The 230,686-nt window shown below is 54.0% G+C and carries 206 protein-coding genes, 1 tRNA gene, 1 other RNA gene, 8 pseudogenes and 1 other annotated feature (2 of these 217 cut by a window edge); of the genes and pseudogenes, 84 read left to right on the top strand and 132 right to left on the bottom strand.

Annotation, left to right across the window (positions count from 1 at the left end):
• The 7 genes from KAJ71_RS05630 to KAJ71_RS05600 form a co-directional block, all read right to left on the bottom strand.
• A protein-coding gene (locus KAJ71_RS05630; RefSeq protein ID WP_248944791.1) for a hemagglutinin repeat-containing protein crosses the window boundary here: on the bottom strand, positions 1 to 8,838 show its 5' portion. 2,145 nt of this gene lie to the left of the window's left edge; 8,838 of the gene's 10,983 nt are visible here — the first part of the coding sequence; it begins with the start codon at positions 8,836 to 8,838; the stop codon falls past the left edge of the window.
• A 55-nt stretch (positions 8,839 to 8,893) separates the two neighbouring features.
• Entirely contained in the window at positions 8,894 to 10,624 is a 1,731-nt protein-coding gene (locus KAJ71_RS05625) for a ShlB/FhaC/HecB family hemolysin secretion/activation protein (protein ID WP_248944790.1), read from the bottom strand.
• A 238-nt stretch (positions 10,625 to 10,862) separates the two neighbouring features.
• Positions 10,863 to 11,162 carry a YagK/YfjJ domain-containing protein gene (locus tag KAJ71_RS05620; RefSeq protein WP_248944972.1) on the bottom strand — a complete coding sequence of 100 codons (300 nt, stop codon included), beginning with the start codon at positions 11,160 to 11,162 and terminating at the stop codon, positions 10,863 to 10,865.
• A 20-nt stretch (positions 11,163 to 11,182) separates the two neighbouring features.
• Positions 11,183 to 11,815, bottom strand: a complete 633-nt coding sequence (locus KAJ71_RS05615; protein ID WP_248944789.1) for a tape measure protein — start codon at positions 11,813 to 11,815, stop codon at positions 11,183 to 11,185.
• An 11-nt stretch (positions 11,816 to 11,826) separates the two neighbouring features.
• On the bottom strand, positions 11,827 to 12,156 hold the full coding sequence (locus tag KAJ71_RS05610) for a hypothetical protein (RefSeq protein WP_248944787.1): 330 nt from the start codon (positions 12,154 to 12,156) through the stop codon (positions 11,827 to 11,829).
• A complete protein-coding gene (locus tag KAJ71_RS05605) occupies positions 12,156 to 12,323 on the bottom strand; it encodes a hypothetical protein (RefSeq protein WP_248944786.1) in 168 nt (55 codons plus the stop codon). The genes KAJ71_RS05610 and KAJ71_RS05605 overlap by 1 nt, the downstream gene beginning before the upstream one ends.
• A 150-nt stretch (positions 12,324 to 12,473) precedes the next feature.
• Complete coding sequence (locus tag KAJ71_RS05600; protein ID WP_248944784.1) at positions 12,474 to 13,025, bottom strand: tetratricopeptide repeat protein; 552 nt, start codon at positions 13,023 to 13,025, stop codon at positions 12,474 to 12,476.
• A gap of 222 nt (positions 13,026 to 13,247) precedes the next feature.
• Between KAJ71_RS05600 and KAJ71_RS05595 the strand changes: the two genes are divergently transcribed.
• Complete coding sequence (locus KAJ71_RS05595) at positions 13,248 to 14,120, top strand: phage antirepressor N-terminal domain-containing protein (RefSeq protein WP_248944783.1); 873 nt, start codon at positions 13,248 to 13,250, stop codon at positions 14,118 to 14,120.
• Between the two features lie 63 nt (positions 14,121 to 14,183).
• Here KAJ71_RS05595 and KAJ71_RS05590 read toward each other — a convergent pair whose 3' ends face one another.
• The 13 genes and pseudogenes from KAJ71_RS05590 to KAJ71_RS05530 form a co-directional block, all read right to left on the bottom strand.
• Positions 14,184 to 14,609 carry a hypothetical protein gene (locus KAJ71_RS05590; RefSeq protein WP_248944782.1) on the bottom strand — a complete coding sequence of 142 codons (426 nt, stop codon included), beginning with the start codon at positions 14,607 to 14,609 and terminating at the stop codon, positions 14,184 to 14,186.
• Positions 14,610 to 14,844: 235 nt separating this feature from the next.
• Positions 14,845 to 15,009, bottom strand: a complete 165-nt coding sequence (locus KAJ71_RS05585; protein ID WP_248944780.1) for a YdcA family protein — start codon at positions 15,007 to 15,009, stop codon at positions 14,845 to 14,847.
• A gap of 155 nt (positions 15,010 to 15,164) precedes the next feature.
• Positions 15,165 to 15,935 (bottom strand): helix-turn-helix domain-containing protein, encoded by a 771-nt coding sequence (locus tag KAJ71_RS05580; protein WP_248944778.1) that lies wholly within the window; start codon positions 15,933 to 15,935, stop codon positions 15,165 to 15,167.
• A complete protein-coding gene (locus tag KAJ71_RS05575; RefSeq protein WP_248944776.1) occupies positions 15,923 to 16,174 on the bottom strand; it encodes an RNA polymerase sigma factor in 252 nt (83 codons plus the stop codon). Before KAJ71_RS05575 ends, KAJ71_RS05580 begins: the two co-directional genes overlap by 13 nt.
• Before the next feature lie 198 nt (positions 16,175 to 16,372).
• Positions 16,373 to 18,382, bottom strand: a pseudogene (locus KAJ71_RS05570) (TOPRIM and DUF927 domain-containing protein); the annotation flags it as partial.
• A complete protein-coding gene (locus KAJ71_RS05565) occupies positions 18,382 to 18,984 on the bottom strand; it encodes a BRO-N domain-containing protein (RefSeq protein ID WP_218519755.1) in 603 nt (200 codons plus the stop codon). The pseudogene KAJ71_RS05570 and the gene KAJ71_RS05565, both read right to left, overlap by 1 nt.
• A gap of 13 nt (positions 18,985 to 18,997) precedes the next feature.
• A complete protein-coding gene (locus KAJ71_RS05560) occupies positions 18,998 to 19,420 on the bottom strand; it encodes a PM1773 family protein (protein WP_248944775.1) in 423 nt (140 codons plus the stop codon).
• Positions 19,420 to 19,617 (bottom strand): helix-turn-helix transcriptional regulator, encoded by a 198-nt coding sequence (locus tag KAJ71_RS05555; RefSeq protein ID WP_248944774.1) that lies wholly within the window; start codon positions 19,615 to 19,617, stop codon positions 19,420 to 19,422. Before KAJ71_RS05555 ends, KAJ71_RS05560 begins: the two co-directional genes overlap by 1 nt.
• A gap of 135 nt (positions 19,618 to 19,752) precedes the next feature.
• Positions 19,753 to 20,718, bottom strand: a complete 966-nt coding sequence (locus KAJ71_RS05550) for a DUF6387 family protein (protein WP_248944773.1) — start codon at positions 20,716 to 20,718, stop codon at positions 19,753 to 19,755.
• A gap of 145 nt (positions 20,719 to 20,863) precedes the next feature.
• Complete coding sequence (locus KAJ71_RS05545; RefSeq protein WP_248944771.1) at positions 20,864 to 22,078, bottom strand: tyrosine-type recombinase/integrase; 1,215 nt, start codon at positions 22,076 to 22,078, stop codon at positions 20,864 to 20,866.
• A gap of 165 nt (positions 22,079 to 22,243) precedes the next feature.
• A tRNA-Arg gene (locus KAJ71_RS05540) sits at positions 22,244 to 22,320 on the bottom strand.
• 142 nt (positions 22,321 to 22,462) lie between these two features.
• The gene (locus KAJ71_RS05535) at positions 22,463 to 22,768 is read right to left on the bottom strand and encodes a hypothetical protein (protein ID WP_248944770.1); all 306 of its coding nucleotides are present in this window, start codon (positions 22,766 to 22,768) and stop codon (positions 22,463 to 22,465) included.
• Positions 22,765 to 22,980: a hypothetical protein gene (locus tag KAJ71_RS05530; protein ID WP_248944768.1), complete on the bottom strand. Its 216-nt coding sequence runs from the start codon at positions 22,978 to 22,980 to the stop codon at positions 22,765 to 22,767. Before KAJ71_RS05530 ends, KAJ71_RS05535 begins: the two co-directional genes overlap by 4 nt.
• A gap of 226 nt (positions 22,981 to 23,206) precedes the next feature.
• Between KAJ71_RS05530 and folD the strand changes: the two genes are divergently transcribed.
• On the top strand, positions 23,207 to 24,073 hold the full coding sequence (gene folD, locus KAJ71_RS05525; RefSeq protein WP_248944767.1) for a bifunctional methylenetetrahydrofolate dehydrogenase/methenyltetrahydrofolate cyclohydrolase FolD: 867 nt from the start codon (positions 23,207 to 23,209) through the stop codon (positions 24,071 to 24,073).
• A gap of 11 nt (positions 24,074 to 24,084) precedes the next feature.
• On the top strand, positions 24,085 to 24,297 hold the full coding sequence (gene ybcJ / locus KAJ71_RS05520; protein ID WP_021180059.1) for a ribosome-associated protein YbcJ: 213 nt from the start codon (positions 24,085 to 24,087) through the stop codon (positions 24,295 to 24,297).
• A 70-nt stretch (positions 24,298 to 24,367) separates the two neighbouring features.
• Here the strand turns inward: ybcJ and KAJ71_RS05515 are convergent, their stop codons facing one another.
• Genes KAJ71_RS05515 through KAJ71_RS05505 form a run of 3 tightly spaced genes read right to left on the bottom strand, consistent with a single transcriptional unit; the run spans position 24,368 to position 27,158 of the window.
• Positions 24,368 to 25,081, bottom strand: a complete 714-nt coding sequence (locus tag KAJ71_RS05515; RefSeq protein ID WP_248944766.1) for an MgtC/SapB family protein — start codon at positions 25,079 to 25,081, stop codon at positions 24,368 to 24,370.
• Positions 25,082 to 25,089: 8 nt separating this feature from the next.
• Complete coding sequence (locus KAJ71_RS05510; protein WP_248944765.1) at positions 25,090 to 26,325, bottom strand: MFS transporter; 1,236 nt, start codon at positions 26,323 to 26,325, stop codon at positions 25,090 to 25,092.
• 11 nt (positions 26,326 to 26,336) lie between these two features.
• Positions 26,337 to 27,158 (bottom strand): MBL fold metallo-hydrolase, encoded by an 822-nt coding sequence (locus tag KAJ71_RS05505; RefSeq protein WP_248944763.1) that lies wholly within the window; start codon positions 27,156 to 27,158, stop codon positions 26,337 to 26,339.
• A gap of 367 nt (positions 27,159 to 27,525) precedes the next feature.
• On the opposite strand from KAJ71_RS05505, the gene KAJ71_RS05500 reads away from it, so the two are divergent.
• Positions 27,526 to 29,703, top strand: a complete 2,178-nt coding sequence (locus tag KAJ71_RS05500) for an extracellular solute-binding protein (RefSeq protein ID WP_248944762.1) — start codon at positions 27,526 to 27,528, stop codon at positions 29,701 to 29,703.
• A gap of 249 nt (positions 29,704 to 29,952) precedes the next feature.
• Here the strand turns inward: KAJ71_RS05500 and cysS are convergent, their stop codons facing one another.
• Positions 29,953 to 31,338, bottom strand: coding sequence for a cysteine--tRNA ligase (gene cysS, locus KAJ71_RS05495; RefSeq protein ID WP_024528446.1), 1,386 nt, complete (start codon positions 31,336 to 31,338; stop codon positions 29,953 to 29,955).
• Between the two features lie 286 nt (positions 31,339 to 31,624).
• Here cysS and ppiB point away from each other — a divergent pair, with 286 nt between their 5' ends.
• From ppiB to purK, 4 genes are all read left to right on the top strand, one after another.
• Positions 31,625 to 32,119, top strand: a complete 495-nt coding sequence (ppiB, locus tag KAJ71_RS05490) for a peptidylprolyl isomerase B (protein ID WP_248944760.1) — start codon at positions 31,625 to 31,627, stop codon at positions 32,117 to 32,119.
• Positions 32,120 to 32,129: 10 nt separating this feature from the next.
• On the top strand, positions 32,130 to 32,852 hold the full coding sequence (locus KAJ71_RS05485) for a UDP-2,3-diacylglucosamine diphosphatase (protein ID WP_248944759.1): 723 nt from the start codon (positions 32,130 to 32,132) through the stop codon (positions 32,850 to 32,852).
• Between the two features lie 131 nt (positions 32,853 to 32,983).
• Positions 32,984 to 33,508 (top strand): 5-(carboxyamino)imidazole ribonucleotide mutase, encoded by a 525-nt coding sequence (gene purE, locus KAJ71_RS05480; RefSeq protein ID WP_024486090.1) that lies wholly within the window; start codon positions 32,984 to 32,986, stop codon positions 33,506 to 33,508.
• Entirely contained in the window at positions 33,505 to 34,572 is a 1,068-nt protein-coding gene (purK, locus tag KAJ71_RS05475; RefSeq protein WP_248944758.1) for a 5-(carboxyamino)imidazole ribonucleotide synthase, read from the top strand. Before purE ends, purK begins: the two co-directional genes overlap by 4 nt.
• Positions 34,573 to 34,630: 58 nt before the next feature.
• On the opposite strand, the gene ybbP is transcribed toward purK, so the two are convergent.
• Positions 34,631 to 37,063, bottom strand: coding sequence for a putative ABC transporter permease subunit YbbP (ybbP, locus tag KAJ71_RS05470; RefSeq protein WP_248944757.1), 2,433 nt, complete (start codon positions 37,061 to 37,063; stop codon positions 34,631 to 34,633).
• Positions 37,060 to 37,746 carry a putative ABC transporter ATP-binding protein YbbA gene (gene ybbA, locus KAJ71_RS05465; protein ID WP_024486093.1) on the bottom strand — a complete coding sequence of 229 codons (687 nt, stop codon included), beginning with the start codon at positions 37,744 to 37,746 and terminating at the stop codon, positions 37,060 to 37,062. The genes ybbP and ybbA overlap by 4 nt, the downstream gene beginning before the upstream one ends.
• Between ybbA and tesA the strand changes: the two genes are divergently transcribed.
• The 3 genes from tesA to KAJ71_RS05450 all read left to right on the top strand — a co-directional run bounded on the left by tesA (position 37,717) and on the right by KAJ71_RS05450 (position 40,097).
• Positions 37,717 to 38,355, top strand: coding sequence for a multifunctional acyl-CoA thioesterase I/protease I/lysophospholipase L1 (tesA, locus tag KAJ71_RS05460; RefSeq protein ID WP_248944971.1), 639 nt, complete (start codon positions 37,717 to 37,719; stop codon positions 38,353 to 38,355). The genes ybbA and tesA overlap by 30 nt on opposite strands.
• 25 nt (positions 38,356 to 38,380) lie before the next feature.
• Positions 38,381 to 39,157, top strand: coding sequence for an SDR family oxidoreductase (locus tag KAJ71_RS05455; RefSeq protein WP_248944756.1), 777 nt, complete (start codon positions 38,381 to 38,383; stop codon positions 39,155 to 39,157).
• An 85-nt stretch (positions 39,158 to 39,242) separates the two neighbouring features.
• Positions 39,243 to 40,097, top strand: a complete 855-nt coding sequence (locus tag KAJ71_RS05450; RefSeq protein WP_021805422.1) for a co-chaperone YbbN — start codon at positions 39,243 to 39,245, stop codon at positions 40,095 to 40,097.
• Positions 40,098 to 40,140: 43 nt separating this feature from the next.
• Here KAJ71_RS05450 and KAJ71_RS05445 read toward each other — a convergent pair whose 3' ends face one another.
• The 5 genes from KAJ71_RS05445 to KAJ71_RS05425 all read right to left on the bottom strand — a co-directional run bounded on the left by KAJ71_RS05445 (position 40,141) and on the right by KAJ71_RS05425 (position 46,305).
• Complete coding sequence (locus tag KAJ71_RS05445; protein ID WP_248944755.1) at positions 40,141 to 41,367, bottom strand: MFS transporter; 1,227 nt, start codon at positions 41,365 to 41,367, stop codon at positions 40,141 to 40,143.
• 43 nt (positions 41,368 to 41,410) lie between these two features.
• Positions 41,411 to 42,313, bottom strand: coding sequence for a carbamate kinase (locus KAJ71_RS05440; RefSeq protein WP_248944754.1), 903 nt, complete (start codon positions 42,311 to 42,313; stop codon positions 41,411 to 41,413).
• A gap of 187 nt (positions 42,314 to 42,500) precedes the next feature.
• Positions 42,501 to 43,319 (bottom strand): oxamate carbamoyltransferase subunit AllH family protein, encoded by an 819-nt coding sequence (locus KAJ71_RS05435; RefSeq protein WP_248944753.1) that lies wholly within the window; start codon positions 43,317 to 43,319, stop codon positions 42,501 to 42,503.
• A gap of 43 nt (positions 43,320 to 43,362) precedes the next feature.
• Complete coding sequence (locus tag KAJ71_RS05430) at positions 43,363 to 44,628, bottom strand: YlbE family protein (protein ID WP_121606089.1); 1,266 nt, start codon at positions 44,626 to 44,628, stop codon at positions 43,363 to 43,365.
• Between the two features lie 9 nt (positions 44,629 to 44,637).
• Positions 44,638 to 46,305: an acyl-CoA synthetase FdrA gene (locus KAJ71_RS05425; protein ID WP_248944752.1), complete on the bottom strand. Its 1,668-nt coding sequence runs from the start codon at positions 46,303 to 46,305 to the stop codon at positions 44,638 to 44,640.
• A gap of 364 nt (positions 46,306 to 46,669) precedes the next feature.
• Here KAJ71_RS05425 and allD point away from each other — a divergent pair, with 364 nt between their 5' ends.
• From allD to KAJ71_RS05400, 5 genes are all read left to right on the top strand, one after another.
• Positions 46,670 to 47,719 carry an ureidoglycolate dehydrogenase gene (gene allD, locus KAJ71_RS05420; protein ID WP_248944750.1) on the top strand — a complete coding sequence of 350 codons (1,050 nt, stop codon included), beginning with the start codon at positions 46,670 to 46,672 and terminating at the stop codon, positions 47,717 to 47,719.
• Between the two features lie 120 nt (positions 47,720 to 47,839).
• Positions 47,840 to 49,087 (top strand): allantoate deiminase, encoded by a 1,248-nt coding sequence (gene allC / locus KAJ71_RS05415; RefSeq protein ID WP_248944749.1) that lies wholly within the window; start codon positions 47,840 to 47,842, stop codon positions 49,085 to 49,087.
• Positions 49,084 to 50,361, top strand: a complete 1,278-nt coding sequence (locus tag KAJ71_RS05410) for an MFS transporter (protein WP_248944748.1) — start codon at positions 49,084 to 49,086, stop codon at positions 50,359 to 50,361. Before allC ends, KAJ71_RS05410 begins: the two co-directional genes overlap by 4 nt.
• A 43-nt stretch (positions 50,362 to 50,404) precedes the next feature.
• Positions 50,405 to 51,190 carry a (S)-ureidoglycine aminohydrolase gene (allE, locus tag KAJ71_RS05405; RefSeq protein WP_248944747.1) on the top strand — a complete coding sequence of 262 codons (786 nt, stop codon included), beginning with the start codon at positions 50,405 to 50,407 and terminating at the stop codon, positions 51,188 to 51,190.
• A 212-nt stretch (positions 51,191 to 51,402) separates the two neighbouring features.
• Entirely contained in the window at positions 51,403 to 52,287 is an 885-nt protein-coding gene (locus KAJ71_RS05400) for an esterase/lipase family protein (RefSeq protein WP_248944745.1), read from the top strand.
• A 114-nt stretch (positions 52,288 to 52,401) separates the two neighbouring features.
• Here the strand turns inward: KAJ71_RS05400 and KAJ71_RS05395 are convergent, their stop codons facing one another.
• The 6 genes from KAJ71_RS05395 to KAJ71_RS05370 form a co-directional block, all read right to left on the bottom strand.
• The gene (locus tag KAJ71_RS05395; protein WP_248944744.1) at positions 52,402 to 53,748 is read right to left on the bottom strand and encodes an MFS transporter; all 1,347 of its coding nucleotides are present in this window, start codon (positions 53,746 to 53,748) and stop codon (positions 52,402 to 52,404) included.
• A gap of 181 nt (positions 53,749 to 53,929) precedes the next feature.
• Positions 53,930 to 54,811 carry a 2-hydroxy-3-oxopropionate reductase gene (glxR, locus tag KAJ71_RS05390; protein ID WP_248944743.1) on the bottom strand — a complete coding sequence of 294 codons (882 nt, stop codon included), beginning with the start codon at positions 54,809 to 54,811 and terminating at the stop codon, positions 53,930 to 53,932.
• A gap of 10 nt (positions 54,812 to 54,821) precedes the next feature.
• The gene (gene hyi, locus KAJ71_RS05385) at positions 54,822 to 55,601 is read right to left on the bottom strand and encodes a hydroxypyruvate isomerase (RefSeq protein ID WP_248944741.1); all 780 of its coding nucleotides are present in this window, start codon (positions 55,599 to 55,601) and stop codon (positions 54,822 to 54,824) included.
• Positions 55,602 to 55,612: 11 nt separating this feature from the next.
• Entirely contained in the window at positions 55,613 to 57,394 is a 1,782-nt protein-coding gene (gene gcl, locus KAJ71_RS05380; protein ID WP_248944740.1) for a glyoxylate carboligase, read from the bottom strand.
• Between the two features lie 127 nt (positions 57,395 to 57,521).
• A complete protein-coding gene (gene allR, locus KAJ71_RS05375; RefSeq protein WP_248944739.1) occupies positions 57,522 to 58,346 on the bottom strand; it encodes an HTH-type transcriptional repressor AllR in 825 nt (274 codons plus the stop codon).
• 69 nt (positions 58,347 to 58,415) lie between these two features.
• Entirely contained in the window at positions 58,416 to 58,907 is a 492-nt protein-coding gene (locus KAJ71_RS05370) for an ureidoglycolate lyase (protein WP_248944738.1), read from the bottom strand.
• Positions 58,908 to 59,261: 354 nt separating this feature from the next.
• Between KAJ71_RS05370 and allS the strand changes: the two genes are divergently transcribed.
• Positions 59,262 to 60,185: an HTH-type transcriptional activator AllS gene (allS, locus tag KAJ71_RS05365; RefSeq protein WP_248944737.1), complete on the top strand. Its 924-nt coding sequence runs from the start codon at positions 59,262 to 59,264 to the stop codon at positions 60,183 to 60,185.
• Here allS and KAJ71_RS05360 read toward each other — a convergent pair.
• Positions 60,182 to 60,535: a hypothetical protein gene (locus KAJ71_RS05360; RefSeq protein WP_248944735.1), complete on the bottom strand. Its 354-nt coding sequence runs from the start codon at positions 60,533 to 60,535 to the stop codon at positions 60,182 to 60,184. The genes allS and KAJ71_RS05360 overlap by 4 nt on opposite strands.
• A gap of 350 nt (positions 60,536 to 60,885) precedes the next feature.
• On the opposite strand from KAJ71_RS05360, the gene KAJ71_RS05355 reads away from it, so the two are divergent.
• From KAJ71_RS05355 to KAJ71_RS05340, 4 genes are all read left to right on the top strand, one after another.
• Positions 60,886 to 61,371 (top strand): hypothetical protein, encoded by a 486-nt coding sequence (locus KAJ71_RS05355; RefSeq protein WP_248944734.1) that lies wholly within the window; start codon positions 60,886 to 60,888, stop codon positions 61,369 to 61,371.
• A 5-nt stretch (positions 61,372 to 61,376) separates the two neighbouring features.
• Positions 61,377 to 61,592, top strand: a complete 216-nt coding sequence (locus KAJ71_RS05350; protein WP_248944733.1) for a hypothetical protein — start codon at positions 61,377 to 61,379, stop codon at positions 61,590 to 61,592.
• Between the two features lie 148 nt (positions 61,593 to 61,740).
• Entirely contained in the window at positions 61,741 to 62,646 is a 906-nt protein-coding gene (locus KAJ71_RS05345) for an SPFH domain-containing protein (protein ID WP_248944731.1), read from the top strand.
• Between the two features lie 2 nt (positions 62,647 to 62,648).
• Complete coding sequence (locus KAJ71_RS05340; RefSeq protein ID WP_248944730.1) at positions 62,649 to 63,107, top strand: NfeD family protein; 459 nt, start codon at positions 62,649 to 62,651, stop codon at positions 63,105 to 63,107.
• On the opposite strand, the gene cueR is transcribed toward KAJ71_RS05340, so the two are convergent.
• Positions 63,104 to 63,505, bottom strand: a complete 402-nt coding sequence (gene cueR / locus KAJ71_RS05335; protein ID WP_121606074.1) for a Cu(I)-responsive transcriptional regulator — start codon at positions 63,503 to 63,505, stop codon at positions 63,104 to 63,106. The two genes, KAJ71_RS05340 and cueR, sit on opposite strands and share 4 nt — an antisense overlap.
• Positions 63,506 to 63,605: 100 nt before the next feature.
• Here cueR and copA point away from each other — a divergent pair, with 100 nt between their 5' ends.
• From copA to KAJ71_RS05315, 4 genes are all read left to right on the top strand, one after another.
• Positions 63,606 to 66,317 carry a copper-exporting P-type ATPase CopA gene (gene copA, locus KAJ71_RS05330; RefSeq protein WP_248944728.1) on the top strand — a complete coding sequence of 904 codons (2,712 nt, stop codon included), beginning with the start codon at positions 63,606 to 63,608 and terminating at the stop codon, positions 66,315 to 66,317.
• Positions 66,318 to 66,466: 149 nt separating this feature from the next.
• Entirely contained in the window at positions 66,467 to 67,270 is an 804-nt protein-coding gene (locus tag KAJ71_RS05325) for a TraB/GumN family protein (protein ID WP_248944727.1), read from the top strand.
• Between the two features lie 221 nt (positions 67,271 to 67,491).
• The gene (ybaK, locus tag KAJ71_RS05320) at positions 67,492 to 67,971 is read left to right on the top strand and encodes a Cys-tRNA(Pro)/Cys-tRNA(Cys) deacylase YbaK (RefSeq protein WP_248944726.1); all 480 of its coding nucleotides are present in this window, start codon (positions 67,492 to 67,494) and stop codon (positions 67,969 to 67,971) included.
• 577 nt (positions 67,972 to 68,548) lie between these two features.
• A complete protein-coding gene (locus tag KAJ71_RS05315) occupies positions 68,549 to 68,839 on the top strand; it encodes a hypothetical protein (RefSeq protein WP_248944724.1) in 291 nt (96 codons plus the stop codon).
• A 142-nt stretch (positions 68,840 to 68,981) separates the two neighbouring features.
• Here KAJ71_RS05315 and ushA read toward each other — a convergent pair whose 3' ends face one another.
• A complete protein-coding gene (gene ushA / locus KAJ71_RS05310) occupies positions 68,982 to 70,634 on the bottom strand; it encodes a bifunctional UDP-sugar hydrolase/5'-nucleotidase UshA (RefSeq protein ID WP_248944722.1) in 1,653 nt (550 codons plus the stop codon).
• 251 nt (positions 70,635 to 70,885) lie between these two features.
• Between ushA and KAJ71_RS05305 the strand changes: the two are divergent.
• Together KAJ71_RS05305 and ybaL are read left to right on the top strand one after the other, a co-directional pair.
• Positions 70,886 to 72,098 (top strand): annotated as a pseudogene (locus KAJ71_RS05305) (MFS transporter).
• Between the two features lie 228 nt (positions 72,099 to 72,326).
• Positions 72,327 to 74,018, top strand: a complete 1,692-nt coding sequence (gene ybaL / locus KAJ71_RS05300) for a YbaL family putative K(+) efflux transporter (RefSeq protein WP_248944721.1) — start codon at positions 72,327 to 72,329, stop codon at positions 74,016 to 74,018.
• Between the two features lie 53 nt (positions 74,019 to 74,071).
• On the opposite strand, the gene KAJ71_RS05295 is transcribed toward ybaL, so the two are convergent.
• The 12 genes and pseudogenes from KAJ71_RS05295 to KAJ71_RS05240 all read right to left on the bottom strand — a co-directional run bounded on the left by KAJ71_RS05295 (position 74,072) and on the right by KAJ71_RS05240 (position 87,551).
• Positions 74,072 to 75,376 (bottom strand): inosine/guanosine kinase, encoded by a 1,305-nt coding sequence (locus tag KAJ71_RS05295; protein ID WP_248944720.1) that lies wholly within the window; start codon positions 75,374 to 75,376, stop codon positions 74,072 to 74,074.
• Positions 75,377 to 75,487: 111 nt separating this feature from the next.
• The gene (gene hemH / locus KAJ71_RS05290; protein ID WP_021805449.1) at positions 75,488 to 76,450 is read right to left on the bottom strand and encodes a ferrochelatase; all 963 of its coding nucleotides are present in this window, start codon (positions 76,448 to 76,450) and stop codon (positions 75,488 to 75,490) included.
• Between the two features lie 126 nt (positions 76,451 to 76,576).
• Positions 76,577 to 77,725, bottom strand: a complete 1,149-nt coding sequence (locus KAJ71_RS05285) for a glycerate kinase (protein ID WP_248944970.1) — start codon at positions 77,723 to 77,725, stop codon at positions 76,577 to 76,579.
• A 135-nt stretch (positions 77,726 to 77,860) separates the two neighbouring features.
• Entirely contained in the window at positions 77,861 to 78,994 is a 1,134-nt protein-coding gene (locus KAJ71_RS05280; protein ID WP_248944719.1) for a sugar diacid recognition domain-containing protein, read from the bottom strand.
• 112 nt (positions 78,995 to 79,106) lie between these two features.
• On the bottom strand, positions 79,107 to 79,751 hold the full coding sequence (gene adk, locus KAJ71_RS05275; protein WP_024528407.1) for an adenylate kinase: 645 nt from the start codon (positions 79,749 to 79,751) through the stop codon (positions 79,107 to 79,109).
• Between the two features lie 247 nt (positions 79,752 to 79,998).
• Positions 79,999 to 81,864 (bottom strand): molecular chaperone HtpG, encoded by a 1,866-nt coding sequence (htpG, locus tag KAJ71_RS05270; protein ID WP_248944969.1) that lies wholly within the window; start codon positions 81,862 to 81,864, stop codon positions 79,999 to 80,001.
• A 141-nt stretch (positions 81,865 to 82,005) separates the two neighbouring features.
• Positions 82,006 to 82,611 carry a recombination mediator RecR gene (recR, locus tag KAJ71_RS05265; RefSeq protein WP_024484410.1) on the bottom strand — a complete coding sequence of 202 codons (606 nt, stop codon included), beginning with the start codon at positions 82,609 to 82,611 and terminating at the stop codon, positions 82,006 to 82,008.
• Complete coding sequence (locus KAJ71_RS05260; protein WP_021180123.1) at positions 82,611 to 82,940, bottom strand: YbaB/EbfC family nucleoid-associated protein; 330 nt, start codon at positions 82,938 to 82,940, stop codon at positions 82,611 to 82,613. Before KAJ71_RS05260 ends, recR begins: the two co-directional genes overlap by 1 nt.
• A gap of 40 nt (positions 82,941 to 82,980) precedes the next feature.
• On the bottom strand, positions 82,981 to 84,933 hold the full coding sequence (gene dnaX / locus KAJ71_RS05255) for a DNA polymerase III subunit gamma/tau (RefSeq protein ID WP_248944718.1): 1,953 nt from the start codon (positions 84,931 to 84,933) through the stop codon (positions 82,981 to 82,983).
• Positions 83,584 to 83,648 (bottom strand) — a sequence feature (DnaX frameshifting element). (Overlaps the previous gene by 65 nt.)
• A gap of 409 nt (positions 84,934 to 85,342) precedes the next feature.
• A pseudogene (locus KAJ71_RS05250) lies at positions 85,343 to 86,282 on the bottom strand (Rpn family recombination-promoting nuclease/putative transposase).
• 189 nt (positions 86,283 to 86,471) lie between these two features.
• Entirely contained in the window at positions 86,472 to 87,023 is a 552-nt protein-coding gene (apt, locus tag KAJ71_RS05245) for an adenine phosphoribosyltransferase (RefSeq protein WP_248944716.1), read from the bottom strand.
• Positions 87,024 to 87,170: 147 nt separating this feature from the next.
• Positions 87,171 to 87,551, bottom strand: a complete 381-nt coding sequence (locus tag KAJ71_RS05240) for a DUF454 family protein (protein WP_248944715.1) — start codon at positions 87,549 to 87,551, stop codon at positions 87,171 to 87,173.
• A 150-nt stretch (positions 87,552 to 87,701) separates the two neighbouring features.
• Here KAJ71_RS05240 and priC point away from each other — a divergent pair, with 150 nt between their 5' ends.
• Together priC and rsmS are read left to right on the top strand one after the other, a co-directional pair.
• Complete coding sequence (gene priC / locus KAJ71_RS05235; protein WP_248944713.1) at positions 87,702 to 88,238, top strand: primosomal replication protein PriC; 537 nt, start codon at positions 87,702 to 87,704, stop codon at positions 88,236 to 88,238.
• Positions 88,239 to 88,370: 132 nt separating this feature from the next.
• A complete protein-coding gene (gene rsmS, locus KAJ71_RS05230) occupies positions 88,371 to 88,550 on the top strand; it encodes a pleiotropic regulatory protein RsmS (protein WP_021180129.1) in 180 nt (59 codons plus the stop codon).
• A 70-nt stretch (positions 88,551 to 88,620) separates the two neighbouring features.
• Here rsmS and KAJ71_RS05225 read toward each other — a convergent pair.
• From KAJ71_RS05225 to acrR, 3 genes and pseudogenes are all read right to left on the bottom strand, one after another.
• Positions 88,621 to 89,245: pseudogene (locus KAJ71_RS05225) on the bottom strand (hypothetical protein); the annotation flags it as partial.
• Positions 89,246 to 89,252: 7 nt separating this feature from the next.
• Complete coding sequence (locus tag KAJ71_RS05220) at positions 89,253 to 89,606, bottom strand: DsrE/DsrF/TusD sulfur relay family protein (RefSeq protein WP_024484402.1); 354 nt, start codon at positions 89,604 to 89,606, stop codon at positions 89,253 to 89,255.
• Positions 89,607 to 89,627: 21 nt separating this feature from the next.
• The gene (gene acrR, locus KAJ71_RS05215) at positions 89,628 to 90,275 is read right to left on the bottom strand and encodes a multidrug efflux transporter transcriptional repressor AcrR (RefSeq protein ID WP_248944712.1); all 648 of its coding nucleotides are present in this window, start codon (positions 90,273 to 90,275) and stop codon (positions 89,628 to 89,630) included.
• Positions 90,276 to 90,417: 142 nt separating this feature from the next.
• Here acrR and sdeX point away from each other — a divergent pair, with 142 nt between their 5' ends.
• The 4 genes from sdeX to ykgO all read left to right on the top strand — a co-directional run bounded on the left by sdeX (position 90,418) and on the right by ykgO (position 95,332).
• Positions 90,418 to 91,599 carry a multidrug efflux RND transporter periplasmic adaptor subunit SdeX gene (gene sdeX / locus KAJ71_RS05210; protein ID WP_248944711.1) on the top strand — a complete coding sequence of 394 codons (1,182 nt, stop codon included), beginning with the start codon at positions 90,418 to 90,420 and terminating at the stop codon, positions 91,597 to 91,599.
• A 17-nt stretch (positions 91,600 to 91,616) separates the two neighbouring features.
• Complete coding sequence (acrB, locus tag KAJ71_RS05205; RefSeq protein ID WP_248944710.1) at positions 91,617 to 94,763, top strand: multidrug efflux RND transporter permease subunit AcrB; 3,147 nt, start codon at positions 91,617 to 91,619, stop codon at positions 94,761 to 94,763.
• Between the two features lie 158 nt (positions 94,764 to 94,921).
• Positions 94,922 to 95,179 carry a type B 50S ribosomal protein L31 gene (locus tag KAJ71_RS05200; RefSeq protein ID WP_065686283.1) on the top strand — a complete coding sequence of 86 codons (258 nt, stop codon included), beginning with the start codon at positions 94,922 to 94,924 and terminating at the stop codon, positions 95,177 to 95,179.
• Between the two features lie 12 nt (positions 95,180 to 95,191).
• Entirely contained in the window at positions 95,192 to 95,332 is a 141-nt protein-coding gene (gene ykgO, locus KAJ71_RS05195; protein ID WP_021805462.1) for a type B 50S ribosomal protein L36, read from the top strand.
• A gap of 109 nt (positions 95,333 to 95,441) precedes the next feature.
• On the opposite strand, the gene KAJ71_RS05190 is transcribed toward ykgO, so the two are convergent.
• Genes KAJ71_RS05190 through KAJ71_RS05180 form a run of 3 tightly spaced genes read right to left on the bottom strand, consistent with a single transcriptional unit; the run spans position 95,442 to position 97,895 of the window.
• Positions 95,442 to 96,320: a metal ABC transporter solute-binding protein, Zn/Mn family gene (locus KAJ71_RS05190; RefSeq protein WP_248944708.1), complete on the bottom strand. Its 879-nt coding sequence runs from the start codon at positions 96,318 to 96,320 to the stop codon at positions 95,442 to 95,444.
• A 25-nt stretch (positions 96,321 to 96,345) separates the two neighbouring features.
• Complete coding sequence (locus KAJ71_RS05185; RefSeq protein ID WP_248944707.1) at positions 96,346 to 97,203, bottom strand: metal ABC transporter permease; 858 nt, start codon at positions 97,201 to 97,203, stop codon at positions 96,346 to 96,348.
• The gene (locus KAJ71_RS05180) at positions 97,203 to 97,895 is read right to left on the bottom strand and encodes a metal ABC transporter ATP-binding protein (RefSeq protein ID WP_248944706.1); all 693 of its coding nucleotides are present in this window, start codon (positions 97,893 to 97,895) and stop codon (positions 97,203 to 97,205) included. Before KAJ71_RS05180 ends, KAJ71_RS05185 begins: the two co-directional genes overlap by 1 nt.
• A gap of 380 nt (positions 97,896 to 98,275) precedes the next feature.
• On the opposite strand from KAJ71_RS05180, the gene KAJ71_RS05175 reads away from it, so the two are divergent.
• The 3 genes from KAJ71_RS05175 (at position 98,276) to KAJ71_RS05165 (ending at position 99,409) form a co-directional block, all read left to right on the top strand.
• A complete protein-coding gene (locus KAJ71_RS05175; RefSeq protein ID WP_248944705.1) occupies positions 98,276 to 98,629 on the top strand; it encodes a hypothetical protein in 354 nt (117 codons plus the stop codon).
• Between the two features lie 157 nt (positions 98,630 to 98,786).
• Entirely contained in the window at positions 98,787 to 99,155 is a 369-nt protein-coding gene (gene tomB / locus KAJ71_RS05170) for an Hha toxicity modulator TomB (RefSeq protein ID WP_248944704.1), read from the top strand.
• A gap of 50 nt (positions 99,156 to 99,205) precedes the next feature.
• On the top strand, positions 99,206 to 99,409 hold the full coding sequence (locus KAJ71_RS05165) for an HHA domain-containing protein (RefSeq protein ID WP_021180142.1): 204 nt from the start codon (positions 99,206 to 99,208) through the stop codon (positions 99,407 to 99,409).
• A gap of 81 nt (positions 99,410 to 99,490) precedes the next feature.
• Here the strand turns inward: KAJ71_RS05165 and KAJ71_RS05160 are convergent, their stop codons facing one another.
• On the bottom strand, positions 99,491 to 100,417 hold the full coding sequence (locus tag KAJ71_RS05160) for a LysR family transcriptional regulator (protein ID WP_248944703.1): 927 nt from the start codon (positions 100,415 to 100,417) through the stop codon (positions 99,491 to 99,493).
• 135 nt (positions 100,418 to 100,552) lie between these two features.
• On the opposite strand from KAJ71_RS05160, the gene KAJ71_RS05155 reads away from it, so the two are divergent.
• Positions 100,553 to 102,340 (top strand): adenine deaminase, encoded by a 1,788-nt coding sequence (locus KAJ71_RS05155; RefSeq protein ID WP_248944701.1) that lies wholly within the window; start codon positions 100,553 to 100,555, stop codon positions 102,338 to 102,340.
• Between the two features lie 67 nt (positions 102,341 to 102,407).
• On the opposite strand, the gene ffs is transcribed toward KAJ71_RS05155, so the two are convergent.
• Positions 102,408 to 102,504, bottom strand: an RNA gene (gene ffs / locus KAJ71_RS05150) — signal recognition particle sRNA small type.
• Between the two features lie 248 nt (positions 102,505 to 102,752).
• Here ffs and KAJ71_RS05145 point away from each other — a divergent pair.
• Entirely contained in the window at positions 102,753 to 103,067 is a 315-nt protein-coding gene (locus KAJ71_RS05145; RefSeq protein WP_248944700.1) for an MGMT family protein, read from the top strand.
• A 53-nt stretch (positions 103,068 to 103,120) separates the two neighbouring features.
• On the opposite strand, the gene KAJ71_RS05140 is transcribed toward KAJ71_RS05145, so the two are convergent.
• Entirely contained in the window at positions 103,121 to 103,582 is a 462-nt protein-coding gene (locus KAJ71_RS05140) for a YbaY family lipoprotein (protein WP_248944698.1), read from the bottom strand.
• 234 nt (positions 103,583 to 103,816) lie between these two features.
• On the opposite strand from KAJ71_RS05140, the gene tesB reads away from it, so the two are divergent.
• Positions 103,817 to 104,680, top strand: coding sequence for an acyl-CoA thioesterase II (gene tesB / locus KAJ71_RS05135; protein WP_248944697.1), 864 nt, complete (start codon positions 103,817 to 103,819; stop codon positions 104,678 to 104,680).
• A 53-nt stretch (positions 104,681 to 104,733) separates the two neighbouring features.
• On the opposite strand, the gene amtB is transcribed toward tesB, so the two are convergent.
• The 5 genes from amtB to KAJ71_RS05110 form a co-directional block, all read right to left on the bottom strand.
• The gene (gene amtB, locus KAJ71_RS05130; RefSeq protein ID WP_248944696.1) at positions 104,734 to 106,020 is read right to left on the bottom strand and encodes an ammonium transporter AmtB; all 1,287 of its coding nucleotides are present in this window, start codon (positions 106,018 to 106,020) and stop codon (positions 104,734 to 104,736) included.
• Between the two features lie 37 nt (positions 106,021 to 106,057).
• Positions 106,058 to 106,396, bottom strand: coding sequence for a P-II family nitrogen regulator (gene glnK / locus KAJ71_RS05125; RefSeq protein WP_004949337.1), 339 nt, complete (start codon positions 106,394 to 106,396; stop codon positions 106,058 to 106,060).
• Positions 106,397 to 106,669: 273 nt separating this feature from the next.
• A complete protein-coding gene (locus tag KAJ71_RS05120; RefSeq protein WP_248944695.1) occupies positions 106,670 to 108,448 on the bottom strand; it encodes a SmdB family multidrug efflux ABC transporter permease/ATP-binding protein in 1,779 nt (592 codons plus the stop codon).
• Positions 108,441 to 110,216, bottom strand: a complete 1,776-nt coding sequence (locus KAJ71_RS05115) for a SmdA family multidrug ABC transporter permease/ATP-binding protein (RefSeq protein ID WP_248944694.1) — start codon at positions 110,214 to 110,216, stop codon at positions 108,441 to 108,443. The genes KAJ71_RS05120 and KAJ71_RS05115 overlap by 8 nt, the downstream gene beginning before the upstream one ends.
• Before the next feature lie 80 nt (positions 110,217 to 110,296).
• Positions 110,297 to 110,758 (bottom strand): Lrp/AsnC family transcriptional regulator, encoded by a 462-nt coding sequence (locus KAJ71_RS05110; RefSeq protein ID WP_248944693.1) that lies wholly within the window; start codon positions 110,756 to 110,758, stop codon positions 110,297 to 110,299.
• 167 nt (positions 110,759 to 110,925) lie between these two features.
• Here KAJ71_RS05110 and KAJ71_RS05105 point away from each other — a divergent pair, with 167 nt between their 5' ends.
• Positions 110,926 to 111,975, top strand: coding sequence for a PLP-dependent cysteine synthase family protein (locus tag KAJ71_RS05105; RefSeq protein ID WP_248944692.1), 1,050 nt, complete (start codon positions 110,926 to 110,928; stop codon positions 111,973 to 111,975).
• A 293-nt stretch (positions 111,976 to 112,268) separates the two neighbouring features.
• Here the strand turns inward: KAJ71_RS05105 and cof are convergent, their stop codons facing one another.
• Entirely contained in the window at positions 112,269 to 113,090 is an 822-nt protein-coding gene (gene cof, locus KAJ71_RS05100) for an HMP-PP phosphatase (RefSeq protein WP_248944691.1), read from the bottom strand.
• Positions 113,091 to 113,211: 121 nt separating this feature from the next.
• On the opposite strand from cof, the gene KAJ71_RS05095 reads away from it, so the two are divergent.
• Both KAJ71_RS05095 and queC read left to right on the top strand, forming a co-directional pair.
• Positions 113,212 to 114,918, top strand: coding sequence for an SgrR family transcriptional regulator (locus KAJ71_RS05095; protein ID WP_248944690.1), 1,707 nt, complete (start codon positions 113,212 to 113,214; stop codon positions 114,916 to 114,918).
• A gap of 141 nt (positions 114,919 to 115,059) precedes the next feature.
• A complete protein-coding gene (gene queC, locus KAJ71_RS05090) occupies positions 115,060 to 115,758 on the top strand; it encodes a 7-cyano-7-deazaguanine synthase QueC (protein ID WP_248944688.1) in 699 nt (232 codons plus the stop codon).
• A gap of 36 nt (positions 115,759 to 115,794) precedes the next feature.
• Here the strand turns inward: queC and KAJ71_RS05085 are convergent, their stop codons facing one another.
• The 9 genes from KAJ71_RS05085 to bolA all read right to left on the bottom strand — a co-directional run bounded on the left by KAJ71_RS05085 (position 115,795) and on the right by bolA (position 126,652).
• Entirely contained in the window at positions 115,795 to 116,208 is a 414-nt protein-coding gene (locus KAJ71_RS05085) for an acyl-CoA thioesterase (RefSeq protein WP_248944687.1), read from the bottom strand.
• A 197-nt stretch (positions 116,209 to 116,405) separates the two neighbouring features.
• Positions 116,406 to 116,783 carry a ComEA family DNA-binding protein gene (locus KAJ71_RS05080; protein ID WP_248944686.1) on the bottom strand — a complete coding sequence of 126 codons (378 nt, stop codon included), beginning with the start codon at positions 116,781 to 116,783 and terminating at the stop codon, positions 116,406 to 116,408.
• A 269-nt stretch (positions 116,784 to 117,052) separates the two neighbouring features.
• Entirely contained in the window at positions 117,053 to 118,933 is a 1,881-nt protein-coding gene (gene ppiD, locus KAJ71_RS05075; protein ID WP_248944684.1) for a peptidylprolyl isomerase, read from the bottom strand.
• Positions 118,934 to 119,103: 170 nt separating this feature from the next.
• Complete coding sequence (gene hupB / locus KAJ71_RS05070) at positions 119,104 to 119,376, bottom strand: nucleoid-associated protein HU-beta (protein WP_004954599.1); 273 nt, start codon at positions 119,374 to 119,376, stop codon at positions 119,104 to 119,106.
• Between the two features lie 217 nt (positions 119,377 to 119,593).
• Positions 119,594 to 121,948 carry an endopeptidase La gene (gene lon, locus KAJ71_RS05065; protein WP_248944683.1) on the bottom strand — a complete coding sequence of 785 codons (2,355 nt, stop codon included), beginning with the start codon at positions 121,946 to 121,948 and terminating at the stop codon, positions 119,594 to 119,596.
• A gap of 193 nt (positions 121,949 to 122,141) precedes the next feature.
• Complete coding sequence (clpX, locus tag KAJ71_RS05060) at positions 122,142 to 123,413, bottom strand: ATP-dependent protease ATP-binding subunit ClpX (protein ID WP_248944682.1); 1,272 nt, start codon at positions 123,411 to 123,413, stop codon at positions 122,142 to 122,144.
• 208 nt (positions 123,414 to 123,621) lie between these two features.
• Positions 123,622 to 124,245, bottom strand: a complete 624-nt coding sequence (gene clpP, locus KAJ71_RS05055; protein ID WP_021180167.1) for an ATP-dependent Clp endopeptidase proteolytic subunit ClpP — start codon at positions 124,243 to 124,245, stop codon at positions 123,622 to 123,624.
• Between the two features lie 423 nt (positions 124,246 to 124,668).
• On the bottom strand, positions 124,669 to 125,973 hold the full coding sequence (gene tig, locus KAJ71_RS05050) for a trigger factor (RefSeq protein WP_248944681.1): 1,305 nt from the start codon (positions 125,971 to 125,973) through the stop codon (positions 124,669 to 124,671).
• 364 nt (positions 125,974 to 126,337) lie between these two features.
• The gene (gene bolA, locus KAJ71_RS05045; RefSeq protein ID WP_248944679.1) at positions 126,338 to 126,652 is read right to left on the bottom strand and encodes a transcriptional regulator BolA; all 315 of its coding nucleotides are present in this window, start codon (positions 126,650 to 126,652) and stop codon (positions 126,338 to 126,340) included.
• Positions 126,653 to 127,005: 353 nt separating this feature from the next.
• Between bolA and KAJ71_RS05040 the strand changes: the two genes are divergently transcribed.
• The 8 genes from KAJ71_RS05040 (at position 127,006) to KAJ71_RS05005 (ending at position 135,932) form a co-directional block, all read left to right on the top strand.
• On the top strand, positions 127,006 to 127,584 hold the full coding sequence (locus KAJ71_RS05040) for a lipoprotein (protein WP_248944678.1): 579 nt from the start codon (positions 127,006 to 127,008) through the stop codon (positions 127,582 to 127,584).
• Between the two features lie 56 nt (positions 127,585 to 127,640).
• Positions 127,641 to 129,119 (top strand): muropeptide MFS transporter AmpG, encoded by a 1,479-nt coding sequence (gene ampG, locus KAJ71_RS05035; RefSeq protein WP_248944676.1) that lies wholly within the window; start codon positions 127,641 to 127,643, stop codon positions 129,117 to 129,119.
• Positions 129,120 to 129,564: 445 nt separating this feature from the next.
• Positions 129,565 to 130,518, top strand: a complete 954-nt coding sequence (gene cyoA / locus KAJ71_RS05030; RefSeq protein WP_248944675.1) for a cytochrome o ubiquinol oxidase subunit II — start codon at positions 129,565 to 129,567, stop codon at positions 130,516 to 130,518.
• Positions 130,519 to 130,522: 4 nt separating this feature from the next.
• Complete coding sequence (gene cyoB / locus KAJ71_RS05025) at positions 130,523 to 132,514, top strand: cytochrome o ubiquinol oxidase subunit I (RefSeq protein ID WP_248944673.1); 1,992 nt, start codon at positions 130,523 to 130,525, stop codon at positions 132,512 to 132,514.
• Positions 132,504 to 133,118 (top strand): cytochrome o ubiquinol oxidase subunit III, encoded by a 615-nt coding sequence (locus KAJ71_RS05020; protein ID WP_024483940.1) that lies wholly within the window; start codon positions 132,504 to 132,506, stop codon positions 133,116 to 133,118. The genes cyoB and KAJ71_RS05020 overlap by 11 nt, the downstream gene beginning before the upstream one ends.
• A complete protein-coding gene (locus tag KAJ71_RS05015; RefSeq protein WP_024483939.1) occupies positions 133,118 to 133,456 on the top strand; it encodes a cytochrome o ubiquinol oxidase subunit IV in 339 nt (112 codons plus the stop codon). The genes KAJ71_RS05020 and KAJ71_RS05015 overlap by 1 nt, the downstream gene beginning before the upstream one ends.
• A 17-nt stretch (positions 133,457 to 133,473) precedes the next feature.
• On the top strand, positions 133,474 to 134,364 hold the full coding sequence (cyoE, locus tag KAJ71_RS05010; RefSeq protein WP_021180177.1) for a heme o synthase: 891 nt from the start codon (positions 133,474 to 133,476) through the stop codon (positions 134,362 to 134,364).
• A gap of 203 nt (positions 134,365 to 134,567) precedes the next feature.
• Positions 134,568 to 135,932, top strand: a complete 1,365-nt coding sequence (locus tag KAJ71_RS05005) for an MFS transporter (protein ID WP_248944672.1) — start codon at positions 134,568 to 134,570, stop codon at positions 135,930 to 135,932.
• Between the two features lie 32 nt (positions 135,933 to 135,964).
• Here KAJ71_RS05005 and KAJ71_RS05000 read toward each other — a convergent pair whose 3' ends face one another.
• Entirely contained in the window at positions 135,965 to 136,456 is a 492-nt protein-coding gene (locus tag KAJ71_RS05000; RefSeq protein ID WP_248944671.1) for a YajQ family cyclic di-GMP-binding protein, read from the bottom strand.
• A gap of 169 nt (positions 136,457 to 136,625) precedes the next feature.
• On the opposite strand from KAJ71_RS05000, the gene panE reads away from it, so the two are divergent.
• Both panE and yajL read left to right on the top strand, forming a co-directional pair.
• Positions 136,626 to 137,537, top strand: coding sequence for a 2-dehydropantoate 2-reductase (panE, locus tag KAJ71_RS04995; protein WP_248944670.1), 912 nt, complete (start codon positions 136,626 to 136,628; stop codon positions 137,535 to 137,537).
• Entirely contained in the window at positions 137,500 to 138,090 is a 591-nt protein-coding gene (yajL, locus tag KAJ71_RS04990) for a protein deglycase YajL (RefSeq protein ID WP_024483935.1), read from the top strand. Before panE ends, yajL begins: the two co-directional genes overlap by 38 nt.
• Positions 138,091 to 138,130: 40 nt before the next feature.
• Here the strand turns inward: yajL and KAJ71_RS04985 are convergent, their stop codons facing one another.
• Together KAJ71_RS04985 and thiI are read right to left on the bottom strand one after the other, a co-directional pair.
• The gene (locus tag KAJ71_RS04985; protein ID WP_248944669.1) at positions 138,131 to 138,922 is read right to left on the bottom strand and encodes a DUF4198 domain-containing protein; all 792 of its coding nucleotides are present in this window, start codon (positions 138,920 to 138,922) and stop codon (positions 138,131 to 138,133) included.
• A gap of 174 nt (positions 138,923 to 139,096) precedes the next feature.
• Entirely contained in the window at positions 139,097 to 140,545 is a 1,449-nt protein-coding gene (gene thiI, locus KAJ71_RS04980) for a tRNA uracil 4-sulfurtransferase ThiI (protein WP_248944667.1), read from the bottom strand.
• Positions 140,546 to 140,829: 284 nt separating this feature from the next.
• On the opposite strand from thiI, the gene xseB reads away from it, so the two are divergent.
• The 3 genes from xseB to dxs are packed head-to-tail and all read left to right on the top strand — an operon-like array spanning position 140,830 to position 143,885.
• Entirely contained in the window at positions 140,830 to 141,093 is a 264-nt protein-coding gene (xseB, locus tag KAJ71_RS04975; RefSeq protein WP_021180184.1) for an exodeoxyribonuclease VII small subunit, read from the top strand.
• A gap of 5 nt (positions 141,094 to 141,098) precedes the next feature.
• Positions 141,099 to 142,001, top strand: coding sequence for a (2E,6E)-farnesyl diphosphate synthase (gene ispA, locus KAJ71_RS04970; protein WP_248944666.1), 903 nt, complete (start codon positions 141,099 to 141,101; stop codon positions 141,999 to 142,001).
• Between the two features lie 21 nt (positions 142,002 to 142,022).
• Positions 142,023 to 143,885, top strand: coding sequence for a 1-deoxy-D-xylulose-5-phosphate synthase (gene dxs / locus KAJ71_RS04965; protein ID WP_248944664.1), 1,863 nt, complete (start codon positions 142,023 to 142,025; stop codon positions 143,883 to 143,885).
• 189 nt (positions 143,886 to 144,074) lie between these two features.
• Here the strand turns inward: dxs and thiL are convergent, their stop codons facing one another.
• From thiL to nrdR, 5 genes are all read right to left on the bottom strand, one after another.
• The gene (gene thiL, locus KAJ71_RS04960) at positions 144,075 to 145,055 is read right to left on the bottom strand and encodes a thiamine-phosphate kinase (protein WP_248944663.1); all 981 of its coding nucleotides are present in this window, start codon (positions 145,053 to 145,055) and stop codon (positions 144,075 to 144,077) included.
• A 45-nt stretch (positions 145,056 to 145,100) separates the two neighbouring features.
• Positions 145,101 to 145,517: a transcription antitermination factor NusB gene (nusB, locus tag KAJ71_RS04955; RefSeq protein WP_021180188.1), complete on the bottom strand. Its 417-nt coding sequence runs from the start codon at positions 145,515 to 145,517 to the stop codon at positions 145,101 to 145,103.
• A 21-nt stretch (positions 145,518 to 145,538) separates the two neighbouring features.
• A complete protein-coding gene (gene ribH / locus KAJ71_RS04950) occupies positions 145,539 to 146,009 on the bottom strand; it encodes a 6,7-dimethyl-8-ribityllumazine synthase (protein ID WP_025120322.1) in 471 nt (156 codons plus the stop codon).
• Positions 146,010 to 146,129: 120 nt separating this feature from the next.
• Entirely contained in the window at positions 146,130 to 147,236 is a 1,107-nt protein-coding gene (ribD, locus tag KAJ71_RS04945; protein WP_248944662.1) for a bifunctional diaminohydroxyphosphoribosylaminopyrimidine deaminase/5-amino-6-(5-phosphoribosylamino)uracil reductase RibD, read from the bottom strand.
• A gap of 10 nt (positions 147,237 to 147,246) precedes the next feature.
• Positions 147,247 to 147,696: a transcriptional regulator NrdR gene (gene nrdR / locus KAJ71_RS04940; RefSeq protein WP_021180191.1), complete on the bottom strand. Its 450-nt coding sequence runs from the start codon at positions 147,694 to 147,696 to the stop codon at positions 147,247 to 147,249.
• Between the two features lie 196 nt (positions 147,697 to 147,892).
• On the opposite strand from nrdR, the gene KAJ71_RS04935 reads away from it, so the two are divergent.
• Complete coding sequence (locus KAJ71_RS04935; protein ID WP_248944661.1) at positions 147,893 to 148,435, top strand: SadB/YajI family lipoprotein; 543 nt, start codon at positions 147,893 to 147,895, stop codon at positions 148,433 to 148,435.
• Between the two features lie 50 nt (positions 148,436 to 148,485).
• Here the strand turns inward: KAJ71_RS04935 and ttrA are convergent, their stop codons facing one another.
• Genes ttrA through ttrB form a run of 3 tightly spaced genes read right to left on the bottom strand, consistent with a single transcriptional unit; the run spans position 148,486 to position 153,351 of the window.
• Positions 148,486 to 151,569: a tetrathionate reductase subunit TtrA gene (ttrA, locus tag KAJ71_RS04930; protein ID WP_248944660.1), complete on the bottom strand. Its 3,084-nt coding sequence runs from the start codon at positions 151,567 to 151,569 to the stop codon at positions 148,486 to 148,488.
• The gene (gene ttrC, locus KAJ71_RS04925) at positions 151,562 to 152,620 is read right to left on the bottom strand and encodes a tetrathionate reductase subunit TtrC (RefSeq protein ID WP_248944659.1); all 1,059 of its coding nucleotides are present in this window, start codon (positions 152,618 to 152,620) and stop codon (positions 151,562 to 151,564) included. Before ttrC ends, ttrA begins: the two co-directional genes overlap by 8 nt.
• Positions 152,617 to 153,351, bottom strand: coding sequence for a tetrathionate reductase subunit TtrB (ttrB, locus tag KAJ71_RS04920; RefSeq protein WP_248944658.1), 735 nt, complete (start codon positions 153,349 to 153,351; stop codon positions 152,617 to 152,619). Before ttrB ends, ttrC begins: the two co-directional genes overlap by 4 nt.
• A 171-nt stretch (positions 153,352 to 153,522) precedes the next feature.
• On the opposite strand from ttrB, the gene ttrS reads away from it, so the two are divergent.
• Both ttrS and ttrR read left to right on the top strand, forming a co-directional pair.
• The gene (gene ttrS, locus KAJ71_RS04915; RefSeq protein WP_283106663.1) at positions 153,523 to 155,250 is read left to right on the top strand and encodes a tetrathionate respiration histidine kinase TtrS; all 1,728 of its coding nucleotides are present in this window, start codon (positions 153,523 to 153,525) and stop codon (positions 155,248 to 155,250) included.
• Positions 155,241 to 155,855, top strand: a complete 615-nt coding sequence (ttrR, locus tag KAJ71_RS04910) for a tetrathionate respiration response regulator TtrR (protein ID WP_248944655.1) — start codon at positions 155,241 to 155,243, stop codon at positions 155,853 to 155,855. Before ttrS ends, ttrR begins: the two co-directional genes overlap by 10 nt.
• A 56-nt stretch (positions 155,856 to 155,911) precedes the next feature.
• Here ttrR and secF read toward each other — a convergent pair whose 3' ends face one another.
• The 12 genes from secF to tssF form a co-directional block, all read right to left on the bottom strand.
• A complete protein-coding gene (gene secF, locus KAJ71_RS04905; RefSeq protein ID WP_024483920.1) occupies positions 155,912 to 156,880 on the bottom strand; it encodes a protein translocase subunit SecF in 969 nt (322 codons plus the stop codon).
• Between the two features lie 10 nt (positions 156,881 to 156,890).
• On the bottom strand, positions 156,891 to 158,738 hold the full coding sequence (gene secD / locus KAJ71_RS04900; RefSeq protein WP_248944654.1) for a protein translocase subunit SecD: 1,848 nt from the start codon (positions 158,736 to 158,738) through the stop codon (positions 156,891 to 156,893).
• Between the two features lie 25 nt (positions 158,739 to 158,763).
• On the bottom strand, positions 158,764 to 159,096 hold the full coding sequence (yajC, locus tag KAJ71_RS04895; RefSeq protein ID WP_248944653.1) for a preprotein translocase subunit YajC: 333 nt from the start codon (positions 159,094 to 159,096) through the stop codon (positions 158,764 to 158,766).
• A gap of 33 nt (positions 159,097 to 159,129) precedes the next feature.
• On the bottom strand, positions 159,130 to 160,254 hold the full coding sequence (tgt, locus tag KAJ71_RS04890) for a tRNA guanosine(34) transglycosylase Tgt (RefSeq protein WP_248944652.1): 1,125 nt from the start codon (positions 160,252 to 160,254) through the stop codon (positions 159,130 to 159,132).
• 72 nt (positions 160,255 to 160,326) lie between these two features.
• On the bottom strand, positions 160,327 to 161,397 hold the full coding sequence (queA, locus tag KAJ71_RS04885) for a tRNA preQ1(34) S-adenosylmethionine ribosyltransferase-isomerase QueA (protein WP_248944651.1): 1,071 nt from the start codon (positions 161,395 to 161,397) through the stop codon (positions 160,327 to 160,329).
• A gap of 107 nt (positions 161,398 to 161,504) precedes the next feature.
• The gene (locus tag KAJ71_RS04880; RefSeq protein ID WP_248944650.1) at positions 161,505 to 161,771 is read right to left on the bottom strand and encodes a PAAR domain-containing protein; all 267 of its coding nucleotides are present in this window, start codon (positions 161,769 to 161,771) and stop codon (positions 161,505 to 161,507) included.
• Between the two features lie 8 nt (positions 161,772 to 161,779).
• Positions 161,780 to 162,931 carry a type VI immunity family protein gene (locus tag KAJ71_RS04875; protein WP_248944649.1) on the bottom strand — a complete coding sequence of 384 codons (1,152 nt, stop codon included), beginning with the start codon at positions 162,929 to 162,931 and terminating at the stop codon, positions 161,780 to 161,782.
• Positions 162,932 to 162,972: 41 nt separating this feature from the next.
• Positions 162,973 to 164,322 carry a VRR-NUC domain-containing protein gene (locus tag KAJ71_RS04870; protein WP_248944648.1) on the bottom strand — a complete coding sequence of 450 codons (1,350 nt, stop codon included), beginning with the start codon at positions 164,320 to 164,322 and terminating at the stop codon, positions 162,973 to 162,975.
• Between the two features lie 7 nt (positions 164,323 to 164,329).
• Entirely contained in the window at positions 164,330 to 165,481 is a 1,152-nt protein-coding gene (locus KAJ71_RS04865; protein ID WP_248944647.1) for a type VI immunity family protein, read from the bottom strand.
• A gap of 41 nt (positions 165,482 to 165,522) precedes the next feature.
• On the bottom strand, positions 165,523 to 166,872 hold the full coding sequence (locus KAJ71_RS04860) for a VRR-NUC domain-containing protein (RefSeq protein ID WP_248944646.1): 1,350 nt from the start codon (positions 166,870 to 166,872) through the stop codon (positions 165,523 to 165,525).
• On the bottom strand, positions 166,869 to 169,130 hold the full coding sequence (locus tag KAJ71_RS04855) for a type VI secretion system Vgr family protein (RefSeq protein WP_248944644.1): 2,262 nt from the start codon (positions 169,128 to 169,130) through the stop codon (positions 166,869 to 166,871). The genes KAJ71_RS04860 and KAJ71_RS04855 overlap by 4 nt, the downstream gene beginning before the upstream one ends.
• A gap of 24 nt (positions 169,131 to 169,154) precedes the next feature.
• Positions 169,155 to 170,909 (bottom strand): type VI secretion system baseplate subunit TssF, encoded by a 1,755-nt coding sequence (tssF, locus tag KAJ71_RS04850; protein WP_248944643.1) that lies wholly within the window; start codon positions 170,907 to 170,909, stop codon positions 169,155 to 169,157.
• A gap of 513 nt (positions 170,910 to 171,422) precedes the next feature.
• Here tssF and KAJ71_RS04845 point away from each other — a divergent pair.
• The 3 genes and pseudogenes from KAJ71_RS04845 to KAJ71_RS04835 all read left to right on the top strand — a co-directional run.
• Positions 171,423 to 172,004: an ACP phosphodiesterase gene (locus KAJ71_RS04845; protein WP_248944642.1), complete on the top strand. Its 582-nt coding sequence runs from the start codon at positions 171,423 to 171,425 to the stop codon at positions 172,002 to 172,004.
• 230 nt (positions 172,005 to 172,234) lie between these two features.
• Positions 172,235 to 172,837: a peroxiredoxin C gene (locus KAJ71_RS04840; protein ID WP_024483916.1), complete on the top strand. Its 603-nt coding sequence runs from the start codon at positions 172,235 to 172,237 to the stop codon at positions 172,835 to 172,837.
• Between the two features lie 220 nt (positions 172,838 to 173,057).
• Positions 173,058 to 173,625 (top strand): annotated as a pseudogene (locus KAJ71_RS04835) (gamma-glutamyltransferase); the annotation flags it as partial.
• A 42-nt stretch (positions 173,626 to 173,667) separates the two neighbouring features.
• Here KAJ71_RS04835 and malZ read toward each other — a convergent pair.
• On the bottom strand, positions 173,668 to 175,491 hold the full coding sequence (malZ, locus tag KAJ71_RS04830; protein WP_248944641.1) for a maltodextrin glucosidase: 1,824 nt from the start codon (positions 175,489 to 175,491) through the stop codon (positions 173,668 to 173,670).
• A 229-nt stretch (positions 175,492 to 175,720) separates the two neighbouring features.
• On the opposite strand from malZ, the gene KAJ71_RS04825 reads away from it, so the two are divergent.
• Both KAJ71_RS04825 and KAJ71_RS04820 read left to right on the top strand, forming a co-directional pair.
• Entirely contained in the window at positions 175,721 to 176,986 is a 1,266-nt protein-coding gene (locus tag KAJ71_RS04825; protein WP_248944640.1) for a mechanosensitive ion channel family protein, read from the top strand.
• Positions 176,987 to 177,119: 133 nt separating this feature from the next.
• Complete coding sequence (locus KAJ71_RS04820) at positions 177,120 to 177,383, top strand: hypothetical protein (RefSeq protein ID WP_248944639.1); 264 nt, start codon at positions 177,120 to 177,122, stop codon at positions 177,381 to 177,383.
• 39 nt (positions 177,384 to 177,422) lie between these two features.
• Here the strand turns inward: KAJ71_RS04820 and proY are convergent, their stop codons facing one another.
• From proY to phoB, 5 genes are all read right to left on the bottom strand, one after another.
• Complete coding sequence (proY, locus tag KAJ71_RS04815) at positions 177,423 to 178,820, bottom strand: proline-specific permease ProY (protein WP_248944638.1); 1,398 nt, start codon at positions 178,818 to 178,820, stop codon at positions 177,423 to 177,425.
• Between the two features lie 73 nt (positions 178,821 to 178,893).
• Positions 178,894 to 180,213 (bottom strand): branched-chain amino acid transport system II carrier protein, encoded by a 1,320-nt coding sequence (brnQ, locus tag KAJ71_RS04810; RefSeq protein WP_248944637.1) that lies wholly within the window; start codon positions 180,211 to 180,213, stop codon positions 178,894 to 178,896.
• 498 nt (positions 180,214 to 180,711) lie between these two features.
• Entirely contained in the window at positions 180,712 to 181,650 is a 939-nt protein-coding gene (locus KAJ71_RS04805; protein ID WP_283106654.1) for a PstS family phosphate ABC transporter substrate-binding protein, read from the bottom strand.
• A gap of 13 nt (positions 181,651 to 181,663) precedes the next feature.
• Positions 181,664 to 182,980, bottom strand: a complete 1,317-nt coding sequence (gene phoR, locus KAJ71_RS04800) for a phosphate regulon sensor histidine kinase PhoR (RefSeq protein WP_248944636.1) — start codon at positions 182,978 to 182,980, stop codon at positions 181,664 to 181,666.
• A 24-nt stretch (positions 182,981 to 183,004) separates the two neighbouring features.
• Complete coding sequence (gene phoB, locus KAJ71_RS04795; protein ID WP_179248288.1) at positions 183,005 to 183,694, bottom strand: phosphate response regulator transcription factor PhoB; 690 nt, start codon at positions 183,692 to 183,694, stop codon at positions 183,005 to 183,007.
• Between the two features lie 202 nt (positions 183,695 to 183,896).
• Here phoB and sbcD point away from each other — a divergent pair, with 202 nt between their 5' ends.
• The 3 genes from sbcD (at position 183,897) to licT (ending at position 189,441) form a co-directional block, all read left to right on the top strand.
• Positions 183,897 to 185,126, top strand: coding sequence for an exonuclease subunit SbcD (sbcD, locus tag KAJ71_RS04790; RefSeq protein WP_248944635.1), 1,230 nt, complete (start codon positions 183,897 to 183,899; stop codon positions 185,124 to 185,126).
• Positions 185,123 to 188,374: an exonuclease subunit SbcC gene (gene sbcC / locus KAJ71_RS04785; RefSeq protein WP_248944634.1), complete on the top strand. Its 3,252-nt coding sequence runs from the start codon at positions 185,123 to 185,125 to the stop codon at positions 188,372 to 188,374. The genes sbcD and sbcC overlap by 4 nt, the downstream gene beginning before the upstream one ends.
• A gap of 209 nt (positions 188,375 to 188,583) precedes the next feature.
• Positions 188,584 to 189,441: a BglG family transcription antiterminator LicT gene (gene licT, locus KAJ71_RS04780; protein WP_248944633.1), complete on the top strand. Its 858-nt coding sequence runs from the start codon at positions 188,584 to 188,586 to the stop codon at positions 189,439 to 189,441.
• A 56-nt stretch (positions 189,442 to 189,497) separates the two neighbouring features.
• Here the strand turns inward: licT and mak are convergent, their stop codons facing one another.
• A complete protein-coding gene (mak, locus tag KAJ71_RS04775; RefSeq protein ID WP_248944967.1) occupies positions 189,498 to 190,406 on the bottom strand; it encodes a fructokinase in 909 nt (302 codons plus the stop codon).
• A gap of 240 nt (positions 190,407 to 190,646) precedes the next feature.
• Here mak and rdgC point away from each other — a divergent pair, with 240 nt between their 5' ends.
• On the top strand, positions 190,647 to 191,558 hold the full coding sequence (gene rdgC / locus KAJ71_RS04770) for a recombination-associated protein RdgC (RefSeq protein WP_248944631.1): 912 nt from the start codon (positions 190,647 to 190,649) through the stop codon (positions 191,556 to 191,558).
• A 187-nt stretch (positions 191,559 to 191,745) separates the two neighbouring features.
• On the opposite strand, the gene ppnP is transcribed toward rdgC, so the two are convergent.
• From ppnP to KAJ71_RS04755, 3 genes are all read right to left on the bottom strand, one after another.
• Positions 191,746 to 192,036, bottom strand: coding sequence for a pyrimidine/purine nucleoside phosphorylase (ppnP, locus tag KAJ71_RS04765; protein ID WP_021180225.1), 291 nt, complete (start codon positions 192,034 to 192,036; stop codon positions 191,746 to 191,748).
• A gap of 207 nt (positions 192,037 to 192,243) precedes the next feature.
• On the bottom strand, positions 192,244 to 192,768 hold the full coding sequence (gene aroL / locus KAJ71_RS04760) for a shikimate kinase AroL (protein WP_248944629.1): 525 nt from the start codon (positions 192,766 to 192,768) through the stop codon (positions 192,244 to 192,246).
• A 119-nt stretch (positions 192,769 to 192,887) separates the two neighbouring features.
• Positions 192,888 to 193,406, bottom strand: a complete 519-nt coding sequence (locus KAJ71_RS04755; RefSeq protein WP_248944628.1) for a GNAT family N-acetyltransferase — start codon at positions 193,404 to 193,406, stop codon at positions 192,888 to 192,890.
• A gap of 240 nt (positions 193,407 to 193,646) precedes the next feature.
• Here KAJ71_RS04755 and KAJ71_RS04750 point away from each other — a divergent pair, with 240 nt between their 5' ends.
• A complete protein-coding gene (locus KAJ71_RS04750; protein WP_248944627.1) occupies positions 193,647 to 194,108 on the top strand; it encodes a GNAT family N-acetyltransferase in 462 nt (153 codons plus the stop codon).
• Between the two features lie 151 nt (positions 194,109 to 194,259).
• On the opposite strand, the gene KAJ71_RS04745 is transcribed toward KAJ71_RS04750, so the two are convergent.
• Together KAJ71_RS04745 and KAJ71_RS04740 are read right to left on the bottom strand one after the other, a co-directional pair.
• Entirely contained in the window at positions 194,260 to 194,541 is a 282-nt protein-coding gene (locus KAJ71_RS04745; protein ID WP_248944625.1) for a YdgH/BhsA/McbA family protein, read from the bottom strand.
• A 323-nt stretch (positions 194,542 to 194,864) separates the two neighbouring features.
• Positions 194,865 to 196,226: an esterase-like activity of phytase family protein gene (locus tag KAJ71_RS04740; protein WP_248944624.1), complete on the bottom strand. Its 1,362-nt coding sequence runs from the start codon at positions 196,224 to 196,226 to the stop codon at positions 194,865 to 194,867.
• A 424-nt stretch (positions 196,227 to 196,650) separates the two neighbouring features.
• Between KAJ71_RS04740 and aqpZ the strand changes: the two genes are divergently transcribed.
• Positions 196,651 to 197,346, top strand: coding sequence for an aquaporin Z (gene aqpZ / locus KAJ71_RS04735; protein ID WP_024483892.1), 696 nt, complete (start codon positions 196,651 to 196,653; stop codon positions 197,344 to 197,346).
• Between the two features lie 42 nt (positions 197,347 to 197,388).
• Here the strand turns inward: aqpZ and KAJ71_RS04730 are convergent, their stop codons facing one another.
• Entirely contained in the window at positions 197,389 to 198,159 is a 771-nt protein-coding gene (locus KAJ71_RS04730) for a class I SAM-dependent methyltransferase (protein WP_248944623.1), read from the bottom strand.
• A 119-nt stretch (positions 198,160 to 198,278) separates the two neighbouring features.
• On the opposite strand from KAJ71_RS04730, the gene KAJ71_RS04725 reads away from it, so the two are divergent.
• Positions 198,279 to 199,064, top strand: a complete 786-nt coding sequence (locus KAJ71_RS04725; RefSeq protein ID WP_248944622.1) for a helix-turn-helix transcriptional regulator — start codon at positions 198,279 to 198,281, stop codon at positions 199,062 to 199,064.
• A gap of 43 nt (positions 199,065 to 199,107) precedes the next feature.
• Here KAJ71_RS04725 and KAJ71_RS04720 read toward each other — a convergent pair whose 3' ends face one another.
• From KAJ71_RS04720 to KAJ71_RS04710, 3 genes are all read right to left on the bottom strand, one after another.
• Positions 199,108 to 199,353 (bottom strand): ABC transporter ATP-binding protein, encoded by a 246-nt coding sequence (locus KAJ71_RS04720; protein WP_248944621.1) that lies wholly within the window; start codon positions 199,351 to 199,353, stop codon positions 199,108 to 199,110.
• A 179-nt stretch (positions 199,354 to 199,532) separates the two neighbouring features.
• A complete protein-coding gene (gene ycaC, locus KAJ71_RS04715) occupies positions 199,533 to 200,159 on the bottom strand; it encodes an isochorismate family cysteine hydrolase YcaC (protein ID WP_065683886.1) in 627 nt (208 codons plus the stop codon).
• A 95-nt stretch (positions 200,160 to 200,254) separates the two neighbouring features.
• A complete protein-coding gene (locus tag KAJ71_RS04710; protein WP_248944620.1) occupies positions 200,255 to 201,142 on the bottom strand; it encodes a pirin family protein in 888 nt (295 codons plus the stop codon).
• Between the two features lie 125 nt (positions 201,143 to 201,267).
• On the opposite strand from KAJ71_RS04710, the gene KAJ71_RS04705 reads away from it, so the two are divergent.
• Together KAJ71_RS04705 and KAJ71_RS04700 are read left to right on the top strand one after the other, a co-directional pair.
• Positions 201,268 to 202,176, top strand: coding sequence for a LysR family transcriptional regulator (locus KAJ71_RS04705; RefSeq protein WP_248944619.1), 909 nt, complete (start codon positions 201,268 to 201,270; stop codon positions 202,174 to 202,176).
• 184 nt (positions 202,177 to 202,360) lie between these two features.
• Positions 202,361 to 202,966 carry a hypothetical protein gene (locus KAJ71_RS04700; protein WP_248944618.1) on the top strand — a complete coding sequence of 202 codons (606 nt, stop codon included), beginning with the start codon at positions 202,361 to 202,363 and terminating at the stop codon, positions 202,964 to 202,966.
• Between the two features lie 14 nt (positions 202,967 to 202,980).
• On the opposite strand, the pseudogene KAJ71_RS23595 reads toward KAJ71_RS04700, so the two are convergent.
• Both KAJ71_RS23595 and pagP read right to left on the bottom strand, forming a co-directional pair.
• Positions 202,981 to 203,227, bottom strand: a pseudogene (locus KAJ71_RS23595) (putative hemolysin).
• Positions 203,227 to 203,820: a lipid IV(A) palmitoyltransferase PagP gene (gene pagP, locus KAJ71_RS04690; RefSeq protein WP_248944615.1), complete on the bottom strand. Its 594-nt coding sequence runs from the start codon at positions 203,818 to 203,820 to the stop codon at positions 203,227 to 203,229. Before pagP ends, KAJ71_RS23595 begins: the two are co-directional and overlap by 1 nt.
• A 264-nt stretch (positions 203,821 to 204,084) precedes the next feature.
• Between pagP and KAJ71_RS04685 the strand changes: the two genes are divergently transcribed.
• The 3 genes from KAJ71_RS04685 to tehB all read left to right on the top strand — a co-directional run bounded on the left by KAJ71_RS04685 (position 204,085) and on the right by tehB (position 207,590).
• A complete protein-coding gene (locus KAJ71_RS04685; RefSeq protein WP_248944613.1) occupies positions 204,085 to 204,792 on the top strand; it encodes a DUF554 domain-containing protein in 708 nt (235 codons plus the stop codon).
• Between the two features lie 388 nt (positions 204,793 to 205,180).
• A complete protein-coding gene (locus KAJ71_RS04680; RefSeq protein ID WP_248944612.1) occupies positions 205,181 to 206,860 on the top strand; it encodes an alpha-keto acid decarboxylase family protein in 1,680 nt (559 codons plus the stop codon).
• A 127-nt stretch (positions 206,861 to 206,987) separates the two neighbouring features.
• Positions 206,988 to 207,590, top strand: a complete 603-nt coding sequence (tehB, locus tag KAJ71_RS04675) for a tellurite resistance methyltransferase TehB (RefSeq protein ID WP_121608889.1) — start codon at positions 206,988 to 206,990, stop codon at positions 207,588 to 207,590.
• A 523-nt stretch (positions 207,591 to 208,113) separates the two neighbouring features.
• On the opposite strand, the gene KAJ71_RS04670 is transcribed toward tehB, so the two are convergent.
• Positions 208,114 to 208,311 carry a DUF4762 family protein gene (locus KAJ71_RS04670; RefSeq protein ID WP_248944611.1) on the bottom strand — a complete coding sequence of 66 codons (198 nt, stop codon included), beginning with the start codon at positions 208,309 to 208,311 and terminating at the stop codon, positions 208,114 to 208,116.
• 583 nt (positions 208,312 to 208,894) lie between these two features.
• On the opposite strand from KAJ71_RS04670, the gene alr reads away from it, so the two are divergent.
• Complete coding sequence (alr, locus tag KAJ71_RS04665) at positions 208,895 to 210,124, top strand: alanine racemase (protein ID WP_248944610.1); 1,230 nt, start codon at positions 208,895 to 208,897, stop codon at positions 210,122 to 210,124.
• Between the two features lie 47 nt (positions 210,125 to 210,171).
• On the opposite strand, the gene KAJ71_RS04660 is transcribed toward alr, so the two are convergent.
• Complete coding sequence (locus KAJ71_RS04660; RefSeq protein ID WP_248944609.1) at positions 210,172 to 211,293, bottom strand: ribosomal protein uL16 3-hydroxylase; 1,122 nt, start codon at positions 211,291 to 211,293, stop codon at positions 210,172 to 210,174.
• A gap of 188 nt (positions 211,294 to 211,481) precedes the next feature.
• Between KAJ71_RS04660 and KAJ71_RS04655 the strand changes: the two are divergent.
• A pseudogene (locus KAJ71_RS04655) lies at positions 211,482 to 211,640 on the top strand (MFS transporter); the annotation flags it as partial.
• 40 nt (positions 211,641 to 211,680) lie between these two features.
• Here KAJ71_RS04655 and arsC read toward each other — a convergent pair.
• Genes arsC through KAJ71_RS04640 form a run of 3 tightly spaced genes read right to left on the bottom strand, consistent with a single transcriptional unit; the run spans position 211,681 to position 213,807 of the window.
• Entirely contained in the window at positions 211,681 to 212,100 is a 420-nt protein-coding gene (gene arsC, locus KAJ71_RS04650; RefSeq protein WP_248944608.1) for a glutaredoxin-dependent arsenate reductase, read from the bottom strand.
• A gap of 12 nt (positions 212,101 to 212,112) precedes the next feature.
• Positions 212,113 to 213,402, bottom strand: coding sequence for an arsenic transporter (locus tag KAJ71_RS04645; protein ID WP_248944607.1), 1,290 nt, complete (start codon positions 213,400 to 213,402; stop codon positions 212,113 to 212,115).
• A 54-nt stretch (positions 213,403 to 213,456) separates the two neighbouring features.
• Complete coding sequence (locus KAJ71_RS04640; RefSeq protein ID WP_248944606.1) at positions 213,457 to 213,807, bottom strand: transcriptional regulator; 351 nt, start codon at positions 213,805 to 213,807, stop codon at positions 213,457 to 213,459.
• Positions 213,808 to 214,431: 624 nt separating this feature from the next.
• Here KAJ71_RS04640 and KAJ71_RS04635 point away from each other — a divergent pair.
• The 3 genes from KAJ71_RS04635 to KAJ71_RS04625 all read left to right on the top strand — a co-directional run bounded on the left by KAJ71_RS04635 (position 214,432) and on the right by KAJ71_RS04625 (position 217,489).
• Complete coding sequence (locus tag KAJ71_RS04635; protein WP_248944605.1) at positions 214,432 to 215,496, top strand: alpha/beta hydrolase; 1,065 nt, start codon at positions 214,432 to 214,434, stop codon at positions 215,494 to 215,496.
• A gap of 125 nt (positions 215,497 to 215,621) precedes the next feature.
• Complete coding sequence (locus tag KAJ71_RS04630) at positions 215,622 to 216,473, top strand: aldo/keto reductase (RefSeq protein ID WP_248944604.1); 852 nt, start codon at positions 215,622 to 215,624, stop codon at positions 216,471 to 216,473.
• 26 nt (positions 216,474 to 216,499) lie between these two features.
• Positions 216,500 to 217,489, top strand: a complete 990-nt coding sequence (locus KAJ71_RS04625) for an aldo/keto reductase (RefSeq protein ID WP_248944603.1) — start codon at positions 216,500 to 216,502, stop codon at positions 217,487 to 217,489.
• 34 nt (positions 217,490 to 217,523) lie between these two features.
• On the opposite strand, the gene KAJ71_RS04620 is transcribed toward KAJ71_RS04625, so the two are convergent.
• A complete protein-coding gene (locus tag KAJ71_RS04620; protein WP_248944602.1) occupies positions 217,524 to 218,417 on the bottom strand; it encodes a LysR family transcriptional regulator in 894 nt (297 codons plus the stop codon).
• A gap of 411 nt (positions 218,418 to 218,828) precedes the next feature.
• Here KAJ71_RS04620 and KAJ71_RS04615 point away from each other — a divergent pair, with 411 nt between their 5' ends.
• From KAJ71_RS04615 to KAJ71_RS04605, 3 genes and pseudogenes are all read left to right on the top strand, one after another.
• Positions 218,829 to 219,152 carry a DUF3302 domain-containing protein gene (locus KAJ71_RS04615; protein WP_248944601.1) on the top strand — a complete coding sequence of 108 codons (324 nt, stop codon included), beginning with the start codon at positions 218,829 to 218,831 and terminating at the stop codon, positions 219,150 to 219,152.
• 4 nt (positions 219,153 to 219,156) lie between these two features.
• Positions 219,157 to 220,293 carry an HlyD family secretion protein gene (locus tag KAJ71_RS04610; protein WP_248944600.1) on the top strand — a complete coding sequence of 379 codons (1,137 nt, stop codon included), beginning with the start codon at positions 219,157 to 219,159 and terminating at the stop codon, positions 220,291 to 220,293.
• An 8-nt stretch (positions 220,294 to 220,301) separates the two neighbouring features.
• A pseudogene (locus tag KAJ71_RS04605) lies at positions 220,302 to 220,466 on the top strand (hypothetical protein); the annotation flags it as partial.
• 80 nt (positions 220,467 to 220,546) lie between these two features.
• On the opposite strand, the gene proA reads toward KAJ71_RS04605, so the two are convergent.
• The 5 genes from proA to gpt all read right to left on the bottom strand — a co-directional run bounded on the left by proA (position 220,547) and on the right by gpt (position 225,359).
• On the bottom strand, positions 220,547 to 221,800 hold the full coding sequence (proA, locus tag KAJ71_RS04600; protein WP_248944599.1) for a glutamate-5-semialdehyde dehydrogenase: 1,254 nt from the start codon (positions 221,798 to 221,800) through the stop codon (positions 220,547 to 220,549).
• A gap of 9 nt (positions 221,801 to 221,809) precedes the next feature.
• The gene (proB, locus tag KAJ71_RS04595) at positions 221,810 to 222,913 is read right to left on the bottom strand and encodes a glutamate 5-kinase (protein ID WP_021805585.1); all 1,104 of its coding nucleotides are present in this window, start codon (positions 222,911 to 222,913) and stop codon (positions 221,810 to 221,812) included.
• A 110-nt stretch (positions 222,914 to 223,023) separates the two neighbouring features.
• Positions 223,024 to 223,425 carry a sigma factor-binding protein Crl gene (crl, locus tag KAJ71_RS04590; protein WP_248944598.1) on the bottom strand — a complete coding sequence of 134 codons (402 nt, stop codon included), beginning with the start codon at positions 223,423 to 223,425 and terminating at the stop codon, positions 223,024 to 223,026.
• Between the two features lie 60 nt (positions 223,426 to 223,485).
• On the bottom strand, positions 223,486 to 224,733 hold the full coding sequence (frsA, locus tag KAJ71_RS04585) for an esterase FrsA (RefSeq protein ID WP_248944597.1): 1,248 nt from the start codon (positions 224,731 to 224,733) through the stop codon (positions 223,486 to 223,488).
• Positions 224,734 to 224,900: 167 nt separating this feature from the next.
• On the bottom strand, positions 224,901 to 225,359 hold the full coding sequence (gpt, locus tag KAJ71_RS04580) for a xanthine phosphoribosyltransferase (protein ID WP_021805588.1): 459 nt from the start codon (positions 225,357 to 225,359) through the stop codon (positions 224,901 to 224,903).
• 336 nt (positions 225,360 to 225,695) lie between these two features.
• Between gpt and pepD the strand changes: the two genes are divergently transcribed.
• Complete coding sequence (gene pepD / locus KAJ71_RS04575; RefSeq protein WP_248944596.1) at positions 225,696 to 227,156, top strand: beta-Ala-His dipeptidase; 1,461 nt, start codon at positions 225,696 to 225,698, stop codon at positions 227,154 to 227,156.
• A gap of 37 nt (positions 227,157 to 227,193) precedes the next feature.
• Here the strand turns inward: pepD and KAJ71_RS04570 are convergent, their stop codons facing one another.
• From KAJ71_RS04570 to KAJ71_RS04555, 4 genes are all read right to left on the bottom strand, one after another.
• Positions 227,194 to 228,207 (bottom strand): MFS transporter, encoded by a 1,014-nt coding sequence (locus KAJ71_RS04570; RefSeq protein ID WP_248944595.1) that lies wholly within the window; start codon positions 228,205 to 228,207, stop codon positions 227,194 to 227,196.
• Positions 228,208 to 228,297: 90 nt separating this feature from the next.
• Positions 228,298 to 229,356, bottom strand: a complete 1,059-nt coding sequence (gene dinB, locus KAJ71_RS04565) for a DNA polymerase IV (protein WP_248944594.1) — start codon at positions 229,354 to 229,356, stop codon at positions 228,298 to 228,300.
• A gap of 88 nt (positions 229,357 to 229,444) precedes the next feature.
• Positions 229,445 to 229,672, bottom strand: coding sequence for a (Na+)-NQR maturation NqrM (gene nqrM / locus KAJ71_RS04560; RefSeq protein ID WP_024483649.1), 228 nt, complete (start codon positions 229,670 to 229,672; stop codon positions 229,445 to 229,447).
• 6 nt (positions 229,673 to 229,678) lie between these two features.
• A protein-coding gene (locus KAJ71_RS04555) for an FAD:protein FMN transferase (RefSeq protein WP_248944593.1) crosses the window boundary here: on the bottom strand, positions 229,679 to 230,686 show its 3' portion. 6 nt of this gene lie beyond the right edge of the window; 1,008 of the gene's 1,014 nt are visible here — the last part of the coding sequence; its start codon lies beyond the right edge, outside the window — the gene reads right to left on this strand; its stop codon occupies positions 229,679 to 229,681.

The raw sequence follows: 230,686 nt of genomic DNA, 5'->3' as shown, positions 1-230,686 counted from the left end.
CGAGCCGAAGGTGAAACTGCCGCCCGCGCTGGCGTTCTGCTGTTTCGCGTCATAGCGGTCGCTGTCCCGTTCGCTTTCAAGCGTCAGGTTGCGCCCCGCGTCAACGGTGATTTTTTCCCCGCTGGCCTGCGCCCCTTTCAGGGTGGTGTCACGGCCGCTGGTCAGGCTGAGATGGTTGCCCGCATCAAGCGTGGTTTCAGTATGGGTCAGGCCGTTGCCGTTCTCATGCCCCTTAGCGGCGTTCACACCGGCAGAGACGCTGATGCCGTAACCGCCCGAGCCGACGCCGATACCCACGCCGACGTTGCCACCGCGGCTTTCATTTTTGCCAGCAGTACTTTCGGTATTCCGCGCAGACTGCAGGGTAATATCCCGCGCCGCATCAAGCGTCAGGTCCTTACCTGCTTTAAGCTGACTGCCGGATATCGCGATATCGCCACTTTGCGCTGCGTTATTCTTCCCGGTCGCCGTTATCGACAGGTTTTGCCCGGCCGCAAGCGTGCTGCCCTGCGACTGGCGGCTATCGGTGCGGGTTTCGCTCTTCGACGACTGACTCCCGTAGGAGGCGGTGACGCCTACAGTGTTGGTGGCGCCCTGGGCAGCACCTTTATCACCCGACTGCAGGCCGGCGGCGGCATTTTTCGCATCCGCCGCCTCGGTCAGTGCGTTGTCACGCGCATAGGACTGAGCTGCCTGGGCACCGGACAACGCCGCCTTAGTGTTCTGCAGCGCACTGAGGCGACCGTCGCCTTCTTTTCTGGCCTGCTGCGCCGAGCTCACGGCGGTGTTGAGCGCACTGCCCACGGTGCCCGACAGCGCCACGCTTAGCCCACTCTGCTTCTGCTCGAAGGTTTCCGTACGGGTGCGCTGGTCATAGCCCGGGTCGATAGTGACACTGTCTCCGGTAAGGTTCAGATCCTTGGTCGCCACCAGGTCAGCGCCGCCGATGTGCAGCTGGTTGCCCGCGGTGATACTGACGCTTCCCTGGCTGCTCCCCACGGTACTGACGCTCTGGCTCTGGGTGGTGCCTTTCTCGTCGACCTCGTGCTTGCTCGACTGCTTACCTATCGTGAAGCCGATGCCGCCGCTGCCCAGCAGGCCGCTTTTTTTCTTCTCTTCCAGAAGATAGTGGGACTCGGTTTCGGTGGCAGCGACAATATCGACGTTGTGACCGGCCTGCAGGCTGACGTCGCGGTCGGCGGCAATCGACGACCCTTTCACCGTCAGGTCGTTACCGGCGCTGACGCTAACGCTCTCCCCGCTGAGCAGGGTGCCTTTCTCGCGCGTGATGCGGTCATCCGTCACGGTATGGCTGCTGCTTTTACTCAGGAAGCCTTTTTTCTGTGAGCGCTCTTCACTATATTGAGATTCGCTTTCGCTGGCGGTATTGAGCAGGACATCTTTTTTTGCCTGAAGCGCGATGGCACCCTGTTCGCTGTGCAGCGTACTGCCGGTGACCGTCAGGTCGCCCTCACGTGCAATGGCCGTCACGCCTTGTTTGCCGCTGAAGGTGCTGCCCGTGCTGGCCTCGCGCTCGGTTTCCTCTTCGCGGTGGCTACGCGTCTTGCCCTCGCGCTTGTCTTGGCTGTCCTGAGCGAGCGTGTGGGTGCGCGCGTCAGTGATGGTCACGTCCTGTGCGCTTACGCCAATGCGGCCTTCTTTGCTGTCAACCTGAGCGCCCTCGGCCAGCAGTTGGTTGCCCGCCACCAAGGTTACGCCCTGGTCACCGCCGAGAGTGCTGAGCGTCAGGCGCTCTTCCTCGCGGCTGTTGCTGACAGACGAGGTGCGGCTGCCGGCCTCAAGATGCGAGGTATTGGTGGTGGTATCGGCCTTGATGTTGATATCGCCCCCGGCCTGCACGCCCAGCTGGCCTCCGGCCTGGGCCTGGCTGCCGGTGAGCGCCACGTCCCGCCCGGCCGACAGGCTGAGGTCGCCGCCGGCGGTCAGCGTGCTGCCCAGCGCCTGCTGCCATTCGCCGCTGACCTGCGCCATACGCTTGCCTGCATCCTCCATCCCGGCGTTGTTGCGGTTGCCCATCGAGCCTGAGATGACCTCAACGTCAGCGGTGCGGCTGTTTTTGGCCGTGGTAATGGTCAGGTCGTTGCGCGCACTCAGGCTGAGGGTGTCGGTCGCGGTAAGTTTCGCGCCTGCAAGCGTAATGTCGGTGCCACGCAGGCTGATGTCGCCGGCGCTCATCGTCGCCTGGCGCAGCGCGTCCTGCAGATTGGTGCTCATCGACAGGGTGTCGGCCTGCACATCAATACTGCCAGCCTTAATGTCACCGCCCTGGTGCAGGAACTGCCCGGCGTCGACGGAGAACGCCTTGTCGGCAAACAGGTTGCCGGCATTGGTGATGCTGCCGGCCGAGAGTTGAAGATTGCCGCCACCAATCACCGCGCCATCACCGGTCAGGCGCAGCGTGGTCTGCGCCAGGTAGACCTTCGGCACCCACACCGTTTGCGGACCGTCGGCCGTTTGCACCGTCTCGCTGACCAGCCAGACGATGTCCTGCTGCAGCGCGGCAATCTGTTCAGGCGTCAGTGTCACACCCGGCACCAGATGGAAGTCCTGCGCGATTTGGGCGCCGTTACTCATTAGCTGCTGGTACTGGGCCATCGCGTCTTCACCTCTGACGGACGGTTTACCGGTGAGTGCCAGCACCTGTTCACGCACCAGGCGCTGCTCGTAAAAACCGTCGCCCAGGCGTTTGTGCGCCTGAGCCGGGTCATAACCCACCCGGTCGAGCAGATAATCGCTGCTGATAAACTTATCGCGGTTGGTAAAACGTTCATCGGTGACCACCAGGAACGGGCTGCCGGCCGCCGTATGCTGTGAAAACAGGCCATTGTTAGGCACGCTGGTCGCCACGCTGCCCAGGTGTTGCATTTGCGTCAGCGCCAGCTCCGAAGGCAGCAGCGGTCGTCCCAGCGGCGATGTCGGGGTGATGTCGGACGGCGTAAGCTGGCTACCCGGTGCCAGCGCCATATCTCCGCCCTGGTGGCCAGCGCCTTCCACCGTAAAGGCCAGCGGATTTCGCTCAAGTTCGGCGCGCTCGGCATCCACGGCGTTCAGCGCGGCCTCCAGCCGGCTGATTTGCGCCTGATTTACCGTCGTGTTGGTGATGCTGGCTCCGTTGATGGTGACGTTGCCGTTGCCGGTAATAATGCCGTCAATGGTCGCCAGCGCCGTGGTTTCGTCATGGTTGAACGTCGGATACCAGTGATGGGTGTCCTTGTCATAATGATCAACGATAACCTCCTGACGACGCTCATTGACCGAGTAACCCCGGTTGTCCACGCTGCCGCCGCCGTCCTGCGTCAGGTTACCGTTCGCCGTGATGACGCTGGCGTCATTGAGCAGTTGCCCGGTGATGCGCAGCAGCATGTTGCCACCCGCCAGAATACGTGCGCCGATACCTTCATTTATCAGCGCATCGCGCGTGACGGTGCCGGTCGCGGTACGCTCGCGCAGGTTGTTGTAGTCGGTAACGTAAGGTGCACTGTCGATATCAATGTGCCGTTCCGGATCCCATTGTTCGAGGCGTCCCCGATCGTGTTCGCGCCAGAACGTATTCTGGTAGGGCGTAGGCACGTTGTTTTGACGGGGGCCGCGGGTCTCATAAAACGTCATGGCGTAGGTGCCGTCAGCGTTGGGGGTCAGCGCAAGATAGTTCACCCACAGGTCGGTCAGTTGGCCTTTATTGTCTTTCACACGCACCTGGGCGCGTTTGCCGGGGGCATCGATGGCCAACAGCGTGCCGTAGCGGTTACTTTGCACCGCCGCGTCATCCTGGAAAGTCAGCTCCTGGGTGGTCGGCGCCATGGTGCTCTTATCCGTATTCACCGCAGAGCCGAAAGAACGCCAATAAAGGTTGGCGCGGTGCCACTTGTAGTCGCTCTTTTCTGCATCGCGCTGTATCTCCAGTCCTTCGCGCAGATTGTCCAGCCGGCGGGCCTCGACAGTCAGGTCGCCGTCCGCTTCTATAACGCTCGCCCGGTTCTCAATCAGGTCATCGCTGTGAAGGGACAGGCGGTTGCCGCTGTAGAGCAGGGCACCGTCTCGGTTGCTCAGGCGCTCATCGGCCGCAAGCTGAAGGCTTTGGGTCGCTGCCATCACCGCAGGCTGACCGTGGTTGTCAATCGTGCGTGCGCGCACGGTGATATCGTCCCCCATCAGCGCGGCGGTGTTGTCGAGCGCCTCGGCGCTGAGCGTCATCCGGTCCGCCTCGATACGCCCGGTGTTCTGCAGGGTGCCGCCGGTCGTCAGCTGCAGCGTTTTGCCCACCAGCGTCGCCGGGTTGGTGATACCCGCGGCGTTGAGAACCAGGTTACCCGGCAACAGCCAGTCCGCGAGGTTATTAAAGACACCGCTCAGGGAGAATGTTACCGTTCCGTTGCTGCTGACGGTTTCGCCCGCAGTGCGGGTGTAGTCCTGCTGCGCGGTCAGCGTGAGCGACTGCAGACCGAGCAGGGTACCCTGCTGATTTTCCAGGGTGCGCGTATGCAGGGTCAGGTCATCGGCACTCTCTATCCGTCCGCCCTGATTGAGCAGGGCGAGCGGTGAATCGGTCGGCGACAGTCCGGCGTTGATATCAAGACTGCCATTGGCCAGAATGCGCCCCTGGCGGTTGTCTAACCGTGAGGCCGCCGAGAGAGTGAGGGTGCCGGCGCTTTGCAGACGGCCTGCCGCGTTGTCGATGTCACGCGCGGTAATGCCTGTGTGCGTGGTGCCCAATATCAGGCCACCGTCGCGGTTGTTCAGTTGGTCGGTTTGTACGTCAAGCGACGCCTGGCTGCTGAGCGTCCCCTGACCGCTGTTGTCGAGCGAGTCAGCCTTGAGCGCCAATCCCTGAGTTGCGACGAGCTGACCGCCCTGGTTATTCACCTGCGTGGCGTCAAGCGTCAGCGACGCAGCACTGTGAATCTTGCCCTGCTGGTTGTTAAGCCGGTCGATGTGATAGGTGCCCACCCCCTGACTGATGATCGTGCTGCCAGCGTTGTCCAGCTGTGCCGTCGTCAGGTCAATACCGCCGCGGCTGCTGAACACGCCCTGTCGGTTATTGATATTGCCCGCCGTCACCCGCTGGTCACCGTTGCTGCGTACCGCACCGCCGGTATTATCAAGCATGTTGAGAATGTGCAGCGTAAGCGCCTGCTGGGCGTCTATCGTCCCGCCGGCATTGTTCAGCGCCTGTGCGTCGAGCGACAAGCCTTCACCGCTCTGCAACTTGCCGCTGCGGTTATCCAACCCGCCGTTCAGATTCAGGCGCAGCAGCTTCTGACTGTATACCTGACCGTTTTGGGTATTGTTAAGGCTCAGGGCGTTAATGTTCAGCGCCTCTCCCGCCAACCACTGGCCGCCCGCGTTGTTTATTGCGCCAGCGGAGGCATCCGGAGTCGAGCCCTGCACGGCAAGCAGATCCTGCGCTGAAACCTTACCGGCGCGGTTATCGATATCCTGCGCAACGTGTAGCACCAGGTCTGCCGCCGACTGCAGGACACCTTTGGCATTGCCCAGCCAGTTTGCTGAAAGCTGCGCATCTTGCTGGCTTTGCACGCTGCCCTGCGCGTTGTCAAAACCACCGCTGACGGCGTGCCAGCCACCCTGGCTGCCCATCCAGCCACTGGCGTTGACAATGTCCTGCGCGTTGAGCTTCTGCGACAACTTACTGAAAATGCGTCCCTGGCCATTATCCAGCGTCCCGGTGAACTGCATGTCCAGGCTGTCCAGCGCGTTGATAGCCCCCCGGGCATTGCGCAGGTCGGCGGCGCGCACCCACGTGCTCCCGTTGCCGGTGAGCGTGCCGCCCTGGTTGTCCCATTCCCCGGCGAGGCTGAGGGACAGCGCATTTTGGCTGTAAACCAGGCCCGACTGACGGTTGGTCAATCGCCCCCCCTGGAGGGACAGAGCGCCGCCGCTTTGCAGCGAACCCCCGTCATTGTCAAACAAGCTGGCCCCGCCTGCGTTGACCGTGAGTGCCTGCTGCGCGGTCAGCTTGCCCTCGCGGTTAAGGATAGCGCCTGCACTGTTAAGTCTCAGGTCTCCGCCGGACTGCAATCTGCCGCCGGTGTTGTCAAGGGTGCGTGCGTCGGCGGTCACCTGCCGGCCACCCTGTGCGGTACCGCCACGGTTATCCCAGTCGCCCCCGGCGTTTAGCGTGAGGCCATTACCGGCCTCAAGCCAGCCGCCAGCATTGTTCAGCTTTTGCTGCGACGTCAGGGTTACATCGTTTTGGGCAATGACCTTACCCAGGGCATTATCCATACTGCCGGTCGTCAGCGTCAGCGACTCACCACTGATTTCACCCTCTCCGTTCCCGAGCAGCCCAGCCGCGGTGAGGGTGAGCTGCTCACCGCCCAGCAGTTTGCCAGCGTCGTTGCGCACGTCCAGTGCCGTTACAGTAGTCCGCCCGCTTCCGGTAAGCGTGCCGCCGCGGTTGTTGAGGTTACCGTCGGTGAGGACCGTCAACGCTTTACCTGCGCCCAGCAGTCCCCAGGCATTGTCCAGCCCCTGGCGGGCATACAGGTCTAACGTCTGTTGGCCAATCACCTTACCCTGCGTGTTATCGAGGCTGTCAGCGCTTACCGCCAGCGCCGTGCCGCTGATTTCCCCGCCGCGGTTGGAGGTGTGCCCTGCGGCATTAAGGGTTAACTGCTGGCCGGACAGCAGCTTGCCGTCGTCGTTGTTGACGGCGCTCGCCACCGCCGTCAGTGACGTTTCGCCCTGCGCCGTGCCATTCCGGTTGTCCCAGTCGCCCGTGCGGATGCTCAGGCCCTTGCTCGCCCCGACGAGGCCGCCCTTGTTGTCCAGCCGGTCTGTCGTTAGGCCGAGGTCGCCCTGGCTGATGACCTGCCCCTCGGTATTATCCAGATATCCGGCCGTCAGGGTGAGCTGGCCGCCGCTCAGGGTGCCGGACTGATTGCTGACGTCACCGCCCGCGCTGAGCGTCATGGCGTTGCCGGCAAGCAGGTTACCTCCCGCGTTGTTGACCGCGCCGGAGGTGTTCACCGCCAGCGCCGCCTGCGTTTTTACCGTACCGTTCTGATTGTCCAGACTGCCGGCGTCAAGCCGAAGGTCGCCGTTGCTGCCCATCTCGCCGCCCGCATTGTCGAACAAGCCACCGACTCGCCACTGCTGCGCCACCTTATCGAGTGCCAGCAGGCGGCCGCGCTGGTTAGTCAGCGCCGCTGCGCTGAAACTGAGCTGACGGCTTTCTATGATGCCGTCGGTGTTATCAAGCTGTCCCATCAGCGTGAAGCGACTTTCACCATTTCCCGTCTGGGACCAGGCAGCCTGCTGATTGAACAGGTTATTCGCATCGACGCCCCAGCGTCCCGCTCTAACCTGAGCCTGCCTTGCATCAACATCACCGGCGGTGTTAATGATAAGTTGTTCACTGTCGACGGCGGAATGCCGCAACGCCACGCCGCCTTCCCGCGCGGTCAGGGTAGCCTGTTTGGCGGCCACCTTTGCATTACTGATATCAATCCGGCGTCCTGTCGCGCTGACGTCCTTTTTACTGAGCAGGCTGCCGCTCGTGCGAATATCGCCCTGGCTTTCCAGACGCAGGCTGGCATCGCGTACAATCTGGCTGTTGGTATCGCTGCCCGCCAGAAGGTGCCCGCTGCTCTCTATGCCGCGGGCAGCGTTGAGGTGCACATCACCCGCCGCGGCCAGGGTGCCTGTCTGCGTCAGCGTGCCCTCGCGGCTCTGCACGGAGAGTTGACCGCCGCCGTGTAATTTACCCTGATAGTCGATAGCGTCTCTGGCCGCTAGGCTGATATCGCCGCCGGCCTGTGTTACGGCATTCTGCGTATCCGATTGCCAGCTGAGCTTGCCCTCACTGCTCACGGTCAGCGTCTTACCCGCCTGAACCTGCGCATTCTGATTGCGCACGCCTACGCCGGCTTCGGTGCCTATCATGCGGATACTGCCGCTGTACATGCCGCCCATCTGGCCCATGTCTATCGCAAGCTGGGGTTTAGCGCTGCCGTCATCAGAGAGCGGCGCCACGTTTTTTCCGTCCGCACTTATACGGTTGCGGCCAGCTACCACCGACACTCCCTCTTTGGCCCAGACGCCGGCGTTGACTTCCACCGCTCGGGCAAGAATGTCGACGTACTCGGTATCATGACGGACGTCACCGTTGAGTCCTCCACCTTCAATGCGCACTACGCCGCGCTCAACCTGGTATCCCGCCACGCTGCCGTCGGCGTTCATCTGCGGCTTGCCGGTGGTCAGCGTCATGCGTCCGGCATTGATGGTGCCGCAGCCGTTGCACACAATGCCGGCAGGGTTAGCCACAATGACCTGCGCCTTGCCGCCGGCCACTTCCAGAAAACCACGCAGCTGGCTGGGATTATTGCTGTTCACTTCGTTGAGGATAACCCGCGCCGGTGCCGTATTGGGATTAAGATGGGGATTGCCCTGGATCATGCCGGCCATCTGTGTGGACGTCATCACCGCAGAATTGTTGAGGATGGCGCCTTTTTGATCGACGTCGAACTGCTGATACTGGTTATGCGATACCCCGGCCTGATTGGGGGCGGTGATGTTGACCTGCGGCAATCCGTTCTGGGTAGCGATCACCTCCGGCCGCTGGCCGGGCGCGGCGCTGCCGTCCGCCACAATGCCGTTGGCCATGACCGGCCCGGCAAGCATTGCCAGCCCCAGCAGCCACACCGTCCGCCTAAGAGTCACCCACAAACGGTTCTCCCCCGCGATGCCGGCACCGCGGTGCTGACCGGGTTCGTTGCTGCAGCTGCGGGCCAGTTCGGACACTACCCGCAGTTCTCCGTGGGTGCGGCTAAATATCAGGCGGTAGCAATGTTTGTTCATGAGGTTCTTCCTTGAGAAAAGTCAGTCCGTTTTGTCAGTATCAATAAAGAGGCCATCAGATTTCAAGATTGACGCTGAATCCGGCCGTGGCACCCGAGGTGTGGAAGCCTGATGGTTTATAGAGCGGTATGCCGGCAAAGACGTCGTAACTCAACCGGCCCCACAGCGCCCCGCGCACACCAACCGCGCTGCCCGCCAGCTGGTGACCGACCAGGTATCGCGTGCCCGGCCCGTCCACCCGGCCGTAGTCGGCCGCGAGGTAGAACTCGTGGCCGCTTGCGAACATGTTCCAAGCGATATCGTTACGCCAGAGCAGACCTTTTTCGCCGGACAGCACCTGTTCGCCGTCAAAGCCGCGAACAGTGTAACGCCCTGCAATGGCCATGCGCTCCTGGGGCGTCAGCGCGTTCGGACTCCACTGTCCGCGCAGGCTGGTGTATACCCGCCAAGGTTGCTCACCCACGGTAAAGGGCTGGTTGATGCCTAGGTCACCGAGCAACAACCCCGTGCGTGCGCTGCCTTCATGACGCGATTCTTCCGGAGCCGGCAGGGCATTGAACGCACCGGTTCCGCGCCGCCAGCTGATATTCGCGTCAAGGGTGGTGGTCCCGAGATAGCTACGCTGGTTGAACCCCAGCTCCCAGCCTGCGGTGCGACGCTTCTGCTGGTCGATATCGATGTCGTTTACGGCGTTAGTAGAATGCTTGCGGTAACCGCGCAGGTTCAGCGTCGTTTTATGCGACTGGTCGCGGTACAGCAGCCGGGAGACCGTCAGCTGAACGTTGTCGCTTTTACCGCTGTAGCGCAGCACTTCGTTGGCGTTGGGGATGTTCTGATGGTAGGTGTAGTCGTTGTAATTGGCTGCAAAACCCCAATAACCCACCGGGAAAAAGTAGTTCAGCGTGTGCGAGCGGTTGCCGAACGGCCCGTGCTGGAACACATCTTTACCCACGTTGGCATAAAAGAGGTCGTTCTGTGCAAAGGGTGCATCAAGAGCTAACGTCGCAGAGCCGAGATATCGCCCGGTACTTTTAGATCCACTGTCATCGAGACCCAGGCTGAGCCGCACTGGCCGGGCTTCCTTCCAGTTGACCAGCAGGTCGCTGGTGGCATCATGCTTGCCGGGGACAATTTTGATGTCGGCGGTAGCACTTGGCACCCGCCGGAAATTATCTAATCCCTGCTCAATGTCGCGTAAGTTCAAAATATCGCCCGAAGAGGCGGGGAGGACGTTCCACATTCGCCCCCGCCATGAAACGGGTTGGTCAAAGCGTATGTCCCCGACGCGCCCGGGCTGCAGGGTCAACGTCAGGACGCCTTTCGTCAGGTCCTGCTCCTGCGCCATGACGCGGGTGGTGACGTAGCCTTTAGCCAGTATGGCGTTTTGTACTTTATTGATGACAAGCACAATGCCCTGACCACCCAGGCAGCGCCCTTTGGCGTCAGCGGCCGAGCCGAGTGCCCACTGAAAGCGGTCGGCAGACTCGCCGACCAGGCTTATCTGATTAATGGTAAAACAGGGTTTTTCATGGGCAGGATAGTCAGGCAGCGTAACGTTGGGACGGGCAAGGCGCGTATCCGTCTGCGGTGCATTTTGGCTTTGCAGTGCACGCTCGCGTTCCTGCTGACGCAGTTGTTCCCGGGCGTCGAGTGTTGCAGCTCCTTGCTCAAGGGCGTCGGGCTGGCTGGCAGCAAATACCGGGGAAGACAGGGATAGCAGCGTTCCAGCGATAACAGGAACCAAGGTTTTTGGCTGACGCCAGAGTGTTATAAAAGTCCTTTTCATGAAAATCCGTTTCATAAAGTGTAAAGATGTGTAGGTTAATGTTAATTATTCACTCAACAGCTTATAAAGCAAGCGAAATTTGGTTTAAGACGCTTTGCATATTGCGCGAGGCTGGGTTAGGTGTCTCGGGCACCACAGTTTCTGATGTCACTATTCTCCCCCCATTTTCATAGCCTTTGAACATCAGCGGCAATACGCTGAAGGCTTAACCAGGAAAGCCCGGCCAGGGCTGTGACAGCTATCTGACACTTCCCCAAAATGAACGGTCTTCCTTGGTGTGTTCTTTGGCAAAGTCGCTCAAGTGTCTCCGTAATCCCAGGTACTGTTGCCCAAAACGGTCCACCCGAAGACTCTCCAGATAGTGTGAAACCAGCGTTCCGTACTCAGGAAAATGGAGTAGACCTAATGCACTTAGCCAGGCCTCACTGATGTAGCTCCCCAGGTTATGGTCTTCTTTCGAATAATCCCCTAAACCATTAAAGGTATCTTTGTTAACAAATATCGCTGCGTGATAGTGAGATTTACCGCGGCTCCCCACCTCACGTACCCAGACGTATCTCAAGTCCGTTGGACATACCTGGGATTTTTCCCGTTACCGGTGTAATCTGCCATCGCCTTAATCAAGCGAGGCGCGGCTGACACGACAGAGTTAAAATCCTGCCCGCCAAGATAACCACGGTTAAGCCCTTGGGTAAGCTGGGTGATCGCGGAGTCTGTTTCCGCCGCCGTAGCACCCGACAGGGAGAGCGATTGGTTGATAGCCTTGGTCACGGTCAACAGGTCACCCTGGCCGATGCCAAGGTTCTTTGTTGCGGTCGCCATGCGCGTAAACAGCGTGGTGGTAGTGGTGACGCTGGTTTGGGTGGCGTTGGAGACTTTGACAATCTGCTCCATTGAACCGGCCAGATCGCCATTACTCCCGATAACCCCAATCATTTTGTTGCTTGCCAGCGTCCAGGCGTCGGCATATTCGATAATCTTGCTGACGGAAAGGGCAGCGCCGAGAGCGGTAGCCACTTTCGACAGGCTGAGCATTGAGCGCTCGGAGGTATTCACGGATCGGGTCGTTCGGCTAAATCCGGCGTCCATTCTGTCCAGGCGCTCATTAACTTGTCGCTGGGCCGTCAGTAGCTGATCAACGTGCATTTCTACTACATAGACAATGTGGCCTACTCGATTTTCGCTTGCCATTCTCTACCCCATTAATTAAGTGTTGGCTTCTTGTTTTGTGCCAATTCAATGCGCGTTGCTGTATCGATAACGTTTTTCCCATGGTCGGTGAGTTGATATTCACGGCCATCCAGTGAGATGAGTGCCATAAGTGATTTATAAGCCTCTCGCTCAATGTCGATAGCGCCTTTCAAATTCTTCACCGCCGCTACCGCGTTATCGACCAACCCCGACGCAAGTAAATCTTTGTTCACACAGCCCGTAACGCCGTTATACGTCACCGTGTTGCTGCCAGTATTCCGCTCAAGGTCACGGATATACGTTTCTGCAATGGCTTGTGCCAGTCGCTGTAGTTGCTCCATTACATTGCTCCTTCAATTTGTTGTAGTGCCTTATCCATCAAGCCCCGCGCTATTTCGTGGATGGTCGGCGCAGTGCCGAACGCGGAGCGCTGCCGCTCTTGCAACTGACGGATGGATTCAATCTGTTTGTTGGTAAGTAATACCGGCTTAACGTGTGATTTGCTCATAGCTACCCCCTGATATTTATACAGGCATTATAGTTTTAATTTTTGCAATGATTAAGGTTTATATTGCACTTCATGAAACGATTAATTGATCGTGATGATCGTTTTTATTTGTTGTCGCCCATAAAAAAACCCGCCAAGCGGCGGGTCATGTTATTTATCTTTCCGAAGGTACTTATCGTTGATCTCTTCGGCCATTTTCGATGCCGCCTCCCTTTCACTTAACGTCATACGTGAAGTAAATTTTGCGTCATCATCTATGGCTATTTTGTATCCCTTGGATTGGGCAACCAAAAGATACGCATAGGCTTTCACGATATCTTTTTCTACACCGAAGCCAACCTGATAATTGATGGCTATCGGGTATAAAGCTTCTTCATTGCCGCTCATCAGTGCCCGTTCATACCAATAAGCTGCTTTGCTGTAGCTTTGTATCACGTCACCCCGACCAACAAAGTATTTCACTGCCAAGGAATATTGCGCTTCCGAGTTGCCATTTTCTGCGGCCTCGGTTAACCACTTTAGCGCTTCGGCAGGGTCTTTCTTTAGATCACTCCGGCCTACGCTGTAGGCTGTGGAAAGAGCAAGCTGCGATTTCACATCCCCCTTTTCCGCCCCCTCTAACAATTTAGCCGTGTTGCTGCTATCACACCCCGCCAAGGCAGAAAAGACCACCAGCGCGGCCAGCACTTTCGTTAATCTCATCGGTTTATCCTTTGCACACCCGGTATTCTTAATTTTTCATCAGAATGCTCAACTGATGATAAGTGTTTCAGCCGCGAAAAGTAGACCTCGATCTATTTTTTGCATATTACATTAGGAAAACTGTTCACTTAATAGCCAGTAAGGGTCAGTATTTCTCTTGTCTGGGCATATACCTGCAACAACTCAGGCTACACGGAGACACTCAAAACGGAGATATTGATCATGCCCCATTTAGCGTTCAGCGTTCCTTTTCACGGCTCGCCCATCTACATCGTCAAACACTACGGTAAGCCCTACATACCAATGAAACCTATCGTGGAAGGCATGGGGATGGATTGGCAAAGGCAACGCGCAAAACTAAAAGGACAGTTCAACACTCACATTAAGAAATTTACTATTCAGCCTTCCATCGATAGCCAACCAACTACGTTTATTTGCCTTGCCCTCGATAATTTTTCTGATTGGATGCAAACGGTCTGCCCTAACAAAGTTAATCCTCAAATCAGAGATAAGGTGATCCAGTACCAATGTGAATGCGACGATTTTCTACATGGGAGCTGGGCCAAAGGTGAATCAAGACAAATACCACATAGCGCCACTGAGGAACGCACACCACTACAGACAGCAGTAAATCGCATAACGGAAAAGTACGGGCTATCGTACCAGGCTATTTACAAAATTATTCACCGCAAATTAGGTACAAAACATCGCGATGAACTCACCGAACGCCAAAGCATTGAAGCTATTGATCACCTGCTGGCTAAAGTAATTGCTGGTGAATTCTTGGATAAGCAAGATGATTTGCCCGCATCAGTCCCCAAGCAGTTTACCGATGATGAGCTATGTGAGCTGTGTTGGCTATGGAGCTACACCCACCACATGGCGAACTACATGCTCGATGTAGAGCCAATATTAAAGGCGGCTGAACATCGGCTAACCGGTGCTTATTACTCAATGCCAAGAGAGTCCATAAGGGTGCGCAATGCGGCACGTCGGATGCTCCAGCGTGAAACCATGCACATTGAGTGCGACCAATGGCGTGATGATAATTGGCGGGTTCTCAACCGAATGAGAATTGATCCCCCCGCAAAATAAAAGGCTTAAGTTCGTAGGTGTCTATGCTTCAGAATGTGAAAGCCCGGCTCAGAACCGGGCGGATTACCTTCTCTCTACATTTTTGGCTAGCTGCTGGATGGCAGAGCGAAGGGCTATCCTCGACTCTTCTGATGAATAAGTGAACTTACTCCACTCATCAACACTTCCGCTATTGGTCATGGCTTTTTCGTATGCTTTGTAATCAATAAGGATTTGTGAGCGTAACTTTTTATCTGAAACGTGCAAAAGTTTACGTATTTCATTGGTTTTAATTTCATCGCCACAATAGTGGCCTTCATTTACACAATCCAATTGCTCAAGAAGTGACATCATGACCGGTTCGGCAACAGCGTTGAACTCCTTCCTTTTCTCCCCTCTTATAGCGAAGTGATAGCTTAGATAACCACTTACAGGAACTGCAATGATTGCTACAATCATTGCAATTGTCGCAACGATATCGCTATAACTCACAGAGGCTAACATATCCACTATGTTCACTTTTTCAGACCTGCTTTCAACTGCTGCGTTAGCTGTAGCATTAACTAACGCAGCGTGGTTACTAATGGCTTATGTAATATTAAAACGCATGAAATACCTCTAAGACAGCACCTCTTACAGCCAGCCTTAACCGGCTTCATCTGCCCAGGCGTCCCTTCCGTCCACTGAGCAAAAATGGCACTTCTGAGTCGCAGCAATCACGCAGCCTGAGAATTTATACAGCTAATCAGCTGCAAACCTTCTTTGACTTACTAACCGACCCATCATTGCAGACAAACTTTTCACCCGAACAGTGTGATACACCACCTTTTTTACCCGAGCATGGAGTGTTGGCCGCTGTTACTGTGAACGCAAACAGCGATAGGCATACAGCTAAAATTATTCTTTTCATGATCCGTTCCTTCGAATGCTACACATTAGTGTGTTTACTGTGTTCCATCGTCGTTTTTATAGCTATACCAAATTGTTCGCCATTTGATCAATGACACAAAAAAACCTGCTAGAACGCAGGCTTAAGTATGACAATGCAATAATTTAACAACGTGACTATTCGAATCCTGTAGCACCAATGAGGTTAAACAATATCGCCTCGTTGTCATCGTCAAATCGTTCTTGAACCAGTATCCACTTCAACACATCTACAGCCTCACGCTGGTGGAGCGGGCGGATCTGCGACAACCGGCCAGAAAGATAATCCTCACGGTCATAAATATAGGGTTCGCTATCTATCAGGGAATCGTTATACAGCTCTTTGTAAGCCGCCTTACGCATATCATAGAGCCAATCCCAATACTGCCACTCCCTCACCACGTCCGAGAGCGTGTGAGGCTCTGGAAGCGCATCCCTGAACCCCTCGGTTTTACGTTGGCGCTCTGCCTCTTCCTGTTCGTGTTCTTCCCAATCCATCGAGCGGGTTTCGCCTTCCGCCAAATCGCAGACATACAGATGCCCGTATTTATCCAGCATCATCGCCTCTGCCTGGGTGGGCTTCATGGCGGCCTCATAGCTACCGAATACCGCCCTGACCTTGGCCGCCTCGCTGCTCTGCTCCTTGGCCCGGTTGATAAAGTGCTGCGGATTATCCATAAACATGGTTGAGAAAGCCGCCGTCCAACCCGCTCCCGCGCTGACAAGGTGCTGCGTATAGCGTTCCTGCGCCTGCTTGGGGGTAATGGTCAGCCTTTTAAGCGCATCCTCTGCGGCGGCGACGTGTGCCAGCTCGTTCGTGCCGATCACCTCAAGCACCCACAGGTAAGCGTCTGTTTGCTTATGCCCGGTAATGACGCGCTGCGGTGGCAATGGCTTTACTGTCGCCACAGCGGTGCTGTATTGCGGTTCAGGGATGGTAAACAGGGCTTATGTACCTGGTTGTCTGCGAACAAACCAGAGCGCTTACAGGCGCTTTTAACCGTACTCAGGTTAAAGCCGGTGATGTCAGCAATACGGCGATAGCCCATGCCCGACTGTTTCAGGCGTAGCACTTCCGCCCGGTGCTCCTTGCTCATTCTGCCGGTACGTTTTGCGCCCCCGGTATGCGCGTTGGTTTGTGTGCTCATTCCCACTCACTCCGCTAGTTTTCTGGCTTGGGATTAGGGCCACCAGCCAGAAACACAATGATTTGTTGGTTCAAAACGGGCATTTGTTGGTTCAGTGTTGGTTCAAAATCAAAGACAATTACCTTTAAAAACAACCATCTTTACAAATTGAACCAACTGAACCAACTGAACCAACATGTTTTCTCTCACGTGGAGATTTTATTCTTCTGACTGTTCGCCGTCTGGCAGGTGGTGGATCACGTACACGTTAATCTGTCGCCCGTTGATACGCGGTGATTTCCGTTGAAAGCCTCTCCCACTGGCTGGCGGTGTCAGCATCCCAGCCTCTGCCAGCGCCTTGGCGAAGTGCTTCGAGTTGAACCCTCCTGCTATTTCATTCTCAAACGCTGCCGGGAACGTGTAGAACACCATCGCATCACACTCATGCTTCCCCTTGTCCCTGTATCCGGCCAAATCACGAATAGGCAGGCTCTGAGGGTCATAGGGCAGCGGGGCAAAGCGGCTCAGGCCGTAGGCATTCAGGAAGGCCTCCGTCTGCTCGATAATCTGTTGGTGCTCTTTGTTGCCGGTGCCGAACTCTTTGATCCAGGCGTTAAAGTTGTGCTGGATCGCGTCCCGGCATTCCTGAGCATCCCAACCGGTAACGACCCCCCCGAACAACAGCGCCGCCTCCAGTACAGCGAACCGCGCCGCTACCCGGTGAACCTGCTCGCCGTAGTCTGCCGGTATCAGTGAGCGCCAACGTTCTTCAGCGGTTCTGACGGCGGCAATGGCCTGTTGCTGGTGGTCGGCTAGGTGCTTAATCCAAAAGCGACCAGCGGCCCCATAGTTGTGTTGATAGGCATCTTTCAAGGCGTCGGCGTGAGCCTTGCCGTTGGCCGTTTCATGGTGTTGTTGTGACTTCTCCAGCGGGATATTCAGCAGGCGCACCAGTTGCCCGGCCTTCACCTTGCGGCCAGCGGTAGCGATGAAGGTTTCAATGTCCATTTCCCCGGTACTGAGCGCCACGGTACGCCAGCGCTTTAAATCACGGTTTCCGCCCTCTTTGGCCCCTTGCAGCTTACCCACGCCGTTAAACAGGGTGTAAGCCGATTTCGCCACGCTATCCGGATCAGCGCCTTGCCCCACCTCATCCAGCGGCATCAGTCCGTCATTGTGCGCGGCGGCCTCGTTGGCTATCCCTAACGCGGTACCGAACCACGTCAGGCGCAAGGCGTCAGGTTCACCGTATAGACTGCTGGCAATATTGGCGGTAGTGGTCTTACCGGCGCTGGATTGCTCATAGAAGTGAATGCCGAACCCGTCAGCACCGGCCAGCCCAATCAGTGGGGCAGCAAGTGCCGCACCGATACCGGCCATCATGGAGGGATTACCACGGGCCAAACGTGCCACCGAATCCCGCCACCCCTCCGGCGTTCCCTTGACGGTATACCCGGCAGCGGCGGCACTGCGACCATTGAACAGCACCGGCTTGTCAGGTGAACCAATGACCTCACCATCCGGCATGATGTATGCCCCGCACTGCCAACCTGTAGCCTGCGCCACGCGCCAAATCTCATGAGAGCCAGCACGTTGTAACCAGTCGGCCAGGGTAGCCCTGAGTGCGGTTTTCGTGGTCACATTCACCCCGCCCGCTTTCAGGGTGCGCCAGCCTTCACGCTCCCCGATGTCGGCCAGGGGAATGGCTGCGGTTGTTGGCAGGGTTTCGCCTACCGGTAGCCAACGGATAATCAGGTATTGGTCTTTATCGTCCCTGCCAGTGCCGATCACTTCCAACGGTGAACACAACCACGATTCATTGTTGATCACCTCGCCGCTCACCTGGTCTACCTTCGGCGTGATCCAGAAAATGCCATCCTTGCGGCTTTCAATACGCGGTTTTAGCGGGTCAGCCTCTTGGTGGTCTTTTTTACCGCCCTCAATGGCTTTCAGTTGGACGCCCACGCCTTCCCCCTTGTGCTGATACTGCGAATCGTCAAATGCTTGTGTAGCGGCTTCTAGGCCGCTCTGCTGGCGGTAGTCGTCCCAATCGGCTTTATGCTCGGTAGGTGGCACTGATACCCACCCGGCAACAGCGGTAGCGGCTTTCTCTGCGGCGATCCTGCCAGTATTGGCGCTGCCGTCTGCGTAGTGATCGTTATCCCCGGCAATGATGATTTGTGCCTCTGGATATTTCCGGCGCATCACCTGAGCAACGTGTAACAGGTTTAGTGAACCTCCAACAGATCAGGCTGATACTTGCGCCACAACTCCGCTTCTTCATACGCCAGAGCTTGCTTCTCTGCTTTGCATGACTGTAGGGCGTGGCCTCGCTTGCTAGCCTTCTTGGTGTATATGGTCTTGCGCTTGCTGTAGTCGTTCAGGAACGCGAACGGGACGCCATACGCGCCAGTCTTACGGATAGACGGGATAACTTCGCGGAATACCCAATTGCTGAAGCGGTGGGCGAATGTCCCGGCAGTGCTAGCCTTGCGGCTGCGGGCGATCAGTTTGTAGAAGCCAGACTCGGCAACCATATTCCAACTACGCGCACCACCTCGCTTGCCTGAATGACCCTCAGTTAAAGTTAGGGTCATCACCTCGTCGTTATCCAGAGATGAAACAGCGCTGGTGGGGTTACTGATTTCCAGCGATTGACACACATCAGAGGCAACGAACCACGGATCGCCGTACACATTAACAATGCGCACAGTTACGCCCTCAAATTTGATAACGGAAATATCACTCTCATCAGCGGTGAAAATAGCTTTCTGACTTGGGATAGGCTGAGGGGCGGCCTCAGAATTGAATCTGCTTTTTTCGAGTTTCATTTGTCAGGCTCCGTTAGGCGGCGTGGTTGATGTCCGGGTACAAGGTTAGGATGTTGGCTATGTCGCTCTGGGAAAGGCCGTGATAGCCACCAGCTGCGGCGTTATGGTTGACCAACTGGATCACGCGCAGGACGTCAGCACGGCTCACAAAGCGATAGCGGAAATGGCTACCGATGCCGTCCGGGTTCTTCTCGTCGATACGCTCCAGATGAATATCCAGGCGGCGTTCCAGCTCGCTGGCGTAGTTGCGGCCAGATGAGAGACGGCAATACTTGAGAATGTCGTTCTCAGTCCAGCCATTGACGCCAGTTTTCAACATGTACACACGGGCACGGTGCTTCTTCGGCGCTGGTTTGATGGTAGGTATGGCGCTATTATCAGAGGTGCCAACCTTCTGACTAGCCGCCTGCTGTACGGGGCGGTTTTTCATTTCCATTACGCAGCAACCCCGCGAGATTCAGCAATTCGTTGATTGATCCACTCGTTTACTTCACTTTCAACGAAAGCAATTGAGCGGGTGCCAATCTTCACGGATGACGGAAAGCGATTCTGGCTGATAAGGCGGTAAATCCAAGCCTTGCTGTAACCGGTACGGCGTTGTACTTCTGGTAAGCGGATGAGGTTTTGTGACATTACGATAACTCCTGAGCGTGAATAAGGTCTACAGGAGTAAATGTCTCACTCATACCTCTTCAAAGAGGCATAAAAACAAAAAAATAATTTCTTCAATAAAAACACCGCCCCTATCGTTCATGAAAAAAACATTGTTCAATCTTCGGCGAGTTTCATCACGTCTGAAAGTCTCATAGTTTTGAGATGGCTATTTTTTTTCACGTAATGTTTGAGTAATGGATAGGTATCTTCATTTAAAATTCTTTCTACGAAAGGGCGGATAGTATCTTTAACCTGTTGCCCCCCTATAACTTCGCACTCATCTTCATCATCTGGGAATAAAACTCTAGAGGCTAGTTCATTGCTGATTTTTTTACCATTGATACTTTCCCAAAGCATAAGATCTAGAAAAGGGAAAACTTTATACGTGGCAATTTTTTTTATTGTCGAAATTCCAATCCGAGTTCTACTAGCTTGTGGCTCATCAATATCCAATTCAAACCGCCACTCCTTAAGCAACTCCTTAAACTCGGCTAACAGTTCATCATCAGTGAAAGAGGCAAGATTGACTTTGATAACCACTTCATCTTCAAACTCTGAGCTCCTATCCTCAACAGCACTGACACATGAAAATATCCTCCCGTCATTGATTTCCAAAATTCGATCACCGTGAACTATATGCTTATGACGAAGATAAAAACGATAATAGCTGGCGAGATCTCCCATATTAAAAGGTGTTATGGACTCATCACCACTTAACTCTTCTGGGTAAGACCTCAAACCGTGGTTATTTGAAATCACTGGCATACCATTAATTCGGAACTCCTTGGGCTCTTGCGAGTTCTTGTCTCGGATGGCAACCTTTTCTGAGAATGTTGATAGTGCAAGATCAGAAATATCAGAGGATAAAATGGCCCCTTTCATTATTTCTTCTAGCATTCGAGTCTTTACAAGTGACCACTCTTCGTTTGATTCTTCATCATCAGATGTGTAATCGATAAGAAACATAACCCTAAACTCTAATTCTTGAAGAATTTGCTCAATGGTTAACGTTTGAAAAATAAAATAATTTTTAAGTGATAACCAACTTTTAATTTCTTTTGGAAGAACTTTTTTTGTCACAACGCCACCCCACGCCCTCTTAATTTAGGTGGCTATGCCAATCCGTAGAGGTGTACGGGATTTCGGGAGATTCCCTAGACATAGCCTGCTCTTTATTCGTCTACATAAGTCTACTGCGGACTACCTACACTGTCTATACATCCAGTCATGCCTGTTGTCCAAATGTGGCTTGCACAACATTACTGCCCCGCTCCAGGCTCTCCATATAGTCGGCATACCATTGAAGCATATCCCGGCGACCATCCAGGTATTGAGCATGGTTGTACGTTCCCCGGATACTGTTTTTATCGACGTGGGCCAGTTGGGTTTCAATCCAAGCGGTGTTATAGCCCTGTTCGTGCAGGATAGTGCTCATGGTGTGGCGGAAGCCGTGACCGGTTGCCCTACCGTGATAACCAATGCGCTTTATCACTTGGTTAATGCTGGCCTCGCTCATCGGTTTGGTGCTGTCATTCCGCCCAGGGAAAACCAGCTTAAAGCGCCCTGTCATTTCTTCGAGCTGGCGGAGCAGAATCAGAACCTGTTCAGACAATGGCACTAGGTGCGGACGGCGCATTTTCATTCTGCTCTTAGGGACTTCCCAAAGCCCTTTGTCCAGATCGAATTCCGCCCATTCCGCAGCACGAAGTTCAATGGTGCGAACACCTGTCAGCAGTAATAACCGAGTCGCAATTTTTGTTATTGGGCTGCCGGTGTACTCATTGAGGCATTGGAGAAACTCAGGGAACTCCGTCGCAACCAGGTGGGGATAATGTGTATGCTTCTGAATGGCGAGCGCCCCCGCTAATTCGCTGGCCGGGTTGTTCTCGGCCCTACCGGTGACAATCGCATAACGGAACGTCTGGCTACAGGCTTGGCGAATTTTGCGCATCTTATCGAGGACACCACGCTTCTCTAACTTACGCAGCGCTTCCAAAACCTCAAGGGGTTTGATATCGGCAACGGGTCGTTTACCGATATAGGGGAAAATGTCTTTTTCGAAGGACTCCATCAGATCTTCGGCATAGCCCTTTGACCAGTTCGGCACTTTGTAGGCGTGCCACTCTCTGGCCAGTGCTTCAAAGGTGTTTTCAACGCTCACCTTCTTAGCCTGTTTCTCTGACTTCTTCTCTTCACCAGGATCGCCACCAGCAGCCAACAGGCGTTTGGCTTCATCACGCTTGGCTCTGGCATCAGCCAGCGGCACGTCTGGATACACGCCTATAGCTAAAAGCTTTTCTTTTCCAGCCACGCGATACTTCAGACGCCAGTAACGGGCACCAGTCGGATTAACGAGCAAATACAAACCACCACCATCAGAAAGCTTGTAGGGCTTGTCCTTAGGCTTGGCGGTGTCTACTTGGCGGGCATTTAACTTCATTGGGGGTACCCCACTTCATTGAACCTGGACATACCACCAGATATACCCCCACATGCATGTAGATTTCAGTAGAACTAGGTAGACGTTGGGATACGGTGATATCAGCTGTATCAGGCATTATAGAGGGGTTTAGTAGATTTGAGTAGACGCTGGGAGAAGTAAAAATGGTACGCCCTACAGGGCTCGAACCTGTGACCTACGGCTTAGAAGGCCGTTGCTCTATCCAACTGAGCTAAGGGCGCATTGAAATGCGGATGCGGCAACCGAGGTTGCGGAGTTGGATTATACGGTCAGAGGTTATTGAGTCAATGCCTTTTGACTCTGTGGCGGCGGCAGAGGTGCTTTATGGCTATTTTTCGCACACAAAAGCCATGATAAGTCACCCTAACGCAATGATCTGGTTACGCTAATCCCCTGCCACAATGCCGCATCATCAACCCATTGCGGCCCGGCCGCAGGTACAAACAAGCGTTTAGTTCGCCCTTGCCCCGCTTTCTGCGGCAAACAGGCACGTGCCGATCGCACCACGGCGTTGATATCACCCCAATCGGCCTGCGGAACGCTCAGTACATTGCAGGTCCTCACCAGCGTTGCCCTGGGTAATTCATTTGCCGCCAGGGTATTCAACGATGCCCGGCAAAGTGGCGTTGCGGCCAGCAATGCCACCAGCAGAAAAGCGCTATGCCTCATCCCTGACCCCCTCGGAACCACTGCGCCATACGCTGGCTCCATGAAGAACGGGCGATCTTCGGCTTACAAAGCCGATGCAGCGCCTGTAGCAATGCCACCTGCGCCGGATGCAGAGAGGAATCAAACACCGTTTCACCAATATGTCGCTGTTCATCCGGCGGATTTCCATCAGGATGATGCAATGGATAGAGCCGAGTAATCGTCTTCATCATCCTGCCTCCATAGGCCCCCAAACGCCAGGGGCAATGGGTAAAGCCTAAAAGACTGGAGGTAAAAAAAGCGTAGAGGATCATTCCGTTGGTGTAAAAAAAGTATAAATCGGTACGCAATCGTGTGCTTATTCTCTGCATTATCCCGATCCAAAGCCTGACAGCGCGCCTCTCTTCTGCCAAAATAGCGCCATCTCCCGCTTTTCTTAAATGATGGATTTCCTCACTGATGGCAGCAAAGATTATTGATGGCAAAACGATTGCGCAGCAGGTTAGAAACGAAGTGGCTGAGCAAGTGAAACAACGTCTGGCGGCAGGCAAGCGTGCGCCGGGCCTGGCGGTGGTGCTGGTTGGTGAGAATCCGGCTTCGCAGATTTATGTCGCCAGCAAGCGCAAGGCCTGTGAGGAAGTGGGCTTTATCTCCCGCTCTTACGATCTGCCTGCCTTCACTACCGAACCTGAACTGCTAGCCTTGATTGACAAATTAAACGCCGATAAAGAAATTGACGGCATTCTGGTGCAACTCCCTTTGCCTGCGGGCATTGATAACGTGAAGGTGCTGGAGCGCATCAGTCCGGATAAAGACGTGGACGGTTTCCACCCTTACAACGTCGGCCGCCTGTGCCAGCGTGCGCCCAAACTGCGCCCTTGCACCCCACGCGGCATCGTCACCCTGCTGGAACGCTATAACATCGATACCTACGGCCTGAACGCCGTGGTGGTGGGCGCTTCCAACATCGTTGGCCGCCCGATGAGTATGGAGCTGCTGCTGGCTGGCTGTACTACCACCGTCACACACCGCTTTACCAAGAACCTGCGTCACCACGTCGAAAATGCCGATCTGTTGATCGTCGCGGTGGGCAAGCCGGGCTTTATTCCCGGTGATTGGATCAAACCGGGTGCGATTGTGATCGATGTCGGCATCAATCGTTTGGAAAGTGGTAAAGTAGTCGGTGACGTAGACTTCGAAGCCGCAAGCCAACACGCGGCCTACATTACTCCGGTTCCAGGTGGCGTCGGCCCCATGACCGTTGCTACACTGATCCAAAATACCTTGCAAGCCTGCGAGGAATTTCACGACGTTCAACCTAACTAAGTTAAGGCAGTATGGAAATTTTCAATCTGGAAGGTCACCCTCATGTCGAACTGTGCGATCTGCTGAAGTTCCAGGGCTGGTGTGACAGCGGCGGTGCCGCCAAAGAAGTGATCGCCGAAGGGCAGGTCAAGGTAAACGGTCAGGTCGAAACGCGTAAGCGCTGCAAGATCGTTGATGGCCAGAAGGTCAGCTACAAAGGCATGAACGTCACGGTTAAAGCCTGATTGTTCAACCGCCAGGAAAAAAATGCCGGGTCGGCTAAGCTACCCGGCATTTTTGATCCACCAAAACCCGTTAATGCTCCAATGCAACGAAGCACACGTGTTGCATCGCGCGCAACGTGCCATACAGTTCGTCCAGGGTCGTCCTTTTCCTTACCGTTAGCTTAAAGTTAACTTCGATCTTGTGTTTCTTGACGTCACGTATTGTCATCGCATCGATCAGGTTTCTCTGCTGGTTAAGCTGGGCCATCAAACTGGCTAACCCTGCCTGCTCATCGAGTATCAGCCGTACTTTGACCTTCCCCAGATATTGATTCCTCGATTGCAGCAGGAAAATATAGGGGCTGATTTTTATCGCCAGTAAAAATAGCGCGGTAGCCAATAGGGCGTGCAAATAAAAACTGGCTCCGCAGGCAATCCCCACGCCCGCCGATGCCCAAACGATCGCGGCGGTCGTCAGACCGGAGATGGCGTCATCACGGCGGTGCAAGATCACCCCTGCGCCCAGGAAGCCCACCCCACTGATAATCTGTGCGGCCAACCGCATAGGATCGCTGCGAATATTGACGGATATCTCGGCGTAATACTCCGCAGACTGAATCGATACCACCGTTAATACACAGCTGGCGACGGCAATAATCACGCAGGTTTTAAACCCAACGGGCTTGCCCTTGGATTCACGTTCCAAGCCAATCACGCCCCCCAGAACAAACGCCGCGACTATCTTGCCTACCGTCGCCAGATGGAGCGGCCCCAACCCGCCCAGCACCGATAACCAGCTGTCCATGTTGCTTCCTATTGCTGCGCGGGTTTCATTGCCGCCGGTGTTTTCTGTTTAGAAAGATCGTCCTTGAAGAAAATAAAGAAGAAGACCGAGACAACGGCGGCGATAATCGCCGAGAACAGCCAGAAGCTTTCCCACTGCGGTAACGCCTGCGGCCCCTGCTCTGTCACGGTGTTGTTGAAGATCTGGCCGCAAATGGTGGAAGCGAACAGCAAGCCAAAACCATTGGAGACGATAAAGCGCAGACTCTGTGCCTGGGCTTTGATTTCGGGCCGTGCTTTACGGTCAACATAGATATCCCCCACCGTAAAGAAGAAGTCCCAGCAGAAGCCTTGCAGCATCAGGCCAATCAGGACAAACGTCATGTTGGCGTCAAGAGCAGCCTGAGAGAACAGCACCGAGCGGATGATCCAGCACACTGCGCCCATCATCAACGTCACCTTGAAGCCAGCTTTCAGTAAGAAGAACGAAAGCAGGAACATAAACACCACTTCACAGGCGATCCCTACCTGCATCATGGAGGCGGCATTATCAAACCCGAGCGCTTTCAGGAACACAGGTATATAGGCGGAATAGGCGGTTTTGGGGATCATCAACACAAAGATGCTCAGCATCAGAATGGAGAAGTTACGATCTTTAAATAACGACAGCGCATCCAGGCACAGCAGATCGCGCAGGGTGAAGGTGCTGCCCTTGGCCTTCGGCGGTGTATCCGGCAAGGTAAAGCAGTACAGCCCCAATGCCACCCCAGCGGCCGAAGCAATGTACCAGGTCATGGTATCGCCGGAATATCCCATCTGCCCGATGATGAAACCTATCGCCATAAAGCCGAAGGTGCCAAACACGCGGATCACCGGGAAGTACTTCACGCCGTTAATATGGCTAAAGCTGATGCTGTTGGCCAGCGCGGTGGTTGGATAGAACAGCAACCCGACCAGGAAGATCATCACCAACGTCATGGTGGTGTCCTGCGCCTCGATAAACTGCGGTACACACAGGATCACCCCGGCGTTGATCAGGTGCAGGATCGCCATGACTTTCTGCGAAGCAAAGAAGCGGTCTGCAACCATGCCGATAAACAGCGGCGAGAGTATCGTTGCCAATCCCAGCAACGCATATGATGAACCGATAATGGCGGCCATGCCGTAGGTGCTCAGCACCAGGCCCATCGTCATATTCCAGGCACCCTGCATGAAATACTGCACAAACATCATGATCAGCAGGCGAGGAGTCTTGTTAAAGTCCATGAGATCTCCCCCTATGCCACGTTAATGGTCAGGCCGTCATACGCAACGGTGATGTTTTTATCGCGGCAGGCCGCCACCAGTTCCTCATGCAGCAACTTGCCACTGTGAGAAATATGCGACACCACGATCTGGCTGCCGGAATGCAGGCACTCCATCGCACGCAGCTTCTCTTGGGCGGCAAACACGGTTTCCAGGCTCATATGGTTGTCGGTGCGATCGTCGCCGTTGAAACCGTAAGTGCATTCCAGCACCACCAAATCCAGCGCTTTGCCCTGTAGCCACTGCCAGGTGAGTTCTGGGAACCAGCCAGAATCATGGCCATAAAAAATCGTCTGGCCGTCTTTTTCGATCACATACACGTAGCACAGCTCCCACTTGGCGTGGTTGGCCAGCAGCGGAGTGATCTTGTAGCCATGGCTTTCTACGGTGACAAAAGGCACCAGGCAGTGGAAACCAAAACGCTGTTTGCTGTAACCCGGTAGTACCGCAGCACAGCCGTTGATCGCCCGGTCGTTACCAAAAATCTCCAATGGATGGTCGATATCGAAGCCGTAGCCCTCCATGCGGCTAAACAGCTCACCGACGTTGAAATGGTCTGGATGGGTGTGGGTAAACAGCAGGTCGGTGAAGCCACTTGCGTCCAGCCCATCACGCAACAACTGTTGGCTGAACTCCGGGGCGACATCGATCAACATCACATCATCAATAATCGCCGAAGAGTGGGTACGCAGATCTTTCCCCTTGAGAGAACGGGCCTGTTGGCAATGTTCACAGCGGCAAAACGGATTGGGGATCCCTTCAGAGGCAGCCGATCCCAGGAAATGTATTTTCATTTTTTATCCTTTTTATTCAGTACATTACTGACCTATCGTTCCTATCGCCTTCGTTAAGGTGAACCACGAAGGTGATTTTGGAACGTGTCAATATTAATCCTGAGACCAAAAAACGGTTAACACTGCAATGCATATTGGTGATCGGCTTCAAAAACTTAATTTAATATTTATTAAAATCAATTAACTAAAAATAATAACTGGTCATTATTACGTTATTCATCAATTTTGTGATATCGGTTTAATTAAGTACGAATAACAGTCATTTAATTATGGAACGATCCAACTTTTATGCTTGGATAGAAATCGAGATAGCGAAGCGACCATGCCGGTGTTAGCATCAAAACAGGCGGCTCAAAGCGGTGGGAAAATGGCAACTATCAAGGATATAGCGAAGCTGGCGGGGGTATCACACGGCACCGCTTCCAACGTGCTCAACGGGCGCGGCAATGTCAGCGTTGAAAAGATCGAAGCGGTCAAACAGGCTGCCCAGCAAATGGGTTATCAGATCAATGCCCAGGCGCAGTCGCTACGCGCCAGCAAAAGCAGTGGCGTTGCACTGATCCTGCCCGATATCAACAGCGAGCAGTATCACCAGCTCTACCGCGGGCTTCAGCAATCGTTACGATCTGCTTTCCCAGGCGATCTGGATCTGTACGTTACCAACGATCTGCCCTCAGCTGAAAGGGATATCTTGCAGACGCTGGCCGCAAAATCCTACCAAACCATCGTTACGGTCTCCTGCCTTGCCGACAGCGAAAGCTATTATCAGGCGCTGCGGCTGCCAGCGGAGCAGATCCTGTTTGTCTACCGTCATCCAGCGCAGGCTAAGGCCACATTCAACCTGAACTTTTGCCAGGCGGGCCAAGACATTGCTAGCGAAATCGCCCGCGAACAACCCACGCACGTTGGCGTGCTTTGTGAGCCACTCGCTTATACCAACGGCCAGTGTTTTGTCGATGCATTGAAAGATACGTTGGCGCAGTTAAGCCCATCGACCCAGTTAACGATCGTTCCGTCACCGGCCAGTGAATGTCACACCGCCGCTTTTGCTTTTTTTGCCGGCCAGCCGCCACAAATACTGATTGCTCAAGACAGTGAAAAAGCCCGTTGCCTGACGCAGGCGGCCTATCTGGGTAGCGCTGCCCCCTGCCCGCCGATCTGGCAGCTCAGCGATAACGAACCTGCCGTGGTAGCCAATCAGTACCACTACCAGATGGATTACGCCCGGCTGGGCCTGGAAATCGCCCGGTATATCTGCGGATTGGTAACACTAGCCGATGAGCAGATACTGGATAGCCGTGGTTTTGCTCTCGACGTTCAACCCATGCCCGCCGTTTCTGAGCAGGGTGAAACGCTGAACATGCTGATCCTGCCTAGCCCATCCACCGATGCGTTAAAGAAGCTGTTGCCGCATTTCTATCGCCAGACCGGCATCAAGGTTAATCTCGCGGTTTATCCTTATGATGAAGTGTTTGAGATCCTCTCGAATCTGCATCTGCATCCTTATTACGATTTACTGCGTATCGATATGGCCTGCCTCCCCTGGTTTGCGGCAAAGGCCCTCACGCCGTTGGCAGAGATCGCGCCAGAGCTACCAGAACTGCTGGAAAACTTCTCGGCTGAAATTGGCCATCATTTCAGCCTGATCGATGGCAAAGCCTATGCGTTACCGTTTGATGCTAGCACCCAGTTGCTGTTCTATCGCCGCGATCTGTTCGAAGACCCCACGGTCAAACGCATGTTCTATGAGAAATCGGGCAAAGAGCTGAAGATCCCGACCAGTTTCGACGAGTTTGATGACATTACGGCCTTTTTCACGGCGACTCATCAACCCGGTAACCCGCAGCGTCCGATAGGTTCATCAACGACTCTCGGTAGTTCCGGGTTAATTGCTACCGAGTATCTGCTGCGCTATTACGCGTTAGGTGGGCGGCTAGTGCACCAAGACAAACCGGTGCAACTGGAGGCAGAATTCGCCATCGAGGCGTTGCGGCAATATCAGCAACAGCTTACCGTCACCACCAATCTGAACAGTGAATGGTGGAACGCTGCGGTGGCCCAGTTTGAGCAAGGTCAGCTGGCAATGTTGATCATGTATATGAATCTGTTCAACGACGTTGCCCACAGCCCTCTATCACCGGCAATTGGTTACGCGCCGGTTCCGGGCAACATCCCACAGATGGGCGGTGGTTCGTTAGGCATGTCTCGTTTCAGTGATAAGAAGGTGCAGGTAGCGCAGTTCTTCCGTTGGCTGTATTCGGCTGAAATTACCGAGCATCTGGTGCTTTTGGGCGGTAACAGCGCCCACCGCAGCATCTATCAGAACCAGCGCATTCTGCATCTTTATCCGTGGTTCAATTTGCTACGGGATGACCCTAGTACCGGCATCCGTGAATCCAGGGGTTTACAGGGCGAGCTGTTCAACCTGCGCCATGCGGAGATCATTATCGGCCAGGGCGTCACCAACGTCGTGAACAAGATAATGGATCCGCAGCAAGCCATTGATTACATCAACCAGCGGCTGCTCAGCGAAGCCCATGCTTAGGGCATAAAAAAACCGGGAAGCCCCGGATTTTCTACGAATATTTATACCCTATGGATTTCAAGTTGCAGCTAGGCGACAAGCTTACTCATCCCCAGGAGCTTACTTTTGGGTAAGTGACTGGGGTGACAAATCTGTCGGGAACAGATTTGAACGCTGTACACAGCGGCCCCGCAGGGGGGAGGCCTACGGATGGGCCGAATAGCTATGTGCAGGTAACAACGCTGCAGCTTGAAAGACGACGGGTATAGCTTACTTACGGCGCCAGCTAGTCCCCTGCGGCCCATCTTCCAGCACGATATTCATCTCGTTCAACCGATCGCGAGCGGCATCTGCCAGCGCCCAGTCTTTGGCAGCACGTGCGTCGTTACGCTGTTTGATCAACGCCTCGATCTCTGCCACCTCCGAGTCATCCGCTTGCGCGCCGCCTTGCAGGAACTGCTCAGGTTCCTGTTGCAGCAGACCCAGCACCTTAGCGAGTTTACGCAGCTCTGCCGCCAATCCATTCGCCGCCGCCATGTCCTCGCTCTTCAGGCGGTTTACTTCACGTGCCAAGTCGAACAACGCAGAATAGGCTTCTGGGGTGTTAAAGTCGTCGTCCATCGCCTCACGGAAGCGAGCTTCAAACACTTCACCACCAGCGGGTTGAGCATTGGCATCGGTGCCACGCAGTGCGGTGTATAAACGTTCCAGCGAGGCACGCGCCTGCTTGAGGTTATCTTCGCTGTAGTTCAGTTGGCTGCGGTAGTGGCCAGACATCAGGAAGTAACGCACGGTTTCGGCGTCGTAATAACCCAGCACGTCACGGATGGTAAAGAAGTTGTTCAATGACTTGGACATCTTCTCTCTATCGATCATCACCATCCCGGAATGCATCCAGTAATTGACGTACGGGCCATCATGCGCGCAGCTGGATTGGGCAATCTCGTTCTCGTGGTGCGGGAACATCAGATCGGAGCCACCGCCGTGAATGTCAAAATGGGTGCCAAGCTGTTTGCAGTTCATGGCCGAGCATTCGATATGCCAGCCTGGGCGGCCAGGGCCCCAAGGTGATTCCCAACTTGGTTCGCCTGGCTTGGACATCTTCCACAGCACGAAGTCCATCGGATTGCGCTTCACGTCGTCGATTTCCACGCGCGCACCGGCTTGCAACTGCTCCAGATCCTGGCGAGACAGCAGGCCGTATTGCGGATCGCTATCGATAGAGAACATCACGTCGCCGTTGCTGGCCACATAGGCATGATCGCGCGCCAACAGACGTTGGGTGATTTCGATGATTTCTTCGATGTGATGGGTGGCACGCGGCTCCTGATCCGGGCGTTCGATCAGCAGCGAATCAAAATCGGCGTGCATCTCTGCCAGCATACGCGTGGTCAGTTGATCGCAGGTTTCGCCGTTTTCTGCCGCGCGGCGGATGATTTTATCGTCTACGTCGGTCACGTTACGCACGTAGTTCAGCGAATAGCCGAGATAACGCAGATAACGCGCTACCACGTCGAAAGCGACAAAAGTACGCCCGTGGCCGATATGACACAGGTCATAAATGGTTACCCCGCACACGTACATACCGACTTTACCGGCATGAATGGGCTTAAATTCCTCTTTTTGACGACTCAGGGTATTAAATATCTTTAGCATCAGGGCTGTCCGTGGTGTGCGTGATAACAAACATATCCGCATATTGAAACCCGAAGGCTGTTCTATTGCAAGGTCAAGCCCAAGGATTGCTGAATTGATCGGCAGAAAATTGTGTGGGATAGGAATTAACCTAAGCCAGATCAAGATGACTACACGTGTATTTCTGCTGTGGAACTGCCACTCTAGCCACTGCTGACTGATTAATGGAGATATGTTATAAAGTCGGTCTGATTGCTCACACGCCTTCCTATGTGACAGCTCATTTCATCTTGCTAGGACTAAAACTATGGTTACTTTCCACACCAATCACGGCGATATCGTTATCAAGACCTTTGCTGACAAGGCTCCGGTTACCGTTGAGAACTTCCTGAACTACTGCCGTGAAGGCTTCTACAACAACACCATCTTCCACCGTGTTATCAACGGCTTTATGGTTCAGGGCGGTGGTTTTGAACCTGGTATGCATCAGAAAGACACCAAAGCAACCATCAAGAACGAAGCCAACAACGGCCTGAAAAACACCCGTGGCACCCTGGCAATGGCTCGTACCAACGATCCACACTCTGCTACCGCCCAGTTCTTCATCAACGTGGTTGATAACGACTTCCTGAACTTCCGTGCTGAAAACGCCCAGGGTTGGGGTTACTGCGTATTTGCCGAAGTCGCAGAAGGCATGGACGTGGTCGAGAAGATCAAAGCGGTAAAAACTGGCCGCAGCGGCATGCACCAGGATGTACCAGTTGAAGATGTAGTGATCACCAGCGTTACCGTCAGCGAGTAATCGCGGCTGCATGAGCACGCTGTTCATCGCAGACCTGCATCTATGCGCACAGGAACCGGCAATTACTGCCGGTTTTCTGCGTTTTTTGCAGCGTGAAGCCGTTCACGCCGATGCGTTATATATCCTGGGCGATCTGTTTGAAGCCTGGATTGGTGATGACGACCCCGAGCCGTTGCATCACGAAATTGCCGCCGCACTAAAGGCGTTGCACCAAGCCGGAGTACCCTGCTACTTCATTCACGGCAACCGCGATTTCCTGTTGGGTAAGCGCTTTGCCAAGCAGAGCGGCATGAGCCTGCTACCCGAAGAACAAGTCGTCGAGCTGTATGGCCGCAAGATCCTGATCCTGCATGGCGATACCCTATGCACCGACGATCAGGCCTATCAAGAATTCCGCAAGAAAGTTCATAACACCTGGATCCAACGCGCTTTTCTGGCGCTCCCTCTGCGCTGGCGGTTGAAGATTGCCGCAAAAATGCGCGCACGCAGCCAGCAAAGCAACCAATACAAATCCACCGCAATTATGGACGTCAACCCGCAGGCCGTTGAGCAGGCCATGTTGCGCCACAACGTCCTCTGGATGATCCACGGCCACACCCATCGCCCGGCAATCCATCCGCTGGCATTACCTAACGGTGAAGCCCATCGCGCGGTGTTAGGAGCCTGGCATACACAAGGCTCAATGATTAAAGTCACGGCAGACGCCGTCGAACTGATCGAGTTCCCCTTCTAGGCCGTTTTCCTGCTTTTGAGGGCAAAAACCGTCGACGCAACCGTTTTCCTCGCCTTGTACCCATGATATGCTCTACGCCCTCATACGGCCTGCCAGCCGACGTTTGTCCACATCACAGGAGCCATGCACTCATGGGAGCCACCGCTACTTCAGCCGCCAACGCTGGGGTTAAAATCGCAATCGTAATGGGTTCAAAAAGTGACTGGGCCACTATGCAGTCTGCGGCCGAAGTTCTGACCACGCTGGATGTCCCGTTCCATGTCGAAGTTGTCTCCGCCCACCGTACGCCGGATAAGCTGTTCAGCTTTGCCGAACACGCCAAGGCTATGGGTTTTGACGTGATCATCGCCGGTGCCGGGGGTGCTGCGCATCTGCCAGGCATGCTGGCGGCCAAAACGCTGGTTCCGGTGCTGGGTGTGCCGGTACAAAGCGCTGCGTTAAGCGGTGTCGATAGTCTGTATTCCATCGTGCAGATGCCACGCGGCATTCCAGTTGGTACTCTCGCCATCGGTAAAGCCGGAGCGGCCAACGCCGGGTTGCTGGCAGCACAAATTCTGGCGCTGCACGATGCCGGGCTGGCACAGCGATTAGCACAGTGGCGTCAGGCCCAGACCGACGAGGTGCTGAACCACCCAGACCCACGGGAGGACGCATGAAGCCGGTTTGCGTACTGGGTAACGGCCAGTTAGGACGTATGCTGCGCCAGGCCGGTGAGCCACTGGGAATTGCAGTTTATCCTGTCGGTCTGGATGCCGAGCCTGAAGCGGTGCCCTATCAGAATGCAGTGATCACCGCAGAGATCGAGCGCTGGCCAGAAACCGCTCTGACCCGCGAGCTGGCGACGCACAACAATTTCGTCAACCGCGATATTTTCCCGCGTTTGGCCGACCGACTCACACAGAAACAACTGCTCGATCAACTGCATCTAGCTACCGCCCCTTGGCAATTGCTGGCAAACGCTAGCGAGTGGCCTCAGGTGTTTGCCACCTTGGGTGAGTTGGCGATCGTTAAACGCCGCGTCGGCGGTTATGACGGACGCGGTCAGTGGCGTTTGCGCCCTGGTCAAGAAGCGGAGTTACCGGCGGATAACTATGGTGAATGTATCGTCGAGCAGGGGATTAATTTCTCTGGTGAAGTGTCGTTGGTGGGTGCCCGTGGTCACGATGGCCAGTCGGTATTCTATCCGCTGACCCATAACCTGCACGAAGAAGGCATCCTGCGTACCAGTGTAGCGCTGCCAAAACCTAACCCAGCGTTGCAGCAGCAGGCCGAGCAAATGTTGGCTGCGATCCTCGATGAGTTGAACTACGTGGGTGTGATGGCGATGGAGTGCTTTATCGTCGGTGACAGCCTGTTGATCAATGAGCTGGCTCCGCGTGTCCACAACAGCGGCCACTGGACGCAGAACGGTGCGTCTATCAGCCAATTTGAGCTGCATCTGCGTGCCATCCTGGGTCTACCGCTGCCTAAGCCGGTGGTGAATACGCCTTCGGTGATGGTCAACCTGATTGGCACGGCGGTTAATCAGCAATGGCTGGCCCTACCGCTGGTGCATTTGCACTGGTATGAGAAAGAGGTGCGTGAGGGGCGTAAGGTGGGTCATCTGAACCTTAACGATCCGGATGCAGCCTCTTTGCAACAGGCGTTGCAGGCGTTAGCGCCGCTGCTGCCAGCCGAGTACCAAAGTGGCTTGGCCTGGGCTCAGCAAAAGCTGGGATAATCCGTTCAAAACTGCAAATTGAGGGTTCAGCCACGCTGAACCCTTTTTTATTCGCCGTTTAACCTTCGTAGCTGCGGAACAACGCCCGGCCGCGCAGCAGGCGCACACCAAGCCAGCCGCCACACAGCGAGAGCAGCAAGGCACTCAGCAGCGGTAACGCCCACCACAGCACCGGCGTAGGTGCCCACGGGAAGTCGAACACCTTGGTTTGCAACAGCCACAGCGCGGCCTCCGCACCCACCGCCGCCGCAATGCCGGCCACCAGCCCCAGCAAGGCAAACTCGCACCACAGCGTACCGCGCAGCAGGCGTTTGCCAGCGCCTAGCGTGCGGTAGACCACCAGTTCCTGCCTACGCTGCCGCATCCCTACCTGTACCTGTGCCAGCAACAGCAGACCACCGCAGATCACCACCAGCACCACCATCACCTCCAGCGCCCTGCTCACCTGCTGCAACACGCCGCCGACCTGCTTGAGGATCGAACCGATATCCAGCAGGCTGAGGGTTGGGAACTGGCGATTTAGCTGAGTGAGCACCTTGCCGTCGCCGTCGTAGCGGAAGCTGGTCAGCCAGGTTTGTGGCTGGCCGTCCAATGCACCCGGCGGGAAGATAAAGTAGAAGTTCGGCTTCAGGCTTTCCCAATCTACCTGCCGCAGGCTGGTGACTTTGGCGCTGAACGATTGGGTATCGCCACTGAACGTCAAGGTATCGCCCAGTTTGATCTTGAGCCGACCGGCGATCCCTTCATCCATCGAGACCTCACCGGTTTTCGGCGGCCAGGTGCCTGCCGTCAGCGGGTTATGATCCGGCAGATCGCTTTGCCAAGTCAGATTCAGTTCACGGTTAACCGCCTCGCCGCCCGGATCGTCTTCATGCACCCGCTCCGTCGCCACCTGCTGGTTAATTTCCGACAGGCGCACACGCACGATAGGATAAAAGGTTTCCTCATGCAGCTGATGCTGTTGCAAGAAGGCTTTTACCTGCGGAACCTGTACCGTGGTCATATTCAGCAGGAAATAGTTCGGGCTGTCTGGCGGTAACTGCTGTTGCCAGCGATCGAGGAGATCGCCACGCAATACCAGCAACAGAGCCAACAACATAAACGACAGCGAGAACGCCGCTAACTGGCTGATCGTCACCCAAGGCTGATGCAACAGGCGATTCACCGCCAACCGCAGCGCCAGATTTTTCAGCGTGATACGCCGCAGCAGCAACAGACTGCCCCAGCCAATTCCCCCCAGCAGCAAGGCCAGCACCACCATACCGGCCAGAATGGCCCACAGTAGCGTACTTGCCCCCATCAATACCGTTAACAGCCCGACCACAATCGCCGCAGTAGCAGGTAGGAAGTAGCGCAGCGGCCAGACGTTGGCCACCACATCCCGGCGCAGAACACGCAGTGGCTGAGTCGCCAGCAATTGCCGGTACGGACGTAGCCCCACCAGCAGCGAAATCATGACCAGAGCCCCCATCGCCCACAGCCATGGCCAAGCCCCGGCAGCAGGGAGTTCCCCCGGCAACACCGGTGCCAGCAAGCGGATCAGCACCGCTTCAAACCCGAGACCAATCACGCTGCCGCAGGTTCCCGCCAACACCAGTACCGCCAGCCACTGGCCAATAATCAGCTTGCTAAGCGCCTTTCTGCCAGCGCCCAAGGTTTTCAATACCGCAATCAGATCATAGCGGCTGCGGCAATAATGGCTCATCGCCACTGCTACGGCAGCAATCGACAGCAGCAAGGTCAGCAACGCCGAAAGCAGCAGGAACTGCTGAGAACGCTGTAGCGATTTGCCCAACGCGCTGCCTGACTCCTCCAGCCCATACCAGCGCTGATCGGGTTTGAGCTGCGGTTTGAGGCGATCTTCATAACGTTGAATATCGGCTGGCGTACCGGCAAACATATAACGGTAGGTCAGGCGACTGCCCGGCTGCACCGCGCCGGTTTTATCCACGTCCGCCAGGTTGATGATAATACCAGGGGCAGTCTGGAACGGATTAAAGCCGGAATCCGGCTCCTGCACGATTTCACCGGCGATGCGTAACGTGGTATCCCCCACCTCCAGATTGTCACCGACCTTGATATCCAATAATGCCAACAGGCGCGGAGCCACCAGTACGCTGCCCGGCATGGGTTTGAGATGGGCTGGCAGGGTTTCCAACTGCCCATACAGCGGATAGGCCGCATCGGTAGCCTTGACGTTGGCCAGTAGCGGACGATCCCCTGCGTAGGTCATGGTAGTAAAAGAAAGCTGGCGGCTGACTTTCAGCCCCTGTTGCTGGGCATCGAGCAACCAGCCTTCCGGCACCGGGTGCGCGGTACGCAATACCCGATCCCCGGCGATAAAGTCGCGGCTTTGCTGGCTCAAGCCTTTGTCCATGCGATCGCTGATGCTGCCCAGTGCCAGCACGCAGGCGACCGACAGCGTCAACGCCAGCCAGACGATCAGCAGCGAAGGTGATCGCCATTCACGCCAGAACCAACGCCAAATCATGCTTCCTCCCACAGCTTGCCTTCACGCAAGCGCAGCCGCCGCTGACAGCGCGCCGCCAGGGTCTCGTCATGGGTGACCAGGATCAGTGTGGTGGCGAAATCGCGGTTGAGGGAGAACAACAGATCGGCAATGCGCTCACCGGTCTGGCGATCCAGGTTGCCGGTGGGTTCATCGGCGAACAGCACCCGTGGGCGACCACTGAACGCCCGTGCCAGCGCCACACGCTGTTGCTCCCCGCCGGAAAGTTGCGCTGGCAGGTGGCTAAGACGCTTGCCTAACCCCAGCTGTTCCAGCAGTTGCACCGCCTGGTCACGGCTTTGACGATCGCTTTCGCCACGCAGCAGTGCCGGTAGCTGCACGTTCTCCAACGCATTCAGCGTGGGGACCAGCATGAAAGACTGGAACACAAAACCGACATTTTTCGCCCGCAGTGCGGCGCGCCCTTCTTCATCCAGTGCGGTCAACGATTCCCCCAGCAGGCTAACTTCTCCTTCGCTGCCGTCGTCCAGCCCGGCAAGGATGCCCAACAAGGTCGATTTGCCTGAACCGGACTCGCCGATCAGCGCAATTGTCTGTGCGGGTTTGACAACCAGCTCGACTCCGGTAAGGATGGTAAGCTGATGCTCACCCTGACCAACGTGTTTACTAAGATGATGAACTTCAAGAACGTTTTCCGCTGGCATCTTCCCTTCCTTTTGCTGTTGGGATTATTCAGTTTACGTGCTGTCGCGGCCGATACCTTATTGATTTTAGGCGACAGTTTAAGTGCTGGCTATCGGTTGCCGGTAGCGCAAGCCTGGGCAACTCGCCTGGCCGATGAGTGGCAGAAACAGCCCGGCCACCCGAAGGTGGTGAATGCCAGTATCAGCGGCGACACCGCCGCTCAGGGGCTGGCACGCTTGCCCGAACTATTGAAGCAGCATCAGCCCCGCTGGGTGCTGATCGAACTGGGTGCCAATGATGGTCTGCGCGGCTTCCCAGCGGCGGATATCGAGCGCGATCTCAACCAGATTATCACGCTGGTTTTGCAAGCCGGTGCCAAACCGCTGCTGATGCAAATTCATATTCCGCCAAACTATGGCCGCCGCTACACCGAGGCCTTCGGTGCGATCTATCCAGCGTTGGCCAAGCAGTTCAACATTCCGCTGCTGCCGTTTTATATGGAACAGGTGGTGATCAAACCGGAATGGATGCAGGATGACGGATTGCACCCCAATCAGGATGCCCAGCCGTTTATCGCCACCTGGATGGCGCAACAGCTGGAACCACTAGTTAAACATGAGTCTAACTGAATAGGGTTATCGACTAGGTAAAGTTATGCAAAAAGCAGTATTGATAACCGGCTGTTCCAGCGGGATAGGACTGATTGCAGCGCAAGATCTGCGTAACCGTGGCTATCGCGTGCTGGCCGCCTGCCGTAAACCGGAAGACGTGGAAAATATGCGCCAGCTTGGGTTGGAAGGCATTGAGCTGGATTTGGACGATAGCGCCAGCGTAGAACGCGCCGCCGCACAGGTGATCGAGCTGACCAACGGGCGGCTGTACGGCCTGTTCAACAATGCCGGTTTCGGCGTTTACGGCCCACTCAGCTCGATTTCACGCCACCAGTTGGAACGGCAATTCTCCGCCAACCTGTTTGGTACCCACCAGCTCACCCAGTTACTACTGCCAGCCATGATGCCGCACGGCGAAGGGCGCATTATTCAGACCAGTTCGGTGATGGGGTTAATCTCCAGCGCCGGACGTGGGGCCTATGCCGCCAGCAAATTTGCGCTGGAAGCCTGGTCAGATGCGTTGCGTATGGAGTTACACGGCAGCGGTATTCAGGTCAGCCTGATCGAGCCAGGCCCGCTAACAACCCACTTCACCCAGAACGTCAATCAGGCGCAGAGCGATAAACCGGTGCACAACCCGAGCATCGCCAAGCGTTTGACGCTGCCTGCCGATGCGGTGTTACCAAAGCTGCGCCACGCGCTGGAAAGTCCCAAAGCCAAGCTACGCTATCCGGTCACCCTACTGGCACATACCATGAGCATCCTGCGCCGCCTGTTGCCGGGACGTGCGCTGGACTGGCTATTGCGCAGTAATGGTTAAGCAAACGGGGACCAAGGGTTGAAGCGCGCCGCTTTGCCCCCATCTAGAATACATTGGCTCCGCAAGATCAGATTAGAGAGAAACCATGCTAGCTCAAGCCGTTGTTGATATTAACGAAACTAACCTGCACCAAACGCTGGAACAGTCCATGTCCCAGCCGGTGCTGTTCTACTTCTGGTCAGATCGCAGCCAGCACTGCCTGCAACTCACCCCGATACTGGATAAACTGGCAGCGGAATACGCAGGTCAGTTCGTTCTGGCGAAGGTGGATTGCGATGCCGAGCAGGCAATCGCCGCCCAGTTTGGCCTACGTTCCCTGCCAACCGTCTATCTGTTCAAGGATGGTCAGCCGGTTGATGGTTTCCAAGGGCCGCAGCCGGAAGAGATGATCCGCGAATTCCTGCAGCGTTTCCTGCCAAAAGCCGAAGACCTCAAGCTGGCAGAAGCCACCGAACTGTTACAGGAAGACCGTGCTGCAGAAGCTCTGCCTTTGCTGAAAGATGCCTGGAGTCTCAGCAATCAGCGCAGCGATATCGGCCTGACGTTGGCTGAAACCCAGATCGCCCTGAACAAGACGGATGATGCCGAAGCGGTGCTGGCGACTATCCCATTGCAGGATCGTGATACCCGTTACCTCGGCCTGGTCGCGCAGATTGAGTTGATGAAGCAGGCCGCCGATACGCCGGAAATTCAGCAGTTGCAACAGCAGGTTCAGCAACAGCCGGAAAACGTCGAGCTGGCCGTGCAACTAGCCTTGCAGTTACATCAGGTTGGCCGTAACGAAGAGGCGCTGGAATTACTGATGGGTCATCTGAAAAAGGATCTGGCGGCGGCTAACGGTAGCGCCCGCAAGACCTTGATGGATATTCTGGCCGCACTGGGGACTGGCGATGCGCTGGCCGCCAAGTATCGCCGCCAGCTGTATTCATTGCTGTACTAATCGAACTTGGGCGCAGCCGCACGGTTGCGCCCTGCATCAAACATCAAGCCTCCTGCGCCGGTTTCCCCTCTTTGACAAACAACATGGCGATAAAGCCCACCACCGTGATCATCGCGGCAAAATAGAAGCCCGCATTCAGCGTCCCCGTGCTGTCGGCAATAAAGCCGGTCACGTAAGGCGCAAAAATCGACGCCGCCATACCAAAGAAGTTATACAGCCCGAAAGCGGTACTGAGCGCGGCACGCGGGGCGTTGTCTGCCACCAGTGCGATCAGTACCGGGTTGAGGCTGATTTTGCCGATAAAGCCATACAGCACCAATACGCCAATCAGCGCCGCTTCACTGGTGGAATAGACGATGCCGAAGATCGCCAGCAGTGAGAAAGGCAGCATAAACAGCACCACCGGTTTTCTGCGGCCCAGTTTGTCGGAGATATAGCTGCAAATCAGCGTCCCCAACACCGAGATCCACGGCACGATAGAGGCGATGCTGGCAGCATGCACGATATCCATGCCGCGCTCTTTTTGCAGATAATACGGCAGCCAGGTAATGATCACGAAGAAGCCGTAGATCGAACAAAAGATGGTGATGTAGGCCATCAGCAGGTTACGGTTTTTAAACAGATCCAGAAAACTGAATTCGCTCTTTGCTGCCGTCGCTACTGGAGTATCGCTGGCACTTTGCGGTGCTTTTTCCCGAATGAAAAACAGCATCAGCAGCGCCACAATCAATACCGGTACCGCCATCGCCAGGAACGGCATCTTCCACGAAGTATGAAAATGCTCGATCATAAAGCTGGAAAGGTAATACCCCAACGCGATACCAAACGACATGCCACTGCCGATCACCGCACTGCCCAAGGTGATCCATTTCTTGGGGATGGCCTCGGAAGAAAGCGCATACTGCGGGCCATAATAGACGCCTTGTGAAGCGCCGGTCAGCATCCACAGCACGATGAAAATCAGAAAGTTGGATGAGATGCTGACGGCAGCGATAAACAGCGCAAACAGCATAAAGCCGCTGACCAGAATACGTTTTCTGCCCAAGCGGTCGCCCAATAGCCCCGCAGGCACCTGTAAAATGGTGTAGGTCAGAAAGAACAGGCTGCTGATTAAGCCCAAATGGCTTTTTGACAACCCGAACTCGGTTTGGATCTGCGGCATGATGGGGCTAAGAACTGAACGCCCGGCATAGATAACGACCCAGCCGAGGAAGAAGATCACGACGGTTTTAATCCAATAGGGCATTCGCTCTGTTTTTATAGTTTGCATATTCATTTTCCCTTGGTTGATGGGCCGCTAGGCCCATCCAGTATTACGGCGTAATTAATGTCCCCGCGGTGCCTGCCAGTACCGACTCGATGTCTTGCAAAGCGCCGATATGTGCCACCTTGCCGCTACGCTGCACAAAGCGGTTGACCGCCATGATTTTTGGCCCCATCGAGCCATCGGCTACCGCCATCGGTGCCAGCTCTTGGGTGGTGGCCGAACGAATGGCTTTTTGCTGCGGGGTGCCCCAGTGCTGATACACCGCGTCCGCGTCGGTTAGGATCACCAGGTGATCGGCATCCAGGGCTTCGGCCAGTAGCGCAGAGGCAAGATCCTTGTCGATCACCGCTTCGCTGCCGACCATTCCCTCTGCGCTGGCCACCATCGGAACACCGCCACCGCCGTTGCAAATCACGATGTGGTTTTTCGCCAACAGCAGATTGATGGCTTCAATATCGATAATCTTTTTTGGTTCAGGGGAAGGCACTACCCGGCGCAGGTATTTCCCATCCAGCTTCATGCTCCAGCCATATTTTTGCTCCAGCTCGGCTTGCTGCTGCGGCTCATAAACCGGCCCGATAAATTTGCTGGGTTCCCGATACGCCGGATCTTCGCTGTCTACCAAGACGCGAGTCAGCAACGTGGACACCGGCTGGGCAGGATGGAACGCCCCTAGCTGCTGGGCCAGCATATAACCGATCATGCCCTGGCTTTCCGCCACCAGAATGTCCAGCGGGTAAGGGGGAACATCGCGATAGGCCAGGTTCTGCAGCGCCAACAGCCCCACCTGTGGGCCGTTACCGTGCACGATGGCGATGCGGTATTTCTTGGCCAGTTTGCCAATGGCATCGGCGATTAACGCAATGCTCTGGTATTGATTCTCTGCAGATAACACCGCGCCACGCTTTAACAGGGCATTGCCCCCTAAGGCAATTACTAACGTTTCCATTCAGATACCTGTATTTAATACCCGTCGTCTTTCGAGCTGCAGCGTTGTTAGCTGCACTATCTCACCCCAGTCACTTACTAAACGTAAGCGCCTGGGGATGAGATAGCTTGGCGCCTAGCTGCGACTCGAAATCCATAGGGTATGTATTGGATAAATTCAGTGCTTTTTCAGTTTCAGATTAAAAAAACTAATAAAGACGATTGATTGCCATGACGCCCAGCCAGACGCCCAATAGCGTATCCGCACCGGAAAAATGCCCAGTTGCCAACATATCGTTGATGGCCGCGGGTAATTCTTTGGGCCTGAGTAAGGCGCGTGCCAGGAGTTGTACCGGGGTTGAGAAGATCCCCTGCTCGGCAAACTGCAAATAGTGGACGCTGACCAAGGTGGTCAACTGGTTTAACGGTTGGCTAGCGGCAAAAAAGGACGGTAACCTTGTGACATCTACGCGGCTATCGAGATGAGCCGCCAGCAACATGCCCAACACCGTGTCGTCATTGCTTGGCGTCAAACCTGGCCCTTTGCCAAGCACGGTGCTCCAGTCAACTTTCTGCCCCAGCAACCAGGCGGTAAAGTGCTGCTGTAGCTCGCGGATCTCCAGACAATGCGGCTGGTCAACGAGGCTCTCCAGGCGGCCAAACAGGCCGGTATGGTCGGCAACATCGGCCAGCGCGACGGCCAATGGCGGCAGCGCAATTTCCCCGCACACCTTCAGGCAGAGATCCAAACACCTCCCCTGGCGGTTGATGGCAATGTCCTCCAGTTCGATCCCCGTCGATGAAAGCTGGCAATACTGGGCCGCTGGCAAGCTGTCAAAGATTTCGTCGAAATCGTCATCGCCAATTTCCCAGCCCATCGGGCTAAGCCCGCGCCCTTCACGGTGCAGCGTCAGTAGCCGATCGTTAGGCGAGAGAAAGTTGATGGCATTGTTGAAACGCCCCACGCAGCGTAACGGACCATAATCTTGCGTGGCATAGCGGCTAACGGCTAACGTGGTGATGTCCATAACTTGCTCCCCAGCCCGGAGTTGCCTCCGGGCGAACTGGTTGTTACGCGCTGATACCCAGTTTTTCTGCCAGTGCTTCGATGGCTTTTTCAAAACAGCCCAATGGAGCACGCACGGTACCAGCACCAATCTGCCCAACCCCGGCTTCACGGTGGGCAATCCCGGTGTTGATCAATGGCGTGATACCCGTTTCCACCACCCGGCGGGCGTCCAGCCCCAAGCAAGCACCCTGGAAATCCCAGGTTGGGATTTGCAGCATCATGTTGCGTTCCAGGTAAATTTCGGCCATCTCTTCAGAGATATCGGTCGCGGCACTCATGCCACCGGCGGCACCGACAAAGCGGGTCACACCAGGCGCAGCAACCATGGCCGCACCGCCAATGCCGAAGGTCTCGGTAATGGCGCTATCGCCAATATCCGGGTTGGCGTCAGCCTGGCTATAGCCGGAGAAGAACAGGCCTTCCGGCGTATTGACCGGCGCGGTAAACCATTGGTCGCCCATGCCGCTGATCTTGACGCCAAAGTTTTTGCCGTTACGGGTCATCACCGTCACGATGGTGCCTTGCTTAATCTCGGCCCCGGCATCCATGGCCGCCTTGCAATAGGCCATCGCCAGGTTGAGGAAGAACTGGTCGGTAATGCTGAGGAATTGCATGACCTTGGCCAACTCAACGTTGTCCCGCTCAAGCAGGCTGATTTTAGGGGCTAACAGACGCATCAGCAGCGCCGACGCCGCGATATTACGCTGGTGGAACTCGTCCCCCATGGTGATGGCCTGAGCCATGACGGCGGTGAGGTCAATCCCCTCATCAAAGGTGGCCAGTACCTCTTTCAGTACCGGTGCCAATGAGTCACGCATCCAACACAGGCGAGCCTGCACGTCTGGCCCATAGGCTCCAAAGCGCATCACCTTACCGATCCCTTCGTTCAGGTTGCAGTAGGCATGGTTGCCATGAACGGTGTTTTTCACCACCACCAGCGGCATATGCGCCGAGGTGATGCCCCCCATCGGGCCAACGGCACTGACGTTATGGCAAGGGATGAATTCAATCTCACCCTTTTCCAGCAGCGCCAACGCCTGCTGCTCACTTTCGGCCCACTGCTCAAACAAGCAGGCCCCAATGCAGGCACCGCGTACCGGGCCGCTCATTTCCGCCCAGGTGACCGGCGGGCCGGCGTGCAGCAGTTTTCTCCCCTGTGCCAACTGCGGGATCAGGTTTTTAGCTAAATCAACATCCTGCCAATGTGGGCGGGCTTCACGGATCCTGGCGATAACGGCAGCGTTTGCTTGTTCAATAGTTGCGTACATATCAATCCCTTACTTTAAATTTTTCAGTATGTTAGCCAATCGTTGATTACCACCGGCCACCGGGGCCCATTGGTAATGCACCACTGAAATTTCGTTGGTTTGCAGATCGTCGGCAAAGCTACGCAGGCCTGCATTGATCACGGAAACACCGGCCAGCATAGCGGGTGCGGGTTCGTTAGTACCCAGCGCAGGCGGGGCGATTAACTGGCAGGCCAGCGCTACCGCTTCGGGCAGCGAATTCATCACGGCAATGCCCGCCTCGTTGAGCGTGGCAATCTGTTTGGAACGCTGCTGGGGATCTTGTTCGGTGCCTGTCACCGTGGCGATAACTGCCAGCGGATGGGCCGCACCACGCTTTTCGCGTACGCGTTTTACTTCGGTAGCCAAGGAATCTGCGGGATCTTCCTGGGCGCCATAGCCGATCACCACATCCAACAGCAGCACGCCAATCTGCGGCTGCTGAGCAAGGCGAGCGATTTCCTGATTGCGGGTGGAGGGGTCGATCATCGGGTGCGGTTTGCCCTGGGTGTAGAAATCGTCCCCCATATCGATAATGCGGTGCCCCTCAGCGTTGAGCATTGAGCCGTGTTGATGCTTGCTGTCGGCCTCCACGCCCAGCCGATCGGCCAGCAACATGGCGCATTCCGCCGCCAACGTGCCACCGGCGTACAAACCAGAGATTTTGCCACCGCATACCGCAGGTTGCTGTGCGGCCATTTGCTGCACGTTTGCCAACATCGCTGCCAGGCGTGCAGCCTCATCCAATGTAGTGGCGAAGGTGATGTTATCTTCCTGCTTCAGTGCGTTCTTGGCGCCAAGGAACAACGCGACCACCGGTTTGCCAAGGGTCTTCATCTCATCGATAACCCGTTGACGCACCGCTTCGGCCGGAGGCTTGGAGACAAACGCCAACACCTGGCTTTGTGGATCGGCCGCCAACATACGCAGTGCGGTGATAGCGCTGATACCACCGATTTCGGCGGTTAAATCACGCCCGCCCAAGCCAATGGCGTGAGAAATGCCCTGCCCGGCCAGGGTAATTTGTGAGGTCAGCTCCTGGATACCCGTTCCCGAAGCGCCAATGATGCCGATCATGCCTTTGGGTGCGACGTTGGCAAAGGCCAGCGGTGCCCCGGCAATATTGGCCGTGCCGCAGTCTGGCCCCATCACGATCAGGCCTTTGTCGCGCGCCTTGGTTTTTAGCGCCACTTCCTGCTCGACGCTGACGTTGTCGGAAAACATCATCACGTTGCAGCCATCGTCCAGCGCCTGATCGGCCAGCTCCGCGGCATATTCTCCAGCTATGGAGATCAACACCATATTGGCATCCGGTAGCTTTTGCCGCGCCATGCGCCAACTGCGTGCCTTGAGCAGGCGTTTACCGCCCTGCTGCCCCTGGGCAATGGCTTTCAATGCCAGGTCTAATGCTTCGCCGATCTGTGCGGTGATGCTGTCATCGGCAGATTCCGCCTTGATGGCCACGCAAATATCATTGGGGGTCGCTTCACTGAATTGCGGATGCCAGAAGCCGGTCGCTTCAAGTAAGGATTTATTGGCCGGCGTCCCCATCATGACCGATATTTCTTCGACGTTGGGTGATTCGCTGAGCTTACGGGAAATTAGCATCAGGCTGACGGAATCCTGAAAGCTCCCTTTCTTTATAAAAGCATGGATCATAGTGATATCCTTAAAACAGCATGTGAACTTCGCAATGGGCGTTTTCAGATATTTTTAGTAACCTATTTATTTCAGACCCCATATTCTTGTTGGCCAAGCTACAAATAAAATCTGTTGACGAAGGTGAGTCCCATCACACTTTGCCTATTGTTAGAAAAAATCATCAAGTCCAGCGGGGATTAATTGAATTCAATCATCAGAAACACGGTGCTTTGTTAAAAATAATCTAACAATGATAATGCTATTCAATGAAAATTTAAGCCAATAAAACAATAGCTGTCTGGATCACATTATTTAGCCCTAAGATTTATACATTACATACCAGAGATAGTTTAAATAAACCGTAGTAACGAAAGGACTGTCTATGAAAGTCTCTAAGCAGCAACTGCATCAACTGATTCAAAATAAAATTCATTCTGCAGGCCTAAGCCAGGAACACGCCGGGATTGTCGCGGACGTTTTGGTCCATGCGGATGCGCGCGGGATCCATTCCCATGGCGCGGTGAGGGTGGAATATTATTCTGAACGCATAAGCAAAGGCGGCACCAATAACAACCCGCATTTCACCTTTGAAAAAACCGGCCCTTGCAGCGCAGTATTTGATGGCGACAACGGTGCCGGGCACGTCGCAGCCAAGCTGGGTATGGACCACGCCATCGAAATGGCGAAAGAGAACGGCGTAGCGGTAGTAGGCGTTCGCCGCATCGGCCACAGTGGCGCGCTGTCTTACTTTGTGCAACAGGCCTCCCATGCAGGCATGATTGGCATCTCAGTGTGTCAGTCGGATCCGATGGTCGTCCCTTATGGTGGCGCAGAGGTTTATTACGGCACCAACCCCATCGCCTTCTCGGCACCGGCCGAAGGCGACGACATCATGACCTTCGATATGGCCACCACGGTTCAGGCCTGGGGTAAAGTGCTGGACGCCCGCTCACGCAACGTGCCAATCCCGGATACCTGGGCAGTAGACAGCGAAGGTAATAACACCACCGATCCTTTCGCCGTCAGCGGGCTGTTGCCTATCGCCGGGCCAAAAGGCTACGGCCTGATGATGATGGTTGATATTCTGTCCGGCGTGTTGCTTGGCCTGCCGTTCGGTAAACACGTCAGCTCGATGTATCACGACTTAAGCGCAGGCCGGGAGTTGGGCCAGCTGCATATCGTGCTCAACCCAAGCTATTTCACCAACGAAGCAACTTTCCGCAAACATATCAGCCAGGTAATGAGAGAACTGAACGAAATCAAACCGGCACCTGGCGTGAAACAAGTGCTCTATCCTGGCCAGGGTAGCCATATTCGTGAAATAGAAAGTGAAAAGAATGGCATCGATATTGTCGACGACATTTATCAATACCTGATTTCTGACGATATTTACCAACGCTCCTATGACCACAAAGATCCGTTTGCCAGTTAATCGGCAGATAAATTAACGCAGGCGGAGAAACGCTATTTTCACCGCCGTTTATTCTTATCCCCCTCCCGACAAAGCAGAGTTGGCGCATGTCTCAGGGAAGTTACAAGCAGGCAGATAAATATGAAAAATTTCCAACAAGAAATTCGCGAAACTTCTGGCTGGTTATCTAAGATAGGGGCAGATCCCAGCGGCGGCATGACGCGGTTGCTATATACCCCTGAGTGGGTGGAAGCCCAACAGGCGCTGAAGCAGACCTTTGAAACTGCCGGTCTGGCGACCTCCTTTGATGCCGTCGGCAATTTATCCGGCCGCCTCCAGGGCAGCAAATATCCCGATCAGGTGATCCTTTCCGGCTCGCATATCGATACGGTCGTCAACGGCGGCAACCTTGATGGGCAGTTTGGTATCGAAGCCGCCTATCTGGCGATCAAACATCTGAAAGAAACCTACGGCACGCCGTTGCGCACGCTGGAAGTCATCTCATTGGCCGAAGAGGAAGGCAGCCGTTTCCCTTACGTTTTCTGGGGCAGTAAAAACATTATTGGCTCCGCTCGCCCTGAAGAAGTCAAAAGCATCAGTGATGCCAAAGGCGTGAATTTCGTTGATGCCATGCATGGCGCAGGCTTTGGCTTCCGCCCGCAAGACCAGCCGCTGCGCAAAGATATCGCCGCCTTCGTTGAACTGCATATCGAGCAGGGCAAAGTGTTGGAGACCGAAGGAAAAACCATTGGCGTGGTCACCAGCATCGTCGGCCAGCGCCGCTACGATATCAAGCTCAAGGGCGAGGCTAACCACGCGGGCACCACGCCAATGGGTTACCGTAAGGACACCGTTTATGCCTTCAGCCGGATCTGTTACGAATCCATCGCCAAGGCCAAAGCGGAAGGCGACCCGCTGGTGCTGACCTTTGGCAAGGTAGAGCCAAAGCCTAATACCGTCAACGTCGTGCCTGGTTTTACCCATTTCACCCTGGATTGCCGCCACACCGATAAAGCGACGCTGCTGCGTTTTACCCAAGAGATCGAAGCCGATATTCAGCGCATCTGTGCCGAAATGGGCATTGAGGTCGAGATCGACCTGTGGATGGATGAAACGCCGATCCCGATGGACAAACAGCTGCTGGCCTGCGTCAGCCACCTGTGTGAAAGCCATAAGATGAACTACCGCATGATCCACAGCGGTGCTGGCCATGACTCACAGATTTTTGCCCCACACGTGCCGACGGTGATGATGTTTGTGCCAAGCATTGCCGGGATCAGCCATAACCCAGCGGAGAAAACCGAACTGTCCGACCTGGCCGAAGGGGTGAAAATTCTGGCGCATACCTTATACCAACTGGCCTATACCGAGCAGGGAGCCCGCCTATGAGCAACAGCAAAACCGCCTCCAACACCGGGTTTGATCCACTGTACTGGAAAAAAATCGTGGTGGTTCTGTGTCTGGGCTGGGCGGTGATCTGGATTTACCGCACGGTACTGACACCAATCTTCCCTGAGATCCAGGCAACCATCGGCGCACATTCGAACGCCGAGATGGGCCTGATCGCCAGCTTCTACTTCTTTGCCTATACCGGAATGCAGATCCCGGCCGGGATCCTGGTGGATAAGTTCGGCAAGAAAGTCGTGCTGATCCCAGGCTTTTGCCTGTTTATCATCGCCACGTTGCTGATCGGTAACGCCACCAGCCTGACCATGATCTACGCAGGTAGCCTGTTGGCCGGGATGGGCTGTGGCTCTTACTACGGATCGGCTTACTCGCTTTCATCAGAAAATATTCCGTTGGAACGCCGTGGTTTGGCCACCGCCATTATCAACAGCGGTTCCGCGCTGGGGATGGCCATTGGCCTGATCGCCTCCAGCCTGCTAGTGAAAAGCATGGGGATGGACTGGCAAATCATGCTGTTTATCATCACCGGCTTGCTGGTGGTGATGACGTTGGTGTTCTTCCTGGTGATCAAAGGAGGCTCCTACACCGCCTCACTGGCCGCTAGCCCGGCAGCCGCTGCGGCCAAGCCGGTAGAGGAGACCGAGGAAGCCAGCGGGTTGTTCAGCCTGCGGATGATTTCCGCCTACGTGATGTATTTTGCCACCTGCTATGGCTACTACATGATCGTGACCTGGCTGCCTTCCTTCCTGCAACAGGAACGTGGGTTCGAAGGCGTGGCCATCGGCTTCTCTGCCGCACTGGTTGCCTTTGCATCCGTACCAGGGGCGCTGTTCTTCAGCCGCATGTCTGACCGTTTCCGTGCCAAGAAAGTGCAGTTGATCATCTTCTTGCAAATCTGTGCCGCAGTGACGCTGATCTGCACCGTGGTCTCACCAGACTCCACCACCCTGCTGGTCAGCCTGATCCTTTACGGCCTGCTTGGCAAGCTGGCGGTGGATCCGATCATGATTTCCTTCGTCGCAGATAACGCTCCGAAGAAAGGCTACGGTACCAGCTTCGGCGTGTTCAACTTCTTCGGCATGTCCTCTTCGGTGATTGCTCCATTCCTCACCGGGGTGATCTCCGACAGCACTGGCTCCAAGGTGATGGGGTTCTATATCTCGGCCGCCATCTTACTGATCGGCACTGTGATCTTCTTTACCGTCAACGTATTGATGAAGCAGAAAAAAAATCGCCAAACGGCGGCACAGGCATAATTTTGTTGTAGGGCGACCGTCCTCACTAATCGGGAGAATTAACGTGGGTTATATTAATAATCAAATTGGCTATCCAAAAGATATCCTGGCTTCGCGCTCCATTATCAAACGCGACAACTATGCCGTGATCCCGCCAGATGGCCTGGTGCGTAACATCATTCCTGGCTTCGAGAATTGCGACGTCACCATTCTTGCCACCCCAAAACTGGGCGCCACTTTTGTCGATTATCTGGTGACATTGCATGATGGCGGCCGTAACCAGCAAGGGTTTGGCGGTGAAAATATAGAAACCTTGGTCTACGTTATCGAAGGTAATATCACCGCTTCAGCCGACAGCACAGATTATCCTCTCACCACCGGCGGCTATCTGTATTGCCCTGCCGGTGTGATGCTGCGCCTGGAGAACACCAACGGCGGCAAACCAAGCCAGCTATTCCTCTACAAGCGAGTCTACAACCGCATCAAGGGTTATGAAGCCCACGTAGTAAGCAACAATGTCAACAAGCTGGAAAGAATTCACTATGAAGGGATGAGCGATGTGATCTTGCAGGATCTGTTGCCGAAGGATCTGGGGTTCGATATGAACATTCATATTCTCTCCTTCAAACCGGGTGCCAGCCATGGCTACATCGAGACTCACGTGCAGGAACATGGCGCATATATTCTCAGTGGAGCCGGGGTTTATAATCTGGATAATGAGTGGATCCCGGTCAAGAAAGGGGATTACATTTTTATGGCCGCCTATGTTCCGCAAGCCGGTTATGCGGTGGGCAAGGAAGAGTTCAGCTATATCTATTCGAAAGACTGCAACCGCGACGTCGATTTATAATTTCAAAAAAAGACCAATAATTAATAAGAAAACCCCTAACAGCGAAACGCTTGTAGGGGTTTTCTTATTTTAAACACCCTATTATTGTCGCCCCCTCTTATTTCACACTTTTGTGTTAACTACCACACAACAACAATGGCGTGTCGAGATTGTCGCAATACTTTAATGTTTGTTTCGACCACAGGGTCAAACAATCTTGAGAGGTATTTATCATGTCTACATTCACTAAATTAAAGCACCCAATTATTCTCGTTCATGGTTTCAGTGGTTTTGATAAGGTTGCCGGGATCTACCCTTATTTCTTTGGTATTCCGCAAGCACTGGAAAAAGCCGGTGCTACGGTATTCACAGCCTCTTTGTCAGCTGATAATAGTAATGAGGTCCGCGGTGAGCAATTGCTTAAATTTGTGAAACAAGTGATCCACGTAACCGGAGCAAAAAAGGTCAATCTGATTGGTCACAGTCAAGGCGCTCTGGCCTGTCGTTATGTCGCTGCCACACATCCAGAACAGATTGCCTCTGTAACTTCAGTGTCTGGAACAAACTTTGGCTCGGAGATTGCCGATCTGGTTCGTTTGGCAGTGAAGCCTGGTGCTCTTCCTGAAGCGATGGCAAGTACGGTAATGAATGCCGTTGGTTCATTCATCTCTATAATTTCCGGTCACCCTTGTTTACCACAAGACAGTGTTGCAGCACTTAATGCACTCACCAGCGAAGGTATAAATAAATTTAATGCCAAATACCCACAGGGTTTGCCGAAAAAATGGGGTGGGGAAGGTAAGGAATTTGAGAATGGCGTCTATTATTATTCTTGGAGCGGGATTATTAAGCATAACCCGCTTGACCAAGGACTCAATAATCTTGATCCGTTGCATGCTGCACTGGTAGCCATCTCATTATTGTTCAAGAAAGAACGTTTCCAGAATGATGGGTTGATTGGGCGCTATTGTACGCACCTGGGGAAAGTTATCCGATCCGATTATTCAATGGACCATGCGGACGCTATTAATCAAACTGCAGGTGTTGTCACGCGTAGCACAGATCCGATTAAACTATTTGTTGAACATGTAACACGCTTAAAATCGAAAGGGTTATAAGTTAACTCACCTACTGTTCCCTTCCATATAATAACAGGTCAACGGTGGGTACCCCTATCTGGGGCACTCACCTGTGACGAATGGCATACTTGGGATACTGTATTCTGTAGCGCTTTATTTATTAACGAGTTTTGCTGGAACGCTGTAGGTCAGTATGGCCCCCAGTATCATCATACTGGATAGCACGCACATCGCGACCAGATTACTGTCCGTCGTGTTTTTAAAATAACCAATGATATAAGGAGAAATAAACCCCCCGATATTGGCAATCGAGTTGATTAGTGCTATCCCAGCGGCAGCGCAGGTACCGGTAAAGATAGCATTTGGCAAACTCCAGAACAGGGGCGAAGGGACCAGGCTGGAAGCGACTGCAATACATAATGCAACCATCACGATGGCCTTATTGTCTGGGAACAGGCCGATAAAGATCAGCGAAACCGCAGCAATACAGAAAGGAACAATAATATGCCAGCGCCTTTCTCGATGTTTGTCAGAACTGCGCGCAGCCAGTAGCATGGCCACGACGGCAAGCATATACGGCAGCATGGTCAGTAAACCAATATCCAACACCGACCTTACTCCCGTATCACGGATCATGGTCGGCACCCAGAAGGCTAATCCCCCTTGCCCCATCACCGTACAAAAACAGATCAGCCACATTTTGGTGAAGGCAGAAGACTTCAGCATGGTCTTCATTGTCCACTCCTGCGCTGCACCATCGGCCCCTATCTTTTTCGATGCTCCCTGCACCATGTCTTGGGTGATCATCTCTTTTTCTTGTGGACTGAGCCATTTAGCACTCTGATAGGTATTATCCAGGAAGAAGAAAATGACGACCGCAATCAATAATGCACGCGGACCACTGATAAAGAATAACCATTGCCAGCCGGACAGCTCAAACATGCCATTCATGTTTTCAATAATCCAACCGCAAAGTGGCCCACCGATGATGTTACTTACCGGTATCCCACAAACAAACAGCGCAGTCATTTTTGCCCGTTGGCTTGAAGGGAACCACATTGTCAGATAGAGGATTACCCCCGGATAAAAGCCGGCTTCTGCTAACCCCAGTAGGAATCGAGCCAGATAAAACTGTGTCGGATTAGTAATGAAAATACTCAGCATTGAAATCGCACCCCATACCAACATCAACAGGGCAATGACTTTTCGTGCACCATATTTACTCAGTAAGATATTACTTGGCACGCCGGCGATAATATAGCCAATGAAAAATACGCCAGCCCCTAGACCATACACTGCCTCTGCCATCGACACATTGCCTTGAAGAATATCAGGCATCATTTGGAATTTTGAAAACGATATCCCAACGCGATCAAGATAGCCTACGATATAACTAATTAATAATATTGGCATAATGCGCCAGGCAATCTTACGGTATAACTTGCTTTTATCAGGGTTAGCCAGAATAGTTCTATCAATCGCAGCATCAACGGTTGCCATATAGGGTCTCCTTGGTCGGCATCCTGCTATTTTTTCTGTTACTTTTGCACACATTTTGATCAACAGGCCCTCTTCACTTTACATAAAAAGGGCGATAGAAATTTCAACGACGTTTATTACCTACTATTTTACAAGAATAGAGTCGGTATTGATAATGGTAAACGAATACCGACCTGTCAATTTAACCAGAAACTTTATGGTTAGCCATAATTTCCAATGCCTGTACCAACGCGGAATGGTCGAGATCTTTGGCCCCATTGGCCGCACAGAGGTTGAACAACTCCTGGCAAGTGGCGGTATTAGGCAAACTGAGCGCCAACGACTTCGCACCTTGTAGCGCCAGATTGAGATCTTTTTGATGCAGGGAGATACGGAAGCCCGGCTCAAACGTCCGTTTGATCATCCGCTCACCGTGCACTTCCAGAATGCGCGATGAGGCAAAACCGCCCATCAGCGCTTCACGGACCCGAGCCGGATCGGCACCCGCTTTGGAAGCAAATATCAACGCTTCGGATACAGCTTCAATCGTCAGGGCCACAATAATCTGGTTGGCGACCTTGCAGGTCTGGCCGTCACCATTACCGCCGACCAGCGTAATGTTTTTCCCCATCAGGGCCAGCAACGGTTTTACCCGCCCAAAGACGCCTTCGTCACCGCCAACCATAATGGTCAAACTACCCTGCTTGGCCCCCACTTCACCACCGGATACCGGCGCATCCAGATAATCAGCCCCCAGTTGGTTGATGCGTTTGGCAAACGCCTTGGTTTCCAGCGGCGAAATTGAACTCATATCCACCAGGATCTTGTTTTTGAGCTGTGCTTCGGCACAGCCATTAGCCGCAAACAACACCTCTTCCACCTGCGGCGTATCGGGCACCATAATAAAAATAACGTCAGCCTGCTCGGCCACCTGCTTAGGTGTAGCACAAGCTATGGCCCCTTTCTCCACCAGCTCCGGCGGAACCTGATGCAAGGTGTTAGCATACAGCTGATGGCCGCCTGCGATTAGCTTTTCAGCCATTGGCGTGCCCATGATCCCTAAACCAATAAAGCCTACTTTCATGATATGTCCCTCAATGTTGATATTGCTTAATCCATGACAGGCCGGCAGCCGTCGTTGTCGCAGGTTTGTATTCACAGCCGATCCAACCGCGATAGCCCATCTTGTCCAGCGCGCGGAACAGATAGTCGTAATTGATTTCACCGCTTCCTGGCTCATGGCGCCCCGGATTATCAGCAACCTGGATATGCGCGATTTTCTGCAGCAGCGTTTCCATGGTTTGGGCCAGTTCGCCCTCCATGCGCTGCATGTGGTAGATATCGTATTGAATAAACAGGTTAGGGCTAGCGACCCAATCCATCAGTTCCAACGCCTGACGCGTGGTTTGCAGATAGAAGGCAGGCATGTCGTATTTATTGATCGGTTCAATCAATAGGCGGATATTGGCCTTGGCCAACTCTTTTGCCGCATAGCTCAGGTTAGCGACCACGAGTTCATCGGTCTTATGTTGGGCGACCGATTTATCCGGGTTACCGATCAGGCAGTTGATCTGCGCACAGCCCAGCGCACGGGCATATTCCACCGCCAGACCTACGCCATCACGAAACTCTGACTCGCGCCCTGGCAGGCAAGCGATGCCACGCTCACCCGCAGCCCAATCCCCGGCGGGCAGGTTTTGTAGTACCTGCGTGAGCTGATTCTCTTCCAGTGCCCCTCTCAACGCCTGCACGGAATAATCGTAGGGGAACATATATTCAATCGCCGTGAATCCCTGCTCTTTGGCACAGCGAAAACGCTGCATAAAATCGACTTCATTAAACAACATCGATAAGTTGGCTGAAAACTTCGGCATGAGCCTGCTCCTTACTGATAATTGAAGTAGCTGACCGAGGTCGGCGCATCTTCTGGCGACTCGGCAACGGGTTCGAATTCATTGACGTTATCCAGTTCTGTCCCCATCGAGATGTTAGTGACCCGCTCGAGGATAATCTCCACTACCACAGGAACCTGATGCAAACGCATCAACTCTTGCGCCTGTTGGAAGGCTGGCGCGATATCCTCAGGCTTAACGACGCGGATCGCTTTACATCCCATCCCTTCGACCACCTTGACGTGATCGACACCGTATTCGCCCACTTCCGGGTTGTTGATGTTTTCATAGGACAGTTGGACGCAGTAATCCATATCGAAACCGCGCTGCGACTGGCGGATCAGCCCCAGATAGGCGTTGTTGACCACCACATGGATGTACGGCAGCTTGAATTGCGCGCCAACGGCCAACTCTTCAATCATGAACTGGAAGTCATAGTCACCCGAGAGTGCGATCACTTTGCGCTGCGGATCGGCGGCACACACGCCCAGGGCCGAAGGAAGAGTCCAGCCTAATGGGCCAGCCTGCCCGGCGTTAATCCAATGGCGCGGTTTGAACACGTGCAGCATCTGCGCCGCCGCGATCTGCGAAAGCCCGATGGTGGTGACGTAACAGGCATCACGCCCGAACGCCCGGTTCATCTCTTCGTAAACGCGCTGAGGTTTGATCGGCACGTTGTCAAAATGGGTTTTACGCAGCAGGGTTTGTTTGCGCTGGAGGCAGGTTTCCACCCACTGTGAGCGATCCGGCAATCGTCCTTGATCTGCACGTTCACGAGCTCTCGCCACTAACATTTGCAGGGCGATTTTGGCATCGGAAACAATGCCCAGATCCGGGCAAATCACGCGGCCCAGCTGGGTCGGTTCAATATCGATATGAATCACCTTACGACCGGCGGTGTATTTATCTACCGAACCGGTATGGCGGTTAGCCCAGCGGTTACCGATACCAAACACCAGATCCGAATCCAGCAGGTTGGCGTTACCGTAACGATGTGAGGTTTGTAACCCGGCCATCCCAGCCATCAACGGGTGATCGTCCGGGATACACCCCCAGCCCATCAGCGTCGGGATCACCGGTACGTTGCAGGTCTCCGCCAACTCTTGCAGCAGCTCGGCCGCGTCCGCGTTAAAGATCCCACCACCAGCGATAATCAAGGGCTTGCTGGCGGCACACAGCATATCCAAGGCTTTGTCGATCTGCGCCTCAGTGGCCGCCGGTTTGTAAGCTCCCAGCGAGGAATAGGTTTCTGGATCAAACTCAATCTCGGCCATCTGCACGTCATAAGGCAAATCGATCAGCACCGGACCAGGGCGGCCAGAACGCATCAAGTGGAATGCCTGCTGCAACACGCGGGGCACCAGCGCCGGTTCCATCACTGTCACCGCCATTTTGGTGACCGGCTTGGCGATCGATTCAATATCTACCGCCTGAAAATCTTCCTTATGTAAACGCGCCCGGGGAGCCTGGCCGGTGATGCACAAAATGGGAATGGAATCGGCAGAGGCGGAGTAAAGCGCGGTGATCATGTCCGTTCCCGCAGGCCCCGAAGTCCCGAGACACACGCCGATATTGCCGGGTTTAGCCCTGGTGTAACCTTCCGCCATGTGGGAAGCGCCTTCAACATGACGCGCCAGATAGTGCTTGATGCCGCCGTGTTGACGCATAGCATTATAGAAAGGGTTTATCGCCGCGCCAGGCACGCCGAATGCGGTATTCACACCTTCCTTTACCAACACGTACATTGCCGCATCTACTGCTCGCATAATTGCCATCTAAACGTTCTCCTAAGTTTTTGGAAAAATTTTCCAAAACAAAAATGGGTTCAAAAAAACCCGTTTAGGTGATAAACGGGGGAGGTAATCTCATCCTGCAACCGCGATCACGGCCACAGGTTTTGCTTTAAACGTGGTCTTTCTTACTGCGCGACTCACCTAACGCGGTACTGATGTCGTTGGCCACGTCACGCACCAACTCCCCCAGCTCCTGGAAACGATCGCTGCTAACGCGCGAACTAGGCCCTGAAATAGAGATAGCCGCAATGACGTTGTTGCTACGGTCAAAAATTGCCGAAGCCAGGCAATTCAGGCCAAGAGCATGCTCTTCAGCATCAACGGTATAGCCCAATGCCTGCGATTGTGCTAAATCCTTACGTAATAAATTTACGCTGGTCAGGGTCTTCGGGGTAAACGAGTGCAGCCCCGAACGTACGAACAAATCCAGCATCTCCTCTTCCGCCAGCGGATACAGCAACGCTTTCCCTGCCCCGGATGCGTGCAGCGGTAAGCGGCTGCCAAGTGGCGCACACATGCGCACCATGGCCTGGCACTCACATTGACGGATCAGCACGGCGTCAAAGTTATTCCTGATGGCCAGATTAGCGGTTTCGCCTGATAGCAACATCAGGCGCCGCATGTAAGGACCCGCAACCGAAACCACATCCCTGTCATTCATATAAGCCGCCCCGACGGTAAACGACTGGATGCCGATATGCCACCAGCCAAGCTGTGGATCCTGAAAAACGAATTCCGATTTTTCCAATACTTTCAATAATCTGAAAGTCGTTGATAACGGTAACTCCAACTTCTCGGATAACACGGAAACGGATGAGCTCCCCCCGGCATTAGCCAGAAACTGCAGGATCTCCAACCCACGATCCAACGCCTGTGCGCCTTTCGTCGCCCCTGCTTCTGTCGTTGGTCTTCCCTTTCTGCGTACTTCGTTCATTCAGGCTTTCCTTTATTCAGCTCAAGGTTTTCCCGCTATAATAAACAGCCTGTGCGCTTGGGGACAGCGCTATCCAAGCACAACCCGGTAAGTTTCTGGCAATGCTTTGACGACACAGTTATCGGCACCGCCGCGATCGACCGTGAAAAAGTCGGTGATCGCGCCATAGGCAAACAGCGGGTGATGCCAAACATTGCGGTGATAATTCACCCCTTGCTTCCCGTTGGTGATAAAGGCGCGCAAAGTATGTAACGGAATTTCGTCCCCTTCCCCGGCTTCAGCAACAATCACCACAAAGCGTTCCCCCTTCATAGGCATAAAAGCCTGTGATGACAAAGGGTGCTTTTCCAGAGCGGAGAACTCCAACGGAAGATCGCAGGGCTCGGAGCGATTGATGCTGACCAGCACCCGGTGATCGTCGGCCACTTCGACTTTAGCAAGATCATGATATCGCTCTGTTTTTCCACCATTGATATGGAAAAAGGGTGCCCCCTCGATCTGCAGTACATTCCCATAGGGTGCAAAAGCTTCGGGCGTTAACTCAACGGCAATCAGGTCCATCAGTTTCTCCAGGATCGTTTCAAAAAGGAACATTACCGAATAAGTTCACTCTAGACAGGTCGCCTGGAATTTAAAAGTAATTATTGGAAAAATTTTCCACAACTAAGATCTACTGCACATCTTTTGCACCACCATAAAAATATTCAATTAATAATCAATAAATTAAAAAAACAAATCGCAACAACACAGTTCGTTAACAGAGTTATCACTTTCAGCGGTATTCAGCAGAGGAAGGGCAATAAAACGTGATCGCGATCACAGGAAGAGGCTTTATGACTAACCCAAGGCGACTAAGGTAAGTAAATTCTTTTGCAACACTAGGGGAACGATGGCCGCACCGGTTAAGGAAGCGCTATGTTGGATCACGAAACAATTCGATCGTTTATCAAAGTCGCGGAATGCCAGAGCTTTTCCCGCGCCGCCGAATTACTGCACAAGACCACGGCCACCATCAGCTACCGCATCAAAACGTTGGAGGAAAGTATCGGCACCCAGCTTTTTATCCGCACCACCCGCAGCGTGAACCTGACCCTCGCCGGTGAATACCTGCTGGAACGTTGCCGCCAATGGCACAACTGGCTCGACTCCATGCCCGATGAGCTACGCCAGATCAACGACGGCGTGGAGCATCAGGTCAATATCGTGATCAACAACCTGCTGTACAACCCCGCGAGCGTCGCCCGGCTGTTGGCCTACCTGCAACAGCGCTATCCATTCACGCAGTTTCATATCTCGCGTCAGGTGTATATGGGAGTATGGGATTCGTTGTTACACGGGGATTTTCAGTTGGCCATTGGCACCACCGGCTCTGAATCACTGGCTAATGACGTCAGCGTATTGAAACTAGGGGGGATCAGTTGGCTATTTGTGGTTACGCCAGATCATCCGCTCGCGACCTGCCAAGACACGGCACTGCATGAAGATCGGCTGCGCTGCTACCCGGCGATCAACGTAGAAGATACTTCGCGCAACCTGACCAAACGCGTTGCCTGGCTGCTGCCCGGCCAAAAAGAGATCAAGGTGCCAGACCTGCGCAGTAAACTCGAATGCCACCTGCAGGGTCTGGGCGTAGGGTTCTTGCCGAAAAATCTGTGCCAGCCCTATCTGGATAGCGGCCAGTTGATCACCCGTGAAGTCGTCAATCAGCGGCAACCTTCACCGCTCTCCCTCGCCTGGCGTAACGACTGTGGTAAAGCCGTTGAAGAAATCGTCACGCTGTTCCAACGGCGCGATGAACGCATCACCGGTTTTCTGCAAGGTATTGATTTACCAGTTTAACGCGGTAGTTTATCACTTCTGGGCACCACCTGGGCCCGGAGTTTCTTAATCGGCGGCGACAGCTCCCGCTTCAGCACGTGCAGGAATTCATACGCCTTCTCATTAGTGGCATACTCTGCCGGTACGCCAAAGTCCTGGATCATCATCCAGCGCTGGAACAGCTCCGGGTCGGACTCTTTGATAAACCACAGCATTTTGACCGCGGTCGTGGCGATGGCCGGGATTGCGGTTACCGTGCCATTCACCCATTTATTCAGGGTGCTGCGCTGTACCCCCAAGAGTATGCACAGTGCAGGCTGCTCAATGCCTAATCGTTCCAGATAGCTTTTAAACTCTGCTTGATTATCCACCCTGCGATTTCCTATTGATCTCAACCGACGTATCGCAGTTTAGCACATAAATTCCGTCCCCCACAGCTACGTAGCTCCCGATACTCCGCCATTCAGACAGTTATAAAAGACCTAATAGCTACATACAAATATGATTTGAGAAACATTCTCAGTAGCTGACAAAATTGACATTCGTCAACATAATGGTTAAAACGTGATGATTACCTAGGAAAATTCTGTATCTTCAGCTCAGTAAAGCGACAGAAAGGCAAAAGATCACTTGATTACGTAGCTATTAGCTTCGAAATGAAACGCGAAAATAAACCCAGGGACACCCCGGTGCCATCCTGGCTAACCCGAAGAATTAAAAAATGATGACTAGGATACTGTCTACCGTGGTGATTGCCATCTTGCTGGCTGGCTGTAGTTCTACGGCGTCACGCATGGCCGAGTGTGAGGCACAAGGGGTTTCCAAAGACACCTGCTATCTGACTGAGCAAAACCGTCAAACCGCCATTTACGCCGCGGCAGAGAAACAGGCGCTGGAAAATGCGGCGAAACAGTACGCGCAATCGGCACGTCTTGGGGTGCCCGTCGTCGCACCTCTGCGGCAAACCGTGCAACATGCCCAGGTAGCAAAGAGCAAGACATTGCAGGCACGAATTGCCGGGATAGACATCAAGATCTCGCCAGATATCAAGCAGGGCTACATTGAGCAAACGGCCGCCGCATTGACCGAGGAAAACCAGTATGCGCAGGTTTATCAGAAAGGTGTTTTCACCGCCATCTGGTACCGGCAGAAACACAAAATTGTGCTGTTGCGTGATGGCCAAATCGTCGGCACAGCCAAAGGATAACCCTCTTGAAAAAAGCCCAAACCGACAGGTTCAAACATTTGCCCGAAATGCAGCAATTCGTTTGTCTTAAAGCGCTCCATCATATCGAACAGACCGATCTACAGTCCGGTGTCATCGGCATGGCGGTCAGCGTGCTGTTGACGGACGGCCACACGGTAACGCTGAGCAAATTCGACGCGGCTCCTGAAGAAGTCTCCATTATCACATCATGGCAACGTTAAGCAGTTCCTGACAAACCCGGTGAAAATGGCCCCTTCGCGGTGAGATGCTAACGTTTTCTGCAAAAAACGCTCTTATCCTGGTGACGCATTAGGCATTCCCCTGCCGCTAGCGTAATATCTAGCAATATGTCTGACAGGAGGTTGTGCCATGTTTACCATTATTCCGATCGTGATCGTTGTCGCGTTGATTATCGTCTTCTCGAGCATCAAAATTGTACCGCAGGGCTACCAATGGACGGTTGAGCGCTTCGGCCGGTATACCAAAACGCTCATGCCGGGTTTAAACCTGGTAGTGCCTTTTATGGATCGTATTGGCCGCAAGATCAATATGATGGAGCAGGTGCTGGATATCCCTTCCCAGGAGATTATCTCGCGCGATAACGCCAACGTGGCGATCGATGCCGTCTGCTTTATCCAAGTGGTCGATCCGGCTCGTGCCGCCTATGAGGTCAGTAACCTTGAGCAAGCTATCGTTAACCTGACCATGACCAACTTCCGTACCGTGCTCGGTTCCATGGAACTTGATGAAATGCTGTCACAGCGCGATAGTATCAACAGCCGCCTGCTGCATATTGTCGATGAGGCCACCAATCCTTGGGGCGTCAAAATTACCCGTATCGAAATCCGTGACGTTCGCCCACCGGCCGAACTGATAGTGGCGATGAACGCCCAGATGAAGGCCGAACGAACCAAACGTGCTGATATTTTAGAAGCGGAAGGGGTGCGTCAAGCCGCGATCCTGCGCGCCGAAGGGGATAAGCAATCACAGATCCTGAAAGCCGAAGGGGAGCGCCAGTCTGCGTTCTTGCAGGCAGAAGCGCGTGAACGTGCCGCCGAAGCGGAAGCGCGGGCTACCCAGTTGGTTTCTGACGCCATCGCCAGCGGTAATATCCAGGCGATTAACTACTTCGTAGCCCAGAAATACACCGACGCTTTGCAGAAGATTGGCTCAGCCAATAACAGCAAAGTGGTCATGATGCCGCTGGATGCCAGCAGCCTGCTGGGGTCAATCGGCGGTATTACCGAATTGCTGAAAGACAGCAAAGGTAAGTAATTATGTTAGAACAGATCTCAGCAAACCCTCAATGGTTCTGGATCTCGCTAGGTGGGCTGCTGTTAGCCGCGGAAATGCTCGGTGCCAGCGGCTATCTGCTGTGGAGCGGCGTTTCTGCGGTGATTGTCGGGGTAATTATCTGGTTGCTGCCGGAGTTGAGCTGGGAGTGGCAGGGTTCCCTGTTTGCCGTGATGACCATTGCCGTAGCCTACCTGTGGTGGTACTGGCTGCGCAAACGGCCAACGGCAACCAGCGGTTCACCGGTGCTCAACCAGCGTAACCGCCAACTGATCGGCACCCGCGCCACGCTGACCGAGGCGATGCATAACGGCCATGGCCGCATCAATATCGCCGACAGCAGTTGGCGCGCGCAAGCCAACGAGGATCTGCCGATCGGCACCGAAGTTGAAGTGGTGGCGGTCGAAGGCACCACCTTGGTGATCCGCGCCATTATCCGCTAGCCTTTGTGGCAGCAGCCTGCCAGATTATTAATGATCGGGCAGTCTGCGCCTTCATCACCAGGGCATTGTTCCGCCAGCGCCAGCAGCCGTTGGCGCATTTCCCCCAGTTCGCTGATGTGCTTTTCGATATCGGCAACTTTTTGCAGCGTGCGGGCTTTGACATCGGCACTGTGCCGCGCCGGATCGTTGAACAACGCGACCAGTTCACGGCACTCGTCAAGGTTGAAACCCACCTGGCGAGCCTGACGTAACAGCGTCAGTTCTTCAATATGCCTGGCGCTGTAGCTGCGGTAGCCGTTGTCCGTGCGGATCGGGGCGGTCACCAATCCTTTCTCTTCATAAAAACGGATGGCTTTGCTGGTCAAACCGGTTTTTTTGGCAACGTCGCTGATATTCAATTGATCCCCCTTGACCTTACCCTTGCTGGAAGGTTTAAGCTCATTCTTAATGAAAAGAACCTAGGCGGTCAACCGCCATTATTTTGCGAGGAAAACCATCATGTCACAAACTACCGTGCTGGCGTTGCAGGGACTCTCCTGCATGAACTGCGCGCAAAAGGTGAAAAAAGCCTTGGAAAGTCGCGCGGATGTTGAACAGGCCAACGTCAACGTTCACTACGCTAAAATCACCGGTGCAGCCCCGGCTGCCGAGCTGATAGACAGCGTCGTTGCCGCAGGCTTCCAGGCAGAAATCGCCCATCAGGCAGACACCGAGTTGCAACTCTCAGGCTTATCCTGCATGCACTGCGTGGGCAGCACCCGTAAAGCGCTGGAAGCAGTGCCGGGCGTGATCGCCGCCGACGTTACCATTGAGGGCGCCAAGGTCTATGGCGATGCCACACCAGAGCAGCTCATCGCGGCGGTCGAGGATGCGGGCTATCACGCAAGCCTGGCGGGAACCAACAATCACCCAAAAACTGAGCCGCTGACTGAATCTGCCCCGACCTTGCCGGAAACCCAGCCAGCGGCCCCCTCTTCCCTTCCGGCAAGCGAGACCGACGACAGCGTCCAGCTGTTGCTCAACGGCATGACCTGTGCCAGCTGCGTCAGTAAAGTCCAAACGGCGTTACAGAACGTCCCCGGCGTTGAGCTGGCGCGAGTAAACCTGGCGGAACGCAGCGCACTGATCACCGGTAAGGCCACACCGCAGGCATTGGTCGCTGCGGTAGAAAAAGCCGGCTATGGCGCTGAGATGATCCAGGACGAAACCAAGCGCCGCGAACGCCAACAGCAAACCGCACAGGCTAATATGAAACGCTTCCGCTGGCAGGCCGCATTAGGCTTGGCGGTGGGCGTGCCGTTGATGGCCTGGGGCGTATTTGGCGGCAGTATGTCGCTGACGCCGGAAACCCAGCGTCCGTGGTTGATAGTCGGCATCATTACCCTGGCGGTAATGGTGTTTGCCGGTGGCCACTTCTATCGCAATGCCTGGCGTTCGCTGATGAACGGCAGCGCCACCATGGACACGCTGGTCGCCCTGGGAACCGGTGCCGCCTGGTTGTACTCCATCAGCGTCAACCTGTGGCCGGACTTCTTCCTGATGGAGGCACGGCATCTCTATTACGAAGCTAGTGCGATGATCATCGGCCTGATCAACCTTGGCCATGCCATGGAGCAACGTGCGCGGCAGCGTTCTTCCCAGGCGCTGGAACGGCTACTGGATCTCACGCCACCAACCGCTAGGCTAGTCACAGAACAGGGGGAGCAAAGTATCCCGCTGGCAGAAGTGCAATTGGGTATGACGTTGCGCCTGACGACTGGCGATCGCATCCCGGTTGACGGTGAAATCGTTCAGGGCGAAGTGTGGATCGATGAAGCCATGCTGACCGGCGAAGCGCTGCCGCAGCAAAAAGGCATCGGCGATACGGTGCATGCCGGTACGGTGGTAGACGACGGCAGCGTGCTGTTTCGCGCGGCGGCCATTGGCACTCAAACCACGCTGGCACGTATTATCAAGCTGGTGCGCCAGGCGCAAAGCAGCAAACCGGAAATCGGTAAGCTGGCAGACCGCATCTCGGCGGTATTTGTGCCCACCGTGGTCGCCATCGCCCTGTTCAGCGCCGCCATCTGGTATTTCTTTGGCCCGCAACCGCAGTTGGTCTACACGCTGGTGATCGCCACCACGGTGCTGATCATCGCTTGCCCTTGCGCCCTTGGATTAGCAACGCCGATGTCAATTATCTCTGGCGTTGGCCGGGCAGCAGAGTTTGGGGTACTGGTGCGTGACGCCGATGCGCTGCAGCAGGCCAGCAATCTCGATACGCTGGTGTTCGATAAAACCGGTACGCTGACGGAAGGCCAGCCGCGCGTGGTGGAAATCATCACCTTTAACCAGGTGGATGAACAGCAGGCCTTACGTTGGGCCGCCGCGCTGGAACAAGGCGCTAACCACCCGCTGGCACGTGCCATCGTCGAACAGGCTAAAGGGCAGACACTGCCTACGGTAGAACAATTCCGAACGTTGCGCGGCTCCGGCGTCAGCGGTGAAGTTGAAGGTGTACAGCTATTGCTGGGTAACGCCAAGCTGTTGCAGGAGAATCAGATCGCGACCGATGAGCTCACGCAGCAAATACAGCAACAGGCTGAACGCGGTATCACGCCGGTGCTGTTGGCCGCCAATGGCAAACCTGCCGCGCTGATCGCCATCCGCGATCCGTTACGCAGTGACAGCGTGAGCGCACTGCAACGTCTGCATCAGCAAGGCTATCAACTGGTGATGTTAACGGGCGATAACCCGGTGACCGCCAATGCGATTGCCAAAGAGGCCGGTATCGACCGCGTGATTGCTGGCGTCTTGCCCGACGGTAAGGCCGAGGCTATCAAGCAGTTGCAGGCTCAGGGCCACCGGGTAGCGATGGTCGGTGACGGTATCAACGACGCCCCTGCACTGGCTCAGGCCGATGTTGGGATCGCTATGGGCGGCGGCAGTGATATCGCCATTGAAACCGCGGCGATCACCCTGATGCGTCACAGCCTGAACGGTGTGGCGGACGCGCTGGCCTTGTCGAAGGCGACGCTGCGTAATATGAAGCAGAACCTGCTCGGGGCATTTATCTACAACGCACTTGGCATTCCCATTGCCGCCGGTGTGCTGTACCCACTAACAGGCACCCTGCTCAGCCCAGTGGTCGCTGGTGCAGCAATGGCTCTTTCCTCCATTACCGTGGTCACCAACGCTAACCGATTACTGCGTTTTAAACCCAAGCAGTAACCCTCAACCGGGGCGCAATCCATCGTGCTCCGGCCTTTTGAGATAATTCCCCTGCCCTCGGGCTTTATTGTCAGCCACTTAGCGTTTAGCATGGGGAAAAACCAGCAGCCATCCTGCACGCTGGTGGAAAGGATCAGGAGCCACGCTGTATGGGTCAACTGTTACGCCGCATTGCTACCTTTCTCGGTATTATTTCCCCGCAGAGCTACACCTACCCGGCCCTGGACATCAGGCTAACGGGCAATCGCCAACTGCATTTGGTCGGCAGCATTCATATGGGTACCGTCGATATGTCGCCCCTGCCTGCCCGGCTGGCCGCATGCCTGCGCCAGGCCGATGCGTTGATTGTTGAGGCCGATATTACCGGTTCCTCTTCGCCATTTGGCCACGCCGAACCGCAACTCGAACTTGAACAACGTCTTGGCGATGAGGAATTCCAACGGTTACAGGTGCTATGCCAGGAGTTGGGTGCGGATGTAGAGAGCTTCTCTGCCCTTCCCGGCTGGCAGGTAGCACTGATGATGCAAGCACGGCAGGCACAGCGGCTGGGTTTACGCGCCGAATACGGGATTGATTACCAGCTATTGCAAGCCGCTAAAGTACAGCAGATGCCAGTGATCGAACTGGAAGGGGCCGAGGAACAGTTGAGCATGCTGGAACAACTGCCAGAAGGCGGTATGGCCCTGCTGCACGATACGTTAGCGCACTGGCACACCAACGCCCGTTTGCTGCAAACCATGGTGAGTTGGTGGCTGGACGCCAAGCCGAACGCCACGTTGGAAACGCTGCCCTCCACCTTCAGTGCCGAGCTGTACGACGTATTGATGCACCGCCGTAATCGCCACTGGCAGCAAAAGCTGGAAGCGTTACCGCCGGGCAACTATGTGGTAGCGGTCGGTGCTTTGCATCTGTATGGCGAAGATAATTTACCGGCCATGCTGCAAGCGCGATAAAAAAGTGGCCAATATCGCTATTGGCCAGTCAAAGAGGAATTTTTCATATTTTAGTTATACGCATTGTAACCGTGTTAACGATTACAATAGACAGGGTAGCAACCTGACGAACCTATTGGCAACTGCCTTTCACCCTCCTAGGCACAGGTTGCTCATTCGGCTCCATTTTTATCGTTCTGTTGCAACCGATGACAACTTCTCTCTCTTTTGGAAAAGATATTATGACACCCGCAGTGGTTCTGCTTGAAAAACAAAAGGTGGCCTTCACCCTCCACACATATCACCACGATAGTGAAGAAACCAACTTTGGCGACGAGGTGGTAAAAAAGCTGGGGTTGAACGCCGAACAGGTCTACAAAACGCTGTTGGTGGCCCTGAATGGCGATGCAAAGAATCTGGCCGTGGCGGTAACGCCGGTAGCAACCCAACTGGATTTGAAGAAGGTGGCAAAAGCGCTAGGGGCCAAGAAAGCCGAAATGGCCGATCCGACAGTCGCTCAGCGTGTGACGGGTTATCTGGTTGGTGGGATCAGCCCACTCGGGCAAAAAAAACGCTTGCCCACGGTGATCGACAGCCCAGCGCAACAGTTTGCCACCATTTTCGTTTCCGGCGGCAAGCGCGGGTTGGATATTGAATTGGCAGCCAGCGATCTCTGCCGTCTGCTGTCCGGCACCTTCGCCGAAATCGCCAAACGGGATTAATATAACAGGGCCGTTGCCAAGGCAACGGCCCACATTACCTTACTTTAGTTAATGAAATAGTTGACACTATTAAATAAATGATTGAGAATTGTTTTTTCGTTAAATAAAAAACCAGGTCAGCCCCTTTTTGTTAATTCAAAAGGGATGTTTGCTGGAGTTTAAAAGTACAGCGAGAAATAAAAATTCTCATTTCAGTACCTTTGCTCTTGACACCTGCGTCGGCAGGTCGGGTGATTTTATTGATCCCGCTATTTTTTAGGAATATTCGTCTCATTGGTATATCTACCACTGAGCACTGCATTAGTATAATCACGTATGAATAGGCTCAGCAGTTCGCAATCCGAGGAAGCAATACTTACATCGATATTTACCCTTTTGGGATTGATGAACCCGCAGAAAGTGATACAGGCATAGAGTGATCTATTCAACTGATCATATTCATGGAGCGTTTATTCGCCGTCATATGAATGACTGGCTTAATGAAGAAGAATCAATGGTAACCTCCAGACGTTGGAGAGTAAAATTTCAGGTTAACTGAATATATGATGTTTTAATAAAAATCAATAGGGATAGAATCATGATGCTTATATGGCAAGGATGGGGTATTATTTCTGCGTTTCTCCCAGTATTATGTGCATTACCTTTTCTCAATACGGGTCGTTTTGGCATTGCAGCTGGCTTGTTAATTGGCGCAGCAATTAATGCTTATATTGGCTATCGGTTGAATAATACTTCAGGAAAGAGTTATACGGATAATGACACTGGCCAAGAGGTAGTTTTTCGTAAGAAACACTCTCTTTTTTGGATACCAATGCAATACATTTCCGTTTTATGGGCTGCTGTGGCAGTTATAATGCTAATTGGCTAAATACCTACTCCTAATTCCCCTCCACTTTTGCTAGGTCAGGTTTATTACCAGGTAATTTCGTACCGTTTTGCAACGGGGGAATGAGGTTCAAAACTGGCGGTTTTCTATCCTGTCACCGATAGAAAACCGCTTTTAAATTTAATTATTTATAAACTATTTCACCCTTCGGCTCGTACGCCGCCGCATCCAGCGGTGAATGCTTCTCGATATACTGCTTGAGCACTTCCGCATCGATAAAGCCGGTATTGACGTAGCTTGGCAGGGTATCAATCTTCGGATAACCGTCGCCGCCCAGGGCGTTGAAGTTCAGTGTCGCCATACGATAGGTCTTGTCTGCCTGCAAAGGTTCGCCCTTGATCTTAACGTCGCTAACGCCTTTGCCGTCCGCCACCAGGCTGACGTTGGCGAACTGCGCATAGGCACCGGAATCCACCTTCATGTTGGCTACCGCTGCCAGATACGGTTCAACCTCGCTGCCTTTCATATCGACATACACCAGCGTGTTGCCAAACGGCTGCACCTTGAGCACGTTTTTATAGGTGATATCACCGGCCTCGATCGAGTCACGCACGCCGCCGCCGCTCATCACGGCGAAGTCTGCGTTGGCGCGCTCCATCTGCGCGGCTAGCAGCACGCGCGAAAGGTTGGTCTGCACAAAGCGGACTTTACTGCGATCCCCTTCCAGTTTGCCGTTGACGCTGCCCACCTTCACTTCCAACTGGGCCTTGCCCTTGTCCTGGAACGGCGTCAGCAGCTTCATCATCGACGGATCTTCCTGGATCTGCTGGGTGTAATACTCCCGCTCGCTGGTGCCGTCGGCTTTCTCTACCTTTTTCTTCAGGTTGATCGGGATCAGTTGGTAATGCATCAGTTTCAGTTCGCCGTTGCGGAACTGGAAGTCGGCACGACCGACGTATTTACCCCATTCGTGGGCCTGCACGATCCAGGTACCGTTTTGGCGATCTGGCGCACAAGGCGTGCCTGGTACGTAATCCACCTGTTTGTGGTTTTCACTCGCCATACAGACCGGATTTTGCGAATGCCCACCAACAATCATATCCAGGTAGCCCGCAGGCAGGCTACGCGCCATCTCCACGTCCCCCGGCGCGTTGGAGCCATGGTTACCATCATCATAGTGACCCATGTGAGTGGCGGCGATAATCACATCCGGTTTTTCATCATTACGCAGTTGCTCAACCACCTGCTTGGCTTCTTGCGCCGGGACACGGAATTCAATATCGGTAAAGTATTCCGGGTTGCCGATTTTTGCGGTGTCATCGGTGGTCAGGCCGATCACCGCAATCTTCACCCCTTGCTTTTCAAACAGGGCATAAGGCTTGAACAGACGTTGCTGAGTACTTTTTTGATAAATGTTGGCGGACAACAGCGGGAAAGAGGCCCACTTCTCCTGCTGGCGCAATACGCTGAGTGGGTTGTCAAATTCGTGGTTGCCAATCGCCATCGCGTCGTAACCAATCAGCGTCATACCACGAAAATCGGGTTCTGCATCCTGTAAGTCCGACTCAGGCACGCCGGTGTTGATGTCCCCACCGGACAACAGCAGCACGCTGCCGCCTTTCGCCGCCACTTCCTGACGGATGCTGTCCACCAGCGTCTTTTGCGCCCCCAGACCGTACTCACCATGATCGTTCTGCCAGAAATGGCCGTGATGATCGTTGGTGTGCAGGATGGTGATATCGTAGGTTTTATCCTTTTCCCAGGCACTGGCCGTTCCTGAAAACAACGTCAGGGAAACAGCCAACGCACATGCGGTAGTGTGAAGCGAAAAGCGCATGGCAGATCTCCATTGTTAATAATGGGTATTTTTGATGAAGACGAAATTGTAACGCGAATCAGCTGCAACTAATTTCAATTTTTTGCGACGTACATCAAACTATGTCAGAAAGGCACCGCCGTCCGAATTTTGTCAACACTCCCGATAGCACATAATGATCGAGAGAGAAGCAGCTACCCCGTTGTCGGACGAAAGATGAACGTTATAAGATGTCGGCTCTCTCCTCTCTCACTTACCAGGCTAATAATAATATGACTGACCGTAGTGAAACGGATATTCCACCGATAACCAGCAGCGCGGCCAAAGGCACAGCGTTCTCTATTCTCGGTGCTATCAGCGTTTCTCACCTGCTCAACGACATGATGCAATCGCTGATCGTGGCGATTTACCCGATTTTGCAAGCCGATTTTAGCCTCAGCTTTGTGCAGATCGATCACTCTGACCTATCAGCTCACCGCGTCGCTGCTACAACCGCTGATTGGTTATTACACCGACAAGCACCCGCAGCCTTATTCGCTGCCCATCGGCATGGGATTCACCCTATCGGGCTTACTGCTGCTTTCGGTGGCCAACACCTTCCCCCTGGTGCTGCTGGCAGCCGCTTTGGTGGGTACCGGTTCCTCCGTATTCCATCCTGAGTCATCCCGCGTCGCACGCATGGCTTCCGGTGGACGGCACGGTTTGGCCCAGTCGCTGTTCCAGGTGGGTGGCAACTTCGGCAGTTCCCTTGGTCCGCTATTAGCCGCGCTGATTATCGCCCCCTACGGCAAGGGCAATGTCGCCTGGTTCTCACTGGCTGCGCTGCTGGCTATTGTGGTTTTATTGCAGGTCAGTAAATGGTATCAGCAGCAACATCGGGCGGCCCAAGGCAAGCCAAAAGCCGCTTCCTTGGTCAAAACGCTGCCAAAACGTACCGTCATGTTCTCCCTAGGCATCCTGCTAGTGTTGATATTCTCCAAATACTTCTACTTGGCGAGCATTAGCAGCTATTACACCTTTTATCTCATACATAAGTTCGGTGTTTCGGTGCAGAATGCCCAATTCCATCTGTTCGCCTTCCTGTTTGCCGTAGCAGCAGGAACCATCATTGGCGGGCCTCTGGGTGATAAGTTCGGGCGTAAATATGTCATTTGGGGCTCTATCCTGGGTGCTGCGCCATTTACCCTGGTTTTACCCCATGCTTCTCTCTACTGGACCGGGATTTTGACGGTAATCATCGGGGTTATTCTGGCCTCGGCTTTCTCGGCCATTCTGGTGTATGCGCAAGAGCTGATCCCCGGCAAAGTGGGGATGGTTTCCGGGCTATTCTTCGGTTTTGCTTTCGGTATGGGCGGATTAGGCGCGGCAGTTCTTGGTTATGTCGCCGATTTGACCAGCATCGAACTGGTTTATCAAATCTGTGCATTCCTGCCGCTTATCGGCATTATCACCGCATTGCTACCAAATATGGAGCATAACCAGTAATACCCCTTACAGCGCACCGGTTTAGCGCAGAGGTTAAACCGGGTTATCCACTCTACAGCCCCATTTAATCCGACCAATTACGCCATAATTCACCTTCCTTCTGCAAAAATAGACGAATAGTCTGGTTTTTTACACAAAACCCTAAATTAGCTAAGCAATGAAATCACAAATGCAATAAACTAAATGTATCCTTTCGTAACATCCGTGAGCACAACCAGAGGAGTATGGATGCATAATTCAACACCCTTGATCACCACTATTGTTGGAGGGTTAGTACTCGCCTTCCTCTTCGGAATGCTGGCAAACCGCCTGCGCATCTCCCCGTTGGTAGGGTATCTGGCCGCAGGTGTCCTTGCTGGCCCGTTTACCCCCGGTTTCGTCGCTGATACCTCGTTAGCGCCGGAACTCGCGGAGATTGGGGTGATCCTGCTGATGTTCGGTGTTGGTCTCCATTTCTCGCTTAAAGATCTCCTCGCTGTAAAAAATATCGCTATCCCAGGGGCCATTGCCCAAATCGCTGTCGCTACAGTGCTGGGGATGGGGTTGTCCAAACTGATGGGCTGGGATTTGGTTTCCGGCCTGGTGTTCGGCCTGTGTCTGTCCACCGCCAGTACCGTGGTACTGCTGCGCGCTCTGGAAGAACGGCAACTGATCGACAGCCAACGCGGACAGATCGCCATCGGCTGGCTGATTGTCGAAGATTTGGCCATGGTGCTGGCTCTGGTGCTACTGCCAGCATTTGCCAATATGCTCAACAGCGATAACACCAGCACCACGCAACTGCTCACCGAGTTGGCCATCACCATTGGCAAGGTTATCGCCTTTATCGCGCTGATGATTATCGTCGGCCGCCGTGTGGTGCCGTGGATCCTGGCAAAAACCGCCAGCACCGGCTCACGCGAGCTGTTTACGCTGGCGGTGCTGGCACTGGCGCTGGGTATTGCCTACGGCGCTGTCGGCCTGTTTGATGTCTCATTTGCCCTAGGGGCCTTCTTTGCCGGTATGGTGCTGAACGAATCGGAACTGAGCCACCGCGCGGCGCACGATACGCTGCCGCTGCGTGACGCCTTTGCGGTGCTGTTCTTTGTCTCGGTCGGTATGCTGTTCGATCCGATGATCCTGATCGACCAACCTCTGGCGGTGTTGGCAACTCTGGCGATTATCCTGTTTGGTAAATCGGTGGCGGCCTTCGCGCTGGTCAAAATGTTCGGCCACTCCAAGCGTACCGCGCTGACCATTTCCGCCAGCCTGGCGCAGATTGGTGAATTCGCCTTTATCCTGGCCGGATTGGGGGTCACGCTGGGCATGATGGATCAGCATGGCCGCAATCTGGTGCTGGCCGGGGCGATCCTGTCAATCATGCTCAACCCGCTGCTGTTTACTTTGCTGGAGCGCTATCTGGCCAAGACGGAAACCATCGAGGATCAGATCCTGGAAGAAGCGGTGGAGGAAGAGAAACAGATCCCGGTCGATATCTGCAATCATGCCGTCGTCGTGGGTTATGGCCGAGTTGGCAGCCTATTAGGGGCCAAGCTGACCGAAGAAGGCGTTTCGATGGTGGTGATAGAAAACTCCCGCCCACGGGTGGAAGCACTGCGCGCTCAAGGGATCAAAGCGGTACTAGGCAATGCGGCCAATCCTGAGATCATGGAACTGGCACGGCTCGACTGCGCTCGCTGGCTGCTGCTGACCATTCCTAACGGTTATGAAGCCGGTGAGATCGTGGCCTCTGCCCGCACCAAGCGCCCGACTCTGGAGATTATCGCCCGAGCCCATTACGACGACGAGGTTTCGTATATTTCCGACCGGGGTGCCGATCAGGTGGTGATGGGGGAACGCGAGATCGCCAACAGCATGTTGAATATCCTCAAGCTGGATACGCTGTCGGAAGAAGAGAAACTGGCCGCCTGCCCAATCTGAAGCCATTAAGCCGGTAAGAGCGCTAAAACAGCACTCTTACCGGTTGTTGTTGGTTACCGTTCCCAGTAAGACTCTTCCAAACTGTCTTCCCGCTCCGGCAACCCACGGGTCAAACGTGGCGAGTGCTGGTTAAGCACTTGGTAGCTAACACGATTGGCATATTTGCAAACCTGCGCCAAAGACGAATAGGTCAGGTAGCTACGCACATGTTTGCTGGAGTTTGGCACATTGTTGCGGTGATAGCCGTTAGCGGCGATATCATGCAGCAGCGCAGACAGCGCACCGTCGCCCGCACCGTTGGTATTCATGATCTTTTCCGGGCCGCCCATATACGGGGCGATATGCGAATAGACCTTGAGCGCGTTTTCACAGCTTGCACGGCGCATCGCCCGGCTGAATTCGAAGCGGTTAAACTCGGCGATATGGCCCGGCAACAGCGGATGCTGAGTTTCACGCTTGTTGGCCTCTTCGGTGTAACCCGCCATATACAGGCCGTTTGGCCCGGCGGTACACAGCACCAAATCTACCCAGTCCAATGCCATCTCTGAAGCCATCAGCGGATCGCTCAGTCCGGTCAGTTCTAACGCTTCATCTTCATTCATCGCCAGAATGGAGACATGTTCACTGAGAAAATCACGCCACCACTCTGGGTTATCCGCAATAACGTACTTGGTGCCCAGCGTCAGCACCACCGGCACATCATGCTTTTTGGCAAATACGATCGCCTGCATGGTGGCTTCCGGCATCGGCTCACCGGGTTTGCAGCGCACCAGATAGGAGGTCAGCACCAACGCGGCAGCCCCTGCGATCACCTCTTCAGGAATGCTTTCCGGGCGTAGCTGGTTCATCTGGCCTGGGCTGATGGCAAAGGTGCGTTCGCCGCTCTCGTTAATCAGCGTAAAACAGCGGCCAATGGCCCCATCCACTGCTTGCAGGTAGTTGAGATCGGTACGGCTGGAGGTGTTGCACAAATAGCGATAGGCATAGCTGCCAATTTTGACGTTGCTGCACATCACGCCAAGCAGCACGGAACGGTCGTCTGCCAGTACCGAGTAGTTGTGCAGGGTGTTACCGATAGTGCCACCGGCAAATTGATGAGTGATCAGGTTATTGTCGCTCAGTTCCTGATACAGCGCCTCGGCAACATCGTCTTCAATGACCAGCGAATGGCCCAGGCTAAGGCCGTAGCGTTCGACAAACGCGTCATCCACTTTAGCTTCGATATCCACCAGCGTCTGATCGATACCGACGACATAAGAGGTACTGACTTCATTTTCAGGCTGTGTCTGCTGCAATAACGGATCGCGAGCGTTGACCGGAAAATAATGTTTGGATTTACGTTTACCAGGAAATTTCATGTGATTGGCGGTGAGTTGCGGTGAACAGGCAGGAATGTTAGCACATTCCTGCCTGATTGCTGCGCTTTCACGTGAGCATTTTGCCAGCCGAGCGGTGAAAAGCCGGCTTGATTACAGCCGTTGCCCCACCAGCTGTTGCATCATATCGATATGGGCGGCGTCATCATTGAGTGCCGGGATGTATTCAAACTTCTCGCCCCCCGCCTCCAGGAAGATTTCGCGGTTCTGCTCTTTGATCTCCTCCAGCGTTTCCAGGCAATCCGCCGAAAAGCCGGGGCAGATCAGTTGGATATGCTTCACGCCTTGCGCTGGCAGACTCTTCAGGGTTTCGTCGGTGTACGGCGTCAGCCAGGGCTCCCGACCGAAGCGCGATTGATAGGTCATCATCACCCGATCTGGGGCCAGCGGTATGGCCGCCGCCAGCGCGCGGTAGGTATCTTCGCAGCGTTGCGGGTAATCGTCACCCAGCGTGGCGTAGCGTTTGGGAATCCCGTGGAACGACATCACCAGGCGGTCGGGCTTACCGTGTTCGGCAAACGCCCGCTCAACGCTTTGCTGTAAGGCCAGGATATACGCTGGGTGCTCGGCATAGTCACGGATAAAGCCGATAGATGGCAGGCGGCGATAGCCTTTCAGCACCCGTGCAACACCATCCCAGACCGCTGCGCTGGTCGAACACGAGTATTGCGGATACAGCGGCAACACCACCAGATTGGTCACGCCCTGCGCCAATAGGTTGTCGATCGCCTGTGCCAGACTGGGTGACCCGTAGCTCATGCCCAGTTCCACCGGGGTATTCGGCATACGCGCTGCCAGCTCCCGCTGTTGGCGGCGGCTGTAGACCAGCAACGGTGAACCTTCGTCCATCCAGACGGATTGATACAGTTTTGCCACACGCGGTGAACGGATCGGCAGAATGATGCCGTTAAGAATTGGCCACCAGATCAGCGGGGCAGTGTCCACCACCCGGTTGTCACTGAGAAATTCTTTCAGATAGCGTTTTACCGCCTGCGGGGTAGGTGCCTCTGGCGTCCCCAGATTCACCAGCAATACCCCGTGTTTCTCTTGCTTCATTCCGATCCCCTTGTCCTTCCCGGCAATACCCTGTTATTTCTCAGCGTATTAACAGCCGCTCATGGGGTCTATTGTAACGGAAAAGCGCCGGACCGGAACCTATATCAATAACAGGTAAAACGGGGGTTATTTTTGCGCCAGCTGCCAGACGGCAGCTACGTTGCGCGCCGTGACTTCCAGGTTATGGGCCGCGTCCGCCAGCGCCTCTGGCAGCGTCACGATGCGGTCGATCACCGAGAAAGCGGCATCGATGCCGTGTTGATGCACCACCTGATAGTCTTTTGACAGGCTACCGGCAATGGCAATCACCGGTAATTGGTGGCGCTTGGCTACCCGTGCAACGCCGATTGGAGTTTTGCCGTGGATAGACTGACTGTCGAGCCGCCCTTCGCCAGTGATCACCAAGTCAGCATCGCGAACCGCGTCTTCCAGATGCAGCGTTTCGATTACGATTTCGATGCCTGGCCGCAGCTCAGCTGCCAGAAAACCGATCAATGCCGCTCCCATGCCCCCGGCAGCACCCGAGCCTGGCACCTGCAATACCTTGCGCCCGGTGCTCTGCTCCAAGAGCGTGCCGTAATGATGCAGCGCCTTGTCCAGTTGCTGCACCTTCTCCGGCGTGGCCCCTTTTTGTGGGCCGAAGATTGCTGAAGCCCCGTGATCGCCACACAGCGGGTTATCCACGTCGCAGGCTACCGTGATCTTCACCTGCTGCAAGCGGGGATCCAACTGACTGAGATCAATATGTGCCAGTTGCGCCAACGCAGCGCCACCGGGACGTAATTCTTGATAGTGATGGTCAAGCAGCTTAACCCCCAGCGCCTGCATCATGCCTGCCCCCCCATCGTTGGTTGCACTACCGCCAATGCCCAGAATGATCGACTGTACACCGCGTTGCAGTGCCGCCAGGATCAGCTCACCGGTGCCAAAGCTGGTGGTCACTAACGGATCGCGTTCGTCACCCGCCACCAGATGCAGCCCGGACGCAGCCGCCATTTCGATAACTGCAGTTTTCCCTTCCCCCAGCAGGCCATAAAACGCTGCGGCAGGTTTGCCCTGCGGCCCGCTCACCTGCACATTGATGATTTCCCCACCGGTTGCGGCCACCATCGCATCGACGGTGCCCTCGCCTCCGTCCGCCATGGGCAGCAAAACGTAGTGTACCTGCGGGTAAATTTGCTGGAAACCACGTTCGATCGCTTCTGCGACACCCTGAGCACTCAGGCTCTCTTTAAAGGAGTCGGGGGCAATTACCACTTTCTTTAGGGTGTTCATCGACAGTGCCTTAATCGTCAGAGGATGCCACTGCATCGGTTAGTGAATACCATACCCTGCCGACAGCGGAAATTCTTTAGCGATAGACACAAACAAAACGGTAAAAAATAAGGTTATTTTGTGCAATTACACAATTCAATCCTGCATCAACATGCCGATATACAGCTGCAAGACGTCCGCCAATTGATTGATCTTCAGGCCTGTCGTTTTTTCTACGCGCTGTAGGCGGTAACGCAGGGTGTTAACGTGAATATGCAGCTGTGCCGCAGTCTTGGTTTGGTCACAATTATGATTGAAATAGTGGCGCAGCGTGTTTCTCAGCATCCCTTTTTCATCCTTGGCGCTCAATTGCCGCCAAGGCCGTGAAAGCTCCTGGGCTCGCCAATCTTCCCCTAAATCGCACAGCAGCGAGGGCAGAGGATAGTCATCATAAAACAGCGTATGCTGGACCAGTGTGAGACGGTGCGCCATGGTTTGCACTGCTCTTGCGGTCTGGATAGAGCGGTAGACGCCCTCATCGCCACTGTAAAAACCCCCGACGATTAACCGCAGGCCAAAGCGTTGCTGGATCTCATGCTGGAGCTGCTGGGCCAGCTTGCGCTCCTGCTGCACGTCCCACACGCCCTGTTTCATACAGGCCGGGCGCAAGAGCACCAGTTCATTAAAGCTGGTCATGGTGATAAGCGCCTCACGCTGGGTGATCTCTAGCTCTGCCAGCAAGCCTCTCAGTACCTGCGGCTGCGGTTCATACAGCTCAAGCAGCCAGACAATGCGTGGCTGTTGCAGATCCAGCTCTAAATAGGCCGCCATCGCCTCGCGTGAACCAGGTTCACTGTGCCCTTGCAGCAGTTGGTTGGCCAGCTCTTCCCGGTAACGCTTTTCCCACTGATGTTGATCGAGCATCGCAGCCTGTTCCACCATCAGCTCCGCCGCCATCTTCACCAGCTCGCCATAGGCTCGCACCTGAGCCGGATCGCCGGAAACCCCAATCGCCCCCACCAGTTGATTACGAAAACTGAACGGCAGATTGATGCCGGGCTGCACACCCTTCAGATGTTGTGCCGTTGCCTTATCAATCTCCACCACCCGGTTTTCGGTCAGGGCCAATACCGCCCCTTCGTGGCGCTGATACAGGCGCGAGGCGTTGCCGGAAGCAATGATGACGCCGTTGCTGTCCATCACGTTGACCGAATGGTGAATGATGCTCATCGCACGTTGCACGATTTGGCGCGCGGTCGCTTCTTGCAAAAAATTTGTCTGCCTGGGCATGCGGCTCTTCCTTGTCAAGCGAAACGGTAGCACTGATAACCTAGCATGAAGCGGCAAAAAAAACGCCGGGCAGCAACAGCAAGCCCGGCGTTTTTTACAACGTTAAAACCGATTAACCCAGAATGGTCGCCAGCTCAGCGCTCACTTCCGTCACCTTACGGGTGCCATCGATCTTGTGATAGGACGTATTGCCCGCCTCAGCTTCTTTATGATAGTAAGACACCAGCGGCGCGGTCATCTGATGGTATTCCACCAGGCGCTTACGCACGGTCTCTTCCTGATCGTCTTTACGGGTGGTCAACTCTTCGCCCGTGGCGTCGTCTTTACCTTCCACCTTCGGTGGATTGAATTTGATGTGGTACACGCGGCCAGATGGCGCATGCACGCGGCGGCCAACGATACGGTCGACGATCAGTTCGTCCGGTACGTCGAACTCCAGCACGTAATCCACTTTAATGCCGGCTTCTTTCATCGCATCGGCCTGTGGAATGGTGCGTGGGAAACCGTCCAGCAGGAAACCGTTACGGCAGTCTTCCTGGGTAATACGCTCTTTGACCAGCGCAATAACCAGCTCATCGGTCACCAGCTTGCCGGCGTCCATGATTTCTTTCGCCTTTTTGCCCAGCTCAGAACCGGCCTTTACGGCTGCGCGCAACATATCGCCCGTGGAGATTTGCGGAATGCCGTATTTCTCCATGATGAATTGAGCCTGAGTGCCTTTACCAGCGCCTGGAGCGCCCAGCAGAATGATACGCATTGCGTAAATCCCCTTGCTATGTATTTCCCTTCATTCTTCGGGCCGCGGCCGGAAGTTTATCGGGTTTGAGTTTTTATTAAATTTCGAAAACACTCAACCTTACCATTTCTGAGGGGGGTGGCTCAAGGTAGCGAGAGGAAATCGGTTGCGGAAAGATCGGGCTGAAACGAGGCAAGCAGTGAGAAAATTTAACGGGAATAGAGGAGATTACGCCCCAAACTCTAGGGTCTGGGGCGTATTTTGCTGATTAAGCGGACAACAGCTTATTCATGCGGCGAATAAACTGGTTTGGATCTTCCAGCGTCCCACGCTCGGCCAGCAGGGCCTGATCCAACAACAGATCGATCCATTCGGCAAATTGTTCGTTATCGCCCACATCGGATGCGCGTTTGACCAACGCATGTTCCGGGTTCAGCTCGAAAATATACTTCACTTCCGGCGCAGCTTGCCCCGCAGCGGCAAACAGTTTGGCCATCTGGGTGCTCATCTCGTCGGCATCGGTGGTGACGATAGCCGGGGTATCCGTCAGACGATGCGTCAGACGCACGTCCTTCACACGCTCACCCAGCAGCGTCTTGACCCGCTCGATAAACGGCTCCAACTGCTTCTCGGCTTCTTTCTGCTCTTCGGTTTCATCCGCCAGTTTATCCAGCGCGTCATCCGCCTTGCTGACCGACTGGAATACCTTACCGTCAAACTCGGTCAGGTAGCTCATCATCCACTCATCGATGCGGTCAGACAGCAGAAGGACTTCGATGCCTTTCTTGCGGAACAGCTCCAGGTGCGGGCTGCTCTTGGCAGCGGCATAGCTGTCGGCAGTGATGTAGTAAATCTTGTCCTGGCCTTCGGTCATGCGGCCAACGTACTCTTCCAGCGAGACGGTTTGCGCCGAGCTGTCGTTATGCGTAGAGGCAAAGCGCAGCAGTTTGGCGATAGCTTCTTTGTTGCTGCCGTCCTCCGCTGGCCCTTCTTTCAGTACCATACCGAACTGCTGCCAGAATGTCTGGTAAGCTTCCGCATCGTCTTTCGCCAGCTTATCCAACATCTGCAACACGCGTTTGGTCAGCGCACCACGCAGGTTTTGGGTAACACGGCTGTCCTGCAGAATTTCACGCGATACGTTCAGCGGCAGATCGTTGGAATCGATCAGACCACGCACAAAGCGTAGGTAGTTCGGCATGAACTGCTCGGCGTCATCCATGATAAACACGCGCTGAACGTACAGCTTCAGGCCGTGTTTGTGATCGCGATTCCACATATCCCACGGTGCCTGGGCCGGGATGTACAGCAGGCTGGTGTATTCCTGCTTACCTTCTACCCGGTTGTGGCTCCAGCTCAGTGGATCGGTAAAGTCATGAGCAATGTGCTTGTAGAACTCTTTGTACTCTTCTTCGGTTACGTCGGCTTTGTTGCGAGTCCACAACGCTTGCGCCTTGTTGATTTTCTCCCAGGTGACGGTGCCGTCTTCTTCATTCTTGGTTTCGATCTCTACCGGCAAAGCAATGTGATCGGAATATTTACCAATCACCGAGCGCAGACGCCAGCCATCAAGGTATTCATCTTCGCCTTCACGTAGGTGCAGAGTAATTTCGCTGCCGCGATCGGCCTTGCTGATATCGGCGATGGTGTAATCACCTTCACCGGCAGACTCCCAGTACACCCCTTGATCTTCCGCAGCACCAGCCGCGCGGGTACGTACGGTGACTTTGTCCGCCACGATGAACGCCGAGTAGAAGCCCACGCCGAACTGACCGATCAGCTGGCTGTCTTTCGCCTGGTCAGAGCCGATAGACTCCAGGAAGGCCTTAGTGCCAGATTTGGCAATCGTCCCCAGGTTTTCGATCACTTCTTCGCGGCTCATGCCGATGCCGTTATCGGCAATCGTCAGGGTGCGCTTCTCTTTGTCAAACGACAGACGCACGCGCAGTTCGCCATCACCTTCATACAGCTCCGGCTTGGAAAGCGCGCGGAAACGCAGCTTGTCCGCCGCATCGGAGGCGTTGGAGATCAGCTCACGCAGGAAGATTTCTTTATTGGAGTACAGCGAATGGATCATCAAATGAAGCAGCTGTTTGACTTCAGACTGGAACCCACGGGTTTCTTGACCTTTCATACTCATTGATTACCTCAAAGACAGTAACGACCAAATCGGACATGGGGATTAAATGGGGTTAACTGTGAGGTTTTTCAAGCGGCTGGCGGGGAATTTTTTGTGAACTGATTACGGGGCAGAGGGCTGCCCCGTACAGGATCATCAGAATTTGATCGCGTGGCGTCCGGCCAGGGAGTGCGACAGCGTGGTGCCATCCACCATTTCCAGTTCACCACCCACCGGAACTCCGTGGGCAATGCGGCTGGCAAGCACGCCATATTGGCCACACATCTCGGCGATATAGTTGGCCGTGGCATCCCCTTCCACCGTCGGGTTGGTGGCCAAGATCACTTCGGTGATGGTTTCCTTCTCCAGCCGTTGCTCCAGCCGATCCAGGCCGATATCGCCAGGGCCGATGCCGTCTAACGGTGACAGATGGCCCATCAGCACAAAGTAGCGCCCGGCAAACTGGCCGGTCTGCTCGATGGCATGAATATCCGCCGGGCTCTCCACTACGCAAATCTGGCCGTTTTGCTGGCGGCGCACATTATTGCAGATGGTGCAGGTATCCTGCTCGGTGAAGGTACGGCAATCGGCACAATGGCCGATCTCCGACATGGCACGGGTCAGCGCCTGTGCCAGCCGCATCCCGCCACTGCGATCGCGCTGCAGCAGCTGGAACGCCATACGCTGCGCCGACTTCGGGCCAACGCCCGGCAGGCAGCGCAGTGCCTCCATCAATGATTCAAGGAGCGGGCTGGTTTGCATCAGAACGGCATCTTAAAGCCTGGCGGCAACTGCATCCCACTGGAAACCGACGCCATCTTCTCTTTCTGGGTTTCTTCGATGCGGCGTGCTGCGTCATTGAAAGCAGCAGCGATCAGATCTTCCAGCATCTCTTTGTCATCTTCCATCAGGCTTGGGTCGATTTCTACCCGGCGGCAGTTATGCGCACCGTTGATGGTCACTTTCACCAGGCCTGCGCCGGATTCACCAGTCACTTCCAATTTGGCAATTTCTTCCTGCATCTGCTGCATCTTTTCCTGCATTTGCTGGGCTTGCTTCATCAGGTTACCCATACCGCCTTTACCAAACATAGTCGTCTCTCATAGCATTGGCCGCGCACTGTGCGCCGCGTTAAACAGGGCGAATACTCTCCTCATCCAGATCTGCATCAAAGAACCGACGCAGGGTCTGGATATTGGTATCCGCAACGATGGACTGGCGAGCCTGTGCCAGTTTTTCTTCATAAATGGCTTGCCGCCACTCCAGCGGAGTTCGCTCCGCCGGATTATCGTCTTCCACCACGCTGAGTTCAACCGTGCGGCCATGTAACTCACTGAGTGCCTGCGCAAGCGTCTTCTGCGCCGAAGGCGAATTCAGATGACGCTGCGAAGACCGCAGGTGGAGACAAATGCTGTCCGGTGCCAGCTGCTGCTTAAAGGCGTTTAACGCCAGTTGCTGCACCAGTTTCGGTATTTTTAGCTGGTCGATCTCTGCCGCCCAAGGATCGCGCTCGATGGACTCAACCACCAGTTTAGCCGACAGCTCAGGCGTTTTTTCATGTTCGAGCGCCGTGCGCAACGCTTTTGGCGTGGCTCGCGGTTCCGGTTCAGCTTCAGGTTCGGTTAGCGCACGCCAGCGATAGGCCTCCGGCTTGGCTGGTTTCTCCGTTACGATCTTTTCGGCCTGACGCTTCTGGCTGCGTTCGGTTACCGAGGCTAAACGCTCTAGTGCCGAGTTAGCCGGCCGCGCTATTCCTGGCGCCGCCGGCTCATTCTTTTTTGCGGTGGATGCCCCCTGTTGCCGCAGCAACTGGGTTCGCGCTTTAAGTAATTGCGCGGTAGCATCCGGTAAATTGGTTGGTTGAGTATTCTGCGGCGGCGCAGCCTGCCCTAAGGGAGGCGGGGCATCCGGATAGAGTGACGGTGGCGCAACGGCCATATTCCCCTGCGGCTGTGCGGGCGCGATCTGCACCATGGCCACTGGCTCTGGGATCACCGCTTTTGGGTGAAACGCCAGCGCGCGCAGCAGGGTCATCTCAACGCCCATACGGCGATCCGGCGCATAGGCCAACTCTTTGCGGCCAACCAGCAAGGTTTGGTAGTAAAGCTGTACGTCCGTTGGCGGCAGGGTGCGCGCCAGCTCACGTAACCGCTGCTCAATCGCAGCGTAATGGTTATCCAGCACTGCGGGTAGCAGTTGTACCATCGCAATGCGGTGCAGCAGCGCCAGCGTTTCCACCAGCAGGTTTTCCCAATCCACGCCGCGTGACGCCGCCTGGGCGACCTGCGCCATCACTTTTTCACCGTCGGCACTCACCAAGGCTTCCAGGATGGCCAGCGGCTGCTCATCATCCAACGTCCCCAGCATCTGGCTGACGGTGTCGGTCGTCACCTGCCCTTGCCCCATGGCGATCGCCTGATCGGTCAGGCTGAGAGCATCTCGCATACTGCCATCGGCAGCTCGCGCCAACAGTTGCAACGCGCGGGCATCGCTGGTGATGTGCTCTGCCAGTAAGACGGTTTCCAACTGCGTGCGGATCTGTTCCACATCCATCGCTTTGAGATGGAATTGCAGGCAGCGGGAAAGAATAGTGACCGGCAGCTTCTGCGGATCGGTGGTCGCCAGCAGGAATTTGACGTGCGCGGGCGGCTCTTCCAGCGTTTTCAGCAACGCATTGAAGCTGTGGCGCGAGAGCATGTGGACTTCGTCGATCAGGTAAACCTTGAAACGGCCACGCGCCGGGGCATATTGCACGTTATCGAGCAGATCGCGGGTGTCTTCCACTTTGGTTCGCGATGCGGCATCGATCTCGATCAGATCGACAAAGCGCCCCTGCTCAATCTCGCGGCAGTTATCACATTGGCCACAGGGCGTCGCGGTGATGCCCGTTTCGCAGTTCAAACCTTTGGCCAGCAGCCGCGCAATGGTGGTTTTACCCACGCCGCGCGTGCCGGAGAACAGATAGGCGTGATGGATCCGCCCCAGAGAGAGGCCATTAGCCAGCGCCGTCAGGACATGCTCTTGTCCGACAACCTCTGCAAACGTTTGGGGGCGCCACTTACGGGCAAGAACCTGATAGCTCATTAAGACTTCATCACTGATTTATGGAGTAATTTCAACCCAAGTAGTACATCGCAACATCAAGGACATTGCCATGTGGGCGGCCTGCTGGGTACCGAGGTTGAACCGATACCCTTTATCGTCCGATGGCCACTCACACTTTAGTGTAACAGTACGCCCACTGTCATTCCTATAACTTTGCATCATGCCAGCCAGACACGAGCCTGGTGACCAGCCAATGACAGGGAAACACCTTGGCGAAGGTTAACCACCTGAAAGAATTTATACTGTGTTTGACGGTGAAGAGCTATCGATGAAGCTTTGCCTGCCGTCTGAAACTGGTTTTTTTCAGTTTTAGCTAACCATGCAGTGGCCGGTTGCCCTTGGAAGTAGTACATATTGGAACGGCCAACGAACGCCAGCCGTTAAAGCTTTAGTGGCGGATCTGGGCCAGTTCGTCTTCGGTCAATCCCGTTGCCTCAAGCACGGCCTCACGAGCCATGCCCATTTTGAGCAGGCTACGGGCTACGTCCAGCTTACCCAGCAGAACACCTTCTTCGCGGCCTTTCGCGACGCCAATCTGAACGCCTTTCTCGATGCCTTTCTCAATGCCTTTCTGCTCCAGTTGCTGTGCAATAGTCATTAGTTCGTCTCCGTGTTCGGGCACTCGTTGTGCCAACTCGCGTACAAAGGCTTCGGCGTCTGCGGTTTCGCCAGCCTGTACTAAATAGTGTACCAACGATATCACCTGTTGCGAAGAAAGATATCCCGCCAGCAAGATAGTCGCCAACCGGTCGGTCAGTTCCGTGATGTCGCGTTGGTGGATATGTTTCTGCAACAGTGTGAGTGCAGCCATGCTGCGGTGATTCATGATCTCATCGTCGGGAATAACGGTGACATCCACCAGAGGAAAATCAGTACCGTAGAGTTTTTTCGCCAGCTCAGGATCGTCAAACTCCTGCAGCCAGTTGGTTGAATACGGGTACGGGCTACGTTTACCGGTGTAGAACAATATCGGAATAACCAATGGTAGCTTTTTGTGCCCAGCCGCAAGATGACGCTGCATGGCGGCGATGGCGTAACGCAGCAGCCTGAAGGCCATATGGTGATCTGGCGTTGACTGATGTTCGATAAGCACATGAATGTACCCATCGCCCGCCGTGGTTTTCAGGCTGTAGAGAACATCGCTGAAATACTGACGTAGATCAGTCCTCAACAAAAGAACCGGATTCAAGCTTCAGAGTGCTGAGGTCGCAAATCTTGCGTAGTTCTGCCGGCAGATGGATTTCAAGGAAATCCTGTGCGGTCCCTGGGTGCATTAGAAACTGTTTGAATACCGCATCGTGTAAATTGAGTTTGCTGTTTTTTTTCATAATCGCTCACTTTTCAACCATGCCTGAATGAACTTTATCATATGAGGCCGTAGGTTAAAACGTTGTGGCGAGCCAGAGTCTTGGCGTTTTCAACAATGAATTGATGAGGATAGAAGACAGTAGGGAATGCGGGGATGTGGCTGCTAAACGTCAACCCCGCTGTGAACCACGGGGTTGCCATCTACGATATCAATGCCCGGCGAAGTCGAGCAGGCAGTAGCAATCAATACCCAGATTATTCAGGCGCGTTTCGCCCCCGAGATCTGGCAGGTTGATAATAAATGCCGCATCTGTCACTTCACCACCCAGACGGCGGATCAGCGTGGCGGTGGCTTCGATAGTGCCACCGGTGGCCAGCAGATCGTCAACGACCAGAACTTTATCGCCAGCAACAATAGCGTCGGTGTGAATTTCCAACTTGTCGGTGCCGTATTCCAACTCATAGCTTTCGCTCAAGGTAGCACGTGGCAATTTGCCCGGTTTGCGAACCGGCACAAAGCCAACACCCAGCGCCAACGCCACTGGTGCACCGAACAGGAAACCACGCGCTTCAGTACCCACCACCTTGGTGACGCCCGTATCGCGGTAACGCTCGACCAGCAGTTCAATGCTGGAAGCATACGCCAGCGGGTTTTCCAACAGGCTGGTCACATCACGGAACAGAATACCCGGCTTCGGATAGTCGGGAATGGTTTTGATACTGTCTCTAATATACTGAAGCTGTTGCGCAGTCGCGGTCATAGTTATTGCCTGATAAAACTTCCTAGTAACTTCCACACAGGCCATCAACTGCCACGCCGTGAACAAAAAAACGGCGGGAGGAAACCTGCGCACGAAAACGCCCAAATCTATGCAAAATGGCGGATAAATGCAACTGACGCCGCACGATCAGCGCTGTTTTTGTTGCGACAGGTCAATAACTGGCAGTCGGAGCATAAAAGTCAGCAAAATAACCAGGATCGCCAGCAGTACACCTCGCACCCACCAAAGCTTCACCAGCCAGAGGGATACGGCAAACGTCAACACAATAAGCAACACCGCTTTCCACTTGGCTCCGGGCGGTAACGCCTTATGCCGTTGCCAATGACGCAAATAAGAACCGAACCAGGAGCGATACAGCAACCAATAGTGAAACCGCGGTGAGGAGCGTGCAAAGCACCAAGCGGCCAACAATAGAAATGGGGTCGTCGGCAACAGCGGCAGCACCACGCCCAACGTTGCCAGCACCACGGCCAGCCACCCCAGTATAATCAAAAACCAACGAGTCATGCCTGTCCTTACCTATCATGATGGCCCGTTTACTGTACCACCCTTCTTGGTCATAATTCTGCCAGTTGGCGGCTTTATCCATCCAAAGCTTGTTTCACCGCCTTTTCACGGGCAAGCTTAGGCACCTACTGCCCTTTCGAAGGATCTCACGTGACTACGCTCCGCTTATTACAGGCGCTTGAACAACAAATCGCAGCCTTAGCAAGCGAAATCCAACCGCGAGGTGATACCCCGATCTCGCAGGCGCGGTTTGACGTTGCCCTGTTCTCCAACCACGGCACACGGTTACGAGATTATCTGGCCGAGATACAAAAGAACTTTGCCCAGTTACAAACGGCGGTCAAAGACAACCGTACCGCTCACGTCGCCTTTCTGGCGGAAAAGCTGGTAGCACAGCTCACCGCGTTACAGCGCGAAATGGCGACCCAGACGATACGGCGTAAAAATCAGCCCAAGGAAGTGGCGGTGGTCGATTTGTACCATAAGCTCGCCGAACATCAGGATTATGAACGCCGTCTGATCGCCATGATCCAGGACCGCGAAAGCCTGTTGGGGCAACAAACCACCTTCGCCGCACAAAAGAAGTTACAACAAGAACTGGCCGCATTCGAGGGCAGATTAGTGCGTTGCCGGCAAGCGTTGGCGCGTATAGAGCGCAGCATTGAGCGAAAAGAAAACGGTTTTTGATTATTTGTCACATTATTTTAATGATTATTCCCCTCCCCGCACCAGGTTCACTATACTCAGCCAAAGCACAATATCGCCTCTCCTGCGTTTAAAACACGGGAAGATACCTTCACTAACACAAACGTTGGACTTATGTCGCTAGAGAATGCCTCCCCAGAATTACAACTGGCGGTAGACTTGATTTACCTGCTGGAATGCAACGAGATCGATCCGGCAACGGCGCTGGCCGCGCTGGACATCGTCAGAAAAGACTATCAGGAAAAGATGCAGCGTGCGGGCATCACCTCACCGTATTTGCCCGCGGGCCAATGATCATGGCCCGCTAGCGTTATTTGTCAGGTTCCTACACCGCAGGTTGATTACCGATGCCTGGAACCTGCGCCCGCTTGACCTCCAGCACTTCGTTGCCCTGCTGGCTATGCAGATACACTTCCAGTTGGTTGAAGGCGATATTAATGTCGTTCTCACGGCATAGGCGGTCAATCGCTCGGTTCAGTTCATCCACCGTATAGCTGCGATCGCGCAGTTCACGCACGTACAACCGCAGCTCATGATCCAGCGTGCTGGCGCCAAAGTTGAGGAAAAATACCATCGGCTCAGGATCCGTCATCACCCGCGGATTTTCATGCGCCGCCTGCAACAGCACCGCCTTGCCCGCCACGCTGCTGGAGTAATGCCACAGGGTAACGCTGTCGAGATAGGAGATCACTGTCACCAGATCCGACCCTATCGCATAAAACGCACTGGCGAAGATCAAAAACAACGCCATGGTGGTCAAACGCAGCGACTGCTGGTTGATTTGATCCAGCGCCAGCGGCGGTTCTTCCAACGGCTCGTTACCTTCGGCTCCCTCTTTCTCATTGTTGGCGGCGTGCCAGAGCACGGCGATAGGCCAGACGACGAGCTGCGACGCTGAGACCACGGATCGCCGCCAGATACACGATATTCCACAGGAAAAACAGATACAGGCTGTCGATCCAACGGCCTGCCAAACGTAACGTGGTGTAGACGAGATCAGAAAGTCAGCACTTTCTCCGCCGCCAGCGTCCACTGGGCCAATTCCACCAACGTGCCAATTTCTACGCCATCGGCCAGCTTCAGTTGGCTGACGCCACGGGCATCGGCACAGGTTTTACACAGTTTGACCGGCACCTGCTGCGCCGTCAGAATTTCCAGCATCTGCTGCAAATGATAGCCTTCACGCGGCTGCTGCCCGGCAATGCCCGCCACGACCGCATCGGACATCAGAAACAGTTTCAACTGCAGCTCGGGCTGCTGTTCTTTCAGGGTGATCGCCAGACGTAGCGCATTGAATAACGATTCCTGGCCATAAGCCGCACCGTTGGCAATCAGTAACAGAGATGACATTTGGATTCTCCTTATCGAGGTCTACCGGACTGGCACGTTCACACGTAAAGAAGGGCTAAGCTGCGCCATTTCGAGGAAGCTGTCGACCAAAATACTCGCCTCCGCTTTGAGATCAAAGCTTTCCGGCATAAACAGCCAGTTCTCCATCAGGCCGGTGATGTAAGCGCGCAAGATGATTGCAGCCCGGCGAGTATGCAGATCGGCTGGGAGTTGTCCCTGATCCATACTATTGCGTAAAACGCGTTCGATACGGTCATAACCTTCAAGATAAAGCACCTTGCGAGCGTCATGTAACGGCATCATTTCGCCGATAAATTCGCATTTATGGAACACGATCTCCATCAACGCCCGACGCCGACAGTCATCAACCGTAGCGGTCAAAATATAAATCAGAATTTCTCTTAAAATACGCAGTGGATTATCAGGATACTTTGACTGATACTCTATCTCCAGGTCGCCTATTTTCGACTCTGATAGCTCCCAAACTTCATTAAACAGGTCTACCTTGTTCTTGAAGTGCCAGTAAATTGCACCACGTGTCACCCCTGCAGCGGTGGCGATATCTGTCAGTGAGGTTGCTGATACGCCACGTTCAGAGAATTCCCTCACCGCAGCGTCAAGGATCTGCTGTCGTGTTTCTTGCGCCTGCTGTTTGGTTTTTCGTGCCATGCTGTTGTTTTTTACAGGGAGTGTGATTTACATACATTCGCGAATGTATGTACCATAGCACGCAGATAAAATTAACGCAGCAATGGGTTTTAAAGCTTGTGATCCATTGATCAATTTGAAATCGGACACTTGAGGTTTTTCTATGAACAAAAACAGAGGGTTAACGCCTCTGGCGGCAGTTCTGATGCTTTCAGGCAGCTTAGTGCTTACAGGATGTAATGATAAAGAAACCCAGCAACAGGCCCAACACCAGGCTCCTGCCGTGGGTGTGGTGACGTTGAAGGCTGAACCTCTCAATATTACTACCGATCTTCCTGGTCGTACCGCAGCATACCGCATCGCCGAAGTTCGCCCTCAGGTTAGTGGCATCATCCTGAAACGCAACTTTACTGAAGGCAGCGATATCAAGGCGGGTGTTTCACTGTATCAAATCGATCCAGCGACCTATCAAGCAGCTTATGACAGTGCCAAAGGCGACTTGGCCAAAGCTCAAGCTGCTGCAGAAATCGCGCGTCTGACAGTCAACCGTTACAAACCTTTACTGGGTACCAGCTACATCAGTAAGCAAGACTTCGATAATGCCAATTCCACCCTGCTGCAGGCTAACGCTGCCGTGGTTGCTGCCAAGGCAGCCGTGGAAACCGCACGTATCAACCTGGCTTACACCAAAGTCACTTCGCCAATCTCTGGTCGTATTGGTCTTTCATCGGTAACCGAAGGGGCGCTGGTGACTTCCGGTCAGGCCACTGCAATGGCTACCGTGCAGCAACTGGATCCGATGTATGTCGACGTGACCCAGTCAAGCAACGACTATCTGCGCCTGAAACAGGAATTGGCTAACGGCACCCTGAAGCAGGAAAACGGCAAGGCTAAAGTGAAGCTGCTGCTGGAAAACGGCCAGGAATATGCGCAAGAAGGTTCATTGGAATTCTCCGACGTAACCGTTGATGAAACCACCGGTTCCATCACTATTCGTGCCATTTTCCCTAACCCGAACGATGCCTTACTGCCAGGTATGTTTGTGCGCGCCCGTCTGGACGAAGGCGTGCGTAGCGATGCCTTGCTGGTTCCGCAAGAGGGCGTTACCCGTAACCCACGTGGTGAAGCTACCGCGATGGTTGTCGGTGCAGACGATAAAGTGGAAGTACGTACGCTGACCGCCGCGCAGGCGATTGGCAACAAGTGGTTGGTGACGGCTGGTTTGAAACCGGGCGATCGCGTGATTGTCACTGGCCTGCAAAAAATCAGGCCTGGCGTTCAGGTGAAAGCGCAAGAAGCTGATAGCAAGCCGCAGACTGCGTCTGAACCCGAGAAGAAGTCATAAAAAGGAGCCGGTAATACATGGCTAAGTTCTTTATAGATCGCCCCATATTTGCATGGGTAATCGCCATCATCATTATGTTGGCGGGCATCTTGTCGATCATGAAGCTGCCTATTGCGCAATATCCGACCATTGCGCCACCAGCAGTCACGATCGCCGCCAACTACCCGGGCGCTGACGCTAAAACGGTGCAGGATACCGTGACGCAGGTTATCGAACAGAATATGAACGGTATTGATAACCTGCTGTACATGTCCTCCAACAGTGACTCGTCCGGTAACGTCCAGATTACGTTGACCTTCAACTCTGGTACTGACCCTGATATCGCTCAGGTACAGGTACAGAACAAGCTGCAGTTGGCGATGCCGCTGCTGCCACAAGAAGTACAGCAACAAGGCGTTAGCGTTGAGAAATCAAGCAGCAGCTTCCTGATGGTAGCGGGCTTTATTTCCGAAGATGGCAGCATGACGCAGGAAGATATCGCGGACTATGTGGGTTCCAACATCAAGGATCCTATCAGCCGTACCTCTGGTGTGGGTGATGTGCAGCTGTTTGGTTCCCAGTACGCGATGCGTATCTGGCTCGATCCCAACAAACTGAACAATTACCAACTGACCCCGAGCGATGTTATCGCTGCGATCAAGGTTCAGAACAACCAGGTTGCTGCAGGCCAGCTCGGTGGTACTCCACCGGTAAAAGGGCAACAGCTGAACGCCTCGATCATCGCACAAACCCGCCTGACCTCGCCGGAAGAATTCAGCAAGATCCAGCTGAAAGTCAACCCGGACGGTTCGCAGGTGCGTCTGAGAGATGTGGCCAGAGTTGAACTGGGTGGTGAAAGCTACAACGTTATTGCTCGTTATAACGGTAAGCCTGCTGCCGGTATCGGTATCAAGCTGGCAACCGGTGCCAACGCCCTGAACACAGCGTCAGAAGTCAAGGCAGAACTGGCCAAACTGGAACCGTTCTTCCCTGCAAGTCTGAAAGTTGTTTACCCTTATGACACCACGCCGTTCGTTAAGATTTCCATTAACGAAGTGGTAAAAACCCTGATTGAAGCGATCATCCTGGTATTCCTGGTGATGTATCTGTTCCTGCAGAACTTCCGCGCTACGCTGATCCCAACGATTGCCGTGCCGGTAGTATTGCTGGGGACGTTCGCCATCCTGGCTGCGTTTGGTTTCTCGATAAACACCCTGACGATGTTCGGCATGGTGCTAGCGATAGGCCTGCTGGTGGATGACGCCATCGTGGTGGTAGAAAACGTTGAGCGTGTCATGGCCGAAGAAGGCCTGCCGCCAAAAGAAGCCACCAAGAAATCGATGGAACAGATCCAGGGCGCCTTGGTGGGTATCGCCATGGTGCTGTCAGCGGTATTTATCCCGATGGCCTTCTTCGGTGGGTCAACCGGGGCAATCTATCGCCAGTTCTCGATTACCATCGTTTCTGCCATGGTGCTGTCGGTATTGGTAGCGTTGATCCTGACGCCTGCGCTGTGTGCCACCATGCTCAAACCGATCCCGAAAGGCGATCACGGCATCAAGACCGGCTTCTTCGGCTGGTTCAACCGCCTGTTTGATAAGAGCACCCACCACTATACCGATAGCGTAGCGAACATTCTGCGTAGCACTGGGCGTTATCTGGTGATCTACCTGCTGATCGTGGTTGGTATGGCGGTACTGTTTATGCGCTTGCCTTCCTCGTTCCTGCCGGACGAAGACCAGGGCATCCTGCTGACCATGGTTCAAATGCCAGCGGGTGCCACCCAGGAGCGTACCCAGAAAGTCCTGGACGAAGTTAACCGCTACTACCACGAGAAAGAAGGCGACAACATTAACTCGGTGTTTACCGTTAATGGCTTCGGCTTCAGCGGCCAGGGCCAGAACACCGGTTTGGCGTTTATCAGCCTGAAAGACTGGTCTGAACGTAAAGGTGAAGAGAACAAGGTACCGGCCATTGCAGGCCGTGCTATGAGGGCTTTCTCACAGATTAAAGACGGTCTGGTATTCGCCTTTAACCTGCCAGCGATTGTGGAACTGGGGACGGCAACCGGCTTCGACTTCCAGCTGATCGATCAGGCTAACCTGGGTCACGAGAAACTGACCGCAGCACGTAACCAACTGTTGGGCATGACGGCAGAACATCCAGACTTGCTGGTCGGAATGCGTCCGAACGGTCTGGAAGATACACCGCAGTTCAAACTGATCATCGATCAGGAGAAAGCACAGACGCTGGGCGTTTCCCTGAGCGATATTAATACCACCATCGGCACCGCGCTGGGCGGCTCGTATGTGAACGACTTTATCGACCGCGGTCGTGTGAAGAAGGTTTACGTACAGGCTGAAGCCCCGTTCCGTATGCTACCGGAAGATATTAATAACTGGTTTGTTCGTGGTCGCACCGGGCAGATGGTACCGTTCTCCTCCTTCGCCACGGCGAAATGGGAATTTGGTTCACCACGTCTGGAACGTTACAACGGCCTGCCATCAATGGAAATCCTCGGCCAGGCGGCACCGGGTAAGAGTACCGGTGAAGCGATGGACATGATGGAACAGCTGGCGGCAAAACTGCCAAACGGCGTCGGCTATGACTGGACCGGTATGTCCTATCAGGAACGTCTGTCCGGTAACCAGGCTCCGTCACTGTACGCCATCTCGCTGATCGTGGTGTTCCTGTGTCTGGCTGCTCTCTACGAGAGCTGGTCGATTCCGTTCTCCGTTATGTTGGTTGTGCCACTGGGGGTCATTGGTGCCCTGTTGGCCGCGACCATGCGCGGGCTGGAAAATGACGTTTACTTCCAGGTAGGCCTGTTGACAACCATTGGGTTGTCGGCGAAGAACGCGATATTGATCGTGGAATTCGCCAAGGACCTGATGGATAAAGAAGGTAAAGGGTTGATCGAAGCAACATTGGAAGCGGTGCGTATGCGTCTGCGTCCAATCCTGATGACGTCACTGGCCTTTATCCTCGGGGTTATGCCGCTGGTTATCAGCAGCGGTGCAGGCTCCGGCGCTCAAAACGCGGTAGGTACCGGCGTAATGGGCGGGATGGTGACAGCTACCGTCTTGGCTATCTTCTTTGTACCGGTGTTCTTCGTGGTGGTTCGCCGCCGCTTCAGCAAAAAGACTGAAGATCTGGAACACGCCCATCCGGTTAAGCATCACTGATGCTTTCCTGCTGACAACCAAGGCCGCGCAAGCGGCCTTTTTTATGCCTGCTATTTAGCCAATAAGCCCAACGCTGATTAACACAATTTTGAGGTTGATCCCGATCCCAGAGAGGTGCATAATTATTGTTATAGTATAACATAACAATTGAGGCCGTCATGAAAACAGGCATCCATCCAGACTACCGTACCGTGGTATTTCACGATCTCAGCGCCGATACCTTCTTCAAGGTGGGGTCGACCATCAAAACCGATCGCACTATCGAGCTTGAAGGTAAAAGCTGGCCCTACGTCACCATAGATGTCTCTTCCGCTTCGCATCCGTACTACACCGGTAAGCAGAAAGAGTTCTCAAAAGAAGGCAGCACCGCGCGCTTCCAGCAGCGGTTTGGCCATTTGGTTAACAGCAGAAAATAATCGGGGTTGATGATGCAAGTATTGAGTTCACTGCGTTCGGCGAAGGGTCGCCATCCGGATTGCAAAGTTGTGCGCCGTCATGGCCGCGTCTTTGTGATTTGTAAGTCCAACCCGCGTTATAAAGCGGTACAGGGACGTAAGAAAAAGCGTTAAGCCAAAGTGTCATTAGTAGCCAAAGCCCCGTTGCTGCTCAACGGGGCTTTTTTATTGCCAAATGCCACGGCAAAGAGAAAAACCCACCGCACACGGTGGGGAATAAAACCTACTTCATGCTGCCAGCAATAGCCTCAACATTGTGTTTGAACGCCTGTACATAGCTGGCCGCCGGGCCTTGCGGTTTGGATAGTGCTTCAGGATACAACTCCCCCCCCGCTTTCGCTCCCGTTGCCGCCGCGATTTGCTGCACCAAGCGCGGATCCGTTTGGTTCTCAATAAAGTAGGCATGGACTTTTTCCTGCCTGATCTGCTTGATCAACCCGGCGACATCGCTGGCACTGGCTTCAGCCTCGGTAGAAAAACCGACCGGGGCAAGGAAGGTGACGCCGTACTCTTGGCTAAAATAGCCGAAAGCATCATGGCTGGTTAGCACCTTGCGTTTTTGCTGTGGCACCGCCGCGAACTGTGCTCTGGCCCAACTATCGAGCTGCTGAAGCTGTTGAATATATTCACCGCCACGTTGGCGGAAATAGGCGGCGTCTTCAGGATCTGCAACAATCAGCGCATTCATCACGTTGGTCGCATACTGCACGCCATTGTTCATGCTGTTCCAGGCGTGTGGATCGGTGACCTGTTTACCCTCTTCTTCCATGCTTCGCGACTCGATCCCTTTGGATACGGTGATCACAGGCCCCTGATAACCGGAAGCCTTCACCAACCGGTCGATCCAACCTTCAAGCCCCAATCCGCTGACAAACACCACATCGGCCTGCGCCAGTTGCTTGCTGTCTTGCGGCGATGGCTCAAAACTGTGCGGATCGCCATCCGGGCCAACCAGCGTACTGACTTTCACATGTTCGCCCCCCACCTGTTTGACGATATCGCCAAGAATAGAAAAGCTGGCCACGGTCTCAACGGTTTTCGCCTGCGCTAACGGGCTGGCGAGCAGAGCAGCTGCCACCAGCGTTATGGTTAAAGATTTCATGTTTTCTCCTTGCAGATAGCACTTCTCAATGACGCGCACGGCGCAACATCCCGCCACGCGTCCCAAACAAAATCGAAATTAAAAACGCCACGCTGGCACTAAGGACGATCGCCGGGCCTGCGGGCAGCGAAGCGTAGTAGGACCACTCCAAACCAATCAGGCTGGCAAGTAGCCCAATCCCCATAGCCACGGCCAAGGTCTGCGGCAAATCTCGTGCCCAAAACCGAGCGCAGGTCGCCGGTAGCATCATCAGCCCTACCGACATCAAGGTGCCAAGGATTTGAAAACCGGCCACCAGGTTGATCACCACCAAGGCGAGAAAAAGCCCGTGGACCCACGCCAGCCAGCCTGGTGCGCTAACGCGTAAAAAAGTGCAGTCAAAGGATTCAATCACCAGAGCGCGATACAGCACAGCCAACATCATGAGCGAAATACTGGCGATAATGCCGACCATAACAATCGCCTGTGCATCCACCGCCAGGATCGAGCCAAACAGTACGTGTAGCAGGTCAACGCTCGATCCGCGTAAAGAGACCAGCGTGACGCCCAACGCCAGCGACCCCAAATAGAAACCCGCAAAGCTGGCGTCCTCTTTTAACGGGGTTTTGCGGCTCACCAGTCCGGACAGCATGGCTACGGCCAACCCGGCAATAAATCCCCCTACGCCCATGGCTACCAGCGACATGCCAGAAATCAGATAGCCGATGGCTGCACCGGGTAATACCGCATGAGAAAGCGCATCGCCCACCAGGCTCATCCGGCGCAGCAATAAAAACACCCCTAGTGGTGCAGCGCTCAGAGATATTGCCAGGCAGGCAACCAATGCCCGTCGCATAAAACCGAAAGAGACAAAAGGATCGAGCAGCAGATGGAGTAGCGTCATTACGCGGCCCCCCTCTGATTAGCCGCCGTCGAATAATGCGCTAACACTCGCTCGGCATTATCCCAATGGCAACGCTCGGGGGTGAGCAACAGCGCTTCGGGGAAATGGTTGGCCACGGTAGACATATCGTGCAATACGGCAATCACCGTCTTTCCCTGCCGGTGTAACTGCGCAATGACCCGCAGCAACAACTGAGTGGTTGCCGCATCGATGCCGGTGAAGGGTTCATCCAGTAAAATCAGTGGTGCTTGCTGGACCAGCAAACGGGCAAATAGTACGCGTTGCAGTTGCCCACCGGATAACTCCCCCACCACCTCACAAGCCATTGAACTCATGCCCACGGTGTCTAACGCGCCGGCAATTTGCTGCATGGAGCGTTTATTTACACCGCCAAACAGGCCGCTTTGCGGCCAGCGGCCCATGGCGACCAGATCCTTGACCAGAATAGGAAATTGACGATCCAACTCCGCCAGTTGTGGCAAATAGGCCATCGCCGGAGCCTTTCCGCCCGCAAAATTTAGCTTGCCGCCCAGCAACGGATGCAACCCGGCCAACGATTTCAACAACGTAGATTTACCGGCACCATTAACACCGATCACCGCAGTTAATGAACCGATGGCAAAACGACCGCATAGCGGTGGAAACAGAGGAGTATGGTCATAACCCACAATGGCGTTTTGCAACGTCATCATGGCAGCGCAACCGCCCACGCAATGGCTAACCAAAGCAGGATCAGCAACAGGGAAACGGCACCGCAGCGCAAAACTACAGTTGAGGTAAACAGGGTCACAGGCAGGAGAGGCAGCATGGTTATCGCCAAAAAGAGTATAGTTAATGTAATAATATAACATCACAACAACTAACAGATCTCAAGCCGTTCAAGTGCGAATAATGCAACGGGACGTAACATTTCCAGGCTATCGAGCCGATGCCGCTGGGTGAGCGGCGGAACTATCGAACAGTAAAAATCCCAAAGCTGGGTAAAAAATCGTTATTCAGCGAAAAGTTTGCCCACCAAGGCTGGAAAAGGAGTAAGATAGCGGCATAGAATGTGATACAACCAGATATCCAAATGCTAGTGACGCTAAGCCATTGTTCCGAAATAGGCACACTTTCCGTGAAACAACTAAGGAAAGTGATCGGTAATCGATTATCTGATTTGGCACCGGCGCTCACCAGTGGGCTAAGTTTTTACTCCGAGAATGCACGCTATGTGGAAGGCTCATTAGAAATCATTGAGATTAACTGCATCAGTAATAGCGAGTATTCAATGAGTTACCGCTATCAGTGGTCGATTTTTAACGCATGCCTGGATATCAGTAGTGAAGAATACATAAATGATACTGTCACTTTTACCCTGACGGAAAAGGGTTTGATGTTTGAGGTTATCGACAACTCGCGTCCATCAACTGCTGACGAATTGTAAGTTTCGGTAATAGTAACAGGCTAGATGGCAAAAAATGATTTATATTTATTATGCTGAAAGTTTATTAAGCCTAAGCTAAGCTTCACTGCATATGATGTTAAATCAGTGTACTCACAGAGTGTTATCAACACCGAAATTAAGACTGACGGGAGATGATATGGATGAGTATTCGCCTAAAAGGCACGATATTGCTCAACTCAAATTCTTGTGTGAAAATTTGTATGACGAAGGCATAGCAACCTTGGGCGACAGCCACCACGGCTGGGTAAACGATCCAACGTCCGCCGTCAATCTGCAGCTTAATGAGCTGATCGAACATATTGCTTCGTTTGTAATGAGTTTTAAAATTAAATACATGGACGAAGGTGATTTATCGGAACTGGTCGAAGAGTACCTCGACGATACCTACACCCTGTTTAGCAGCTACGGTATTAATGATTCCGATTTGCGTCGCTGGCAAAAAACCAAGGCACGCACATTCAGATTGTTCTCAGGACAGGGCATCTGTACCACGATGAAAACTTAGGGGATAATTATCCTCAAATAATTTTACGGTTAATAAGACTAAAGGTTATCATGACAAAAATTGACTATCTGATGCGTTTGCGTAAATGCACCACGATTGAAACCCTTGAGCGCGTGATCGAGAAAAATAAGTACGAACTTTCTGACGATGAGTTAGAGCTGTTCTACTCTGCCGCCGATCATCGCCTGGCCGAACTGACCATGAACAAGCTGTACGATAAAATCCCGGTCGCCGTTTGGAAATTTGTAAGATAATCATAGTAGCCTTGCGTTGAGCCGATAATATTATCGGCGTCAATGGTCGCTCAGATTAAGTATTATCTTAAAAATTCAAGTTTACTTGCCTCTGAGCTGGAAATCGTACAGTAGCAATTGGAAACAGTTTTCAATTAAAGGTGAGTGATTTTGTTCTGCGCTGCGCATAAGTGCTACAGTGCGGCTAAGTAATGGCTGCTGTAATTGAATAACGGTTAATTCTTCATCGTTTAAATGCGTTGTATAAAGCTGCGGCAAAATAGCCACCGCTAATTGTGAGCGCACCAAGCCATACAGCGTTTCCAGAAAATCAACCTGATAACGCGCCGTTAAGTTCAGACGATGGCTTTCCGCCAATGCCGACACCAATCGACTGCTGTTCCCTTTCGAAAATACCGCAATATCCCTGTTAGCCAATTGCCGCCAAGGAAGATGATGTGGTTCAGCCAAGGGATCGTCCCGACGCATCACCGCCACAAACGGATCTTCCTGCAACGGATAGATCTCAAGCCGATCTGACACCGAACTGTCCAAAGCCCCAATGCCGAAATCTATTTGCCCATTCTCCAACTGTAGCAGCAGGGAATCATTAGTTTGATCGTGGAATTCTATGCGTAAACGTGGGAAATGTTGCGCCAGCAATCGCGGTACAGCAGGAAACAGCAGGTTGCTCACCGAAGGCACCAGACCAATACGTAACGTGCCATCCCCACCGGCCAACATGACGCGTTGCATATCATCAAAGGTAGCGTGAGCCACATTCAACAGCCGCTGCGCATGTGGCAGGATCGCCGTGCCTAGTTCCGTCAGGGTCACCGCAGAGGCCGTTCGATTGACTAACCTCCCGCCAAGCACGGTTTCGGTTTGCCGCAGCGCACTGCTTAACGCGGGCTGACTGATCGCCAGACGGCTGGCGGTATCGGTGAAATGCCGTAGCTGCGCCAGGGTCACAAAGTACTGAATTTGCTTGAGGGAAAGCGCGGGTAACCGTCGCCATGGCTCGGACATAGCCTAACCTGCCAGAATAATAGGTAAACGTTTGCCACAGCATAACCGTTTCTTATCACACAATAAATTAAATCATCTGTGCAAAGCTTACGCCCCCGCCTACAGTAACCCCTTACTCTTATTCTGGGGATTATCATGACCACCTTTTCTGTCAGTACCGGTGAACGCCAACGTGCCGTACAGGCCGCGCTGGGTAATACGCCGTTTGATCTCTTGCTGACCAACGCCAACCTGATCGACATGGTCACCGGGGAGATCCGCTTGGTTGATATTGGCATTGTCGGCCCACTGATCGCCAGCGTTCACCCTTGTGGCTCTTTGCAAATGGCACATCAGACACAAGACTTGGCAGGGGCCTTCCTCAGCCCTGGTCTGATCGATACCCATGTGCACGTTGAGAGTTCCCATCTGCTGCCAGAACGCTATGCCGAGATCGTCGTCGCACAGGGCACCACCACTATCTTCTGGGATCCACATGAATTGGCGAACGTGCTTGGCGTTGCCGGAGTGCGCTACGCGGTGGATGCCAGCCGCAATCTGCCTCTACGGGTGATCTGCGCGGCTCCCTCCAGCGTACCTTCAACGCCCGGGCTGGAAATGTCCGGTGCCGACTTTGGCGGCAATGAAATGGATACCATGTTAGCCTGGCCCGAAGTGGGCGGCGTGGCGGAAGTGATGGATATGCACGGCGTACTGCACGGTAGCGAGCGGATGCAGGAAATCCTCAACGCCGGGCTTAACAGCGGCAAACTGATTGAAGGCCATGCGCGTGGTTTGAGTGGCCCGCAGCTGCAAGCCTATCTGGCCGCAGGCGTGACCTCCGACCATGAACTGACCTCTGCCGCCGATGCCCTGGAGAAATTACGCTCCGGGCTGACGCTGGAGATCCGAGGTTCTCATCCTTATCTGTTGCCTGAAATTGTTGCGGCATTAAAATCGCTACCGCATTTCTCTTCCCAAATCACCATCTGCACCGATGATGTGCCACCCGATATGCTGTTGGAGAAAGGCGGCATTATCGCCCTGCTCAATCTGCTGATTGAACACGGATTACCGGCCACCGATGCGTTACGGATGGCAACGCTCAACGCCGCCATTCGCTTGCAACGTAACGATCTGGGCCTGATTGCCGCAGGAAGGATCGCCGATATGGTCGTCTTTGACTCACTGGAACACCTCCAGGCCCGGCAGGTGTACGTTGCTGGCCAGTGTCTGGCAGAGCAGGGCAAAATGCTGGCTCCGGTACAAGCCACGCCAGGCGTATCCGCACCGCGTGACACGCTCCACCTGTCGCCATTGGCCGCCGATGATTTCATCATGCGTGTTGCCGCCATTCACCACGGCCAAGCCACGTTGCGCCATATCAAAGGTGCACGCTTCACTCAATGGAATGAAACCACGGTAGAAGTCCGCAACGGCAAGGTACAGCTCCCGTCTGGGTTCAGTCTGATCTGGGTACAGCATCGCCACGCCCGGCATCCTGCCAAGCCTCAGTTGGCATTACTGGAAGGTTGGGGTGAATTACGGGGGGCGATTGCCACCAGCTACTCTCATGATTCGCATAACCTGGTAGTGCTGGGTCGCGACCCTCATGACATGGCGCTGGCCGCCAACGCATTGATCGCCACCGGCGGCGGCATGGCTCTTAGCCAGAACGGTGAAATATTGGCACAGGTGGCCATGCCGATCGCCGGGATGCTTTCCGATCTCCCCGCCGCACAGCTGGCGCAGCAATTTAAAAACCTGCGCGACCTGAGTGCCAAGGTTGCAGACTGGGAACCGCCCTACCGGGTGTTCAAAGCGATTGAAGGCACCTGCCTGGCATGCAATGCCGGACCACACTTGACGGATTTGGGCCTGACCGACGGCACAACGCGCCAGATCGTCGATCCGCTGGTTGCCTGCTGGGAAACTCCGGCATAAGCGTCAAGAAAAGAGCATCGGTTGCTTGTCGGTGCTTTTTTTGGGGGGGACTAGAAATTGGTGGGGACCCTGCCAGCTACATCCCGGCACACACGTCACTCGCTACGGCTGCTTCCTTCCGGATCTGACCGAGTTCACAAGTTAGTGTTGCGGGAGAACCAACAGGGCCCCCATTGACGGCTTCTTGAATTGCGAAGCGGTGGGCATTATCGATGATGGCTAAGCAAATAGCAAGCCAGCCGGGAGCAACCGCTGTTTTCTTACCCATCTTCCCCGCCACAGTAGTTTAGATTGGTGACCCATTAGCAATGTTGCTAAATTGTCGGGAGCAAATATGTTCGACCGTAAGGTCGCCGCATGCTGCATCCGTTTAACAACATCGCCGCCCTATTCATCACGCAGGAAGAGAGTCATGCAACCAGAAGACGCTACCTTCAGCCAATGCGTATTCCATATCGTCGCCGCCATTCCTCCTGGCAAAGTCACCACCTACGGCGAAGTAGCGCGGCTGGCAGGTTCACCACGTGCGGCACGCCAGGTTGGCGGCGTATTACGACGTTTACCGGAGGGCAGTACCCTACCTTGGCACCGAGTCATTAACCGCCACGGACAGATCTCGCAGCAAGGCGAAGATTTTCAGCGCCAACGGCAGGCGTTACTGGCAGAAGGGATTATTTTCGGCCCGCACAGTACGGTGGATTTTGAACTGTATGGCTGGCACTGGTAAGAAAACAGCCTTTGGCCAGAGGCGCAAAGGCTGTCAGATGCAGGCATTGCTACTTACGGAGCAGCCTGAACCGGAACGTTTTGTACCTGTACTAACAGCAGATCGGCCTGGGTTCCGTTGCGGTTGATCACTTCTTGAATGGTGTCGGTGATGAACATCAACTGGCCATTCACCGTAATTGCCGCGCTCAGGATGATACGCGCATTAGGCTGAATGTCCGATGGATTATACGGTAGCGTAAAGCGGAACGGGCTCTGTAGACCTTCGGTACGCATCGCGCGCTGCGAAATCACTCGTGAAGGGGCATCAGCAAGTGATGCATCGGACAAGGTCACGGTAAGTACCGCATCCGGTGGCAGCGCAATACGCTGGCGAATATTAACTGAGCCTTGCACCGCCGGGCCTTGGATCTGTGTTTGCGAGGCCGCAGTGGGCACATCCGCATTCTTGTGGGCACAGCCTGCCAGTGTGATCGTCAATACGGCTGCTCCCCCTACCATTTGCCAGAGTTTCATGGGTCGGTCTCCTTTATTATTAGTAACATGTTGGTGGCTTAAACCACTACACTCATTAAACCTAGCACAAAATACTAACAACCGCCTATCGGACTAGGCCTAAATCCCCCTAAGGCCTCATAACACCGTCCCTGACCGCGGCAACCTCCTCTGCAGAAATAACGCAATATATTGACGTCCTGCCATCATATTCAGCACACTGCGCAACATGATGACTAAAAGGAACGCCACTTTATGAGCCAGGCACTGCACAACCTCCTCGAACTGCTGGATTTGGAAAAAATTGAAGAAGGTTTATTTCGCGGCCAAAGCGAAGATCTGGGGTTACGCCAGGTCTTTGGCGGTCAGGTGGTTGGCCAGGCGCTGTATGCCGCCAAGCAAACCGTTCCTGCGGAGCGTATCGTTCACTCCTTCCACAGCTATTTCCTGCGCCCAGGGGATAGCAGTAAACCGATTGTTTATGACGTAGAAACCCTGCGCGACGGCAATAGCTTCAGCGCACGCCGCGTCAGCGCCATTCAAAGTGGCAAACCCATTTTCTATATGACAGCCTCTTTCCAAAACCCCGAGCAAGGTTTTGAACACCAAAACACCATGCCGGATGTCCCACCGCCGGAAGGATTGATGTCGGAGTCAGAAATTGCGCAAAAGCTGTCGCATATGCTGCCGGAAAAAGTGCGCGACAAATTCATTGGCCCGAAGCCGATCGAAATGCGCCCGGTGAAATTCCACAACCCGTTGAAGGGCTGCGTGGAAGAACCTTATCGCCACGTCTGGTTCCGTGCCAACGGCACCATGCCGGACGACCTGCGGATCCATCAATATCTGCTTGGCTACGCCTCTGACTTTCACTTCCTGTTGACGGCGCTACAGCCACATGGCGTCGGTTTCCTTGAGCCGGGCATGCAGGTTGCTACCATTGACCATTCAATGTGGTTCCACCGACCGTTCCGCATGGACGACTGGCTGCTATATGCAGTGGAAAGCCCCTCAGCCTCCGGTGCCCGTGGCTTTGTGCGTGGCCAGTTCTACACCCGCGACGGTGTGCTGGTAGCAACAACGGTGCAAGAAGGCGTGATCCGCAAGCGCGATGTTTAAATGAAAAAGGGGCGATGTTTCCATCGCCCCCTCGGGGTTTAATTCAACGTATTTTACTGGTTGTAAGCATTCTCGCCATGGCTGTTCACATCCAGGCCTTCGCGTTCCTGCTCTTCCGGTACGCGCAGTCCCACCACGGCCCCCGCTACCTTAAAGGCGATAAACGCGGCCACGCTTGACCACACCAGCGTCACAATAACGCTCAGCAACTGGATCCAGACCTGGTGCCCCATGGTGACGCCATCGGCGTAGCCCGTTCCGCCCAGTGATGAAGCGGTAAAGACGCCGGTCAACAGACAGCCAACGATACCGCACACCCCGTGCACACCAAACACATCGCAGGTGTCGTCAACTTTCAGCCATTTCTTCAGCGTAACCACGCCCCACAGGCCAGCGACACCGCCTACCAGGCCGATAATCAGCGCTCCCCCCACCCCCACGGTACCCGCCGCAGGCGTAACCGCAACCAGACCAGCGATACAGCCCGAGCAGGCTCCCAGCAAGGAAGGTTTACCACGAAGCACCCACTCGGCGAAGGTCCAAGAGAGGATCGCACCGGCAGTGGCTATCACCGTGTTGAGGAACGCCAACGCCGCAATACCGTTGGCCGCACTGGCCGAACCGGCGTTGAAGCCAAACCAGCCGATATACAGGATCGAGGCTCCGGTAAACACCATCGGCAGGTTGTGTGGCTTGAAGGCCTCTTTGCCATAGCCAGCACGTTTACCCAACAGATAGGCCCCTACCAGACCAGCACTGGCAGCGTTGATATGCACCACGGTACCGCCCGCAAAGTCCAACGCGCCGTCGGCTGCCAGGAAACCACCGCCCCAAACCATATGCGCAATCGGCAGGTAGGAAATCGTGAACCAGATGGCGGCAAAAATAACCACCGCAGAGAAGCGGATGCGTTCGGCAAAGCCGCCCACCACCAACGCCACGGTAATACAGGCGAAGGAGCACTGGAACGCCACGTGGATCATCTGGCTAAAGGTGCCGGTCAGGCTGTCTATCCCGATCCCTTTGAGCATCACCGTCTGGAAGCCACCGAAGAAGGCGTTACCTTCGCTGAACGCCAGGCTGTAGCCGTAAATAACCCACAGCACGCACACCAGGGCAAAAGTGACGGTCACCTGAGTCAACATCGAAAGAACGTTCTTGGAGCGCAGCAGACCGCCGTAGAACAGCGCTACGCCCGGTAAGGTCATAAACAGCACCAGCGCGGTGCAAATCATCATAAAGGCGTTGTCCGCCTTGTCTGCCACCGCCGGAGCGGCCAGTGCCAAAGAAGGAACCAGGGTTACCAAACTCAGGCCCAACGTGGATAACAGTCTTTTCATTATCAATCCATCCCCATTCAGTTGACTGAGCCTGCGATCACAGAGCCGCTTCGTCGGTTTCGCCGGTACGAATTCGAATCACACGTTGCAACTCAGCAACGAAAATTTTGCCGTCACCGATCTTGCCGGTGTACGCAGCCTTGCTAATCACATCAACCACTTCATCCAGTTGGTCATCAGCAATAGCGATATCAATTTTGACCTTAGGTAAGAAATTGACGCTGTACTCTGCCCCGCGATAGAGCTCGGCATGACCCTTCTGGCGGCCAAAGCCTTTGACTTCGGTTACGGTCAGCCCCTGAATACCTACAGAGGATAAGGCTTCACGCACGTCCTCTAACTTGAATGGTTTGATCACCACGGTAACCAGCTTCATATTGCCTCTCCACGATTAAGCCCAAAAACTTACCCCCGGTACGAGTCATATAAAGCAAAGGCTGTGCCACAAATTATTTTGTATTTAAATTCAATTAATTATATAGAAACACCCACAACCAGAGGCCAGCTCTGGACGAAAGCAGAGATCGCAGCCTGGAGATTGCGCACCTTTTTGGTGCATTGCGCGTTGGGAAAGTGCACTAAGGGGGAGTTGAAAAGCGGTATTGCCTGTTGGTGGTGCGGGCTCCTGGAGGGGAGCCCTTGTTTAAGGCTATGCGGGTTGAGTTTCGTCGCGAGTCGCGGCGGCCAACTCTTCACCCACCAGCTGTAGCTGATACATCTGGTAGTAACGGCCCTGCTGTGCCAACAATTGCTGGTGGTTCCCCTGCTCCACGGCATGACCGCGATGCAGTACCAGAATAGAGTCAGCATCAACAATGGTTGAAAGGCGATGAGCGATCACCACTAACGTCGTCTGCTCGCGGATCAGCCGTAAGGCTCGCTGGATCGCCTGCTCGGTGCCAGAGTCTATGTTTGCGGTCGCTTCATCCAGGATCAGGATCTGGGGGGCCTGTACCAATACACGCGCTAAGGCCAGCAACTGTTTCTGTCCTACGGACAGGTTATTCCCCTGCTCCCCTAGACGCGTATGGATCCCTTGTGGGAAGCTACGCACCAGTTCGCCCAGTTGCACCGTTTCCAGCGCCTGCCAGACCGCCTCTTCACCGATAGCGCGACCAAGCGTGACGTTTGCCAGCACCGATTCCGCCATCACCACCGGATCTTGCTGCACCATAGCGATACCTTGGCGCAGGGTGCAGTGCGAAAGCGAAGACAACGGGCGACCATCCAGACGAATTTCACCTTCGCTCAGCGGATAATAGCCCATCAACAGATTAGCCAAGGTGCTCTTTCCGCTGCCGGTATGACCCACCAGGGCAACAAAACCCCGTGACGGCACCTGCAAAGAGATATGTTGCAGCACTTTTTTGTCGCTACGGTAGGCAAAACTCAGGTCGTTGATATCAATATGGCCAGTCGCCAGCGGGCGATCGTCACTACCATAGCTCTGCTGGCTGCGATCCATCAGCTCGAAAATACGCTCACCGGCCACCACGGCCTGCTGCAATATCGATTGCTGGGCGGTCAGCTCAATCAACGGTTCGTTCAAACGGCCAAGATAGTTGATGAAGGCATACAGTACCCCCACGCCAATCGCGCCCTCACCGCTGAAGCCAAACAGCATCAACAGGCCGCATAGCACCAGGGCAGAGAACAGGCTAAGCAGTGGCCGCAACAGGAAACCATCCAGGCGCAGCGTCTGCATCCTGGCGGTATAATGCGAGCGGCTGGCCGCACTCATACGCTCACCAAAGCGAATCTGTTGGCGGAACTGCTGGATCACCCCCATGCCGCTGATCACTTCGTTGAAGCCATCGTTGATATCCGCCAGGTAGCTACGCATCCGCCGCACAATCGGCGTGCTGTAATATTGATAGATCCCCATCACCACCAGCACCGCCGGGAAGATGCAGATCGCCACCAGCGCCATACGCCAGTCCAGGCTGAACATCGCCACCAGCATCGCCCCGATCAGCGCCGCACTTTTCAGTACCGTGGACACCACCATCACATACAGATCTTTGATCACTTCGGTATCGTTGGTCACCCGCGAGATCAATTGCCCGACAGGCTGGGTATCAAAGGCACTCAGCGGTTGGCGCAACGCCGCGTCCATCACGTCGGTGCGCAAGCGTTGCACTACCCCGACCGCCACGCGATTAAACAGGATGGCCTGAAAATAGTGCAACGCCGCAGCGAGTAGTTCCAGCAGGATATAAGCCACCGCCAGGGAGCTGACAATCATCAGCGGCAACTGCCCTTTGGCAACATAGTTATCAATAAAGTAGCCGATCAGAATTGGCCCGGCGACTTCCGCCGCTGCCGCTACCCACAGCATCAATATCGCCAACCCCAGGGGTTTACGATAAGGCGAGCCATAGGCCAGCAAACGTTTCAGCGTTGGCCACATATTTTGTATCTTACTCATCGGCCAAAACCTCCTCGGTGCTATCAGGAGATTCATCCAACGCCGCTTCCAGTTGCTGATAACGATACATGTCGCGATACCAGCCAGGCTCGCTAGCCAATTGCCCATGCTCACCGCGCTGTACCACCGAGCCGTGTTGCATCACCAGGATTTCGCTGGCTTCCGTCAGGGCCGAAAGGCGGTGTGCACTGATGATCACCGTGCGGTTTTGCCCCCAGCTGCGTAGATTATGCAAGATTTGGTGTTCGGTGCGCCCATCCACCGCCGAGAGGGCATCGTCGAGGATCAGAATTTCCGCCTCCAGCAGTAGCGCCCGCGCGATGGATATACGCTGTTTCTGACCACCAGAAAGCATCACACCGCGCTCACCCACCTCAGTCTCGTAACCCTGGGGCAAACGCAGAATATCTTCATGTACGCTGGCCAGGCGCGCCGCCTGTTCAATCTGTTCCTGAGTGGCCGCCGGATTGCCCAAGGCGATATTATTGGCCACGCTATCGGAGAACAGGAACGGTGTCTGGCTAACAACCGACAGGCGCGAACGCCACTCGTCGAGCTTGATTTGGGTGAGTGGCAAGCCGTGGTAGCTGATATGGCCGTCATCAATATCGAACTGGCGCTGGATCAACGAAAGCAGCGTCGATTTGCCCGAACCGGTAGGCCCACACAACCCCAACATTTGCCCTGGCTGCAACTGTAACGCCACGTCATGCAGCGCGGGTTTGTTGGTTTGCGGATAATGGAAGGCGTTGATTTCCACACTCAGGTTGCCGCGCCCGGCGGGCAGATCGAGTTCACCATCCTTCACGGCCGGTGCCTCTTCCAGCAGGCTGCGGATACGGCTATAGGCGGCACTGCCGCGCTCGACGATGTTGAACATCCAGGCCAGTGCCAGCATCGGCCAAATCATCAGGCCGAGGTACATGACAAAGCTGGTCAGTTGGCCCAGCGTGAGGGAACCGTTAACCACCATCCAGCTACCGCCGCCGATTGCCAGCAGGTTGGCCGCACCGATAGCGATGTAAATGGTCGGGTCAAAACGCGCATCGACTCGTGCCACGTGCATATTCTTCGCACCGGTTTGCGCCGCCACTTCGGCAAACTGGTTGGACTGATGATCCTCCAGGCCAAAAGCCTTGATCATACGGATGCTGGTCATGCTCTCCTGCGCCTGATCGTTAAGGCTGGAGAACGCAGCCTGCGCCGACTTGAAACGCTGGTGCAACTGATCGCCATAGTATTTGATGACGATCGCCATGATCGGCATCGGGATCAGGGAAAGCAGGGTCAATTGCCAGCTGATCTGGGTACTCATCACGATCAGCACCGCCAGCCCCATGACCAAAGAGTCCACCAGCGTCAGCACACCTTCACCGGCAGCAAACACCACGCGGTCAACGTCATTGGTCGCTCTGGCCATCAGATCACCGGTTCGATGGCGCAGATAGAAAGCCGGGTTCTGACGGCTGAGTTGGCGATAGAAGTTTTCCCGCAGTTCGACGGCCAGCTGGTAGGAAGCCCCAAACAGCAGAACCCGCCACACGTAACGCAGCAGATAAACCACAATGGCGGTGCCAAGCATCAACCCCAGCCAGGCCATCAGCACCTTGTTGGACATCTGATCTTTGGTAACGCCATCGACAATAATGCCAACCAGCTTAGGCGGCAGCAGTTGCAGGATGGCAATGGCAATCAGAAGCACCACAGCCCCGAGGTAGCGGCGCCACTCGCGGCGGAAGTACCAACCTATTTGAGCAAAGAGTCTCACGCAGTTTTATTCCAGACAGTATCCGACAAATTACCGGCTGCAGCCCTGCAACCTTAAAATTCAACAGTAGAGTGAAGGTTTCACTCTGGCACGGGTAGCGCCGTGGTGTATTTGATTTTTTCCATAGCGAAGCTGGAAGTGACATCAATCAGCCCCGGCACACCGGTCACCAGGCGTTTATAGAAATTGTCATAGCTTTTCATGTCTGCCACCTCGACCTGCATCAGGTAATCGTACTCCCCCGCCATACGGTAAAATGCCAACACTTCCGGCATCTGCGCGGTAAGTTCGACAAATTTCTGATACCACTCGCTGCTGTGCTGCTGGGTTTTTATCAGCACAAACGCCGTCAGGCCAAGCCCGAGCTTTTCATTATCCAGCAAAGCGACACGCGCGCGAATGTAACCTTCATCTTCCAGCCTTTTTAGCCGTTTCCAGCAGGGCGTTGAGGTCAGATTCACCGCTTCGGCCAGCACTTGTAACGATTGCGTGCAGTCTTGTTGCAGCATGCACAGCAGTTTACGGTCAGTTTTATCCAACATAGGGTAATTTCATAGAAAATATTTCTCCCATTAGGCCGTTAAACAGGAAAAATGGCAATCCTTTTTTCTCGCTGAACCGCTATGCTACATCTCAAACATCCCTGCTGAATTTCAAGCTACAGCTTGCCAAGGCGGCGGGTTTAAGCCCCCTATTTTGAGGCCAGATTATGACAAACGCTTGGGTAAAATATGCTATTGGTGAAATAGAAGCGGATTTCCAACGCTCCGCCGATACGCACTTGATCCGCTTGAACCTGCCGGAATTTCCCGGCATCTATCTTTACCTGAAAGATGAAAGCACCCATCCCACCGGTAGTCTGAAACACCGCCTGGCGCGTTCACTGTTCCTTTATGGGCTGTGTAACGGTTGGATCAACCAGAACACGCCGATTATTGAAGCCTCTTCGGGCAGCACGGCGGTATCTGAAGCCTATTTTGCCCGCCTGCTCGGTCTGCCGTTTATCGCGGTGATGCCTTCCTGCACCGCCAAGCGTAAGGTGGAGCAAATCGCCTTCTACGGTGGCCGCAGCCATTTTGTCGATCATGCGGCCCAGATTTATGCGGTGTCAGAGGAGTTGGCCAAAGAGTTGAACGGCCATTATATGGATCAGTTCACCTTTGCCGAACGCGCCACCGACTGGCGTGGCAACAACAACATCGCCGACAGCATTTTCCGTCAGATGGAGCGCGAACCATACCCGATCCCGAAACACATCGTGATGAGTGCAGGCACCGGCGGCACTTCAGCAACGCTGGGGCGTTACATTCGCTATCAAGGGCATGATACGCAGCTCACCGTAGTCGATCCGGAAAACTCGGTGTTCTACGACTGCTTCCATCATGGCGATCGCACCATCATCGGCAGCTGTGGCAGCCGCATCGAAGGGATTGGCCGCCCACGCGCCGAACCGTCGTTTATCCCTTCGGTGATCGACAACATGCTGCGCGTGCCAGATGCCGCCAGTATCGCCACCATTTATTGGTTGGAAAATATTCTTGGCCGTAAGGTAGGCGCCTCTACCGGGACCAACGTCTGGGGAGCGCTGCAACTGGCCAAGCAGATGCGGGATAAAGGCGAGCAAGGTGCCATCGTCACCCTGCTGTGCGACAGCGGCGAGCGCTATCTGGATACCTATTACAATAGCGACTGGGTCAGCAACCATATCGGCGATTTGACGCCTTACAGCACCCAACTGGCTAACTTGTTAGAAAAATAAGTTATTAAGTTAATGTCAAATATCCGGAAGGGCGCAGCGCGCAGCGTGCAGCGCCCCTACGCGGTGATATCGGTGACCTGACGCCTTACAGCGCTCAGTTGGCCAAACTTTAAGTGAATAAATCTCCCCAATGGATTTCAAGTTGTCGCTAGGCGGTAAGGACACTCATCCCCAGGCGCTTACTTTTGTAAGTGACTGGGATGCGGGTACGCAGCCAACAACGCTACAGCTTGAAAGACGCAGGGATAAAAAAAGCCGGGTAGTCATACCCGGCCGGCTGTAATGCTAATACCTCAGAATTCGGGGGAATAGGTGAGGTGTGGTGAACGCAGCCAATGTTGTAAATAGTGGGCCACCGCCTGCTGTTCGCAGTGGCCGATAACCTGAAGTTGGGGCAGTAACGATTTCAGCTGTGGCAGAGCATTGCCCATCACCACGCCATGACCGACTCCCGCCAGCATTTCCTTGTCATTCATCGCATCGCCAAAGGCCATACAATCGGCCAACGTCAGCCCCAGATGGTGGCTCAACCTGTCCAATGCCGCTCCCTTGTTGCAACCCTTTGGCAACACCTCGAGGCAATCGTAGGCCGAGAAGCACAGATCGGCACGGGTACCGAAATGTTCACTCAACTGTGCCTGCAGTTTGATCAGTTCTTCATGAGGGGCACAGAAACAGACTTTACTGTTGCCAAATGCAGGCAGACGGCGCAAATCGGTGAGTTGGAAATGAAAGCCACTGAGATGATGTGCAGCCAGCATTTCCGGCACCGCGGTTTCTGTCAACCACCCCTCATCACGAAACACATGCATGCTGGCAGAAGTACGCCAGTGGGTATGCAAAACCTCTTCGGCAATCTCCGCCGGTAAGTCGGTAGCATGCAATTGCCGCCCTTGCTGGTCATAAACGCGAGTACCGTTACCGGTGATCAGGTAACCTTGTAAACCCAGTTGCGCCATGATCGGCTGGGCATCTAGGTAATGTCGCCCAGTGGCAAAGGTTACCACCATCTCCCTGTCAATAAGCTGCTTTAACGCGCTCAGCGTTTGCGACCCAACACGGTGATCGGGGGTCAGTAGGGTGCCATCCATATCGAAAGCAGCCAGGCGATACATAGGAACCTCGTAAATGTGAGCACAATGACAATCACCGCAGTATGGGGTGGTATTTGCGGAAGTAATAGTGAACAATTTGTATAATCACTTCCTGATTTATCCCTCCGCCTAGGATATCGCTATGCGCCTGGTTCATCGCCTCGGTCAGTATCAACGTTTATACCACCAGCTAGGCAGCGCGCCGGTGGCGATCACCATCGGTGAATTGGCTGCCATCTTCTATTGCAGCGAGCGGCACGCACGCACCCTGGTGCTGCAATTGCAGCAACAAGGCTGGTTAAGTTGGCATTCACAGGCCGGGCGAGGCAAACGCGCTCAGTTACAGTGTCTGAAAACCCCCGATGAACTACGGGCCGCACATCTCCAGCGTTTACTGCAACTGGGCGATCACCAGGGAGCATTGGAAATGGCTCAACTGGCGCCACAGCATCTACAAGAGTTGTTGAGCCCCCACCTCGGTGGCCAATGGCAGGAAGGTAGCCCTACGCTGCGTATCCCTTATTACCGCTCGTTGGAAAAGCTTGATCCGTTGACGCTAAGCGGCCGTGCGGAACAACATCTGGTCGCGACCGTGTATGCCGGTTTGACGCGCTTCAATACCGGTTGCCCAGAACCGCAGCCCGATCTGGCCCATCACTGGCAGATTAGCGAAGACGGCTTGCGTTGGCGGTTCTTTCTACGCAGTCAGCTGCGATGGCATAACGGCGAGGCCTTGACTGGCCAACAGCTGCTGCAAACCCTCAACACCCTGCGCCAGCATCCACGCAGTCAGCCCTTATTGAGCAGCGTGGCAACAATCAGCCTGCCGCATGCACTTTGCGTTCAGTTCGACCTGCAAATGCCCGATTATTGGTTGGCACACCGGCTGGCAGAACTGCCCTGCCTGATGACGCACCCAGAGTTACCGACCATCGGGGCAGGTCCCTTTAAGCTGGCGCTAAACGAGCCGCATATGGTGCGGCTGGAGCAGCACCCTTACTATCATCTGCAACACCCTTACCTGGAAAGCATCGAATACTGGATCACGCCAGAGCTGCCAACCCGTAGTACCGATACCAGTTGCCTGCACCCGGTACGTATCACCATCGGCCAGCCAGAAGAACTGGCACAGGTACGGCCGGTACAACGCAGTATGAGCCAAGGGTGGTGCTATCTGGCGATTAACCAGCGCCGTGGCGTACTGAGTGAGGCCCAAGGGCAAAAGCTGCTGATGCTGATCCAGCGCTCCAGGCTGCTGGCCAGTTTACCCATCCAGCAGGGCGTGATCATGCCAAGCCATGAAATGCTGCCCGGCTGGGCGATCCCTGAGCATGATGTCAGACAGGATGTTGAGCTGCCTCCTCGGTTGACGCTGCTGTACCATCCGCCGATCGAACTAGAGAGCGTGACTCAGGCTTTGCAACAATTGCTGGCGGAGCATGGCTGCCAACTAGAGATCCGCTATTATTCAGGCAAGCGTTGGCAAAGTACCGAGCAGATCGCCCAAGCCGATCTGTTGCTGGCCGATAACCTGATCGGTGAAGCCCCAGAAGCAACGTTAGAGAGCTGGCTACGTCGTGATTTACTGTGGCAAGGGGTCTTGCGAGAAGAGGATTGGCAACACCAGCAGCGGATCCTACAGCAGATCCAGCAATGCCCAGAACCACAACAGCGCTACGGTCAGTTGAAAGCGTATTATCAACAGTTGATGGGGGCCGCGATCCTCACTCCGCTATTCAACTATCAATATCAGGTCAGCGCCCCTCCCCGCATACATGGCGTGATGCTCACCGCCTACGGCTGGTTTGATTTTTGCCAGGCTTGGCTGCCACCGCCGCTGGATGAGTAGCTTGCCCTACGCTGTAGGGAGCATTTCTGATAGCATCCCTGCATGAGTACGTAGCCCTCAGGTCAGCAGCGCTGAAGCCTGGTGGCATAACCGGCCGCCCGAATGTGCATCGGGAATGGCTCCAACCCAAAAGGTAGATTTATGAAACGCGCAGTCGTCGTTTTTAGCGGTGGACAAGACTCCACGACCTGCTTGATCCAGGCATTGCAACAGTATGATGAAGTTCACTGCATCACGTTCGATTACGGCCAGCGTCATCGCGCCGAAATCGAGGTGGCCCAGGCCTTATGCCAAACCCTGGGGGCCAAGGCGCACAAGGTTTTGGACGTTGGGTTGCTCAATGAGCTGGCCGTCAGCAGCCTGACTCGCGATAACATTCCAGTTCCCACCTTCGACAGCTCACAGGCAGATGCCTTGCCAAGCACCTTTGTGCCGGGGCGCAACATCCTGTTCCTCACCCTGGCGGCGATTTATGCCTACCAGGTGGAAGCCGAAGCCGTGATCACCGGCGTGTGCGAGACTGATTTCTCGGGTTATCCGGATTGCCGCGACGAGTTTGTTAAGGCCTTGAATCAGGCCATCGTGCTGGGGATCGCACGTGATATTCGCTTTGAAACCCCACTGATGTGGCTCAACAAGGCTGAGACCTGGGCGCTGGCGGATTATTACCAGCAGTTGGAACGTATCCGCCATGAGACGCTCACCTGTTATAACGGCGTTCAAGGCGACGGTTGTGGTGAATGCGCGGCCTGCCACCTGCGCGCTAACGGGTTGCAGCAGTACCAGCAGGATAAGGTCGGCGTGATGGCCAACCTGAAACGGAAAACCGGGTTGGTTTGAACTGGTTCATGGGCGGCGATAACGTCGCCCAATCAATCAGACCTGCTGATCCTTTTGTTGTAGTGCCACCAGGTGTTCACGCAGTTCACCTTCAATTGGCAGTGCCCGCTGGGTTTTCAGATCGATACAGACAAAGGTCAGCGTCGCGTCGGCGACCACCGTCCCCTCCGGCTCCAGCAATACCTGCTGGCTCAACACGCCGCTCTTGCCATTGAGTTGCAACATCTGGCTCTCGATGCGCAGCTTATCACCCAACACGGCGGGCTTACGATAATTGATATTGATGTTCACCACGATAAACGCGATGTTGTTTTGCGTCATCCAGTGGAAAGCATCCAGATTCTCCAGCCACTCCCAGCGCGCTTCCTCTAGGAATTCCAGATATCGGGCATTATTAACATGTTGATAGACATCAAGATGATAGCCACGAACTTTGATATAAGTCTGCATAGTGAAACAACCGCTCCTGCTCTGGTGATAGCGAATTAATACCGGCATACCCGTTCAGTGATATCCCTCCTGGCAGGCCGCACGCTTGTACCGCAGGGCTTGGGCAAGGAGTTTGCGATGGATAACTGGTATGACCTGTAAAATGTAGCAGAGCAACGCGGCTGCGAGAGCACTTTGCCACGCAGCCGCGAGCGGGATCACATTTTCAGTCGATCACGATTTCTTTCCACCAAGGAGGGACCGATCCCAGGTACCTCCTGTAGCTGATCTATTTCGCTAAACGGCCCGTTCTGTTCGCGGTAGCGCACTATTGCCTCCGCCTTTTTCAGCCCTACGCCGTTCAACACGCTGGCTAGCGCCTCTGCATCGGCCTGGTTAATGCTGACCTTGGCTTCACCCTCGCTTTGCGCTTCAGGGCTGACCTTAGGCGATACCGCAGCGACCTGTGGTTGCCCCTGAGAGGGTTTTTCTGCGGCAATAGCCGAGCTCCCTATCAGGCCGAGCAGTATCGCCACCAACAGCAGTTGGCGGGTAATAGAAAAACGGTTAAACACTTTATTTTCGCTAAGTTGCATGCTGTTTCCTCCTTGTGTTTGACAGCAAGGTTACCTTGCCGCAGCGGCGGAAGATCGGCAAATGGCAGAGTTTAAATGTGGAAAAGGCCGCGAAAGCGGCCTTTGAGTCTTTCAAGCTGTTGCAAAAAAATGCGGTGCGAATCCCCGTCGTCTTTCAAGCTGCAGCGTTGTTACCTGCACTTGCTCACCCCAGTCACTTACGAAAAGTAAGCGCCTGGGGATGAACAAGCTTGTCGCCTAGCTGCAACTTGAAATCCATAGGGGACAAGTTACGGCTGTTGCTGCTCAGCGGCACCCATTTTGATCTTGGCTTCTTTGCGCAGGTTAGTCAGCAAGGCATCGAAGGTCACGCTAGCGCTTCCTTTCTCCATGTTGCTGACGAAGGTTTTCATTTCGTCTGCTGGCAACGTGCCTGGCTTAACGCTATCCAGGGCGATCAACACTACGTTCCCTTGAGCATCCTGTGACATGCCGTAAACCACTTTACCGGTTTCCGGGTGCGGCAGTGCGAATACGGCTTCCACCAGTTGGCTGTCTTCCGGGGCGCGCGCCATTTTCTGTACGCTGCCGAAGCTAAGACCAGCGGCTTTCATCGCCTCATCGCCTTTGCCCTGCTTCAACTCAACCAGCAGTTTTTCACCCTGCAGTTTGGCTTCTTGCAGTGCCTTGTTGTGTTTGACCATCGCGGTTACGCGATCTTTCACCTTGTCGAAAGGTTCAATCCCTTCCGGCTGATGGGCCACAACACGAACAACGAACGCACGGTCACCATCAACGGTGATAACGTCAGAGTTGCTGCCTGGTGCGCCATTCTCGCCAATCAGCGAACCATCAAAGATGGCCTGTACGACCGGCTTGAAATTCAACTCAGCAGGAACCGTGTCACGGGTAAACCATTCGGTGTTAGCCGCCTTGATACCCGCAGCCTCTTCCGCGGAGGCCAGGGACTCGTTATCGCTGGTTGCCGCCTCGCTGACCTTCTGCTGCAGCGCATAGTAGGCATCTACCGCTTTTTCCTGCTTGATCTGCTTGGCGATAGCATCATGCACTTCGCTCAATGGCTTCACCAACGCTGGCTTGATATCGTCCAGGCGCACGATCAGGTAACCCACTGAAGACTTCACTACGCCAGAAAGTTGGCCTTTCTCGGTCAGGTTAGCCTGTTTCAGTTCGTCAGCCGTGGTGTCTGGCTCCATCCAGTCCATTTCGCCGCCGGTACGGCGCGAGATGATGTCGGTAGATTTCTCTTTCGCCAACGCAGCGAAATCACCACCGTTTTTCAGCTCTTCCAGTACCGCTTTGGCGTCCGCTTCGGTTTTCAGCTGGATCACGCTGAATTTTTTGCGTTCCGGCTGGCCAAAGCTGCTCTGGTGCCCATCGTAATAGGCGCTGATATCCGCTTCGGTAACGGTCACTTTATCCTGCAATGCCGCGGCATCCAGCGGGATAAAGCTCACTTTCACCTTCTCTGGCGCGATGAAGCTGTTCTTGTTCTGCTCGAAGAAAGCTTTCAGCTCTTCATCGGTGACGGTTTGCTTGGCCATCATGGCATTGAGATCGATCGTTGCCAAACGCACTTCACGCTCTTGCAATACCAGGGCAACCATCGACTGTGCTTCGCTAGGCGGGACGATATCGGAACCGCCGAAGCCCTGGATCATCTGCTGGTTGATTAACCGCTGGCGTGTATATTGCGCATATTGATCCGCGCTAAAGCCCGAACGGGTAATCAGGTCGAGATATTTGGCATTGTCGAACTTGCCGTCCGTCTGGAAATAAGCTTCGTTACGGATAGCATCTTTCACCTGATCATCACTGGCACTCAGGCCCAGCGTCTTCGCGTACTGGTCCAACAGCGACTTATCAATCAGTTGAGACAGCACCTGCTGGCGCATCTGCTGCATGTAACCTTCGTTGCCAGCCATGGCAGAGAAACGGTCGCCCAGTTCCTGCTGCATACGGCTACGTTCACTCTGGAAAGCCTGTTCCAGCTGGGCGCGTTCGATCACCTGGCCATTTACTTTCGCAGCATAATCGCCGGCACTTCCCTGATAGCTGACCACTCCAGTCAAAAGAAATGACAAGATAATCAGCCCCAGGATGATTTTTAGCACGACGTGGTTAGCAGCCGCGCGTAAATTGTCCATCATAGTGTGACAACACTCCGCTGTGATGTGGATTAACAACCCTTGTGCAGGCGCGTTCCCTGCGACAAAAATAAAAAAAGCGCATCAACCTGATGCGCCTTATATCTTACCTTACCAATACCGCTGCGTCAGGTGATTGTTTACCGGCGACGCGATGCGATTAAACGCCGTAATCAGTTTACTGCGTCTTTCAGGGCTTTCCCTGCACGGAAAGCCGGAACTTTGGCTGCCGCGATTTTGATCTCTTTACCCGTTTGCGGGTTACGGCCGGTACGAGCTGAACGCTCACGCACGGTGAAAGAACCGAAACCAACCAGAGCCACGTCATCCCCTTCTTTCAAGGAATCGGTAACGGAAGCAATAATTGCGTCCAAAGCACGCCCTGCTGCCGCTTTAGAAATATCAGCACCCGCGGCAATTTTGTCGATCAGTTGTGACTTATTCACTCTATCATCCCCTCTAGAATTCAAAACGTCGCACCGAAAAAATCCCTACGGTTACGACAGCGCAGCTGTTATATCAATCCCGTCGTGCCTTGGCAAGCCACCAAACGGCGGCAAAACGCGAGCAGACAGGAATCTAACTTAGCGGCACAAAAAAATACTGGCAAGTCCGAATTGACTTGCCAGCATGAGTTTTATCAATGGTTTTTGCTATACGTCACTATTTTACCGCTACCGGCTGTGCGCCGAAGGCCGGATTGACCAGTGCAATGTTCAAAACTTCATCGATTCGCTGTACCGGATGGATCTCCAGATCGGCAATGACATTGTCCGGGATCTCTTCCAAATCGCGCTTGTTCTCGTAAGGGATCAGCACGGTTTTGATACCGCCACGGTGCGCCGCCAGCAGCTTCTCTTTCAAGCCCCCAATCGGCAACACGTGGCCACGTAAGGTGATCTCACCGGTCATCGCCACATCGGCGCGTACCGGGTTACCTGTCAGGCAGGAAACCAGCGCGGTACACATGGCAATACCGGCGCTTGGGCCGTCTTTCGGCGTCGCTCCTTCCGGCACGTGAACGTGAATATCACGTTTTTCATAGAAATCAGCGTTGATGCCCAACTTCTCTGCACGTGCGCGCACCACGGTCAACGCAGCCTGGATCGACTCCTGCATCACCTCACCCAGAGAACCGGTGTAGGTCAGCTTGCCTTTGCCAGGTACGCAGGCGGTTTCAATGGTCAGCAGATCGCCACCCACTTCTGTCCACGCCAGCCCGGTTACCTGGCCTACGCGGTTTTCGGTGTCTGCACGGCCGTAATCAACACGCTGAACGCCCAGGTAGTCCTTGAGGTTCTCGCCGTTGATCTCGATGTGCTTGAGTTTTTTATCCATCAGCAGCGACTTGACCGCTTTACGGCACAGCTTGGAAATTTCACGCTCCAGGCTACGCACCCCGGCTTCACGGGTGTAATAGCGGATGATGCCGATGATGGCGCTGTCATCAACCGTCAGTTCGCCCTTCTTCAACGCGTTGCGTTCAAGCTGCTTTGGCAACAGGTGCTGTTTGGCGATGTTCAGCTTTTCGTCTTCGGTGTAACCGGAAAGACGGATCACTTCCATACGGTCCAGCAGCGGTGCCGGGATGTTCATCGAGTTCGAGGTCGCCACAAACATCACGTCGGACAGATCGTAGTCCACTTCCAGGTAGTGATCGTTAAACGCCACGTTCTGTTCTGGATCCAGCACTTCCAGCAGGGCTGAAGCCGGATCGCCACGCATGTCGGATGACATCTTGTCGATCTCATCGAGCAGGAACAGTGGGTTTCTCACCCCAACCTTGGCCATTTTCTGGATCAGTTTACCCGGCATAGAGCCGATGTAAGTCCGGCGGTGACCACGAATTTCCGCTTCGTCACGTACGCCGCCCAGCGCCATACGGACATATTGGCGGCCGGTCGCACGAGCGATCGACTGCCCAAGCGAAGTTTTACCCACGCCAGGAGGCCCTACCAGACACAGGATTGGGCCCTTGATTTTGCTGACGCGGCTCTGCACTGCAAGATACTCAAGGATGCGGTCTTTAACGCGTTCCAGGCCGTAGTGATCGGTATCGAGCACTTCCTGCGCCTTGAGCAGGTCTTTTTTCACCTTGCTGCGCGCATTCCACGGCACCTGGATCATCCAGTCGATATAGCCACGCACGACGGTCGCTTCCGCAGACATCGGCGACATCATTTTCAGCTTTTGCAGTTCCGCTTCGGTTTTCTCACGCGCTTCTTTCGGCATTTTGGCCGCTTCGATCTTGCGCTTCAGCGCCTCGTGTTCATCCGGCGTGTCGTCCATCTCGCCCAGTTCTTTCTGAATCGCCTTCATCTGCTCATTCAGATAGTACTCGCGCTGGCTCTTTTCCATCTGTTTCTTGACGCGGTTACGGATGCGCTTTTCAACCTGCAACAGGTCGATCTCCGACTCCATCATCGCCATCAGGTACTCAAGACGCTCGGTGATATCGAACATCTCCAGCACCGACTGCTTGTCGCTGAGCTTCAGCGGCATATGCGCGGCGATGGTATCCGCCAGGCGTGCAGCGTCGTCGATGCTGTTCAATGATGTCAGCACCTCCGGTGGAATTTTTTTGTTCAGTTTGATGTAGCCTTCAAACTGATTGATCGCCGTGCGCACCAGGACTTCCTGTTCACGCTCGTCGATAGCCGGTGACTCAAGATATTCAGCCTGGGCAGCGAAGTGCTCACCGCTGTCAGAGAGCGTGGTAATACGCGCACGCTGCAAACCTTCGACCAGCACTTTGACCGTGCCGTCCGGCAGTTTCAACATCTGTAAAATCGATGCAACGGTACCGACCGAGAACAGATCGTTAATGCCAGGTTCATCCGTCGAGGCCTCTTTCTGCGCCACCAGCATGATCTTTTTATCGTGATCCATTGCGGCTTCGAGGCACCGAATCGATTTTTCCCGGCCAACAAACAACGGGATCACCATGTGCGGATAAACCACCACGTCGCGCAATGGCAACACGGGGATTTCAATGCGTTCGGAACGCTCAGGGTTCATAGAGCTCTCTCTTAGTTTAATTTCCGCCAGGATTAGGGGGATCTCATGAGACGCAAGCATCAAACGTTTCACAAAATCTGGATTATGAGTATATGGGGATGAATCTCTGACATTCAACGGTAACAATGTAGAGAAAAAGAAAAGGGGGATAAAATCCCCCTTTTACGATTAACTTTCTGGTTTGACTGACTAATTATTCGCCAGAAGCCTGCGCTTCCGGCTTGCCGTAAATCAATAACGGCTTGGATTGGCCAGCGATCACCGATTCGTCGATCACCACTTTATCTACGCTTTCGAGCGACGGCAGATCGTACATGGTATCCAGCAGTGCGCCTTCTACAATCGAACGCAGACCACGGGCACCCGTTTTACGCGTCATGGCCTTCTTGGCGATGGCGTTCAGCGCTTCCTCACGGAATTCCAGATCTACCCCTTCCAGATTGAACAACGCCTGATACTGCTTGGTCAGGGCATTTTTCGGCTCTTTCAGGATCTGGATCAGTGCCTCTTCGCTCAGTTCGCTGAGGGTGGCAACCACCGGCAGACGACCAATGAATTCCGGGATCAGGCCAAATTTGATCAAGTCTTCCGGCTCTGCCTGCAACAGCAGTTCGCCTTCGGTGGCCTTTTCAGATTCACCCTTCACCGTGGCACCAAAACCGATACCGGAACCGGTGTTAACGCGCTGGCCAATCACCTTATCCAAGCCAGCAAACGCACCGCCACAGATAAACAGGATCTTGGAAGTATCTACCTGCAGGAACTCCTGCTGCGGATGTTTACGCCCGCCCTGTGGTGGAACCGCCGCAATCGTGCCTTCGATCAGCTTCAGCAACGCCTGCTGCACGCCTTCACCCGATACGTCACGGGTGATGGACGGGTTGTCTGACTTACGTGAAATCTTATCAATTTCATCGATATAGACGATGCCGCGCTGGGCTTTCTGCACGTCGTAGTCACATTTCTGCAACAGTTTCTGGATGATGTTTTCCACGTCCTCCCCCACGTAACCGGCTTCGGTCAACGTAGTGGCATCAGCCATGGTGAAAGGCACATCCAGGAAACGTGCCAGCGTTTCTGCCAGCAAGGTTTTGCCGCTACCGGTTGGGCCAATCAGCAAAATATTGCTTTTGCCCAGTTCGATGCCATTACTGGTATCGCCGTTACGCAGGCGTTTGTAGTGGTTATAGACCGCCACAGCCAGAACTTTTTTCGCCTGCTCCTGACCGATAACATAATCGTCCAGGTGGTGGCGAATTTCGTGCGGTGTCGGCAATGAGCTACGCTCGCGATGCGGCGCAACCTCTTTAATCTCTTCGCGAATAATGTCGTTACACAGATCAACACATTCATCGCAGATATACACTGACGGACCGGCAATCAGCTTACGCACTTCATGCTGGCTTTTGCCGCAGAAAGAGCAGTACAGCAACTTACCTGAACCGTCTTTGCGCTTATCTGTCATGAGTCAAACCTCTTCTTTTGTCTTTGTCCCGCACAATCATGCGGCGACAATGCGCCCAAACTTTATACCGGGAACGCCGATAACGCTGTTTAAAGCGAGCCAGGCCCGCTCTGAATACTATAGTCTATCGGCCCGCAAGCCGCGCTGTACCCGTAACCTTTCAGGCGGCAGGTACCGCACTACAGCTTGTGACCCTTCGGGTATAGTTTTAGCTGCGGTGCGTCAGAATGCTGTCGACCAGACCGTATTCTACCGACTCTTCCGCCGTCATGAAGCGGTCACGCTCGGTATCACGTTCGATCTGCTCCAGCGATTGGCCAGTATGCTGTGCCATCAACTCATTCATGCGAGCCTTCACCTTCAGGATCTCACGCGCATGGATTTCTATATCCGTTGCCTGGCCCTGGTAGCCGCCCAGCGGCTGGTGGATCATCACTCTGGAGTTTGGCAGGCAGAAACGCTTGCCCTTGGTGCCTGCCGTCAGCAGGAACGACCCCATGGAACACGCCTGCCCCATACAGATGGTGCTGACGTCCGGCTTGATAAACTGCATGGTGTCATAGATTGACATGCCAGCCGTAATCACGCCGCCCGGTGAGTTGATATACAGGAAAATATCTTTTTCTGGGCTTTCTGCCTCGAGGAACAACATCTGCGCCACGATCAGATTAGCCATATGATCTTCAACCTGACCGGTCAGGAAGATAATGCGCTCTTTCAGCAGGCGGGAATAAATATCGTAAGAACGCTCCCCGCGCGAAGTCTGCTCTACCACCATCGGCACCAGTGCCATGTTAGGTGCAAATTGATCTCGTTCGCCACTGTATGACATTACCGTCTCCTAATAGAAATTGCCTTGGCGCCATTGTCTGTCGATTCTACTTGAGAACGGCCATCATGACTACGTTCAAGCCATCGACAGGCTCCACACTGATTTGACGGCGCTATCATTCCGCCAGGCGGATAAAGCGGCCCATACTACTGTTGTAGGAATTGGGGGTCACAGAGCGAATTTCAAGCCCGGTGAACAATTTCACCAACATCCCTGTATGGCAGGCAAGGTCACCACCACTGGCCTTCCACCGCCGCCATTCATCCTCGACCCAATAAATATAGTGCATATTGCCACAGTTAAGCCGAGATTAATCAGTCACGTGGCAAAAGAAAAGCCCGTAACCAAAGTTACGGGCTTTGTAAGGAACTCCCTGCTACGGCAATGGACCTGCCATCAGGTCGCTCCTGGCATCAACCAGCATTACGCTTGTTGAGTCTGGTTCATCAACTCGCTGAAGGTAGTGGCTTTTTCAGTCACTTTCGCTTTAGCCAGCAGGGCTTCAACCGCTTGTTCTTCCAGAGCAACGTTACGCATGTTGTTCATCAGCTCTTTGTTTTTGCTGTAGAACTCAACAACTTCGCTCGGATCTTCGTAGGCGGAAGCCATTTCTTCGATCAGGGTCTTAACGCGATCTTCATCGGCTTTCAGATCGTTGGTGCTGATCACTTCGCCCAACAGCAGACCGACTACAACGCGACGTTTGGCTTGCTCTTCGAACAGTTCGCGTGGCAGTTCCAACGCTTGCTTCTCGTTGCCACCAAAACGCTGTGCAGCCTGACGACGCAGAACGTCGACTTCGCCGTCGATCAGTGCCGCTGGCACGTCGATTTCGTTAGCGTTGACCAGACCGTCGATAGCCTGAGTCTTGATGCGGTTACGCACGGCGCCTTTCAGTTCGCGCTCCATGTTTTTACGCACTTCAGTACGCAGACCGGCGAGAGAACCATCAGCCACGCCGAAACGCTTGATGAACTCTTCGGTCAGTTCTGGCAGCTCGCGCTCTTCAACTTTCTTCAGCACGATAGCAAACTTGGCCGCTTTCCCTTTCAGGTTTTCTGCGTGGTAATCTTCTGGGAAGTTGACGTCGATGGTGAATTCTTCACCGGCTTTATGACCCACCAGACCTTCTTCGAAGCCTGGGATCATGCGGCCCTGGCCCATAGCCAGAACGAAATCAGCGGCTTTACCGCCTTCAAACTCTTCACCGTCGATAGAGCCGGTAAAGTCAACGGTCACGCGGTCTTCAGCAGTGACTGCGCCGTCGGTGTCTTTCCAGGTCGCCTGCTGCTTACGCAGGGTTTCCAGCATGGTATCCACATCGGCGTCGTTAACTTCAACCACAGGTTTTTCAACCTCGATGCTTTCCAGGCCTTTCAGCTCAACTTCTGGATAGACTTCGAATTCCACGGTGAAAGCGAAATCTTCGCCTTCTTTGTACTCGCCCGGTACGTAGTTTGGTGCGCCGGCCGGGTTAATTTTCTCTTTGATGATCGCATCAACAAAGTTGCGCTGCATCAGATCGCCCAGCACGTCCTGACGGACAGAAGCGCCATAACGCTGTTCGACGATGTTCATCGGCACTTTGCCTTTACGGAAACCGTCGATACGTACGCTTTTAGCTGCGTTGATCAGCTCTTTCTTTACTGCCTGATTGATAACATCAGCGGGTACAGTAATAGAGAGACGGCGCCCAAGGCCTTGAGTGGTTTCTACTGAAACTTGCATCTTGTTACCTCAAAAAAATCACAGTGCTCGGTCAACTCCGTTCCAAGAACCAGGACGGCTACATTAAAAACCGAGTTCCCTGATGTCGAGAGCGTTCCGAAACCATTCCGGAAAAAATAGACGCGACATTATAGCGGCGCAAGCGTGGCTAGTCGAGGATGGCAAGGCAGCACTGGCGCGTTAAAAATCACACTTTTGCCGATTTTCCGCCCAAATGCCTTGATGCCATGGCCATCAGAGCCGCATTAGCCACCGGCTTTGTCGTCGTCAAAAACAGCAACGGCCCGCAGGCCGTTGCAAAATTCGTCAGTAGTAATACCTTAAATACGGGTAAAAGTTCCACTGATACCGTAAATTTTAGGTTTTAGGCTAAGGTGCCAGCCCCACGACAGGGGGGCGAGGCCGGAACCGTATCCTGCAGCGCTTCCCATTCTTTCAGGGTATAGGTATGTAATGCCAGCGCGTGTACGCCATCTTCCAGCTCCTGCGCCAACACGCCATAAATGGCGCGATGCCGGGTCAGGAAACGTTCGCCAACAAAACGGTCGCTTACCAACACCACCTTGAAATGACTTTCGGACCCAGCAGGAACGTTATGCCGATAGCTCTCATCAGTCACTTCCAGATACGCGGGTTCAAACGCCTCTCTTAACTTTGCTTCTATTTGCTCGCGGATCATAGGATCTCCTTACAACACCGGCAGACTACCAGGTTCTACTTTAATATTAGTCGGTTTTGCCCCCACCAGAACATGGCTATCGTAAATCCCGCAACTCAATGCTGCAAAAATCATCAATAAAAGCAGGTCAGTTGAGGTTTATCCGATTGAGGCGCTCGAAAAAGCCTGTTTTTATCCTGGTTGAGGAAAAATTTACGTCACGGCCACCTTCAACACTTCCCCCCGTTGTTGGCAATGCTATGATGGCGGCAATTTATCGTTGACTCTAGCGCTTTGATTATCAAGCACCCACAACCCTGCCCGCGGGCTTGAACAGCACCGGGTATATAACCACGATTAATGAGACAGTAATAATGTTAAAAAAACTTTGTCTTCCGCTGCTGGCTGCACTGCTGTTGGCTGGCTGTGCTGCCAGCACCAATACGCTGAACGTAACCCCGAAGATCGTGTTGCCACAACAGGATCCAACCCTGCAAGGGATCACCATCAGCATTAACGGTGCCGATCAACGCCCAGATCAGGCGCTGGCCAAAGTGAACCGTGACGGCCAACTGATCACCCTGACTCCATCGCGCGATCTGCGCTTCCTGCTGCAAGAAGTGCTGGAAAAACAGATGGGCGCACGTGGCTATATGATTGGCCCAGCCGGTGCGGTTGATTTACAGATCGTAGTGAATACGCTGTTCGCCAACGTTTCCGAGGGCAACCTGCGCTACAACATCACCACCAAAGCGGATATTTCGATCATAGCGCAGGCCAAAAACGGCAACAAGCAGGTGAAGAACTACCGTTCTACCTATAACGTGCAGGGAGCCTTCACCGCCAGCAATGACAAAATCACCGATGCAGTCAATACCGTGCTGGGTGACGTCATCGCCGATATGGCGCAGGACACCAGCGTCAACGAATTCATCAAGCAAAACGCGCGTTAATAGGCAATCAATGCCTTGCGCTGCCCGGTTAACCGGGCAGCGCAGATCGGGATCTCATGTCGAAACAATATCTGAATATTTTTACCCAGCGTAATTCCGTCATCTTGTTGATATTGGGCTTTGCCTCGGGGCTGCCGCTGGCATTGACCTCCGGCACGTTGCAAGCCTGGATGACCGTCGAAGGCCTCGATCTGAAAACCATTGGTATCTTCTCGCTGGTGGGCCAGGCCTACGTGTTCAAGTTCCTCTGGTCACCGTTTATGGATCGTTACACGCCTCCGTTCCTTGGGCGTCGGCGTGGCTGGTTGCTGATCAGCCAGTTGCTGCTGGTAGTGGCCATCGTGGCGATGGGGTTCATGAATCCGTCACAGCATCTGTGGTGGCTGGCCGCGCTGGCGGTGGTAGTGGCATTCTGTTCTGCCTCGCAGGATATTGTTTTTGACGCCTACAAAACCGATCTGCTGACGGCCGAAGAGCGCGGTGCCGGAGCAGCAGTGTCGGTACTGGGTTATCGCCTGGCGATGCTGGTCTCCGGCGGGCTGGCCCTGTGGTTGGCCGATCGCTATTTCGGCTGGCAGGCGACTTACTGGTTAATGGCCGGTCTGATGCTGATTGGTGTAGCCGCTACGCTGTTGGCCCCGGAACCGGACGACAGCATCCCTGCGCCACGCACTCTGGAGCTGGCGGTAGTCGCTCCACTGCGTGACTTCTTCGCCCGTAACAATGCCTGGCTGATCCTGTTGCTGATCGTGATGTATAAGATGGGTGACGCTTTTGCCGGGAGTTTGAGCACGACCTTTCTGATCCGCGGGGTCGGCTTCGATGCTGGCGAAGTCGGTCTGGTGAATAAAACGCTCGGTCTGTTTGCCACCATCGTCGGTGCCCTGTTCGGCGGCGTCTTGATGCAGCGTCTCAGCCTGTTCCGGGCGCTGATGCTGTTCGGCATTTTGCAGGCGGTTTCCAACATCGGTTACTGGCTGTTGGCGATCACCGCTAAAAACATCCTCACAATGGGCAGCGCCATTTTCCTGGAAAACCTGTGCGGCGGTATGGGTACCGCGGCCTTTGTCGCTCTGCTGATGACCCTGTGCAACAAATCCTTTTCCGCTACCCAGTTTGCCCTGTTATCTGCCCTCTCCGCCGTTGGTCGTGTTTACGTCGGGCCGATTGCCGGTTGGTTTGTGACCGCCCATGGCTGGCCACTGTTTTACCTATTCTCCATCGCGGCTGCGGTTCCTGGCCTGTTGCTACTGCTAATCTGCCGCCAGACGCTAGAGTACACGCAACGCACCGATAACTTTATGCCACGTACTGAGTTTCGTGCCGCCTATCGCTGGGCATTGCGTCTGTTGGGCGCCGGTTGCTCGCTGCTAGGCATATGGCTACTGCTGCTGATCGCCAACGCGTTGGATTGGACCGACTGGCCAAACCTCGCCGTGCAGCTACTGCAAACCGGTGCCATTCTGAGTTTGGTGGGGATTATCATGGGCAGCCTGTTGGACTACCTGGCGTTGCGCCGAACGCAATTAGCGTGATTTTTTTGTGGGCCGATAAAATTCGGCCAACAAAAAAGCATCAGAAAAACGAATTTATTTCGTTAAAAATTTTATATTTTCGCTAAAGTTATTTTTTTACCTGAGTAAAACGCTCGGAAATAGAAACTAATTCACCTGTGCAAAACAAAATTTTTACATTAAATAAACCTTTTTGCGCCTATTCCAGCATCGTCGCCTCTGACGGAATATCCTGACATAACCTTGATTTTCCATGACATAGCGACCTCCCGGAACGATTCAGCCCGCCAAGACATTGTTGCCATTAGTAAATTGTCACCTAAGGTTACATGTGTGACCCCCTTAACAGAAAGTGTCAACAAGCCGCTGACACTCTCTTAAGTATGTTTACAGTACTGCAACCTTCCCGTAAAATGCCCGCACACATGAAACGACAATATAGAGCCTTGGTAATTGGGGTCGTTAGATGAGACTTAAGAAATACAATAAAAGTATTGGGATGTTATCCTTAATTGTCGCCACCGTTATGTTAAGCGGTTGCGATATGGTGTTGATGGATCCCAAAGGAGCAATAGGTGTTGAGCAACGAAGACTGATCCTCACGGCAATCGGCTTGATGCTGATCGTTGTGGTGCCAGTAATCTTCATGGCATTTGCCTTTGCCTGGAAGTATCGTGCTTCCAACAAGAGCGCCAAGTACAGTCCTAATTGGTCACACTCCAACAAGATTGAAGCGGTCGTCTGGACCATTCCAATCATTATCATCGCCATCCTTGGCACCATAACCTGGAAAACAACCCACGAGCTGGATCCATTCAGGCCGATTGTCGCCGACAAAAAGCCAATGACCATCGAAGTGGTATCGTTAGACTGGAAATGGCTGTTCATCTACCCAGAGCAGGGTATCGCGACCGTTAATGAGCTGGCTTTCCCGAAAGATGTTCCAGTCGAATTCAAAGTCACCTCTAACTCGGTAATGAACTCGTTCTTTATTCCTCAGTTAGGTGGGCAGATTTATGCGATGGCCGGGATGCAGACCAAACTGCACCTGATCGGCAACGAAGCAGGCAAATACGACGGTATTTCCAGCAGCTTCAGTGGCCGCGGGTTCTCCGGCATGAAATTCACCGCCATTGTCACTCCGACCGAAGGCGACTTCGATCAGTGGGTAGCCAAGGTGAAAGAATCGTCTAATACCCTTAACGCCACCAGCGATTTTAACAAACTGGCAGAGCCGAGTGAAAACAACCCGGTTGAGTACTTCTCCAGTGTCAAACCGAATTTGTTCAAAGAGACTATTGGCAAATTCATGGGTGATATGCACATGCACAAAGGCGCAGAAGCTTCCGCGCACCAAGGCATGGACATGAGCCAGGGTATGGACATGAGTGAACATGCTCACGCCGGAGCCGAGGAATAATCTGATGTTGGGAAAATTAACACTTGATGCGGTTCCGTTGCATGAACCGATCGTCATGGTCACCGTTGCTGCAATTATCGTTGGCGGGCTGGCACTGCTGGCGCTGATCACGTATTTAGGCAAATGGAAGTGGCTGTGGAGCGAATGGCTGACCTCGGTCGACCATAAAAAAATTGGTATCATGTACATCATCGTGGCTATGGTTATGTTGCTGCGTGGTTTTGCTGATGCCATCATGATGCGTAGCCAGCAGGCGCTCGCGTCTGCCGGTGAGGCCGGATTCCTACCGCCGCACCACTACGACCAGATCTTTACCGCGCACGGTGTCATCATGATCTTCTTCATGGCGATGCCTTTCGTGGTGGGTCTGATGAACGTGGTGGTTCCGTTGCAAATCGGTGCGCGCGACGTTGCCTTCCCGTTCCTGAACTCCCTGAGCTTCTGGTTCTTCGTGGTTGGTGTGGTATTGATCAACCTCTCGCTGGGTGTCGGTGAATTCGCACAGACCGGCTGGTTGGCCTATCCGCCGTTGTCAGGTAAGGAATACAGCCCTAGCGTCGGGGTCGATTACTGGATCTGGAGTCTACAGATTTCCGGTCTGGGTACCCTGTTGACCGGTGTTAACTTCTTCGCCACCATCCTGAAGATGCGTGCCCCTGGCATGCCGATGATGAAGATGCCAGTATTCACCTGGGCAGCACTGTGTACCAACGTGCTGATCATCGTCTCCTTCCCAATTCTGACCGTCACCGTCGCGTTGCTGACCCTGGATCGCTATCTGGGCACCCATTTCTTTACCAATGATATGGGCGGCAACATGATGATGTACATCAACCTGATTTGGGCCTGGGGTCACCCAGAGGTGTATATCCTGGTTCTGCCAGTGTTCGGTGTGTTCTCTGAAGTCACCGCCACCTTCTCGAAGAAACGTCTGTTCGGCTATACCTCACTGGTATGGGCAACCATCGCGATCACCGTTCTGTCGTTTATCGTTTGGCTGCACCACTTCTTTACCATGGGGTCAGGCGCCAACGTTAACGCCTTCTTCGGGATTGCCACGATGATCATTTCCATCCCGACCGGGGTGAAGATCTTCAACTGGCTGTTCACCATGTATCAAGGCCGTATTCAGCTTAACTCCGCGATGCTGTGGACCGTGGGCTTCATCATCACCTTCTCCATCGGTGGGATGACCGGCGTGCTGCTGGCGGTACCGGGTGCCAACTTCGTGCTGCACAACAGCCTGTTCCTGATTGCCCACTTCCATAACGTGATTATCGGTGGTGTGGTGTTCGGTTGCTTCGCTGGCCTGACCTATTGGTTCCCTAAATCCTTCGGCTTCCGTCTGAATGAAACCTGGGGTATCCGCGCATTCTGGTTCTGGATCATCGGTTTCTTCGTCGCCTTTATGCCGCTGTACGCACTGGGCTTTATGGGGATGACCCGCCGTATCAGCCAGAATATCAATCCTGAGTTCCACCCTCTGCTGCTGGTTGCGGCTGGCGGTGCAGCGCTGATTGCCTGCGGTATCCTGTGCCAGGTGATTCAGGTTTACGTCAGTATCCGCGACCGCGAGCAGAACCGCGATCTGACCGGTGACCCGTGGGGTGCACGTACGCTGGAATGGTCAACGTCTTCACCACCTCCGTTCTATAACTTCGCCGTAGTGCCAGAAATTCACGATCGTGATGCATTCTGGGACATGAAAGAAAAAGGTGAAGCTTATAAGAAACCCGCGAAGTACGAGCCGATTCATATGCCGAAGAATACCGGCGCCGGCGTGATTATTGCTGGCTTCAGCCTGGTATTTGGTTTCGCGATGATCTGGGATATCTGGTGGATGGCGATTGCTAGCTTCGTCGGCATGATCGTAACCTGGATCGTCAAGAGCTTCGATGAAGATGTTGATTACTATGTGCAGGTTGATGAGATCGAGCGCATTGAAAACCAACACTATGAACAAATCAGCAAAGCAGGCGTGAAACATGTCAACTGATACTCTGACCAACCATAGCGCAGCCCATGCCGAGCATGGGCACCACGACGCAGGAGAAACCAAGGTCTTCGGATTCTGGGTTTACCTGATGAGCGACTGTATTTTGTTTGCGAGCTTGTTCGCAACCTATGCAGTACTGGTGAACGGGACCGCTGGCGGTCCCACTGGGAAAGATATCTTCGACCTGAATTTTGTACTGGTTGAAACTTTCCTCCTGCTGTTCAGCTCCATCACCTACGGTATGGCGATGATCGGCATGAACAAAGGTAAGGTAAGCAGCGTTAACACCTGGCTGTTCCTGACCTTCCTGTTTGGCGTCGGCTTCGTGGCGATGGAGATCTATGAATTCCATCATCTGATCGCCGAAGGTTACGGCCCAGACCGCAGTGCGTTCCTCTCCAGCTTCTTTGCGCTGGTAGGTACTCACGGTCTGCACGTAACCACCGGTCTGATCTGGATCATCATCATGATGATCCAGGTGAGCAAGCGTGGCCTGAACCCAACCAATAAAACCCGTCTGATGTGTCTGAGCCTGTTCTGGCACTTCCTGGACGTGGTCTGGATCTGCGTATTTACCGTTGTCTACCTGCTGGGGGTAATGTAATGAGCCATTCATCCCATGATACCTCTCACGGCGGCGCAAGCCACGGTAGCGTGAAGTCATATCTGACCGGCTTTATCCTGTCGGTCATCCTGACGGTGATCCCATTTGCGATGGTGATGAGCGGCAGCGCCTCTCACTCTACCATCCTGGCGGTCGTGGTCGGCATGGCAGTTATCCAGGTGATCGTTCACCTGGTTTACTTCCTGCATATGAACACCTCATCGGAAGAGCGCTGGAACCTGGTGGCATTGCTGTTCACCGCTATGATCATCGGTATCGTTGTTGTGGGTTCACTCTGGATTATGTACAACCTCAACATCAACATGATGGTCGATTAAGAGCAGAGCTGGACGTGATGATTAAGCAATACCTGCAAGTAACTAAACCAGGAATTATTTTCGGTAATTTAATTTCTGTCGTCGGGGGATTCCTGCTCGCTTCCAAAGGGAGCATCGACTATCCCCTGTTTCTCGCCACCCTGTTAGGGGTCTCGTTGGTGGTTGCCTCGGGCTGTGTATTTAACAACTACATTGACCGCGACATCGACAAGAAAATGGAGAGAACGAAGAACCGGGTGCTGGTAAAAGGCCTGATCGCGCCGAGTGTGAGCCTGGTTTACGCTACCTTGCTGGGTATTGCTGGTTTTGCACTGCTGTATATCGCGGCCAACCCGCTGGCCATGTGGTTGGCGGTGATGGGCTTCGTGGTTTATGTCGGCGTTTACAGCCTGTACATGAAACGCCACTCGGTATATGGCACGCTGATCGGCAGCCTGTCTGGGGCCGCACCGCCGGTGATTGGCTACTGCGCGGTTACCAACGAGTTTGATGCTGGTGCCTTGATCCTGCTGGCCATCTTCAGCCTGTGGCAGATGCCGCATTCCTATGCGATTGCCATCTTCCGCTTTAAAGATTACCAGGCAGCCAATATCCCGGTACTGCCGGTGGTGAAAGGCATATCCGTTGCCAAAAACCACATCACGCTCTACATCCTGGCGTTTATGATCGCCACGCTGATGCTGACCCTGGGCGGTTATGCTGGCTACAAATACCTGATCGTCGCAGCGGCGGTGAGCGTGTGGTGGCTAGGCATGGCGTTACGCGGTTACAAAGCGGAAAATGACAGCGTCTGGGCGCGCAAACTGTTTGTGTTCTCAATCGTGGCCATTACTTCACTTAGCGTAATGATGTCGATCGATTTCAGTGCCAGTGCTACACCAGAAACCCTGTTAACCTACGCTTGGTAAACAGCGGTTGTCTGCGAATGGGCCGCTTAGCGGCCCATTTTATTTGTTTCAGAGAAAAGCATGCCGACTGTAATATCTGTTAAACAACATTCGATTTACCCCCCCTGCCCTACGCACTAAAATGACGCAACTTTGCCGAGGCTATTCCAACAGGCTAAGTCCTCCCTACTTAACCCGTTGGAATAAGCTCTACTGAGGTCAAGATGAACGACAATGTAATGACGCCCCGAGAACGCCGTGCGACCTGGGGCTTGGGAACCGTATTCTCTCTGCGCATGCTTGGCATGTTTATGGTGTTACCGGTACTGACCACCTATGGGATGGCGCTGCACGGTGCCAGTGAGGCGCTGATTGGCCTGGCTATCGGTATTTATGGCCTGGCGCAGGCGGTATTTCAGATCCCCTTCGGCCTGATTTCCGACCGCGTTGGCCGTAAACCACTGATCGTCGGCGGGCTGTTGATCTTCGCCCTTGGCAGCGTTATCGCGGCCTTAAGCGACTCCATTTGGGGCATCATTCTTGGCCGTGCATTGCAGGGTTCCGGGGCGATAGCCGCTGCGGTGATGGCGCTGTTGTCGGATTTAACCCGCGAACAGAACCGTACCAAGGCGATGGCGTTTATTGGCATCAGCTTCGGTATCACCTTTGCTATCGCCATGGTGGTGGGCCCGATAGTGACCCATGCTTTCGGTTTGCATGCGCTGTTCTGGATGATTGCCGTGCTGTCACTAGCCGGTATCGTGATTACCTTGCTGGTCGTCCCTTCTGCCGACGAACACGTGCTAAACCGGGAATCGAGCATCGTGCGGGGCAGTTTTAGCAAGGTACTGAACAATTCGCGGCTGTTGAAACTCAATTTTGGCATCCTGTGCCTGCATATCCTGCTGATGTCCAGCTTCGTCGCCCTGCCGTTGGCGATGGAAAAAGCCGGGCTGGCCGCTGCAGACCACTGGAAAGTCTATCTGGTCACCATGCTGGTTTCCTTCATTGCCGTCGTGCCATTTATCATCTATGCGGAAAAATACCGCCGTATGAAGCAGGTCTTTATGGGCTGCGTAGCGGTACTGTTTTTCGCCGAGATAGTGCTGTGGTTTTCTGGCCAGCATCTATGGGGCATCATTGCCGGAGTGCAGCTGTTCTTTATGGCGTTTAACGTCATGGAGGCCATTCTGCCTTCTCTGATCAGCAAAGAGTCTCCTGCGGGCTATAAAGGCACGGCGATGGGGGTTTACTCCACCAGCCAGTTTATTGGCGTGGCCATCGGCGGCAGCGTGGGCGGCTGGTTATATGGTTTTCAGGGAGCAGGGTTGGTGTTTATCGCCGGTGCGGTACTTGCCGCCGTCTGGTTTGTGGTCAGCAGCAGCATGAAAGAGCCGCCTTACGTCAGTAGCCTGCGTATCACGTTGTCTGAACTGGCGGTAAAAGATTCGGCGTTGCAAAGCCGTTTGCTGGCTCAGCCGGGCGTAGCGGAGGCGGTTGTGGTTCCCGAGGAGCGCAGCGCTTACGTGAAGGTAGATACCAAACAGACCAATCGCGGTCAGTTGGAAGCCCTGATAGCAGCGCTGTAAAACAACAGGGCCGGTAAACCGGCCCTGACTGCTTAATCGCGGAAGTTTTTGAACTGGAACGGCTGCCCCAGATCGGCACCACGGATCAGCGCCATCACGCTTTGCAGATCGTCGCGTGCCTTACCGGTAACGCGGATTTCATCACCCTGGATCTGTGCCTGTACCTTCAGCTTACTGTCTTTGATCAGCTTGACGATCTTCTTCGCCACTGAGCTTTCAATCCCCTGCTTGAGCTTGGCATCCACACTGTAGGTTTTGCCACTGTGGGTCAGCTCTTCCGGGATCTCCAACGCGCCGCCTTCAATGCTGCGTTTCATCAGTTTTTCACGCAGGATATCCAGCAGTTGCTGCACCTGGAAGTCAGACTCGCTGGCGACCTTAATGCTTTCGTCTTTCTCGTTCAGCTCAAAGCTGGCCGGTACGTTACGGAAATCCCAACGTGTGCTGAGATCGCGGGTAGCGTTATCAACGGCGTTGCGAACTTCCTGCATATCAATTTCGGAAACGATGTCGAAAGATGGCATACTTCTCTTCCTCCTGAATGGGTGCTCTATGATTTCGTTGCCGTGCATGATACCCGCTTTGCGGTTGCAGGCAAAATTCAGATATGCACTTGAACAAGGCGTTCAACAACAGAAAAGCCTATAATCAAAAGGATGCATCAGTGGTCTTTCCGAAAACCAGGGAGATGAAATGAAAATAACCATTCTTGGTTGCGGTGCGCTCGGACAACTGTGGCTGGCCAAACTCTATCAGCAGGGCCACGATGTACAGGGATGGTTACGGGTGCCCCAACCCTTTTGTGCGGTCAACGTCATTGAACCCGATGGCACATCGTTTAACCGAAATTTGCCCACCAACGATCCCGAACACCTGCGGCAAAGTGAGTTGCTGCTGGTCACGCTGAAAGCCTGGCAGGTTTCCAGTGCGGTGACGGCATTGCTGCCAAAATTAAACTCTCGCTGTGCCATTTTGCTGCTGCATAACGGCATAGGGACTCAAGAGGAGCTGCCACCGCATAGCCAGCCGGTGCTACAGGGCATCACCACCCATGCCGCACGCCATGATGGTAACACCATTGTGCACGTCGCCAACGGCACTACCCATATCGGCCCAACGACCCAGCAAGCGACCCATCTCAGCCATCTGGCAGAAATTCTGCATCAGGCCCTGCCAGACGTTGCCTGGCATAACAATATTGCTTCGACCAGTTGGCGCAAGCTGGCGGTCAACTGCGTCATCAACCCGCTAACCGTACTGTATGACTGCCGTAATGGCGATCTGCAACGCTACCCTGAGCAGATAGAGCTTATCTGCCGTGAAGTGGCTAGCGTGATGGAGATGGAAGGTCACCACACCTCGTGCGAAAGCCTGGTGTTCTATGTGATGCAGGTGATCCAGTCAACGGCGGACAACACCTCCTCGATGCTGCAGGATATCCGTTCTCAGCGGCACACCGAGATCGACTACATTACCGGTTATTTGCTGCGTCGCGGACGCAATCACGGCATTCCCCTGCCAGAAAATACCCGGCTGTTTGAAATCATTAAACGCAAGGAAAATAGCTATGAGCGCATCGGTATTAGTCTGCCTGGCACCTGGTAGTGAAGAAACCGAAGCCGTAACCACCATCGACCTGCTGGTTCGTGCCGGTGTCAAAGTAACGACCGCCAGCGTTGCCAGTGACGGAGGCCTGACCATCGTCTGCTCACGCGGCGTGAAGCTGCTGGCAGACGCCCCCTTGGTGGCAATTGTTGACGACCACTTTGACGCCATCGTCTTACCTGGCGGTATCAAGGGTGCGGAGTGTTTTCGCGATAGCCCGCTGCTGGTGGAAAAAGTCCGCCAGATGCATCTGCAAGGCAATATTGTCGCCGCCATCTGTGCGGCTCCGGCCTTGGTATTGCAGCATCACCAACTGTTCCCGATCGGCAATATGACCGGCTTCCCCGGCCTGAAAGAGCAGATCCCCGAAGGGCAGTGGATGGAACGACGCGTCGTGTTCGACCCACGCGTCAATCTGCTCACCAGTCAAGGGCCAGGCACCTCGATGGAGTTTGCCCTTAAACTGATCGATTTGCTGTTGGGTAAGGCCAAGGCGGCTGAAATAGCGGCACAGCTGGTACTGATCCCTGGCATGTACGACTTCCGCGATTGAAGCAATATCGGCAGGCCGGTTGGCCTGCCAAGCCAATGGCTTATTCGCTGATGGTAAAGGTCAGCGTTGAAAGCAACACGGATTCATCACATTTCGCCTTATCCACATAAGGCAGTTTATGTTCGGTTTCGACTACCCAATATCCCGCCTTCAGCGGGTAAACATTGACTTTGCCCTTGCCGTCGGTCTGATTCAAAAAGGCTTTGGCATGACTATGAGTATGCCCGTGGTGCTCATGTTGGTCGCCAAAACCGGCAAACGTCGCCGTCACATCGGCATTCTTTAGCGGTTTCCCGTCATACAGTACCTGTATTGGCAACGGCTGCCCTGGCTTTATGGTCACCGGGTTGGCTAACGGGATAATTTCCAACTGCAACCCCTGCGGCTGGCTGATGACTGCGGTCTCTGTCGCACCATCGATATTCACAATGGTTTTGCCAAACATGGAAGCCCGCTCGCAGTACAGCGCGTCTGGCATTTCCGTCCTGCTCTGCTGTTGCCATCCCGCTTTATTTTTCGACCAATAGGTGGGTTTATAGATAGCGATAGCGGCATAGCTACCCTTGGCTAACGGTTTTTCCGTCACGAACTGGTAATTCTCTTTACCAGGCTTCAGCATCAGATCCCCATTCTTCCCGATCAGCTGTGCCGGTGCGAAAATGTGCAGGCGATCTTCCGGGATCGCTTCTGCGGTAGGGAATTCATCTCCATAGCCAAGCTCTATCGTGCTCTGTCCGCCCGTAGCGGGTAGTGCATTGACCCACAAAGAATGCGCCTGTGAATGGCTGATAAACCAAAAAGGCAGTATTGCCACCAACTTTTTTAACCGCATTAACCTGCTCCTTTCCCAATAAAAAGATACGTTATAACATAACAACAAATAAACCAAAGTAAGCCGCTATGTCAAAGTTATTCGATGGGAAAGGGTAAAAAAAGAGGAGCAAACATGAGGGAGGGATAAGGGTAGCAACACCAAAGAAACGGCATTGCTACCCTGCAACGCAGATTACGGGCGGTAGACTTTAACGTTAGCGTAGCCCTGCTCCAGCAGGTATAGCGCTTGCAAACGGCTCATCACGCCACGGTCACAGTACAGCAGATAGGTTTTGCTCTGATCGAGATCGGCAAACTGCGTGCCTAACTTGTAGAACGGCAGCAGTTTGACTTCAACCTGCGCCAGTTGCAGCGGCTTCTCTTCCTGCTCGTCCACCGAACGGATATCCAGGATCACTTCGTCAGCACTGAATTCAGCCACGGTTTCTACTTCGGCGACCTGCTGACTGGCTTCTTCTGCGATAGTGCGGATATCGACGTTACGTGCTTCGCGCACCACGCGATCAAGGATTTCGAAGTCAAAGTGCCCTTCTTCCTCTTCAATCCTGGTTTTGATTGCCTTGACCGTCGGGCTTTTTGAGATCACACCACAATACTCCGGCATGGTCTTGGCGAAGTCTTCGGTGCCGATTTCACGCGCCACGTTGATGATGTGCTCTTTATCATGCGAGATCAGCGGGCGCAGGATCAGGGTATCGGAGGCGTTATCGATCAGACGCAGGTTGGTCAGGGTCTGGCTGGAAACCTGGCCCAGCGCTTCGCCAGTCACCAAAGCCTGGACGCCATAACGTTCAGCAACCTGGGAAGCGGCACGCACCATCATGCGTTTGAGCACCACGCCCATCTGGCCGTCATCGACCTTTTCCAGGATCTCACCGACCACCGGTTCGAAATCGATCGCCACAAAGCGCACCTTGTGCGAGCTGCCGAAGCGGTTCCACAGATAGTAAGCAACCTGCTTGACGCCAATTTCGTGCGCCGCGCCACCCAGATTAAAGAAGCAATAATGTACGCGGCAGCCACGGCGCATCAGCATATAGCTGGAAACACCAGAGTCAAAACCGCCGGAAATCAGTGACAGCACATCTTCCTGGGTGCCGATCGGGTAGCCGCCAATGCCTTCGCGGCGCGCCTTGACCAGCATCAGCTTGTCGTCATCGATCTCCAGGTTCACCGTGACCTGAGGGCGAGAAAGTTTGACGCGTGCGCTTTCAATATGCTGGTTCAAACCGCCACCAACGTAACGCTCAACATCCTGCGAACTGAACTCATGCTTGCCACGGCGTTTCACCCGTACGCAGAAGGTCTTGCCTTCCAGTTGCTCGCGGTAGGTTTCCAGCGTCTGCTCAAAGATGTGGTGGACATCGGTATAGGCGCGATCTTCCACTTCCAGGATATGGTGAATGCCGGGAATACGCGTCAGGGCATCGGCAATCGCCGGGCGCTGATCTTCGTTTTTGGCACGCACCTCGATAAAATCCCAGTGACGGACAACCGCCAGAGTTTCATCATACTGCTTCAGGACGTTACGGATGTTGGTAGTCAGGATCTTAATGAAGCGCAAGCGCACAGATTGACTCTTGATGGTGATTTCCGGGAACAATTTAATGATAAACTTCATGGCGGTCTTTATAGTCTGATGAAAATTAGGCAATACCTCTGCCCTATGGGTTTCAGCGGCGGCGGTTAGCTGCCACTGCAAGGCTATTAGGTATACAATGGCGATAAGATTGATAAAATCGCGGGCTGGCCGAGCTTTTATCAATCTTATCTGGGCGCGAAGTATATCACTATCTGCACACGCGCCGTGCACAAAACCACATTGACGTGCCATGATTTACTAATCAAGATCCGCTAGGATAGGCTCGGGCCCCACTGTTCACATGATGATGTAAAAAGAAAACTATGGCGAAAAAACCTGCACAATCAGACAGTAAAGAGCAAAGCATCAGCTTTGAGAATTCTCTTAGCGAACTTGAGAGTATCGTAACCCGTCTGGAATCCGGCGAGTTGCCGCTGGAAGATGCGCTCAATGAGTTTGAACGAGGCGTCCAATTGGCTCGCCAAGGCCAACAAAAACTGCAACAGGCGGAGCAGCGCGTACAGATCCTGCTTAACGACCATAACGACGATGCTGCACTGACCCCTTTTACCCCGGACGCTGAGTAATTACGATGTCTGAGTTCCACGATCAGTTACAGGCCTTCCATCAGCGCAGCGATCGCGCACTGCTTGGGTTTATCGCTCCGCTGCCGTTCAATGATGGCAAAATGGTTGAGGCGATGCGTCACGGTGCCTTACTGGGCGGTAAACGGCTACGGCCTTTCCTGGTTTATGCCACCGGACAAATGTTTGGCCTGAGCCTGGAGAATCTGGATGCCCCAGCGGCGGCGGTGGAGTGCATCCATGCCTATTCGCTGATCCATGACGATCTGCCAGCGATGGATGACGACGATCTGCGCCGCGGCCAGCCAACCTGCCATATAAAATTTGGGGAAGCTAACGCCATTCTGGCGGGCGATGCCCTGCAAACGCTGGCTTTCTCGATCCTGGCAGACGCCGACATGCCCGATGTGGCACTGTGCGATCGGCTGGCGATGATTTCCGAACTGGCCAAAGCCAGCGGCGTTGCCGGTATGTGCGGCGGCCAATCGCTGGATCTGGAAGCCGAAGCTAAGCAGATCGATCTACAAGCACTAGAACAGATCCACCGCCATAAAACCGGCGCGCTGATCCGTGCTGCGGTTCGCCTGGGTGCATTGGCCGCAGGTGAACCGGGCCGTACTGCACTCCCTGAACTTGACCGTTACGCGGCTGCCATCGGCCTGGCGTTTCAGGTGCAGGACGATATTCTTGACGTCGTGGGCGAAACCGAAAAAATCGGTAAACGCCAGGGCTCCGACCAACAGCTTGGCAAGAGTACCTATCCGGCCCTACTTGGGCTTGACAGCGCCAAGTTAAAAGCGTGGGATCTCTATCAGGAAGCCTTGGCCGCATTAGACTCGTTGGCCACACAATCTTATAACACCGCACCATTACGTGCATTGGCCAACTTCATTATTGAACGCGACAATTAACTTCTCTGATATGAGTACTGAATGAGTCTTGATATAGCCAAATACCCGACCTTGGCCTTAGCGGAAAATCCTGAAGAGCTCCGCTCGTTGCCAAAAGAAAGCCTGCCGAAGTTGTGTGATGAACTGCGGCAATACCTGCTGGACAGCGTCAGCCGTTCCAGTGGTCACTTTGCATCTGGGCTGGGTACCGTCGAGCTGACGGTGGCACTGCATTACGTCTACAACACCCCTTTCGATCACCTGGTTTGGGACGTTGGCCATCAGGCTTACCCACACAAGATCCTGACCGGACGGCGTGACCGCATCTCAACCATCCGCCAGAAAAACGGCCTGCACCCGTTCCCGTGGCGTGCCGAAAGTGAATATGACGTGTTGTCCGTTGGCCACTCTTCAACCTCGATCAGCGCGGGTCTTGGTATGGCTGTGGCAGCCGCACGTGAGGGTAAAAACCGCCGCACCGTCTGCGTGATTGGTGACGGTGCCATCACCGCAGGCATGGCGTTCGAAGCCATGAACCATGCGGGTGATATCACCCCGGATATGCTGGTCGTGCTAAACGACAACGAAATGTCGATCTCCGAAAACGTCGGAGCGTTGAATAATCATCTGGCGCAACTGCTGTCTGGCAAACTCTACTCCACGCTGCGCGAAGGCGGCAAGAAGGTGCTCTCCGGCGTACCGCCGATCAAAGAACTACTCAAGCGTACCGAAGAACACCTCAAAGGCATGGTAGTCCCCGGCACGCTGTTTGAAGAGCTGGGCTTTAACTACATTGGCCCGGTAGACGGGCACGACGTGCAGGGATTGGCCGCTACGCTAAAAAACATGCGTGACCTGAAAGGCCCACAGTTACTGCATATCATGACCAAGAAAGGCCGTGGTTATGCCCCGGCAGAAAAGGATCCGATCAGCTTCCACGCGGTGCCAAAATTCGATCCGGCCAGCGGTACCCTGCCAAAAAGCGCTGGCGGCCTGCCAACCTATTCCAAGATCTTTGGTGAATGGCTGTGTGAAACGGCGGCCAAAGACAGTCAACTGATGGCGATCACGCCAGCCATGCGCGAAGGTTCCGGCATGGTGCAGTTCTCACGCGACTATCCGCAGCAATATTTCGACGTGGCGATCGCCGAGCAGCATGCGGTGACTTTCGCCGCCGGGTTGGCGATCGGCGGTTACAAGCCGGTGGTGGCGATCTACTCCACCTTCCTGCAACGCGCCTACGATCAGGTGATCCACGACGTAGCGATCCAGCAGCTGCCGGTGATGTTTGCCATCGATCGCGGCGGGATTGTCGGTGCAGACGGCCAGACCCACCAGGGCGCATTTGATATTTCGTTCCTGCGCTGTATCCCGAACATGGTGATCATGACGCCGAGCGACGAAAACGAATGCCGCCAGATGCTGTTCACCGGTTATCACCATAACGCAGGCCCAAGTGCGGTACGCTACCCACGGGGCAACGGTACGGGAGCAACGCTGGAACCTCTGGCCGCACTACCGCTCGGTAAGGGCATAGTGCGTCGCGAAGGGGAAAAGATTGCCATCCTCAACTTTGGTACCCTGTTGGCGGAAGCCGCTCAGGTCGCCGAAGCGATGAACGCTACGCTGGTGGACATGCGCTTTGTCAAACCACTGGACGAGCAGCTGGTGCTGGAAATGGCCGCCAGCCACGACGTGTTGGTGACGCTGGAAGAAAACGCCATTATAGGCGGCGCTGGCAGCGGGGTTAACGAACTACTGATGGCCAAACGCCGTGTAGTGCCCGTACTGAATATTGGCCTGCCGGATTACTTTATCCCACAGGGCGGCCAGGAAGAGATCCGCAGCGATCTGGGCCTGGATGCAGCCGGTATTCAACGCCAGCTCGAAACCTGGTTGGCGTAAGGTTTGCTTGCGGCACCGCTACGATGCCCGTAAACAATCAGAACTACATCGCCTTTAAAAACGCAAAAAACCCGACTGGTGAGGTCGGGTTTTTTGCTTTCCGCCAGAGTGACTCTGGCCGGAGTAGAGCCATCTCTTACTAATGCAGCCAGTATAATAAAAAAGAGGCTCATACCGCCACGTTAATGATTATTGAGCAGTACCGAAGTGATCGTAGCCACTCCACGGCAGTTCAACCTCTTGCTGATCGCGGTAGAACTTCATTCCTTCAGACTGTGGGCCGATCTGGCCAATACAGGTGTAATCCGCACCTAAATGGCTTAATGCCACTTCCAGCGCGCCCCGATTGATCTCTGGCACGGTAAAGCACAGTTCATAATCTTCACCGCCGGTCAGCGCCCAGCGCAAAGCCTGATCCGCATCGGTATTGCTGGTCAGCGTTTGCGACATCGGCAACTCATCCAACTCGATACGGGCACCGCACTCAGAGGCATTCAGCACGTGTTTCAGATCTGAAATCAGACCGTCGGAGATATCAATCGCCGAGCTGGCCAAATCACGCAGCGCCTGACCTTGCAGCACACGCGGATGCGGGCGCAGATGGCGCGCCAACAGATATTCATGAGCAGCCTGATCGCTCACTTGCAAACGATCTTGCAGGATTGCCAGCCCAGCGGCGCTGTCGCCCAACGTACCGGTAACGTAAATCCAGTCGCCAATACGTGCGCCGCTGCGGGTTAGCGCCCGCCCGACCGGGATATGACCGTGGATGGTCAACGTCATGCTCAGCGGGCCACGGGTGGTATCGCCGCCAATCAGCTGCATGCCGTAGTAATTCATCTGTTCGAACAGGCTATCGCTGAACGCCTTGAGCCACTCTTCGTTCACTTCCGGCAGCGTCAACGCCAGCGAAAGCCACGCAGGATCGGCGCCCATTGCTGCCAGGTCGCTCAGGTTAACCGCCAGGGCTTTATAGCCGAGATCGGCGGGATCGATGTCCGCCAGGAAGTGAATACCCGAAACCAGGGTATCGGTACTGATGGCTAAAAGCTGTTTTTCCGGCACTGTAAGCAGTGCGCAGTCATCGCCAATGCCGAGCTGTACGTCGCGGCGCACACTTTTGAACCGGTCAAAATAGCGGGCAATGAGATCAAATTCGCCACATGCCATGGTATGTCTTCCAAAGAAGTAAGGCCGGTTTCCCGGCCTTATATTTTATTTTTTCCTACGGATGCTGGGGGCTGCTTTATCCAGCACGCCATTTACAAACTTGTGGCTATCTTCCGCACCGAAGGTTTTCGCCAGTTCGATCGCTTCGTTAATGGCCACTTTGTAAGGGACATCTTCACGCATTTTCAGCTCGAACAGCGCAATGCGCAGTACGGCTCTTTCCACCTGGCCCAATTCTTCGAGCTGGCGCGACAGGAAGGGGGCCATCAGGCCATCCAGCATACCTGCGTTGACTGCCACACCGGACAGCAGCTCACGAAAATAGGCGACGTCAACATCTTTGACATCCTGCTCCGTCAGGAACTGGTGTTCAACATCGGCAATGTCATTTTTAGACAACTGCCAAGAGTAAATCGCTTGAACAGCGCACTCACGAGCGCGACGACGAGCAGCAGGTTTCACGGAATTCCCCTTAAACTAAATTCAGGCTTTAATAGCTTTGATTACATTAATCATTTCAAGTGCGGTCAGGGCGGCTTCTGCGCCTTTGTTGCCCGCTTTGGTGCCGGCACGCTCGATCGCTTGTTCGATGCTTTCGGTAGTCAGCACGCCAAAGGCAACCGGGATCTCGGTATTCATTGAGACATTGCCTAGACCGGAGCTGGCTTCGCCCGCCACATATTCGAAGTGCGCGGTGCCCCCACGGATCACCGTACCCAGAGCAATCACCGCATCATATTTACCGGTGTTAGCCAGCACGCGTGCGGTTAATGGCAGCTCGTAAGCGCCTGGGACCCAAACAACGGTGATGTTGTCATCAGCAACCTGGCCGATACGCTTCAGTGCATCAATGGCACCTTGCAGCAGGCTGTCGTTGATGAAATTGTTAAAACGTGCAATTGCGATCGCCACACGGGCATTTGGAGTAGCAACAACACCTTCGATAACTTTCATGGGCTTTCCTTAAAAATGGGTTCAATACCCCGCAGGGGGGCGGATTCTATCATATTCTTTGCCCGCCTGCGCGGCGCTTTTGTAAAACGCGGCTGCACCGGCAGGCAAAGGTTACATTCTCTATTTGGCGGTTAACCGCAGGCGCAGATCGGGGCCAATCTGGCGCACCTCGCTAAAGACAAATTCCGGCGCATCGGCCAACTGCGTCAAACCCGGCAGTTGGCACAGCCCGCGAGCATTATCACCCAATAATTTTGGCGCGATGTACAAGATGAGCTCATCCACCAGCCCGGCCTGCAGCAGCGCACCCGCAAGTTGCGCGCCAGCCTCGACCCAGATGCTGTTCACCTGGCACTTGGCCAATTGCATCATCATCATCACCAGATCGATACCGCCGCCGTGAAGCGGGAAGGATAATTGCTCCACACCGTCTGGCCAAACCTGATCGTCTGGCTGCTGGCGTGCCAGCCAGGTCATACCCGGTTGCTGCACGACTCGGTGCTGCGGCGTAACCCGGTTCTGGCTGTCTAGAATAATCCGTAGCGGCTGGCGCAGGTTGTCACGCGGGTAGAGCTCTTGGGTTTCACTGCTCAGTTCATCCCAACGCACCGTCAGCGCGGGATTGTCGGCCAGCACGGTCGCGCTGGTACTGAGGATAGCCGAACTGGCCGCTCGCAACTCCTGTACGTCCCGCCTGGCCTGCGGTGAGGTGATCCACTGGCTTTCCCCAGAGGCCATCGCCGTACGGCCATCCAGTGAAGCGCCCAGCTTGAGCTGCACATAGGGAAACCCGGTGCGCATACGCTTGAGGAACCCCAGATTAACCGCTTCCGCCTCTGCCAGCATTACGCCATGGCGCACTTCAATGCCCGCCTGTTGCAGCTTGTACAGCCCGCGCCCGGCAACCTGCGGATTGGGATCTTGCATGGCAGCCACCACACGGCTGACTCCCGCTGCGATCAACGCATCCGCACAAGGTGGCGTGCGGCCATGGTGGCTACAAGGTTCCAGCGTGACATAGGCCGTAGCCCCTCGCGCCTTTTCCCCCGCCATGCGCAAAGCGTGTACTTCCGCATGAGGCTCACCGGCCCGCAAATGAAAGCCTTCACCCACGATGGAACCATCGCGCACAATAACGCAGCCCACGTTCGGGTTCGGCGCGGTGGTGAAACGCCCCAGACGCGCCAGCTCAAAGGCGCGCGCCATATAGAATTCGTCGTTTTGCATGCGGATCCCGTTAATCCTGCAGTTTGGCGATCTCTTCGCCGAATTCGCGAATGTCTTCAAAACTGCGATACACCGAAGCAAAGCGGATATATGCGACCTTATCCAGCTTCTTTAACGCATCCATCACCAGATTGCCGACCATTTTGGTGGGCACTTCACGCTCGCCGGTGGCGCGCAGCTGGGATTTGATGTGGTTGATGGCGTTTTCTACGTCGTCGGAACTGACCGGGCGCTTTTCCAGCGCTTTCAGCATGCCACGGCGCAGTTTATCTTCGTTGAATGGTTCGCGAACCTCATCACTTTTGATCACCCGTGGCATTACCAGCTCGGCCACTTCAAAAGTGGTAAAACGTTCATTACAGACCAGACATTGGCGACGACGGCGCACCTGCGATCCATCACCCACCAGGCGGGAATCAATCACTTTGGTATCAACGGCAGCGCAGAAAGGGCAATGCATAACTCGTCCTGATAAGCGTTTACATAGTTGAGTACAGTTTACCCCGAACTACCGCCACAACAAAGACCGCCGGGCATTTGTTGCGAATTGTATCCAGGATTGAGTAATAAAGCAGCCATAACGGACGCTGGACATGACTTTGGTCAGCGATCGGACTAAGCTGATAGCCAGTGTTATTGAAGAGGAAATTGCCGTTATGACAATCCGTTATCGCCAGGTTTGTCTGCTCACCGCCATGATCCTGCTGGCCGGTTGCGCACAGAACCGCGAAGTGCCGAAACTCACCAACCAGGTGGTTGAGCTGAAACAGGTGCTGGGGGAGTTGACCGAGCAGGCTACCGCCCTGGAGCGCCAAAATCGGCTTAACCAAAGCTCAACCAGCGGCGTCTACCTGCTGCCCGCCGCCAATAACGCCGCCAAATTACAAAGTAGCGTGGGTGAGTTGAGCCTATCGCTCAACTATGTGAAGAGTGAGGCCAACGGCAGCCAGGCAATACTGTATGTGCGCACGCTCTCAGGCCAATATCTGCCAAGCTTTATTGCCACATTGGAATGGGGCCAGTTGGATGCTGCAACCGGTATGCCGCTGACCGCGCAGGCGCAGTCGCAACAAATTCAGAGCGCCAGCTCGCTGCTGCCAAAAACCGAGCAAATCTTTGAACTGCGCCTGAGTGGTGTAACGCCATCACAACTGGGCTATATCCGTGTGCATAGCGTAGAGCCCACCGCTCAACGTTGATATGGTGAATCACCCAATCCCCATTGTTCGCGGGGATTGGGCCTGTAAGATTAGCCCAAGCGCTGCAACTTCGCCGGTAATCCCTGCCGTACCGCCGCCCCGCTGACCCAGTCCAACCAGCTATTGCCGACTTCGCGAGTCGGATCGGCCAGTCCTAGATCGTTGAGATTGATCCCTGCGGCAATGCGTGGATCCGCCGCCAATGCCTGCCCATCCAGCGAATGAACCCGCGCCCCCATCTCACGATGCCCATAGCCGTGTTCAATAGCAATCACGCCCGGCATGACCCCGTCGAGCAAGCTGATTTGCGTTTCCACGCTGCCACCCGGCGTTTGCAACCTGACCCGATCACCCTGTTGTAGCCCATAGCGCTCGGCATCTAGCGGGTTGAGTGCGACCAGATTAATCGCCTTCACGGCCCGCAAACGTTCGATAGGGGCAGTTGAACTGCTCATCAGGTGCGACTTGAACGACATCAGGCGGAACGGCCACGCTTCGCTCGGATAGTGCTGCGCCACGTCGGAACCGTCGGCAAAACGCGGTGGATAATAGGTTGGGCAACCGCTATAGCGCTCCCCGGTCATGGCATGGCGATGGCGTGCCACCTCTTCATTCCAGATATTCAGCCCCTGCTTCCACTGCGGGCCGGTCGTCCCCCCTTGCCAAGCTTGCTCATGGGGCGCGAAACGGCCACCACGCGCCAGCATGTAGCCCACCCGCAGCCGCTCATCCGCTTTCAGCACCTGATTGAGCGCCGGTTGTAGACGATCGACGCCGGTCAGGCGCAACTCACTTTCCGTAGCTTCAGGCAATGGCTCACCAGCAAACGCCACGTTGGCCGCAGCACGCAGGTAATAATCCTCGGCACAATGCAGCCCGCAAAGATTACCTTGCGCATCCTGTAACGCCCCGTCGCCGAAGCCTGGCAACCCCATGGCCTTCGAGAGCGCAATAACAAAGCTCTCCAGCGCAATCGGCTGCCCGTCCGCCGTCTTGGCTGTGCGCGCAGGCACCACCGGCCAACGGGCGGTACTTGCCTTGACCATCACGCCAGACCAAGGGGAGGTAAATCCCCAGCTTTCAAAGTTGTGCGTATCCGGCACGATATAATCCGCCAACGCGCTGGTTTCGTTGATAAAGGCATCGACCGAAATAAACAGCGGCAGATGCTGCGGATCCTTCAGCCGACTTCCCACCACGTCGCGCAACCCGGCCACGCCGTAGAGCGGGTTACCCATGTGATTGATCCAGGCTTTCAGCGGATAAGGGTATCCCATCAACGCCGGAGCCAGCTGCTCGGTAAACTGACCAGCCACAAAGGGATACCACGGCCCACGCGCCGGATACGGATTGACACCTTGTTCTACCTTGCGGCGATATTCGTCCGACTTTTCGTACGCCTGCTTACTGCGCGACAGCACCAATCCTTTCGGCTTCACCATGTCAGGGAAGGTAGCGAGGTTATAGCGTGGCCCTTCGGCAAACTCCTTGAACTTGCCACCGCCCACCGAAACGCCCCCCTTGAGGTTAAGGTTACCGATCAGCGCATTGAGCATCATCACCGCCCAACTGCTGTAAAAACCGTTGCCGCTCATCATGCCACCGTGGGAGATCACTGCCGCCTGCCGCTGGTAAGAAGTGAACTCTTTGGCCAACGCCGAGATAGTTTCAGCGCTAACGCCACATTGGGCGCTATATTCAGCCAGCGTAAAGCGTTGCGCCGCCAGTTGCAGACAACGGAAGCTGGAGCGCACCCGCACCGATGAGCCATCGGCCAGTTGAACCTGCCGCTCAACCAGCAGTTGCCCACGCATAGTCTCGGTGGCGGGCAGTGGTTCGTCTCGCTGTGCGTCCCACACCAAAGCAGGGCTTTCCTCATCACCACCAGCCCCACCTAACAGATGTGACTTACGCAGGAACTGGCCGCACAGAGGATGATCGTCATCGATCACCACCAGATGGGTGGCATTCGACCAGCTTTTTTCACCGGCTGCCTGCATGGCCGCCTCGCCAGGTAACGCCAGATAATCGGCGTTATAACGCTCCTGATCGATAATCCAGCGGATCATGCCCATCGCTAGCGCGGAGTCCGTCCCCGGCAATACCGGCACCCAGCGGTTATGATCGTTGGCCAGCGTGGTGGTTAACGGCAATGCCGGGGCCACCACCACATAGCGGAACTCATCGCGCAGGCGGGCATTGGCTAACTGACGCCCCTGCCGTTTGAACGGGTTACCGGACTGTGCGGGTGACGTCCCCAGAAACAGTGCAAAGCGCAAATGATCCCAGTCGGGCTTCACATGAGCGTTCTTGTCCAGATCGCCCATCAGCGCCCCGGAACCTGCCCGATAGGCTAGACCACAGTAAGCGCCGTGATGGCCAAAGTTGCGCGTGCCAAAGGCGTTTTGCGCAAAGCGTTTGATAAAGGTATCTCGCCCCTCATCACCTGCGTTGGTGACCAGCAGTTGGTTAGCCTTCGGCCCAAGCGTTGGCTGTGCCGGATCGAGCGGCGTTTGCAGATCGCGGATGGCCCGTAATCCCTCCACAGGCCCTTCGCCAAACAGATCGCCGCCCTCAACCACTTCCTTGATCAGTTGCTCAAAACTGATGCGCTGCCACTGCCCACCACCACGTGGCCCTACCCGTTTCATTGGCTCCAGCACCCGATACGGGCTAGTCAGCCCTTCCAGCAGGGTAGCACCGCGTGCACAAGCGGTTGAGCGCTGTTCCAGGCCAGCATCACCGCCTAGCCGGTTGAGTGCATCACTCACCGGTAATCGATAGGGAAAATGGTGATCGTGCGACAGTGGATGATAAGGGTTACCCGCTACGCGCAGTATCTGATTGCTGTTACGATCGACCCGCACCCGCAGGCCGCACAGCGTCCAGCAGCCAAAACATTGCGTCATGGAAACCGCCTGCTGCGGATTGGCCTGCCAGCCTTCAGGATGCTGGCGACCTTCTGGCGGTAACGCATTGGCACTGATCCGATCCAGCGTCAGTTTTCCACTGCTGCTGTCACGCAGGCCGGTAAACACCTTCTGCACCATTTCGCTGTAGCTGGCACCAAACACGGCCAGCCCACCCAGAGCGAGCCCGCCTTTCAACCACTGACGACGCGTTGACTTAGCCATAGCGTTTTTTCTCCATCAACCCATGCTGCAATTCACGAACCCCGATGATTAATGCCAGCCACAACCCGAAGGTACCGAGGATGGCCAATAGCCCCTCGCTGCCGAGCGGTAACACATAGGGGTTGAGCAATATATTGAACTTGGGCAGCGTCTGGGTTTGCATCAGCAGCATCCAGCGCACACCCCAACAAAGCAGCAACGCTGCCACGCATTGTGCTAACAAACCTGCCGCCCCTAGCGTCCGATGACGCGATCGCCAAGCCGAAACCATCAATAGCAGGATCAAGACGGCAAACGAGCTGCCTGCCAGTGACCAAGCGCTCCCTTGAGCAGGTAACTGACGTAGCGCAGCGGCGGAGTCACTACCGTCCAACCACCAGCCCAGGCTGGAGAGGCACAGCAACAGCAGAGAGATCCCTTGATAGCGTGCCAAGCGCGATTGCCATTGCGGTTCATGGCGTAACCAATAGGCCAGCATTGGCGGAACGGCCTGCATAGCGGTGAGCAGTAATAGCCAAGGCAACCACAGGCTGTACCACAGCGGTTGTGAACGCAGCACGGACACTTCCCGGCCGGTATAGAGCAGGATACTGACAGCCGAAAGCAGGGTTGCCAATGCCACCCAGCGCAGCCATTTCTGCTCTTGCCATGCGGGCCAGATTTGTAACCAGTGCGCCCAGAACGGCAAGTTTTTTGCCCTCAGTTGACAACGCAGCAGCAAAATGAAATAGGCCACTACCAGCAAGGTAAACAGCGGTAAAAACACCGAGCCGAGAGACATCCATGACCAAGGTGCGAAATGGGCATAGAAGTGCCAGATTCGAGCGGGCTGATGTAAATCCGCACTCAGGGCCAACGGAGCCACGGTGCCGCTCACCACCGCCAGCGAAACGGCAGCCAGCTCCAGCCGAGATGCCTCAGACGCCGAACGCCAGCGTAACCAGGCCGCAATGGCAATGCTGCTGCACGCCAGACCGATGAAAAAGAAATACTGTACCGCCCAGGGCAACCAGGCGATCTCCTGCGGGCGAGCCATCACTTCGCGGATCATGAGTGTACCTCCTGCCACAGCGCCGGTTGTCCCCGGACATGGCTGACAAAAGCCTCATCCAGCCCCAGATAAAACACCTGTGGATGCGTCCCCTGCTCAGGCTTCAGCACCTTTAGTTCCCCACGATGCTGTTCTAGCGTGCGCCTTAAAGTACCTTGTTCATCGTTGAGATCGCCGATCATGCGCGCGCCGCCGACGCAAGACTCAACGCAGGCAGGCAACAGCCCGGCATCCAGGCGGTGGACGCAGAAGGTGCATTTATCCGCGGTTTGGGTTTCATGGTTGATAAAACGCGCCTCATAAGGGCAGGCTTGCACACAATAAGCGCAGCCTACGCAGCGGGTGTTATCGATCACCACAATGCCGTCCTGACGCTGGAAGGTCGCCTGTACCGGGCAGACCGGCACGCAAGGCGGGTTATCACAATGATTGCACAGGCGCGGCAACAGCACGTTGGTGGGGATGCGCTGACTATCCGTGACAATCTGATACTGCAGTACACTGGTGCGAAATTGCCCCTGCGGCAGCTGATTTTCTACCGCGCAGCTGACCGTACAGGCCTGGCAGCCGATACAGCGGCGCAGATCGATCAGCATCGCCATACGCTTTTTGCTGTCGCCCTCACGCCGCTCGGGTTGCAACTGCCAGCCGGAGTGCGCCAGCGGTACCAGCGCAGCACCGGCGGTCAGTACACCGATTCGTTGTAAAAATTGCCGTTTTCCACTATCCATTGATTTCTCCCAAAAAGTATCAACCGGGGAGCTGATACAAAGGAGTGTAAAAGTGGTGCGCGACCACCCATATTGTGGTTTACCACATTCCCTATTGCGGCTTGATCCAGAACAATTCTGGCAGGCGATCGAGATCATAAAAATGGAGATGATGTGAAAAAAGCAGTACTGATGATCTTGCTATGCGGCTGGTTGAGCCCGGTCTGGGCGGGGCAATGGACCATCGCCGTGCTGGCTCTGCGCGGCGATGCCCACGCCCTCGCACAATGGCAACCGTTAATCGACCATATTAATCGTCAATTCCCTGATGAAAGTTTTCAACTGTTGCCGCTAAACCTGGCCGATATGGGGGAAGCCGTCAGTAACGGCCAGGTCGATTTTCTGCTCACCAACCCGGCGCAGTATATTCAGTTAGACAATAGCTACCCACTACGCTGGCTGGTGTCATTACGTTCCAATAGAAATCTGCAGAGCGCCTCAAATAACGTGGTAGGCAGCGTGATATTGGTACGCCGCGATAGCACCGTGGCCAAAGCCAATCAGCTTACCGGTAAAAAAGTTGGCGCGGTCGCCCCTGACGCTTTTGGCGGCTATCTGCTGGGTTATAAAGAGCTGCTGGCCGCGGGCGTGCACCCGGAAAAAGATCTGCAACTGCACTTCAGCGGTTATCCGGTAGACGCCCTGCTTTACCTGCTACGCGATCGGGCACTGGACGCAGCTATCGTGCCGGTTTGTCTGTTGGAGGAGATGGAGGCAGAGGGATTACTCAGGGCCAGTGATTACCGTGCGCTGCAGGCCAAAACCAGCGAACAACCCTGCCTGACCAGCAGCGTACTTTACCCCAACTGGTCGTTTGCCGCTTTAAACCACGTGCCCGATCCCTTGGTCGATGAACTGACCCGCCAGCTATTGCAAGTGAATATCCCTGGCCTCCCTACCTGGGGAGCTCCCGCTTCATCCCGCCAGGTAGACCAACTGCTGCGCGATCTGGATCGCCATCCGGCACAGCGTTCACTCTGGCAGGAGGTCCATAGCTGGGCATTGCAACATCTGCTCCTGCTTGGCACGATCACCGGGGGTATGTTGCTGCTCGGCGCTAACCATCTGTGGATCGGCCACCTGGTTCGCCAGCGTGGGCGCGAGCTAGAACAAATGCATCTGACGCTGCGGGCCAGAGAAGCGGCGCTAGCCCGCGCACAGCGCCTAAGTACCCTGGGTGAGATGGCTTCCGGTTTTGCTCACGAACTTAACCAGCCTCTGGGGGCAATACGTCACTACGCCGAGGGCTGCCGTATTCGCCTTGAGCGCAGCGATCCGCAGCACGAGCTGTTACCGATCCTCGAACAGATTGGCCAACAGGCTCAGCGAGGGGCAGAAACTATCGTCAATCTGCGCCAATGGGTCAGCAAAACGCCGCACCATGAAAGCGCACAATGGCTAACGCTGCGCCCCCTGGTAGAAAACGTCATCAAGCTGATGCGCATCGAACAGCATTACCCGCAGTGCCGCCTGGCGATCATCATCGCCCCGAAAAACCAGTTGTATAGCCAGGCTACGTTGTTGGAGCAGGTGCTCACCAACTTGTTAAGCAACAGTTTGCAGGCCGGTTCCCGGCAGATCACCCTACGGCTGGAAACCGATGGTGTTCGGCAAACGCTGATACTGGAAGATGACGGCGGCGGCCTCAGCGCCGAACAGTTAGCACAGCCGTTCGTGCCTTTCCGCAGCACTAAATCGGAAGGGCTTGGCCTGGGGTTGGTGATCTGCCAGCGGCTGCTGAGAAGCCAACAGGGTGAACTGACGCTGGAAAATTATTCGATATCGCCACAACGGCAGGGGCTACGCGTTACCCTGCTCTTCCCTGGGATCAAGCAAGAAGGAAACTCGCCATGGCGCTGATACATCTGGTCGATGACGATCTGGCAGTCACCGACGCTAGCCGCTTTTTACTTGAAGGGCTGGACTATCAGGTGCAGATCTGGAACGACAGCCAAAGCTTTATCGACCAAGTCGCCCCTTACCAATGCGGCGTCGTGGTGCTGGATATTCGCATGCCGGGGATCGATGGGCAGCAAATCCATCAGCGGCTTCGCGAACAGGAAAGTACGCTGGCAGTGGTGATCGTTACCGGCCATGGCGATATCGCTATGGCGGTAGCGGAGATGAAATTGGGGGCGTTGGATTTCCTGCAAAAACCGATTGCTACCGCACCGCTGATCGCCGCGTTAGACCGGGGGATTGCCCATTCTCAACGTCAGGTGGAGCGCTACCAGTTGCAGCAGCGTTTCAGTACGCTGACCTCACGCGAGCGTGATATCGCCAGCGCCGTTGCCGCCGGTATGACCAACAAGGCCATCGCCGATCGTTACTTCGTCGCCGTACGCACCGTTGAGGTACACCGCTCTAAAGTGATGGAGAAGATGCAAGCGACCAGCCTGGCGGAATTGGTGAGTTCGCTAAACCTGTTGGCGGCGCAGGAGCAAAAAAAATGCCGGTCAGCGTAAACTGACCGGCATCTGGTTCAGACGGTGCGTGGCTTATTCAGCCGCACACCGGGCAATCACGGCAGGATAGAAGGCTGATCGGCGCCCTCTTTCTCCACTTTCTGCTGCAGCATGTGTTCGCGTTTCATACCCAGTTTCAACGCCAGCGCAGAGGCGACGTAGATAGAAGATATGGTACCGATAGACACACCGATCAGCATGGTCAGTGAGAAGCCCTGCAGCATCGCGCCGCCGAAGATGTACAGCATCAGAACCACCATCAACGTAGTGGCGGAGGTCATGATGGTACGGCTCAGCGTCTGCGTCAGCGAGACGTTCATGATTTCATAAGGCGTACCGCGACGGATCTTGCGGAAGTTCTCACGAATACGGTCAGAAACCACGATACTGTCGTTCAGCGAGTAACCGATCACCGACATCAAGGATGCCACGATGGTCAGGTCAATCTCGATATGGAACAGCGACAACACGCCCATCGTGATAACCACGTCGTGCGCCAGGGCGATAACGGCCCCTGCGGCCAAACGCCATTCAAAACGGAAGCCCACGTAAATCAGGATACAGATCAACGCCACCAACAGCGCCATGCCGCCGGTTTGTGCCAGCTCTGCCCCTACGCTCGGGCCAACGAATTCAATACGCTTGACGGACGCGTTCTTATCGACTGATTCGTTGATCACGCCAATAACTTTGTTACCCAGTTCCTGGCCTGCGGTACCGACCGCTGGTGGCATACGCACCATCACGTCACGGCTGCTGCCAAAGTTCTGGATAATCGGGTCCTGGAACCCGGCTTTTTCCAACGTATCGCGCATCAGGTCCAGATTCGCGGGTTGTTCCAGAGTAATTTCAATCACCGTACCACCGGTGAAATCCAGACCCCAGTTAAACCCACGCACGGACATGGTGGCGATCGACGCTACCAACAGCACCAAAGAGATGCCGAAGGCCACGTAATCCCAGCGCATAAAGTCATAGACTTTACGGCCGTAGTTGAGTTGTTCAACAGTATAATCCTGTGCCACAACGCACTCCTCAGATAGACAGCTTGTTAATGCGCTTGCCGCCGTAAAGCAGGTTGACGATGGCACGGGTACCGACAATCGCGGTGAACATGGACGTCGCCACACCGATTGCGGTGGTAATTGCAAAGCCCTTGATCGAACCGGTACCGACTGCGTACAGAATGATCGCGGTGATCAAGGTGGTGATATTGGCATCAACGATACTGGAGAACGCGCCTTTATAGCCCTCATGGATGGCCTGCTGAATGGAGCGTCCATTCTTCAGTTCCTCCTTGATACGTTCGTTTATCAGTACGTTGGCGTCAACCGCCACCGCCAGCGTCAGCACGATACCGGCAATCCCCGGCATGGTTAGCGTCGCCCCTGGTAACAGAGACATCACGCCAACAATCAGCACCAGGTTAGCCATCAGCGCCGTAGAGGCGATCAGGCCAAACTTGCGGTACCACACCACCATAAAGACGATCGAAGCCACCAGGCCCCACAGGCAAGCTTCCAAGCCTTGGGTAATGTTCTGCTGCCCCAAGGTTGGGCCGATGGTACGCTCTTCCACGATCTGGATAGGCGCAATCAACGCACCGGCACGCAGCAGCAGCGACAGCTGACGTGCTTCGTTCGGGTTGCTGATACCGGTGATACGGAAGCTGTTACCCAGACGTGACTGAATGTTCGCCACGTTGATCACTTCTTCCTGTTTCACCAGCACTGCACGGCCGTTGGCATCTTTCTTGCCGCTGTCTTTATACTCCACGAACAGCGTTGCCATTGGTTTACCAATGCTGTCTTTGGTGAAGTTGGACATGGCAGTACCACCAGCACTGTCCAGCGAGATATTAACCTGTGGCTGGTTGTATTCATCGGTGCTGGAGGTGGAGTCTGTAATGTGGTCACCGGTCAGGATGACACGCTTGTACAGCACAACCGGTTGGCCTTCACGGGTGTATTTCACCTCGGAGTCGCCCGGCACACGGCCATTGGCCGCAGCGGTCGCATCCGCGTTGGTATTCACCAGGCGGAATTCCAGCGTAGCGGTCGCACCCAAAATTTCTTTGGCGCGCGCCGTATCCTGGATACCCGGCAACTCAACAACGATACGATCGGCACCCTGGCGCTGTACCAACGGTTCGGCAACGCCGAGCTGGTTGACACGATTACGCAGGATGGTGATGTTCTGCTGCACCGCATACTCACGTGCTTCGCTCAGGCGAGCGTCGGTCATCGTTGCTTTCAGGGTGTTGCTGCCGTTGGCAGAAAGCACCAGATCGCGCTGACGTGGCGTCATGTAGCTGATGGCCTGGTCGCGAGCGGCGTTGTCACGAAAGCGCACTTCCACGCCGTTGTTGTCCAACTTGCGGATCGCAGCGTAAGGAATACCCTTTTCACGCAGTTCGCTGCGCAGGGTATCCATGGTTTGTTCTTGCAGCTTGCTCAGTGCGGTGTCCATGTCGACTTCCATCAGGAAGTGCACACCACCACGTAAATCCAGACCCAGCTTCATCGGCTCGGCGTTGAGCATCGCCAACCAGGCAGGTGTTGCCGGGGCGAGGTTCAATGCGACGACGTATTTGTCGCCCAGTTCCGCCACCAAGGCTTCACGGGCGCGCAGCTGAACGTCAGGATCTTTAAAGCGAGCCAGAATGGCACCGTTTTCCAGCGCAATCGACTTGCTCGCAATATTGTCTTTTTCTAATACAGTACGGACTTGGTCCAGCGTAGTTTCACTGGCGGCGACTCCGCGCGCACCAGTGATTTGTACGGCCGGATCCTCTCCGTAAATGTTGGGAAGCGCATATAGCAGTCCGACGAGGATCACCACGATCAGCATCAGATACTTCCACAGAGGATAACGGTTTAGCACGGCAGTTCCCTTAGGGAAAACAAAATTACAGGGCCTTCATAGTACCTTTCGGCAGAACGGCCGCCACGAAGTCACGCTTGATCATCACTTCCGTGGTGTCATTCAGCGCGATGGCAATGATACCGGTATCTGCCACTTTAGTGACACGGCCAATCAGGCCACCGGTGGTCAACACTTCATCACCCTTGCCGATGGAGTCCATCAGTTTTTTGTGCTCTTTAGCGCGTTTCTGCTGTGGGCGCAGGATCATGAAATAGAAGATCAGGCCAAACACCACCAGCATAATGATCAGAGAGTACGGGCTACCCTGAGCTGGAGCCCCTGCTGCTGCCACTGCATCGGAAATGAAAAAGCTCATTAAAATTCCCTCATTAAGTTTTCAATTATTAATTCAAGCATTTAAAGGTGGTATCGGTTTACCGATCCGACCATAAAAATCCGCCACAAACAGCTCTAATTTACCCTCTTCAATGGCCTGGCGTAAACCCGCCATCAAACGTTGGTAATAGCGCAAGTTATGGATGGTGTTCAACCGGGCACCGAGAATTTCGTTGCAGCGATCGAGATGATGCAAATAGGCACGGCTATAATGGCGGCAAGTATAGCAGTCACACTCACTGTCCAGCGTGGAGGTATCATCCTTGTGCTTGGCATTACGGATTTTTACCACACCGTCGGTCACGAACAAATGGCCGTTACGGGCATTACGCGTTGGCATCACGCAATCGAACATGTCGATACCGCGACGCACGCCTTCAACCAGATCTTCCGGCTTGCCAACCCCCATCAGATAGCGTGGCTTATCTTCCGGAATTTGTGGGCAAACGTGTTCAAGAATGCGATGCATATCCTCTTTTGGCTCACCTACCGCCAAACCGCCCACAGCGTAACCATCAAAGCCGATATCCACCAGCCCTTTTACTGATACATCACGTAAATCTTCGTAAACACCGCCTTGGATAATGCCGAATAACGCATTGTTGTTATTCAGTTCATCAAAACGCTGGCGGCTGCGCTGCGCCCAACGCAGAGACATTTCCATCGAACGCTTGGCATAGTCCCAATCCGCCGGGTAAGGCGTGCATTCGTCAAAAATCATCACGATGTCAGACCCCAGGTCGTACTGGATTTCCATCGATTTTTCCGGGCTGAGGAACACCTTATCGCCGTTGATCGGGTTACGGAAATAAACGCCTTCCTCTTTAATCTTGCGCATTGCCCCCAGGCTGAACACCTGGAAACCACCGGAGTCGGTCAGGATCGGCCCGTGCCACTGCATAAAATCATGCAGATCGCCGTGCAGTTTCATGATCTCCTGCCCTGGGCGCAGCCACAGGTGGAAGGTGTTACCCAACAGGATCTGCGCACCGGTATCTTTCACTTCTTCCGGCGTCATGCCTTTGACCGTGCCATAGGTCCCAACCGGCATAAAGGCCGGGGTTTCCACGACGCCACGCTCAAAGACCAGGCGGCCGCGACGAGCACGGCCATCGGTTGTCTGTAATTCGTACTTCACAAAACCTCCAGCGTTAGAGATACAGTCTAACGTCATTAAAACAGGACCACGCATTGTGCGTAGCCCGGGAATTTATTCCCCGACGGATTCGCTTTCCGCCAGTGGATTACGGCTGATAAACATCGCATCACCGTAGCTGAAGAAACGGTACTGCTCGGCCACCGCCTGATGATAGGCGTTCATGGTGTTTTTATAGCCAGCAAACGCCGAGACCAGCATGATCAGCGTCGATTCCGGCAGGTGGAAGTTAGTCACCAGCGCATCGATCACCTGATAGTGATATCCCGGATAGATAAAGATGCTGGTATCGCCGAAGAAGGGCGCGATCAGCGCATCCTGGCAAGCATTGGCCGCGCTTTCCAGCGAACGCACCGAAGTGGTGCCCACGGCAACCACCCTTTTGCCTCGCGCCTTACAGGCCAATACCGCATCCACCACATCCTGCGGCACTTCGGCGTATTCCGCATGCATCACATGCTCTTCAATGGTTTCCACCCGCACCGGCTGGAAGGTGCCAGCGCCAACGTGCAAGGTGACAAACGCCATCTCAATGCCCTTGGCGCGCAACGCAGCCAGCAGTGGCTCATCAAAATGCAGGCCCGCCGTCGGAGCCGCTACGGCTCCCGGCTTTTCGCTGTAGACGGTCTGATACAGCTCGCGGTCAGCATCTTCATCCGGGCGATCGATATACGGCGGCAGCGGCATATGGCCCACCGAGTTGAGGATGGTGAACACGTCACGATCATCGTTAAAGCGCAGTTCAAACAGCGTGTCATGGCGTGCGACCATGGTGGCAGCAATGCTTTCATCATCACCCAGCAGCAGTTCGGTGCCCGGCTTGGGGGATTTGGAGGCACGCACATGGGCCAGCACACGATGATCGTCCAACACCCGCTCGACCAGCACTTCTATCTTGCCGCCGCTGACCTTCCGGCCAAACAGGCGCGCAGGGATCACGCGGGTATTGTTGAACACCAGCAGATCGCCCGCTTCCAGGTTAGCCAACAGATCGGTGAACACGCCGTGCGTCAGGCCTCCGCTCGGCCCGTCCAGCTGCAGCAAACGGCAACCGCTGCGCTCAGGTTGTGGATAGCGGGCAATCAAAGACTCGGGGAGCTCAAAAGAAAAATCGGCGACGCGCATGGGTATTCACTTCTTCAGCTAGCTAATTGGGAAAAAATAGGCGATACAGTCTAAAGCCGCAGGCGACAAGCAGCAAGGAATAAGGCGTTGCCACCGGGGCTAATTTCTCAGGAAACCGCCAAACGGCAGCCATTTGGACAGCCACAGTTGACCCTATGGCCCTCCAGGGCAACAGCGACGTCCTGTATATTGAGTAATGACGAACCTTCCGCAATGGAGCCGGTAGTTTTACACGCCGGGCAGAATACCGGGTCGCCTTTGCAGGCGATACCCTGAGTCTGGTTAACCCATGCTGAACCGCCAAGAACGGCCCCGCCGGTGGTAGTAGTGTCCCCTTTCTGGATGATCTTCCTGCCTTGTATTTTTGCTCTCATACCGCCCTCTACTCCGCGATAGATGCCGCTTCGCGCTCCAGGTGCCATAACGTCGTTCCAGGCTCTTGGCCGGGAACATCCATCGCAAATTCGCCTTGGGCAATAAAGGCCTGGGAACTGGGTTTAGACGGGGTAGACCAAAAACCGCTTACCAAGGCGGGATAGCCAGCGCGTAAGGGGGTGACGATAAGCGGCCCATCGTCAAATCTGGCAAACCAGCGTTCTGTCGACTCCTTCTCAAACTGCAAGTCCTTGTACTCAGAGTAGTAATGCAGCTGGTCCGGTTTTTTAATTCTGATAGGCCGCAACAGGCTATTGAGCCGAATATAATTGACAGGAGGCCCATCGGTATTGACCTCACCTAGCTCCGGATATTCTCCAGCTTGCATAACGAGCGTATCTCCTACCTTAGTTACGGTTATTTCACGATCAAGCTTGAAATAATTTCTAATCCACGATTCGCCACCCAATCGTTTTACATAACGCGGGCTAAGAGCCACTATCCAATTGGCACCTTTGATTTCATCAGCATATTCACGCCCACCAGTAACAATATCCGTAGTTTCGATTGTTAGCCCCGAAAACTTTTTTGCCAAATAATATTCATTAGGGAACAATCTATCCTCATCATCATAAGGAAGAATTGGCGATATACCTGCATAGCCATTATCGACATCCAACTGTTGGCAAAACCAGTAAAACAACTCCTTGAACTTCGTAAGCCCTTCCTCTGTCGAAATAAAATCCCAAGGCACATTGACAACCAGCGTACTTCGATCAAAGGCTTCAGAAAATGCCCTAGGTATTAATGTCGATATAGAATACGCTGCAGATATATAAGTTTCAGTCGTGCTTGTCAACACCCATTCATATTGCCCGCCGTCGGGGAGATCAATAAACTCCTGGCGGGTTTTAGCGTAATTCTTATCTGTTATGTTAATAAAGTCAGAGTAATAATTTTTCTTTAAAAATCGGCCGTACTCGGCGTAAAACCGGTCAAAACACGCTACCAGCTTCAATTTCTTTTCATAACTGCCGCCATAACGAAAGTAAAAACTCATCGTTAACCCTAGGCGGATAGCCTGTTCCTCTGGTTCATCGGCATAATAAGCTTCGATTTCATCAAGCCAGCGTGTTATTTTCTCTGAGTACGTTTTCATTTTAACATCCTGTTAATTAATTTAATATCAAACACCAACTCTTAATGTTGGTTTTCCAGCTCATACTGCTCAAGCATAAGAATAAGGTCGCTACTGGGAATACTGCCATTAGGGCGATCATCCGCAGTGGCGGCAGTCGACACCCCCAATAAACCCAACAACCCGGCAATAGCTGCATAAACGCTCGCCGGTACCGCGATAACTCCAGCCACCACACCAATGGCGATACCAACAACAATGCCCCCGAATACCCAAAGGACATCGATAAAAGTGATGGATTTTATAAACTCAATGGTCCAATCGGTCCACTTTTTGACCAAAAGATATAGCTCCAATACCTGTGCGATGGTAAAAATCACCGAGGATTTCGCCAGATCGGTTACACCTTCCTTTAGCCAAACATAGGCCTCTCTGCCCTGGTCATACATCCATTCACCGGCTTCTTGCATCCAGACCGCGGTGCCTTTGAGAACCGCCAACGTCTCCTCATAAAGCTCCCCTGCCAACCCGCCAATGGATTGAGCTTCCTGAACCACCAGCGTTTCTTGTTGAGTCCAAGGCTCCATAAGGTTTCTGCTATGAGTTGGGATTGGACTCCCCCCAGGTAATGGTTTCGGTTCCGGATGTTTCCCTGGAATCGGGACAGGTGGAATATAGGGCGGTTTGGCTCCAGGGCCAAAGACAGGCGGGATCAGCAGCCACGGCCAGACTTTGCCAAACTTACTCAGCAATTCATTGGTCAAGGTATCCCGTTCTTTATCTGTTTTGGTACGGCAGTCGTGAATATTTAAGAGGGTAAATTTATCTCGACCTCCCGCAATAGATACATTATCGTTTTTTTGCCCAGTCCTGAACCTATCACCTGGAAACTTTACTTCAACGACTCTGGCAATATTCGGCACCTGAGGCATTCTCTCCTCACAAATCGTTCCTTGACCACACCACAGGTTATCCGGTTCCTCAACGATAATAGCATCGACTTTACGATAGATATTCGCTATGCCAGTGCCACTGAGAGGAACCGGATTTAACGATCTACGCCGCCGCCCTGGAGCACCCTGATTTTTACTAATGAATGGCATGGGAGGATTTGCAGTCATAAGATAAGACACTTCGGCACGATACTCATAGCGCCACTGATGTAATTTAATCTCTTCAAATTGAATGATACCGGAAAGCAAAACCTGTTTTAGCTTCAGCATCCGTTCGCTGCCATTTTTCATTTTTTGCGTTATCACATCGGGAAAACGCTGGCAAAATGAAGTTCGCACTTGAAAATAACCCCGATTTTCGACATTGGGTAAAGGCGCTTCCTGCTCCTGCATTTCAATTGAAGAGGTGGTGCATTGATATCCCTTTTTTGGAGAACCAGCAATAATTACGCTCATCATGATTCCTCTATTCCGCGATAGATGCCGCTTCGCGCTCCAGGTGCCATAACGTCGTTCCAGGTTCTTGGCCGGGAACATCCATCGCAAATTCGCCTTGGGCAATAAAGACCTGGGAACTGGGTTTAGACGGGGTAGACCAAAAACCGCTTACCAAGGCGGGATAGCCAGCGCGTAAGGGGGTGACGATAAGCGGCCCATCGTCAAATCTGGCAAACCAGCGTTCTGTCGACTCCTTCTCAAACTGCAAGTCCTTGTACTCAGAGTAGTAATGCAGCTGGTCCGGTTTTTTAATTCTGATAGGCCGCAACAGGCTATTGAGCCGAATATAATTGACAGGAGGCCCATCGGTATTGACCTCACCTAGCTCCGGATATTCCCCAGCTTGCATAACGAGCGTATCTCCTACCTTCGTTACGGTTATTTCACGATCAAGCTTGAAATAATTTCTAATCCACGATTCGCCACCCAATCGTTTTACATAACGCGGGCTAAGAGCCACTATCCAATTGGCACCTTTGATTTCATCAGCATATTCACGCCCGCCGGTTAGAATGGTTGTGGTTTCGATATTCAGCCCCGAAAATTTTTTTGCTAATTGATACTCATCAGGAAATAACCTATGCTCATCATCATAGGGTAAGATCGGGGAAAGTCCTGCATAGCCATTATCCACATCCAACTGTTGACATAACCAGTAAAATAACGCCTTAAATCTTTCAAGCCCTGCATCCGATGAAATAAAATGCCAAGGTAAATTGACAACCAGTATGCTTCGATCAAAAGCTTCAGAAAACGCCCGGGGTATCAGCGTAAAAATGGAATACTCTTCAGAGATATAGGTTTCATTGGTGCTGGTTAATAACCACTCATATTGACCACAGTCGGGGAGATCAATAAACTCCTGGCGGGTTTTAGCGTAATTCTTATCTGTTAGGTTGATAAAATCAGAGTAATAATTTTTCTTTAAAAAACGACCATAGTCAGAATAGAACCGATCAAAGCATTCCACCACCTTCAATTTCTTTTCATAACTGCCGCCATAACGAAAGTAAAAGCTCATCGTTAGCCCTAAGCGAATTGCCTGTTCACTAGACTCATCGGCATAAAAAAGTTCAATTTCATCAAGCCAGCGCATGATTTTTTCGGAGTATGTTTTCATTTCAACACCCTGTTAATTAATTTAGTCTCAAATATCAACTATTAGTTTTGATTTTCCAGCTCATACTGCTCAAGCATAAGAATAAGATCGCTACTGGGAATACTGCCATTAGGGCGATCATTCGCAGTGGCCGCAGTCGACACCCCCAATAAACCCAACAACCCGGCAATGGCGGCATAAACGCTCGCCGGTACTGCGATAACCCCGGCCACCACGCCAATGGCGATACCAACAACAATGCCCCCTAATACCCAAAGGACATCAACAAAGGTGATGGATTTAATAAACTCAATAGTCCAATCGGTCCACTTTTTGACCAAAAGATAAAGCTCCAATACCTGTGCGATGGTAAAAATCACCGAGGATTTCGCCAGATCGGTTACACCTTCCTTTAGCCAAACATAGGCCTCTCTGCTCTGGTCATACATCCATTCACCGGCTTCTTGCATCCAGACCGCAGTGCCTCTAAGAACCGCCAACGTCTCCTCATAAAGCTCCCCTGCCAACCCACCAATGGATTGAGCTTCCTGAACCACCAGCGTTTCTTGTTGAGTCCAAGGCTCCATAAGGTTTCTGCTATGAGTTGGGATTGGACTCCCCCCAGGTAATGGTTTCGGTTCCGGATGTTTCCCTGGAATCGGGACAGGTGGAATATAGGGCGGCTTGGCTCCAGGGCCAAAGACAGGCGGTATCAGCAGCCACGGCCATATTTTGCCAAACTTACTCAGCAATTCATTGGTCAGGGTATCTCGCTCTTTATCTGTCTTAGCACGACAGTCGTGAATTTCTAACACAGTGAATTTATTCTTGTCTCCTGCAATCCAAATATTATCTATTTTCTGATTTCGCCTAAACCTGTCGCCAGGAAACTTTACTTCAACGACTCTGGCAATATTCGGCACCTGAGGCATCCTCTCCTCACAAATCGTTCCTTGACCACACCATAGATTCTCCGGTTCTTCAACGATAATAGCATCGACTTTACGATAGATATTCGCTATGCCAGTGCCACTGAGAGGGACTGGATTTAACGATCTACGCCGCCGCCCTGGAGCACCCTGATTTTTACTAATGAATGGCATCGGGGGATTTGCAGTCATAAGATAAGACACTTCAGCACGATACTCATAGCGCCACTGATGTAATTTAATCTCTTCAAATTGAATGATACCGGAAAGCAAAACCTGTTTTAGCTTCAGCATCCGTTCGCTGCCATTTTTCATTTTTTGCGTTATCACATCGGGAAAACGCTGGCAAAATGAAGTTCGCACTTGAAAATAACCCCGATTTTCGACATTGGGTAAAGGCGCTTCCTGCTCCTGCATTTCAATTGAAGAGGTGGTGCACTGGTATCCCTTTGTTTTTGAAGAACCGCCAATATTTACGCTCATAATGACTCCTCCGTATCCACAAACTCGAACGTTTGTTCCATCATTTCTCCATTGGTCACATGGAATAACGTTCTTACCGGTTGTTTTTTGCGCTCATAAATAGCTAATTCAACCTCATCCTCTGATTCTGTAAACACACGCCTGGTTTGGCCAAATTCGTTGGTAAAACCGCTAACCACCTGCCCATCAGCGGTTTTCAGCAAATAAGGCTCATAGGCTCTAGCTTCTTTGGTTTTTTGATCGGTGAGTAAATACTGCGCAGAATAGCGATACTTGGATACTGGGCCGGCCCTCCCTGCCGTATGGTTATCTAGCGTTATGCTCAGACCTTCCAATCTGATATTGCCGATGGGGTCGATAACAATACGACCACCTGCGTTGCCGATAATCACCTCACCAGCTTTAGAGGTAATAGTGATATTGTTGCCGACGGAAAGCGTATTATCACCGGCAACATCCAAAAATCGGCTGCCTTCAACCTGATTATTTTGCTGCCCTACGATTTTGATTGCCTGATTTTGCTCAACGGTTAGTGTCTTATTGCCTTTCACCGTCTCGCTGAAATCCTCGGTAATGCTAAGGGTATGGCTCTTTCTGTACGTGGTAGCCTGTTCGCCATTGACAATAACCGACTGCCTTTCCAACACCTCCATTTCCTGGTTTTTCTTTACCAGGATCTGTTGATTACCGCCAACCGTCTCATCATCATCAACGTCAACAGCAATGGTTCTATTGTGGCGGATCTTGATATTTTTATCTTTTTGGGCATGAATAAACACTTCTTCACTGCCATTCGCATCATCAAAGCGCAGTTCGTTAAACCCGGTGCCTTTATGGGTTTTGGTTTTAAAGGTTGTGCAGGTTTTTTCCGCTGGCAAGTCCAGTGGCGGCCTATTTTCACCGTTATAGGTGCATCCGGTCACCAATGGCCGGTCAATATCGCCATCTAGATAGGTGACAACCACTTCTTGACCTATGCGCGGAATGGCGCAGAAACCATAACCGTTGCCGTTCCACCCTTGGGCGACACGCACCCAGCAGCTCGCGCGATCGTCCGCCTTATCATAGCGGTTCCAATGAAAATGTATTCGTACGGCCCCGTCCGAATTGGTGTATATCTCCTCCCCTGGTGGCCCAACAACGGTGGCCACTTCGGCACCGTCTGACTGCGGCTTGCGCCTGAACGAAGGCCGCCAATTCGTCTGTGAGGAGACAAAACGCACTTCACTGTGCAAGGTGGTACCTTGTCCGCCATTTTCTTCCTCCGCTGCCTGTGGGCAACGGCCATGATGAGATTCTGCAACTACCTGCCAGCGGCGGTTGATCTCCTCGCTGGGATGGGCGTGAATGCTGAATACCTTACCCGGCATCAAGCCGATGCAGCACCCTGTGGCGACACCGGTTTCACTTTCGGCGCGTAACGCATCAAGGCGGTACTGGCTAAAAAGCTGGCCTTCAGGGTGTTCCTGATAACCGCCATAGCTGTCGTACAGGGTGAAAGAATTACCATCGCCAGGCTGATCGCCGTCCAGAAAAGCATAATGCTTCAGCCCGTCATGGGGCGCACGATAGTCACGATCTTTCAGGATGGCCTGTCTTGGCGCCATAAATACGCCGAACCTGACATCAGTGATCACATGATGATATTCGCCAGACGGAAGCTGAGGGTTAAAAGCAAATTTCCCGGCACCTGACATCCCCAACCGGCTATCGCTGTAAAACAGCAGTGGTTTCCCCTCAGTAGAGCTCTCCGACCAGAAACTAATCCCCTCTTCTGCGGCCAACCGCGCGAAGAATGCATAGTCCGTTTCACGTTTCTGCGTAACATATTCCCGCTTTTGGTGCCGGTCATAGAGCTTTTTATCTGAATGCACCCGATGCTTTTGCATCAATGCCTGCAGAATTTGTGGCACACTTTGCTGGTGAAAAATCCGGCTATCCTGGCTCAACGTCAGCAACCACAGCGGAGGGCGAACGGTAATGGTGTAATAGGTTTTCCTCACGCCCGTTTTGCCCCTTTCGGCCCCACTGATCAGGCCCGCGATCGTCCGTTGCGGCAAGCCTGCCGCAATGATGGTTAACGAGGCCGGTTGCAATAATTGCTCAGATAACCGCAGCTGCGAATGATCGCTGGTTAATGTCAGGATCAATTCAAACAGGGTCGATAGCGCGCCCCGCATCTGGAACTCAGTAACAGCAAACGTTGTTAGCGGAAAATCGGCAATGCGGCAGTGAAAATACAGTCCGTTGCTATCCATTATGTCCTCCAATCATCACTTCTCTTATGACCCCTTGACGGCGTCGAAATACCATCTATCCGCTGTTTCATTAATTAGAACGTCAATTTTTAATATCAGGTTGGCTGGCAGGCAATACGGCAGCAACCGAACCAGCAGTAAAGCAAATCGATACATTTCTCCGGCATCGGGATAATGCTCGGAATTCAGGAAAATAGTGACCGCCTTGCCCCGATAGGGACCCCCCATCACCAGATAATCCTTTGGTTCGCTCGTTATCTGGTTAATCCCCTCACAATAACGCTTAACTTTTTTTGCCAATGGGCGATCGGCATCAACATACAATTGCAAAACCTGCAAAATATGGTTCACCATTTGTCTATCGGATAAGGCAAAAACATTCAATGACAGCAAATCAATCAGCGGCCAATGGCAATGGCTGTCAAAAATAGGGGGATGAGCAACACTTACCGACGCGACATTGCGCGCAAGCAAACCGCTTCCTAATGTCTTGTTTGCAAATAACCTGCGGCCAGGGGCAATACGTTCAGCCAACTTGCCATTGCTGCACAACAGCTCACAATAAACCGTCTCACGCGGTAATAATCCATCGAACCTGTTGCCTCGTGCATCGACAAAGGATAAACGGTGCGTCGGCATACCAGGGAAGACACCGTCACGATGTAGTTGATAAAAACGCTGCTCAGCAAAGGGTTGACGAGTAAAACGGCTAATCAAAGGGTAAGTCACCGCCGCCCCGCGGCTGGCGGCATCCCCTTCCTCATCAGGCTCGATAGTGCCGTAAACCCCGGTAATTGAATGAATGGATTGTGATTTCTCTCTTGGCTCAACCGCAAAAGATGGCCTCGCAGCTTCCGCTTGTAGCGGCAAACTTTGCGATGGGAAAAGATTGATGGCAGGTACACAGTGCAGTAAGAACGCCTCTGAGGGTAACGCCTGGAACGGGAGGGCACGTTCAAAATTGAAGGCCAAAGTAAACTCACCGTCATCATCAACCGTTACCCTGCACGGCTCCGCTGAAAAATCCAAGGTAACAAAATCCGCGACGCGTGGAGCGTAGAAATACTCTAACGCCAGTTGCAGTCGCCAATAGGTCGTAGGGAAAACCGCAAGCGCCAATGATTCCGCGCAAACCGCTTTGGCAGCAATAACCCCCGGAGAAAAATGCACATCACCGCCCCCCGTAGGCCGCCTTAGTACTACAGACCCCAGGTATTGCTCGAACCAGAGCAGGAGTATTCCCGCATGGTAACTATCCGGCCCCAGAAATAAATCGATCGGCTGCTTAAATAAAAAGCTGCGCTCCCCGTCAATGGCCCCCGACCAACGCAACCGTACGACCAGCACACTTCCCTCTGGGGAGTTCAACAGGCTATAGCTTTGTAAAACCAGGGGCTGGATTGATAGCGGATGAACCGTTCGAAAACGGCAGCTCTGACCAATATCGCTATCAGAGGTAAATTCGGTTCCTTTCTCCACGCGATAAACAATCGCCCGATCTTTGGCGGCGATTTCCATTACGGTGATGGAAGGCATCGCATGCAGCGGCGTAGGCCACACACGTTCGAGTAATGGTTGAGTTACCTCTGGAAAAGCATCGTCAATACGCTGGCGCAAACGGCCAGTTAATGCGGCGAACCCTTCAAATAATCGCATAACAGCGGCATCGTTCGCTGAGGTTGCAAGAAATTCAGCCAGCGCAGGGGATTCTTCGGCCACCAAATCGCCTAATTCTTTAAGGTAGCGAAGTTCATCGCGGAAATAGTGTTCAAAGTCCATAGACACCTTGCCTCATCCTGGAGAAAGTGCTTTTTCTGCATATATCTAGTGGCCTAGTTTCCAACCCGCTGCACTGACTATTTTCAGCTTAGTGTTTTGAATAAATTAATTCGATAACAGCGTTACATTATCACTTTCGATAACATGCTACTTTGGGTTGGCATTTTCTATATTACAAAAAAAATAGATGCATTCAAATAAAACTTATCAGCGATAACAACATCCGCCAAAACCATTAGCTTAACAACCGGTTGGTATCATTCACCAGATAAATAATCAATAGCAACCCCGACTACAACCCGCTCTTAAAATATGATGGAAATGAAATTCAATCCCTATATTTAAACTATGAAGTCGTTAATTACGTCATAATATTTCGTTATCTCTCAGCAACCCAAGATTAAGCTGATTAAAAACGTGTTACTCAAAACACTTACCTGATATTCATTGCCCTACACAATTCAGTGCCAATAAAAACCCTCAGGTGGGCCACAATTCGCGTATAATTCAGTCATGAATTTTCTCGCTCATCTCCATTTGGCCCAGCTTGCGGAAAGCTCGCTGCTTGGCAACCTACTCGCCGACTTCGTGCGCGGCAACCCCGCAGGTGATTACGATCCGGCGGTCGTGGCTGGCATCATGATGCACCGGCGCGTCGACGTTTTGACCGATACCCAGCCGGAAGTCAAAGCCTGCCGCGACTATTTCAGCCCGCAGTTCCGCCGCGTCGCCCCCATCACGCTCGACGTGGTCTGGGATCACTTTCTGGCCCGCCACTGGCAACAGCTTGAGCCAACTTGCAGCTTGCAGAACTTCACCCAGCAAGCTCGTAGCCTGATCGTGCCGCACCTGCCGCAAACGCCACAGCGTTTCCAGAACCTGAACAACTATCTTTGGCCCGAACGCTGGCTGGAGCGCTATGCCGAACTGCCGTTTATCGGCGATGTATTGGCAGGTATGGCTAGCCGCAGACCACGGTTGGCCGCACTGGCTGGCTCTTTTGCCGACGTGGAACGCCAGTATCATCAGCTTGAAACACAGTTCTGGCAGTTTTACCCTCGTATGATGGAACAGGCCAGAAACAAGTCATTGTGATCGCCGGCTAAAAAGCCATAATATTCTTATGGTTAACAGAATGTGGCTTTTTGTCCTTGCCCTTTTGTACGAAAAGGTTATTTTGAAAGACTGCTGTTTTTAATCTCTCGGTTTGATAGGTGGAAGCTATCTCATTGATTGGTCTTTCGCCCTTCCCTCACCGAGTGGTGGCCCTTATACTGGCCCCTGCTTTTACATCAACCCATTGAACTACTATTACAGGAGTAATTATGGTCCTGGTAACTCGTCAAGCCCCTGACTTCACCGCTGCAGCCGTTTTAGGCAATGGCGAAATCGTAGAAAACTTCAACCTGAAGAAGCACCTGAACGGCAAACCAGCCGTCCTGTTCTTCTGGCCGATGGACTTCACCTTCGTATGTCCTTCTGAGCTGATCGCTTTCGATCACCGCTATGAAGAGTTCCAGAAGCGCGGCGTTGAAGTTGTAGGCGTTTCCTTCGACTCAGAATTCGTCCATAACGCATGGCGTAAAACCCCTGTCGACAAAGGCGGCATCGGTGAAGTGAAATACGCAATGGTTGCTGACGTTAAGCGCGAAATTCAGAAAGCTTACGGCATCGAACACCCAGAAGCGGGCGTTGCCCTGCGTGGTTCTTTCCTGATCGACAAGAACGGCATCGTGCGTTCTCAGATCGTGAACGACCTGCCAATCGGCCGTAACATCGACGAAATGATCCGTACCGTTGACGCGCTGCAATTCCACGAAGAGCACGGCGAAGTGTGCCCAGCTCAGTGGGAAAAAGGCAAAGCAGGTATGGGCGCATCTCCAGACGGCGTAGCTAAATACCTGTCTGAGAACGCTTCCAAGCTGTAATTTCAGCCTGTAAGTGTCAGAACCGGTTAGCCTTGCTGGCCGGTTTTTTTATGCCCAAAATCAGCGCACTCGCCCCCCTCCAGTGCATTATTCCTCTGTTTCGCTTCACATTTTTCACTCTGCTTGCCGCCGCATTCCCCATTCGTAGTTACTATTCATAAGTTGGCCTGCGCCTTGCCACGCAAGCGGGACAAATAAAAAAACAGGGATCAAACAGGAGTCGTTATGTTTTTGCAAAAATGTTCGTAAGAAGATCGTCGCCAATCAGGCTACGCCTTCTGTCAATGTACAACCGGGGATGGAGCCACACGAAAAGCCGGAAACCACCCATTATTCGATTGTCGATCATGAAGGGAACGCCGTATCGACCACCTATACCGTTAACGGCCGCTTCGGTGCCGTGGTGATCGCACCGGGTACCGGTTTCTTCCTCAACGAGGAAATGGATGATTTTACCGTCAAAGTGGGTGAGAAAAACCTCTATGGCCTGGTACAGTGAACGGCCAACGCCATCGCCCCCGGTAAGCGCCCACTATCCTCCATGAGCCCTACGCTGGTGACCAAAGACAATAAAATCTTTAGGGTGCTCGGCTCTCCTGGCGGTTCGCGCATCATTACCATCACGCTGCAAACCGCGCTGAACGTGATCGATCATGATTGCCGGGTGCAGCGGTGTGAGCCCGGCTAACTCGGGTAACAACTCTGCCGTTTCTGGACGCGTACGTGAGGGCTACCTGTACGGAGCCAACGACGTACGCCGCCCGGCAGGATCTTCAGTGAGATACTGACGAATCTGGTTTACCCGCCGCTTGGCGGGTAAACCTCGAACTTTAGCTACGTAACCGCCACACGCTGGCCGACTCGGCTGCTAGCTGCAACCGCAGGCCACCTTCCTGCGCAACCCGTTCGCCTTCCCCTTCCACAAGCTGCCATTTCCCCTCTCGCAACAGCGGGCTATAAGGCAGGTCGATCTCACCGCTATCGCTGCGCTGTAACGCCACCAGTACCTGTTCCTGCTGGTAAGTACGCACAAACACCAGCGTTTCCCCTTGCGCATACAACACCTGGCAGCCGCCACGGCGTAACGCCTTGCTTTGCTTACGCAGTGCCGTCAGGCGGCTGAACAAGGCCAACAGTGGCCGATCCCACTGGCTTTCGTCCCAAGGGAACGGCTTGCGGCAGAAGGGATCGTTGCCGCCATCCAGACCAATTTCATCGCCGTAATACAGGCAAGGCACGCCAATCCACGCCAGCAGCCACACTGCCGCCATCTGCATCCGGCGCGGGTTGTTGTCCAGCAAGGTCAGGAAACGGGCGGTGTCATGGCTGTCCAACTGATTGAACTGGATGAGTTGGCGGTTATGGGGCAATCCGGCCCGGTAACCGTCCATCCACTGCGCACAATCGGCCGCATCCAGCAGCACCGGATGATAAGCCACATCGATACCGGCCAGAAACGCCCGCACCGGCAGGGCAAAACCCATATAGTTCATGGCAGCATCTTCAACCCCAGCATGCAGCCAGCGGCGCGCGTCGCCAAAATGTTCGCCCAACACGTAGGCATGTGGGTTCTCTTGTTTGATTGCTTGATACAGGCCAGCCAGATGATGCAGATTCCCCGCTGCACCACCGTTCTCTCCCAACATATGTACTACGTCCAGCCGCCAGCCATCGATGCTGTACGGTGGCCGCAACCAATGGCGCACCACACTGTCTTCTGCCCGATAAATGGCATCAACCACCTGCGGCTCGGCAAAGTTAAGCTTGGGCAGATTGGTATTGCCCTTCCAGCTCAGCACATTACCGTCCGGGTAGAAGTTGAACCAGCCACGATACGGGGAATCGGGATGGTGGCACGCGCCATCCTCTGCCTGTTGATAACGATCGAACCACGGATGGGAGTCGCCAGTGTGGTTAAACACGCCATCCAGCACCAGTTTCATCCCCACCTTGTGAGTGCTTACTCGCAAACGCAATAACGCGTCGTTGCCGCCGAAGTACGGATCGACCTGATAATAATCTTCAGTATCGTACTTATGGACGCTGGGTGAGGTGAAAATCGGGTTCAGATACAGGGCGGTGACGCCAAGCCGCTGCAAGTAGGGCAGCTTCTCGCTGATGCCATCCAGATCGCCACCATAGAAAGTCGAAGCAGCGTGCTCATCCTCAAGCGGATGTTGCCAGTCACGACGTATCACATCACTTCCGGCGGCATGATGGTGATAACTGCCACTCTGGATGCCATGCTCCCCGCCGCTGCTGGCAAAGCGATCGGGGAAAATCTGATAAAACACCTGATCGGCCACCCAACCTGGGCTGCTATCTGGCTCATCCACGGCAAACTGAGCCAGCAGCCCCGGCGGGGTCAGCGACCAGCCCTGTGGCCCAAACCACTGCTGACGATCGACCCACAGCAGTTTAAAACAGTAGCGCCTTACCGGTTCCCCTTCTTGCAGCGTCAGGCTGGCCTGATAGCGCCATAGCCCTTCCACCGCCTTCGGCTTCATGATCAGCAACCATTCTTCATTGTCCGGCTCAACGCGTAAAAAAACCTGTTCGGGCAACTCATCACTTTGTAACCACAAAGCGATCTCCAGACGCTGCCCCTTATTCACCACGAAAGGTGGAACCGGCTGATGCCAGGCATTTAGCATGAATATTCTCCTGATGTAGCAAACCAAATCGATGACGAATGCAATGCCACGCACCATGCCACGTTAAGTGCCTTTTCCCCTCATCTTTCAGCCATAAACTCGGGGATGAGCCGAGGGGTGGAGATATGTAAAAAAGGGTAAAACAGGCGCACATCATGCCCCATAGCCGCTACGCTAACTGGTTTTAGAATGTTTGGATATTTTTTACTTACTTTTAGAGGGAGCGAGAATGCAGCAACAAATCAGACAATGGTTGGAGAGCGTTGGGCTAGAGTTCACCGACGCCATGTCCTTGGCAATGGTACTTGGGCTGATCGTATTAATTTCCGTGGTGATCCATCTGGTACTGCACCGTGTGGTGCTGACCGCGATCCAACGCCGTGGTCAGCACTCACAGCATGTGTGGCAACAGGCTATCATCCAGCACAAGCTGTTTCAGCGTGCTGCATTGTTGCTGCAAGGGGTGATCATCAACGTGCAGGCGGTACTGTGGCTACATAATGGTAGCCAGACCCAGGCGATTATCGTCACTGCGGCGCAGGTGTGGATCCTGTTATTTGCCCTACTGACGCTGTTCTCGCTGCTTGATACATTGTTGACCCTGATGCGCCAAAGCCCACTTGCCAATCAACTCCCGCTGCGTGGCATCTTTCAGGGCGTAAAACTGGTCGCCGCCATCTTTATTGGCATCATGATCATCTCACTGCTGATGGGCCGCTCACCACTGCTGTTACTCAGCGGCTTGGGGGCAATGACGGCGGTCTTAATGTTGGTGTTTAAAGATCCCATTCTCGGTCTGGTTGCCGGGATCCAGCTTTCCGCTAACGATATGCTGAAAATCGGCGATTGGCTAGAGATGCCTAAATACGGTGCCGACGGTGCGGTGACAGATATCGGCCTAACCACGGTCAAGGTCAGAAACTGGGACAACACCGTTACTACCATTCCCACCTACGCGCTGATCTCCGATTCGTTCAAGAACTGGCGTTCTATGTCTGAATCCGGTGGCCGCCGCATCAAGCGCAGTATCAATATCGACACCACCAGCGTCCACTTCCTGACGCAAGAGGAGCAACAGCGCCTTAACCGTAATCCGCTGCTGCATCGCTATCTGAACGATAAAACCCAGGAGCTGGGTAAGTATAACCAGCAGAGCGAGGTGGATCTCAGTTCACCGCTTAACGGCCGCCGCCTGACCAACGTCGGTACCCTGCGCGCCTATCTGGTAGCCTATTTACGTTCGCACCCAGGGATCCACCAGAATATGACGCTGATGGTACGTCAACTGGCCCCAACGCCAGAAGGGTTACCGCTGGAGATTTACGCCTTTACCAACACCACGGTGTGGGCAGAATACGAAGGGATCCAATCAGATATCTTCGATCATCTGCTAGCGGCGATCGGCGAATTCGATCTGCGCATCCACCAGACGCCAAGCGGCAACGATATGCGCAGCATGCTGGCAAACCTGCAGCCGGTGTCCAACAATCCCTGACGTAACCTGACAAAATTATTTCTGTTGGTAATTATCTTCGGCTGATTGCCAACAGATGTCTCCAGTGCCTTCCTTTCTGCTGCCGAATGGCCATTAATACGCACTCGCCACTTTACCGTTCGGAGCAGATATTTTGCTGAAAGCGTCAAAACACCGTCTGATTACCCTGTTGGCCACGCTGATGTTTGCTGGCTATCTGCATAGCGCCACGCTGGATGAAAGCCAGATGAGCCGCACATTGCAACCGGCGCTCAGCGCCTTGAGCAGCAGTATGATGGATATCCGTGAAGTGCTGGCGCGCTGTGCCAGAGAAGGGAAAGAGGAGCGGTTATGCGAAAGCAATTTGGTGATGGAGGTCAGGGCGGCCAGAGTGAACGACCCCGAGGAACACAGTTAAAAAAACACCGGCTGAAGGCCGGTGTCCGTTATTTCAATCTTACAGCTTCAGCGCGGCCTGCTTTTTCTGCCGGTTAACCTTGATGTAATAGCCCAGCAACAGCACCGCGACCCACACCAGCCCGGCATACAGGGAGATGCGCGTCGTTGGGAAGTAACCGATCAGGCCGATGATAAACACTAGGAAGATGATGGCAATGACTGAGGTGAATACCCCACCGCGCAGTGGGAACGCCAACTTGCTGACCTGGTCTTTGCTCAAACTACGGCGGAAAGCGATCTGCGAGAACAGGATCATGATCCACACCCACACGGTGGCAAAGGTCGCCAATGAGGCAATCACCAGGAACACGCTTTCCGGCATGACGTAGTTGAGATACACGGCGATCAGCATGGCCGCCATCATCACTACCACCGTCACCCATGGAATACCGCGTTTGGAGATTTTGCTGAATACCTGCGGGGCATGCCCCTGCTCCGCCAAGCCATGCATCATTCGGCCAACGCCGAACACGTCGCTGTTAATCGCCGACAGTGACGCGGTGATCACCACGAAGTTAAGGATACCCGCCGCAATGGTGATCCCCATATGCTGGAAGGTCAGCACAAACGGGCTACCGTTAGTCCCCACTTGGTTCCACGGATAGATAGACATGATGACGAACAGCGTGCCGACGTAGAACACCAGGATACGCCAAGGCACCGAGTTGATGGCCTTAGGGATCGACACCTTGGGATCTTTGGCTTCACCGGCGGTAATACCGATAATTTCAATCCCACCGTAGGCGAACATCACTAACTGTAGCGACAGGATCATGCCCATAAAGCCGTTACTGAAGAAGCCGCCGTTGACCCACAGGTTATGTATCCCGGTCGGTTGCCCCCCGTTGCCAATGCCCCAGACGATGATGCCGATACCGGCGACGATCATGATGATAATGGTCGCCACCTTGAAGAACGAGAACCAGAACTCCAGCTCACCGAACACCTTCACGCTCATCAGGTTGATGGCACCGATAATCAGCACCACGCTCAACACCCAGATCCAATGCGGCACTTCCGGGAACCAGACGCCCATATAGATGCCGAAGGCCGTTACGTCGGCAATGGCGACGATCAGGATCTCAAAGCAGTAGGTCCAGCCGGTAATGTAGCCGGCCATCGGGCCGAGATAATCCTGGGCATAGCGCGAGAACGAGCTGGCCTGCGGGTTATTCACCGACATTTCGCCCAGCGCACGCATGATGATAAAAGCAATGATACCGCCGATCAGGTAAGCCAGCAGGACGCTGGGGCCAGCCATTCTAATGGCCTCTGCGGAGCCATAAAACAGACCGGTACCAATGGCCGACCCCAGGGCCATAAAACGGATGTGACGCGTACTGAGGCCACGTTTTAGCTTATTGGCTGGAGCTGCGGTGGGTGACTGTTGTTGCATGAAAATGACCCGTCTTTATTTAAACGTAAAAAAGCCACGGACAAGTCCGTGGCCTAAAATTCAGACCGTAGGCTTAAGGGTGAGCAGTCACTTGGCTGCGTGCAAAAACCCGATCATAAATCGCGACCAGTACCAGCATCAGCAGCGAAGGTGGCAACCATGCCAGCCCCTGCGCCGCCAGCGGCAGGTGATTGGTCCATTCTGGCATAAAATGCTGGAAGTTGGACGCTTTCACCGCATCAAGGATACCAAACAAAAGGCTGACTAACATCACCGGCGCAACAATACGTGATGCACTATTCCACCAGCGCAGGGTGAAGCTCAGCATTACCAGCACAATGCAAGGCGGATAGATGGCGGTCAGCACCGGGATCGAAATCTGGATCAGGTGGCTCAGGCCGAGGTTGGACACCACCATCGAGAACAGGCCGAGAATGAATACCAGCGTTTTGTAAGAGAATGGCAGGTATTGTTCGAAGAACTCCGCACAGGCGCAGGTCAGGCCTACCGCGGTCACCATACAGGCGATGAAGATCAGCGCCGCCAGGAAGAAGCTGCCCAGGCCACCGAAGGTATTTTGCACGTAGGCATGCAGCACTACCGCGCCATTAGTGGCATCCGGCGTCAGCACACCGCTGCCGGAACCCAGCTTGAACAGGCTCAGGTAGACCAACGTCAGGCCCACTCCAGCGATCAAACCAGCCAGGATGGTATAACGGGTCAGCAGGCCCGCATCTTTCACCCCACGGGAACGTGCGGCGTTCACGATAACGATACCGAACACCATGGCGCCCAGCGTATCCATCGTCAGATAACCATTAACAAAACCGGCAGAGAACGGCACGGTTTGGTAGGCACCCACCGCCGAAATTGGCGCTCCTGCTGGCCAGATCAGCGCAGCAATACCTAACACGGCCAGCGCTACAATCTTCAACGGAGCCAGAATATGGCCTACGGTATCAAGCAGGCGGCCCGGATAGAGCGAGATGCCAATCACCAGCGCAAAATAGACCAGGCTATAGATAAACAGCGGCATGGCACCGTCACCGGTCAACGGCGCAATGCCGACTTCAAAGGAAACGGTAGCGGTACGCGGGGTGGCAAACAGCGGGCCAACGGCCAGGTAACACACCGTTGCCAGCAGCAGACCGGCGCTACGGCCAATGGGTGAGCTTAATGCATCAACACCACCACCCACACGAGCCAGGGCAATGACGGTCAACACTGGTAAACCCACGGCGGTAATCAGAAAACCAATCGCCGCAATCCAGACATGTTCGCCAGACTGCAAACCCACCATCGGCGGGAAGATGATGTTCCCAGCTCCGACGAATAAGGCAAAGGTCATAAAACCTAATGCCAGAATATCTTTTGATGCTAAACGATGACTCATAAGCTGTTGTGCTGCCTGTTGAAATAAAAAATTACCGATAAGGATGGTGGCAAAAGTGCCCCCACTTCGGTTCGGTTACCGGCCTGCCCTCTCATCGTGAAACTCATAGGCAACAGACAGCGCACAATAGCGGCGTCTTACCTTGATAAAGGTGAATACCATGATGACGAGCAGATTTTTAGACGTTTTTTCCCTGCTGAATTCCTGGTCACAATCACCGAAGAATGCTGGGGAAAATGGAGGTTTAGTCCGGCAATAGGGGGCTAGTTAAACGTTTATAGTGCCAAAAGGCAATACGCAGGACAAAAAGCAGAGCGATCATCCAGATAATATTGCTCATCCAGTCGAACATAGGGGTTATCAATAAATATGCACTACATGATTTGTATTATTTTTGAGCACACCACTCACAAAAAGTGAAACAATTAGTTACATGGCGCATGAAAACACCATTAATCAACCATAAAATGCGTGGTATGCGCTCAAAATCCCCCCCCCTTACTCCAGCCCAAGCAGCGTACGGGTTTTGCGCAGCGTGATCGGCGGCAGCGGCAGATAACCATCGTGATTAACCAGATCCTGCCCCTGCGCAGACAGCACACGGTCGAGGAATGCAGCCGTCAGGGGTTCCAGCGGCTGGTTGGGGGCTTTGTTAATGTAAATATACAGATAGCGCGCCAATGGGTAACTACCATTGCGCACGTTGGTTTCGCTAGGTTCAACATAACGCTCGCCGGCTTCAGCTAGGGGCAACAGCCGCACCCCGCTGGCGCGAAAACCGATACTGGCATAGCCAATGCCGTTTAACGATTCGGCTACCGCCTGCACCACCGAGGCCGACCCCGGCAGTTCATTCACCCGCGCCATAAAATCACCACCACATAACGCACTCAGTTTGAAATACCCATAGGTACCCGAAGCGGAGTTGCGGCCAAAGCGTTGCAAGGCGCGCTGCTGCCAACTGCCCTGAAGCCCCAGTTCCCCCCAACGGTTAATCGGCGTGTTTTCTCCGCAGCGGCGGGTAGCCGAAAAGATTTGATCCAGCTGTTGCAGATTCAACCCACGCAGCGGATTGTCCTGATGCACCAGTACCACCAGCGCATCGACCGCAACCGGCACCGCCAGCGGTGCATAGCCATAGCGGTGCTCAAATGCCGATACCTCCGCCGCCTTCATTGGCCGGCTCATTGGGCCAAGCTGCGCCGCACCTGCCGCCAATGCGGTGGGTGCCGTCGAGGAACCCGCAGCCTGCAGTTGTAAGTTAACATTGGGATAGTGTCGGCTGAAATCCTGCCCCCACAGCGCCATCAGGTTGGCCAAGGTGTCAGAACCTACGCTAGACAGGTTACCGGAAAGCATGCCATCTGGAGCAGCCACAGCCTCGCGGCCAACCGACAACAGTAGGCAAAGCAGCAAAGCTTGGGTAAATCGATTCATGGCAGGCTACCTGTTAATTTTTCACCGCATTCTCTGCTAAAGGCGCGGGAACAATCAACCGGTTAGGCAAGGTAAAGATAAAACGGGTGCCAATGCCTGGCTCACTGAGGATCTCCAGCCGTGAATCATGATGGCTGAGCGCATGCTTCACGATGGCTAACCCGAGCCCACTGCCGCCGGTCTGGCGTGAACGTGCTTTATCCACACGATAGAAACGCTCGGTCAGGCGCGGGATATGTTCGGCACCAATGCCTGGCCCGTTATCGCTGACCTGGAACTGGGCACCCTGCGGCGTCTGCTGCCAGCTCACTTCAATATTGGTGCCCGCCGGAGTATGGTTGACGGCGTTGTACACCAGATTGGAAACCGCGCTACGCAGTTGATCCTCGTTACCAAATACCTGCAGGTTTTCATTCACCCGGAAATTGATTTGGTGATTACCACCACTGAGCGACTGTGCCTCACGCTGCAACACTCGCAGCATTAACGGAATATCGACCTTCTCATTCATATCCACGTTTGGCGCGGCCTCGATCCTGGAGAGCGTGAGCAACTGCTTTACCAGTCCATCCATGCGTTTGGTCTGCTCTTGCATGGTGCCCAAGGCCTTGCCACGCAGCGAACCATCCAGCTCTTCGTCGCTCATCATCTCCAGGTAGCCTTGCAACACTGTTAGCGGCGTTCGCAATTCATGGCTGACGTTGGCAAAGAAGTTGCGTCTGGCCCCTTCCAGTTGGCGCATCTGGGTCACATCACGGGCCACCATCAGCAGTTGGCCTTCGGAATAGGGCATGATACGGAATTCGACAAAGTGCTCGTTATTGAGCTGTAGCGTCAGCGGCCGGGTAAATTCCTGCCGTTGCAGATAGTGGCTAAATTCAGGGTAGCGTAACAGGTTGAGAATGTGTTGGCCGTTATCTTCCGGCCAGCGAAAGCCCAACAGATGCTGTGCCAGACCGTTACACCAGAAGATATTGCCCTCAACGGTAGTCATCACCACCGCATCCGGTAAAGATTCGGCCCCGCTGCGAAAACGTTTGATCAACAGCGCCAGCTCACGGCGGCGGCGGCGGTTACGCTGCTGCATCTGATACAGGCCATAGAACAACGGCTCCCAGCTCCAGCGGCCCGGCGGCGGCGTCATGCTGCGGTCCACCCACAGCCAGTGGGAAAGTTTGAGTTGGTTATAGAAGTTCCAGGCCAGCGCGGCCAGCACCGAAACCAACAGCAACCAGGGCAGATAACCGAAAATCAGCCCCAGCAATAAGGCGGGCAGGCAAAAAAGAGCCAGCTCCAGCGCCAGCCTCTTCCACGATAAACGTTCTAGCACGGTAACCTCTCCAGCGCGGTGCGATCAGTAGCGCGTTGAGAACCGATAACCGGTGCCGCGAACGGTTTGAACCATCTTGTCATGACCACTGCTCTCCAGCGCCTTACGCAGCCGGCGGATATGCACATCAACGGTGCGGTCTTCCACATAAACGTTAGTGCCCCAGACGTGATTAAGCAACTGTTCGCGGCTATAAACACGCTCCGGATGAGTCATAAAGAAGTGCAACAGTTTGAACTCGGTCGGCCCCATCTCCAGCGCCTGCTCATTGGCCATCACCCGGTGTGAGGAAGGATCCAGGCTTAACCCCTGCATTTCAATCACTTCTTCTACTGCCATCGGTGAAATACGACGCATCACCGCTTTGATACGAGCCACCAGCTCCTTGGGTGAGAAAGGTTTGGTGATGTAATCATCCGCCCCAACCTCCAGGCCACGTACCCGATCTTCTTCTTCACCGCGCGCGGTCAGCATCATCACCGGGATATCCCGGGTCATCGCCTCGCGCTTCATATGCTTGATAAACTGAATGCCGGAACCACCCGGTAACATCCAGTCCAGTAACACCAAATCAGGGAACGGTTCAGACAGGCGCGTGACGGCACTGTCATAATCCTCGGCTTCCAACGGTTGGTAACCATTCTGTTCCAACACAAAGCACACCATCTCACGGATCGGCGCTTCGTCTTCCACCACCAGTATGCGTCTTGCCATCGTCAATCCTGCCAATGTGTTAGCGATCTCAGTTGATTGCGGTCGCCATTATGCGTCAGTTTTGTGACACTTTTATGAAAAAAAAGCCCAGTTGATCGCAGTAAGCATAGCGATTATTTCTGACGTTAAAGAAATATCATCATGCTTGAGTTACGATAAGGCCCGTTTATGCCCTTATCCTCCTGTTAGCGATGGAAGACCTATGCGCCTGATCCATACCTCCGACTGGCATTTGGGCCAGTACTTTTTCACCAAAAGCCGCGCCGCCGAGCATCAGGCTTTCTTACGTTGGCTGATCGAACAGGTGGAACAGCAACGGGTGGATGCGCTGATCGTCGCAGGCGATCTATTCGATACCGGCTCCCCGCCAAGCTACGCCCGCGAACTGTACAACCGCTTTGTGGTGGAGCTGCAACGTACCGGCTGCCAACTGGTGGTGCTGGGCGGCAACCATGACTCCGTAGCCACGCTGAATGAATCGCGTGAGCTGCTTTCCTGTCTGAATACCACCGTGATTGCCAACGCGCAAAGCGAGCTTGAGCAGCAAATCGTGGTGCTCAACCAGCTTGATGGCCAGCCTGGTGCGGTGCTCTGCGCTATCCCGTTCCTGCGCCCACGGGATCTACTTACCAGCCGCGCCGGTGAATCTGGCAACCAAAAGCAGCAGGCACTGCAAGAGGCCATCGCCGAGCATTACCAAAACCTGTATCAGGCAGCCTGCGCGCGCCGCGATGCGCTGGGTTTGCCACTGCCGATCGTCGCCACCGGCCATCTGACCACCGTGGGCGTCACCACCTCGGATTCGGTACGGGATATCTATATCGGCACGCTGGACGCCTTCCCGGCCCAGGCGTTTCCTCCTGCCGATTACATTGCACTGGGGCATATCCATCGCGCGCAGAACGTCGCCAAGTCCGAGCATATCCGCTATAGCGGCTCGCCAATCCCGCTGAGCTTTGACGAGTTAGGCAAGGCTAAAAGCGTGTTTATGGTCGATTTTACCGACGGTGCGCTGCAACAGATCACCCCGTTGGAGATCCCCACCTTCCAACCCATGCAGTTGATCAAAGGTGACTTGCAGCAAATCGAGGCCCAGTTACAGCAGTTTGCCGATTATCAGGGCGAACTCCCGGTTTGGCTGGATATCGAAGTGGCTACCCAGGATTACCTCAGCGATATTCAGCGCCGCATTCAACAGTTGGCGGAAGATTTACCGGTTGAGGTGGTGCTGCTGCGGCGCAGTAAAGAGCAACGTAGCCAGACCATTGCCCAGCAGGATAAAGAAACCTTGAATGAATTAAGCGTGGGCGAGGTATTCGAGCGCAGATTGGCGTTGGAAGCCGAGATGGCCGAACCGCGCCAACAGCAGATGCGGCAGATGTTCCAGCAGGTGGTAGAAACCTTGCATCACCAAGAGGAGCCATCGGCATGAAGATCCTGAGCCTAAGGTTGAAAAACCTGAACTCGCTACAGGGCGAGTGGAAAATCGACTTCACGGCAGAACCCTTCGCCAGCAACGGCCTGTTTGCCATCACCGGCCCCACCGGAGCGGGTAAAACCACCCTGCTGGACGCCATCTGTCTGGCACTTTATCACCAGACGCCACGCCTGGAAGTCAGCGCCAGCCAGAACGAATTAATGACCCGCCACACCGCCGAATCACTGGCCGAAGTGGAATTTGAGGTCAAAGGCGTCGGCTATCGCGCCTTCTGGAGCCAACGCCGGGCGAAAAACGATCCGGACGGCAACCTGCAGGCTCCCAAGGTGGAGCTGGCACTGCGGGCAGACGGCAAAATCCTGGCGGATAAAATTTCCGATAAAAAAGAGCTGATTGCCGCGATCACCGGGCTAGATTTTGGCCGCTTCACCAAATCGATGATGCTGTCGCAGGGCCAGTTCGCCGCCTTCCTGAACGCCAAGGCCAACGAACGTGCTGAACTGCTGGAAGAACTGACCGGCACCGAAATTTACGGACGACTGTCGGCACAGGTATTCGAACAGCACAAACAGGCGAAAAGCGATCTGGACGCTTTGCATCACCGTGCCAGCGGGATTGAATTGCTCAATGATGAGCAACGTCAGGCGCTGGAAAGCCAGCTCAACGAGCTCGGTGCTGAAGAACAGCTTCTTAGCCAACAGGCGCAGCAGCAGCAACATCAGTTGAGCTGGCTGCAACGCTGGCAAACCACCCAGCAACAGACACAGGAATATCAGCAACAGCTGGCTGGCGTGCAACAGGAGTTTCAACTGGCCGAACCGCAGTTACAGCAGTTAGCTCGCAGCGAACCAGCCGAGAAACTGCGCCCGTTGCTCAATGAGCGTAATCGTTGTCAGCGGGATCGTTTGGCGTTGCAGCAACAGATCGAACAGTTGGCTCAGCAGCAAGAGCGGCAATTGGCCGAACTGACCCCGTTACAACAACAGTTGGAGCAGGCGCAAAAGGCCAGGCAAGCCCAGGCGGAACATCAGCAACAGCAGCAGACGCTGATGGATGAAAAGGTGTTACCGCTCGACCACCAGATCGCCCTGTTGCAAAACCAACTGGCAGAAGCGCGTAAACAGCATGCGGAGTGCCAGCGGCAAAGCGACGAGCTGCGGCGCACATTGGAACAGCTAACCGAAAGACGCAGCCAACTGGCTACCTTGGCAGGCCAATATCAGGCTAAGCAGCTTGAGCTCACGGCGGCGCTGGATAGCCAACTCCAGCAGCAAGCCATGCTGGAGGCGCAATCCCCAGTGGAGAAACTGCGTCACCGCCAGGCCGAACTGAGTGGCTTGCGCCCGGCTCGTCAACAGTTGTCCAAACTGGCCTTACTGTTCCAGCAGAACCAGCAGCGCCTTGAGCAACAGCAGTTCGAATTCACTACGCGCCAAAAACAGCTGACCGAAGTAGAAACCCAGCTCGATACGGTGCGCCAGCAGTATAAACAGCAAAAAGCGCACCTGACGGACGTTGAAAAGACGCTCGAACTGGAAAAGCGCATCGTCAGTCTGGAAGCCGAACGAGCGCGTCTGCAAACCGATGCCCCCTGCCCGCTGTGTGGCTCCACGCACCATCCGGCTATCGAGCAATATCAGGCCGTCAAACCGTCCGAAACGGAACAGCGCGTCGCTCAATTGCGCACCCAAACCGAAGAGCTGCACACTAAAGGGACGGAGCTGCGCGCACGCAGTGAAAGCCTGAAAGAGCAACAGCAACGTCTGCAAACGCAGTTGAATCAGGAGATTGAGCAGCAGGAAAGCCACCTGCAAAGCTGGCAAACCCTCAGTGCCCCCTTGACCTTCGATTTTACGCTGCAAGACAGCGCTCGTTTAACCGCTTGGCTAGAGGCTTGCGATAGTGAGGAACAGGCCGCTCAGCAACTTCTGCTGCAACACGAACGGCTCGCCAAGGCTGTACAGCTTGCGAAGGATGCCCTAAATGCTCTGCAAACCGAGCAGCAGAGTTCGCAACAGGAAACGGCGCGGCTGAATGAGCGCTTTGAACTGCTGCAGAAAAACCAGCAGGAAACCCAGCGCCAATTAGCACAGTGGCAACAGCAATGTCTGACGAGTGAAACTCAGTTGCTGGCACAGCGTAACGAACGCATTGCGCTGTTTGGTGAGCGAACGGTGGCCGAAGCCCGCGAGCAGTTGCGCACGGCACAAATCGCCGCAGAGAACACCTTACAGCAGGCAACGGAGCAATTGCACAAAGCTCAGGAGCAGCGCGATCGTCTGGCTGGCCAATGGGTTGGTTTGCAGCAACAACAGCAACAGCAAACCGAGCGGGGGCAACAGGCCGAGCAACAATGGCTGGAGGCGTTGGCCAACAGTACCTTTGACGATGAAGCCGCGTTCAGCGCCGCGCTGCTGGATGACGACGAACGCCTGCGCTTACAACAGTACAAAGAGCAGTTGCAGGAGCGCCAGGTACAGGCCACCACATTGCTGGCACAGGCCGTGCAGGCTCTAGAGCAGCACCGGTTGGAGCGCCCTGCAGATCTGGACGATACGCAGGTCAATATTGAGCAGCTCACCACCGCGCTCAGCGGGCTGGCAGAACGACTGAAAACGCTACAGCTACGCCAGGGCGAAGTGCGCAACCAACTGAGCAGCGATGCCGAGCGCCGCCTCAATCAACAATCCCTATTCGAACAGATCGCCCAAAGCCAACAGCAGTACGACGACTGGAGCCTGCTCAACCAGCTTATCGGCTCCAAAGAGGGCGACAAATTCCGCAAGTTCGCTCAGGGCTTGACCCTGGATCATCTGGTGTACCTGGCCAATAACCAGCTTGGCCGCCTGCACGGGCGCTATCTGTTGCAGCGCAAAACCAGTGATGCACTGGAGCTACAGGTGGTAGATACCTGGCAGGCCGATGCCCTGCGCGATACCCGTACCCTCTCCGGTGGCGAAAGCTTCCTGGTGAGTCTGGCGCTAGCGCTGGCCTTGTCCGATCTGGTCAGCCACAAGACCAGCATCGATTCGCTGTTCCTGGACGAAGGCTTCGGCACGCTGGACGCCGAGACGCTGGACACCGCGCTAGACGCCCTGGACAGCCTTAATGCCACCGGCAAAACCATCGGCGTGATTAGCCACGTTGAGGCGATGAAGGAACGCATTCCGGTGCAGATTAAGGTGAAAAAGGTCAATGGGCTGGGCGTCAGCCGACTGGACGCTCAGTTTCGCATCGAATGACCGTGGTTGAGTCTTACGTCAAGAGATAACTACGGTCAGAAATGTGATCGCGGCTACAGTACAAGCTGAAAAGCATTGAGCCAGAGCCGACAACGGTTATCATGGTGCCAATTACAGGATTGTCACTGTGCATCATACAGGCAAAACCTGACCTTCGGGATCGCTCCTGAACGTCAGGTTTTTTCGTTTTCAGCAGGCCAGGAATAGCCATGAAAATCGCTAAGATACTCAATAATAACGTAGTGATTACGCTGAATGACCATCAGGAAGAAACGGTGGTCATGGGGCGTGGCATTGGCTTTAAAAAGAAAGCCGGGGAAAGTGTGGATGAAAGCCTAATCGAAAAGGTGTTTACCCTCAATAGCGGCGAGATGAGCGAACGCTACAAAGAACTGCTGGCGGAAATCCCGCTGGCTTGCGTCACCACCGCGGATAAGATCATCACCCTCGCCCGTGAGCGGTTGCCAGGAAAACTGCATAACATTGTCTACATCACGCTGACCGACCATATCCATTTTGCGCTGCAACGCCACGCGCAGGGGCTGGATATCAAGAACGCGCTGCTGTGGGAGATCAAAAAACTCTATCCAAACGAGTTTGCCATTGGGCGCGAGGCGCTGACCATCATCGCCCAGCGCCTGGAAACCACTCTGCCGGAAGACGAGGCCGGGTTTATCGCCTTGCATCTGGTCAACGCGCAGCTCAATGACGAAATGCACAATACCCTGCATATCACCCGCGTGATGCAGGAGATCCTCAATATCGTCAAATACCATTTCCGTTTTGACTACAACGAGGAAGCACTCAGCTACCATCGCTTTGTCACCCACCTGAAATTCTTTGCCCAGCGGCTGCTAGGCAAGAACTACGTCAACAGCGAGGACGACTCGCTGTATCAGGTGGTGAAGGAGAAATACCGCGAGTCATTCGCCTGTGCTGGCAAAATCAACCAACACATCGAAAAGAACTACCAACATCAGCTGACCAGTGAAGAGATGATGTTTTTAACCATCCATATCGAGCGGGTACGCAGCGAAAGCGAAAAAGACTACACGCCGAAGGATTAAGACTGGGGCACAACGTAGGGGTCTGCGCCCCTACGGAGTAAGACGCTTGAAGTTTGTTACACCTGAGGCCAGAGCCAGGCTGCACCACGCACGCCGCTGGAATCACCATGTACTGCCTTGCGGATCGGCGTTTCGCACTCACCGCCAAATACCCAGGTTTTCACCAGCGGCGGCACCGTCTGATATAGCCGCTCAACGTTGCTCATGCCGCCCCCCAAGACGATCACATCAGGGTCAAAGAGATTGATCACGTGAGCCAGAGACTTAGCCAGCCGCATTTCGTAACGCTGAATAGCCAACTCTGCCACCGCATCCTGCTGCGCCACCAGCGTCATGATCTCGTGACCTTTCAGCGCCTGACCACTCAGCCGCGCATAGTCGGTAGCGAAACCGGTTCCGGAGATAAAGGTTTCAATACAGCCTGGTTTACCACAGTAACAGGGCACTTCGGCGCGAAAACGCAGTTCGTCTTCATCCAGCCACGGCAGCGGGTTGTGGCCCCACTCGCCGGAAATGCCGTTGCCTCCGGCATGCACCTGGCCGTTTATTGCAACCCCGGCACCACATCCGGTACCAATAATCACCGCAAATACGGTTTGCTCTCCCGCAGCGGCCCCATCGGTGGCTTCCGATACCGCCAAGCAGTTGGCATCGTTGGCCAGACGCACTTCGCGTTGCAGCATGGCAGAAAGATCTTTATCCAGCGGCTGGCCATTCAACCAGGTAGAGTTGGCATTCTTTACCAGGCCGGTAAAGGGTGACAACGTTCCTGGGATCCCCACGCCTACCGAACCTTGCTGGCCAGTTTTTTCCTCCGCCAGCCTCACCAACCCGCAGATAGCATCTAGCGTCAGCTGATAATCATGACGAGGCGTGGCAATACGATGGCGGAACAGCTCCGTGCCGTCGTTGGCCAACGCAATGACTTCAATTTTGGTGCCACCCAGATCGATACCAATACGCACAATTTCTCTCCCCAATTCAGCGCGACAACGAACTTGCCGCCCAGTGTAGCGCATAGCCCGGCTCATGCCATGCGGATCAAATGTGACATCAATGGCAATTCCCCTGTCTGGCGCGGCGAAACGCGGCAACGGACGCAAATCAGCGGGAATGAGGCGATTTTTCAGCGTCAATTCGTTATTATGCCGCCCTGCTTTTGATGAATCTGCGTGCCAAATGCACGCCCAGCCTGGGATAACATTATGCTGTGGTTTAAGAATTTGATGGTTTACCGTTTGAGCCGCGACGTTGCGCTAACTGCGGATGAAATGGAAAAACAGCTCAGCGCCTTTGCCTTCACCCCGTGTGGCAGCCAGGACATGGCGAAAACCGGCTGGGTTTCCCCGATGGGCTCTCACAGCGACGCACTGACGCACGCGGTTAACGGCCAGATCATGATTTGCGCCCGTAAAGAAGAGAAGATCCTGCCCTCTCCGGTACTGAAACAAGAGCTACAGGCCAAGATCGAAAAATTGGAAGGCGAGCAGCACCGCAAGCTGAAAAAAACCGAAAAAGACTCCCTGAAAGACGAAGTACTGCACAGCCTGCTGCCACGTGCCTTCAGCCGCTTTAACCAGACCTATATGTGGATCGATACCGTTAACGATCTGATTATGGTCGATGCCGCCAGTGCCAAACGTGCCGAAGATATGCTGGCGCTGCTGCGCAAGAGCCTGGGTTCTCTGCCAGTGGTCCCCTTGACTATGGAAAGCCCGATCGAGCTGACGTTGACCGAATGGGTTCGCTCCGGCCAGCTGCCCGCCGGGTTTATCATTCAGGATGAGGCCGAGCTGAAAGCCATTCTGGAAGAAGGCGGAGTGATCCGCTGTAAGAAGCAGAACCTGATCAGCGACGAGATTGCCGTACATATCGAAGCTGGCAAGCTGGTGACCAAGCTGGCGGTAGATTGGCAGGAGCGCATTCAACTGGTGTTGGCCGACGACGGCTCACTCAAGCGCCTGAAATTTGCCGATACCCTGCGCGATCAGAACGACGATATCGATCGTGAAGATTTTGCCCAGCGTTTCGACGCCGATTTCATCCTGATGACCAGCGAACTGGCGGCCTTGATCAGCAACACCATTGAAGCCTTGGGTGGCGAAGCACAGCGCTAATAACAAAAGGGGCGCAACACGTTGCGCCCGCTAAAATCAGAATGCTGTAGATAATTACAAATACCCTATGGATTTCAAGTCGCAGCTAGGCGACAAGTTCACTCATCCCCAGGAGCTTACTATTGTAAGTGACTGGGGTGGGTGAATGCAGGTAACAACGCTGCGGCTTGAAAGACGACGGGTATTTTTACTTACTTAAGTAACGACACAGATAGGCCGTCGCATCGGCAACCTGAACGTTGAATTCACTCTGCGCAGGCACAAAGAACTTCTCGCCTGGCGTAAACACCTGCCAATCCGGTGCGCCCGGTAACAGCACTTTCAATGCCCCGGTGATCACCGTCATCTCTTCCGGCTGTGCGGTACCGAAGGTGTACTCTCCCTCTTCCATCACCCCGACGCTGGTACGACCGATGCTGCTACTATCGTAACCGATAGACTTCACTTTCCCGGCAAAATACTCGTTCACTTTCAGCATAGACTGGCACCTGCGTAATCATCTTTGAGGGATCTCCATATTGGGGGATGAATCCGGGTCTGTCACTGGTTTTTGATGCGAAATGCGATCGTTACGCATGGCAAAACATGAGCGGGATCAAACAATGAGTTCGGTGGCCAATATAGCCACCATGAGTCGGTTGGAATTGGTCAGTGGTATCGTGGCACAAGATGTGCCTTGGGAAAGTTACTTTACCGCCTCGCCTTGCAAGACCGCCAGGATCTGCTCAACGACCTGCTGGGGATTAGCAGTGCCATCCATAACATGGTGCGCAGCCTCCTGATAGAGCGCCTCACGTGCCGCCAGCACTTCCATCATTTCTTCGGCGATGGGTCGACCGGTCAGCGTTGGGCGCTGGCCCTCTTCCGGAAACTCTGCCAGCCGTTGCGCCAATACGTTGGCTGGAGCACGCAGGTAGATCACCGTGCCATGCTGACGCATAAAGCGCCGATTCTCTTCGGCCAGGATTGCTCCACCGCCAGTGGCAACTATGGTTGACGGTTGGGTTACCGCTTGCAGGGTCTGGGTTTCGCACTGGCGAAAACCCTGCCAACCAACCTGTGCGACCATTTCCGCTACGCTCATTTGCGTGGTTTGCTGCATAAACAGGTCGGTATCGATAAACCGATAGCCCAGCGCCTGCGCCAATGCACTGCCGACCGTGGTTTTACCTGCTCCACGAGCTCCTACCATAAAAATGGCTTGTGTCATTACGGATTGTCCCTTTTGCGGTGACTGAATGCATTGGATTGCCTGCGAATCTGCCTGCAGGTCGATCAAGCGTTGGCAATGTAACTGCATCATACCGCCCTGAGTCTGTATTTCAATCTTTACGATAGTGTAAATTCCATAGCACAGCGGCTATTGGCAGCAAACCCCTGCCCGACCTCCCGCGCCAGAAGATGCTGTAAATATGCATCCAACCGTGCGACGGGAATGGTGCGAAAACCAAGCCGCTGGTAATAAGGCGCATTCCATGCCACTTGCACGAAAGTCGTCAGCGTTAATCGCTGCACGCCTTGGCGCAAAGCCAGCCCGGCAACCTCATCGATCAGGCGCTTACCCACACCTTTCCGCTGCCAATCGGCCGCAACCGAGAGTTCGGCAATATGCCAGCTGTGCGGAAACGGCTGCACCGCTATAAAACCGGCGATCTGCTCAGTTGGGCTAACCATCACCCATTCCCGCTGCTGAGCAATAAAATCGACGTGCTGCTGCGGGCTCATCACCTCGCCTTCGGCAATAAACTGCCACTCTTGCTGCTGCCGAAACAGCTGGGCAGCGGAACGTTCAACCGCGACCAACTGCGGGATATCCTGCCTTTGCGCCAAGCGTAGCCTAAGGCCCATATCTGGCTCCTGATTAGCGGCCGGCCATTTAAACAGATTTTGCCGCAGGCACAAATCATCAATAGCGCCACAAAGCTCCATATGATAATGACTCTCATTTAATTATTCAATAAACAGCGCAGATATGGTTTCGGTTCCCCTGAACGATATCCGCAGAAAAACAGAAGATAAAAAGCCAAAAGCAGTCGCCACGCTACGGCCTGACAGGCTAAATTGGTATCACAACACCGGGGGATAAATATGGCTCAACAGATTGTTACGCTGACAGACTACCCACACTTTGCCGACGTCTGCGCCGCTTGGGCATTCGGCCAATGGGGCTCACAACGCGGAGGCACGCTGGAACGTACCCGCCAACGCTTTGCCTTGTGCAGCAAACCCAGCGAGGATTTCCTGACGCTGCTGATGATTGATGGCGAGTGCCCGCTGGGGATGGCCAGCCTGTGGCCGAGTGACGATCATCATCGCATGGATCTCTCCCCCTGGCTGGCCGGTGTCTTTGTGCACCCGGATCATCGGCGGCAAGGCATTGCGCTGCGCCTGGAGCAGGCGATCGTCAGCGCGGGACAGCAACGGGGCCATCCCGTTCTGCATCTGATCACCGATCACAGCGAGGCGCTATACGCCGGTTGGGGTTGGCAAACCATTGAACGCCGCCAGCAATATGGCGACGAGGTGGTGGTGATGGAAAAGCGACTGTGATCGGTACCGACCATCATAAAGTAAAAACAACAAAGGCTGCGATAATAATCAATCAATAAGCCAGGTTAGCTTTATTGGTCAGATTATTATCCGCAGCCGTCTATTATAGTGGCCAATCTTTTCGGCCACTCAGCTATTTATCGTTGATTAATTAACGATAAACTTCCGCAGTACCACGCCAGCCGCTGGAATCCCCTGGATTATCCAGACCAATGATTCGATAATGTGTTCCGCCGTCTTCTGTCGCCTTTTGTTTCAGCGCATCGATAGCGTCATCCGGTGAGCCGCTGATACCGGAAACCGACACCACGCCGATGCTCTGCATGCTGCTGGCTTGAACACTATCAACCTGTTTGGCACCCATGCTGGCAGCCAGGGTGGAGAATGAAGCGGTGGCGATCAGTGCTGCTGCGATGTAGGGTAATAGTTTCATGATTGACTCCGTTATTTTCATCTGAACTCGTTCTCAGTGAGGTTAATTATGAGTTAACCATTGAAAACAGACGTCATCCAATGTAAAGAAGCTCAATCATTGTGAGCAAAACAAGGAGAAAGTGAGAGCGGGTATTTCCTGGTAGCGCATAACTTTATTTATGATGACGATTTTACGCCCTATTCCAGAGAAATAAAAATGCTATTTACTTAACGAGGTTAACTCCATTTATTTTAAGCAATTTTATCTGGCCGGTTGGTCGAGCGACCACCTTACCGTTTTGTCAAACAAGTTGGGCCAGGCGACCCAACTTATGTGTAGGTTTAACGGAGAGGTTCAGGGAGTGTCAGCACCCACAGTTCGCTCAATGATTGAGGCTGTTCCAATGGCCGCAATTCAATCGTCGTGTTTACCGGTTTACCTGCCAAACTCAGCTTCCCTTGCTGATCCAGCTGATAATCGCCAATCTTCTTCCCTTCAGGCTCGGCGTTGACCAGTTTGGCCTGCAAACCAAAGTCGTTGTCATTCATCACCGCCAGTGTGCGGTTGTCGATCAACGCCAATCCTTCCACCTTTTCCTGCTGCCAGCCCAGCTTACGCAGATCGACCACTTCACGTTTCTTTGCCAGTTTCACCCCACGCTTGGCCAATTCGCTGGTATCCGCAAATTCCAGCGCCTTGCCCTGGCCGTCGAACGATGCCAGATCGCTGGCCTGGCTGAGATCAACCAAATAGATCTTGTTCATCATCTGTTTGTCTTTGTCACTACCCTGTTCGATCAGCAAGATGTGTTGATTATCGACCGCCACGATATCGCCAATCTTGGCATCTTTGGCTTTCTGGTAGCGGGCGATATCAATCGGATAACCGTACATGGCCGTTTTGCCACTGGCTGGGTCAAAGCTCACCAAACGGGTAAACTGCGCCTGGTTTTTGCTCTTGCCATCGATATCCAGCGTGCTCTGCACCGCTGCCAGGATCCGTCCATCCGGCAACCGGGTCACGCCTTCAAAACCCCGGTTTGGTTGGCGCCATTTAATGATGTTTGGCAGACCGCTGGCAACCGCCTGCTCTCCCGCTAACGGCGTTGGGCCATATTTTGCCAGAATTTTACCCTGCCCATCGATATGGATCAGGAAGGGACCATATTCATCACACAGCCAATAGCCTCCTTTACCGTCTGGCGTGATCCCTTCGGTATCCAACCCGCGTTTGTCACTCGGCAGCGGCTTGAGCATATCCGTCAATGCCACTTCATTGGTTGAGCCAATCAGATTGCCGGGCAGCGGCAAGCCGCTGATAGGGCTGTGATCATCGTGCAGGGGACGGGCCTGGGTGGCAATGGCCTTACCGCCACCAATACGAATTTCCATTAATAGAGGAACAAAGGCCGGGTTGGCGAAAATCTTGGCCTCCTGTTTGCCGAGCATGGGCGCATCAGCGTTCGGACCACGATCGGTCACGGTGGTCAGCAGCAAATCTCCCCCTCTCTGGCCATTAAATACCAGCCCGGAACCAATCCCTACCGGTAGCCCATTGGGAAACTGGCTGGCAAAAGCGCCGACATAGCTCACGCGATCGCCATCAGGAAAGCTGACGTTGTAACGAGCAACGCCAATATCGGCAGCATGGGACAACAGCGGTAATACAGAGGCCAACAACACGCCAAGCGGTTTGATTCTCATAGCATTAACTCTTTGTAAGGGAAAGTAACAGCCTGAAAGCCTAACTACCGATGGTGACATTTTTATGACAATAAAGTCTAAAATGCAGATAACAAATAGAAATTAACAATCAACCCATCATTTTTGAGTGATAAAAACCAATTGAAAAAATAAGAACCTGCCTATTAAAAAAATAAAATCGAGAACAAATCCCATATAAAATAAGATAATTGCCTATTGGCGAGATAAAAAAACAGCAAAAGGGAGATAATTTCTTAAAATCTTCGTTTTCACATAGACAAAATAAAAAGTTAGGGCTTTAATACCGGCCGTAATCAAGGGTGCGTCCGCTAAAATCACACGATAGACCACTACAATATTAGAAAGGTGCTCTATAGTTTTAGTGCTAACGCCCGTTAGTTTGTTCCCTAGCAGGATGGATTTTATGTCAAAGCGACTTTTTGCCGAATTTTTCGGTACTTTTTGGTTGGTGTTCGGTGGTTGTGGTAGCGCAGTGCTGGCCGCAGCGTTTCCACAATTAGGTATTGGTTTTGCTGGTGTTGCTTTAGCGTTCGGCCTTACCGTGGTAACCATGGCCTACGCTGTCGGCCATATTTCTGGTGGGCACTTTAACCCAGCGGTCACTATGGGATTATTTGCAGGCGGCCGTTTCCCTGCCAAAGATGTTATCCCCTACGTGGTTGCCCAGGTAATTGGTGGTATTGCTGCCGCTGCGGTACTTTATTTAGTTGCCAGCGGTAAAACAGGTTTTGATGCGACTGCCAGCGGCTTTGCTTCGAATGGCTACGGTGAGCATTCACCCGGTGGCTATTCTTTGCAGGCCGCAATCGTTATTGAATTAGTGCTGACGGCATTCTTCCTGATTGTTATCCATGGTGCGACTGATAAACGCGCACCGGCAGGCTTTGCGCCTTTGGCCATCGGCCTGGCGTTGACGCTGATCCACCTGATCAGTATTCCTGTTACCAATACCTCAGTTAACCCGGCACGTAGTACCGCCGTGGCAATCTTCCAGGGCACCTGGGCGTTGCAACAGCTGTGGGTATTCTGGCTGGTACCGCTGATCGGTGGTGTTATCGGTGGTTTGATCTACCGTTGCCTGCTGGAAGACAAGAAGTAAGTCTGGATCTTCAGGGCAGCCCGCAACGGCTGCCCTGAAATTTTAGCCTTTTACGGCTTCAAACATCATGATGTCACTGGTAAATGAGCCGTCGGCCTGAATGGCAAAATGTTGACGAACATCTTCTGCTACGCCCTGCTGTAACGCACGGATCGCCGTGACAAAATACTCAGGCGTTCGCATCCGGGCCACCCAACTGCTGAACTCCAAATCCAGACGATCGGTCGTTACCTCCCGCACCAGCAACCCAGATTCGGTAAACATACTCAGCCACTCACCCGGTGCATAGTTGCGCACGTGCGAAGTATCCCGCAGCACTTCAACCGTTTGCAGATAAATATCCAGTAAAGGATGCCCTGGGGAAACCACATCCATAAAAATGGCCCGCCCGCCTGGTTTCAACACTCGTTTGACTTCACGCAGTGCCCGGCCTACATCGTGCCAATGGTGCGCCGAATAACGGCTGATCACCACGTCAAAGCTGGCGTCATCAAAGGGTAACGACTCCGCCACGCCCTGCTGCACCTGAATATTCTCCAATCCCTTTTCCTGTGCCGCGCTGCCGACCACCGTCAGCATCTGCGCCGACAGATCGTACGCCACCACCTGCCCAACATGGGCCGCAGCGGTAAAACTGGCGTGCCCTGCCCCACAGCCCAGATCGAGCAGGTGGGCATCGGTGCTACCTGCCAACAGCTTGGCCAGGCGTTGCAGATCTTTCCCTTGCGCATGTACCGTACTGGTCAGGTAGGCATTGGCCTGTTCGCCAAACTGACGATCAACCGCATTTTTATGGCTGTTGCTGATGCTCATAGCTGCTCCCATTATTATCTGGCTTACGCCGCTGCCAAGATGGCTGGTAATGACTATAATCAAGCTGCTATACGGGTACAATATGAGCAGTTATCCTAGTATAAGTGAGTACCCCCCTAATGGAATCAGACTCAATATCCAGCCAAAAAGCCCTTGGCGCCTTTCTGCGTGCGCACCGCGAGCGGATCACGCCAGAGATGTTGGGGCTGCCCACTGCCACACGCCGCCGCACCAGCGGTTTACGCCGTGAAGAGCTGGCACAAATCAGCGGCATCAGCGCCACCTGGTATACCTGGATAGAACAGGGGCGCGAGGTGTCGATCTCCCCCTATACGCTGGCACGTATCGCCACCGCGTTACGGCTGGGCCATGCCGAGCGTCATTACCTGTTCACCCTGGCGCATATTACCGACCCAGAAAAAGAACAGCCGCAGGAAACGGTTAACGCCGCTGTGCTGCAAAGCGTGCATCAAATGACCGTACCCTGTTATCTGCTCGATCTCACCTGGAATATGATGGCCTGGAACCCACAGGCGGAGGAGCTGTTCTGCGATTGGTTAAAGCAGGCCAAAACCCCCAACCTGCTGCACTTCATGTTTTTTCACCCTCAGGCAAAGGTGCTGGTCAGCGACTGGGAGGATCGTGCTCGACGAGTGGTAGCCGAGTTTCGTGCCGAAACCAGCCATCATCAGGGAAAGGAAGAGATACGCGCCTTTGTGCGCAATATGACCCACAACAGCGAAGCTTTTAATCATTGGTGGCAGCAGCAGGACGTGATGGCGCGGGAAGGCGGCGAACGCACCTTTAGCCATCCACAGCAGGGGGAGCAGCACTTTCAGCAAGTGACATTCTACCCGGCGGAGCACAGCGGGTTAAAGTTGGTCATGTTAATGCCGTTGCACTAGCCCGCCAAAAACTTATTGCACCAGGCAAACGGCGCTAGAGGGGTTAGTCACTGTCAATCTTTGCCAAAACCTGGCGGTAGGCTTTGACTTTCTGGCGTTTCTTCAGCCAGGTGGTAGTCGAAACGACAAAGATGGCGCCGGACATGGCCAATACGCCGGTGGGATGGCCATAAAACACCATCAGGGCAAAGTAAGCGGCTGAAACAATCGCCACCCATTTCGCCGAATTGCCGACGGCATTTTTCTCCAGGCTCAAACGGCGGAGTGCTTCTTCTTCACTGATTCCCATACGCGCTCCTTGTGAAATTAACACTCCATTATATGTGGAAATACCGCTGTATTTTCAATCGGTTTCTCAGTAAAGAAGCGTAAATTTCAATACGTTGCCGGTTGAGCAAAGAGATAGGCTGCAATTGGAAAGAGGTTTTATTGGAACAGGGCGCAGCTTGGCCATTGCGCCCACCCATTTTACTTGCCTGAAGTCAGGGCACTGTAGCTGGTCATCAGGTTACGATAATCTGGAATATGGTTGGCAAACAGTGTTCCCAAACCTTCAATATCATTACGCCAATCACGGTGCAATTCGCAAGCCACGCCGAACCAGGTCATTAACTGCGCCCCTTCAGCCTCCATGCGACTCCATGCAGATTGCCGCGTCAATTCGTTAAAGGTGCCAGAGGCATCAGTTACCACAAAGACTTCAAAACCTTCAGCCAATGCCGATAATGCCGGGAACGCCACGCAGACCTCCGTCACCACGCCAGCAATGATCAACTGTTTGCGGCCGGTGGCTTTAACCGCCTTTACGAAGTCTTCATTATCCCACGCATTAATCTGGCCAGGGCGTGCGATATAAGGCGCATCTGGGAACTGGGCCTTCAGTTCCGGCACCAAGGGGCCATTAGGACCGGTTTCAAAACTGGTGGTCAAAATCGTCGGTAGATTGAAGTATTTCGCCAGATCACCCAGAGCCAATACGTTGTTCTTGAAGCGATCGGGATCGATATCACGTACCAGTGATAACAGCCCAGCCTGATGATCTACCAGCAGCACGGCGGCCTGGTCTTTATCGAGACGCTTATAATTTGCTGTCATGTTACAACTCCTTCTTTAGGGTAAGTATCGGCACAGAGGTTATCTTTAAGCAGGTGCCCGATACGGAGAGCGTTTTCCGTACCGGGACACCGAGGTTACTGATTGCTGCCTTCGGTAGTCAGCGGCATAGCACCAAACTGACCGCTGTTAAAATCACGGAAAGCCTGTTGGATCTCCGCCTCGCTGTTCATCACAAAGGGGCCGTAACCGACGATGGGCTCATCGATGGGCTCGCCGCTCAGCACCAGCAGGCTGACACCATTGTTGGCCTCAATCGTGATGGCGTCGCCAGCACGATCCAGCAGCACCATTTGCGTTTCCCGCACAATCTGCTCGCCGTTGACCAGAATCGCCCCATGCAGCATTACCACGACCAGCGTATGCCCTTCCTCCACCTGCAAGGTGGTGGTATGCCCGGCGTTCAGCTTCATATCCCACACGTTGATCGGGCTGAAGGTACGCGCTGGGCCAGCATGGCCGTCGTAGTTCCCGGCAATCACCCTGACCTGCCCGGCGTTATCCGCCAGAGGCACAACAGGAATATCCTGGTTCAGCAAAGTCTGGTAACCCGGCGCCGCCATTTTGTCTTTGGCTGGCAGGTTGACCCAAAGCTGCACCATTTCTATGGTGCCCCCTTTCTGCGAAAAGTCTTTGGAATGAAACTCTTCATGCAAAATGCCCGACGCCGCCGTCATCCACTGCACATCGCCAGGGCCGATCACCCCACCGCTGCCGGTGGAATCACGATGTTCAACTTCGCCCTGATAGACGATGGTGACCGTTTCAAATCCGCGATGGGGATGCTGCCCCACGCCACGTCGGCCACTGTGCGAACGGAATTTGGTTGGCGCAGCGTGATCCAGCAGCAGGAACGGGCTCATCTCTGCACCCAGTTCGTTATACGAGAACAGGGAATTCACCAGAAAACCGTTGCCGACCCAGTGAGCTTCCGGGCTGTTATAAACACCAAGGATCTTTTTCATCTTAAACTCCTGTTGCAGGCCTCGCGGCCTAACGTTGATGACAGAAGTTTAGTCCAAGCCAATTTGCCGCAGTAGTCGGCAAGATATACACTCAGTGTTCTATCAATAGAACGATAAGGGCACCGATGCAGACAGACCTGAACGATCTGTATTTCTTCGCCAGCGTGGTAGACCATCAGGGATTTGCACCTGCAGGGCGTGCGCTGGGCATTCCCAAATCGAAGCTCAGCCGCCGCGTGGCGCAGTTGGAAGAACGGCTCGGTGTACGTCTGATCCAGCGTTCAACCCGGCGTTTCTCGGTGACCGATTTAGGGCAAAGCTATTATGTGCACTGCAAGGCGATGCTGGTTGAGGCCGAAGCGGCACAGCAGGCGATCGAACAGACTCGCGCGGAGCCTTGCGGTACGGTACGCATGTCTTGCCCGGTGGCGATGTTGCATACGCGTATCGGTAGCATGGTGGCCAGGTTTATGGCGGATTATCCACGAGTGACGGTGCATCTGGAGGCGACCAACCGCCGGGTCGATGTGGTGGGTGAAGGGTTGGATCTGGCGATTCGCGTCAGGCCACCACCGTTAGAAGACAGCGACCTGGTATTGAAAATTCTGGCTCAGCGCAGCTGGTGCATCGCAGCCAGCCCGGCATTGGTACGCACCATCGGCGCTATCGATTCACCCGCTGGGTTACAGAACTACCCAACGCTCGATCTCGGCCCGGCCAGAACGCAGCATCAATGGCAACTCAGCGGCCCGGAGGGACAGACGTTCCAATGGGAGCATCAGCCCAGACTGGTCACCGACGATATGCTGATGCTGCGTACTGCGGCAATTGCCGGGGCCGGTATCGTTCAACTGCCGACCATGATGATGCACGACGAGATCCTGCGGGGCGATCTGGTACGGCTGTTGCCCGGCTGGCAACCTCAGGGCGGTGTGATCCACATTGTCTATCCCTCACGCCGTGGCATGCTGCCAGCGGTACGGCTACTGATCGATTTTCTGGCTCAGCAGTTCGCCACTCTGGAGGAAACGTGATCAGGCGGTGATTTCGATAGCCGCTTTGCCATCAATTTGAGAAAAAGCGCTTTTGGCGATTTTCGCCGTCAGGATGTTGACTATACTGGAAAAAGTCACGTTAGCGCGGACGTAACGCTCTGATTAAACAACCGATGAAAGGCAAATTGCGGCTTGAAAGGCAGGCGGCCATAAAGGAAAAACAATGCTATTGAGAGTTGCAAGCTGGCTGTTTCAACTGCCGGGTAGGTTATTGGCACCGATCTTCCGCAATCGGCTGACCCTGTTGATCTTCTTTATGCTGCTTGCTGCCGGTTTTTTTTTGGCTAAACGCCACTTGAGTGAAGGAGTACAGGAGGAGAGCTTTGCCCTTGCCGCACCACAGAATTACGTGATCCAGCGGGAAGCCCCGTTACGGGAGGCACGCCAACACTGCGTTGGGTCGTTGCCAGACAATCAGGGCAGCCAGTGGCCCACATCGGCGGGGTATCTGCATGAGCCAGATTGGCAAGCCGGCAGTAAATTGCAGACATTGACGCTGGATAATCAGCACAATAAATTTGCCGTGTTGGTCAAACTGGAGAACGCCACCAAGCAGCTGCTGGCCGAGGTGTTCCTCCCAGCCACCAGCAGCTTCAATATCAAGCTGGAGTCCAACGGCCGCTATGTGATGAAGGTGAAAGACATCCACAACGGCTGTAGCTTCCGTACGGCCTTCTCGGTGGCAGATCGGCCCGATGGCAGGCTGCCATTGACCTTTTCAGAGGCGGGGCCAGACCAATATCATCCAATCAGTGATCGAGATTTCTAGCCCGTCCTATCGGGCTATTTTTTCACCGGATGGTCGCGGCGGAACAGTGCCCAACTATCAATCTCTTGCCCATCAGGCAAGGTGCAGGTGGAATACTGCCCCTGAGCATTCTGCTTGGGGTTAAGCTTGCCGCCAATCTGGCTGCAATACACATCAGCCGGATTCGCCATACCAATCACTTTTGGCGGCGCGGGCGCATCATCATTGGTTTTCACCGTACACCCCCTGTAACAAAACCACACTAGCAAAAAGGGAAAGCATCAGAACTGCCAGCGCAGCCAGGCGAAGAGCACGTTACCGTTATTGTAGGTGCCCGGAATATAGGTGGCCTGGAAAGTCAATTGCTTATAGCCGATCGAGGCCAACGGCAGCGGCGCGGGGATCGGGATATATTTCCAATTATCACGAGCGGTCACGCTGGCGGTAAACCCTAGCCCCAGACGGAAATCCTCCCCTTCAATCGGCCGCCAGATCTTCTCATAGGCATAACCACCAATCGGCTCCCACTTGTTGTAGGAATCCTTGAACGCCATCAGGTAAATCCCGTGCCAATCGCCATCGGCATCAAACCGCGAGATACCATAGCCAGCTCCCCAAGGGCGCTCGTTGTACCCGTCGGTCTTTTCCTTGTCGTAGGTCCAGCGGTTATGCCAGGTGATCGCCGGGAGATAGAACTCTTTATTCGGCGAGTTGTTCCAGGTTTCCGCCACGTTGCCGGTAAAACGCCCCCACCAGCCTGGGTCTTCAGCGTGCGCGGCATTGCTATTTTCCGTACTAACCTCAGCGTAAGAAGGCAGTGCAGGAAATATCAACGCTAGCCAACCAGCTAGAAAGATCCTTTTAATCATCATCATTGCAACTCCTGTAAAAAGAAAGCCGGGGATTCTTACCGATCGCCCTACCCTGATCAAGCCGTATCTCTCTGACTCGATGCTTTTATCGTCCCTTGTTGAGAGACCGTTAAGTTTGGCGCTCAGCGGCGCGCTACTGCAAAATCCCTAGGTGCGCGCCCAAGTTATGCACCTGTACCCCCTTTGTCTGTCAGACAACTCCGGTTCTCCTGCTTGCACCTCAACAGCTTATGGAGGAACCTTAGGTTTTATTTTCCGGGGGTAGATATGGTTATCGGTCCTTTTATTAATGGCGCAGCAATTTTGGTCGGGGGCATTGCAGGGGCAATGTTGGGTCATAGGCTGCCGGAGCGGGTGCGCCTGGCATTGCCAATGACCTTTGGTATTACCTCGATGGGGATGGGCGTAGTGCTGATCGGCAAGGTAGCGCATATGCCGGTGATGGTATTGGCACTGGTGCTGGGAGCACTGCTTGGCGAGCTTTGTTACATCGAACGAGGCATCGGCCGCATCGGAGGCTGGGCCCGTAATCTGATGGCCCCCAAAGGCGCTGTCAGAGAGGACCAGAAAGAGTTTCTAGAGGCATATGTCGCCATTATCGTGCTGTTTTGTGCCAGCGGCACCGGCATCTTTGGCTCGATGCACGAAGGGATGACCGGGGATGCTAGCGTGCTGATCGCCAAATCTTTCCTCGATCTGTTCACCGCGCTGATTTTTGCTTCCACGCTTGGCCTGGCAGTGGCGCTGATCGCCGTCCCGCAGTTGGTTATCCAGTTAGCGCTGGCGTTTGGTGCCGTGTTCATTTTGCCCCTGACCACACCAGCGATGCAGAGCGATTTCTCTGCCGTTGGTGGGTTAATGATGTTGGCCACCGGCTTGCGCATCTGCGGCATCAAGCTGTTCCCGGTAGCCAATATGCTGCCAGCCTTGGTGTTGGCGATGCCTATTTCGGCGGCATGGGTGATGTTCTTTTAAGCGCCACTCTCCCACCCTAAATTATCTTCCTCCTGGCGTAGCGAAAAATTGACGCCCAGCCAGGAGAGAAGTGGAGATGGCGGAAAGTACCTGCCTGCCGTTTCCTTTCTGCCCTTGCAGCAATTTCCAATGCTCATCAATACAAGAAAAGTACCGCCCCCTGCGAAAACCGCTCTTGCTACCCCTTTTTGGTCGTAAACTCCTTGATACGATAAGCAATCCTTCCTCAAACTGGCTCAACTTGAACAAGCCTCTACTTTCACCAACTGTTAATACTGACGCCCTACAAGCGACTCGCATTTTCAACGATTAACCGCGCGACATCGCCAGCCGTTCCCTGCTGCGTACGGTTAAATAACAATAAATTGACGTGAATGTGGAGCAATCAATGAGGATCACCATAGGTTCATTCATCCTGCAACAGCTACGTGCCCTAAAAGTGGATCGCATCTACGGCGTGCCCGGCGATTACAACCTGGCACTGCTGGAAACCATCGAGCATGACCAAGACTGCGAATTCATTGGCAACTGTAACGAGCTGAACGCCGCTTACGCCGCCGACGGCTATGCCCGCCTCAAAGGCGCCGGGGCGTTGATCACCACCTATGGCGTGGGCGATCTGGCGGCACTTTCCGGCATTGCCGGAGCCTATGCGGAATCGGCCCCGGTAATTTGCATTGCGGGTACGCCCCCGCTGCACGCCATGCAAGGCCATGCGCTGCTGCACCACTCACTGGCAGACGGCAATTTTGATAACGTGATGAACTGTTTTCGCCAGTTCACCGTGGCACAGGCACTCATCACGCCGGAAAATGCCGCAACGGAGATCCCACGGGTCATCGCCTGCGCCTGGCAACAGAAAAAGCCGGTTTACTTGCAACTTCCCTCAGACATTTGTGAAGTTGAAATTGAGGTTGCCGATAATCCCGTCCCCTACCGCTTACCGAGCAGCGACGCCAGCCATCTTCAGCTTGCCAGCGCAGCCCTGCTCGAACGGATTAACCATGCTAAACGGCCAATTATCCTGATCGATCAGATGGTCGAACGATATCAACTTCAAGCTCAGGTGTTAGCGCTGGCGGATAAATTCGCCATCCCTTTAACCAATATGCCCACGGCAAAATGCGCGATCTCAGAGAACGCGCCGGGCTGGCTAGGTGGCTACAGCGGCGATCTGTCTCGCCCCGAGTTGTTTGAGCTGATGGCCCAATCAGATTGCGTCCTCAGTTTTGGCGTGCGCCTGGTGGACTCCACCACCGGCTATTTCAGCCAGCAGATCCCGGCGCAGGCGGTGGTGGATATTCAACCCTATTCGCTGAAGCTGGATAACCTCTCCTATCCGGCGGTAACGGTAAGCGAGCTGCTGCAAGCCCTGCTGGATAAAGCCTCTACCACTAACCCGATGCCGCTAACTTCGCTCCCCGATCCACAGCAAAAACTGGCGACGCCAAGCAACTCTCCGCTCGAACAGGACTATTTCTGGCAGCGGATACAGCGCTTTATTCAGGCGGATGACGTACTGGTAGTCGAAAATGGCACTTCTGGTGCAGCTGTCGGCGGCATGCGGATGCCAAACGGCGTCACCGTGGTCAACCAACCGATTTGGGGATCGATCGGCTATACCTTACCGGCGTTGCTCGGTACGATGATGGCTGCGCCCCAACGGCGGCATTTGCTGTTTATTGGTGATGGTTCATTCCAACTCACCGCGCAGGAGCTATCAACGCTGTTACGCCATGAGCAAAAACCGATCGTCTTTCTGATCAATAACGGCGGTTACACCATTGAGCGCTATATCCTTGGCGAAACGTCGTCTTATAACGATATCGGCTCGTGGAATTACGCCAGACTCCCGGCAGTGCTAAGCCCGCAGACCCAGGCGTTTTGCATCGAGGTAGAAACCGGACAACAGCTGGAGATGGCGCTGGAGGAGGCTTCACGTCAGGATCAGTTGGCATTTATCGAGGTGAAATTGCCGATGATGGATTCACCAGCGGCGATGAAAGAGTTCTGCCGCCGCTGCAACAGCTTTAACTTTGGGCTGCACAACCCACGACGCAGTGCCTGATGAAACCAGGGGCTTGGCGGTAGGATGCCGCCAGGCCAAGCTGCACTGGTATACTGTGCTCCTCTCAACGGCTAGGCAAAAGGCCATTAAAAATGTATTTTATATACATTAAATATAGAGGAACATCATGATGGATCAGCAGACCACCCTGCCAGAAAACTACTACACCCAAAAATACTCCCTGACGGCCACCCATTCCGAAGTCCTTGAGGCAGCCAAGCTGATCGCACCCGGCAAGACGCTGGATCTGGGCTGCGGCAGCGGCCGCAATTCGCTGTATCTCAACCTGAAAGGTTTTGATGTCACCGCCTGGGATAAAAACGCTGCGTCGATCGCCGCGATAAACCAGATCATCGCCACCGAGCAGCTTTCACACATCAGCGCCAGCGAGCAGGATCTCAATACCCATCGCTTTAGTGGCCAGTACGACTTTATCCTGTCTACCGTAGTGTTTATGTTCCTGGATCGCCAGCAGATCCCACACATCGTGCGCAATATGCAAGACAGCACGGTTAAAGGAGGCTACAACCTGATCGTCGCGGCTATGGATACGCCAGATTACCCCTGCACGGTGCCCTTCTCATTCACCTTCAAGCCGGATGAGTTAGCAGACTATTATCAGGATTGGGACATCATCAAATATAACGAGAACCCCGGCGAACTGCACCGCGTAGATGCCGAGGGCAACCGCATCAAACTGCGTTTCGCCACCCTGCTGGCGCGTAAATAGCCCGCAGGTGTCAGGCAGATGAAATACGGGAAAAAGTGGCAACCATCACTTTACTCTACTTCGCGACGGGTGCGGTAAAGCCGGGTCTGGGCAGCATCGACCATGCTCAGGCGTAATGCATGGGAGTGGTACTCCTGTATTGCACCGGCAACCCCAAGTGGCACAAAACCGGCCACAGGCAGAATTGATTTGATCTAACCACTGTTCAAAACTGACATTAACCAACCGTGTAGACACTGCCATGATTAACTCATTGAAACATAAGTAACAAAAAGAACAGGCTTATCGTACTGAGCAGTATGCCCCGGTAGCTGCGGCTATTTGAGCATCAGCCAGAGAGGAAAAATAACAAACCAATAACATAAGAGGGTTTGATACAGTGATCACAAACTACACCTAGGATATAATTTTCGTCGCGGGGATAATGGATATAAATAATCGTAGAAAGAGAAGAAGAGAATATTTAGAGAAAATGAAAGGTACGACACCATCCATAGTGCCATACCTTAACGATTACTTGCGATTAAAGACCGCAGCTAACCAGATCGGCTGGAACACGAGTAACAGATTCACCGAATTTGCCTTTACAGGTGGTCACTTTACGGCAATTCTTGACCAAAGTAGCACCGGTACCTGTGGTATTCTGTTCATATGAAACAACACAGTTGGTCACATTACCGCCAACAACATTTGAAACTTCTGATGCGTTTAATTTTTTCATATTCATATCCTTATAGTGAGTACCAAAATTAGCCTTGCGGCTATTTAATAAACCATCCTTTATTGACAAGCCAAGACTCATCTTAAAGAGAAAAAATTATAGTTATTAAACAAACTTACAGTCAACATTAAACATTTATCCAACCCACATTCTGGAATTGCCTTAATACAAAACAAGAATCATCCTTGCGGTTAATGAAGTTATAAGTAAATTATATAACAATAAATAAAGCCATTTAACAACATAAATAGCAATATTAATAACAACAAAAAACGGTACTTATTTATATTTACACTTTAAACCAAAAATAGATGGGAGATCATGTATCTACGTCCATTTAGCTCATAAATACCCGATTCGGCCCTTAGGGATGGCATGTCGGTGTTCTGCATGACCCCACCCGCAGCACGATGACTTACGGCTATTGACCTATCTGCCCTATAGGTAGTGAACACAATTTGACAAAGTTTACTTTTTGTCATTTATTGAATACCGCTGATCGCGCAGCCACACTCGCCATCAAATCAGATAAAAAACTGATTAAGGCAAAAAAAACTATTTTTTATTTCACCAGGAAGGAAATATGCCGCTGCATTTACGCCATTTAGTCTTAATTCCGCTATTAACGTTGGTGGCTTGTCATCAACCCACCGGCACCAATTCCGCGCAGGCCATCGCCGCCACGGCTAAAAATTCACCTGCGGTGGTAAGCAATGCCCGGCTGGAAATCTCGCAAAGTGCGCTGGAATACAACACTCACAAAATTCAGCAACTGCTGGGCGATAAAACCACGCTCTGCGCCATTCTGAAAGGGGATGCTTACGGGCACGACCTTTCTCTGGTCACACCCGTAATGATAAAGAACCACGTACAGTGTATTGGGGTGGCCAGTAATCAAGAACTGCAAACCGTGCGCGAACTCGGCTTTAAAGGGCGCCTGATGCGCGTGCGCAATGCCACCGAAGCGGAGATGCGCCAGGCTACCGACTATGATACCGAAGAGCTGATCGGCAATCTGGAGATGGCTAAACGCCTGGATGCCATCGCCGCTCAGCAGGGGAAAACGCTGCGCTTCCATTTAGCACTGAACTCTGGCGGCATGTCACGCAACGGCCTGGAAGTCAGCGAAGTGGCCGGATTGGCGCAAGCCAAAGCCATCGCGAAATTACCTCATCTGAAAATGGTCGGCATCATGTCCCACTATCCTGAGGAAGATGCGGCGGCGGTGCGCAAGGATCTCGCCCGCTTCAAGGAGCAGTCCCAGCAGGTGCTGGACATTACCGGGATCAAACGCAGCGACGTGACCTTACACGTTGCCAATACCTTCGCTACCCTCACCGTGCCGGAGTCCTGGCTCGATATGGTGCGCGTTGGTGGGGTGTTTTATGGCGATACCATTGCCAGTAACGACTATAAACGCGTGATGACCTTCAAATCTTCGATTGCGGCACTCAACCATTACCCTAAAGGCAATACCGTCGGCTACGATCGCACCTACACGCTGAAACGTGATTCGATATTGGCCAATATCCCGGTGGGTTATGCAGACGGCTATCGCCGCGTGTTTAGCAATGCCGGTCATGTACTGATCCAGGGGCAGCGGGTGCCGGTGGTGGGTAAAACCTCAATGAACACCGTGATGGTGGATGTGACCGGGCTGAAAAACGTCAATCCTGGTGATGAGGTGGTGTTCTTCGGCAAGCAGGGTAACACCGAAATCACCGCAACCGAAGTCGAAGACATCAGCGGTGCGCTGTTTACCGAGATGTCGATCCTTTGGGGCGCGACCAATAAGCGCGTGTTAGTGGATTAATTACCCCCAGGCAACGGCTTGCGCCGTTGCCTGGGGTGAATGCACGATTATTCGTCGAAGAACCAGTAGCCCTGATTAACCAGGCCAGTTAACTCTGCAACGAACGCCGGGTTTTGCAATGCCCCACCCAACTCTGCTTTACCAAGCAGAGTGTAGCGGCATAAGGCATCGGCAGCTTTAGGCTCGACGGTATCCAGGCGTTCGCTGTTGATAAAGAAGCTGCCGCCCACCTCCAGCACTCTTAAACCACTCAGGCGAGTCAGAACCGCACCATCCATCAACGCTTCAATCACCTCACCCTGTTCGTAAGGCGGTTGCGCTGGGGCGATATCCAACTCGTGGCGCGGCGTCGTCACGAAGCGACCAAACCACTGTTTAAAATCTTCCGGCTGATTAATCATCTCGGTCATCATGCTGCGCAGGCGATCGAGCTCATACTCTTCAACCCGGCCTGGATGTTCCCGACAGGTTAAATCAGGATCGCTGTAGTGCTCACCCCCAAGATCGTTTTCCAACGCATAGTCCGCAAAGCTACTGATTAAATCCCTGCCGTTAGGGCCTCTGAAGCCAACGGAGTAGTTAAGCGCGGTTTGGTGGGTAAAACCGTCGTGCGGGAAGCCCGGTGGAATATACAAGATATCGCCCGGCTCCAGATCCTCATCGATAATCGGCTCGAAAGGTTCCACGTGCAGCAGCGCCGGATGCGGGCAAAACTGCTTCAGCGGCAGTTTGTCACCCACGCGCCAGCGGCGGCTCCCCATCCCCTGGATGATAAACACATCGTACTGATCGATATGTGGCCCAACACCGCCGCCAGGTACCGAGAACGAGATCATCAGATCGTCTAAACGCCAGTCCGGCAGCACACGGAACGGGCGCACCAGTTCAGCTGACGGGGCATGCCAATGGTTAACCGCCTGAGCCAACAACGACCAGCCGGTTTCACCCAGGTTATCAAAATGCTCGAACGGCCCGTGGCTGGCCTGCCATTGACCATGGGTTTGGCTGACCAGGCGGCTGTCTACCTCAACCTCCATCGCCAGACCGGCCAACTCGTCAGGGGTGATCGGATCGACGAAGTTCGGGAAGGCATTTCTTAATACTACAGGCTGTTTTTGCCAGTATTTCTCTAAAAATTCGGGCCAGTTCAGATTCAGTTGATAAGCCATGGGTCCACACCAGTGAGAAGACAAACGGGCCTGATTATAAAGAAGCTGACGCCCGTGCCGCCTTGTCATTGGTCAATGACTGGGCGTTAAACTGGGCAAAAAAGGAGGTGTTGGGGGATATTGCTGAATGGGTTGTTGATTATATTAAAGGGTGCAGCAATGCAGCGCATAGATAATGAACGGGATAGCAGCAGCAAGCCGCAACCTATATCAACGATCAAATTACCCAGCAGGGCCTGCTGATGTCGGCGAACGATATTTTCTATCTCTCTGCCGGGGTGTTCTTGATGCTGACCCTACTGGTTTGGTTCGCCAAGCCGCCGTTTAATACGGCCAAGGCGGGTTGATAAACAGGGACAATTGAGAGGCGCTGGCGCGCCTCCTGATTTACTTAATCCGTTTGCCGAAGCCATCAACAATCTGTTCGCCGTCCTCTTTGGCCAATGCCCCTATTTGCGGATTAGGTAGGATATCAAGCACCGTTTCGGAGGGGCGGCATAGGCGGGTCCCCAGCGGCGTCACCACAATCGGCCGGTTAATCAGAATCGGGTGTTGCAACATAAAGTCGATCAGTTGCTCATCGGTGAATACATCTGCTGCCAGCCCTAACTGCTCGTAGGGCTCCACGTTATTGCGCAACAAGGCCCGCACGCTGATCCCCATGTCTGCAATGAGTTTCACCAGTTCAGCACGGCTGGGTGGTGTCTCCAGATAATGGACGATCGTTGGTTCTGTACCGCTGTTGCGAATCAGCGCCAGCGTATTACGCGAGGTGCCGCAGGCCGGGTTGTGGTAAATCGTGATCATGGATGTTCCTCGCTACAAAGTGATGGATAGACGTAACGCCAAGGCCGTCAGCGTGACCAACAACACAGGTACGGTCATGATGATTCCGGTACGGAAGTAATATCCCCAGGTGATCGTCATGTTCTTCTGTGACAAGACATGCAACCAGAGCAACGTTGCCAAGCTGCCAATCGGCGTGATTTTTGGCCCCAGATCGCAGCCAATAACGTTGGCATAAATCATGGCCTCCTTAATCACTCCTGACGCAGCACTCCCCTCAATGGACAGCGCGCCAATCAGCACCGTTGGCATATTATTCATAATGGATGACAGGAACGCGGTCATGAAGCCAGTACCAAGCGTGGCGGCCCATAACCCATAATCCGCCAGTAGGTTCAGCACGCCGGAAAGGTATTCCGTCAGCCCGGCGTTGCGCAGGCCATAAACCACCAGATACATCCCTAGCGAGAAAATGACGATCTGCCAAGGCGCACCACGCAGTACCTTCCCGGTATTGATGGCATGACCTCTTTTGGCCACAGCAAACAAGATCACTGCCCCCACAGCAGCAATAGCGCTGACCGGAATGCCGAGCGGCTCCAGCACAAAGAAGCCGACCAACAGCAGGATTAATACCACCCAGCCGGTTTTGAACGTGGCCGGATCTTTAATGGCTTTCGCCGGTTGTTTCAGTCGTTCAAGATCATAGGTCGGCGGGATGTCCTTGCGAAAGAACAGGTGCAGCATCACCAGCGTCGCGATAATCGCAGCGATATCGACAGGTACCATCACCGAAGCATATTGCGTGAACCCCAGATCAAAGAAGTCTGCCGAAACGATATTGACCAGATTGGACACAATCAGCGGCAGGCTGGCGGTATCGGCAATAAACCCGGCAGCCATGACAAACGCCAACGTGGTACCTTTACTGAACCCGAGCGCCAACAGCATGGCGATCACAATAGGGGTAAGGATCAACGCCGCGCCATCATTGGCAAACAAGGCCGCCACGGTCGCGCCTAGCAAAACGATGTAGGTGAACAGCAAACGTCCCCGCCCGTTTCCCCAACGGGAGACATGTAACGCAGCCCATTCGAAAAAGCCAGACTCATCAAGCAGCAGGCTGATAATGATCACGGCGATAAAGGTCGCTGTGGCATTCCAGACAATATTCCACACCACCGGAATATCGGCAATCTGTACTACTCCGGTGATCAAGGCCAGCCCCGCACCAAGTGTGGCACTCCACCCAATTCCTAACCCTTTGGGCTGCCAGATCACCAGCACAATGGTCAGGATAAATATCGCCCCAGCCAATAACATACTTACCACCTCAAGATTTATATATTTATTTTCATATGTGTACGAACAAAAAATTTAGCTACACAGGGTTTTGCCATCGCTGGAGCAATTCGCCGCTGCCAGCTTACGTGCCCTAGTCTGGACTTCATCCTGTTGGCTCAACCAGGCTTGTTCTACTACCAGGGCTGCCCAGGCAGGAATATGCGGGGAAAGACGATAATGCACCCACTTCCCCTGCTTACGATCCAGCAGCAACCCGCACTCTCTGAGCATTGCCAAGTGGCGTGAGATCTTGGGTTGCGACTCTTCCAGCCCAGTGCAGAGATCGCAAACGCACAGTTCACCCAGCTGTTTGAGCAACAATACGATACCCAAACGGGTTTCGTCCGACAGGATTTTGAACAGTTGCAAGGAAGTCAGGGCCATCGGTCTCTCCACTACGATCAGTGAACAAATCATACTCGCCAGCGTTTTTAAGTCAAATACACATTTGAATTTTCATATATGTTTTATTTTCCTCCACTATTCAAAAAAGCGACAAACGTTGTCCCGATACGCCGCGTAGCAACGGCGGCTAAGCCCATTTCGTCGCAAGAAAGAAAACTGCGTCTTGGCCACACAGGCGCGTCCGGCAATATATTCACACCTCGGCATTGCGCAAAATAGTGTGACATTGTTCAAGACGAAAAACGTCCAATAATGCTATTTATTCTGCATGGTTTTCTCTAACGTGGATCTGCGTAATCATGAATCATTATGACGCGTACAGGCATGCCAGAAAGTGTACGGATTGCCTGAGAAAATGACAGACAGGAGGAGCTGTTATCTAAATCCTATTGATTCAACAAAGCCGCAGGCACGGTGAAAATGATGCCACGACACGGGCTGAGTTTGCACTACAACAGGCACTCTAACGTGAAGTAATAAAGAGATAGTTGCGGTTCAACCCCATTAATGAACGCCACAGATAAGGGCATTCAATGGGGCTTAATAATCCTCTGGATCAACTCAGCTATGATGGCGGTGCAAACACAAATAGAGGAAATAGCCTTGAAGACACTGTTGAAAACGCTGGTGTTCTGCATGGTGGCGGGCGGCCTTGCTGCCCAGTCTGTTTATGCCGAACCGCTGGTGATTAAAGAGCAAGGAAGTTTTTCTGCCGGTGGCACAATCATTACTGCCCCAGGAAAATTTGACGCCAAAAAACCAATGGATCCTGCCGGTCAGACTTATCACGGCGATCATGCCGCGGTATTTTATCAAATCCCGGAAAACCCGCATAAATATCCGCTGATCATGCTGCATGGTGCGGGGCAGTTCTCCCGTACCTGGGAAAGCACGCCGGATGGCCGCGAAGGCTTTCAAAATATTTTCCTGCGCCGCGGTTTCTCCACTTATCTGGTCGATCAACCGCGTCGGGGTAGCGCCGGGCGCACCACGGTTGAAGGCACCGTGACGCCAAAACCGGATGAGCAGATGTGGTTCAATCAATTCCGCATCGGGGTCTGGCCTGACTATTTTCAAGGCGTTCAGTTTTCTCACGATACGGCAGCGCTGGATCAGTATTTCCGCCAGATGACGCCGAACACCGGGCCTTTCGATATCAATGTCATTGCCGATGCCATGTCGGCAGTAGTAGATAAAGCGGGTTCGGCAATCCTGTTTACCCACTCGCAGGGGGGCGGGCCAGGCTGGTATACCGCGATAAAAAACAGCAAGGTGAAAGCCATCGTGGCCTTTGAGCCAGGTAGCAGCTTTGTCTTCCCCGAAAATGAGCTGCCTGCACCGATGCCCAGCGCGTTTGATACGCTGAAAGGTGAACCCGTGCCAATGGAGCAGTTCATGGCGCTGACCAAAATCCCGATCCTGATTTTTTACGGCGATAATATTCCTGATAAACCCGTCGCCATGCCCGCACAGGACAGTTGGCGTGTCCGGCTGGCGATGGCCCGCCAGTGGCGTGATGTGGTCAACAAACACGGTGGTGATGTTACGGTGATCCATTTGCCTGAGATCGGCATCAAAGGGAATACACACTTCCCCTTCTCAGACCTGAATAATGTCCAGATTGCCGACCAGGTCAGCCAATTCCTGCAAACAAAAAATCTGCAGTAGCCCAAACAGCAGGGTTCATTCGCTTATTAATGAACTCTGCTAATTAACCCTAGCGAATTACTCCCTCTAATCAAATAAATCACTCTGCGCTAAGCTTTTCACACACCACAGTGAAGGGTAACGTCATGCAAACAGTAAAACTGAACAACGGTATTACCATGCCCCAGGTGGGCTTTGGTGTCTTCCAGATGACGGATGCCGCAGAGTGCGAGCGCGCCGTTCTTGACGCCATCGAAACGGGTTATCGACTCATTGATACCGCGGCTTCCTACCAGAATGAAACGCAGGTTGGCAACGCTCTTAAGCAAAGCGGTATGGCGCGCGACCAGCTGTTTATCACCACTAAACTCTGGTTACAGGACACCAGCTATGAAGGCGCAAAAGCGCAGTTTGAGCGCTCACTGAATCGCCTGCAACTGGACTATGTTGATCTTTATCTGATCCACCAACCCTACGGAGATGTTCATGGCGCGTGGCGTGCCATGGAGGAATTGCACCAGGCGGGGAAAATTCGCGCTATTGGCGTCAGCAATTTCCATCCGGATCGCCTGGCCGATCTTATCGCCTTTAACCATATGACGCCGGCAGTCAATCAGATTGAAGTGAACCCGTCCAACCAACAGTTGCACGCGGTGCCTTGGATGCAAAGCCGTGGCATTCAGCCAGAGGCCTGGGCCCCTTTTGCGGAAGGCAAAAATGGTCTGTTCCAACATCGGCAACTAGCCGCTATTGGCGCAAAGTATGGCAAAAGCGTGGGTCAGGTGGTGTTGCGCTGGATCTTCCAGCGCGGCATCGTTTCCCTGGCTAAATCGGTACGTCCATCCCGGATGGCTGAGAACATCAACATCCTCGACTTCGAACTCAGCCCAGACGATATGCTGCAAATTACCGCCCTCGACACCGCGACCAGTGCTTTCTTCTCGCATCGCGATCCGGCAATGGTGGAATGGCTGGCTGGCCGCAAACTCGACGTTTAACGACATAAAATAGGAGAAACTCCCGAATGCAAACACGTTATCTCGGTAAGTCCGGGCTGGAAGTATCAGCGCTGGGCCTGGGCTGTATGGGGTTAAGCTTCGGCTACGGCCCGGCAACGGATACGCGTCAGGCCGTCGAACTGATCCGCGCTGCCGTTGAACGTGGCGTGACCTTTTTCGATACCGCTGAAGTGTACGGCCCGTATCTGAATGAAGAAGTGGTCGGCGAAGCCTTAAAACCCTTGCGCGATCGGGTCGTCATCGCCACTAAATTTGGCTTTACCTTTGGTGATGACAACAAACAGCAGATTTTAAACAGCCGCCCGGAGCATATCCGCCAGGCGGTGGAAGGCTCATTGCGTAGGCTTAAAACCGACGTGATCGATCTGTTGTATCAACACCGCGTCGATCCCGATGTGCCCATTGAAGACGTTGCGGGCACCGTGAAAGATCTGATTGCTGAAGGCAAGGTCAAACACTTCGGCCTGTCAGAGGCTGGCGTACAAACCATTCGCCGCGCTCATGCGGTACAGCCGGTTACCGCCCTACAGAGTGAATACTCAATGTGGTGGCGCCAACCTGAGCAGGACATCCTGCCGGTACTGGAAGAGTTGGGTATTGGATTTGTGCCATTCAGCCCATTAGGCAAAGGCTTTTTGACCGGAGCCATCAAGGCCGGAACGACCTTCGGTGAGGATGATTTCCGCAGCAAGGTGCCGCGTTTCGCCGCAGAGGCGCTGGAAGCGAATGAGCAGTTGGTCAGCCTGCTGGCAATCCTTGCCGCAGAGAAAGGCGTGACGTCAGCGCAAATTGCTCTGGCCTGGCTACTGGCACAAAAACCGTGGATTGTGCCCATCCCTGGTACAACCAAACTACATCGGCTGCAAGAGAATCTGGGGGCCGCAGATCTCATTCTTTCCCAGAATGATTTGCTCAAAATCTCTCAAGCGCTGGAGAAGGTAAAAATCGTGGGTGAACGTTATCCGGCCGCCATACAGGCTCGCGTGGGCCGTTAAGGTTTACTCTGGCTTGCGGTTTCCCGCAAGCCATTCAATCACCATGGCGCAACGCATCAATCAACAGAGCAAACGCGGGAGGATGCTGTTTTCTACTTGGGTAATAGAGGTAGTAACCCGGGAAAGAAGGGCACCACTCTTGCAGCACCTGAATGAGTTCGCCGGATTTGACCAAACCCTGGACCATATCCTCTGGTACGCAGGCAAGGCCAAACCCTGACAGCGCTGCGTCTATTCTTTCCGACAACAAGTTCAGCGTCAGTTGGCCCTCAACCCTGACGCGCAGCGGCTTACCTGCTTTCTCAAACTCCCAGTGATATAAACCGCCTGCGGTAGGTAAACGCATATTAATGCAGCGATGATCCTGCAGTTCATGTGGTGTCTGCGGAATGCTGTTGGTGGCGAAATACGCTGGCGCCCCTACCACCACCATACGCATATCCGGGCCGATCTTCACGGCAACCATGTCCTTATCGACGCTTTCGCCAAGGCGAACTCCCGCATCGAAACGCCCATCCACAATATCGACAAAGCCGTTATCCACCACCAGCTCAACGTTGATTTCCGGGTATTGCCGTAGAAACGGCTTTAGCTTTGGCCATAGCAGGCTGCGCACCGCATGTTCGCCCGCCGAAAGCCGGATCTTACCGGAAGCAGAACCATTCAGTTGAACGAGGGCTTCCAACTCCTGTTCAAGATCTGCAATACGGGGTTCGAGACAGGCAATGATCCGCTCACCCGCCTCCGTGGGGGCAACGCTGCGGGTGGTTCTAGTTAGCAGACGCAGGTTTAAACGCTCCTCCAGCGCCTTTATAGCGTGGCTGAGTGCAGACTGTGAAACACCCAGCTTACCCGCCGCTTTGGTAAAACTTCGCTCCCTCGCCACGACGAGAAACACCTGTAGCTCATTGAAGTTTTCTTTCAGCATGCGTATTCCCTTGGTTGACGTAAACCTTGCCAGTTTGGACAGAACTTATGAAATTAGTTCATAGACACTACCATTTTAGCCCTGTTACCGACAAAAGTTGCTGATAACTCGCCAACAAAAATGTTCTCATACCGCCAGATTTTTTGGATGGTGCTATATTTTATGAACTGACCTCTCCCCACCGAGAAGATATATGAAAAAACATCCTTTTAGCGTTGCCGTAGGTGTTTTATCTACCGACATGTCATTTTCGGCGGGTACCGCCAAAGTAGATGAAAAATATCAATATTCATAAATTATTATCCACTACAGTCAATGATAACCCACTAATACACGCCTAGCAGACAAGGTGGCGCACCCCATAGCGCTCTTACCTAATCCGTCGGGTTAGTTTACTTAGCCGAGGCCACCATGTTCCTAAATTACTTTGCGTTAGGCGTACTCATTGTTGTCTTCCTCGTCATTTTTTACGGGATCATTATTCTCCATGACATTCCTTATCTGATTGCGAAATCACGCAATCATCCGCATGCGGACGCGATCCATGTCGCAGGTTGGGTCAGTTTGTTTACTCTGCATGTGATATGGCCCTTTTTATGGATATGGGCCACGTTGTATCGGCCAGAGCGCGGTTGGGGCATGCAAGGCCAGCAAGATCCATTTGCCCGTTTAGAGCAAAGAATAACCGAACTGGAACAAAACATCAGCGAAACTAAAACATCTTCTGCGGAGTAACTCCATGGACTTGCTCATTATTCTTACCTATGTCGCACTGGCCTACGGCATATTCAAAATATTTAAAATTCCGGTAAACAAATGGACGGTCCCTACCGCAGCATTGGGTGGCGTTGTTTTAGTGGGTGCCCTGATTTTATTAATGAATTATAACCACCCCTACACTTTTCAAGCGCAAAAGGCCGTGGTTTCTATTCCCATCACGCCGCAGGTGACTGGCATTGTCAGTGAGGTTACTGATAAGCAGAATACCTTTATAAAAAAAGGTGACGTACTTTTTAAAATAGAACCCACCCGATACCAGGCGCGTGTCGATAGGCTACAGGCCGATTTAATGACAGCAGTACATAGCATCCAGGTGCTCCAGGGGCAATTAGATGAGGCCGTTGCCCATACCTCGGGGATCATTGCCGAACGCGATCGTTTATATAAAGACTACCAACGCTATCTTAAAGGGAGCCGGGCCAAGGTAAACCCGTTCTCCGAAAGTGATATTGATAACGCCAGGCAAAATTTTCTGGCGCAGGATGCGCTGGTGAAAAGCTCATTGGCTGAACAGGCACAGATTAAAAGCCAGTTAAACAGCGTCGTCAACGGAGAACAGTCGCAGATAGTCAGCCTCCGGGCCCAGTTAACGGAAGCCAAATACAATCTCGAACAGACCGTAGTCCGCGCCCCCAGTGATGGTTATGTGACCCAGGTGCTTATCCGCCCAGGAACTTACGCAGCGGCGCTACCACTACGCCCGGTAATGGTGTTTATCCCGCAACAAAAACGGCAAATCGTCGCGCAATTCAGACAAAATTCGCTGTTACGCCTGAAATCGGGCGATCAAGCCGAGATCGTCTTCAATGCGCTACCTGGCCAGGTATTTCAGGGGAGACTGACCAGCATACTTCCCGTCGTTCCCAGCGGGACATACCAGGCGCAGGGAACCCTGCAATCATTGAGCATGATACCGGGTTCCGATGGTGTGCTAGCGGTGATTGAGTTAGAGCCGAATGCGGATGTTGATGCCTTGCCAGATGGGATATTTGCTCAGGTAGCGGTGTATTCCGACCACTTTACCCATGTTTCCGTGATGCGTAAGGTGCTGTTACGCATGACAAGCTGGATGCACTATCTCTACCTTGACCATTGACCGTAAAGAAAGCGACCATGTGGCTGACAATGCGCCGTTGGTTAGAGTCCCCCCCCGACGATGACATGGCGGAGGAAGTCCGGACGCAGTTGACGACAGCGCCTAAACGCCACGTGATGTACACATGTGAGGGGGGTTGCGTTGACGGCGCGGTGATCAAAAACCGCGAGTGAACCAATAGCCAGAGACAACAAGGGCGCAGTATCTACACACTGCGCCCTTAAACATCGTTCAAATCTGGCTAGCGAAAGCTCTAGCTGCGCACCAAATCGTCGCCGTAGCCAATCCACTTATAGGTGGTCAGCGCGTCCAGCCCCATCGGGCCGCGGGCGTGCAATTTCTGGGTGCTGACCGCGACTTCCGCGCCCAAACCAAACTGGCCGCCATCGGTAAAGCGGGTGCTGGCATTGACGTATACCGCGGAGGAATCCACCGCACGGACGAAATACTCGGCGTTGCTCAGCGAGCGCGTCAGAATGGCATCGGAATGGCTGGTGCCGTGGGTGCGGATGTGATCGATGGCCTGATCGATATCGTCCACCAGCGTCACGTTCAAATCCAACGATAGCCACTCATCGTCGTAATCTTTCGCAGCAACCGCGACCACCTTAGCCGACCCTTCCTGCAACAACGGCATGGCGTTATCGCTGGCGTGCAAGGTTACCCCAACGGCGGCCATACGCGCGCTCAGCGCTGGCAGGAAGCTGTTAGCGATAGTGCGGTTAACCAACAGGGTTTCTACCGAGTTGCAGGCACTTGGACGCTGAATCTTGGCGTTTTCGATGACCGTCAGCGCCTTATCGTAGTCCACGCTGTCGTCCACATAGATATGGCACACGCCAATACCGCCGGTAATCACCGGAATGGTTGACTGCTCGCGGCACAGCTTGTGCAGCCCGGCACCGCCTCGTGGGATCAACATGTCTACATAGCGATCCATGCGCAGCAGTTCATTCACCAACTCACGATCCGGACTTTCAATCGCCTGTACCGCCGCCGCTGGCAGGCCACACTGTTCCAGCGCTTGCTGGATCACTTTCACCGTCGCCTGATTGGTGTGGTGAGTCTCTTTACCACCGCGCAAGATCACCGCATTACCGGTTTTCAAGCACAGGCTGGCGACGTCGATGGTGACGTTGGGGCGCGCTTCATAGATCACGCCAATCACCCCGAGCGGCACACGGCGGCGCTCCAATTTCAGGCCGCTGTCCAGCAGATTGCCATCCAGCACGTGGCCAACGGGATCGCTCAGGCGACAGACCTGGCGCACGTCGTTAGCAATCGCCGCCAGACGCGCTGGAGTTAACAGCAGGCGATCCAACAAAGCTTCACTCATGCCGGTGGCACGGGCCTGAGCCATATCCTGCTCATTCGCCTGTAGAATTTCTTCGCTGCGAGCTTCCAGCATGTCGGCCATCACCGCCAACACCTGGTTCTTTTTCGCCGTGCTCAGTACCGCCAACTGCCAGGAAGCCTGTTTGGCGGCCTTCCCCATCTGCTCGAGCATGTTCACTCCTTAACTTACGATCATATCGTCGCGATGCACGGCCACCGGGCCATATTCATAGCCCAGGATCTCGCTGATTTGCTGCGAGTGGTGCCCGGCAATCATGCGCATTGCATCGCTGTTATAACGGCTGACGCCATGAGCCAGATCGCGCCCCGCCAGATTGCGGATGCGGATCACCTCACCGCGTGAGAAATCGCCTTTAACATCGCGGATGCCCTTCGGTAGCAGTGAACTGCCACGGGCCATCATGGCTTCTACCGCCCCATCGTCAACGGTGATCTCACCCGCAGGCGGCGCACCAAAGATCCAGCGTTTACGGTTCTCCAACGGGGTTTCCAGCGCATGGAAGCGGGTGCCCACCGGGTTGCCTTCGATCACATCGGCTACCACGCCCGGCTTGCTACCGGCAGCGATAATTACATCAATGCCCGCACGGCAGGCCACATCAGCCGCCTGTAGCTTGGTGCCCATTCCGCCGGTACCCAAACCGGAAACGCTGTCGCCTGCAATGGCACGCAGCGCATCGTCGACACCATGTACTTCACGGATCAACTCGGCTTGCGGGTTATTGCGCGGATCGGCGGTATATAAACCCTGCTGATCGGTCAGCAACAGCAGTTTATCGGCCCCGGCCAAAATGGCAGCCAGCGCCGACAGGTTATCGTTGTCACCGACTTTGATTTCTGCGGTGGCGACGGCATCGTTCTCATTGATGACCGGAACGATACGGTTATCCAGCAATGCGGTCATGGTGTCACGCGCGTTGAGGAAGCGCTCGCGGTCTTCCAGATCGGCACGCGTCAACAGCATCTGCCCGATATGAATGCCATAGATCGAGAACAGCTGTTCCCATAGCTGGATCAGCCGGCTCTGCCCCACCGCCGCCAGCAACTGCTTGGAAGCGATGGTGGCGGGCAGCTCAGGGTAGCCCAGGTGTTCACGCCCGGCAGCAATCGCCCCGGAGGTCACAATAACGATGCGGTGGCCCGCTGCATGTTGCTGGGCGCATTGGCGCACCAGTTCGACAATATGGGCACGGTTCAGACGCAGCGAACCGCCGGTCAACACGCTGGTGCCCAATTTCACAACCAATGTCTGGCTGCCGTTCATAATAGTTCTGCCGTTGGAGTTAAAAGGAATGCAAAGGACGTTGTAACAGGAGAGACGCGTTATGCCAACAGGCACAACGCGATTTCGGCGTAAATATCTGGGGGAATGATCTAGGCAGAGAGTTTTATCGGCTGCTCGTTGAAATCATCGGCGGGTTCCAGCGTCAGCTCCATCGTGGTCAGCAGTTCACCCAGGCGACGATGGAAGACGCGCAGCGTGGTTTCCAGCTTCTCTTTCACTTCAGCATCTTTAATCTTTTCCTCGTTCCACTGCCCTTCTTTATCAAACAGACCAAAGTGGTAGCTATAGGTGAAACGGGAATTATCGGCCTGCAGTTCGATCCACCAGCCCCAGAACTCACGCTTTTCCGGCGCTGGCTTGACGTTGACGCAAACCGCCAGGCAGTCAAAGAAAAAGCGGTCGTTCTCACATTGCCCTTCGCGCAGGTAAGGGCCCAGGCTGGCAAAGCGTTTCATTAGTCGGCTTTTAGGGTGGCCACTCGGTAGCGTCATTTTTCAACCTCCACAATGTAGTTCACCCTTTTTAACAAACTGTTAAAAATTAGCAACTAGTTAGCGCATTTTATCTCTTAGCCAATCACAAATTTTCAGTAAAGATTGATGGAAACTCTGATAAACCGGCGTACGCGGGATGGCGATCAGTTTGCCGTTCAGTGAAGAAGACGCGATCAGCTGCGACTCTTCTTTTGGGCTGAGCGGATCGTCATCCCAATAGGCGGCCAGCATCGGCGTTGGGCAACGGCGGCCCAGCAGCCCCTGGGTTTTCAGGGAATAGCGGTTCAGCTCGGTTTTCAACACGCTGTCAGAGGCGTTGGCCATACCCATGCGGCTGGCCAGCACGTCCATATACATATCCGGCACGTGGTCCTGGCATTTCAACTCACACAGCAGGCTATGCACCACCGGCCCTACGCAGGCTACACCGCGCAAACGCTGCGACTCCAGATAAGCCAAGCGCACCGCCACGTTGGCACCAAAGCGGAAGCCGAAAGCGCTGACACGCGTATGGTCAACCCAAGGCACGGAAGGCAGTTGAGCCAACACCTGCTGATGCAGGAAACTGGAATCTTGCGTCAGCTTCCACTTATAGGATGAACCGATGGACGGCATATCGATGGTCAGCATCGCAATGCCGTGCGGCGCAAGATAATCACGGAACAGGCGGTGGTAATCGGTCTGCAAGGTATCCAGACTGCCGCACATCAGTACCGTAGGGTAAGGTGCCTGGCCGTTATCTGGCATATGCAGGAAGCCGGTGATGGAACTGCCCCCCTCAATGGCGAACCCCAGCTCTTTAAGCTGGTATGGCAACAGCAGTGCGGCCTCTTCATAGGCGCGATTGGAGAGCACCTCTGCCTGCTCGGCCAGCTCATCCCCTTTCAGATGCGGATAACCGGCAATGCTGTAGAGATTGGCGGCATTCAGCCAATACTGCCCACCGACCAGCGGATCTTTTTGCTCCAATGCCCGCTGCTGCCACTGCATCCCCTGGTGCACCCACTCGTAGATCCAGTTGCCGTTTCGGTAACCGACCACGGTATCCAGCAGGTGATCGTCGCTATGCTCTGCGTTAGAGGCCGCAATGCGCGCCAACACTTCGCTGATTTCCAGCGGATCGGTGCCGCGCCAGGTCCACAGCAGATGATTGAGCATACGATACCAGTTGCCGTCGGTATCACCCTCCAAGGCAGAGTGCATATCGGCACCTACCGCATGATGGGCACGGGTGACTAACGTCGAGGTTTCGACATGTTTAAATGAGGGTTTGAACAGTACTTCGGAAAGGTTGGCTTGTGCCATGGTAACAACAGCCTCCTAAGACTTACATCAAGGCCTGAATAGCCGGGATATCTAGGTGCTAGTGTACCTAACTCTGGAGGTAGAAGGCGGGGAATTTACCGAATTTGACGAAACCGCTGCATAAACAACAACGCCCGGTATTACCGGGCGTTTGAAGCAGGGGCTGATTAACGACCGCCGATCGGTGGCACGAAGGTCACCGCCATATCCCAAGGCTGCTCGATCCAGGTGTCCTGCGGGATATCAACCACGTAATCGTCAACCAGCGGGCGGCCAGCAGGCTTGGCGAAGATGGTCACGAAATGGGCTTTCGGGTACATGTCGCGGATCGCTTTGGCGGTGCCGCCGGTATCCACTAAATCGTCAACCACGATAAAGCCTTCACCATCGCCCTCGGCGCGCTTGAGCACCTTCATTTCGCGCTGGTTGTCATGGTCATAGCTGGAGATGCAGACGGTATCCACATAACGGATGCTCAGCTCGCGAGCCAGCAGCGAAGCAGGCACCAGGCCGCCACGGCTTACGGCAATGATGCCTTTCCATTGATCGGCAGGCAGCAGGCGGTGAGCCAGTTTGCGCGCTTGCATTTGCAGCATATCCCAGGTAACAACGTATTTTTCGCTCATAGAATGGTGTCCCAGCCAGCAATGATGTGGCTTACTCAGTAGTTCAGGGGGAAAAAAGGTTGCGCGAGATTATAGAGACTGCGCGCCACGAATACCAGTTGAACCGAGGAGTTGATGCGTTTTTCCTGTGAATATCGTTGTGGCGAGTAGCGTGTCTTTTCTGCACAACCGCCCGTAAACCGGGGAACCCAAGCCGATAAACTGCGTCATACGGGACGCGCACAGCCGAGAATAAAATGATATTCTCAGGCTCACGTGCCTGAAGCACAGATAGCTACTCACCCTAACCGCACAGCATTCACGCCTTGCTGAAAATGCTGTCACAGGAGACTTATAGTGTCTGAATTGTCTCAACTTTCGCCACAGCCGCTGTGGGATATTTTTGCCAAAATCTGCTCGATCCCGCATCCTTCTTACCACGAAGAAGCGCTAGCGCAGCACATCCTCGACTGGGCCAAAGAAAAGAACCTGCATGCCGAGCGCGACCAGGTTGGCAATATTCTGCTGCGTAAACCTGCAACCAAAGGCATGGAAAACCGCAAGCCGGTAGCGCTGCAAGCGCACCTGGATATGGTTCCGCAGAAGAACAACGATACGGTTCACGATTTCACCAAAGATCCGATCCAGCCTTATATTGACGGCGAATGGATCAAGGCTCGCGGTACCACGCTGGGTGCAGATAACGGCATCGGTATGGCGTCTGCACTGGCGGTGCTGGCCGATGACAGCGTAGAGCATGGCCCGCTGGAAGTGCTGCTGACCATGACGGAAGAAGCGGGTATGGATGGTGCCTTTGGCCTACAGCCAAACTGGTTACAAGCTGACATCCTGATCAACACCGACTCCGAAGAGGAAGGCGAAATCTACATGGGCTGTGCTGGGGGGATCGATTTCATCACCACCCTGCCGCTGCAACGTGAAGCACTGCCAGCCGGTTACCAAACGCTGAAGCTGACCCTGAAAGGGTTGAAAGGCGGCCACTCCGGTGCCGATATTCATCATGGCCTGGGCAACGCCAACAAGCTGCTGGCCCGCTTCCTGTTTGCCCACACGCAAGAACTGGACCTGCGCCTGCTGGAGCTGAACGGCGGTACGCTGCGTAATGCCATCCCGCGTGAAGCTTCTGCCGTGGTTGCCGTGCCAGCCGCCAAAGCCGATGCGCTGAAAGCCCTGAGCCAGCAGTTCCTGGCTACGCTGCAAAACGAACTGTCTACCAAAGAGAAGAACATTACCGTTCTGCTCGAGCCAGCCACAACCGCTTTGCAAGCGCTAACCGCAGACAGCCAGAGCCGCTTTGTGGCACTGCTCAACGGTACGCCTAACGGTGTGATCCGCATGAGCGACGAAGTGAAAGGCGTGGTAGAAACTTCGCTGAACGTCGGCGTAGTGACCACCAGCGAGCATGAAGCCGAGATCATTTGCCTGATCCGCTCCCTGATCGACAGCGGTAAAGACTATGTGGTGGATATGCTGACCGCCGTAGGCCAACTGGCCAATGCCAAAGTGGCACCGAAAGGCGGCTACCCAGGCTGGCAGCCGGATGCCAAATCGCCTGTGATGCAACTGGTACGCGAAACCTACCAGAAGTTGTTCAACAAGACGCCGAACATCATGGTGATCCACGCCGGGCTGGAGTGTGGTTTGTTCAAGAAACCTTACCCAGAGATGGATATGGTGTCGATTGGGCCAACCATCACCGGGCCACACTCGCCAGATGAGCAGGTGCATATCGCCAGCGTTGGCCAATACTGGACGCTGCTGACCGCACTGCTGAAAGCGATCCCTGAGCGCGGATAAGAGGTTGGGCCCAGTTTAAAGCTGGGCCCATTTTTCGTTATGGCAGAGGTTCTACTCGCTTCAGATTACCGTTGATTTCATTCATCTGCGACTGTATCAACGCCGCACTAACAGGGGGTAACAGGAAAGCAAACAGGATAATTAGCCAGGTTTTATACCTTGCGGTTTGCCCATGGCTTTCAATGATGGCGCGTAGATTGTCGTTGAGCGTGGAAAATATCACCGGCGTGACAAGGGCGGTAATAAAAGCCGACCATCCTGCCCCTCTGGGCGTCAGCAGAGTTGCTGATTGGGTATAATTCCTGATCTCCCCGTGGATTTTTACCAACCAGTAAATATTGTAAAACGGGACCCAAAAAAGCAGGAAAGTCACGGCAGGATCGCGGTATTTAATCGGCTGTGGTATTGCTTGCCGTACTGGCGGCTCGCAATTAAATAAACAGGCCTTAAGCGGCAGCAGGAACAGTGTCCCGATAATGACGGGGACCAATAGCAGGGTAAAGAAATACTCAGGGCTGGAAAATAACCGCTCTATATCAAAAAGCCATCCGGCTATCGCTATGATGGATGAGCCAAACACCATTTTTAGCGTCACCATCAGGCCAAATGACAGCACAAATGCCTCTACGCTGCCAACGGCCCCTGCGATAAAGGCCGGAACGATCAGCATGATAGCCCCTAGCCCCATCCCTATCAGGACCTCTCCCGTTATCATCAAAAAGTGATTGCTGGTATGAAAGCAGAACAAAAACAGGCCAAACAAATACAGCCCGCTAAAGAGATACAGCAAATAATAGCTTTTCATCCGGCTGGCCATCCAGGCCAACAATGCACCAAATAACATGCCAACCTGTTGTAATCCCACTGCGACCCCAATCATCGAGATCGGTAAATCTGCGGTTTGCCGGATATAGAGTGCAGAATAGGCATTAAAGATATATTGGCTAGTAACAATCGCGGTAAAATAAACAACCAGCCCCCAAAATCGATAGCTGCTTTGTAAATCGGCCCATGTCCATCTTTTGACCGGCTTTTGCTGAATCACGTCCATTTTTAACTCTTCCCGTTGAATGCCTTAATCCCAAAGAACTGGCAACGATTGTACCTACGGTTAAGCATTTAAACACACTCGTTTTTAGCATCACCAGGTTAATACCAACTGCCGCTCCAACTGAGGATCGAGCAACGTTACGTGCAGGCCAACCAGGCGCACACCACGCCCTTCCCGCCGCTCCTGCCACGCCTGGCGGGCAACGTTGAGCAAATCCTCAATATTGAGCACCGGCCAAACGTGTTCCTGGGTGGTTTGCTGGAAGTCCTGGAATTTCAGCTTCACCCCTTGGCGGGCGATATGCAGATCCGGTTTGACCTTGCGCAGCCGCATCTCCAGTTCTGGGTAGAGCTTTTCAACGATCAACGCCTCGCAATCTTCCCACTCATGAATATCGGCCACCAACGTTCGCTCGACCCCTACCGATTTGCGTAAACGATCGGGGGAAACTTCACGCTCATCGATACCCTGGCAGCGCTCCCACAGCACCCGGCCAAATTTGCCGAAGCGTTTTAATAAATCGGCCAGATTATAGTTCTGCACATCGGCGCAGGTGATTAGCCCCACCTCTTCCAACCGTTTGGCGGTGACCTTGCCCACACCAGGGATTTTGCTCAGCGGTAACTGCTGCAAGAATGCGGGCACCTGCGCCGGTGTGATGACGTATTGGCCATTGGGCTTGTTCAACTCGGAGGCGATCTTGGCCAGGAATTTGATGGGGGCAATGCCCGCCGAGGCGGTCAGGTTCAATTCGGCGGAAATTTCCTGACGGATCTGTTGGGCAATCAAGGTGGCGGAGCCGTTGCATTGGGTGCTGTTGGTCACGTCCAGATAGGCTTCATCCAGGGAGAGCGGTTCTATCAGTGGCGTATAGCGGGCAAAGATTTCACGGATATGCAGCGAGGCTTCTTTATAGGCCGCCATTCGCCCCGGTAACAGCGTTAAGTGTGGGCACAGCTTGAGCGCCGTGGCGGTCGGCATAGCGCTATGTACGCCATAACGGCGCGCCGGGTAGTTGGCGGTGCTGATCACGCCACGCCGATCTGCGCTGGCACCGATAGCCAGCGGGATATCACGCAGGCTGGGGTTGTCGCGCATTTCTACCGCTGCGAAGAAGCAGTCCATATCGACATGAATGATTTTACGCATCGCGCCTCCAATAACACTGTATAAGTATACAGCCAATTATTAAAAGCTCAATATGGAGAGTTTATACGGGTGGTGAACCCTAGTTCGCTTAGAGGATTCGGTGTTTTTCCAGCATCTCGCGGCGCAGCGCTTCCTTAGCCATGCGCTTCTTACGCGCGTCGCAAGGCTCCGGGCAGTCGCAGACTTTTTCCATTCCCAGCGCGGTAATGCCACCACAGCTGCCCTGCAAGGTTTTACGCTTGAACACATAGCCCAGCGACATCCCGCCAACCACCAGCAGAAACAGCACAAAGGATGCAGCAAACATCGTCAACATTACGGTCTACCCTTTCTTCAGATAGGGTTTGAACGCGTCGGAATAGCGCTCCTCAAACCCCTTGGCGGTTTTCACGATCATAAACACCGGGATCCCCAGCAGGTTGGCCAGTGCCATCCCCCGCTCCGGCCCCATCACGTTTAACCCGGTAGAAAGCCCGTCCGCCGTCATGCACAGCGGGCTGATCACCGTGATCGACACTAAATGGTGGCGGATCGGTTTACCGGTAAGCGGGTCGATAGTATGAGAATAGCGCACTCCGTCCTGCTCGAAGTAGTTTCGGTAATCCCCGGAGGTGGCCATCGCCATATCACCCGGCTCGATCACCAATAGCGCCTGCTGCTGCTCCCCGGCGGTTGGCCGCTCGATGGCAATGCGCCAAGGCTTCTTCTCGCCGTTATGGCCACGGGTGCGGACTTCCCCGCCAATATCAACCATGTAGTTTTTGACGTGCTGCGATTGCAGGTAATGGGCAATCGCATCAACACCGTAGCCTTTGGCAATGGAAGAGAGGTCGACATACAGTTCAGGAATGCGTTTCACCAGCGCATTGCCTTCTACCGCCAGCTTGTCGATCCCCGTCCAGTTGCGGCGCTGTTCCAACTCGGTGGCGCTCGGCACTTTATCCGGCCGCCCTTCCGGGCCAAAACCCCACAGGTTCACCAACGGCCCGACGGTCACGTCCAGCGCGCCGTCGGTCACACGGTTAATGCGCAACGCTTCCAGCACCACGTCCGTGGTGGCAGCAGAAACCGGGAAAGGCTTGTCCACTTCCCGGCTGGCGTTAAAGCGGCTTAGCTCAGAATCGGGTTGATAGGTCGACATCTGATCGTTGACCTGCACCAGCCGTTTGTCGATCTCCGCTTGCAGCGTTGCCAGCGAAGGTGTTCCGTCCCCAGGGAGATAGCTGATCGAGTACGACGTCCCCATGGTTTTACCCTTGAGGTTTTCCTGTTTCGGCTCACAACCGGTCAGTAACACTGCGGTGGCCAGCGCCACCAGCATCATCCAAGC

Source organism: Serratia silvae (genome assembly GCF_023282985.1).
GTDB classification, from domain to species: domain Bacteria; phylum Pseudomonadota; class Gammaproteobacteria; order Enterobacterales; family Enterobacteriaceae; genus Chania; species Chania silvae.
Note: the sequence above shows the minus strand (reverse complement) of the source record. Positions and strands in the feature narration are given on the sequence as shown.

Bases quoted from the DNA above. Each gene is read 5' to 3' on its own strand.
- KAJ71_RS05625 (WP_248944790.1), bottom strand. From the start codon at position 10,624: ATGAAAAGGACTTTTATAACACTCTGGCGTCAGCCAAAAACCTTGGTT.
- KAJ71_RS05615 (WP_248944789.1), bottom strand. From the start codon at position 11,815: ATGGCAAGCGAAAATCGAGTAGGCCACATTGTCTATGTAGTAGAAATG.
- KAJ71_RS05610 (WP_248944787.1), bottom strand. From the start codon at position 12,156: ATGGAGCAACTACAGCGACTGGCACAAGCCATTGCAGAAACGTATATC.
- KAJ71_RS05605 (WP_248944786.1), bottom strand. From the start codon at position 12,323: ATGAGCAAATCACACGTTAAGCCGGTATTACTTACCAACAAACAGATT.
- KAJ71_RS05600 (WP_248944784.1), bottom strand. From the start codon at position 13,025: ATGAGATTAACGAAAGTGCTGGCCGCGCTGGTGGTCTTTTCTGCCTTG.
- KAJ71_RS05595 (WP_248944783.1), top strand. From the start codon at position 13,248: ATGCCCCATTTAGCGTTCAGCGTTCCTTTTCACGGCTCGCCCATCTAC.
- KAJ71_RS05585 (WP_248944780.1), bottom strand. From the start codon at position 15,009: ATGAAAAGAATAATTTTAGCTGTATGCCTATCGCTGTTTGCGTTCACA.
- KAJ71_RS05575 (WP_248944776.1), bottom strand. From the start codon at position 16,174: ATGAGCACACAAACCAACGCGCATACCGGGGGCGCAAAACGTACCGGC.
- KAJ71_RS05565 (WP_218519755.1), bottom strand. From the start codon at position 18,984: ATGAAACTCGAAAAAAGCAGATTCAATTCTGAGGCCGCCCCTCAGCCT.
- KAJ71_RS05560 (WP_248944775.1), bottom strand. From the start codon at position 19,420: ATGGAAATGAAAAACCGCCCCGTACAGCAGGCGGCTAGTCAGAAGGTT.
- KAJ71_RS05555 (WP_248944774.1), bottom strand. From the start codon at position 19,617: ATGTCACAAAACCTCATCCGCTTACCAGAAGTACAACGCCGTACCGGT.
- KAJ71_RS05545 (WP_248944771.1), bottom strand. From the start codon at position 22,078: ATGAAGTTAAATGCCCGCCAAGTAGACACCGCCAAGCCTAAGGACAAG.
- KAJ71_RS05535 (WP_248944770.1), bottom strand. From the start codon at position 22,768: ATGAGGCATAGCGCTTTTCTGCTGGTGGCATTGCTGGCCGCAACGCCA.
- KAJ71_RS05530 (WP_248944768.1), bottom strand. From the start codon at position 22,980: ATGATGAAGACGATTACTCGGCTCTATCCATTGCATCATCCTGATGGA.
- folD (WP_248944767.1), top strand. From the start codon at position 23,207: ATGGCAGCAAAGATTATTGATGGCAAAACGATTGCGCAGCAGGTTAGA.
- ybcJ (WP_021180059.1), top strand. From the start codon at position 24,085: ATGGAAATTTTCAATCTGGAAGGTCACCCTCATGTCGAACTGTGCGAT.
- KAJ71_RS05515 (WP_248944766.1), bottom strand. From the start codon at position 25,081: ATGGACAGCTGGTTATCGGTGCTGGGCGGGTTGGGGCCGCTCCATCTG.
- KAJ71_RS05510 (WP_248944765.1), bottom strand. From the start codon at position 26,325: ATGGACTTTAACAAGACTCCTCGCCTGCTGATCATGATGTTTGTGCAG.
- KAJ71_RS05505 (WP_248944763.1), bottom strand. From the start codon at position 27,158: ATGAAAATACATTTCCTGGGATCGGCTGCCTCTGAAGGGATCCCCAAT.
- KAJ71_RS05500 (WP_248944762.1), top strand. From the start codon at position 27,526: ATGGCAACTATCAAGGATATAGCGAAGCTGGCGGGGGTATCACACGGC.
- cysS (WP_024528446.1), bottom strand. From the start codon at position 31,338: ATGCTAAAGATATTTAATACCCTGAGTCGTCAAAAAGAGGAATTTAAG.
- ppiB (WP_248944760.1), top strand. From the start codon at position 31,625: ATGGTTACTTTCCACACCAATCACGGCGATATCGTTATCAAGACCTTT.
- KAJ71_RS05485 (WP_248944759.1), top strand. From the start codon at position 32,130: ATGAGCACGCTGTTCATCGCAGACCTGCATCTATGCGCACAGGAACCG.
- purE (WP_024486090.1), top strand. From the start codon at position 32,984: ATGGGAGCCACCGCTACTTCAGCCGCCAACGCTGGGGTTAAAATCGCA.
- purK (WP_248944758.1), top strand. From the start codon at position 33,505: ATGAAGCCGGTTTGCGTACTGGGTAACGGCCAGTTAGGACGTATGCTG.
- ybbP (WP_248944757.1), bottom strand. From the start codon at position 37,063: ATGATTTGGCGTTGGTTCTGGCGTGAATGGCGATCACCTTCGCTGCTG.
- tesA (WP_248944971.1), top strand. From the start codon at position 37,717: ATGAACTTCAAGAACGTTTTCCGCTGGCATCTTCCCTTCCTTTTGCTG.
- ybbA (WP_024486093.1), bottom strand. From the start codon at position 37,746: ATGCCAGCGGAAAACGTTCTTGAAGTTCATCATCTTAGTAAACACGTT.
- KAJ71_RS05455 (WP_248944756.1), top strand. From the start codon at position 38,381: ATGCAAAAAGCAGTATTGATAACCGGCTGTTCCAGCGGGATAGGACTG.
- KAJ71_RS05450 (WP_021805422.1), top strand. From the start codon at position 39,243: ATGCTAGCTCAAGCCGTTGTTGATATTAACGAAACTAACCTGCACCAA.
- KAJ71_RS05445 (WP_248944755.1), bottom strand. From the start codon at position 41,367: ATGCAAACTATAAAAACAGAGCGAATGCCCTATTGGATTAAAACCGTC.
- KAJ71_RS05440 (WP_248944754.1), bottom strand. From the start codon at position 42,313: ATGGAAACGTTAGTAATTGCCTTAGGGGGCAATGCCCTGTTAAAGCGT.
- KAJ71_RS05435 (WP_248944753.1), bottom strand. From the start codon at position 43,319: ATGGACATCACCACGTTAGCCGTTAGCCGCTATGCCACGCAAGATTAT.
- KAJ71_RS05430 (WP_121606089.1), bottom strand. From the start codon at position 44,628: ATGTACGCAACTATTGAACAAGCAAACGCTGCCGTTATCGCCAGGATC.
- KAJ71_RS05425 (WP_248944752.1), bottom strand. From the start codon at position 46,305: ATGATCCATGCTTTTATAAAGAAAGGGAGCTTTCAGGATTCCGTCAGC.
- allD (WP_248944750.1), top strand. From the start codon at position 46,670: ATGAAAGTCTCTAAGCAGCAACTGCATCAACTGATTCAAAATAAAATT.
- allC (WP_248944749.1), top strand. From the start codon at position 47,840: ATGAAAAATTTCCAACAAGAAATTCGCGAAACTTCTGGCTGGTTATCT.
- KAJ71_RS05410 (WP_248944748.1), top strand. From the start codon at position 49,084: ATGAGCAACAGCAAAACCGCCTCCAACACCGGGTTTGATCCACTGTAC.
- KAJ71_RS05400 (WP_248944745.1), top strand. From the start codon at position 51,403: ATGTCTACATTCACTAAATTAAAGCACCCAATTATTCTCGTTCATGGT.
- KAJ71_RS05395 (WP_248944744.1), bottom strand. From the start codon at position 53,748: ATGGCAACCGTTGATGCTGCGATTGATAGAACTATTCTGGCTAACCCT.
- glxR (WP_248944743.1), bottom strand. From the start codon at position 54,811: ATGAAAGTAGGCTTTATTGGTTTAGGGATCATGGGCACGCCAATGGCT.
- hyi (WP_248944741.1), bottom strand. From the start codon at position 55,601: ATGCCGAAGTTTTCAGCCAACTTATCGATGTTGTTTAATGAAGTCGAT.
- gcl (WP_248944740.1), bottom strand. From the start codon at position 57,394: ATGGCAATTATGCGAGCAGTAGATGCGGCAATGTACGTGTTGGTAAAG.
- allR (WP_248944739.1), bottom strand. From the start codon at position 58,346: ATGAACGAAGTACGCAGAAAGGGAAGACCAACGACAGAAGCAGGGGCG.
- KAJ71_RS05370 (WP_248944738.1), bottom strand. From the start codon at position 58,907: ATGGACCTGATTGCCGTTGAGTTAACGCCCGAAGCTTTTGCACCCTAT.
- allS (WP_248944737.1), top strand. From the start codon at position 59,262: ATGTTGGATCACGAAACAATTCGATCGTTTATCAAAGTCGCGGAATGC.
- KAJ71_RS05355 (WP_248944734.1), top strand. From the start codon at position 60,886: ATGATGACTAGGATACTGTCTACCGTGGTGATTGCCATCTTGCTGGCT.
- KAJ71_RS05345 (WP_248944731.1), top strand. From the start codon at position 61,741: ATGTTTACCATTATTCCGATCGTGATCGTTGTCGCGTTGATTATCGTC.
- KAJ71_RS05340 (WP_248944730.1), top strand. From the start codon at position 62,649: ATGTTAGAACAGATCTCAGCAAACCCTCAATGGTTCTGGATCTCGCTA.
- copA (WP_248944728.1), top strand. From the start codon at position 63,606: ATGTCACAAACTACCGTGCTGGCGTTGCAGGGACTCTCCTGCATGAAC.
- KAJ71_RS05325 (WP_248944727.1), top strand. From the start codon at position 66,467: ATGGGTCAACTGTTACGCCGCATTGCTACCTTTCTCGGTATTATTTCC.
- ybaK (WP_248944726.1), top strand. From the start codon at position 67,492: ATGACACCCGCAGTGGTTCTGCTTGAAAAACAAAAGGTGGCCTTCACC.
- KAJ71_RS05315 (WP_248944724.1), top strand. From the start codon at position 68,549: ATGATGCTTATATGGCAAGGATGGGGTATTATTTCTGCGTTTCTCCCA.
- ushA (WP_248944722.1), bottom strand. From the start codon at position 70,634: ATGCGCTTTTCGCTTCACACTACCGCATGTGCGTTGGCTGTTTCCCTG.
- ybaL (WP_248944721.1), top strand. From the start codon at position 72,327: ATGCATAATTCAACACCCTTGATCACCACTATTGTTGGAGGGTTAGTA.
- KAJ71_RS05295 (WP_248944720.1), bottom strand. From the start codon at position 75,376: ATGAAATTTCCTGGTAAACGTAAATCCAAACATTATTTTCCGGTCAAC.
- hemH (WP_021805449.1), bottom strand. From the start codon at position 76,450: ATGAAGCAAGAGAAACACGGGGTATTGCTGGTGAATCTGGGGACGCCA.
- KAJ71_RS05285 (WP_248944970.1), bottom strand. From the start codon at position 77,725: ATGAACACCCTAAAGAAAGTGGTAATTGCCCCCGACTCCTTTAAAGAG.
- KAJ71_RS05280 (WP_248944719.1), bottom strand. From the start codon at position 78,994: ATGCCCAGGCAGACAAATTTTTTGCAAGAAGCGACCGCGCGCCAAATC.
- adk (WP_024528407.1), bottom strand. From the start codon at position 79,751: ATGCGTATCATTCTGCTGGGCGCTCCAGGCGCTGGTAAAGGCACTCAG.
- htpG (WP_248944969.1), bottom strand. From the start codon at position 81,864: ATGAAAGGTCAAGAAACCCGTGGGTTCCAGTCTGAAGTCAAACAGCTG.
- recR (WP_024484410.1), bottom strand. From the start codon at position 82,611: ATGCAAACCAGCCCGCTCCTTGAATCATTGATGGAGGCACTGCGCTGC.
- KAJ71_RS05260 (WP_021180123.1), bottom strand. From the start codon at position 82,940: ATGTTTGGTAAAGGCGGTATGGGTAACCTGATGAAGCAAGCCCAGCAA.
- dnaX (WP_248944718.1), bottom strand. From the start codon at position 84,933: ATGAGCTATCAGGTTCTTGCCCGTAAGTGGCGCCCCCAAACGTTTGCA.
- apt (WP_248944716.1), bottom strand. From the start codon at position 87,023: ATGACCGCGACTGCGCAACAGCTTCAGTATATTAGAGACAGTATCAAA.
- KAJ71_RS05240 (WP_248944715.1), bottom strand. From the start codon at position 87,551: ATGACTCGTTGGTTTTTGATTATACTGGGGTGGCTGGCCGTGGTGCTG.
- rsmS (WP_021180129.1), top strand. From the start codon at position 88,371: ATGTCGCTAGAGAATGCCTCCCCAGAATTACAACTGGCGGTAGACTTG.
- KAJ71_RS05220 (WP_024484402.1), bottom strand. From the start codon at position 89,606: ATGTCATCTCTGTTACTGATTGCCAACGGTGCGGCTTATGGCCAGGAA.
- acrR (WP_248944712.1), bottom strand. From the start codon at position 90,275: ATGGCACGAAAAACCAAACAGCAGGCGCAAGAAACACGACAGCAGATC.
- sdeX (WP_248944711.1), top strand. From the start codon at position 90,418: ATGAACAAAAACAGAGGGTTAACGCCTCTGGCGGCAGTTCTGATGCTT.
- acrB (WP_248944710.1), top strand. From the start codon at position 91,617: ATGGCTAAGTTCTTTATAGATCGCCCCATATTTGCATGGGTAATCGCC.
- KAJ71_RS05200 (WP_065686283.1), top strand. From the start codon at position 94,922: ATGAAAACAGGCATCCATCCAGACTACCGTACCGTGGTATTTCACGAT.
- ykgO (WP_021805462.1), top strand. From the start codon at position 95,192: ATGCAAGTATTGAGTTCACTGCGTTCGGCGAAGGGTCGCCATCCGGAT.
- KAJ71_RS05190 (WP_248944708.1), bottom strand. From the start codon at position 96,320: ATGAAATCTTTAACCATAACGCTGGTGGCAGCTGCTCTGCTCGCCAGC.
- KAJ71_RS05185 (WP_248944707.1), bottom strand. From the start codon at position 97,203: ATGACGCTACTCCATCTGCTGCTCGATCCTTTTGTCTCTTTCGGTTTT.
- KAJ71_RS05180 (WP_248944706.1), bottom strand. From the start codon at position 97,895: ATGATGACGTTGCAAAACGCCATTGTGGGTTATGACCATACTCCTCTG.
- KAJ71_RS05175 (WP_248944705.1), top strand. From the start codon at position 98,276: ATGCTAGTGACGCTAAGCCATTGTTCCGAAATAGGCACACTTTCCGTG.
- tomB (WP_248944704.1), top strand. From the start codon at position 98,787: ATGGATGAGTATTCGCCTAAAAGGCACGATATTGCTCAACTCAAATTC.
- KAJ71_RS05165 (WP_021180142.1), top strand. From the start codon at position 99,206: ATGACAAAAATTGACTATCTGATGCGTTTGCGTAAATGCACCACGATT.
- KAJ71_RS05160 (WP_248944703.1), bottom strand. From the start codon at position 100,417: ATGTCCGAGCCATGGCGACGGTTACCCGCGCTTTCCCTCAAGCAAATT.
- KAJ71_RS05155 (WP_248944701.1), top strand. From the start codon at position 100,553: ATGACCACCTTTTCTGTCAGTACCGGTGAACGCCAACGTGCCGTACAG.
- KAJ71_RS05145 (WP_248944700.1), top strand. From the start codon at position 102,753: ATGCAACCAGAAGACGCTACCTTCAGCCAATGCGTATTCCATATCGTC.
- KAJ71_RS05140 (WP_248944698.1), bottom strand. From the start codon at position 103,582: ATGAAACTCTGGCAAATGGTAGGGGGAGCAGCCGTATTGACGATCACA.
- tesB (WP_248944697.1), top strand. From the start codon at position 103,817: ATGAGCCAGGCACTGCACAACCTCCTCGAACTGCTGGATTTGGAAAAA.
- amtB (WP_248944696.1), bottom strand. From the start codon at position 106,020: ATGAAAAGACTGTTATCCACGTTGGGCCTGAGTTTGGTAACCCTGGTT.
- glnK (WP_004949337.1), bottom strand. From the start codon at position 106,396: ATGAAGCTGGTTACCGTGGTGATCAAACCATTCAAGTTAGAGGACGTG.
- KAJ71_RS05120 (WP_248944695.1), bottom strand. From the start codon at position 108,448: ATGAGTAAGATACAAAATATGTGGCCAACGCTGAAACGTTTGCTGGCC.
- KAJ71_RS05110 (WP_248944693.1), bottom strand. From the start codon at position 110,758: ATGTTGGATAAAACTGACCGTAAACTGCTGTGCATGCTGCAACAAGAC.
- KAJ71_RS05105 (WP_248944692.1), top strand. From the start codon at position 110,926: ATGACAAACGCTTGGGTAAAATATGCTATTGGTGAAATAGAAGCGGAT.
- cof (WP_248944691.1), bottom strand. From the start codon at position 113,090: ATGTATCGCCTGGCTGCTTTCGATATGGATGGCACCCTACTGACCCCC.
- KAJ71_RS05095 (WP_248944690.1), top strand. From the start codon at position 113,212: ATGCGCCTGGTTCATCGCCTCGGTCAGTATCAACGTTTATACCACCAG.
- queC (WP_248944688.1), top strand. From the start codon at position 115,060: ATGAAACGCGCAGTCGTCGTTTTTAGCGGTGGACAAGACTCCACGACC.
- KAJ71_RS05085 (WP_248944687.1), bottom strand. From the start codon at position 116,208: ATGCAGACTTATATCAAAGTTCGTGGCTATCATCTTGATGTCTATCAA.
- KAJ71_RS05080 (WP_248944686.1), bottom strand. From the start codon at position 116,783: ATGCAACTTAGCGAAAATAAAGTGTTTAACCGTTTTTCTATTACCCGC.
- ppiD (WP_248944684.1), bottom strand. From the start codon at position 118,933: ATGATGGACAATTTACGCGCGGCTGCTAACCACGTCGTGCTAAAAATC.
- lon (WP_248944683.1), bottom strand. From the start codon at position 121,948: ATGAACCCTGAGCGTTCCGAACGCATTGAAATCCCCGTGTTGCCATTG.
- clpX (WP_248944682.1), bottom strand. From the start codon at position 123,413: ATGACAGATAAGCGCAAAGACGGTTCAGGTAAGTTGCTGTACTGCTCT.
- clpP (WP_021180167.1), bottom strand. From the start codon at position 124,245: ATGTCATACAGTGGCGAACGAGATCAATTTGCACCTAACATGGCACTG.
- tig (WP_248944681.1), bottom strand. From the start codon at position 125,973: ATGCAAGTTTCAGTAGAAACCACTCAAGGCCTTGGGCGCCGTCTCTCT.
- bolA (WP_248944679.1), bottom strand. From the start codon at position 126,652: ATGATCCGCGAGCAAATAGAAGCAAAGTTAAGAGAGGCGTTTGAACCC.
- KAJ71_RS05040 (WP_248944678.1), top strand. From the start codon at position 127,006: ATGTTAAAAAAACTTTGTCTTCCGCTGCTGGCTGCACTGCTGTTGGCT.
- ampG (WP_248944676.1), top strand. From the start codon at position 127,641: ATGTCGAAACAATATCTGAATATTTTTACCCAGCGTAATTCCGTCATC.
- cyoA (WP_248944675.1), top strand. From the start codon at position 129,565: ATGAGACTTAAGAAATACAATAAAAGTATTGGGATGTTATCCTTAATT.
- cyoB (WP_248944673.1), top strand. From the start codon at position 130,523: ATGTTGGGAAAATTAACACTTGATGCGGTTCCGTTGCATGAACCGATC.
- KAJ71_RS05020 (WP_024483940.1), top strand. From the start codon at position 132,504: ATGTCAACTGATACTCTGACCAACCATAGCGCAGCCCATGCCGAGCAT.
- KAJ71_RS05015 (WP_024483939.1), top strand. From the start codon at position 133,118: ATGAGCCATTCATCCCATGATACCTCTCACGGCGGCGCAAGCCACGGT.
- cyoE (WP_021180177.1), top strand. From the start codon at position 133,474: ATGATTAAGCAATACCTGCAAGTAACTAAACCAGGAATTATTTTCGGT.
- KAJ71_RS05005 (WP_248944672.1), top strand. From the start codon at position 134,568: ATGAACGACAATGTAATGACGCCCCGAGAACGCCGTGCGACCTGGGGC.
- KAJ71_RS05000 (WP_248944671.1), bottom strand. From the start codon at position 136,456: ATGCCATCTTTCGACATCGTTTCCGAAATTGATATGCAGGAAGTTCGC.
- panE (WP_248944670.1), top strand. From the start codon at position 136,626: ATGAAAATAACCATTCTTGGTTGCGGTGCGCTCGGACAACTGTGGCTG.
- yajL (WP_024483935.1), top strand. From the start codon at position 137,500: ATGAGCGCATCGGTATTAGTCTGCCTGGCACCTGGTAGTGAAGAAACC.
- KAJ71_RS04985 (WP_248944669.1), bottom strand. From the start codon at position 138,922: ATGCGGTTAAAAAAGTTGGTGGCAATACTGCCTTTTTGGTTTATCAGC.
- thiI (WP_248944667.1), bottom strand. From the start codon at position 140,545: ATGAAGTTTATCATTAAATTGTTCCCGGAAATCACCATCAAGAGTCAA.
- xseB (WP_021180184.1), top strand. From the start codon at position 140,830: ATGGCGAAAAAACCTGCACAATCAGACAGTAAAGAGCAAAGCATCAGC.
- ispA (WP_248944666.1), top strand. From the start codon at position 141,099: ATGTCTGAGTTCCACGATCAGTTACAGGCCTTCCATCAGCGCAGCGAT.
- dxs (WP_248944664.1), top strand. From the start codon at position 142,023: ATGAGTCTTGATATAGCCAAATACCCGACCTTGGCCTTAGCGGAAAAT.
- thiL (WP_248944663.1), bottom strand. From the start codon at position 145,055: ATGGCATGTGGCGAATTTGATCTCATTGCCCGCTATTTTGACCGGTTC.
- ribH (WP_025120322.1), bottom strand. From the start codon at position 146,009: ATGAAAGTTATCGAAGGTGTTGTTGCTACTCCAAATGCCCGTGTGGCG.
- ribD (WP_248944662.1), bottom strand. From the start codon at position 147,236: ATGCAAAACGACGAATTCTATATGGCGCGCGCCTTTGAGCTGGCGCGT.
- nrdR (WP_021180191.1), bottom strand. From the start codon at position 147,696: ATGCATTGCCCTTTCTGCGCTGCCGTTGATACCAAAGTGATTGATTCC.
- KAJ71_RS04935 (WP_248944661.1), top strand. From the start codon at position 147,893: ATGACAATCCGTTATCGCCAGGTTTGTCTGCTCACCGCCATGATCCTG.
- ttrA (WP_248944660.1), bottom strand. From the start codon at position 151,569: ATGGCTAAGTCAACGCGTCGTCAGTGGTTGAAAGGCGGGCTCGCTCTG.
- ttrC (WP_248944659.1), bottom strand. From the start codon at position 152,620: ATGATCCGCGAAGTGATGGCTCGCCCGCAGGAGATCGCCTGGTTGCCC.
- ttrB (WP_248944658.1), bottom strand. From the start codon at position 153,351: ATGGATAGTGGAAAACGGCAATTTTTACAACGAATCGGTGTACTGACC.
- ttrS (WP_283106663.1), top strand. From the start codon at position 153,523: ATGATCTTGCTATGCGGCTGGTTGAGCCCGGTCTGGGCGGGGCAATGG.
- ttrR (WP_248944655.1), top strand. From the start codon at position 155,241: ATGGCGCTGATACATCTGGTCGATGACGATCTGGCAGTCACCGACGCT.
- yajC (WP_248944653.1), bottom strand. From the start codon at position 159,096: ATGAGCTTTTTCATTTCCGATGCAGTGGCAGCAGCAGGGGCTCCAGCT.
- queA (WP_248944651.1), bottom strand. From the start codon at position 161,397: ATGCGCGTCGCCGATTTTTCTTTTGAGCTCCCCGAGTCTTTGATTGCC.
- KAJ71_RS04880 (WP_248944650.1), bottom strand. From the start codon at position 161,771: ATGAGAGCAAAAATACAAGGCAGGAAGATCATCCAGAAAGGGGACACT.
- KAJ71_RS04875 (WP_248944649.1), bottom strand. From the start codon at position 162,931: ATGAAAACGTACTCAGAGAAAATAACACGCTGGCTTGATGAAATCGAA.
- KAJ71_RS04870 (WP_248944648.1), bottom strand. From the start codon at position 164,322: ATGATGAGCGTAATTATTGCTGGTTCTCCAAAAAAGGGATATCAATGC.
- KAJ71_RS04865 (WP_248944647.1), bottom strand. From the start codon at position 165,481: ATGAAAACATACTCCGAAAAAATCATGCGCTGGCTTGATGAAATTGAA.
- KAJ71_RS04860 (WP_248944646.1), bottom strand. From the start codon at position 166,872: ATGAGCGTAAATATTGGCGGTTCTTCAAAAACAAAGGGATACCAGTGC.
- KAJ71_RS04855 (WP_248944644.1), bottom strand. From the start codon at position 169,130: ATGGATAGCAACGGACTGTATTTTCACTGCCGCATTGCCGATTTTCCG.
- tssF (WP_248944643.1), bottom strand. From the start codon at position 170,909: ATGGACTTTGAACACTATTTCCGCGATGAACTTCGCTACCTTAAAGAA.
- KAJ71_RS04845 (WP_248944642.1), top strand. From the start codon at position 171,423: ATGAATTTTCTCGCTCATCTCCATTTGGCCCAGCTTGCGGAAAGCTCG.
- KAJ71_RS04840 (WP_024483916.1), top strand. From the start codon at position 172,235: ATGGTCCTGGTAACTCGTCAAGCCCCTGACTTCACCGCTGCAGCCGTT.
- malZ (WP_248944641.1), bottom strand. From the start codon at position 175,491: ATGCTAAATGCCTGGCATCAGCCGGTTCCACCTTTCGTGGTGAATAAG.
- KAJ71_RS04825 (WP_248944640.1), top strand. From the start codon at position 175,721: ATGCAGCAACAAATCAGACAATGGTTGGAGAGCGTTGGGCTAGAGTTC.
- proY (WP_248944638.1), bottom strand. From the start codon at position 178,820: ATGCAACAACAGTCACCCACCGCAGCTCCAGCCAATAAGCTAAAACGT.
- brnQ (WP_248944637.1), bottom strand. From the start codon at position 180,213: ATGAGTCATCGTTTAGCATCAAAAGATATTCTGGCATTAGGTTTTATG.
- KAJ71_RS04805 (WP_283106654.1), bottom strand. From the start codon at position 181,650: ATGAATCGATTTACCCAAGCTTTGCTGCTTTGCCTACTGTTGTCGGTT.
- phoB (WP_179248288.1), bottom strand. From the start codon at position 183,694: ATGGCAAGACGCATACTGGTGGTGGAAGACGAAGCGCCGATCCGTGAG.
- sbcD (WP_248944635.1), top strand. From the start codon at position 183,897: ATGCGCCTGATCCATACCTCCGACTGGCATTTGGGCCAGTACTTTTTC.
- sbcC (WP_248944634.1), top strand. From the start codon at position 185,123: ATGAAGATCCTGAGCCTAAGGTTGAAAAACCTGAACTCGCTACAGGGC.
- licT (WP_248944633.1), top strand. From the start codon at position 188,584: ATGAAAATCGCTAAGATACTCAATAATAACGTAGTGATTACGCTGAAT.
- rdgC (WP_248944631.1), top strand. From the start codon at position 190,647: ATGCTGTGGTTTAAGAATTTGATGGTTTACCGTTTGAGCCGCGACGTT.
- ppnP (WP_021180225.1), bottom strand. From the start codon at position 192,036: ATGCTGAAAGTGAACGAGTATTTTGCCGGGAAAGTGAAGTCTATCGGT.
- aroL (WP_248944629.1), bottom strand. From the start codon at position 192,768: ATGACACAAGCCATTTTTATGGTAGGAGCTCGTGGAGCAGGTAAAACC.
- KAJ71_RS04755 (WP_248944628.1), bottom strand. From the start codon at position 193,406: ATGGGCCTTAGGCTACGCTTGGCGCAAAGGCAGGATATCCCGCAGTTG.
- KAJ71_RS04750 (WP_248944627.1), top strand. From the start codon at position 193,647: ATGGCTCAACAGATTGTTACGCTGACAGACTACCCACACTTTGCCGAC.
- KAJ71_RS04745 (WP_248944625.1), bottom strand. From the start codon at position 194,541: ATGAAACTATTACCCTACATCGCAGCAGCACTGATCGCCACCGCTTCA.
- KAJ71_RS04740 (WP_248944624.1), bottom strand. From the start codon at position 196,226: ATGAGAATCAAACCGCTTGGCGTGTTGTTGGCCTCTGTATTACCGCTG.
- aqpZ (WP_024483892.1), top strand. From the start codon at position 196,651: ATGTCAAAGCGACTTTTTGCCGAATTTTTCGGTACTTTTTGGTTGGTG.
- KAJ71_RS04730 (WP_248944623.1), bottom strand. From the start codon at position 198,159: ATGAGCATCAGCAACAGCCATAAAAATGCGGTTGATCGTCAGTTTGGC.
- KAJ71_RS04725 (WP_248944622.1), top strand. From the start codon at position 198,279: ATGGAATCAGACTCAATATCCAGCCAAAAAGCCCTTGGCGCCTTTCTG.
- KAJ71_RS04720 (WP_248944621.1), bottom strand. From the start codon at position 199,353: ATGGGAATCAGTGAAGAAGAAGCACTCCGCCGTTTGAGCCTGGAGAAA.
- ycaC (WP_065683886.1), bottom strand. From the start codon at position 200,159: ATGACAGCAAATTATAAGCGTCTCGATAAAGACCAGGCCGCCGTGCTG.
- KAJ71_RS04710 (WP_248944620.1), bottom strand. From the start codon at position 201,142: ATGAAAAAGATCCTTGGTGTTTATAACAGCCCGGAAGCTCACTGGGTC.
- KAJ71_RS04705 (WP_248944619.1), top strand. From the start codon at position 201,268: ATGCAGACAGACCTGAACGATCTGTATTTCTTCGCCAGCGTGGTAGAC.
- KAJ71_RS04700 (WP_248944618.1), top strand. From the start codon at position 202,361: ATGCTATTGAGAGTTGCAAGCTGGCTGTTTCAACTGCCGGGTAGGTTA.
- pagP (WP_248944615.1), bottom strand. From the start codon at position 203,820: ATGATGATGATTAAAAGGATCTTTCTAGCTGGTTGGCTAGCGTTGATA.
- KAJ71_RS04685 (WP_248944613.1), top strand. From the start codon at position 204,085: ATGGTTATCGGTCCTTTTATTAATGGCGCAGCAATTTTGGTCGGGGGC.
- KAJ71_RS04680 (WP_248944612.1), top strand. From the start codon at position 205,181: ATGAGGATCACCATAGGTTCATTCATCCTGCAACAGCTACGTGCCCTA.
- tehB (WP_121608889.1), top strand. From the start codon at position 206,988: ATGATGGATCAGCAGACCACCCTGCCAGAAAACTACTACACCCAAAAA.
- KAJ71_RS04670 (WP_248944611.1), bottom strand. From the start codon at position 208,311: ATGAAAAAATTAAACGCATCAGAAGTTTCAAATGTTGTTGGCGGTAAT.
- alr (WP_248944610.1), top strand. From the start codon at position 208,895: ATGCCGCTGCATTTACGCCATTTAGTCTTAATTCCGCTATTAACGTTG.
- KAJ71_RS04660 (WP_248944609.1), bottom strand. From the start codon at position 211,293: ATGGCTTATCAACTGAATCTGAACTGGCCCGAATTTTTAGAGAAATAC.
- arsC (WP_248944608.1), bottom strand. From the start codon at position 212,100: ATGATCACGATTTACCACAACCCGGCCTGCGGCACCTCGCGTAATACG.
- KAJ71_RS04645 (WP_248944607.1), bottom strand. From the start codon at position 213,402: ATGTTATTGGCTGGGGCGATATTTATCCTGACCATTGTGCTGGTGATC.
- KAJ71_RS04640 (WP_248944606.1), bottom strand. From the start codon at position 213,807: ATGGCCCTGACTTCCTTGCAACTGTTCAAAATCCTGTCGGACGAAACC.
- KAJ71_RS04630 (WP_248944604.1), top strand. From the start codon at position 215,622: ATGCAAACAGTAAAACTGAACAACGGTATTACCATGCCCCAGGTGGGC.
- KAJ71_RS04625 (WP_248944603.1), top strand. From the start codon at position 216,500: ATGCAAACACGTTATCTCGGTAAGTCCGGGCTGGAAGTATCAGCGCTG.
- KAJ71_RS04620 (WP_248944602.1), bottom strand. From the start codon at position 218,417: ATGCTGAAAGAAAACTTCAATGAGCTACAGGTGTTTCTCGTCGTGGCG.
- KAJ71_RS04615 (WP_248944601.1), top strand. From the start codon at position 218,829: ATGTTCCTAAATTACTTTGCGTTAGGCGTACTCATTGTTGTCTTCCTC.
- KAJ71_RS04610 (WP_248944600.1), top strand. From the start codon at position 219,157: ATGGACTTGCTCATTATTCTTACCTATGTCGCACTGGCCTACGGCATA.
- proA (WP_248944599.1), bottom strand. From the start codon at position 221,800: ATGCTCGAGCAGATGGGGAAGGCCGCCAAACAGGCTTCCTGGCAGTTG.
- proB (WP_021805585.1), bottom strand. From the start codon at position 222,913: ATGAACGGCAGCCAGACATTGGTTGTGAAATTGGGCACCAGCGTGTTG.
- crl (WP_248944598.1), bottom strand. From the start codon at position 223,425: ATGACGCTACCGAGTGGCCACCCTAAAAGCCGACTAATGAAACGCTTT.
- frsA (WP_248944597.1), bottom strand. From the start codon at position 224,733: ATGGCACAAGCCAACCTTTCCGAAGTACTGTTCAAACCCTCATTTAAA.
- gpt (WP_021805588.1), bottom strand. From the start codon at position 225,359: ATGAGCGAAAAATACGTTGTTACCTGGGATATGCTGCAAATGCAAGCG.
- KAJ71_RS04570 (WP_248944595.1), bottom strand. From the start codon at position 228,207: ATGGACGTGATTCAGCAAAAGCCGGTCAAAAGATGGACATGGGCCGAT.
- dinB (WP_248944594.1), bottom strand. From the start codon at position 229,356: ATGCGTAAAATCATTCATGTCGATATGGACTGCTTCTTCGCAGCGGTA.
- nqrM (WP_024483649.1), bottom strand. From the start codon at position 229,672: ATGTTGACGATGTTTGCTGCATCCTTTGTGCTGTTTCTGCTGGTGGTT.